Origin of the sequence: Streptomyces sp. KMM 9044, from assembly GCF_024701375.2 — a bacterium.
In the GTDB taxonomy this organism is placed as follows: domain Bacteria; phylum Actinomycetota; class Actinomycetes; order Streptomycetales; family Streptomycetaceae; genus Streptomyces.
In genome coordinates, this window is record NZ_CP113910.1 from 6,830,275 (window position 1) to 7,058,036 (window position 227,762).

Annotated in this window: 191 protein-coding genes, 40 pseudogenes and 1 riboswitch (2 of these 232 only partly in view); of the genes and pseudogenes, 113 read left to right on the top strand and 118 right to left on the bottom strand. The window is 71.8% G+C overall.

The features are described from left to right. Positions 1–187, top strand: the 3' end of a protein-coding gene (xylA, locus tag HUV60_RS30555) for a xylose isomerase (protein ID WP_257853267.1). 980 nt of this gene lie to the left of the window's left edge; the window shows 187 of its 1,167 coding nt (coding positions 981–1,167); its start codon lies off the left edge, out of view; its stop codon occupies positions 185–187. Positions 188–561: 374 nt separating this feature from the next. Continuing rightward, on the top strand, positions 562–921 hold the full coding sequence (locus HUV60_RS30560) for a hypothetical protein (protein WP_257853268.1): 360 nt from the start codon (positions 562–564) through the stop codon (positions 919–921). Between the two features lie 53 nt (positions 922–974). On the opposite strand, the gene HUV60_RS30565 is transcribed toward HUV60_RS30560, so the two are convergent. Continuing rightward, positions 975–2,426, bottom strand: coding sequence for an SWF or SNF family helicase (locus tag HUV60_RS30565; protein ID WP_257853269.1), 1,452 nt, complete (start codon positions 2,424–2,426; stop codon positions 975–977). Continuing rightward, the gene (locus HUV60_RS30570; protein WP_257853729.1) at positions 2,423–5,353 is read right to left on the bottom strand and encodes a DEAD/DEAH box helicase; all 2,931 of its coding nucleotides are present in this window, start codon (positions 5,351–5,353) and stop codon (positions 2,423–2,425) included. Before HUV60_RS30570 ends, HUV60_RS30565 begins: the two co-directional genes overlap by 4 nt. Before the next feature lie 409 nt (positions 5,354–5,762). Between HUV60_RS30570 and HUV60_RS30575 the strand changes: the two genes are divergently transcribed. Further along, positions 5,763–5,945 carry a hypothetical protein gene (locus tag HUV60_RS30575; RefSeq protein WP_109380710.1) on the top strand — a complete coding sequence of 61 codons (183 nt, stop codon included), beginning with the start codon at positions 5,763–5,765 and terminating at the stop codon, positions 5,943–5,945. A 118-nt stretch (positions 5,946–6,063) separates the two neighbouring features. Here the strand turns inward: HUV60_RS30575 and HUV60_RS30580 are convergent. The 3 genes and pseudogenes from HUV60_RS30580 to HUV60_RS30590 all read right to left on the bottom strand — a co-directional run bounded on the left by HUV60_RS30580 (position 6,064) and on the right by HUV60_RS30590 (position 8,035). Beyond that, positions 6,064–6,695 (bottom strand): annotated as a pseudogene (locus HUV60_RS30580) (hypothetical protein). A gap of 175 nt (positions 6,696–6,870) precedes the next feature. Continuing rightward, a complete protein-coding gene (locus tag HUV60_RS30585) occupies positions 6,871–7,470 on the bottom strand; it encodes a class I SAM-dependent methyltransferase (RefSeq protein WP_257853270.1) in 600 nt (199 codons plus the stop codon). Positions 7,471–7,606: 136 nt separating this feature from the next. Beyond that, positions 7,607–8,035, bottom strand: coding sequence for a PPOX class F420-dependent oxidoreductase (locus HUV60_RS30590; protein ID WP_257853271.1), 429 nt, complete (start codon positions 8,033–8,035; stop codon positions 7,607–7,609). A gap of 88 nt (positions 8,036–8,123) precedes the next feature. Between HUV60_RS30590 and HUV60_RS30595 the strand changes: the two genes are divergently transcribed. Both HUV60_RS30595 and HUV60_RS30600 read left to right on the top strand, forming a co-directional pair. Further along, the gene (locus HUV60_RS30595) at positions 8,124–8,537 is read left to right on the top strand and encodes a roadblock/LC7 domain-containing protein (RefSeq protein WP_257853272.1); all 414 of its coding nucleotides are present in this window, start codon (positions 8,124–8,126) and stop codon (positions 8,535–8,537) included. A 125-nt stretch (positions 8,538–8,662) separates the two neighbouring features. Continuing rightward, positions 8,663–9,736: a DUF6397 family protein gene (locus HUV60_RS30600; protein ID WP_257853273.1), complete on the top strand. Its 1,074-nt coding sequence runs from the start codon at positions 8,663–8,665 to the stop codon at positions 9,734–9,736. On the opposite strand, the gene HUV60_RS30605 is transcribed toward HUV60_RS30600, so the two are convergent. Then, positions 9,629–10,495: an acyl-CoA thioesterase gene (locus HUV60_RS30605; RefSeq protein ID WP_257853274.1), complete on the bottom strand. Its 867-nt coding sequence runs from the start codon at positions 10,493–10,495 to the stop codon at positions 9,629–9,631. The genes HUV60_RS30600 and HUV60_RS30605 overlap by 108 nt on opposite strands. A 19-nt stretch (positions 10,496–10,514) precedes the next feature. Beyond that, complete coding sequence (locus HUV60_RS30610) at positions 10,515–13,028, bottom strand: DEAD/DEAH box helicase (protein ID WP_257853275.1); 2,514 nt, start codon at positions 13,026–13,028, stop codon at positions 10,515–10,517. A 145-nt stretch (positions 13,029–13,173) separates the two neighbouring features. Between HUV60_RS30610 and HUV60_RS30615 the strand changes: the two genes are divergently transcribed. Beyond that, positions 13,174–13,968 (top strand): metal-dependent hydrolase, encoded by a 795-nt coding sequence (locus tag HUV60_RS30615; protein ID WP_257853276.1) that lies wholly within the window; start codon positions 13,174–13,176, stop codon positions 13,966–13,968. A 65-nt stretch (positions 13,969–14,033) separates the two neighbouring features. On the opposite strand, the gene HUV60_RS30620 is transcribed toward HUV60_RS30615, so the two are convergent. Together HUV60_RS30620 and HUV60_RS30625 are read right to left on the bottom strand one after the other, a co-directional pair. Continuing rightward, entirely contained in the window at positions 14,034–14,288 is a 255-nt protein-coding gene (locus HUV60_RS30620; protein WP_257853277.1) for a type B 50S ribosomal protein L31, read from the bottom strand. 161 nt (positions 14,289–14,449) lie between these two features. Beyond that, positions 14,450–14,920 (bottom strand): DUF5709 domain-containing protein, encoded by a 471-nt coding sequence (locus tag HUV60_RS30625; RefSeq protein WP_257853278.1) that lies wholly within the window; start codon positions 14,918–14,920, stop codon positions 14,450–14,452. A 463-nt stretch (positions 14,921–15,383) separates the two neighbouring features. Here HUV60_RS30625 and HUV60_RS30630 point away from each other — a divergent pair. Further along, a pseudogene (locus HUV60_RS30630) lies at positions 15,384–15,467 on the top strand (ArsR family transcriptional regulator); the annotation flags it as partial. 226 nt (positions 15,468–15,693) lie between these two features. Here the strand turns inward: HUV60_RS30630 and trxA are convergent. From trxA to HUV60_RS30645, 3 genes are read right to left on the bottom strand one after another with little or no spacing between them, the layout of a single operon-like run. Further along, the gene (gene trxA, locus HUV60_RS30635; protein ID WP_257853279.1) at positions 15,694–16,017 is read right to left on the bottom strand and encodes a thioredoxin; all 324 of its coding nucleotides are present in this window, start codon (positions 16,015–16,017) and stop codon (positions 15,694–15,696) included. A gap of 35 nt (positions 16,018–16,052) precedes the next feature. Continuing rightward, positions 16,053–17,033, bottom strand: a complete 981-nt coding sequence (trxB, locus tag HUV60_RS30640) for a thioredoxin-disulfide reductase (RefSeq protein WP_257853280.1) — start codon at positions 17,031–17,033, stop codon at positions 16,053–16,055. Next, positions 17,030–17,443, bottom strand: coding sequence for an arsenate reductase ArsC (locus tag HUV60_RS30645; RefSeq protein WP_257853281.1), 414 nt, complete (start codon positions 17,441–17,443; stop codon positions 17,030–17,032). Before HUV60_RS30645 ends, trxB begins: the two co-directional genes overlap by 4 nt. Before the next feature lie 92 nt (positions 17,444–17,535). Here HUV60_RS30645 and HUV60_RS30650 point away from each other — a divergent pair, with 92 nt between their 5' ends. From HUV60_RS30650 to HUV60_RS30665, 4 genes are read left to right on the top strand one after another with little or no spacing between them, the layout of a single operon-like run. Beyond that, entirely contained in the window at positions 17,536–17,844 is a 309-nt protein-coding gene (locus HUV60_RS30650; RefSeq protein ID WP_257853282.1) for an ArsR/SmtB family transcription factor, read from the top strand. Beyond that, on the top strand, positions 17,841–18,947 hold the full coding sequence (arsB, locus tag HUV60_RS30655; RefSeq protein ID WP_257853283.1) for an ACR3 family arsenite efflux transporter: 1,107 nt from the start codon (positions 17,841–17,843) through the stop codon (positions 18,945–18,947). The genes HUV60_RS30650 and arsB overlap by 4 nt, the downstream gene beginning before the upstream one ends. Continuing rightward, complete coding sequence (locus HUV60_RS30660) at positions 18,947–19,141, top strand: hypothetical protein (RefSeq protein WP_257853285.1); 195 nt, start codon at positions 18,947–18,949, stop codon at positions 19,139–19,141. The genes arsB and HUV60_RS30660 overlap by 1 nt, the downstream gene beginning before the upstream one ends. After that, entirely contained in the window at positions 19,138–20,202 is a 1,065-nt protein-coding gene (locus tag HUV60_RS30665) for an ArsO family NAD(P)H-dependent flavin-containing monooxygenase (protein WP_257853286.1), read from the top strand. The genes HUV60_RS30660 and HUV60_RS30665 overlap by 4 nt, the downstream gene beginning before the upstream one ends. A 168-nt stretch (positions 20,203–20,370) precedes the next feature. Here HUV60_RS30665 and HUV60_RS30670 read toward each other — a convergent pair whose 3' ends face one another. From HUV60_RS30670 to HUV60_RS30680, 3 genes are all read right to left on the bottom strand, one after another. Beyond that, positions 20,371–22,152, bottom strand: coding sequence for an ABC transporter ATP-binding protein (locus tag HUV60_RS30670; protein ID WP_257853287.1), 1,782 nt, complete (start codon positions 22,150–22,152; stop codon positions 20,371–20,373). Next, positions 22,149–23,990: an ABC transporter transmembrane domain-containing protein gene (locus tag HUV60_RS30675; protein WP_257853288.1), complete on the bottom strand. Its 1,842-nt coding sequence runs from the start codon at positions 23,988–23,990 to the stop codon at positions 22,149–22,151. Before HUV60_RS30675 ends, HUV60_RS30670 begins: the two co-directional genes overlap by 4 nt. Positions 23,991–24,245: 255 nt before the next feature. Beyond that, positions 24,246–24,713 carry a MarR family winged helix-turn-helix transcriptional regulator gene (locus HUV60_RS30680; protein WP_257853289.1) on the bottom strand — a complete coding sequence of 156 codons (468 nt, stop codon included), beginning with the start codon at positions 24,711–24,713 and terminating at the stop codon, positions 24,246–24,248. Between the two features lie 187 nt (positions 24,714–24,900). Here HUV60_RS30680 and HUV60_RS30685 point away from each other — a divergent pair, with 187 nt between their 5' ends. Together HUV60_RS30685 and mltG are read left to right on the top strand one after the other, a co-directional pair. Then, positions 24,901–26,703 carry an ABC transporter ATP-binding protein gene (locus HUV60_RS30685; protein WP_257853290.1) on the top strand — a complete coding sequence of 601 codons (1,803 nt, stop codon included), beginning with the start codon at positions 24,901–24,903 and terminating at the stop codon, positions 26,701–26,703. 43 nt (positions 26,704–26,746) lie between these two features. After that, positions 26,747–27,607 carry an endolytic transglycosylase MltG gene (gene mltG, locus HUV60_RS30690; RefSeq protein ID WP_257853292.1) on the top strand — a complete coding sequence of 287 codons (861 nt, stop codon included), beginning with the start codon at positions 26,747–26,749 and terminating at the stop codon, positions 27,605–27,607. 56 nt (positions 27,608–27,663) lie between these two features. On the opposite strand, the gene HUV60_RS30695 is transcribed toward mltG, so the two are convergent. Next, positions 27,664–28,785: an NAD(P)-binding domain-containing protein gene (locus tag HUV60_RS30695; protein WP_443047454.1), complete on the bottom strand. Its 1,122-nt coding sequence runs from the start codon at positions 28,783–28,785 to the stop codon at positions 27,664–27,666. 107 nt (positions 28,786–28,892) lie between these two features. On the opposite strand from HUV60_RS30695, the gene HUV60_RS30700 reads away from it, so the two are divergent. From HUV60_RS30700 to HUV60_RS30705, 3 genes and pseudogenes are all read left to right on the top strand, one after another. Then, a complete protein-coding gene (locus tag HUV60_RS30700) occupies positions 28,893–29,315 on the top strand; it encodes a YjbQ family protein (protein ID WP_257853293.1) in 423 nt (140 codons plus the stop codon). Between the two features lie 374 nt (positions 29,316–29,689). Further along, positions 29,690–30,226 (top strand): annotated as a pseudogene (locus tag HUV60_RS34135) (glycoside hydrolase family 3 C-terminal domain-containing protein); the annotation flags it as partial. Positions 30,227–30,239: 13 nt separating this feature from the next. After that, positions 30,240–30,695: a hypothetical protein gene (locus tag HUV60_RS30705; RefSeq protein WP_257853294.1), complete on the top strand. Its 456-nt coding sequence runs from the start codon at positions 30,240–30,242 to the stop codon at positions 30,693–30,695. Between the two features lie 434 nt (positions 30,696–31,129). Here HUV60_RS30705 and HUV60_RS30715 read toward each other — a convergent pair whose 3' ends face one another. After that, entirely contained in the window at positions 31,130–31,966 is an 837-nt protein-coding gene (locus tag HUV60_RS30715; RefSeq protein WP_257853295.1) for a universal stress protein, read from the bottom strand. A 146-nt stretch (positions 31,967–32,112) separates the two neighbouring features. Further along, complete coding sequence (locus HUV60_RS30720; protein WP_257853731.1) at positions 32,113–33,009, bottom strand: universal stress protein; 897 nt, start codon at positions 33,007–33,009, stop codon at positions 32,113–32,115. Positions 33,010–33,365: 356 nt separating this feature from the next. On the opposite strand from HUV60_RS30720, the gene HUV60_RS30725 reads away from it, so the two are divergent. Together HUV60_RS30725 and HUV60_RS30730 are read left to right on the top strand one after the other, a co-directional pair. After that, a complete protein-coding gene (locus HUV60_RS30725) occupies positions 33,366–33,836 on the top strand; it encodes a cation:proton antiporter regulatory subunit (RefSeq protein ID WP_257853297.1) in 471 nt (156 codons plus the stop codon). A 4-nt stretch (positions 33,837–33,840) separates the two neighbouring features. Beyond that, on the top strand, positions 33,841–35,091 hold the full coding sequence (locus tag HUV60_RS30730) for a cation:proton antiporter (RefSeq protein ID WP_257853300.1): 1,251 nt from the start codon (positions 33,841–33,843) through the stop codon (positions 35,089–35,091). 103 nt (positions 35,092–35,194) lie between these two features. Here the strand turns inward: HUV60_RS30730 and HUV60_RS30735 are convergent. From HUV60_RS30735 to HUV60_RS30750, 4 genes and pseudogenes are all read right to left on the bottom strand, one after another. Beyond that, positions 35,195–36,284: pseudogene (locus tag HUV60_RS30735) on the bottom strand (MerR family transcriptional regulator). Between the two features lie 178 nt (positions 36,285–36,462). Further along, positions 36,463–36,669, bottom strand: a complete 207-nt coding sequence (locus HUV60_RS30740; protein WP_257853301.1) for a DUF397 domain-containing protein — start codon at positions 36,667–36,669, stop codon at positions 36,463–36,465. A gap of 493 nt (positions 36,670–37,162) precedes the next feature. Continuing rightward, positions 37,163–37,651 carry a hypothetical protein gene (locus HUV60_RS30745; protein WP_257853302.1) on the bottom strand — a complete coding sequence of 163 codons (489 nt, stop codon included), beginning with the start codon at positions 37,649–37,651 and terminating at the stop codon, positions 37,163–37,165. Between the two features lie 270 nt (positions 37,652–37,921). Beyond that, complete coding sequence (locus HUV60_RS30750) at positions 37,922–38,314, bottom strand: DUF5997 family protein (protein ID WP_257853303.1); 393 nt, start codon at positions 38,312–38,314, stop codon at positions 37,922–37,924. A gap of 114 nt (positions 38,315–38,428) precedes the next feature. Between HUV60_RS30750 and HUV60_RS30755 the strand changes: the two genes are divergently transcribed. Next, entirely contained in the window at positions 38,429–39,232 is an 804-nt protein-coding gene (locus HUV60_RS30755) for a LysR family transcriptional regulator substrate-binding protein (RefSeq protein WP_257853305.1), read from the top strand. Positions 39,233–39,260: 28 nt separating this feature from the next. Here the strand turns inward: HUV60_RS30755 and HUV60_RS30760 are convergent, their stop codons facing one another. The 4 genes and pseudogenes from HUV60_RS30760 to HUV60_RS30775 all read right to left on the bottom strand — a co-directional run bounded on the left by HUV60_RS30760 (position 39,261) and on the right by HUV60_RS30775 (position 42,263). Continuing rightward, positions 39,261–40,010 carry a DUF4142 domain-containing protein gene (locus HUV60_RS30760; protein WP_257853310.1) on the bottom strand — a complete coding sequence of 250 codons (750 nt, stop codon included), beginning with the start codon at positions 40,008–40,010 and terminating at the stop codon, positions 39,261–39,263. Positions 40,011–40,128: 118 nt separating this feature from the next. Beyond that, a complete protein-coding gene (locus HUV60_RS30765) occupies positions 40,129–40,917 on the bottom strand; it encodes a glycoside hydrolase family 127 protein (protein ID WP_257853311.1) in 789 nt (262 codons plus the stop codon). A gap of 119 nt (positions 40,918–41,036) precedes the next feature. Beyond that, positions 41,037–41,736: pseudogene (locus HUV60_RS30770) on the bottom strand (HAD family hydrolase). Positions 41,737–41,786: 50 nt separating this feature from the next. After that, positions 41,787–42,263 carry an Lrp/AsnC family transcriptional regulator gene (locus HUV60_RS30775; RefSeq protein WP_042169485.1) on the bottom strand — a complete coding sequence of 159 codons (477 nt, stop codon included), beginning with the start codon at positions 42,261–42,263 and terminating at the stop codon, positions 41,787–41,789. A 317-nt stretch (positions 42,264–42,580) separates the two neighbouring features. Between HUV60_RS30775 and HUV60_RS30780 the strand changes: the two genes are divergently transcribed. Further along, complete coding sequence (locus HUV60_RS30780) at positions 42,581–44,071, top strand: FUSC family protein (protein WP_257853312.1); 1,491 nt, start codon at positions 42,581–42,583, stop codon at positions 44,069–44,071. A 291-nt stretch (positions 44,072–44,362) separates the two neighbouring features. Further along, positions 44,363–45,465, top strand: a pseudogene (locus tag HUV60_RS30785) (lactonase family protein). 135 nt (positions 45,466–45,600) lie between these two features. On the opposite strand, the gene HUV60_RS30790 reads toward HUV60_RS30785, so the two are convergent. After that, positions 45,601–46,524, bottom strand: coding sequence for a sirohydrochlorin chelatase (locus HUV60_RS30790; RefSeq protein WP_257853313.1), 924 nt, complete (start codon positions 46,522–46,524; stop codon positions 45,601–45,603). An 84-nt stretch (positions 46,525–46,608) separates the two neighbouring features. Further along, on the bottom strand, positions 46,609–47,592 hold the full coding sequence (locus HUV60_RS30795) for an N-acetylglucosamine kinase (RefSeq protein WP_257853734.1): 984 nt from the start codon (positions 47,590–47,592) through the stop codon (positions 46,609–46,611). 252 nt (positions 47,593–47,844) lie between these two features. Between HUV60_RS30795 and HUV60_RS30800 the strand changes: the two genes are divergently transcribed. After that, positions 47,845–48,552, top strand: coding sequence for a uracil-DNA glycosylase (locus tag HUV60_RS30800; RefSeq protein ID WP_257853314.1), 708 nt, complete (start codon positions 47,845–47,847; stop codon positions 48,550–48,552). A gap of 433 nt (positions 48,553–48,985) precedes the next feature. Here HUV60_RS30800 and HUV60_RS30805 read toward each other — a convergent pair whose 3' ends face one another. The 3 genes from HUV60_RS30805 to HUV60_RS30815 form a co-directional block, all read right to left on the bottom strand. Beyond that, positions 48,986–50,140: a WD40/YVTN/BNR-like repeat-containing protein gene (locus tag HUV60_RS30805; protein ID WP_257853315.1), complete on the bottom strand. Its 1,155-nt coding sequence runs from the start codon at positions 50,138–50,140 to the stop codon at positions 48,986–48,988. 195 nt (positions 50,141–50,335) lie between these two features. Then, positions 50,336–51,139, bottom strand: coding sequence for a pectate lyase (locus tag HUV60_RS30810; RefSeq protein WP_257853316.1), 804 nt, complete (start codon positions 51,137–51,139; stop codon positions 50,336–50,338). Between the two features lie 553 nt (positions 51,140–51,692). After that, complete coding sequence (locus tag HUV60_RS30815; RefSeq protein ID WP_269441260.1) at positions 51,693–52,556, bottom strand: LysR family transcriptional regulator; 864 nt, start codon at positions 52,554–52,556, stop codon at positions 51,693–51,695. Positions 52,557–52,770: 214 nt separating this feature from the next. Between HUV60_RS30815 and HUV60_RS30820 the strand changes: the two genes are divergently transcribed. Beyond that, positions 52,771–53,643, top strand: coding sequence for an aldo/keto reductase family oxidoreductase (locus HUV60_RS30820; RefSeq protein ID WP_269441261.1), 873 nt, complete (start codon positions 52,771–52,773; stop codon positions 53,641–53,643). Between the two features lie 276 nt (positions 53,644–53,919). Here HUV60_RS30820 and HUV60_RS30825 read toward each other — a convergent pair. Together HUV60_RS30825 and HUV60_RS30830 are read right to left on the bottom strand one after the other, a co-directional pair. Continuing rightward, positions 53,920–54,276 (bottom strand): annotated as a pseudogene (locus tag HUV60_RS30825) (NAD(P)-dependent alcohol dehydrogenase); the annotation flags it as partial. A gap of 32 nt (positions 54,277–54,308) precedes the next feature. Beyond that, a pseudogene (locus HUV60_RS30830) lies at positions 54,309–54,632 on the bottom strand (Tn3 family transposase); the annotation flags it as partial. Positions 54,633–54,914: 282 nt separating this feature from the next. Here HUV60_RS30830 and HUV60_RS30835 point away from each other — a divergent pair. Continuing rightward, entirely contained in the window at positions 54,915–55,490 is a 576-nt protein-coding gene (locus tag HUV60_RS30835) for a DUF6214 family protein (RefSeq protein ID WP_257853318.1), read from the top strand. Here HUV60_RS30835 and HUV60_RS30840 read toward each other — a convergent pair. Continuing rightward, a complete protein-coding gene (locus HUV60_RS30840) occupies positions 55,482–56,150 on the bottom strand; it encodes a DUF305 domain-containing protein (RefSeq protein ID WP_257853319.1) in 669 nt (222 codons plus the stop codon). The two genes, HUV60_RS30835 and HUV60_RS30840, sit on opposite strands and share 9 nt — an antisense overlap. A 190-nt stretch (positions 56,151–56,340) precedes the next feature. Between HUV60_RS30840 and HUV60_RS30845 the strand changes: the two genes are divergently transcribed. Then, positions 56,341–57,843 (top strand): LVIVD repeat-containing protein, encoded by a 1,503-nt coding sequence (locus HUV60_RS30845; RefSeq protein ID WP_257853326.1) that lies wholly within the window; start codon positions 56,341–56,343, stop codon positions 57,841–57,843. Here the strand turns inward: HUV60_RS30845 and HUV60_RS30850 are convergent. From HUV60_RS30850 to HUV60_RS30865, 4 genes are all read right to left on the bottom strand, one after another. Further along, complete coding sequence (locus HUV60_RS30850) at positions 57,831–58,646, bottom strand: TetR/AcrR family transcriptional regulator (protein WP_443047457.1); 816 nt, start codon at positions 58,644–58,646, stop codon at positions 57,831–57,833. The two genes, HUV60_RS30845 and HUV60_RS30850, sit on opposite strands and share 13 nt — an antisense overlap. Before the next feature lie 196 nt (positions 58,647–58,842). Continuing rightward, positions 58,843–59,529, bottom strand: coding sequence for a phosphatase PAP2 family protein (locus HUV60_RS30855; protein ID WP_257853327.1), 687 nt, complete (start codon positions 59,527–59,529; stop codon positions 58,843–58,845). 154 nt (positions 59,530–59,683) lie between these two features. After that, a complete protein-coding gene (locus HUV60_RS30860) occupies positions 59,684–60,619 on the bottom strand; it encodes a M56 family metallopeptidase (protein WP_257853328.1) in 936 nt (311 codons plus the stop codon). Positions 60,620–60,718: 99 nt separating this feature from the next. Beyond that, on the bottom strand, positions 60,719–61,288 hold the full coding sequence (locus HUV60_RS30865) for a DUF5134 domain-containing protein (RefSeq protein WP_257853329.1): 570 nt from the start codon (positions 61,286–61,288) through the stop codon (positions 60,719–60,721). Positions 61,289–61,463: 175 nt separating this feature from the next. Here HUV60_RS30865 and HUV60_RS33695 point away from each other — a divergent pair. Together HUV60_RS33695 and HUV60_RS30870 are read left to right on the top strand one after the other, a co-directional pair. Then, positions 61,464–61,718: pseudogene (locus HUV60_RS33695) on the top strand (FUSC family protein); the annotation flags it as partial. 624 nt (positions 61,719–62,342) lie between these two features. Beyond that, positions 62,343–62,833 (top strand): annotated as a pseudogene (locus HUV60_RS30870) (MarR family winged helix-turn-helix transcriptional regulator). Between the two features lie 39 nt (positions 62,834–62,872). Here the strand turns inward: HUV60_RS30870 and HUV60_RS30875 are convergent. Next, positions 62,873–63,274 carry a VOC family protein gene (locus tag HUV60_RS30875; RefSeq protein ID WP_257853330.1) on the bottom strand — a complete coding sequence of 134 codons (402 nt, stop codon included), beginning with the start codon at positions 63,272–63,274 and terminating at the stop codon, positions 62,873–62,875. A gap of 71 nt (positions 63,275–63,345) precedes the next feature. On the opposite strand from HUV60_RS30875, the gene HUV60_RS30880 reads away from it, so the two are divergent. Next, on the top strand, positions 63,346–63,888 hold the full coding sequence (locus HUV60_RS30880; protein WP_257853331.1) for a GNAT family N-acetyltransferase: 543 nt from the start codon (positions 63,346–63,348) through the stop codon (positions 63,886–63,888). Between the two features lie 60 nt (positions 63,889–63,948). On the opposite strand, the gene HUV60_RS30885 is transcribed toward HUV60_RS30880, so the two are convergent. Continuing rightward, entirely contained in the window at positions 63,949–64,632 is a 684-nt protein-coding gene (locus tag HUV60_RS30885) for a glycerophosphodiester phosphodiesterase (RefSeq protein ID WP_257853332.1), read from the bottom strand. A gap of 252 nt (positions 64,633–64,884) precedes the next feature. Here HUV60_RS30885 and HUV60_RS30890 point away from each other — a divergent pair, with 252 nt between their 5' ends. The 4 genes and pseudogenes from HUV60_RS30890 to HUV60_RS30905 all read left to right on the top strand — a co-directional run. After that, complete coding sequence (locus HUV60_RS30890) at positions 64,885–66,282, top strand: DUF6421 family protein (RefSeq protein ID WP_257853333.1); 1,398 nt, start codon at positions 64,885–64,887, stop codon at positions 66,280–66,282. Positions 66,283–66,320: 38 nt separating this feature from the next. Then, the gene (locus HUV60_RS30895) at positions 66,321–67,067 is read left to right on the top strand and encodes an SDR family NAD(P)-dependent oxidoreductase (protein ID WP_257853743.1); all 747 of its coding nucleotides are present in this window, start codon (positions 66,321–66,323) and stop codon (positions 67,065–67,067) included. Further along, a complete protein-coding gene (locus tag HUV60_RS30900) occupies positions 67,064–68,134 on the top strand; it encodes a threonine aldolase family protein (RefSeq protein ID WP_257853334.1) in 1,071 nt (356 codons plus the stop codon). The genes HUV60_RS30895 and HUV60_RS30900 overlap by 4 nt, the downstream gene beginning before the upstream one ends. 218 nt (positions 68,135–68,352) lie before the next feature. Beyond that, a pseudogene (locus HUV60_RS30905) lies at positions 68,353–68,668 on the top strand (transglutaminase); the annotation flags it as partial. Positions 68,669–68,688: 20 nt separating this feature from the next. Here HUV60_RS30905 and HUV60_RS30910 read toward each other — a convergent pair. Beyond that, the gene (locus tag HUV60_RS30910) at positions 68,689–69,417 is read right to left on the bottom strand and encodes a lysophospholipid acyltransferase family protein (protein ID WP_257853335.1); all 729 of its coding nucleotides are present in this window, start codon (positions 69,415–69,417) and stop codon (positions 68,689–68,691) included. Between the two features lie 415 nt (positions 69,418–69,832). Between HUV60_RS30910 and HUV60_RS30915 the strand changes: the two genes are divergently transcribed. From HUV60_RS30915 to HUV60_RS30925, 3 genes are all read left to right on the top strand, one after another. After that, entirely contained in the window at positions 69,833–70,225 is a 393-nt protein-coding gene (locus HUV60_RS30915) for a thioredoxin family protein (protein ID WP_257853336.1), read from the top strand. 270 nt (positions 70,226–70,495) lie between these two features. After that, positions 70,496–71,284: an electron transfer flavoprotein subunit beta/FixA family protein gene (locus tag HUV60_RS30920; RefSeq protein WP_257853337.1), complete on the top strand. Its 789-nt coding sequence runs from the start codon at positions 70,496–70,498 to the stop codon at positions 71,282–71,284. A 61-nt stretch (positions 71,285–71,345) separates the two neighbouring features. Further along, positions 71,346–72,308 (top strand): electron transfer flavoprotein subunit alpha/FixB family protein, encoded by a 963-nt coding sequence (locus tag HUV60_RS30925; protein ID WP_257853338.1) that lies wholly within the window; start codon positions 71,346–71,348, stop codon positions 72,306–72,308. 80 nt (positions 72,309–72,388) lie between these two features. Here HUV60_RS30925 and HUV60_RS30930 read toward each other — a convergent pair. After that, positions 72,389–73,316 (bottom strand): annotated as a pseudogene (locus HUV60_RS30930) (endonuclease/exonuclease/phosphatase family protein). A gap of 281 nt (positions 73,317–73,597) precedes the next feature. Between HUV60_RS30930 and HUV60_RS30935 the strand changes: the two are divergent. Further along, entirely contained in the window at positions 73,598–74,902 is a 1,305-nt protein-coding gene (locus HUV60_RS30935; protein WP_257853340.1) for an HpcH/HpaI aldolase/citrate lyase family protein, read from the top strand. 139 nt (positions 74,903–75,041) lie between these two features. On the opposite strand, the gene HUV60_RS30940 is transcribed toward HUV60_RS30935, so the two are convergent. Continuing rightward, on the bottom strand, positions 75,042–76,091 hold the full coding sequence (locus HUV60_RS30940) for a LacI family DNA-binding transcriptional regulator (RefSeq protein ID WP_257853341.1): 1,050 nt from the start codon (positions 76,089–76,091) through the stop codon (positions 75,042–75,044). Positions 76,092–76,329: 238 nt separating this feature from the next. Here HUV60_RS30940 and HUV60_RS30945 point away from each other — a divergent pair, with 238 nt between their 5' ends. Both HUV60_RS30945 and HUV60_RS30950 read left to right on the top strand, forming a co-directional pair. Further along, a complete protein-coding gene (locus tag HUV60_RS30945) occupies positions 76,330–77,280 on the top strand; it encodes an ROK family protein (RefSeq protein ID WP_257853342.1) in 951 nt (316 codons plus the stop codon). Between the two features lie 129 nt (positions 77,281–77,409). Next, positions 77,410–77,619, top strand: coding sequence for a hypothetical protein (locus tag HUV60_RS30950; protein WP_257853343.1), 210 nt, complete (start codon positions 77,410–77,412; stop codon positions 77,617–77,619). 341 nt (positions 77,620–77,960) lie between these two features. On the opposite strand, the pseudogene HUV60_RS30955 reads toward HUV60_RS30950, so the two are convergent. Next, a pseudogene (locus HUV60_RS30955) lies at positions 77,961–79,218 on the bottom strand (IS701 family transposase). An 836-nt stretch (positions 79,219–80,054) separates the two neighbouring features. Here HUV60_RS30955 and HUV60_RS30960 point away from each other — a divergent pair. Then, entirely contained in the window at positions 80,055–80,330 is a 276-nt protein-coding gene (locus HUV60_RS30960; RefSeq protein ID WP_257853345.1) for a hypothetical protein, read from the top strand. After that, positions 80,330–81,373, top strand: a complete 1,044-nt coding sequence (locus HUV60_RS30965) for an NUDIX hydrolase (RefSeq protein WP_257853347.1) — start codon at positions 80,330–80,332, stop codon at positions 81,371–81,373. The genes HUV60_RS30960 and HUV60_RS30965 overlap by 1 nt, the downstream gene beginning before the upstream one ends. A gap of 58 nt (positions 81,374–81,431) precedes the next feature. On the opposite strand, the gene HUV60_RS30970 is transcribed toward HUV60_RS30965, so the two are convergent. Beyond that, positions 81,432–82,802, bottom strand: coding sequence for a dipeptidase (locus HUV60_RS30970; RefSeq protein ID WP_257853349.1), 1,371 nt, complete (start codon positions 82,800–82,802; stop codon positions 81,432–81,434). A 233-nt stretch (positions 82,803–83,035) separates the two neighbouring features. Between HUV60_RS30970 and HUV60_RS30975 the strand changes: the two genes are divergently transcribed. Next, positions 83,036–84,355 (top strand): geranylgeranyl reductase family protein, encoded by a 1,320-nt coding sequence (locus HUV60_RS30975; RefSeq protein ID WP_257853350.1) that lies wholly within the window; start codon positions 83,036–83,038, stop codon positions 84,353–84,355. Between the two features lie 420 nt (positions 84,356–84,775). Here the strand turns inward: HUV60_RS30975 and HUV60_RS30990 are convergent, their stop codons facing one another. Further along, positions 84,776–85,045: a DUF6332 family protein gene (locus tag HUV60_RS30990; RefSeq protein ID WP_257853351.1), complete on the bottom strand. Its 270-nt coding sequence runs from the start codon at positions 85,043–85,045 to the stop codon at positions 84,776–84,778. 122 nt (positions 85,046–85,167) lie between these two features. On the opposite strand from HUV60_RS30990, the gene HUV60_RS30995 reads away from it, so the two are divergent. Further along, on the top strand, positions 85,168–85,554 hold the full coding sequence (locus HUV60_RS30995) for a MarR family winged helix-turn-helix transcriptional regulator (RefSeq protein WP_257853352.1): 387 nt from the start codon (positions 85,168–85,170) through the stop codon (positions 85,552–85,554). Here HUV60_RS30995 and HUV60_RS31000 read toward each other — a convergent pair. From HUV60_RS31000 to HUV60_RS31010, 3 genes and pseudogenes are all read right to left on the bottom strand, one after another. Continuing rightward, positions 85,541–86,316: pseudogene (locus HUV60_RS31000) on the bottom strand (maleylpyruvate isomerase family mycothiol-dependent enzyme). The gene HUV60_RS30995 and the pseudogene HUV60_RS31000 overlap by 14 nt on opposite strands. A gap of 142 nt (positions 86,317–86,458) precedes the next feature. Further along, positions 86,459–87,616, bottom strand: a complete 1,158-nt coding sequence (locus HUV60_RS31005) for an MFS transporter (RefSeq protein WP_443047458.1) — start codon at positions 87,614–87,616, stop codon at positions 86,459–86,461. A gap of 134 nt (positions 87,617–87,750) precedes the next feature. Beyond that, complete coding sequence (locus HUV60_RS31010; protein ID WP_257853353.1) at positions 87,751–88,266, bottom strand: hypothetical protein; 516 nt, start codon at positions 88,264–88,266, stop codon at positions 87,751–87,753. A 315-nt stretch (positions 88,267–88,581) separates the two neighbouring features. On the opposite strand from HUV60_RS31010, the gene HUV60_RS31015 reads away from it, so the two are divergent. The 5 genes and pseudogenes from HUV60_RS31015 (at position 88,582) to HUV60_RS31035 (ending at position 92,788) form a co-directional block, all read left to right on the top strand. Then, on the top strand, positions 88,582–89,547 hold the full coding sequence (locus HUV60_RS31015; RefSeq protein WP_257853354.1) for a hypothetical protein: 966 nt from the start codon (positions 88,582–88,584) through the stop codon (positions 89,545–89,547). Positions 89,548–89,662: 115 nt separating this feature from the next. Further along, entirely contained in the window at positions 89,663–90,400 is a 738-nt protein-coding gene (locus HUV60_RS31020; RefSeq protein ID WP_443047459.1) for a class F sortase, read from the top strand. 173 nt (positions 90,401–90,573) lie between these two features. Beyond that, positions 90,574–91,312 (top strand): annotated as a pseudogene (locus tag HUV60_RS31025) (response regulator); the annotation flags it as partial. A gap of 196 nt (positions 91,313–91,508) precedes the next feature. Beyond that, positions 91,509–92,621, top strand: coding sequence for a Gfo/Idh/MocA family protein (locus tag HUV60_RS31030; protein ID WP_257853355.1), 1,113 nt, complete (start codon positions 91,509–91,511; stop codon positions 92,619–92,621). Continuing rightward, entirely contained in the window at positions 92,618–92,788 is a 171-nt protein-coding gene (locus HUV60_RS31035) for a hypothetical protein (protein ID WP_257853358.1), read from the top strand. Before HUV60_RS31030 ends, HUV60_RS31035 begins: the two co-directional genes overlap by 4 nt. Positions 92,789–92,826: 38 nt before the next feature. Here the strand turns inward: HUV60_RS31035 and HUV60_RS31040 are convergent, their stop codons facing one another. Together HUV60_RS31040 and HUV60_RS31045 are read right to left on the bottom strand one after the other, a co-directional pair. Next, positions 92,827–93,492: a phosphatase PAP2 family protein gene (locus HUV60_RS31040; protein WP_257853359.1), complete on the bottom strand. Its 666-nt coding sequence runs from the start codon at positions 93,490–93,492 to the stop codon at positions 92,827–92,829. Positions 93,493–93,716: 224 nt separating this feature from the next. Beyond that, entirely contained in the window at positions 93,717–96,032 is a 2,316-nt protein-coding gene (locus HUV60_RS31045) for a heavy metal translocating P-type ATPase (RefSeq protein WP_257853361.1), read from the bottom strand. A 219-nt stretch (positions 96,033–96,251) separates the two neighbouring features. Between HUV60_RS31045 and HUV60_RS31050 the strand changes: the two genes are divergently transcribed. Beyond that, entirely contained in the window at positions 96,252–97,223 is a 972-nt protein-coding gene (locus HUV60_RS31050) for a hypothetical protein (RefSeq protein WP_257853363.1), read from the top strand. A 58-nt stretch (positions 97,224–97,281) separates the two neighbouring features. On the opposite strand, the pseudogene HUV60_RS31055 reads toward HUV60_RS31050, so the two are convergent. Continuing rightward, a pseudogene (locus HUV60_RS31055) lies at positions 97,282–97,798 on the bottom strand (DeoR/GlpR family DNA-binding transcription regulator); the annotation flags it as partial. Here HUV60_RS31055 and HUV60_RS31060 point away from each other — a divergent pair. Next, positions 97,795–98,010, top strand: a pseudogene (locus HUV60_RS31060) (sugar isomerase); the annotation flags it as partial. The pseudogenes HUV60_RS31055 and HUV60_RS31060 overlap by 4 nt on opposite strands. A 2-nt stretch (positions 98,011–98,012) precedes the next feature. Next, positions 98,013–98,582, top strand: a pseudogene (locus tag HUV60_RS31065) (class II fructose-bisphosphate aldolase); the annotation flags it as partial. Between the two features lie 89 nt (positions 98,583–98,671). On the opposite strand, the gene HUV60_RS31070 reads toward HUV60_RS31065, so the two are convergent. Next, on the bottom strand, positions 98,672–99,814 hold the full coding sequence (locus HUV60_RS31070) for a methyltransferase (protein ID WP_257853364.1): 1,143 nt from the start codon (positions 99,812–99,814) through the stop codon (positions 98,672–98,674). A gap of 274 nt (positions 99,815–100,088) precedes the next feature. Here HUV60_RS31070 and HUV60_RS31075 point away from each other — a divergent pair, with 274 nt between their 5' ends. The 5 genes and pseudogenes from HUV60_RS31075 to HUV60_RS31095 form a co-directional block, all read left to right on the top strand. After that, positions 100,089–100,739: an alpha-ketoglutarate-dependent dioxygenase AlkB family protein gene (locus HUV60_RS31075; protein WP_257853366.1), complete on the top strand. Its 651-nt coding sequence runs from the start codon at positions 100,089–100,091 to the stop codon at positions 100,737–100,739. A 35-nt stretch (positions 100,740–100,774) separates the two neighbouring features. Next, positions 100,775–102,013, top strand: coding sequence for an ROK family protein (locus HUV60_RS31080; RefSeq protein WP_257853368.1), 1,239 nt, complete (start codon positions 100,775–100,777; stop codon positions 102,011–102,013). Positions 102,014–102,190: 177 nt separating this feature from the next. Beyond that, the gene (locus HUV60_RS31085; RefSeq protein ID WP_257853369.1) at positions 102,191–103,078 is read left to right on the top strand and encodes an NAD(P)-dependent oxidoreductase; all 888 of its coding nucleotides are present in this window, start codon (positions 102,191–102,193) and stop codon (positions 103,076–103,078) included. 132 nt (positions 103,079–103,210) lie between these two features. Beyond that, the gene (locus HUV60_RS31090) at positions 103,211–103,633 is read left to right on the top strand and encodes a PPOX class F420-dependent oxidoreductase (RefSeq protein ID WP_257853370.1); all 423 of its coding nucleotides are present in this window, start codon (positions 103,211–103,213) and stop codon (positions 103,631–103,633) included. A gap of 231 nt (positions 103,634–103,864) precedes the next feature. Then, positions 103,865–104,014: pseudogene (locus HUV60_RS31095) on the top strand (SHOCT domain-containing protein); the annotation flags it as partial. A 140-nt stretch (positions 104,015–104,154) separates the two neighbouring features. Here HUV60_RS31095 and HUV60_RS31100 read toward each other — a convergent pair. Further along, on the bottom strand, positions 104,155–104,700 hold the full coding sequence (locus tag HUV60_RS31100; protein ID WP_257853372.1) for an ATP-binding protein: 546 nt from the start codon (positions 104,698–104,700) through the stop codon (positions 104,155–104,157). Between the two features lie 195 nt (positions 104,701–104,895). Next, positions 104,896–105,219, bottom strand: a complete 324-nt coding sequence (locus tag HUV60_RS31105; protein ID WP_257853373.1) for a hypothetical protein — start codon at positions 105,217–105,219, stop codon at positions 104,896–104,898. Between the two features lie 352 nt (positions 105,220–105,571). Between HUV60_RS31105 and HUV60_RS31110 the strand changes: the two genes are divergently transcribed. Further along, positions 105,572–106,780, top strand: a complete 1,209-nt coding sequence (locus HUV60_RS31110; RefSeq protein WP_269441262.1) for a PLP-dependent cysteine synthase family protein — start codon at positions 105,572–105,574, stop codon at positions 106,778–106,780. Positions 106,781–106,804: 24 nt separating this feature from the next. Here the strand turns inward: HUV60_RS31110 and HUV60_RS31115 are convergent, their stop codons facing one another. After that, on the bottom strand, positions 106,805–107,644 hold the full coding sequence (locus tag HUV60_RS31115) for a DeoR/GlpR family DNA-binding transcription regulator (protein WP_257853374.1): 840 nt from the start codon (positions 107,642–107,644) through the stop codon (positions 106,805–106,807). Positions 107,645–107,974: 330 nt separating this feature from the next. Here HUV60_RS31115 and HUV60_RS31120 point away from each other — a divergent pair, with 330 nt between their 5' ends. After that, the gene (locus tag HUV60_RS31120) at positions 107,975–110,311 is read left to right on the top strand and encodes a hypothetical protein (RefSeq protein WP_257853747.1); all 2,337 of its coding nucleotides are present in this window, start codon (positions 107,975–107,977) and stop codon (positions 110,309–110,311) included. A 73-nt stretch (positions 110,312–110,384) separates the two neighbouring features. Here HUV60_RS31120 and HUV60_RS31125 read toward each other — a convergent pair whose 3' ends face one another. The 3 genes from HUV60_RS31125 to HUV60_RS31135 form a co-directional block, all read right to left on the bottom strand. After that, positions 110,385–112,820 carry a right-handed parallel beta-helix repeat-containing protein gene (locus HUV60_RS31125; RefSeq protein WP_257853376.1) on the bottom strand — a complete coding sequence of 812 codons (2,436 nt, stop codon included), beginning with the start codon at positions 112,818–112,820 and terminating at the stop codon, positions 110,385–110,387. 273 nt (positions 112,821–113,093) lie between these two features. Then, positions 113,094–113,924: an MOSC domain-containing protein gene (locus HUV60_RS31130; RefSeq protein WP_257853377.1), complete on the bottom strand. Its 831-nt coding sequence runs from the start codon at positions 113,922–113,924 to the stop codon at positions 113,094–113,096. A 121-nt stretch (positions 113,925–114,045) separates the two neighbouring features. After that, positions 114,046–114,477: a DUF6643 family protein gene (locus tag HUV60_RS31135; RefSeq protein ID WP_257853378.1), complete on the bottom strand. Its 432-nt coding sequence runs from the start codon at positions 114,475–114,477 to the stop codon at positions 114,046–114,048. A gap of 291 nt (positions 114,478–114,768) precedes the next feature. Between HUV60_RS31135 and HUV60_RS31140 the strand changes: the two genes are divergently transcribed. Beyond that, positions 114,769–116,058, top strand: coding sequence for a TerD family protein (locus HUV60_RS31140; protein WP_257853379.1), 1,290 nt, complete (start codon positions 114,769–114,771; stop codon positions 116,056–116,058). 89 nt (positions 116,059–116,147) lie between these two features. On the opposite strand, the gene HUV60_RS31145 is transcribed toward HUV60_RS31140, so the two are convergent. Continuing rightward, positions 116,148–117,323, bottom strand: coding sequence for a glycosyltransferase (locus tag HUV60_RS31145; RefSeq protein WP_257853381.1), 1,176 nt, complete (start codon positions 117,321–117,323; stop codon positions 116,148–116,150). A gap of 57 nt (positions 117,324–117,380) precedes the next feature. Between HUV60_RS31145 and HUV60_RS31150 the strand changes: the two genes are divergently transcribed. From HUV60_RS31150 to HUV60_RS31190, 8 genes and pseudogenes are all read left to right on the top strand, one after another. After that, positions 117,381–118,166 (top strand): glutamate racemase, encoded by a 786-nt coding sequence (locus HUV60_RS31150; RefSeq protein ID WP_257853383.1) that lies wholly within the window; start codon positions 117,381–117,383, stop codon positions 118,164–118,166. A 99-nt stretch (positions 118,167–118,265) separates the two neighbouring features. Further along, positions 118,266–118,811, top strand: coding sequence for a hypothetical protein (locus HUV60_RS31155; RefSeq protein ID WP_257853384.1), 546 nt, complete (start codon positions 118,266–118,268; stop codon positions 118,809–118,811). Between the two features lie 522 nt (positions 118,812–119,333). Beyond that, on the top strand, positions 119,334–120,938 hold the full coding sequence (lnt, locus tag HUV60_RS31165; protein WP_257853386.1) for an apolipoprotein N-acyltransferase: 1,605 nt from the start codon (positions 119,334–119,336) through the stop codon (positions 120,936–120,938). 75 nt (positions 120,939–121,013) lie between these two features. Beyond that, positions 121,014–121,493: an NUDIX hydrolase gene (locus tag HUV60_RS31170; protein WP_257853387.1), complete on the top strand. Its 480-nt coding sequence runs from the start codon at positions 121,014–121,016 to the stop codon at positions 121,491–121,493. A gap of 54 nt (positions 121,494–121,547) precedes the next feature. Continuing rightward, positions 121,548–121,733 (top strand): annotated as a pseudogene (locus HUV60_RS31175) (3-hydroxybutyrate dehydrogenase); the annotation flags it as partial. A 584-nt stretch (positions 121,734–122,317) separates the two neighbouring features. After that, positions 122,318–122,521 (top strand): annotated as a pseudogene (locus HUV60_RS31180) (diguanylate phosphodiesterase); the annotation flags it as partial. A 781-nt stretch (positions 122,522–123,302) separates the two neighbouring features. Next, positions 123,303–123,815, top strand: coding sequence for an SRPBCC family protein (locus HUV60_RS31185; protein WP_257853389.1), 513 nt, complete (start codon positions 123,303–123,305; stop codon positions 123,813–123,815). 117 nt (positions 123,816–123,932) lie between these two features. Beyond that, entirely contained in the window at positions 123,933–126,266 is a 2,334-nt protein-coding gene (locus HUV60_RS31190) for an FdhF/YdeP family oxidoreductase (RefSeq protein ID WP_257853391.1), read from the top strand. A gap of 391 nt (positions 126,267–126,657) precedes the next feature. Here the strand turns inward: HUV60_RS31190 and HUV60_RS31195 are convergent. Beyond that, positions 126,658–127,293 (bottom strand): annotated as a pseudogene (locus HUV60_RS31195) (IS110 family transposase); the annotation flags it as partial. A 614-nt stretch (positions 127,294–127,907) separates the two neighbouring features. Between HUV60_RS31195 and HUV60_RS31200 the strand changes: the two are divergent. Beyond that, entirely contained in the window at positions 127,908–129,104 is a 1,197-nt protein-coding gene (locus HUV60_RS31200; RefSeq protein ID WP_257853395.1) for a baeRF2 domain-containing protein, read from the top strand. Positions 129,105–129,410: 306 nt separating this feature from the next. Next, complete coding sequence (locus HUV60_RS31205) at positions 129,411–130,619, top strand: MFS transporter (RefSeq protein ID WP_257853397.1); 1,209 nt, start codon at positions 129,411–129,413, stop codon at positions 130,617–130,619. 124 nt (positions 130,620–130,743) lie between these two features. Here HUV60_RS31205 and HUV60_RS31210 read toward each other — a convergent pair. Further along, positions 130,744–130,974: pseudogene (locus HUV60_RS31210) on the bottom strand (integrase core domain-containing protein); the annotation flags it as partial. Between HUV60_RS31210 and HUV60_RS31215 the strand changes: the two are divergent. The 5 genes and pseudogenes from HUV60_RS31215 to HUV60_RS31230 form a co-directional block, all read left to right on the top strand. Continuing rightward, positions 130,922–131,059, top strand: a complete 138-nt coding sequence (locus HUV60_RS31215) for a hypothetical protein (protein ID WP_257853790.1) — start codon at positions 130,922–130,924, stop codon at positions 131,057–131,059. The pseudogene HUV60_RS31210 and the gene HUV60_RS31215 overlap by 53 nt on opposite strands. Positions 131,060–131,342: 283 nt before the next feature. Continuing rightward, positions 131,343–132,362 (top strand): aldo/keto reductase, encoded by a 1,020-nt coding sequence (locus tag HUV60_RS31220; RefSeq protein WP_257853399.1) that lies wholly within the window; start codon positions 131,343–131,345, stop codon positions 132,360–132,362. Positions 132,363–132,660: 298 nt separating this feature from the next. Further along, positions 132,661–132,869: riboswitch (cobalamin riboswitch) on the top strand. A gap of 61 nt (positions 132,870–132,930) precedes the next feature. Then, a pseudogene (locus HUV60_RS31225) lies at positions 132,931–133,860 on the top strand (ABC transporter substrate-binding protein); the annotation flags it as partial. Between the two features lie 17 nt (positions 133,861–133,877). After that, complete coding sequence (locus HUV60_RS34140) at positions 133,878–134,144, top strand: hypothetical protein (RefSeq protein WP_443047561.1); 267 nt, start codon at positions 133,878–133,880, stop codon at positions 134,142–134,144. Positions 134,145–134,236: 92 nt separating this feature from the next. Continuing rightward, a pseudogene (locus tag HUV60_RS31230) lies at positions 134,237–134,625 on the top strand (methyltransferase); the annotation flags it as partial. A 91-nt stretch (positions 134,626–134,716) separates the two neighbouring features. Here HUV60_RS31230 and HUV60_RS31235 read toward each other — a convergent pair. The 7 genes from HUV60_RS31235 to HUV60_RS31265 all read right to left on the bottom strand — a co-directional run bounded on the left by HUV60_RS31235 (position 134,717) and on the right by HUV60_RS31265 (position 140,057). Then, entirely contained in the window at positions 134,717–135,052 is a 336-nt protein-coding gene (locus tag HUV60_RS31235) for a TcmI family type II polyketide cyclase (protein WP_257853401.1), read from the bottom strand. A gap of 28 nt (positions 135,053–135,080) precedes the next feature. After that, positions 135,081–135,563 (bottom strand): SRPBCC family protein, encoded by a 483-nt coding sequence (locus HUV60_RS31240; RefSeq protein WP_257853402.1) that lies wholly within the window; start codon positions 135,561–135,563, stop codon positions 135,081–135,083. Between the two features lie 2 nt (positions 135,564–135,565). Continuing rightward, complete coding sequence (locus HUV60_RS31245; protein ID WP_257853403.1) at positions 135,566–135,826, bottom strand: acyl carrier protein; 261 nt, start codon at positions 135,824–135,826, stop codon at positions 135,566–135,568. Between the two features lie 27 nt (positions 135,827–135,853). Next, on the bottom strand, positions 135,854–137,104 hold the full coding sequence (locus HUV60_RS31250; protein ID WP_257853405.1) for a ketosynthase chain-length factor: 1,251 nt from the start codon (positions 137,102–137,104) through the stop codon (positions 135,854–135,856). Then, positions 137,101–138,369 carry a beta-ketoacyl-[acyl-carrier-protein] synthase family protein gene (locus HUV60_RS31255; RefSeq protein ID WP_257853406.1) on the bottom strand — a complete coding sequence of 423 codons (1,269 nt, stop codon included), beginning with the start codon at positions 138,367–138,369 and terminating at the stop codon, positions 137,101–137,103. The genes HUV60_RS31250 and HUV60_RS31255 overlap by 4 nt, the downstream gene beginning before the upstream one ends. Then, a complete protein-coding gene (locus tag HUV60_RS31260; RefSeq protein WP_257853408.1) occupies positions 138,366–138,848 on the bottom strand; it encodes a cupin domain-containing protein in 483 nt (160 codons plus the stop codon). Before HUV60_RS31260 ends, HUV60_RS31255 begins: the two co-directional genes overlap by 4 nt. A 69-nt stretch (positions 138,849–138,917) precedes the next feature. Further along, positions 138,918–140,057, bottom strand: coding sequence for a SchA/CurD-like domain-containing protein (locus HUV60_RS31265; protein ID WP_443047461.1), 1,140 nt, complete (start codon positions 140,055–140,057; stop codon positions 138,918–138,920). A gap of 247 nt (positions 140,058–140,304) precedes the next feature. Here HUV60_RS31265 and HUV60_RS31270 point away from each other — a divergent pair, with 247 nt between their 5' ends. Next, positions 140,305–141,966, top strand: coding sequence for an FAD-dependent oxidoreductase (locus HUV60_RS31270; protein WP_257853409.1), 1,662 nt, complete (start codon positions 140,305–140,307; stop codon positions 141,964–141,966). Between the two features lie 22 nt (positions 141,967–141,988). Here the strand turns inward: HUV60_RS31270 and HUV60_RS31275 are convergent, their stop codons facing one another. Both HUV60_RS31275 and HUV60_RS31280 read right to left on the bottom strand, forming a co-directional pair. After that, positions 141,989–142,963: a hypothetical protein gene (locus HUV60_RS31275; protein WP_257853410.1), complete on the bottom strand. Its 975-nt coding sequence runs from the start codon at positions 142,961–142,963 to the stop codon at positions 141,989–141,991. A gap of 253 nt (positions 142,964–143,216) precedes the next feature. Beyond that, positions 143,217–144,668, bottom strand: coding sequence for a glyceraldehyde-3-phosphate dehydrogenase (locus tag HUV60_RS31280; RefSeq protein ID WP_257853411.1), 1,452 nt, complete (start codon positions 144,666–144,668; stop codon positions 143,217–143,219). 244 nt (positions 144,669–144,912) lie between these two features. Between HUV60_RS31280 and HUV60_RS31285 the strand changes: the two genes are divergently transcribed. After that, positions 144,913–145,314: an SseB family protein gene (locus HUV60_RS31285; protein WP_257853412.1), complete on the top strand. Its 402-nt coding sequence runs from the start codon at positions 144,913–144,915 to the stop codon at positions 145,312–145,314. Here the strand turns inward: HUV60_RS31285 and HUV60_RS31290 are convergent. From HUV60_RS31290 to HUV60_RS31300, 3 genes and pseudogenes are all read right to left on the bottom strand, one after another. Next, positions 145,268–145,744 carry a MarR family winged helix-turn-helix transcriptional regulator gene (locus HUV60_RS31290; RefSeq protein ID WP_257853414.1) on the bottom strand — a complete coding sequence of 159 codons (477 nt, stop codon included), beginning with the start codon at positions 145,742–145,744 and terminating at the stop codon, positions 145,268–145,270. The genes HUV60_RS31285 and HUV60_RS31290 overlap by 47 nt on opposite strands. Positions 145,745–145,821: 77 nt before the next feature. After that, entirely contained in the window at positions 145,822–146,790 is a 969-nt protein-coding gene (locus HUV60_RS31295) for a LacI family DNA-binding transcriptional regulator (RefSeq protein ID WP_257853415.1), read from the bottom strand. A gap of 42 nt (positions 146,791–146,832) precedes the next feature. Beyond that, a pseudogene (locus tag HUV60_RS31300) lies at positions 146,833–147,407 on the bottom strand (carbohydrate ABC transporter permease); the annotation flags it as partial. Positions 147,408–147,473: 66 nt separating this feature from the next. On the opposite strand from HUV60_RS31300, the pseudogene HUV60_RS31305 reads away from it, so the two are divergent. The 5 genes and pseudogenes from HUV60_RS31305 to crcB all read left to right on the top strand — a co-directional run. Continuing rightward, positions 147,474–147,695: pseudogene (locus tag HUV60_RS31305) on the top strand (glycosyl hydrolase 53 family protein); the annotation flags it as partial. Between the two features lie 223 nt (positions 147,696–147,918). Further along, the gene (locus HUV60_RS31310) at positions 147,919–148,173 is read left to right on the top strand and encodes an ArsR family transcriptional regulator (RefSeq protein ID WP_257853417.1); all 255 of its coding nucleotides are present in this window, start codon (positions 147,919–147,921) and stop codon (positions 148,171–148,173) included. A 199-nt stretch (positions 148,174–148,372) separates the two neighbouring features. Then, positions 148,373–148,822 (top strand): FluC/FEX family fluoride channel, encoded by a 450-nt coding sequence (locus HUV60_RS31315; protein ID WP_257853418.1) that lies wholly within the window; start codon positions 148,373–148,375, stop codon positions 148,820–148,822. Further along, the gene (locus tag HUV60_RS31320) at positions 148,819–149,196 is read left to right on the top strand and encodes a DUF190 domain-containing protein (RefSeq protein ID WP_257853419.1); all 378 of its coding nucleotides are present in this window, start codon (positions 148,819–148,821) and stop codon (positions 149,194–149,196) included. Before HUV60_RS31315 ends, HUV60_RS31320 begins: the two co-directional genes overlap by 4 nt. Next, positions 149,193–149,567 (top strand): fluoride efflux transporter CrcB, encoded by a 375-nt coding sequence (gene crcB, locus HUV60_RS31325; RefSeq protein WP_257853420.1) that lies wholly within the window; start codon positions 149,193–149,195, stop codon positions 149,565–149,567. The genes HUV60_RS31320 and crcB overlap by 4 nt, the downstream gene beginning before the upstream one ends. Positions 149,568–149,624: 57 nt before the next feature. On the opposite strand, the pseudogene HUV60_RS31330 reads toward crcB, so the two are convergent. The 4 genes and pseudogenes from HUV60_RS31330 to HUV60_RS31350 form a co-directional block, all read right to left on the bottom strand. Continuing rightward, a pseudogene (locus tag HUV60_RS31330) lies at positions 149,625–150,277 on the bottom strand (fatty acid desaturase family protein); the annotation flags it as partial. Between the two features lie 303 nt (positions 150,278–150,580). Next, positions 150,581–151,801, bottom strand: a complete 1,221-nt coding sequence (locus HUV60_RS31340; RefSeq protein WP_257853421.1) for a D-alanyl-D-alanine carboxypeptidase family protein — start codon at positions 151,799–151,801, stop codon at positions 150,581–150,583. 166 nt (positions 151,802–151,967) lie between these two features. After that, positions 151,968–153,247 (bottom strand): annotated as a pseudogene (rho, locus tag HUV60_RS31345) (transcription termination factor Rho). A gap of 280 nt (positions 153,248–153,527) precedes the next feature. Continuing rightward, the gene (locus tag HUV60_RS31350; RefSeq protein ID WP_257853422.1) at positions 153,528–153,926 is read right to left on the bottom strand and encodes a nuclear transport factor 2 family protein; all 399 of its coding nucleotides are present in this window, start codon (positions 153,924–153,926) and stop codon (positions 153,528–153,530) included. A gap of 80 nt (positions 153,927–154,006) precedes the next feature. Between HUV60_RS31350 and HUV60_RS31355 the strand changes: the two genes are divergently transcribed. After that, on the top strand, positions 154,007–154,750 hold the full coding sequence (locus HUV60_RS31355; RefSeq protein WP_257853424.1) for a class I SAM-dependent methyltransferase: 744 nt from the start codon (positions 154,007–154,009) through the stop codon (positions 154,748–154,750). A gap of 242 nt (positions 154,751–154,992) precedes the next feature. On the opposite strand, the gene HUV60_RS31360 is transcribed toward HUV60_RS31355, so the two are convergent. From HUV60_RS31360 to HUV60_RS31375, 4 genes are all read right to left on the bottom strand, one after another. After that, entirely contained in the window at positions 154,993–155,784 is a 792-nt protein-coding gene (locus HUV60_RS31360) for a GntR family transcriptional regulator (protein ID WP_257853425.1), read from the bottom strand. Positions 155,785–156,034: 250 nt separating this feature from the next. Next, the gene (locus HUV60_RS31365; RefSeq protein ID WP_257853426.1) at positions 156,035–157,003 is read right to left on the bottom strand and encodes an acetylxylan esterase; all 969 of its coding nucleotides are present in this window, start codon (positions 157,001–157,003) and stop codon (positions 156,035–156,037) included. Positions 157,004–157,210: 207 nt separating this feature from the next. Further along, on the bottom strand, positions 157,211–157,930 hold the full coding sequence (locus HUV60_RS31370; protein ID WP_257853427.1) for a ferredoxin reductase: 720 nt from the start codon (positions 157,928–157,930) through the stop codon (positions 157,211–157,213). Positions 157,931–158,066: 136 nt separating this feature from the next. After that, on the bottom strand, positions 158,067–158,672 hold the full coding sequence (locus tag HUV60_RS31375; RefSeq protein ID WP_257853428.1) for a sulfite oxidase-like oxidoreductase: 606 nt from the start codon (positions 158,670–158,672) through the stop codon (positions 158,067–158,069). A 340-nt stretch (positions 158,673–159,012) separates the two neighbouring features. Between HUV60_RS31375 and HUV60_RS31380 the strand changes: the two genes are divergently transcribed. Next, on the top strand, positions 159,013–159,855 hold the full coding sequence (locus HUV60_RS31380; RefSeq protein ID WP_257853429.1) for a putative protein N(5)-glutamine methyltransferase: 843 nt from the start codon (positions 159,013–159,015) through the stop codon (positions 159,853–159,855). Here the strand turns inward: HUV60_RS31380 and HUV60_RS31385 are convergent. Further along, complete coding sequence (locus HUV60_RS31385) at positions 159,845–161,986, bottom strand: SpoIIE family protein phosphatase (RefSeq protein WP_257853430.1); 2,142 nt, start codon at positions 161,984–161,986, stop codon at positions 159,845–159,847. The two genes, HUV60_RS31380 and HUV60_RS31385, sit on opposite strands and share 11 nt — an antisense overlap. A 272-nt stretch (positions 161,987–162,258) precedes the next feature. Between HUV60_RS31385 and HUV60_RS31390 the strand changes: the two genes are divergently transcribed. The 3 genes and pseudogenes from HUV60_RS31390 to HUV60_RS31400 form a co-directional block, all read left to right on the top strand. After that, positions 162,259–162,639, top strand: coding sequence for a hypothetical protein (locus HUV60_RS31390; RefSeq protein WP_257853431.1), 381 nt, complete (start codon positions 162,259–162,261; stop codon positions 162,637–162,639). A gap of 103 nt (positions 162,640–162,742) precedes the next feature. Next, positions 162,743–164,758, top strand: a complete 2,016-nt coding sequence (locus HUV60_RS31395) for an NADPH-dependent 2,4-dienoyl-CoA reductase (protein ID WP_257853432.1) — start codon at positions 162,743–162,745, stop codon at positions 164,756–164,758. 31 nt (positions 164,759–164,789) lie between these two features. Next, positions 164,790–165,323, top strand: a pseudogene (locus tag HUV60_RS31400) (PadR family transcriptional regulator); the annotation flags it as partial. Between the two features lie 273 nt (positions 165,324–165,596). On the opposite strand, the gene HUV60_RS31405 reads toward HUV60_RS31400, so the two are convergent. From HUV60_RS31405 to HUV60_RS31415, 3 genes and pseudogenes are all read right to left on the bottom strand, one after another. Next, complete coding sequence (locus HUV60_RS31405) at positions 165,597–166,142, bottom strand: hypothetical protein (RefSeq protein WP_257853433.1); 546 nt, start codon at positions 166,140–166,142, stop codon at positions 165,597–165,599. Positions 166,143–166,336: 194 nt separating this feature from the next. Continuing rightward, positions 166,337–166,905: pseudogene (locus HUV60_RS31410) on the bottom strand (fibronectin type III domain-containing protein); the annotation flags it as partial. A 296-nt stretch (positions 166,906–167,201) separates the two neighbouring features. Then, positions 167,202–167,641, bottom strand: a pseudogene (locus HUV60_RS31415) (fibronectin type III domain-containing protein); the annotation flags it as partial. Between the two features lie 299 nt (positions 167,642–167,940). Here HUV60_RS31415 and HUV60_RS31420 point away from each other — a divergent pair. Beyond that, positions 167,941–168,639, top strand: a complete 699-nt coding sequence (locus tag HUV60_RS31420; protein ID WP_257853749.1) for a glycoside hydrolase family 75 protein — start codon at positions 167,941–167,943, stop codon at positions 168,637–168,639. Between the two features lie 42 nt (positions 168,640–168,681). On the opposite strand, the gene dhaM is transcribed toward HUV60_RS31420, so the two are convergent. Genes dhaM through dhaK form a run of 3 tightly spaced genes read right to left on the bottom strand, consistent with a single transcriptional unit; the run spans position 168,682 to position 170,755 of the window. Then, positions 168,682–169,095, bottom strand: coding sequence for a dihydroxyacetone kinase phosphoryl donor subunit DhaM (gene dhaM / locus HUV60_RS31425; RefSeq protein WP_257853434.1), 414 nt, complete (start codon positions 169,093–169,095; stop codon positions 168,682–168,684). Further along, positions 169,088–169,714, bottom strand: a complete 627-nt coding sequence (gene dhaL / locus HUV60_RS31430) for a dihydroxyacetone kinase subunit DhaL (protein ID WP_257853435.1) — start codon at positions 169,712–169,714, stop codon at positions 169,088–169,090. Before dhaL ends, dhaM begins: the two co-directional genes overlap by 8 nt. 48 nt (positions 169,715–169,762) lie before the next feature. Further along, positions 169,763–170,755 (bottom strand): dihydroxyacetone kinase subunit DhaK, encoded by a 993-nt coding sequence (gene dhaK / locus HUV60_RS31435; protein WP_257853436.1) that lies wholly within the window; start codon positions 170,753–170,755, stop codon positions 169,763–169,765. 199 nt (positions 170,756–170,954) lie between these two features. Between dhaK and HUV60_RS31440 the strand changes: the two are divergent. The 5 genes and pseudogenes from HUV60_RS31440 to HUV60_RS31460 all read left to right on the top strand — a co-directional run. Continuing rightward, positions 170,955–171,260: pseudogene (locus tag HUV60_RS31440) on the top strand (hypothetical protein); the annotation flags it as partial. Positions 171,261–171,399: 139 nt separating this feature from the next. Continuing rightward, on the top strand, positions 171,400–171,834 hold the full coding sequence (locus tag HUV60_RS31445; RefSeq protein ID WP_257853437.1) for an FCD domain-containing protein: 435 nt from the start codon (positions 171,400–171,402) through the stop codon (positions 171,832–171,834). Positions 171,835–172,494: 660 nt separating this feature from the next. Beyond that, positions 172,495–173,526: a permease gene (locus tag HUV60_RS31450; protein WP_257853439.1), complete on the top strand. Its 1,032-nt coding sequence runs from the start codon at positions 172,495–172,497 to the stop codon at positions 173,524–173,526. Continuing rightward, the gene (locus HUV60_RS31455) at positions 173,523–174,245 is read left to right on the top strand and encodes a TIGR03943 family putative permease subunit (protein WP_257853750.1); all 723 of its coding nucleotides are present in this window, start codon (positions 173,523–173,525) and stop codon (positions 174,243–174,245) included. The genes HUV60_RS31450 and HUV60_RS31455 overlap by 4 nt, the downstream gene beginning before the upstream one ends. 287 nt (positions 174,246–174,532) lie before the next feature. Continuing rightward, the gene (locus HUV60_RS31460) at positions 174,533–175,444 is read left to right on the top strand and encodes a universal stress protein (protein WP_257853441.1); all 912 of its coding nucleotides are present in this window, start codon (positions 174,533–174,535) and stop codon (positions 175,442–175,444) included. A 193-nt stretch (positions 175,445–175,637) separates the two neighbouring features. On the opposite strand, the pseudogene HUV60_RS31465 reads toward HUV60_RS31460, so the two are convergent. The 5 genes and pseudogenes from HUV60_RS31465 to HUV60_RS31485 all read right to left on the bottom strand — a co-directional run. After that, positions 175,638–176,156, bottom strand: a pseudogene (locus HUV60_RS31465) (universal stress protein); the annotation flags it as partial. 180 nt (positions 176,157–176,336) lie between these two features. Continuing rightward, a complete protein-coding gene (locus tag HUV60_RS31470; RefSeq protein ID WP_443047463.1) occupies positions 176,337–177,341 on the bottom strand; it encodes an Acg family FMN-binding oxidoreductase in 1,005 nt (334 codons plus the stop codon). A 95-nt stretch (positions 177,342–177,436) separates the two neighbouring features. Beyond that, the gene (locus HUV60_RS31475; RefSeq protein WP_257853443.1) at positions 177,437–178,375 is read right to left on the bottom strand and encodes a pyridoxamine 5'-phosphate oxidase family protein; all 939 of its coding nucleotides are present in this window, start codon (positions 178,373–178,375) and stop codon (positions 177,437–177,439) included. Between the two features lie 150 nt (positions 178,376–178,525). After that, positions 178,526–178,810, bottom strand: a complete 285-nt coding sequence (locus tag HUV60_RS31480) for a DUF1876 domain-containing protein (RefSeq protein WP_257853444.1) — start codon at positions 178,808–178,810, stop codon at positions 178,526–178,528. 396 nt (positions 178,811–179,206) lie between these two features. Further along, positions 179,207–180,052: a universal stress protein gene (locus tag HUV60_RS31485; protein ID WP_257853445.1), complete on the bottom strand. Its 846-nt coding sequence runs from the start codon at positions 180,050–180,052 to the stop codon at positions 179,207–179,209. Positions 180,053–180,129: 77 nt separating this feature from the next. Between HUV60_RS31485 and HUV60_RS31490 the strand changes: the two genes are divergently transcribed. From HUV60_RS31490 to HUV60_RS31505, 4 genes are all read left to right on the top strand, one after another. Further along, positions 180,130–180,354: a hypothetical protein gene (locus HUV60_RS31490; RefSeq protein ID WP_257853446.1), complete on the top strand. Its 225-nt coding sequence runs from the start codon at positions 180,130–180,132 to the stop codon at positions 180,352–180,354. A gap of 34 nt (positions 180,355–180,388) precedes the next feature. Then, on the top strand, positions 180,389–181,870 hold the full coding sequence (locus HUV60_RS31495; RefSeq protein WP_257853752.1) for a bifunctional aminoglycoside phosphotransferase/ATP-binding protein: 1,482 nt from the start codon (positions 180,389–180,391) through the stop codon (positions 181,868–181,870). A gap of 87 nt (positions 181,871–181,957) precedes the next feature. Further along, entirely contained in the window at positions 181,958–183,016 is a 1,059-nt protein-coding gene (locus HUV60_RS31500; RefSeq protein WP_257853447.1) for an alcohol dehydrogenase catalytic domain-containing protein, read from the top strand. 338 nt (positions 183,017–183,354) lie between these two features. Then, a complete protein-coding gene (locus HUV60_RS31505) occupies positions 183,355–184,425 on the top strand; it encodes a zinc-dependent alcohol dehydrogenase family protein (protein WP_257853448.1) in 1,071 nt (356 codons plus the stop codon). A 96-nt stretch (positions 184,426–184,521) separates the two neighbouring features. Here the strand turns inward: HUV60_RS31505 and HUV60_RS31510 are convergent, their stop codons facing one another. Beyond that, positions 184,522–184,809 carry a metal-sensitive transcriptional regulator gene (locus HUV60_RS31510; protein WP_257853754.1) on the bottom strand — a complete coding sequence of 96 codons (288 nt, stop codon included), beginning with the start codon at positions 184,807–184,809 and terminating at the stop codon, positions 184,522–184,524. A 600-nt stretch (positions 184,810–185,409) separates the two neighbouring features. Beyond that, complete coding sequence (locus HUV60_RS31520) at positions 185,410–186,291, bottom strand: universal stress protein (RefSeq protein WP_257853449.1); 882 nt, start codon at positions 186,289–186,291, stop codon at positions 185,410–185,412. A gap of 515 nt (positions 186,292–186,806) precedes the next feature. Here HUV60_RS31520 and HUV60_RS31525 point away from each other — a divergent pair. Then, complete coding sequence (locus HUV60_RS31525; RefSeq protein ID WP_257853450.1) at positions 186,807–187,385, top strand: OsmC family protein; 579 nt, start codon at positions 186,807–186,809, stop codon at positions 187,383–187,385. A gap of 7 nt (positions 187,386–187,392) precedes the next feature. Here the strand turns inward: HUV60_RS31525 and HUV60_RS31530 are convergent, their stop codons facing one another. From HUV60_RS31530 to HUV60_RS31540, 3 genes and pseudogenes are all read right to left on the bottom strand, one after another. Continuing rightward, complete coding sequence (locus HUV60_RS31530) at positions 187,393–187,845, bottom strand: universal stress protein (protein WP_257853451.1); 453 nt, start codon at positions 187,843–187,845, stop codon at positions 187,393–187,395. Positions 187,846–188,088: 243 nt separating this feature from the next. Beyond that, a complete protein-coding gene (locus HUV60_RS31535) occupies positions 188,089–188,397 on the bottom strand; it encodes a hypothetical protein (RefSeq protein WP_257853452.1) in 309 nt (102 codons plus the stop codon). 147 nt (positions 188,398–188,544) lie between these two features. Then, positions 188,545–189,093: pseudogene (locus HUV60_RS31540) on the bottom strand (DUF4389 domain-containing protein); the annotation flags it as partial. A gap of 56 nt (positions 189,094–189,149) precedes the next feature. Here HUV60_RS31540 and HUV60_RS31545 point away from each other — a divergent pair. Then, positions 189,150–189,632: pseudogene (locus HUV60_RS31545) on the top strand (SRPBCC family protein); the annotation flags it as partial. 105 nt (positions 189,633–189,737) lie between these two features. Here the strand turns inward: HUV60_RS31545 and HUV60_RS31550 are convergent. Further along, positions 189,738–189,965, bottom strand: coding sequence for a DUF6480 family protein (locus tag HUV60_RS31550; protein ID WP_257853758.1), 228 nt, complete (start codon positions 189,963–189,965; stop codon positions 189,738–189,740). 48 nt (positions 189,966–190,013) lie between these two features. Continuing rightward, a complete protein-coding gene (locus tag HUV60_RS31555) occupies positions 190,014–190,163 on the bottom strand; it encodes a hypothetical protein (RefSeq protein WP_257853453.1) in 150 nt (49 codons plus the stop codon). Between the two features lie 208 nt (positions 190,164–190,371). Here HUV60_RS31555 and HUV60_RS31560 point away from each other — a divergent pair, with 208 nt between their 5' ends. Continuing rightward, positions 190,372–191,382 carry a Ppx/GppA phosphatase family protein gene (locus HUV60_RS31560; RefSeq protein WP_257853454.1) on the top strand — a complete coding sequence of 337 codons (1,011 nt, stop codon included), beginning with the start codon at positions 190,372–190,374 and terminating at the stop codon, positions 191,380–191,382. Positions 191,383–192,120: 738 nt separating this feature from the next. Next, the gene (locus HUV60_RS31565) at positions 192,121–192,699 is read left to right on the top strand and encodes a Dps family protein (protein WP_257853457.1); all 579 of its coding nucleotides are present in this window, start codon (positions 192,121–192,123) and stop codon (positions 192,697–192,699) included. Between the two features lie 59 nt (positions 192,700–192,758). Here the strand turns inward: HUV60_RS31565 and HUV60_RS31570 are convergent, their stop codons facing one another. The 4 genes from HUV60_RS31570 to HUV60_RS31585 form a co-directional block, all read right to left on the bottom strand. Next, entirely contained in the window at positions 192,759–193,184 is a 426-nt protein-coding gene (locus HUV60_RS31570) for a hypothetical protein (RefSeq protein ID WP_257853461.1), read from the bottom strand. A gap of 83 nt (positions 193,185–193,267) precedes the next feature. Beyond that, a complete protein-coding gene (locus HUV60_RS31575; protein WP_257853462.1) occupies positions 193,268–193,924 on the bottom strand; it encodes a class F sortase in 657 nt (218 codons plus the stop codon). Further along, on the bottom strand, positions 193,917–194,753 hold the full coding sequence (locus HUV60_RS31580) for a DUF4397 domain-containing protein (RefSeq protein WP_257853463.1): 837 nt from the start codon (positions 194,751–194,753) through the stop codon (positions 193,917–193,919). The genes HUV60_RS31575 and HUV60_RS31580 overlap by 8 nt, the downstream gene beginning before the upstream one ends. 105 nt (positions 194,754–194,858) lie before the next feature. Continuing rightward, entirely contained in the window at positions 194,859–195,467 is a 609-nt protein-coding gene (locus tag HUV60_RS31585) for a sigma-70 family RNA polymerase sigma factor (RefSeq protein ID WP_257853464.1), read from the bottom strand. Positions 195,468–195,626: 159 nt separating this feature from the next. On the opposite strand from HUV60_RS31585, the gene HUV60_RS31590 reads away from it, so the two are divergent. From HUV60_RS31590 to HUV60_RS31615, 6 genes are all read left to right on the top strand, one after another. Next, positions 195,627–196,625, top strand: a complete 999-nt coding sequence (locus HUV60_RS31590; protein WP_257853465.1) for a MerR family transcriptional regulator — start codon at positions 195,627–195,629, stop codon at positions 196,623–196,625. A gap of 213 nt (positions 196,626–196,838) precedes the next feature. Next, positions 196,839–198,086, top strand: coding sequence for an NAD(P)/FAD-dependent oxidoreductase (locus tag HUV60_RS31595; protein WP_257853466.1), 1,248 nt, complete (start codon positions 196,839–196,841; stop codon positions 198,084–198,086). 103 nt (positions 198,087–198,189) lie between these two features. After that, positions 198,190–198,900 (top strand): SDR family NAD(P)-dependent oxidoreductase, encoded by a 711-nt coding sequence (locus HUV60_RS31600; protein ID WP_257853468.1) that lies wholly within the window; start codon positions 198,190–198,192, stop codon positions 198,898–198,900. Beyond that, a complete protein-coding gene (locus tag HUV60_RS31605; RefSeq protein WP_257853470.1) occupies positions 198,897–200,123 on the top strand; it encodes a lycopene cyclase family protein in 1,227 nt (408 codons plus the stop codon). Before HUV60_RS31600 ends, HUV60_RS31605 begins: the two co-directional genes overlap by 4 nt. Next, positions 200,120–200,851, top strand: coding sequence for a methyltransferase domain-containing protein (locus tag HUV60_RS31610; RefSeq protein ID WP_257853471.1), 732 nt, complete (start codon positions 200,120–200,122; stop codon positions 200,849–200,851). The genes HUV60_RS31605 and HUV60_RS31610 overlap by 4 nt, the downstream gene beginning before the upstream one ends. A 50-nt stretch (positions 200,852–200,901) precedes the next feature. After that, the gene (locus HUV60_RS31615) at positions 200,902–202,398 is read left to right on the top strand and encodes an NAD(P)/FAD-dependent oxidoreductase (RefSeq protein ID WP_257853765.1); all 1,497 of its coding nucleotides are present in this window, start codon (positions 200,902–200,904) and stop codon (positions 202,396–202,398) included. A 99-nt stretch (positions 202,399–202,497) separates the two neighbouring features. Here HUV60_RS31615 and HUV60_RS31620 read toward each other — a convergent pair whose 3' ends face one another. From HUV60_RS31620 to HUV60_RS31650, 7 genes and pseudogenes are all read right to left on the bottom strand, one after another. Next, on the bottom strand, positions 202,498–203,505 hold the full coding sequence (locus HUV60_RS31620; RefSeq protein WP_257853472.1) for a Rieske (2Fe-2S) protein: 1,008 nt from the start codon (positions 203,503–203,505) through the stop codon (positions 202,498–202,500). Next, positions 203,502–204,497: a phytoene/squalene synthase family protein gene (locus HUV60_RS31625; RefSeq protein WP_257853473.1), complete on the bottom strand. Its 996-nt coding sequence runs from the start codon at positions 204,495–204,497 to the stop codon at positions 203,502–203,504. Before HUV60_RS31625 ends, HUV60_RS31620 begins: the two co-directional genes overlap by 4 nt. Next, positions 204,484–206,055 (bottom strand): phytoene desaturase family protein, encoded by a 1,572-nt coding sequence (crtI, locus tag HUV60_RS31630; protein ID WP_257853474.1) that lies wholly within the window; start codon positions 206,053–206,055, stop codon positions 204,484–204,486. Before crtI ends, HUV60_RS31625 begins: the two co-directional genes overlap by 14 nt. Continuing rightward, positions 206,052–207,194: a polyprenyl synthetase family protein gene (locus HUV60_RS31635; RefSeq protein ID WP_257853476.1), complete on the bottom strand. Its 1,143-nt coding sequence runs from the start codon at positions 207,192–207,194 to the stop codon at positions 206,052–206,054. Before HUV60_RS31635 ends, crtI begins: the two co-directional genes overlap by 4 nt. A gap of 506 nt (positions 207,195–207,700) precedes the next feature. Next, a complete protein-coding gene (locus HUV60_RS31640; RefSeq protein WP_257853477.1) occupies positions 207,701–208,576 on the bottom strand; it encodes a PhzF family phenazine biosynthesis protein in 876 nt (291 codons plus the stop codon). A 60-nt stretch (positions 208,577–208,636) separates the two neighbouring features. Then, positions 208,637–209,440: pseudogene (locus tag HUV60_RS31645) on the bottom strand (helix-hairpin-helix domain-containing protein); the annotation flags it as partial. Positions 209,441–209,902: 462 nt separating this feature from the next. Beyond that, positions 209,903–210,292 (bottom strand): DUF6479 family protein, encoded by a 390-nt coding sequence (locus tag HUV60_RS31650; RefSeq protein WP_257853478.1) that lies wholly within the window; start codon positions 210,290–210,292, stop codon positions 209,903–209,905. Positions 210,293–210,388: 96 nt separating this feature from the next. On the opposite strand from HUV60_RS31650, the gene HUV60_RS31655 reads away from it, so the two are divergent. The 3 genes and pseudogenes from HUV60_RS31655 to HUV60_RS31665 all read left to right on the top strand — a co-directional run bounded on the left by HUV60_RS31655 (position 210,389) and on the right by HUV60_RS31665 (position 213,611). Further along, on the top strand, positions 210,389–210,772 hold the full coding sequence (locus HUV60_RS31655) for a ferredoxin (protein WP_257853479.1): 384 nt from the start codon (positions 210,389–210,391) through the stop codon (positions 210,770–210,772). 81 nt (positions 210,773–210,853) lie between these two features. Beyond that, positions 210,854–211,728, top strand: a pseudogene (locus HUV60_RS31660) (serine/threonine-protein kinase); the annotation flags it as partial. Between the two features lie 314 nt (positions 211,729–212,042). Continuing rightward, positions 212,043–213,611, top strand: coding sequence for a phytoene desaturase family protein (locus tag HUV60_RS31665; protein ID WP_257853480.1), 1,569 nt, complete (start codon positions 212,043–212,045; stop codon positions 213,609–213,611). Between the two features lie 30 nt (positions 213,612–213,641). On the opposite strand, the gene HUV60_RS31670 is transcribed toward HUV60_RS31665, so the two are convergent. Continuing rightward, complete coding sequence (locus HUV60_RS31670) at positions 213,642–215,417, bottom strand: serine hydrolase (protein WP_443047464.1); 1,776 nt, start codon at positions 215,415–215,417, stop codon at positions 213,642–213,644. Between the two features lie 351 nt (positions 215,418–215,768). Here HUV60_RS31670 and HUV60_RS31675 point away from each other — a divergent pair. After that, positions 215,769–216,408, top strand: a pseudogene (locus HUV60_RS31675) (AMP-binding enzyme); the annotation flags it as partial. A 34-nt stretch (positions 216,409–216,442) separates the two neighbouring features. Here HUV60_RS31675 and paaK read toward each other — a convergent pair. Both paaK and HUV60_RS31685 read right to left on the bottom strand, forming a co-directional pair. Then, a pseudogene (paaK, locus tag HUV60_RS31680) lies at positions 216,443–217,755 on the bottom strand (phenylacetate--CoA ligase PaaK). A 175-nt stretch (positions 217,756–217,930) separates the two neighbouring features. Next, positions 217,931–219,787, bottom strand: a complete 1,857-nt coding sequence (locus tag HUV60_RS31685; protein ID WP_257853483.1) for a sulfatase — start codon at positions 219,785–219,787, stop codon at positions 217,931–217,933. Positions 219,788–220,262: 475 nt separating this feature from the next. On the opposite strand from HUV60_RS31685, the gene HUV60_RS31690 reads away from it, so the two are divergent. The 3 genes from HUV60_RS31690 to HUV60_RS31700 all read left to right on the top strand — a co-directional run bounded on the left by HUV60_RS31690 (position 220,263) and on the right by HUV60_RS31700 (position 222,202). Beyond that, positions 220,263–220,505 (top strand): DUF397 domain-containing protein, encoded by a 243-nt coding sequence (locus HUV60_RS31690; protein WP_257853484.1) that lies wholly within the window; start codon positions 220,263–220,265, stop codon positions 220,503–220,505. Positions 220,506–220,687: 182 nt separating this feature from the next. Beyond that, entirely contained in the window at positions 220,688–221,593 is a 906-nt protein-coding gene (locus HUV60_RS31695; RefSeq protein WP_257853485.1) for a universal stress protein, read from the top strand. A gap of 111 nt (positions 221,594–221,704) precedes the next feature. Beyond that, the gene (locus tag HUV60_RS31700) at positions 221,705–222,202 is read left to right on the top strand and encodes a hypothetical protein (RefSeq protein WP_257853486.1); all 498 of its coding nucleotides are present in this window, start codon (positions 221,705–221,707) and stop codon (positions 222,200–222,202) included. Positions 222,203–222,262: 60 nt separating this feature from the next. Here the strand turns inward: HUV60_RS31700 and HUV60_RS31705 are convergent, their stop codons facing one another. Both HUV60_RS31705 and HUV60_RS31710 read right to left on the bottom strand, forming a co-directional pair. Beyond that, entirely contained in the window at positions 222,263–224,245 is a 1,983-nt protein-coding gene (locus HUV60_RS31705) for an N-acetylmuramoyl-L-alanine amidase (protein WP_443047465.1), read from the bottom strand. A 274-nt stretch (positions 224,246–224,519) separates the two neighbouring features. Beyond that, a complete protein-coding gene (locus HUV60_RS31710) occupies positions 224,520–225,659 on the bottom strand; it encodes an aminoglycoside phosphotransferase family protein (protein ID WP_257853487.1) in 1,140 nt (379 codons plus the stop codon). 234 nt (positions 225,660–225,893) lie between these two features. Here HUV60_RS31710 and HUV60_RS31715 point away from each other — a divergent pair, with 234 nt between their 5' ends. Further along, positions 225,894–227,390 carry a DNA-binding protein NsdB gene (locus HUV60_RS31715; protein ID WP_257853488.1) on the top strand — a complete coding sequence of 499 codons (1,497 nt, stop codon included), beginning with the start codon at positions 225,894–225,896 and terminating at the stop codon, positions 227,388–227,390. Positions 227,391–227,446: 56 nt separating this feature from the next. Here the strand turns inward: HUV60_RS31715 and HUV60_RS31720 are convergent, their stop codons facing one another. Continuing rightward, a protein-coding gene (locus HUV60_RS31720; protein WP_257853489.1) for a PP2C family protein-serine/threonine phosphatase crosses the window boundary here: on the bottom strand, positions 227,447–227,762 show its 3' portion. The gene runs 1,124 nt beyond the window's last position; only the last 316 of its 1,440 coding nucleotides appear in the window; its start codon lies off the right edge, out of view — the gene reads right to left on this strand; the stop codon is at positions 227,447–227,449.

Genomic DNA, 227,762 nt, shown 5'->3' on the forward strand with positions numbered 1-227,762 from the left:
GGAGGCGCTGCGCGCGGCCCGCCTGGACCAGCTGGCCGAGCCCACGGCGGCCGACGGCCTCCAGGCGCTGCTCGGCGACCGTTCCGCCTTCGAGGACTTCGACGCCGACACGGCCGCCGCGCACGGCATGGGCTTCGAGCGTCTCGACCAGCTGGCGATGGATCACCTGCTGGGCGCCCGGGGCTGAGTTCCCGGGGCGGTGCCTCACCGCGCGGTGACCGGCCGGATACTGCCCGGCACCGCGCGGCGACCGGCCGATGTCGCTGTCCGGCGCCGGAGACCGGCGCCGGACAGCGACATCGGCCGGCTCCGTGGCGAATTCCGTGCGGGATGCCCGCACCGGGGGTGTCCGAGGCGACCATGGTCGGTATGGCCACGCCACCGGTACCGCCCCAGCCGCCCGGCCCGCCGGGTGACACACCGCCTCCGGGCGGCGGCTTCGGACCTCCCTCGTACGGCGGCGCACCGCCGCCACATGGTCCCCCTCCGCCGACGGGCCCGCCCGACGGCGGGGGCGGCTCGGGGCGCGGTCCCGGCGGGCGCCGTAATCTCCTGCGCATCGTGCTCGCTGCGGTCGTGGCCGTTGTGGCCGTTGTGGCCGTCACCGTGATCGTGCTGATGGCGTCGGGAGACGACCGTTCGCCGGACGACCGGCCCACCGGGAGCAGCACCGACGGCTCGCCGGAGCCGTCGCCGGGCATCCCGTCCGAACTCCCCAGTGACCTGGAGAGCCTGCTGCCGTCCGGCTTCCCCACCGAACTGCCCTCGGACTTCCCGAGCGGGCTGCCCAGCGGTCTGGAGAGCCTGCTGCCGACCGAGCTGCCGGATCTGCCCACCGAACTTCCGAGCAACGTACCCAGCAACCTGCCGAGCGGTCTCGAATCGCTCCCGCCGTCCCTGGAGGAGGCCGCGCTGCGCTGAACCGAGTGCAAGCGCGAGGGCGTACGAGGCCGGCGGGGCGGCTCTCTGGGGGACTACGTCCCGAAGAGCCGACCCGTATCCGTCCCCGCGCCCGCCCAGGTCTGCGTACCCGGCTCCGTCGAAGCCTCCGCGTCCGCTGTGGCCAGGGCCGTCGCCGGGTCCTGGGCGGCGGATCCGGCCGGGACCCAGCGTCCGCGCTCCTCGCGGTACGGCCACCAGCGGCCGTCGCGCCCGAGACGCAGCTGGATCCGACCGCCGTCGAGGGTCCAGCGGTTGGCGCGGAACCGGAACACCGGCCGCTGTGCCTCGTCGCTCTCGGCCCAGGCCGACTGCAGGGCGGCACGCGCGCGTGCGAAGGTTCCGGCGTCCACCGACCACTCCTCGTCGAGCACCGTCAGCGCCGCCGCCCCGCCCTGGCGCCAGGCCCGTACCGCCACTGCCAGCCCTTCCCGGCCACGGCCCGAACCGTCGGCGAGCCGGTCCGTCACGGCGCGCGGGGGCTCACCGGCGGCCAGCCGCACCGCGTCCCGCGCCACCGTCGGTTCCGGCACCACCGGCTGCCGTTCATGCCCGTCCCGGAGCGCCTCAGCCAGCAGACGGCGGGCCTGCGCGGCCGTCCGCGAGGCGAGGAACTCCAGGGCGGACGGGTCGATCCCGGCGGCGGGAGGCTCGTCCGTGTCCAGCGACGGCGGTATCCCCGGCTCCGCGGGCAGCGGGGCAACGCCGGGCAGCGCAGGCCGGACGCCCCCGGCCGCGAACGCCTCGGCCGCGTCCACGCCCTCCGGCCGGGACCGCTCCCCGGAGGCGGACGCGGACGACGGCCCGCCACGCGACTGGAGCGCGTCCAGCAGGGCGCGTCCTCCGCGTCCCCGGACCAGGAGCAGGACGACCGGGTCCTGGTCCAGCAGCCGGGCCACCTGGTAGCAGAGCGCCGCCGTGTGACCGCAGTGGTCCCACGCCCCGCAGTCGCACTCCGGCTCCAGATCGCCCAGGCCCGGCAGCAGTTCGACCCCGGCCAGCTCCGCGTCCTCCACCAGGTGTGGCGGCATCTCCCGGTCGAGGAGCGCCGCCACATGCCCGGCCCGCTCGACGGCCATGTCCAGGAAGCGGTCCCACTGTCCGTCCGACAGTTCCTGCAACAGCACGTCCGCGCGGTGCGCCGTGCGGTCACGGTCCTGTACGACCGCCGTGATCCGCCCCGGCCGTACGGACACGGCACCGACCGCTCCCGCGCGGGCAAGCCGGCGGCCCGCCGTGAGCTGCTGGGTGTCCAGCGCCGTGCCCTCCAGCGCGGTCAGCCAGGCCCGGCCCCACCAGGTCTGCGCGAAACCACGCCCCCGCGCGGGAGGCAGCGCGGCGAACGTCCGCTCCACGCCGGACCCGACGCCGGTCCCCTCGGGGCCGGCTCGGTCCGGGCCGGTCCCGTCCACCCGGGCTTCTTCCGGCTCGTACCAGTCGTCGGTGTCTTCCACGTCGGCTCCGTCACCGTCGTCGTACCGGGTCATCTCGGTCCCCCTCGCAGTGCCACCAGATCCGCCAGTTCCGCGTCCGTCAGCTCCGTGAGCGCGGCCTCGCCGGAGCCGAGCACCGCGTTTGCCAGCTCGCTTTTGCGGGCCAGCAGTTCGGCGATGCGGTCCTCGATCGTGCCCTCGGCGATCAGCCGGTGCACCTGCACCGGGCGGGTCTGCCCGATCCGGTACGCGCGGTCCGTGGCCTGCACCTCCACCGCGGGGTTCCACCAGCGGTCGTAGTGCACGACATGCTCGGCACGGGTGAGGTTCAGTCCCGTGCCCGCCGCCTTGAGCGACAGCAGGAAGACCGGGACCTCGCCGTCCTGGAAACGCCGCACCATCTCCTCGCGCTCGGCGACCGGCGTGCCCCCGTGCAGGAACTGCGAGGGCACACCCCGACCGGCGAGGTGCCGCTCCAGCAGCCGGGCCATCTGCACGTACTGCGTGAAGACCAGCACACAGGCCTGTTCGGCGAGCACGGTGTCGAGGAGCTCGTCGAGCAGTTCGAGCTTCCCGGACCGTCCCGCGATCACCGGACGCTCCTCCTTGAGGAACTGCGCCGGATGGTTGCAGATCTGCTTCAGCCCGGTCAGCAGCCTCACGATCATTCCCCGCCGCGCCATGCCGTCGGGCCCAGGGGCGTCGGAGGTGCCGGAGATCTCGGCCAGGGCCTCCCGCACCACGGCCTCGTACAGCGCTGTCTGCTCCTGTGAGAGCGGTACCGCGTGATCGGTCTCCGTCTTCGGCGGCAGTTCGGGCGCGATCCCCGGGTCCGCCTTGCGGCGGCGCAGCAGGAACGGATGGACCAGCCGGGCCAGCCGCTCCGCCGCGGCAGGGTCCTGGCCGCTCTCCACGGCGTCCGCGTACCGTCGGCGGAAGGTGCCGAGCCGGCCCAGCAGGCCGGGCGTCGTCCAGTCGAGGATGGCCCACAGTTCGGACAGGTTGTTCTCCACCGGAGTGCCGGTGAGCGCCACGCGCGCGCGTGCGCCGATCGACCGCAACTGCCGGGCCGTCGCCGCGTACGGGTTCTTGACGTGCTGCGCCTCGTCGGCGACGACCATCCCCCAGGGCACCTCGGCGAGCCGGGGGGCGTCCAGACGCATGGTGCCGTACGTGGTGAGTACGAACTCGCCGTCGGCCAGGTCCTCCAGCGAGCGGCGCGCCCCGTGGAACCGGCGCACCGGGGTGCCGGGCGCGAACCGTTCGATCTCCCGCTGCCAGTTGCCCATCAGGGAGGTCGGGCAGACCACGAGGGTCGGCCCGGCGGACGCGGGACCGGACTGCCGGTGCAGATGCAGGGCGATCAGGGTGATCGTCTTGCCGAGGCCCATGTCGTCGGCGAGACAGCAACCCAGTCCCACGGACGTCATGTGGGCCAGCCAGTTCAGCCCGCGCCGCTGGTAGTCCCGCAGGGTGGCGTCGAGGGCCGCGGGCTGTGGTACGGGCTCCTGGGACTCGGGGTCCGCGAGCCGGTCCCGCAGGGTCGCCAGCCAGCCGGTGGGCCTTACCTCGAACCGGCGGCCGTCCACCTCCACCGAGCCGGTCAGGGCTGCCCCGAGCGCGCCGACAGGCGTGACCTCGTGATCCCGGCGCCCGCGGGCCCGGACCACCTCCCGGGGGTCGACCAGCACCCACTGGTCACGCAGCCGCACGACGGGGCGCTTGCTCTCCGCGAGCCGGTCCAGCTCCGCGCGGGTGAGCGTCTGCTCGCCCAGGGCGAACGACCAGTCGAAGGCGAGCAACGCGTCGGCCGACAGGAAGGACGGTTGCTGGGAGGCACCCTTGAAGCCTGCCCGGCCGGACGGCTGCTCCCCGTCGGCGGGACCGATCTCGGCGCGGGTGGTCAGTTCGCGGATCAGCTTCTTGGGCCAGTGCACGTCGACGCCCGCGGCCGCGAGCGCCCTCGTGCCCTCGCCGAGGAGTTCGGTGATTTCTTCGTCGGCGAGTTCGACCGCGTCGGGCACCGTCGCCGACAGCAGGGGCGTGAGCGGCGCCCAGGCTCGGGCCGCCCGGCGCAGCGCGAGCAGTGTGTCCATCCGGGCCCGCGGCCCGAAGCCCTCGTCCGGGTCGGCTGAACCGACCGAGCCGTACCGGTCTTCCGCGGCCCCGGCCCACACGTCGGTGGCGTTCGCGACGAGCGCGGGATCGCTCACGGCGTGCACCTGGAGCACGGCCCGGAACGTGGCGCCGATGCTGGAGTCGCTGGAGTCGCTGGAGTCGCTGGAGTCGGTGGAGTCGGTGGAGGGGGTGGAGGGGGTGGTGTGGTCCGGGGCACCCGGCGCTTCCGGCGTGTTCCAGGCCGCCGGCACGTCGGTGAGGCCGTGCACCTCAATGCGCAGCGACAGGCGCACGCCCGCGTCGTGGCCCGCAGCGACGTCGATGGCCCAGTCACGCAGTTCGGGCAGGTGCTGGGGCTCGGGCACGGCGTAGGCGGGGGAGCCGGTCACCAGAGGCGCGGCGGGGGAGCGGGGCAGGGTGTCGGCGACCGCATCGAGGAAGGAGCGCAGCAGCCGTTCGGGGGCGGGCAGCCGCAGGGGCCCGGTGCCTTCCAGCGGCTGGGCATGAGCCTCGGGCGGCATCGCGGCGGCGAGTCGGCGCACCGCCTCGACGTCCTCCACGTCCAGCGGACCCGCGCGCCAGGCGTCGTGGCCGGCCGGGGACAACCCCGGCAGCAGCAGACCGCGTGCCACCAGACGCAGCGCGTGCAGGGCGGCGGTGCCCCAGAAGACGGGGGCGGGATGCCCGTCACCGCCGGCCCGTGCGCGCGTGAGGACGGGCAGGGCGGCACGCAACGGCAGCACGACCGCACGGACGCCCACCGTTGTCACGCCCTCGCCGCCGGGCGCGACGACGGTCAGGTCCTCGACCTGTGCGGTGTCTACGGCAGGGGGAGCCGACCCGTCGGGCCGCCAGAAGGCCATGCGGCCGGTGCGGGCGGGGTCACCGGGTACGAATACGGCGGAGCAGCGGGCCAGGTCGGCGTACTGAGCGAGGGAGGGAGACAAGGGAGTCGTCTGCGCGGCGATCACGGAATCCTTGATTCATCAAACTTGACTAGTGAGGGCGGAGTCGCCGACAGTACAGCACGGTCGCGGTCGGACGGGTACGCCTGGGATGCGAACTGGGACACCATGGACACGCGGTCGTGCTCCGCCCCGACCGGTCGACGAGCCGAGAATTCGACGAGCCGACGACGGCCCTCCGAGGGAAACCCTAGGGAAACCCTAGGGGCGAACCTCAGGGACGCCTCAGGGACACGGTCGGAACCGCCAGGAGCGCGAGGCCGTTCCCATGTCAGAGAGCGGCAGTAGCCGCGAAGGAGGCGACACCATGTCGAAGAACGCCAAGATCGCCGCGGGAGGTGTGGCGGCCGGGCTCATCCTGCTCATCTGGCTGCCCTGGTGGGCCGCGCTCCTGATCGTTTTGGGAGTCCCGGCCGCCGCGTACCTTGCCCTGGACCCCTCGCAGCGGAGCAGGCTGCGCCGCGTTTCACGCAAGGAGCTGGGCCGCTGAGACACAGGGGTCCGTCCAAAGGACGGGCCCCTGCCGCGCCGCGGCCCCGGCACGGTCCAGGGCCAGGAGCCGACCATGCCACCGCCGGCGGTCTGGCACCGCCCTCCGCCCGCGCGGTTCACAGAGGCCGCACGGCGATCCTGTCCAGGTCCTCCAGGAGTCCCGGCAGTTTCGGCCCCCTGCCCATCGGGAGGACCTCCCCGGGGCCGTCGTCGAGGAGGACGAACGCCATGTCGTCGGTCCTGGCCACCAGGGACCAGCCGGGTGTCGACACGCAGCGTGCGTGTCACCCGGTGCGAAGGACGAGCGGACCCGGCCGAGCGGCGGTGGCGAGGAGACGTAGGCATGTGCCTCCGCCAGGGCCCGCCGAATGCCGCTGTGGCCCACCTGCTGCCCGTGAGGGCCGTCGGCCGGGGCGCCGTCGTCGGACGAGCCGTCCGCGGTCGGCCGCTCCGCGGCAGGCTCCTCCGCGGTCGGGGTTGCGTTCTCGTCCGCAGGCTTCTCCTCGGCCGTGCTGCCGCCGGCCGCGCCGCCGCCGGCGGGTTCCCCGTCGCTCTCGGAGGCCTCCGCGGAGCCGCGCGGAACCGGGAACGCCGCCTCGTCGACCTGCTCCCGCCAGACCGTCCACCGGAGTGCGATGTAGTCGTCGCCCAGCACGCTCGGGAACTTCGCCGGCGTCAGCAGCGCCGCCGTCAGCACATGGGGCGCGTCGTCCGCGGCAGCGACGGTTTCCTCGTCCGTCCCGGCCATTGCAGCCTCCCCGTCGGGTTCGTCCACCGGCGCGCACACTAATCCGACCCCGAGCCCTTTGTCGCGACCCCGAACCCGCACCTGGACCTGTAGTTTTCCATTCCGGCCGGGGCGAATTCCCCCGATCGCCCACCCGCCGCCGCGTGGACCGCACGGCGGCGCCCGGCCGAGGAGGTCAGCCCTCCCGGGCGGCCAGCGCCAGGAACTGTGTGTCCTCGTCGGTGTAGGACATCATGCGCCAGCCCGAACCGGCCAACAGCGGACGGAGGTTGGGTTCCGCGCGGAGGTCGTCCGGCGTGATCGTGCGACCCTGGCGGGCAGCGAGTGCCGCCCTGCCGATCGGATGGAACAACGCGAGCATCCCACCGGGCCGCACCACCCGGGCCAGCTCCCCGAGATTCACGGCCGGGTGAGGCAGGTGCGCGATCAGACCCGCCGCGAACACGGCGTCGAGCGACCCCGGACGCAGCGGCAGCGCGGCGACATCCGTGAGCAGCAGCGTGCCGTCACGGTCCCGTCCCGCCCGCGCGGCCTCCCGCAGCATGGCCGGAGTCAGATCCGCCCCGAGGACCGTCCCGAAGGGTCCCACGGCCGCCCGCAGCGGGGGCAGGGCCCGCCCGGTGCCACAGCCGGCATCAAGGACCCGGTCGCCCTCGCGCAGCCCGAGCCCGGCGACCGCGGCCGCGTAGACGGGACCGTCGTCGGGGAATCGGCGTTCCCAGCCGGCGGCGCGCGCGGAGAAGAACTCCTGGACGTGTGTGTGGTCGTCGCTCATGTCCGGCATGATCCCCCACCTGCCGGCCCGCACCACAGCACCCCGCGGCGGCTCGTCCCCGTCCCTCGCCCCTCCCGTAATCCGGACGCGATCGCGCGTGCCGCCGAGCCACCGGATCCGGCCACCGTCCCGGCGGTCAGTCCGCGACGTTCTTCTCCGCCAGGACCTTCTCGACGGTGACACGGACGAGGAGTTCGCCCGGTACGCCGTTGCGCTCCCCGAACTCCTCGGCGCGGTCCTCGCCCATGTAGCGTGCGGCGATCCGTGTGGCCCAGGGGACCAGGTCCCCGGCGTCCCCGGAGATCCGCGCCCGGCCCCGCAGTACCACGAAGGCGAACGGCGGCCGGTCGTCGTCCACGCACAGGGCGACCCGCCCGTCACGGGCCAAATTGTGTCCTTTCACCGTCGCCCCGCCGGTGTTGAACACGATGTCGTCCCCGTCGAGCACGAACCAGATCGGTGCCACGTGCGGACTGCCGTCGGCGCACACGGTGGAAAGCTTGGCGGTCCGGGTTCCGTACGAGACGAACTCCCGCCATTCCTCGTCGGTCATCCTCTGTCCCATGGCTCCTATCCTCCTTGTCCGGTGCCCGGTCGTGGGGAAGGCTGGCGGAGGAACCTGTACAGGGCAGAGCAAGGGGGAGATTCGCGGCATGACACAAAACCGGGGACTCGACTGGCTGCTGGACGACCTGACCCAGAGAGTCGAGGAGGTACGGCACGCACTGGTCCTGTCCAACGACGGACTGGTGACCGGGAGAAGCACGGGGCTGCGAAGCGAGGACGCGGAGTACTTAGCCGCCGTGTCGTCCGGACTGCACAGTCTGGCCAGGGGCTCCGGACAGCATTTCGGCGCGGGCGGGATGCGCCAGACGATGATCGAGTTCGACGACGCGGTGCTCTTCGTCACCGCGGCCGGCACCGGCAGCTGCCTGTGCGTGCTCAGTGGGGCCGAGGCCGACATCGGCCGGATCGCGTACGAAATGACCCTGCTGGTCAACCGGGTCGGTGAGCATCTGGACGTGGACGCACGCCGGCCGGAACCCGAGGACCCCACAGGCGGCTGAGACGCACGGTCGTCGACTCCGCGGAGTTATCCACAGGCTTGTCACGAAGAGTGACGAACCGGATACGGTTTTCTCCGGGCGGCGCATCCGGCGTCGGCCGTACGCACTCCAGGGGGAAGACGAGCATGCCCGAAAACACCGCCACACACGATGTCACGACCGTCGGTTCCTGGGTCACGCCAGGCCGTGCGGCACGGGAACTCGGCCTCAGGCCGGGCGAGTTCGACCCTGCTGTGGACCTAGGCCGGATCCGCGTCACCTCCGGTGAGCGGGGCACCGGCCGCCGCGTCGACCGTGGCGAACTCCAACGGCTCCAGGCCCGTCCAGATCATCCGGAGGCCCTGCGGGAGAGCGTCAGGACCGTGGGCACCACAGAGGGCGCGCTGCTCATGGGGGTGACGAAGGACCGGTTCACGCGCCTGGCCCGGCTGGGACTGCTGGTCCCCACGAGGTTCTGCCTCAACCGCTGCCGTGCCGTGGTCTGGTTCTATCTCGACGAGGAGCTAAGGCGGTTCACGGCGGACGAGAAGAACACCATGCTGCTGAGGGGCCGCACGCCCGACAATCTCAAGGCACAGCTCGACAGCGGCCTCGACCTGCGGGCCCGCGACGGGCGCACCCGCCGTCTGGCCGTTCTGCTCCGAAGGGCCACCGACCCCTGGTCACGCGCCGGAGCCCTCTCCCTGCTCGGCCCGCCGCACGTCGCCGAGATGGTCGGGGACCCCTACGAGCGTTCCCACCTCAGCCGGTTCTGCCCCGCGCGGCCCTCCCGCGGCGCCCCGGGCTCACCAGTCGCCGTCCTCGTGGAGACCCTCGTGACCGCCCAGGACCCCGACGAGATCGCCTGGCTCCAGGTGGACCTGGCACGGCTGCTGGCACAGGCCCGCGAACACCGGCCGACGCCCCGCCCGGCTTCCGCCCCCCACCGCTCCGCACCGGCGGGGCCGACGTCCCGGCAGCCGGAGCGCCCACGCGGGGTGTTCCGTGAGCTGCTCGCCCGGTGGCGCGGCAGAGAACGAGGACCGGGAGCCCGGCGACGACTGCCCCACCGGCCCGCCTGCCCCGCCGGCCTGGGTGATCCGCCCCGCGATCTACAGGGCCCGGAACAGTCCTTCCTGAACGACGGACACCAGCATCCGCCCCTCACGGTCGTAGATCCGCCCCCGGGCCAGACCGCGCCCGCCCACGGCGATCGGTGACTCCTGGTCGTACAGGAACCACTCGTCCGCGCGGAACGGGCGGTGGAACCACATCGCGTGGTCGAGTGACGCCATGTCGAAGCCACGCGGACCCCACAGAGGTTCCACCGGGAGCCGGACGGCGTCCAGCAGCGTCATGTCACTGGCGTAGGTCAGGGCGCAGGTGTGCACCAGCGGATCGTCGCCGAGCGGGCCCACCGCGCGCATCCACACGGCGCTGCGCGGTTCGGCGTCCTTGACGTCGTCCGGGTCCCAGCGCAGCCGGTCCGCGTAGCGGATGTCGAAGGGCTGACGGCGGGCCATCCGCTCCAACTGCTCCGGCAACTCGCCCAGATGTTCGCGGATCTCCTCCGTGACCGTCGGCAGCGACTCCGGATCCGCGACCTCGCGGGCCGGCGGCAGCTGGTGCTCGAAACTCCCCTGTTCAGGCTTGTGGAAGGAGGCGGTGAGAGTGAAGATCGTGCGGCCCTGCTGCACGGCGGTGACCCGGCGGGTCGTGAACGACCGGCCGTCCCGCACCCGTTCGACCTGGTACACGATCGGAACCCCGGGCCGGCCGGGGCGCAGGAAGTACGCGTGCAGCGAGTGCACGGGGCGGTCGCCCTCCGTGGTACGGCCCGCGGCGACGAGCGCCTGGCCGGCCACCTGGCCCCCGAAGACCCGCTGCAGCGACTCCTGCGGACTGCGGCCACGGAAAATGTCGACCTCGATCTGCTCCAGGTCGAGCAGGGCGACGAGGCTCTCGGTCGGGTTCGGCATGGGCACATTGCTCCTGTGTTCACAGCTGGCCGACATCGGTGACCCGGACGACCGCGCGGCCCTCCGCGTCGGAGGCGGTGAGGTCGACCTGGGCGCTGACCCCCCAGTCGTGGTCGCCGTTCGGGTCGTCGAAGATCTGCCGGACCCGCCACAGCCCGTTGTCCGGCTCCTCGTCGATCAGCAGCAGCTTGGGACCGCGGGCGTCGGGGCCGGTGCCGAGTTCCTCGTACTCGTCCCAGTACCTGTCCAAGGCCTCGCCCCAGGCGCCGGCGTCCCAGCCGGCCTCGGCGTCCAGCTCGCCCAGCGCGTCCACCTGGTCCAGAGCGGCCAGTTCGACACGGCGGAACATGGCGTTGCGGACCAGGACACGGAAGGCGCGCGCGTTGGCGGTGACCGGCTTGACCTGGTCGGCCTTCTCCTGGGCCTCCTCGGCGGTCATCTCCGCGGGGTTGGCCAACTGCTCCCACTCATCCAGCAGACTCGAGTCGACCTGACGCACCACCTCGCCCAGCCAGGCGATCAGATCCTGGAGGTCCTCGGACTTCAGGTCGTCCGGGACGGTGTGCTCCAGGGCCTTGTAGGCGCTGGCCAGGTACCGCAGCACGATGCCCTCGGTCCGGGCCAGCTCGTAATGGGACACCAACTCGGTGAAGGACATGGCCCGCTCGTACATGTCCCGCACCACGGACTTCGGAGACAGCGGATGGTCACCGACCCACGGATGGCTCTTGCGGTAGGTGTCGTACGCGTGGAAGAGCAGCTCCTCCAACGGCTTCGGGTACGTGATGTCCTGGAGGCGCTCCATGCGCTCCTCGTACTCGACGCCGTCCGCCTTCATCAGGGCGACCGCCTCGCCGCGCGCCTTGTTCTGCTGTGCGGCGAGGATCTGGCGCGGGTCGTCCAGCGTGGACTCCACCACGGACACCATGTCGAGCGCGTAGGACGGCGACTCGGGGTCCAGCAGCTCGAACGCGGCCAGCGCGAAGGTGGACAGCGGCTGGTTCAGCGCGAAGTCCTGCTGCAGATCCACGGTGAGCCGGACGATCCGCCCCTCGGCATCCGGACTGTCCAGCTTCTCGACGATGCCGCCGTCCAGCAGCGAGCGGTAGATGGCGATCGCCCGCCGGATGTGCCGGAGCTGCTGTTTGCGCGGCTCGTGGTTGTCCTCGAGGAGGTGCCGCATCGCCTCGAAGGCGTTGCCGGGCCGGGCGATCACCGACAGCAACATCGTGTGCGTCACCCGGAAACGGGAGGTCAGCGGCTCGGGATCGGAACCGATGAGCTTCTCGAAGGTCTGCTCCGACCAGGCGACGAACCGCTCCGGCGCCTTCTTGCGGACCACCTTGCGGCGCTTCTTCGGGTCGTCGCCCGCCTTGGCCAGCGCCTTCTCGTTCTCGACGACGTGCTCGGGGGCCTGCGCGACGACGAACCCCTCGGTGTCGAAGCCGGCCCGTCCGGCCCGGCCCGCGATCTGGTGGAACTCGCGGGCCCGCAGCGTGCGCACCCGGTTCCCGTCGTACTTGGTCAGGGCGGTGAACAGCACCGTGCGGATCGGGACGTTGACCCCCACGCCCAGCGTGTCCGTACCGCAGATAACCTTCAGCAGACCGGCCTGTGCCAGCTTCTCCACCAGCCGCCGGTACTTGGGCAGCATGCCGGCGTGGTGTACACCGATGCCGTGCCGCACGTAACGGGACAGGTTGCGGCCGAACTTGGTGGTGAAGCGGAAGTTGCCGATCAGGTCGGCGATCTTTTCCTTCTCCTCGCGCGTGCACATGTTGATGCTCATCAGCGCCTGCGTCCGCTCCACCGCCTGGGCCTGCGTGAAGTGCACGATGTAGACCGGTGCCTGCCGGGCCGCCAGCAGGTCCGTGAGCGTTTCGGTGAGCGGCGTGTAGCGGTACTCGTAGGACAGAGGGACCGGCCGGGTCGCCGAACGGACCACCGACGTGGGGCGGCCGGTGCGGCGGGCGAGGTCCTTCTCGAAGAAGGAGACGTCGCCGAGCGTCGCCGACATCAGCACGAACTGCACCTGCGGCAGTTCCAGCAGCGGGATCTGCCAGGCCCAGCCCCGGTCCTGCTCCGCGTAGAAGTGGAACTCGTCCATGACGACCTGGCCGACGTCGGCGTTCCTGCCGTCGCGCAGCGCGATCGACGCCAGCACCTCGGCGGTGCAGCAGATGACCGGGGCATCGGCGTTTACGGACGCGTCGCCGGTCAGCATGCCGACGTTCTCCGTGCCGAAGACCTTGCACAGTTCGAAGAACTTCTCCGAGACCAGAGCCTTGATCGGCGCGGTGTAGAAAGTGACCTCGTCCCGCGCCAGCGCGGCGAAGTGCGCGGCGGCCGCGATCATGCTCTTGCCCGAGCCGGTGGGAGTCGAGACGATCACGTTCGCCCCGGAGACCACCTCGATCAGCGCCTCCTCCTGGTGGGGATAGAGCGTGAGACCGCGTTCCACGGACCATGACTCGAAGGCTTCGTACAGGGCGTCGGGGTCGGCGGTCGGCGGCAGCTGATCGATGAGGGTCACGCACCCATCTTGCCTGCAGCCGGGCCTCGCGCGGGAATCGGATTCGGCCACGAAGATCGCGAACGCTACGCTGTGTCGCCGAAGGGGCGGCAGCGCACCTGGTCAACCGGACAGCGGCACAGAAAGAACAGGGCGGGCAACGGGGATGATGGGACCAGCACACTCACTGTCGGGTGCCGCGGCATGGCTCGGGGTGGGCGCGGCGACGACCGCCGCGGGGAAGCCGATGCCGTGGCCGGTGCTTCTGATCGGCGCGCTGATATGCGCCGGTGCCGCCCTCGCCCCGGATCTGGACCACAAGGCGGCGACGATCTCGCGGTCCTTCGGGCCGGTGTCCCGGGGGCTGTGCGAGATCGTCGACAAGCTCTCGTACGCCGTCTACAAGGCCACCCGCAAACCGGGCGACCCGCGCCGCTCCGGCGGCCACCGCACCCTCACCCACACGTGGCTGTGGGCGGCCCTGATCGGAGGGGGCGCGTCCGTCCTGGCGATCACGGGCGGCCGGTGGGCGGTGCTGGCGATCCTCTTCGTCCACATGGTGCTGGCCATCGAGGGCCTGCTGTGGCGGGCGACCCGGGGAGCCAGCAGCGATGTCCTGGTCTGGCTGCTCGCCGCGACCAGTGCCTGGATCCTCGCGGGCATTCTGGACGAGCCGGGCAACGGTGCCGCATGGCTGTTCACGGAACCCGGCCAGGAGTACCTGTGGCTGGGGCTGCCGATAGTCCTGGGCGCGCTGGTGCACGACATCGGCGACGCCCTGACCATCTCCGGTTGCCCGATCCTGTGGCCCATACCGGTGGGCCGCAAGCGCTGGTACCCCCTCGGGCCGCCGAAGGCGATGCGGTTCCGGGCGGGCAGCTGGGTGGAGATCAAGGTGCTGATGCCAGGGTTCATGCTGCTCGGCGGTGTGGGCTGTGCGGTCGCGCTCAACGTGGTCTGAGGCGCGGACGAAGGAGCCGTGCCCCTCACCCGGCCGCCGGTGACCCGGTGGTCGCCGTCATCGGCTCAACCGGAGCTCTCAGCGCCGTAGCGGCGCTCGAAGCGGGCGACGCGTCCTTCGGTGTCCACGGCCCGTGCCTTTCCCGTGTAAAAGGGGTGGCTCTCCGAGGAGATCTCCACCTCCACGACCGGATAGGTCTCGCCGTCGTCCCACTCGATCGTCTGCTCACTGGTCGCTGTGGACCGGGTCAGGAACGCGTATCCGGCAGCCCGGTCGCGGAAGACGACGGGGTGGTAGTCGGGGTGCTTGTCCTGCTGCATGGAGGCTCCTCGTGCGAGGTGGGCGATGCGCGCGGCGCGCGCGGTGTGTATCGACCCCGTCGGCCCGGACGACCGAAACGGCCCGGGAGAACCGGACCACCGGCACCGTCCGGACGGCCGCATCCGGCCCTGCGGACCGTCACGGCCGGGAAACAGTGGTGTCAGCCGGGCAGGTTGTCCTCGTCGACGACATGCATGGCGGCCTCCTCGGCCGAGGCCGCCGCCCCGTCGATGCCGACGTCCGTGGCTACCAGAGCGGTCTCCTCGTCCCCGTGGGCCCCTTCGTCGGGAGCCACGAGCCGGCCGGAGCGCGCGGTGCCGACCTCGTTGTCCAGGAGCTCGCCGTCGGTGCTCTCGCTGTCGCCGAGGCCGTCACCGTCAAAGGCGACGGGATCGGGCAGTTCCTCGGCGAGCCGCTGGTCCAGGGTCTCGCCCGCCCTGCGCTCCGACGCGGTCACCCCGCGGTGCTCCACGGCCCATGGCCGCTCCGGAGGGGACCAGCCCCGGTCGAGCGGATCGTCGACGCCGTCGTTCTCGAGAGTGTCCTCGGCGTCGAGTAGTCCGGTGTCGTCCTGGACCTCGGATCCATCGGGCTGGTAGACATCGTCTCCCCAACCGTCGGCTCTGTTCACGGGGACCTCCAGAGGTGGGGACGGGCCCGTTCCCGCCGTGGCCCGCTACGGGCCGCGCCTGCACGGGGCACTGGCATCACCCGCGCCCCGGTTCTCCGGAACCCTGGGCGTCCCCCGAGCCGGTGCCTGATTCCACCCTTCCATCCCGGTTCGGCTGTGCGCAACGGCACGGCCCGTACCCGGCGGCGCCCGGTGACGGACAGAGCACACGGTGAATCCGTACCCGGGCCCGTCTCACACCGCACCTGGGGGCCGGCCGACCGGGCACGGCCCACCACATCGTCCCCCGCGCCGCGGAGGAAGCGGGCGGGACCACGGCTGAGACCTGTAGCCCCGGCCTCGCATACCTTGCTCATCGAGCGGGACGAGGCCGAGCGTCTGGCCCTCGTGCTCAAGGCCATCGCCGACCCCACCCGGCTGCAGATCTCCCGCGTCATCGAGCACACGCCAACCGGCGAAGCCTGTGTGCGACCTCGCCGACTGTCTGGGCTTCCGGCAGCCGACCGTGAGCCATCACTTGAAGATCATGACCGAGGCGGGCCTGCTGGACCGCGAACGCCGCAGCACCTGGTCGTGGTACTCGGTGAACTACGACGGGCTGAACAGGGTGCGCGCGATCCTGGATCCGGCGGCCGGCGGCCGGCGGCCGGCGGCGTGGCGACTCGGGCTCCCGCCAGGGTTCAGCCCCGATACCGCAGGTCCGGATCTCTTCGGGTGCCGATCTGCGGCGCAAGGGCCGGCCCTGTGCGGAGCCGGTCCCTCGCTGTCGCTCCTCAGCCGAGGTGGTCGGCCAGCTCCCGCTCCAGTGCGGCTCTCGCCTTGGCGCCGACGATCGTCTGGACGACTTCGCCGCCCTTGTAGACGTTCATGGTCGGGATGGACATCACGCCGTACCTGGCGGCGGTCTCCGGGTTCTCGTCGATGTTGAGCTTGACGATCTCGATCCTGTCACCGTGCTCGGCCGCGATCGCCTCCAGGGAGGGGGCGAGCTGGCGGCAGGGGCCGCACCAGGCCGCCCAGAAGTCGACGAGGACAGGCTTGTCGCTCCCCAGGACGTCCTGGTCGAAGGAGTCGTCGGTGACGTTCTTGAGTGCCATGAGAGTCTCCTCGTACGGGGTGGGGCGGGTCGCCGTCAGGCGACCGCGACGGCCTCGGCCGTCACGGACACGTCGGTCAGGGCTGCGAGATACCGCTCGGTGTCCAGGGCGGCGGCACAACCGGAGCCGGCCGCGGTGATGGCCTGGCGATAGGTGTGGTCGACCACGTCGCCTGCGCCGAAGACACCCGGGATGTTCGTACGTGTCGACGGGGCCCCGACCTTCAGATAGCCCTCGGAGTCGAGGTCCAGTTGGCCCTTGAAGAGTTCGGTGCGAGGGTCGTGGCCGATCGCGATGAACAGGCCGGTCGCGGCCAGCTCGCGCGTCTCGCCGGTCAGGGTGTCGCGCAGCGTCACGCCGGACAGCATGCCGTTCTCCTCCTGAAGCCCGGCGACCTCGCTGTCGAAGGCGAAGGAGATCTTGTTGTCGGAGAAGGCGCGGTTCTGCATGACCTGGGAGGCGCGCAGCGCGGAGCGACGGTGTACGACGGTCACCGACCTGGCGAAGCGGGTGAGGAAGGTGGCCTCCTCCATCGCGGTGTCTCCGCCGCCGACGACCGCGATGTCGCGGTCGCGGAAGAAGAAACCGTCGCAGGTGGCGCACCAGGACACACCCCGCCCGGACAACTCGTCCTCCTTGGGCAGGCCGAGCTTGCGATGGCCGGAGCCGGTGGCGACGATCACCGTCTTCGCGCGGTGGACGGTCCCGGCGGTGTCGGTGACGGTCTTGATGTCACCGGTCAGGTCGACGGCGACGATGTCGTCGTCGATCATTTCGGCGCCGAACTTCCCGGCCTGGGCCCGCATGTTCTCCACGAGCTCGGGGCCCTGGACGCCGCTGGGGAAGCCCGGGAAGTTCTCGACCTCGGTCGTGGTCGTCAGGGAGCCGCCGACGAAGATCGCGCCGCCGAAGACGAGGGGGCCGAGGTCGGCGCGGGCGGTGTAGAGCGCCGCGGTGTAGCCCGCGGGGCCCGAGCCGATGATGACGACGTCGCGGACGTCCGTGGCGGTGCTCATACCTGCGGCTCCGGCGCGATCTCCTTGATCAGGCCCTCGACCAGTACCCTGATCTCGTCGCGGATCGGACGGACGGCCTCGACGCCCTGGCCGGCCGGATCCTCCAGCTGCCAGTCCAGGTACCGCTTGCCGGGGAAGACGGGGCAGGTGTCGCCACAGCCCATGGTGATGCAGACGTCGGACTCCCTGACCGCGTCCACGGTGAGCATCTTCGGCACCTCGGCGGAAATGTCGATGCCGACCTCGCGCATGGCCTCGACGGCGGCGGGGTTGACATTGCCGCCCGGGTTGGAACCGGCGGAACGGACCTCGACGCGGTCCCCGGCCAGGTGGGTCAGCCACGCGGCGGCCATCTGCGAGCGGCCGGCGTTGTGGACACAGACGAACAGCACGGAAGGCTTGTCGGACATCAGGAGGTCTCTCTTGTCTCACGACGGAATCAGGTGCGAATGACTTCAGCACCCGATGGTGTCAGCCACCACTGATGTGAGAGTATCAGTCCATGATGACGTCAGTCGATACTGACCTGATCCGGGTTCTGGCGGACCCGCTCAGGCTTCGAATCGTGACCCTGCTCGCCAAAGAGACGCTGTGCACCAGCCACCTGGTGGAGGAGACCGGTGCGCGGCAGACGAACCTCTCCAACCATCTGAGAGTCCTGCGCGAGGCGGGTGTCGTCGAGACGGAGCCGTGCGGCCGCTACACGTACTACAAGGTCCGGCCGGACGTCATCGCCTCGCTCGCCGGTCAGTTCGCCGACTTGGCGGAGTCCGCCCGCAATGCCGCCGACAACAAGAGGGCCTGTCCGTGACCCGTACCGAAGCACCCGCGACCACCGAGGAGTCCTCCGTCGTCGCGAAGCTGCCGACGCTCGACCGCTTCCTCGCCGTCTGGATCCTCATCGCCATGGCCGTCGGGCTCGGCCTGGGCAGGGCCGTCCCGGGCCTGAACGACACCCTTGCCAAGGTCGAGATCGGCGGCATCTCCCTGCCGATCGCCGTCGGCCTGCTGATCATGATGTACCCGGTCCTGGCCAAGGTCCGCTACGACAAACTCGACGCCGTCACGGGCGACCGCAGGCTCATGGCCTCGTCGTTGGTGATCAACTGGATCGTCGGCCCGGCGGTGATGTTCGCGCTGGCGTGGATCTTCCTTCCGGACCTGCCCGAGTACCGCACCGGCCTGATCATCGTCGGTCTCGCCCGCTGCATCGCCATGGTCATCATCTGGAACGACCTCGCCTGCGGCGACCGCGAGGCGGCGGCCGTCCTGGTCGCGTTGAACTCGGTCTTCCAGGTGGTGGCGTTCGGTCTGCTGGGCTGGCTCTACCTCGACCTGCTGCCCGGCTGGCTGGGCCTGGGGGACGGCGAGCATCTGGACATCTCGATGTGGAAGATCGCCCTGAACGTCGTCATCTTCCTCGGCGTCCCGCTGCTGGCCGGCTTCCTCACCCGCCGCCTGGGCGAGAAGAAGCTCGGCCGTGAGAAGTACGAATCCGACTTCCTGCCGAAGATCGGCCCGTGGGCGCTGTACGGTCTGCTCTTCACGATCGTCATCCTCTTCGCCCTGCAGGGGAAGACGATCACCTCCCAGCCCCTCGACGTCGTGCGCATCGCGCTGCCGCTGCTGGTGTACTTCGCCGTGATGTGGGCCGGGACCTTCCTGCTGGGCAAGGCGATCGGCCTGGCCTACGACCGCACCACCACCCTCGCCTTCACGGCCGCGGGCAACAACTTCGAGCTGGCCATCGCCGTGGCCATCGCCACCTTCGGCGTGACTTCCGGCCAGGCCCTCTCCGGCGTCGTAGGACCACTCATCGAGGTGCCGGTTCTGATCGGCCTCGTCTATGTGTCCCTGGCCTGGCGCAAGAAGTTCGCCCCGTCCGCTCTGACCACTGAGGGAAGGGACCACTGATGTACCGCCTGGGCCGCCGCGCACAGGGGACGACCGGCACGGCCGCCGGCGTCCGCCACGAGCACGCGCCCGTCGCGAACCGTGGCGCGCGCGGGGGAGCCGTGCGCGGGGTACCCCGCCTCGGAGGAGCAGACGAGGTCATGGCCCGCACCGTACGGTGCACCCCGCGCGAGGCGGCGGCGCAGGCGGTATGACACAGCACGCCGATGTGGTGGTGATCGGCGGCGGCCAGGCAGGGCTCGCCGCCGGCTACCACCTGCGCCGCCAGGGCCTGGACTTCGTCGTCCTCGACGCCCAGGCCACTCCTGGCGGGGCCTGGCAGCACACCTGGAACTCGCTGCACCTGTTCTCACCGGCCGTCTTCTCCTCCCTCCCCGGCCGCCTCATGCCGACGCAGCCGGGCGAGGAGTACCCCGACGCCGGACACGTGGTGGCGTACTTGAGCGACTACGAGAAGCGGTACGAACTTCCGGTGCAGCGGCCGGTCCAGGTGCTCGGTGTGCACGACGACGGACGGCTGCTGAGAGTGGAGAGCGACTCCGGCACCTGGCACGCACGCGCGGTGATCAGCGCGACCGGTACCTGGTGGCGCCCCTTCCTCCCCGCCGTCCCGGGCCGCGGGGACTTCGAGGGCCGGCAACTGCACGCCGTCTCCTACCGGAGGCCGCAGGACTTCGCGGGCCGCCGTGTGATCGTCGTCGGGGGCGGCAACTCGGGTGCGCAGATCGCCGCGGACCTCGCGTACGACACCGAGCCGACCTGGGTGACCCGGCGTCCGCCCCGCTTCCTCGCCGACGACATCGACGGCCGTGTCCTGTTCGACGCGGCCACCGCCCGCCGCCGCGCCCTCGACGAAGGCCGCACCGACACCGGAGGCGTCGCCTCGCTCGGTGACATCGTCGCCGTACCACCGGTGCGTGAGGCCCGGGACGCCGGACTGCTCATCACAGCGCCCATGTTCGTCCGTCTCGACCGCGACGGAGTCGTCTGGGCCGACGGCACGCGGGCGCCCGCCGACGCGGTGCTCTGGTGCACCGGCTTCCGGCCGGCCCTCTCACACCTGGCACCTCTGGGCCTGCGCGGCCCGCGCGGCCACATCGCCACCCGTGGCACCTGCTCCGTGGAGGAACCTCGCCTGCACCTCCTCGGTTACGGCGACTGGACGGGACCTGCCTCCGCCACGCTCATCGGCGTCGGACGGCCGGCTCGCGACGCGGCCCGCGAGATCTCCGGGCTCCTCGACGTCCAAGGATGACCCACCCGACGTCGGCCCAACGTGTTGATCACCATGCTGGCCGAGCAGGACGGCCGGCGTCCGCGCTGGGCGAGTCGGGTCGCGAACTCATGGGTGCCGCCGCAGAAGGCGCAGCGAATCAGCGTCCGCCGCCCCATCGGTGCTGTTTCGGCAGTCGGGCGAGGGGGATCACCCGTGCCAGGAGCGCCACAGTGCCGCGTAGGCGCCGTCCGCCGCGACCAGTTCGTCGTGGCTGCCCAGCTCACTGATGCGGCCGTCCTCGACGACGGCGATGACGTCCGCGTCATGCGCGGTGTGCAGGCGGTGGGCGATGGCGACGACGGTGCGGCCGTTCAGGACACGGGCCAGCGAACGTTCCAGGTGCCGGGCCGCGCGGGGGTCGAGCAGCGAGGTCGCCTCGTCCAGTACCAGCGTGTGCGGGTCGGCCAGGACCAGGCGGGCCAGGGCGATCTGCTGTGCCCGGGCCGGGGTGAGCGCCAGCCCGCCCGAGCCGACCTCGCTGTCGAGGCCGTCGTCGAGCGCACGCGCCCAGCCGTCCGCGTCGACCGCGCCGAGTGCCGCCCACAACTCGGCGTCCTCGGCACCCGTCCGGGCGAGCCGCAGGTTGTCGCGCAGGGAACCCACGAAGACATGGTGCTCCTGGTTGACCAGGGCCACATGGGTACGGACGTGTTCCGCGGTCATCCGGGACAGCTCGGCGCTGCCCAGGGTCACCGTGCCGTCCCGGGGCGCGTAGATCCCGGCGAGCAGCCGTCCCAGAGTGGACTTGCCCGCGCCGGAGGGGCCGACCAGCGCCAGCCTGGTCCCGGGCGCGACCTCGAGCGACACCTTGCGCAGCACGTCGACGCCCTCGTGGTAGCCGAAGCACACCCGCTCGGCGTGCACATGGCGTCCGTCGGGGGCCAAGGCGGCGTCACCGGCGTCGGGCTCGATGTCCCGGACCCCGGCCAGCCGGGCCAGCGACACCTGGGCCACCTGCAACTCGTCGTACCAGCGCAGGATCAGCCCCACCGGGTCGACGAGCATCTGCGCCAGCAGCGCTCCGGTCGTCAGCTGGCCGACACCGATCCAGCCCTGCAGGACGAAGACACCGCCGATCATCAGCACCGAGCCGAGCACGGTCACATGGGTGAGGTCGACGACGGGGAAGAGCACCGAGCGCAGCCACAGTGTGTAGCGTCCCCAGGCCGTCCACTCCTTGACCCGCTGGTCCGACAGTGTCACCCGGCGCTCGCTGAGGCGGTGCGCCTCGATGGTCCGTCCCGCGTCCACGGTCTCGGCGAGCGCCGCGGCCACGGCGGCGTACCCGGCGGCCTCGGAGCGGTACGCGGCCGGCGCCCGCCGGAAGTACCAGCGGCAGCCGGCCACCAGCAGCGGAACGGCGACCAGTACGGCCGGCGCAAGTTCGGGGGCCGTGACGACCAGACCGCCCAGCAGCAGCACCACCCACACCACACCGATGGCCAGCTGGGGCACCGCCTCGCGCATCGCGTTGCCGAGCCGGTCGATGTCGGTCGTGATCCGGGACAGCAGATCGCCCGTCCCGGCCCGCTCCAGCACACCGGGCGGCAGCCCGACCGACCGCACCAGGAAGTCCTCACGCAGATCGGCAAGCATCCGCTCGCCGAGCATCGCCCCGCGCAGCCGCACCTGCCGTACGAACACCGCCTGGACGACCAGCACCAGTACGAACAGTGCGGCGGTGAGCCCCAGATGGAGCTCCCGTGTGCGGTCCGGGACGCGTTCCACCAGGTCGCCCAGCAGATACGGGCCGACCATCGAGGAGATCACCGCGACGGTGTTCACCGTGATCAGGAGCACGAAGGCCCTGCGATGCCTGCGGAGCAGCTCGCCCACATAGGCACGGACGGTGGCGGGCGCGCCCACGGGCAGGGTGCCGGCCGTGGTCGGGGCCGCGGGGTCGTAGGACGGTGGAGCCACGCCGATCATGCTGTCTCCTCGATCTCCATGAGCTGGTCCAGGCCGGCCAGGCCGTCCGTTCCGCCCCGCACCCCGTTCTTCGCCCGGGGCTGTGCCCCGGTCCTCGTCGTGGTCTCCGTCTCGCGGGTCACCACGGCCCGGTACCGGGGCTCGGTACGCACCAGCTCGCGGTGGCCGCCGACGGCCGCGACTGTCCCGTCGTGCAGGAAGACCACCCGGTCCGCCCGGTCCAGCAGCAGGGGCGACGAGGTGAAGACCACGGTCGTACGGCCCGACCGCAGTTCCCGCAGGCTCTCGGCGATCCGGGCCTCGGTGTGCGAGTCGACGGCGGAGGTCGGCTCGTCCAGGACGAGGACCTCCGGGTCGGTGACCAGCGACCGGGCCAGCGACAGTCGCTGCCGCTGGCCGCCGGAGAGGGCCCGCCCGCGCTCGGTGAGCTGCGCGTCCATCGGGTCCGCGGCGTCGAGTGAACCCTGCACCAGCGCCGCCAGTACGTCCGCGCACTGCGCGGCGTCCAGTGCCTCGCGCGCTGGGACGGCCCCGGACGAGGGCACGTCGAGCAGTTCGCGCAGCGTGCCGGACAGCAGCACCGGATCCTTGTCCTGGACGAGGACGGAGCCGCGCGCGGAGTCCAGCGGCAGCTCGTCGAGCGGCACGCCGCCGAGCAGCACCGAGCCGTCCCGCGCCGCGTGCGCCGCGTGCCCGCCGAGCCGTTCGGCGAGGTGCCCCGCCGCGTCCGGGTCCCCGCACACCACCGCGGTGAGCCGGCCCACCGGGGCGAGCAGACCCGTCGCCGGATCGTACAGGTCGCCGGAGGGCCGCTCGGGGCCGCGTGTACCGGCGGTGTCCATGGACCGCTCCAGCGACAGCACCCGCGCCGCGCGCTTGGCCGACGGCCGTGAGAAGGAGTAGGCCATTGCTGTCTCCTCGAAGTGGCGCAGAGGATACGCGAGCAGCATCACCGAGCTGTAGACGGTGACCAGTTCGCCCACGGCGATCCGCCCCTGACGGGCCAGATGAACTCCGTAGCAGACCACCGTGATCAGCAGGAGTCCCGGCAGCAGCACCTGGATCGCGGCGATCAGGGACCACATCCGGGCGCTGCGAACGGCGGCGTGGCGGACTTCCTGGGACGCGCGGCGGTAGCGGTCCAGGAACAGTTCCTCGCCCCCGATGCCGCGCAGCACGCGCAGTCCGGCAACCGTGTCCGAGGCGAGTTCCGTGGCCCGGCCGGCCTTCTCCCGCTGGACGTCGGCCCGTCGGGTGGCGGGAGGCAGCAGCAGCAGAACCGCGAGCGCCAGCAGGGGCAGGCCCACGACGACGACCACACCGAGCGCGGGCTGGTAGAGAACCAGGCCGACGCAGACCAGCACGAGGGTGACCAGGGCCGCGGTGAACCGGGACAGGGCCTCGACGAACCAGCTGATCTTCTCGACGTCACCGGTGGAGACGGCCACGACCTCGCCGGCCGCGACGCGCCGGGTCAGCGCGGAACCCAGGGTCGCGGTCCTGCGGGCCAGCAACTGCTGGACACGGGCGGCCGCGGTGATCCAGTTGGTGGCGGCGGCCCGGTGCAGGAAGGTGTCGCCGATCGCGTTGCCCGCGCAGGCCAGGGCCATGAGCCCGCCGGCCAGGGCGAGCCGGGTGCCGGAACGGTCGACGGCGGCCTGGACGCCGATGCCCACACAGAACGGGAGCGAGGCGACGGAGGCGAAGTGGAGCAGTCCCCAAGCCAGGGACTTGAGCTGGCCCGGCAGCTGATTCCGGAAGAGCCACCGCAGGAATCGGGGGCCCGAGCGGGCGTCGGGCACGCCCGGGTCGGGATACGGAAGGTCTTGGATCTGCATGACGTCCCGGTGGCTCGCGGAGGCGGGGCCGCGCACCGTCCTTCGACGGCGGCGACAGCAAACCGTGACAGATTGACGCCGTTGCGTGCCGCAAAGCAAACGATTTTCCACGCCGTCGCACAGAACCGGCTCGGTCCGCCGGACGGGAACCCCGTGGCGCACCGGACCAGCGGGGTAAGGGCCGCCGGGTACCCCCGGCGCGGCACACCGGCCGACGACGCCACGAGGCTTCGGAACAGGTCCCCGCGCGGTGGCTCAGCAGGACGCGTCGAGGTGCTGCGGGGTGGCGGACGTCCCGTCGACCAGTGTGTCGAGCAGCGCGCCGAGAACCTCGCGCTGCTCGTCCGCCAGCGGAGCCAGGATCTCTTCCGCGGCGGCCCTGCGTGCGGCGTGCAGCTCCCGCAGGGCCGCGTGTCCGTCGTCGGTGAGCTCGATCCGGATCACCCGCCGATTGGCCGGATCGGGCACCCGCCGCACCTTGCCACCGGCCTCCAGCCCGTCGACCAGCGTGGTCACGGCGCGCGGCACGACCTCCAGCCGTTCGGCCAGGTCGGCCATGCGGGGTGGCGAGGCGTAGTGAACGAGGCTGCGCAGCAGCCGGGACTGGGCCGGGGTGATGCCCAGCTCGCGCCGCACCAGATGGCGCTTCTGGATGCGGTGCACCCGGCGGGTCAGCCGAAGCAACTGCTCGGCCAGCAGGCCGTCGGGGTCGGGGGTGGTCATGTGCGGAACAATATCAGCATGCCGTTCATTGTGAGTATAGGTAACAATGAGCTAGGCTCCGCTGTCCCGGTATTCCCGTGGCCGCCCCCTGACCGTTCTTGGCCGCCCCTGGCCGACTCGTGGCCGACCTGGGGCGGCCCCGGGCTCCCGCGCCCGGCTTCCCGCTCCCGAGCCCTCGAAGGAGACCATGCACCCCGACCATGAACCCGCCTGGAGCACACCCGCGGGCGCCGAGGAACAGCCCCGGCAGGTGCGCCGCATCCTGCGGCTGTTCCGCCCCTACCGGGGCCGCCTCGCGATTGTCGGTCTGCTTGTCGGAGCGGCGTCGCTCGTCTCGGTCGCCACCCCGTTCCTGCTCAGGGCGATCCTCGACGTCGCGATCCCCGAGGGCCGCACCGGACTCCTCAGCCTGCTGGCCCTCGGCATGATCCTCAGCGCCGTCCTCACCAGTGTTTTCGGCGTGCTCCAGACGCTGATCTCCACGACCGTGGGCCAACGCGTGATGCACGATCTGCGCACCGCCGTCTATGACCGGCTCCAGCGCATGTCGCTCGCCTTCTTCACCCGCACCCGCACCGGCGAGGTCCAGTCCCGCATCGCCAGCGACATCGGCGGCATGCAGGCCACCGTGACCTCCACGGCGACCTCCCTGGTCTCCAACCTCACCAGCGTCGTCGCCACCGTTGTCGCGATGCTCGTCCTCGACTGGCGGCTGACCGTCGTCTCGCTGGTCCTGCTGCCGGCCTTCGTATGGATCAGCCGTCGTGTCGGCAACGAACGCAAGAAGATCACCACCCAGCGTCAGAAGCAGATGGCCTCGATGGCTGCCACGATCACCGAGTCACTGTCGGTCAGCGGCATTCTGCTGGGCCGCACCATGGGTCGGTCCGACTCGCTGACCAGTGCCTTCGCCGAAGAGTCCGACCGTCTGGTGGACCTGGAGGTCCGGTCGAACATGGCCGGCCGCTGGCGCATGGCCGTCATCGCGATCGTCATGGCCGCCATGCCCGCCGTTATCTACTGGACCGCGGGCATGGCCCTGAGCGCGAGCGGCCCCGGGGTCTCCATCGGGACGATCGTCGCCTTCGTCTCGCTCCAGCAGGGCCTGTTCCGGCCGGCCGTGAGTCTGCTGTCGACCGGGGTCCAGATCCAGGCCTCGCTCGCGCTGTTCCAGCGCATCTTCGAGTATCTCGACCTCCCCGTGGACATCACCGAGCGCACGGATCCGGTCCACCTGGACCGGGTCGGCGGCGAGGTCCGGTTCGAGAACGTCACCTTCGGCTACGACGGGAAGAGCGGCCCCGTCCTCGACGGCATCGACATCACCGTCCCCGCCGGCACCAGCCTCGCGGTGGTCGGCTCGACCGGCGCAGGCAAGTCCACGCTGGGCCACCTCGTGCCACGGCTGTACGACGCCACCGGGGGCAGGGTCACGCTCGACGGCGTCGACGTGCGCGACCTCGACTTCGACACCCTGGCGCGCGCGGTCGGCGTCGTCTCCCAGGAGACGTACCTCTTCCACGCCTCCGTCGCCGACAACCTGCGGTTCGCGAAGCCCGACGCCACGGACAAGGAACTCCACGCGGCGGCCAGGGCGGCACAGATCCACGACCACATCGACGCCCTGCCTGACGGGTACGACACCGTCGTGGGGGAGCGCGGCCACCGCTTCTCCGGCGGTGAGAAGCAGCGCCTGGCGATCGCCCGGACCATTCTGCGCGACCCGCCCGTGCTCGTCCTCGACGAGGCCACCAGCGCGCTCGACACCCGTACCGAGGCCGCCGTCCAGCGGGCCATCGACGCGCTGTCGGCGGACCGGACCACACTCACCATCGCCCACCGGCTCTCCACCGTCCGAGGCGCCGACCAGATCGTGGTGCTCGAGGCGGGACGCGCGGTCGAACGCGGCACGCACGAGGAACTCCTGGAGCAGGGCGGGCGGTACGCGGCCCTCGTTCGCAGGGACGCCCAACTGGAGCCGACGAGATGAAAATATGCCAGATTTGCGGCGATATGCGGGTTATCGTGCCCGCATGCAGACGAACACTCCGTCACGAAGCACGATCCGACTGACGCGCCGGGGGCGGATCGCCCTCATCGCGACCGGGGCCGTCGTGGCCGGTACCGCCGTGGCAGTGCCCCTGCTCGTCCTGGGCGACGACGGCGACCCCCGCCCCACGACCCTGGTGATCCCGGAGGGCCGGCGGGCGAGCCAGGTGTACGCGGCCGTCGACACGGCCCTCGAGCTGCCCGCGGGGAGCACGAGGAAGTCCCTTGCGTCGGCCGACCTCAAGCTGCCGGCCGACGCCGGGGGGAATCCGGAGGGCTACCTCTTCCCTGGGACGTATCCGCTGAAGGAGAAGGCGACACCGGAGCAGTTGCTGGCGCTGATGGTCGAGACGGCCAACAAGAAGTTCAGCGGAGCCCCCGTCGCCGCCGGCGCGCAGCGCAACGCGATGAACGTCTACCAGGCCGTCACCATCGCGAGCATCGTCCAGGCCGAGGCGTCCACCAAGGCCGACATGGGCAAGGTGGCCCGGGTGATCTTCAACCGTCTGGAGCGCGGGATGCCGCTGCAGATGGACTCGACGGTCGACTACGCCCTGGGCCGTCCGACGCCCGGCGTCAAGAAGGCGGACATCGAGGCCGGCAGCCCTTACAACTCCTATACACGCATGGGGCTGCCGCCCACCCCGATCGACAACCCCGGCGAGGAGGCGATGCGCGCGGCGATCAATCCGACGCCGGGCGACTGGCTGTACTTCGTCACGGTCAAGCCGGGCGACACCCGCTTCACCGCCGACCACAGGGAACACCGGAGCGACGTCGCCGAGTTCACCGCGCGGCAGCAGAAGGAGCAGCGGGAGAAGCAGGAACAGCCGGCGGAGAAGTGAGGCGACCCGCACCGGCCGTCGGCGTCGGACCGTGGCGTGCTCCCCGGCCGTCCGTCTCAGACCGTGACGCGTTCCTTCGCCAGCAGGCGCCTGATGTCCCGTACGGCCGCACGCCCGGCGCGGTTGGCGCCGACGGTGCTGGCCGAGGGGCCGTAGCCGACGAGGTGCACGCGCGGATCGGCGACCGCCCGGGTGCCCTCGACCCGGATGCCGCCACCGGGTTCCCGCAACCGCAGCGGGGTGAGATGGTCGACGTCCGGACGGAACCCGGTGGCCCACAGGACGACGTCGGCCGCCACCCGCCGCCCGTCCTTCCACTCCACACCCTCCGGCGTGATCCGGTCGAACATCGGCTGCCGGTCCAGCACCCCGTTGGCGATGTTCCGGCGGATCGCGTCGGTCAGCGGCAGTCCCGTCACCGAGACGACACTGCGCGGCGGCAGCGCCTGCCGCACCCGCTCCTCGACCAGAGCCACGGCCGCCCGCCCCGCGTCCTCGTCGAAGGGGCCCTCACGGTAGACCGGGGGCCGCCGGGTCACCCAGGTGGTGTCCGCCGCGTACGGGGCGATCTCCATCAGATGCTGGGTGGCCGAGGCGCCTCCTCCCACCACGACGACCCGCAGGCCGGCGAACGCCTCGGGGCCCGGGTACCGGGCGGTGTGCAGCTGCCGCCCCTGGAAGGTCTCCTGGCCCTCGTAGCGCGGCCAGAACGGCCGGTCCCAGGTGCCGGTGGCGTTGATCAACGTCCGCGTCGACCAGGTGCCCGCCGAGGTCTCCACGAGCAACCGCCCGCCGACGCCCTCCCGGACCGCCCGCACCTTCACCGGCCGCCGTACCTGCAGGCCGAACGTCCGCTCGTAGCGGTCGAAGTACTCGGTGACGACCTCGGAGGAGGGCCGGTCCGGATCGGCGTCCGTGAGTTCCATGCCGGGCAGCGAGTGCATCCCGTGCACCTTGTCGTACGTGAGCGAGGGCCAGCGGTGCCGCCAGGCCCCGCCGGGGCCCGGGTTGTGGTCGAGCACCACGAAGTCGCGCTCCGGCTCGAACCCGGTGCGCCGCAGGTGATAGGCGCTGGACAGCCCTGCCTGTCCGGCGCCCACCACAACCGACCGGACCTCGGCCGCCTCGACTTCGGAGGTCTGGTCCTCGGGCACCGCAGCCTCGCTCGTGTAGTTCACGTTTCCACTAACGCTGCCGAGGGTGACACGTCTTCCCGCGGGCCGTTCCGGCCGTCCGGGGGCTGCGGATCCCGAAGATCCTCGGCTCATGGGCCAGGATGGGACGCATGCCAGATGCCTTCGACACCCGGGTCCTGAACGTCGCCACCGGCTCCGTGGAGCGGATCGCCGACATCACCCGTGACTGTGAGTCCTTCCTGCGCGAGGTGGCGGCCGGCCGTGACGGACTGCTCAACGTCTTCGTCCCGCACGCCACCGCCGGCATCGCCGTCATCGAGACCGGTGCCGGCAGCGACGACGACCTCCTCACGGCCCTGCACAGCCTGCTGCCGGCCGACGACCGCTGGCAGCACCGCCACGGCAGCCCCGGCCACGGCCGCGACCACGTCCTGCCCGCCATCGTCCCGCCGCACGCCACCCTGCCCGTACTGGGCGGACAGCTGGAGCTGGGCACCTGGCAGTCCGTGTGCCTGGTCGACACGAATAGGGACAACCCCAACCGTCACGTGCGGCTGAGCTTCCTCGGGTAGGTGCCTGATGAGACCGCAGGGGCGAAGTCCGGCCGCGTCGAACGGGGCGGCCGGGGGTCGGGAACCGTTCCCCTCCGAGTGGGCGCGCGTCGAATGCCGTCGGAAGTCCTCCAGCGGATTCTTCGTCTGCCGACGGCACACACGAGGAGCCTTGTCCGGCCCCCGGGAACGGGCACCCCGTCCATGGCCGGCGGCTACTTGGTCCGGGAACGGCGCGAGTACATCGGCCTGCCGAAGGCCGGCTCGGGGTTCCGTCCGTACCGGTCCTTCCGGCGGCCGGATGACGAACTGGCCCCGCGACGGGGAGGGGAGGTGTGCTCGGCGCGCCGGCTCCGCCGTGGCGGAGGTTCCGCCCGACCAGGAGACGGTGGACCATGCCATGGCGCGTACTCGCCCTCGTCGACGCGGCCGGACCCGATGCCGCTGCACCGGACCTGGACGCGCACCACGAACTGGCCCGCGAGCTGGCGACCGAATGCGCGGTCCTGCTCAAGAACACGCGCGGCACCCTCCCGTTGGAGCGGCCGTCGTCCCTGCTCGTGATCGGAGAGCGCGCGACCGTACCTCGCTACCAAGGCGGTGGCAGCCCCCATGTGAACGCCACCAGCGTCGGCATCCCGCTGGAGTGCATCCGAGCCCACGCCACGGCGCGCGGAGCAGCCGTCACATACGCGCGGGGATTCGCCACCGACGACGAGGAGGAAGAGGCGGCACTCCGCGAGGCCGCGATGCGTGCCGAGGTCGAGGCCGTCGTCGTGTTCGCAGGCAACCCGGAGGCCGAGGAATCCGAGGGCTTCGATCGGCAGCGCCTCGAGCTCCCGGCGTCGCAGGTACGGCTGATCAGGGAAGTCGCGGCGGTGACCGCGCGGGCCGTGGTGGTGCTCGCGAACGGGGGAGTGGTCTCGCTGGAGGAGTGGCACGACGATGTCGACGCGATCCTGGAAGGTTTCCTCCTCGGGCAAGAACACCTACGCGGACGGCTACTACACCGCATCGTCGCCGCTCGGGCCGTTCGAGTACGCGCCCAGCAGTCCGTTCTCCTCGAAGCCCGGCGGCTTCATCACTGGCGCGGGGCACGGCAGCACCTTCCAGGACGCGCACGGCAACTGGTGGCACGCCCCGACCATGCGCATTTCGGTGCACCACGAGTTCGAACGGCGCGTCGGGCTGTTCCCCGCCGGTTTCGACGCCGACGGCGTCCTGTTCTGCAACCAGAACTTCGCCGGCTACCCGATGACCGTGCCGGACCGCCGGATCGATCCGTGGGCCGGAACCTTCGCCGGGTGGATGCTGCAGTCGTTCCATACGAAGACGACCGCGTCGTCCTTCGCGGAAGGCCGCGAACCCGACCTCGCGGTCAATGAGAACAGCGGAGCCTGAACGCGGGGGCCGACTACTGGGTCGCCGTCGACTCGTTCAACGAGAACGGCGTCACCCCCGGCCCGGTCTTGAAGATCACCTAAAATCCGCCCGGCCCCGTGGCCGGTCCATCCCCCAGCGCGTAGGAGCTCACCCGTGCAAGGCTCGCACGACAAGGCCATCGTCTTCGCAGGCGCCGGCGGAATCGCCACCTCGGCCGCGAAGTTCCTCGGTGCGGGGGCGCCCGGACCGTGGTCGGCGACGTCGTCGAGGCCTCGGCCCAAGCCGCCGTCCGGGCCGCCCGGGACGCCGGCGGCGAGGGTATCGCCACCGCGCGATCGCGTCCGCGCTCACCAGTGCCCGGTAGACGGCCGGACGGGGAGCGTTCACCTGCCCGGAGACCCGCGTCGTCTACATGGTCCCATCGTGCCCCGTCTTGTCGTGCCGTCGACGGGTCACTGCTCGCCACGGACGACGGCGACCGGGCAGTCGGCGTGGTACAGCAGCGCCTGGCTCACCGAACCCAGCAGCATTCCGGTGAATCCGCCGTGTCCCCGGGCCCCGACCACCACCAACTGGGCTTCCCCGGCGGCGTCGAGCAGCGCGTGCCGTACCCGGGACCGCTCGAGCCGCAGTTCCACGGGCACCTCCGGACACGCGGCCCGCCAAGGGACCACCGCCTCCTCCAGCCGGTGCCGGTGCTTCTCGCGGAGCTGCTCCAGGTCGACCACCACGTTCAGCGGGTCGGCCGGGCCCTCGTACGGCGTCGGCTCGCTCCAGGTGTTCCACACGTGCAGCGCGATCAGCGGGGCTTCCCGCAGCGCCGCCTCGGCGAAGGCGAACTCGCCTGCCGTGGCCCCGGAGGGCGAACCGTCCACGGCGAGCAGCACGGGTCCACGTGGACCGGGCCGGCCCCGGACCGCCATGACCGGGCAGCGCGCGTGGGCGACCAGCTGTACGACCGTCGAGCCCAGCAGCAGATCCCCGAACCGGGTGCGGCCCCGCCCGCCGACCACCGCCAGCACCGCGTGGCACGATTCTCTCCGCAGCACCGTCAGGGTCTCCCCGGACACCACGGTCCTGGTCACCTCCAGGCCCGGCACCTGGTCATGGGCCCGCTGCTCGGCCTGAGCCAGGACGCCGTGGATCATCGGATCCAGGTCGGCGGAGTGGCTGAAGGCGTGCACGATCCGCAGCTCCGCGTTGCGCAGGCGCGCCTCGTGGGCTGCGTCGTCCACCGCGGCGAGGCTGGACGGCGCCCCGTCCACGCCGACGATCACCGTGTCGTTCACCGCCCACTCCCGTCCGTGCCTGGTATGTCCTGGGTACCCGCGGGCGGAGGCGGAACACCCCGTGCGGACTCCCGCCCGTCCACCCACCCATGGCGCGTGAACGAGCAGGGAGGAAAAGGAAGGGGAAAGCAGGGCGCGCGCGAGGCTTACACGCTCCCGCCCTTCTTCCCGTCGCCGCGGACGACCGTCACCGGGCAGTGGGCGTGGTGCAGCATCGCCTGGCTGACCGAGCCGAGCAGCAGCCCGGAGAACCCTCCCCGCCCACGGGCCCCGACCACCAGCAGCTGAGCCGTACGGCTCGCCTCGATGAGCGCTTCGCGCGTGCCGCCGTGCACCACCTCGTGCCGCACCTTCACCGAGGGGTACCGCTCCTGCTGCCCGGCCAGCGCCTCGGACAGCAGACGCTCCTCGGCCGCCCCCAGCTCGCCGGGCCGGCTCGCATAGGGAGCCCTCTCGTCCTGCGGCGCGGGCGCGGGCGCATTCCAGCTGGTCCAGGAGTGCAACGCGAACAGTTCGGCCCCGCGCAGCGACGCCTCGGCGAAGGCGAAGCCGATGGCCTTCGCGCCCGCCGGAGAACCGTCGACCCCGACCACCACCGGCCCGTCCGCGGCTCCCGTCTCCCGTACGACCAGCACCGGACACTGCCCGTGACTCGCCAGGTATACCGCTGTCGATCCCACCAGAAGCCCGATGAAACCGCCCATGCCGCGCGATCCGACGACCACGAGTTCCGCGTCGCGGGACTGGGCCTCCAGCACGGTCAGCGGTTCGCCCGTCACCACGGCGTGCGAGACCTCGACGTCCGGTGCCACGGACCTGGCGTGCGCCACCGCCTCGGCCACCAGCTTCTCGGCCATGGTCCGCAGACCGCCCTCGGGCGGTCCCAGCGGCGAGGCGCCCAGCGGCACATGCATGGCGGGCCAGAGGAACGCATGCACCACCCGCAGTCCGGCCCCGCGCCGCCGGGCCTCCTCCGCGGCGGCCCCCACCGCGGCCAGGCTCGATGCCGACCCGTCGACTCCCACAACGATCAGACCACTCATCATGCCTCCAGGATCGGTACGTCACGGAAATGGTCCCGCGCGGGTGTCCCCCCCGCCATGGGCCCTGTGGGCCACACCTCGTCGCCGGACGGACCCGAAGGTTCCCGCACCGCAGGTCCAGTCCCCGGTACCGGTTTCGCGCAGGGCGTGGTACACACCGGCCGGGGCACCCTCGGTGGACGGTCTGTGGCCGTTGCAACTGTTGTCCATCCGCGGCGATACCCGGCATCCCGGCGAGATCGCGGGATGACACCATGTCCTCCCTGGGGCCGCCCATCAGTGTGATGAGGGCCCTCACCCATGTACGGATCACCAGAAGAAGACCGGGAAGGGGACGGGCTGTGCCTGCTCCACGGATGAGCACCACGCCACTGCCGGGCATCGGCGTGAAATACGATCTCACTACGCGTGAGCGCCAGCACCTTTCCGTGATCGCGCACCGGGACGGCGCCCGCACGGTCAACGTCTACCGTTCCGACGACCCGGACGCCTGCGCCCACTCGCTGCGGCTGAACGTCGCCGAGTCGGCCGCCCTGATCGACGCGCTGATGCCAGCTCACCACAGCCCGAATGTGCTGCACACGACCGACCTGGGTCTGGTCGCCGAGCGCATCGAACTGTCCGCCACCTCGCACTGGAACGGCAGGGTCCTGGGTGAGACGAGGATCCGCACCGAAACCGGCTCCTCGATCGTGGCCGTGCTGCGCAGGGCCGAGGCGATCCCGTCGCCGGCACCCGACTTCAGGCTGGCGGGCGGTGACACGCTCATCGTCATCGGCACGCGTGAGGGCATCGAGAGCGCCGCCGAGATCCTCGGGCGGGAATGAGCACATGCACTCTTCCGCGATCTTCCTGATCGAGTTCGGCGCGATCATTCTCGGACTCGGTCTCCTGGGGCGCCTCGCCGGGCGCCTGCGGTTCTCCCCGATCCCGCTCTACCTGCTGGCCGGCCTGGCCTTCGGCGAGGGCGGGCTGCTGCCGCTCGGCGCGAGCGAGGAGTTCGTCGCGATCGGCGCCGAGATCGGCGTGATCCTGCTGCTGCTCATGCTCGGTCTCGAGTACACGGCCAGTGACCTGGTCTCCAACCTCAAGACCCAGTACCCGGCCGGCCTGGTCGACATGCTCATGAACGCCGTGCCGGGCGCAATCCTCGCCCTGCTGCTCGGCTGGGGCCCGGTCGCCGCCGTGGTCCTCGCCGGCGTCACCTGGATCTCCTCCTCCGGCGTCATCGCCAAGGTCCTCGACGACCTCGGGCGGCTCGGCAACCGGGAAACCCCGGTCATCCTCAGCATCGTCGTGCTGGAGGACCTGGCGATGGCGGTCTACCTGCCGATCATCACCGCCCTGCTGGCCGGCGTCAGCCTGGCCGCGGGAAGCGTCACGCTGGCCGTCGCGCTCGGTGCCGCCGGACTCGTCCTCTTCGTCGCCGTCCGCTACGGGCGGGTCATCTCACGCTTCGTCTCCAGCGACGACCCGGAGAAACTGCTGCTGGTGGTCCTCGGCCTGACCCTGCTCATCGCCGGTCTCGCCCAGCAGCTGCAGGTGTCGGCCGCCGTCGGGGCGTTCCTCGTGGGCATCGCCCTCTCCGGCGAGGCGGCCGAGGGCGCGCACAACCTGCTGGCCCCGCTGCGCGACCTGTTCGCCGCGGTATTCTTCGTCTTCTTCGGACTGCACACCGACCCGCAGTCCATCCCGCCGGTGATCCTGCCCGCCTTCGTGCTCGCCGTCGTCACCGCGCTGACGAAGATAGCCACCGGCTGGTGGGCCGCCCGACGGGCCGGAATCTCCAGGAAGGGCCGCTGGCGCGCGGGCGGCACGCTGGTCGCCCGCGGTGAGTTCTCCATCGTCATCGCCGGACTCGCGGTCACTGCGGGCATCGAGCCCCAGCTCGGCCCGCTGGCCACCTCCTACGTCCTGATCCTGGTTCTCCTGGGTCCGCTCACCGCCCGCTACACCGAGCCCATCGCCCTCCGCCTGACCAGCAAGAAGACTCCCGCGAACGCCACGGCCGCCCCTGTCGGGGCAGCACCCGCCCTGGAGACGCTGGAGCCGGTCGAGGACGGCAAGACCGAACGGCCGTAGCACGGGGGCCGTCACCCTCCGCAGCACGGGTCCCGTGCTCCCACCCCGACCGGGGACAGGGAGCACGGGACCTTCTCGGTGCTCGGTGAGGTGGCTCCGGGCCCTAGCCGTCCAGCCGGACCGGCATCAGCAGGGAGAACGTGTCCTCGTCGTCCGGCCGGCGGATCGCGAGGGGCGCCGTGGGAGCGCCGAACTCCAGGACCAGCCGCTCGCGGGCCCCGGCGTCGAGGGCGTCCAGCAGGAACGCACGGTTGACCGCGAGACGGCCGCCGTCCCCGTCCGCCCCGTCGTCGCAGACGCGCACCCTGCCGTCGGCGCCGGCCTCGAGCACACTGACGTCGAAGACCGCCCCGTCCTCCTCGCGCACCTCGCCCGTACGAACGGAACCCTCCTGCACCGCTTTCCGGAAGGCGGCCACGTCGACCGGGGCGCGGCGCCTGGCGGGAAGACCGACCAGACGGTGGTAGTCCGGGAACTCGTGATCGAGGACCTGACCGGCCACCTGGCGGCCCCCCTCGGTCTCCAGCGTCGCCCGGTCACCGTCGACGACGAGCCGTACGGACTCGGGGCCACCGGCCAGCGCCCGCATGGCGTCGACGAGCGGCAGCGGTACGACGACCTGCACGCGGGGCCCGTCGTGCCCGGTGACCGGGACCCGCGCGACAGCCAGCCGGTACCGGTCGGTGGCCGCGAGGCGCAGCGCGTCGCCCTCGAGGTCGAAGAGGATCCCGCCGAGCATCGGCAACCCGGGGTCGGTACCGGCCGCGAAGCGGACCGCGTCCAACGCGGCGGCCAGCTCGGGGCGAGGCAAGGGCCGGCCGGGCCGAGGAGGTACGGAGCGGGGTCATGGGTTTCTCCCTGTCGTCGAGTAGGGCTCGGAGCGTGGAGAACTCACCGCGGGCATGGGCCAACCCCTGCTCCAGCCGGCGCAGGTGCGCCCGAAGAAGCTGCCGTACGAGACCGGTGTCCGTGCCGGCCCAGCCGGCCAGCACCAGCCGGATGTCGGCCAGCGGCATGCCGGCCCGCCGCAGCCGCGCCAGCAGCCGGGCCTCGTTCAGCTGCCCGGGGGCGTACCAGCGGTAGCCGCTCACCGGATCGACCCGGGCGGGGACCAGCACACCCGCACGGTCGTAGAACCGCAGGGCACTCACGCTCAGTCCGCAGTCCCGGGCCGTCTCACCAATGCTGCGCATCTCGCTCTCCACACCCACGACCCTCGTGCCTCGACAAGGTCGAGGGTCAACCCGGCCCCGGAAAGGCCCGGCGACGGCCGGCCCGCTCGCTCACCGTGCCCGGTTGCGGCGCCCTCGGCCGTCGCGAGGGACCACGGCGAGCGACGAGCCCGTCGTCACATTCGGGAACACGGTGACGCTACACGGCCGCGAGCGCCACGAACGCGGCCCACTCATCCCGGCGGATCCGCAGCACCGGACCATCGCCCATGGCCTTGGAGTCCCGTACGCACACGGAGCCCGCTCCGGCGGCTCCCTCGACGCAGTCGCCGTCGTTGGTTCCGCTGTAGCTGCTCTTGAACCACGCGAGGTTACCGGGCCGCTCGGTGTGCTGGTCGATGCTCATAGCTCCCCTGCCAAGCGCTCGATGAACCCGGCAGACTCCTCGGTGTCGAGGGACTGTGAGCGCAGCATTCCATACTGGAGGCAGAACTCGCCGGCACCTCGTCGCCTCCCCGAAGGCGCCCGGTGTGGAGTCCGGGCGCAGCCTGCTCCTCGTTGAGGCGTAGGCGGACCGCTGGGGCTGCAGTGTCCGCGATGCGGACTCTGTTGCTCAATTGCGGAGAGTGACGCCGACCTGTCGACGGGGCGCGTGGAACGGGCCTCGCGAGGAGGCGGTCCGGCCCCTCTCGGATGCGGTGCGTGACCATCCCCCGAATTGAGCAGCAGAGTCGATGCGTACACCAAAACCGTCCGGGCGGAGGCGCCTCTTCGCGCGGGGCATGCCCCGGTGGGGGTCTCCGGGAGAAGTGAGTGACGCCCCTCCCCGAGGGCGGGGTGGCCGTCCGCCGTAGGAGGGTCGAGAATCCGCTGTCAAGATCATTTCTTCGACGAGGCGCTCACCAACTCCCCGGCTCGCCCGGCTCCGCCCCCGCCGGGGTCAGGACGGCGAGAGTTCTGGTGGCTCTGCGGAGGGCCTGTTCGAGGGGGGCGGGGGAGTGGAGGGTGCCGGTGCCGTCCGGGGGGACGAGCCATTCCAGCCGGCCGGTGGGCCGGTACGGCGGGGGCACCGCCACCCAGGAGCCCCGGCCGACGTGCCGTACGCCGAAGCCGATCCACTCACTGGCCGGGTCGGGCGGCAGGAAGAAGCCGACCCGGCGGGCCACGACGTCCACCAGGGTGGGGCCGGGTACCTTCAGTGGATCGTTCCACAGGAGGTCCAGGGCGAGCAGTCCGAGCCGGTCGGGCACGCTGAGTACGTCCCAGTAGCGCCCTGCCGCCAGGAGAGCCGTTCCTGTGTCGTGATCCCACTGCCGCTTGCACTCACGGGGATCCCGGGCCGCGGCGGCCAGCCATTCGACGGCCTGTTTCCATCCGGCGCTCTGCATGTCCCACCCCGGGCACGGTCGGCCGCGCCGCTGCGGGCGCGTGTTGGATCCGGGCCGACGGCCTCACGGGCGTGTGTGCCGGTCCGACGTGCAGCCATGGTGATAGATATTTCTATGTGCCGAAAGGGGTGCCGCAGGCTTGCGTCCCCCGGTTGTGCGGCCTGTGGCGTCCCGCTCGAACGAGAACGCACTCAAAGGGAAAGTCCGTTCGAGGACGTTCGACGGCAGGGGGCGCGACGTGAGGAGAGGGACGCGGAGGGCGCGCTGGGGTCAGCCGGTGTGCTTCGCGCGCTCCGCGTCCCGCTGCTTGATACGCTCCGCCTCCTTGCGTACCTCCGCCTGAGTTGCCTGCTCGCGCTCCAGCCACTCGGGGCGCTCCTGCCTGAGGGCGTCGATCTGCTCCGTGGTGAGCGGCTCGGTGAACCCGCCGCGGGCGAGACCGGCGATGGAGACGCCCAGCCTCGACGCGACCACGGGGCGGGGGTGCGGACCGTTGCGCCGCAGGTCCTGCAGCCACTGGGGCGGGTCTGCCTGGAGCGCGTTCAGCTCGGCGCGCGAGACGACACCCTCCTGGAAGTCGGCGGGGGTGGCCTCGAGGTACACACCCAGTTTCTTCGCCGCGGTCGCGGGCTTCATCGTCTGGGTGTTTTGGTGCGACGTCATGGTGTCCAGGGTATCGACCGTACGCGCGCCCGCCGACCACCGTCGGCGGGCGCGGCCGGCCCCGGGCCGTCGTCGGCGGTCCGGGGCCGTGGCCACGGACGGTAACCTGGCCGGGTGACAGGCTCGGATGTGTCCCTATCGTTCCGGCTCGTGTACGTACCCGGGGTGATGCCCGGCAAGTGGGTGCGCGTCTGGAACGAGCGGCTGCCCGGTGTCCCGCTGGCCCTCGCCCAGGCGCCCGCCGCTCGGGCGGCCGGCCTGCTGCTGGCCGGTGACGCCGACGCGGGTCTCGTCCGGCTGCCCGTCGACCGGACGGTGCTCAGCGCGATTCCCCTCTACACCGAGCAGACGGTCGTCGTGGTCCCCAGGGACCACATCGTGACGGCGGTCGACGAGGTGTCCCCGGAGGACCTGGCCGACGAGATCCTGCTGCACCCCCTCGACGACGTCCTCACCTGGGAGAACCCGCCCGGGAGGCCCGCCCTCGAACGCCCCGCCACCACCGCCGACGCCGTCGAGCTCGTCGCGGCCGGGATCGGCGTGCTCGTCGTACCGCTGTCCCTGGCGCGGCTGCACCACCGCAAGGACCTCACCCACCGGCCGCTCAAGGACGCCCCCGAGTCGAGTGTGGCGCTGGTCTGGCCCGAGGACGCGACCAGCGGCCTGGTGGAGGAGTTCATCGGGATCGTCCGCGGCCGGACCGTCAACAGCACGCGGGGCCGCACCCGGCCCCAGCCGTCCGCGGCGCAGGGGAAGTCCAAGGAGAAGCCCGGGCGAGCCGAGAAGGGCGGAGCCGGAGCCGGAGCCGGGACCCGGCGTCGGCAGGCGCCGGGCGGGCCGGCCGCCCGCGGGCAGCGGAAGGGCACCGGCGGCACACCGAAGAACCCGCGCCGGGGTAAACCCCGCCGCGGGTCCTGACCTAGGGTTTCCGGGTTCCGCGGGGCGTCTACTTCACCGTCGAGGCAGGCGTCGGCGCCGGGGAAACGGTGTTGAGGTCCTTCAGCTCCTCGGGGATCTCGAGCACCAGCACCGGGGCGCCCGCCGGCGGGGCAGGCGGCGTCACCTGCTCCCGGGGCATCTTGGGCGGGCTGGTCTGCTGGAAGTTGACCTGCTCGTGATTGACCAGTCCGGTCTTCTCCAGCACCGTGATGTGGTCGAGCACGGTGTCATTGGCCTGGTCGGCCAGCTGCCGTACCAGGGTGTTCCTGGTGTTGGCCCGGACCTTGGCGATCGCTGGGAAGATCTGGCCGTGGGTCACCCGCATGATGTTCACCGCCAAGGTGTCAAACTCCTTGTCGTTGGTGGTTTTGATGCTCTCCACGAACTGTTCCTGCTGGGGCGAGGCCTGGTTGGGCAGGGTGATGCCCAGTTCGAGGGAGATCCTGCGGCAGCTCTCGTCGAGCCGTCCGTGCCCGACGACCAGGTGCTCGCCCGCCTCCTTCATCTCCGGAGTCGTACCCCGCTCCATCGCCAGCAGGCCCAGAGGGTGTTCCCAGAGCCCGGCGGCGCGCACCTTGACCACGAAGTCGCGGTCGGTCTCGGTCAGCTGGCCGTACTGCGTGTTGGCGACGACGCGGTCCGGGGTGCTCGATGTGGTCTGCACGCCCAGCATGGTGGGGTAGGCGAGCGCGGAGAGGGTGAGAACCATGGCTCCGCCCATGAACGCGGTTCCTGCCGTGCTGCGCGAGATGCGCATCGTTCCTCCTGGTGTGTCAACAGCCCAACACCATGGAGTACGGATGAAAGTGGCGAGACAATCATCCTTCCGGAAGAAAACTTCTGCCGGGACGCGCATGACCTCTCGCCGTATGACCTCATGCCGCGGAGGAGGCGTTCTGCGCGGTACGCGCCACCCTGTCGCCGTCCGTGCCGCTCGGCAGGCCGGCGAGTGCCCGGTCGGCGACCGTCGTCCGTACCCGTGTGACCAGTGCGCCCTTGCTGCCGAAGAGGGCCCCGCCCAGATCTCGTCCAGCAGCGTGACGCCGTCGCCCCGGGCGGGGTCGGCGACGCCGGCGTCGAAGACCACACGGGGGTCCGAGCGCCGGAAGTGGGCGTGCGTCGGGTTCTCGGCCCCCCTCCGGGAAGGGTGCGAACCCGACGCCGTTCAGGGTGTGGTGCAACCGTTTCCCGGCGACCGGGGTGAGCGAGGGCAGCAGATCGCCGGAGAGGCCGACGTTGCCGTACAGCGCACACTGCAGGTGCTCGGTCGACGGGGCGCGGGCGACCAGGTTGACCGGGCCAGGGAACAGGGGCTGCAGCGTGGGGTCGTCGAGCGCGCGCTCCGCCCTCAGCCGGAACGGCACCAGGACCCGCACGGTGTCACCGGCCTGCCAGGTCCGTCGGACGCTGAAGTAGCCGACCGGAACCGGAGTCCCGGGCACCGCACGTCCGTTGACGGTCACCCGGAACCCGCCGGTCGCCCAGGCCGGCACGCGCAGGAGCAGGGCGAACGAGGCGGGGCCGCCCCGATGGTGAGCGTGCTGCCCTGCTCCTCGGGGAAGCGGGTGGTTGCGTGACCGTGACTCCCTTTCGGACCAGGTGAGTTCGGAGGGGCTGTAGAGGTTGACGTACAGGGCGCTCGCGTCGGCTTTCGCCAAGTACATCGATTACTGGTACTTCGTGGCGCTATCCGGCCGTTCGCCGACGACACCCGCCCGACGGGGCCCGGGCCCGTCGTCCGGCCGCGTCCGCCGTGTTGCGCGACCCCGTCGGGCGGGCCCCGTCAGGCCGGCCGGGCGGCTCGCGTCAGCCACTCGTGCGCGGCCCGTGCCGCGAACTCCCGCTGCCCGCCGCGCAGCAGCAGCGAGGCGTTGGCGAACTCCGAGGCGTCGGCCTGCGCCGCGACGTACGGAATCGCGATGCAGCGCATGCCCGCGGCGTGAGCGGCGGCGGCGCCCGGGGTGGCGTCCTCCAGCACCACGCAGGCGGCGGGGCCGCCCCGAGCCGACGGGTCGCCTCGCCTCCAGGAAGACGTCGGGGGCGGGCTTGCCGCGCGGCACCTCCTCCGCCGAGACGACCGTACGCAGGTGGGCGTCCAGGCCCGTGCCGGCCAGGATTGCCCCGATCGCCTCGGGCGAGGAGCCGGAGGCCACGGCCATCGGTATGCCATCGGCGGCCAGCAGCTCGACGAACCGGCGCATCTCGGGGTGCACGTGTATCGAGGCGCCGGCCAGCCGGAGGTAGTGCCCGTTCTTGACCTCCAGCAGGTACTCCACCGAGGCGTGCGGCCCGTAGCGCTCCCGCCAGTCGGTGATCGTCTCCCGGGTGCTGATCCCCGCGTAGCGCTCGTGCTCCGCCCAGGAGAAGCGCGGAACGCCGTGCTCGGCGAGGGTCAGCCGGCCCGCCTCGTAGTAGTTCGGCTCGCTGTCCACGAGCGTTCCGTCGAGATCGAAGACGACCGCGAGTGCGTCGAAAGCGCTCATGGGGCCAAGGATGCCAAGGTCCGGACAGCGGAAGGACTCGCGGGCGGACTCTAGGGGCGAGCCGTCCGGCCGATCGACTTCACCAGCGGAAGCAGCCGGTGCGGGACGCGCTCGCGCAGTGCCACCTCGGTGCGGGTGCGGACCACGCCGGGCAGGTTGATCAGCTTCTGGACCACGTCCTCGAGATGCGCGTTGTCACGCGCCACGACCCGGGTCAGCAGATCCCCGCCGCCGGTGATCGAGAACGCCTCGACGATCTCCGGCACGGCGGCCAGTTCGTCGCCGACCTCGTCCAGATGCCCCTGCGTGACCTCGATGTGCACGAACGCGAGCACCGGATGGCCCAGCGCGGCGGGGGAGAGGGCCGGACCCGTCCCGGTGATCACACCGTCGCGCTCCATCCGGTCGAGGCGGGCCTGGAGCGTGCCGCGCGCGATCCCGAGGAGGCGGGCGTACTCCCGCACGCTGGTGCGGGGTTGCTCCAGCAGCAGGCGCAGGATGCGGGTGTCCAGCTCGTCCACGGCCATGGCCCCCGGCCTCCTGTCCTGCGGGCTCGTCACCGGTGATCGTTTCCGACTGTACCAATGGCCGCCCGCCCGTCCGGATCGTTGGGCCACGCGTCGTCGGCCGTTGGTACCCCATCGACCACTCCCCAAGGGCTCCCGATGTGCCATTGGCTCAACCGGGCAAGGAAGAGTTGAGCCAGCGGGGGCCGGGATGTTGAGATATGCGCATCGATGGCGCTGCGGACTCCGCGGCGCCTTTCTCGTGCCGGCGCGCAACGGCGTCATGGCGCGTAACCGCGCATCCGCGCACACCATGGTTCTTCGAGGGGCGGTCGGCAGTGCTGAAGAGGGTGTTCACGGCCCCGGACCCGGGCCGGACGAGGCTGCGCTTCGCCGCGCGGGCCATGCTCGGCATCGGCCTGGCGGTCGCCGTCTGCGGCCTGGCCGGTCACTCGCTCACCGGCGTCGTCACCGGCGGGCTCGCCGCCCTCCTGGCCCTCTTCACCGTCACCGACGTCACCGTCCGCGGGCAGGCGGTCACCACCGCCCTGCTGCCCGCCGTCGGACTGCCCGTGCTCGCCGCCGCGGCCGGGCTGTACGACCACCCGGTGGCCCGGGACCTCACCTTTCTCGCTGTGGTCGGGCTGGGCGTGTACGCGCGGCGCTGGGGCCCGCGCGGGCACAGTCTCGGCGTGTTCGCGTTCATGACCTACTTCGTGGCGCAGTTCCTGCACGCGACCACGGGTCAACTGCCCGAGCTGTACGCCTCCGTCCTGCTGTCCGTGTCCGCCGCCGCCGCGGTGCGCTTCGGCCTCTGGTGTTACGAGCGCCGCCTGCCCCCGGCGGTGGTGCCCGCCGCACCCGGCGGCACCGGGCTGGCCCGCGTGACCACGCGGCAGGCGGTCCAGGCGACGGCGGGCGCGGGCTTCGCGCTCGTCGTGGGCCAACTGGTCTCCGGTGAGCGCTGGTACTGGGCCGTCGGCGCCACCTGGTGGGTCTTCGTCAACACCACCTCGCGCGGCGAGACCCTGGTCAGGGGTTTCCGGCGGGTGCTGGGCACCGTCATCGGCATCGGTCTCGGCCTGCTCGTCGCGGTCCCCGCGCACGGCGACGGGCTCGCCACGGCGCTGGTCGTCGCGGTCTGCGTCTTCGGCATCTTCTACACGGCCGCCGTGTCCTACACCTGGATGATGCTCTGGGTGACGCTGCTCGCCGCCATGCTCTACGGCCTCCTGGGCGTGCTCGACCCCGCGCTGCTGACCCTGCGGGTGGTGGAGACCGGCGTCGGAGCGCTCGGCGCAGGGCTTGCCGTGGCCCTCGTCCTGCCCGTGACCACCCACGGCGTCACCGACGCCTGGATCCGGCGGGCCCTGCGGTGCGTCCACGCGTGCACCACGGAGGCGGCCGCGCGGCTGGCGGGGTCCGAGGGAGCCGACCCGGCGCCGAAGGCGGCCGAGCTGGAACAGCTGCTCGCCCGGGTGCGACTCTCGGTTGCCCCCCTCGTCCACCCGCTGAACCCCATGCTCGGCCGCAAGCGGCGCGCCCGCGCGGTCCTCGCGCTGCTCGACGACTGTGCCCGGGAGATCCGCGGCCTCGTCCTCGTCGCCGCCGATCCGGAGGCCTCCCACGACGCACGCCTGGCCGACGCGTGCCGGCGCGTGGAGAGGGCGGTCGGGGCGCTCACCGACGGCCGGGGAGACATCGCCGTACGGACGCCCCCGGCGGCGGCGGAACCGGCCCTGACCCATCTCCACGGCCTGGAGCGGGCCCTCGCCGAACTCGCCGTACCCCTGCGGGCCCCTTCCGGGTCTCCGCCGGCCGGGGCCTGAGGGCGCTGGCCCGATCGGACGGGCGCGGACTCCTGGTCCAGACCTTTGAGGGCCGGCTGCTAGCTCCGTCCTCCGCAGGTCGCCCATTCGGGAGGATCAACTGATCACAGCTGGTCAGCCACCGATCAGCGCAGCGGTCCGCGGTGCAGAACCCGCCGAAGCACGATCGCTTCAGGACCGTGATCCAGCTTGGAGGCTGTGCAAAAGAGTGACCCGCGGAGGATGGAGCTAGCGTCACCCCGGTCGGCGGGAAGCGAGAGGGGACCAGAGGTGAGCGCGGGGGACACGGGCGTGACGGACGGCGGACGACGGCGGCGGGCTTTCGCCGGATCGTTCACGACGGCCGGCGGTCCGGGCATCCTCACCGCAGACCTCAGCCCCGACGACGGCGCCCTGACCGTCCTGAGCACAGTGAACGGCCTGCCCGATCCCTCCCGCCTGGCGCTCTCGCCCGACGGGCGGACGCTCTACGCGGTCAGTGAGACGGCCGAAGAGGCCGTGGCCGTGTTCCGGCTGCCCGGGGCCGGGGACAGGGCAGGGGACGGCACCGGGGACGCGGGGGCGTGCCGGAGCAGGCCGGGCCCGCGGTGCCGGTCCACGGGGACGGGCCGACCCACCTCTGCCGCTTCGCCGGACACGTCCTCACCGCCAACTACGGCTCGGGCAGCGTCACCGCCGTCCTCGTCCACGCCGACGGGAGCCTGGCACGCTCCGCGTCCGGGGTGTTCCCGCACACCGGACCGGGCAGCCGCCGGCAGCGGTCGCACGCCCACCAGGTGCAGCCCGACCCGAGCGGCCGCTGGGCGGTCGCCGTCGACCTGGGCACGGACTCGGTACGGGTGTACGCGCCGGCCGACGGGACTCCCGCGCCGCACGGCGAGGTGGCGCTGCGCGCCGGCTCGGGCCCGCGCCACCTGGCCTTCCACCCGGCCGGCACGCGCGCGTACCTCCTCCACGAACTCAGTCCTGCCCTGACCGTCTGCCGCCGGGACGCCGCCGAGGGCACGCTGCGACCACTTGCCGAGATCCCCGTCCTGCCCGGTGTCCCGTCCGGCGACGCCTACCCGTCGGGCGTCGCCGTCTCGCCCGACGGCCGCTTCGTATGGACCGCGACCCGCGGAGAGGACGTCCTGTCGGTGTTCGAGGTCGTCGACCGCCCGGAGGCAGGCGACGGGGTGGCAGGGACGGAGGGGACGCCCGGTCTGCGGCTGATCACCACCGTGCCCTGCGGCGGCCACTGGCCCCGCGCGCTCGTCGAGTCCCACGGCTTCCTGTACGTGGCGAACGAGCCTTCCGGGGACGTGACCTGGTTCGCGCTCGACCCGGACACCGGGATGCCCAGGCGCCGCGGCTCGATCCCCGTGGCGGCGGCGTCCTGCGTGGTCGTGGGCTGAGCGCTCCGCCCGCCCGCACCCGGTCGGCACGTACCGGTCCGTACGCACCCGGCCGTGCACGCCGAAAGGCCCGCCCCGGTGACCGGAGCGGGCCTGTTCGGCGTCTGCGTCGTGGAGCGGAGAGCCCGCCCGGGGTCAGTGCGCCGGAGTGCTCTGTGTCTGCTGCGGGCTGATACCCAGCGCGGAGGTGTACTTGGCCAGGGCGAGCTTGCCGATCGCCGGGTAGGGGCCCAGCGCCTCGGCGGCGGAACAGCCCAGCTCCTTCGCGGCCTCCTCGACCAGGCTCGCGTCGATCTCGGGACCGATCAGGTAGGGCGCGAGCGCCAGCTGCTGCGAACCGGAGTTGCGCAGTTGCTCGGCCACCGACGCGATCGAGCCCTCCTCGTCCAGGGCCGCCGCCATCACCGGCACGGCGAGGCGCGCGGCGAGCAGCATGCCGGTGATCCCGGCCGCCTGCACGGCCTCGCCACCGCCCACGGAGGCGAGGACGATACCGTCCGCCGCGGTCGCCACGGTGAACAGGCGGGCGCGGTCGGCGCGGGCCAGCCCCGCCTCGGACAGCCGTACGTGCAGCGCCTCCGCGAGCAGCGGGTGCGGACCGAGAACGTCGGTCAGCTCGGCGGCCACACGGCTGTCCATCACGGCCTGACGGACCTGGCGCAGCAGCGCGCTGTCCGGACCGGCGAGCAGCGGTACGACGACGGCGACGGGGCCGTCCGGCTCCTTGACGTCCGTATCGGCCGCGCGCGCCTGTTCGAAGCGGGCGGCGCGCTCCTCGGCGGCGTACGCCAGCACCGACTGCAGCGTGGGGAACTCCGCGTCGTCCCCGTCGAGGTAACCGATCCGGGCGTCCAGGCCGGGCAGCTCGGAACGGGCGATGCTGATGACCTCGTCGGCGAGGGAGCGAGTGGCGCTGCTGGGAGTACCCGGCACGGCGAGGACGAGCGCGGGCGCGCCCTCGGGAGCCACCAGAGGCTCGGGACGGCGGTGCCGTCCGGGCTGGCGGGGGCGCGGCATTCGTACTGGCAGGCCGGACGCAGGCCCAGTGGGGGTACTCATGGAGCGGAATGTTAGTGGTTTCCCGGACTCCCCTGTTCGGGGAGGGTGCGCCTGCGCGGACTACGTCCTTATTTGTCTGATGTGTTATGTGCGGACATCGGGCGCACCGGTGCAGCCCGCACCTGCCGGGCTCGTCACGCACAGCATCTTCTCGTCACCCGGAAGGGTGAACGAATCCGTCGCGAGGTCGGTGGCGATACGGACCGCCCCGTGCAACGGATCTCCTTCCGCGGCCAGCCGCCGTGCCCGCGGCAACCGTTTCGCCAGCTCCTCACCCAGGGGTATGAGGAGGGGATCGCCCAGGTCGAGCAGCCCACCGGTGAACGCCACCAGTGGCTCGCCCGAGCCCGGCTCCGGGCAGACGGCCGCTGCCGAGTCCGCCATGTGCCGGGCGGCCGACCGCAGAATGCCCGCGGCGACGGCGTCACTGCCGGCGCACTCGGCCACCCGGGGCGCGAAGGAGGCGAGGACGGCCGCCCGGTCGGTACGCGGATACAGACGGCCGGGAAGGGACGCCGCCGGGCCGAACATCCTCTCGGCGCACTCCAGCAGCAGCCCGGAGCCGCCGTCCCGTCCGTCATGCGCGCGCAGCGCCGCCTCCAGGCCGGCCCGCCCGATCCACGCGCCGCCGCCGCAGTCGCCGAGCAGATGCCCCCAGCCGTCCGCCCGGCGCCAGCCGGCCAGGTCGGTGCCGACGGCGATCAGGCCCGTACCGGCGGCGACCACGGCACCCGGCCGCGGCCCCAGGGCGCCGACGTACGCGGTGACGGCGTCCGCGGCCAGCACGACGCGACGCACTCCCAGTTCCCGGGCCAGCGCCCCCGGCAGCTCGGCGCGCAGCGCGTCCCCGAGACTGGCCAGCCCGGCCGCACCGACGGCCGCCGTGTCCAGTCGGCCGACGCCGGCCCCGGCGGCCAGCCCCCTTGCCATGGGCACCAGTTGTTCCATCAAATGGCCGGGGTCGATCCCCCGGGAGCCGGTCCGCACCGGCTCCCCTGAGGTGCGGGCGAGCGGACCGCGCCCGACGGCACCGACGACGACCCGCAGCCCCGAGCCCCCGGAGTCCACGGCGACGAATCCGGGCCCGGCATCCCGCGCGCCTGCCGTCGCCGCCCCCTGCCGGACCGGCTGACCGCTGCTCGGCCGGCCGTTCGTCGGCAGACCGTTGTCGGACGGACGCAACGGGCTCCCCTCTCTTCCCGGGCCTCTGCCTCTACCTCGACGGGGAGGAAGAGTAGCGTCCCGGGACGCCCCGACACCGACACCGGGAGCGGGCTGCCGGGCAGGGCATGTCGGTGGCAGCCAGTAGAGTGATCGACCGTGGCACCACGACCCTTGCACGAACTTGTTGAGCCCGGCTGGGCAAAGGCTCTGGAACCGGTGGCCGGACGCGTCGCGTCCATGGGGGACTTCCTGCGCGCGGAGGTCACGGCCGGCCGCACCTACCTGCCGGCGGGAGCGAATGTCCTACGGGCGTTCCAGCAGCCCTTCGACGACGTGAGGGTCCTGATCGTCGGTCAGGACCCCTATCCGACACCGGGAATGGCGATCGGACTGAGCTTCGCGGTCTCCCCGGACGTACGGTCGCTGCCGGGCAGCCTGGAGAACATCTACCGGGAGCTGAACGCGGACCTGGGCCTGCCCCGGCCCGTCAACGGGGATCTGACCCCGTGGACCGAACAGGGCGTCCTGCTGCTCAACCGGGCGCTCACCACCGCCCCGCGCAAGCCCGCCGCACACCGGGGCAGAGGCTGGGAGGAAGTCACCGAGCAGGCCATCCGTGCCCTCGCCGCGCGGGGCGGACCCCTGGTGTCGATCCTGTGGGGGAGGGACGCGCGCAATCTGCGCCCGCTGCTCGGGGACCACCCCGCGATCGAGTCGGCCCATCCCTCGCCCATGTCGGCGGACCGGGGCTTCTTCGGCTCGCGCCCGTTCAGCCGGGCCAACGACTACCTGGTCCGGCAGGGCGCCGCCCCCGTGGACTGGCGGCTGCCGTCCGTCCAGGAGGCGGACGCGCCGACCGGTTAGAGCCGTCGGCGCGGGGCCCGGCAGGACCCGGGCTCCCCGGAGGGCCCGCGTCACCCGACCAAACCGACGTCCGCCCGGGCGCTCGCCCCGAGGAGACGTCAACCTGTGTCGCCCCCCCCGCCGTGCCGGAGGACGCCGACGCGTGCCGGTCCAGGGGCACCGAGAACCTCCGGGAACGCTCCGGCCTTCGGTCGGGAGGAACCGGACTGCTGCGAAGCAGGGCAGAGGTGGGGAATCGCTGTCAGGGTGATGCGCCGTCCGCTACGACGGTGGTGCGCTCGACCTCCAGGCGGTGGACCATCTCGGGGCTGAAAGACCCGCGAGCGGACTTGGCCTCAGTGACCGGCCCCTGCCGGCCACGGTTCACGGCGGCCCGCGACCGGCGACGGCCGACTGACGTATCACCTGACCCACCCCGGCACCGCCGGGCCCCTCAGGCAAGCACCGCGGCCCGGACACACAGCACGTCCGGCAGGTGCGCGGCGAGCTGCTGCCAGCTGTCGCCGTCGTCCGCCGACGCGTACACCTCGCCGTTGCGGTTGCCGAAGTACACACCCGCCGGGTCGGCGCCGTCGTGGCACATCGCGTCGCGCAGCACCGTGCCGTAATGGTCGCCCTGCGGCAGGCCCGCGCCGAGCGGCTCCCAGCTCCGACCCGCGTCCGTCGTGCGGTAGACGCGGCAGCGCCGGTCGGCCGGTACGCGGTCGGAATCGGCGTTGATCGGGAACACGTACGCCGTGTCCCCCCGACGCGGATGGGCCACGACCGTGAAACCGAACGTCGACGGCAGCCCGGCACCGATGTCCGTCCACTGCGCGCCCGCGTCGTCGCTGCGGTACACACCCCAGTGGTTCTGCAGGTACAGCCGGTCCGGTGTCACCGCGTCCCGGGCCACCTTGTGCACGCACTGGCCGAACTCCGGGTTCGGATCCGGCAGGAACACCGCGGAGACACCCGAGTTGGACGGGGCCCAGCTCGAACCGCCGTCCAGCGTGCGGAACACGCCCGCCGTGGACACGGCGACCGTCACCGCCCGCGGATCCCGCTCGTCGGTCAGTACGGTGTGCAGGCCCTCGCCGCCGCCGCCCGGAACCCACTGGGAGCGGGTCGGGTGCTCCCACAGCGGCCGGACCAGGTCGAAGGTCTCCCCGCGGTTCTCCGAGCGGTAGAGCGCCGCCGGTTCGGTGCCCGCGTACACCACGTCCGGCTCCGCGGCCGCCGGATGGAGCTGCCAGACCCGCTCCAGTGACGCCCCCGTGTCCTTGGGGAACTTGACGGCGGGCCGCGCCGGTTCGGTCCACGACCGGCTCAGGTCGTCGGAGTGGAACACGGACGGGCCCCAGTGCGCGCTGTCACCGCCGACCAGCAGCCGCGGGACCGCGCCGCGGGTGTCGACGGCGACCGAGTACACCGCCTGCGCGTTGAAGTAGGGACTTTCGTCGAACTCCCAGTGGTTCCCCCGCCGCCGCCCGATGAACAGACCTTTACGGGTGCCCACGGCGAGCAGTACCTCGGACATGCCGATCACCTCCGCGACGTCTTCGTCGACGCCCTCATTCAGGACATCCGTAAGTCTGCCCCCCGCCACTGACAGTCACCTCAGGATCAGGCGCCGACGCAGGTCAAAGCGGTGCGGCGGAACGTGAGGCGGGGGCGGCGGAGCCGCCGGGGAAAGGCGTGGGGCGGGCGAGGAACGGCCGTCGGACAGAGGGCGGCGGCCGTGCGCAGCGCCACGCGGGCGCCGTGCGCGGCCGCCACCCCCCCCGTGGGGGCTGTCGGAGGGCTACTGGTAGGTGATGTCGGACGACGTGTACTTGCAGTACGTACCGTCGGCACCGGAACCGTTGCTGCCCGGCTCGGCGCCGGTGTTGTTGCCGACGTACTTCTGGCAGGGGACGATCTTCTTGCTGCTGTCCCCGACGATCCTGATGCTGCGCAGGGTCGCGCTGTCGCCGTAGTTGGTGTTGATGCCGGCGATCCTGCCGCCCTTCCAGCTCACCTCGACGGTGTTGAGGTTGATCGTGCGCTTGTACTGCGTCGAGCAGTTGCCGCAGGAGCGCACGAAGGTGCCGAAGTTCTTGACCGCGAAGTTCGACACGTTCAGCGTGCCGGCGCCGTTGAACTGGAACACCTTGTCACTGGCTTCCTTGGCCCCGCCGCCGCTGACGGTGTAGACCGAGGACGACGACTTGCCCTTGAACGTGGCCGCGTCCTCGCCGACGTCCTCCCACCACACGTTCTGCAGTGTGCAGGAGCCCGTGCAGTGGATGCCGTCGGCCGCGGGGGCGCCGAGGACGACGTTCTTCAGGACCGCGCCGTCCGTCAGCTGCAGGATCGGTCCCTGGTCCTCGTCCTGACCGCCCGAGCCCAGGTCGCCGGTGCCGTAGAGGCGCTTCATCCCGTAGTCCTTGGTGCCGGACACCGAGATGGTGGAGGAGACGCCCTCACTGCCGTTCGGGGTCGGCCAGGTGGCGGCGCTCGACGAGGACGCTCCAGTAGTCATGATCATGCCAACCGAGAGGCCGAGGGTGGCCAGCGCTCCGGTCAGCGCGCGCCCGCGGGCGCGTGGTCGTGCCGCGGAAGTCATGTTCCGGTTCCTTCTGCCGTGATGTGGGGGACGTGGCGATACGGAGGGCCCGGGGTGGCACCGCCGCGCCGCCCCGGCCGGTTCACATCGCTGAACGGAACATAGGGGGCAAGCGCTTTCTGGTCAACGCCTCGGACAGTCATATTCGGTCGTCTGTCAGGACGGTCGTGAGTAGCGGCGGTACGGCGGTTGGCGATGCCCGCGACGAGGACGTCGCCCGCCTCTCACCGTTCGTACGGCACCGCACCAGCATGCTCGGCCGGTATCCCGTCCGGTCCCTGAGCCGCCGGACGGCCTGCGCGCGCTGCGCGACAAGGACGCCACCGACGACGAGTGATGCGGCGATGGCGTACGGCGTCATCGGCTCGTCATGGTCGTGGCCATCCTGACCAAGGCGCACCTACTGGTCAGCGACCCGCAAGGGGTTCCGGGGGCCGTCTCGCCGGTCAGAGCGGTGACAGCTTCGCGGGCCGGTCCGTGCCGTGCATGGACCGGCTGTCGGGCGGCGTGTCATCAAGGCGGCAAGGCGGCGGTGAGGGAAGGCAGGAGAGGGTCATAGCCGTGCTGCCGTGCGGATCAGCCCGGCGAGGGCGAGGGAGCGGCTGTGCGCGGGCCAGGCGATGTGGGTGACGACGGGAGGTGCGTCGGTCAGGGGGACGGCGGTGTGCTCGGCCCACAGCCAGGCGCGGGCTGAGTCGGGGAAGACGGCCGCGGTGCGTCCGAGGGCGATCAGCTGGGCCAGTTGCGTCTGGTCGTGGATCTCGGGGCCCGGGCCGGGGGGATAGGTGCCGTCGCGGGACCAGCGGGCGAGCGGAAGATCGGGGATGCTGGTGATGTCGGCCAGGGACAGAGTCCTGTGCGCCGCGAGAGGGTGCCCGGCGGGCAGAACGGCGATCTGCCCCTCGGTCATCAGTTCCTCGCTGTCGAACCCGGCGAGGGAGTTGAACGGCGCGTGCATGAGCGCCACATCCGCGCGGCCGTCGCGCAGCATCTCTCCCTGCTCGCACGTACCGCTCGGCAGCACCTCGATCTCGGCGGCGCCGGGCTCGGCCGCGTAGGCGTCGAGGAGCTTGTGCAGCAGTTCGTGGGACGCGCCGGCCTTCACCGCCAGCACCAGGCGGTTGCGGGGACCGCCAGGGCTGTCGGCGCCACCGGCGCGGCGGGCGCGGCGGGCGGCGGCGGCGGTCGCGTCGAGGGCCGCGCGGCCCTCGTGCAGCAGCACCTCTCCGGCGCTGGTCAGAGCGACGCCGCGGCGGCTGCGGTCCAGCAGGCGAACACCAAGACGCCGCTCGAGCTGCTGGATCGCCCGGGACAGCGGTGGCTGGGCCATGCCGAGGCGCTCGGCGGCGCGGCCGAAGTGCAGTTCCTCGGCAACAGCGACGAAGTACCTCAACTCACGGGTCTCCAAGGTGTCCACAGCCACAGCGTACTCCCGTGATACCTGACGGGTATCACAAGGCATCGGGTCGGTATTGGATGCGCCGCTCGTCTGCGAGCGAACATCTACGGCATGGGCAAAGCGAAGTCCGCGCCGGTGACCGACCCAGACAGCGGCCCACGAAAAGCGGCGCATCGCGTGACACGCGGCCCTCTGTAACATCCCGCCCAGCAGAAAGACCAAAGACACAGCCATGAACACACCCTCCACGTCATTGTCCGGCGGCACCTGGATGCTGGGCGATCTGACCGTCACCCGTTTCGGCTACGGCGCCATGCAGCTCGCCGGCCCCGGGGTCATGGGCCCGCCCGCCGACCACGACGGTGCGCTCGCCGTCCTGCGCGAGGCCGCCGACCTGGGGATCACCCACATCGACACCGCCGGTGCCTACGGACCACGCGTCACCAACCAGCTGATCCGTGAAGCGCTGCACCCCTATCCCGCATCGCTGCACATCGTGACCAAGGTCGGCGCGGTCCGCGACCGACAGGGCGGCTGGCCCCCCGCCCGGCAGCCCGAAGACCTGCGCCGCGCCGTCCACGAGAACCTTGAGGACCTCGGCCTCGATGCGCTCGACGTGGTCAACCTCCGGCTCGGCGATGCCCAGGGGCCCCGGCCCGGCTCGCTCGCCGAGCCCTTCGAGGCCCTTGCCGAACTCCGGCAGCAGGGCCTGATCCGACACCTCGGAGTGAGCAACGCGACCGCGGAACAGGTCAGCGAGGCGCAGGCGATCGCACCGATCGTGTGCGTGCAGAACATGTACAACCTCGCCTACCGCCAGGACGACGAACTGATCGACGACCTCGCCGCCAAGAACATCGCCTACGTGCCGTTCTTCCCGCTCGGCGGCTTCACCCCGCTGCAGTCCTCGGAACTCTCCGCCGTGGCCGCCCGGCTGAACTCGACGCCGATGTCGGTCGCCCTGGCATGGCTGCTGCGGCGGTCGCCGAACATCCTGCTCATCCCCGGCACCTCGTCTGTGACGCACCTGCGCGAGAACGTCGCCGGCGTGGGACTTCCGCTCTCCGACGAGGAACTCGCCGAGTTGGACAAGATCGGCCACTAGCAGGACCGAGGGCTGGCGGACGATGTGATGTAGGCAGCATGCTGCCGCCCGGTGGCGCCACCGGGCGGCTCCACTGCACCAGGGCCGAAGCTCAGCCAAGGACGGGAAGGCGGCGGCCTTGCCGCAGGTGACGGGGCCGCTTCGCGCACGGTCTCCGAGTCGTCCCCGCAGGTCGCCATCGGCCGTTCCGCAGGTAGCAGGGCGTTGTCTGCGGAAGGCTTCGGACCGGTCCCGCGACTGGCGCCTCGTCGGCCACCCACCAGGGCCGACAGATCCTCAGCGCCGGTTTTCGTTCCGATGCTCCTCAACCCCCAGGCCGGACATGTCGAGCACGAAGCGGTAACGGGCGTCGTTTAGCCGGAGGCGGCCGAGTGCCGTGTCCACCTGTGACGACGGGAGCACTTCGATGTCGGCGGCGATTCAGTTGGCGGCGCAGAACCGGAGCATCTCGGCTGTCGAGGAGCGGCCTCCGCTGCCCGCGGAGCTGAGCTTCTTGCGGCCGACGAGCAGGTCCATGGTCTCGACGGTGACCGGGCCCAGGTACCCGAGGAGGCTGAGGGTGCCGTCCATCGCCACCAGCTTCAGGTACGGGGCGAGGTCGTGAGGTGCGGAGATGGTGTCGATGACGACGTCGACCCATCAGGTCTCGATCTTCTGGAGCTGCACCTTGTGCGGGCAAGTGCCTCCAGCCGCCCGTAGCTCCCGGGCCTCGGCGTCGCTGAGGTGCTCTTCCCCGTACAGGCCGCGGAGGGGAGGCCCGCGCGCCGGAACCGCTGACCGGCCAGGTCCCGGAAGCAGGGCGCGAAGCGGTGGCCGAGCATCTTGAAGACGCCGCACACCATGTCGGAGTACGAGGCGTTGTCGGTGTTGACCATCTCCGGGCGCACGCCTCCGTCCTGATTCAGCAGGGTGTCCAGGACGCGCGAGGAGTCGCGCGGGGTACCGGGCACGGCCATCCGACCGGTCCCCGACGCCTGGTCGCGGACCGAGAGCGGTCTCACCGTCAACGGTTGTACCGCTGCGCGTGCCTGCTCCGCCCCGCCGGCCGGGGCAGCCGGTACCGCCTACCGTCTCCGTGCGGCCCTTCCCGTCCACGCGGGCGGTCGTTCCTCACGGAGTGGACTGCATCCGCTGCGCTGACAGGGTGCCGTCCGGCAGCCGGGGTGCGTGTTCGTTCGTATGGAAAGTGATCACGTGCTTACGTAGCATGCGTGCTTGAGGAATCTTTTCTCCATCTTTCCGATCGTTCTCCGGCGGACGGGGCGGTCTTCGTGTGGCCCGCCTGGGAGGTGCGGGAGGGCGAGCACGCGACCCGCTGGTTCCATGTGCGGCTCACCTTCGCCGACGGGGCCGGTGTGGAAGCGCTCGCCCTGGTGTCCGGGCTCTGCGTCTGTGTCGAGGACGTACGGGCCCGGCCCGCGTTGTCACTGGAGGACCTGGCGCTGTTCGCCGACTGGATCGAAGGGCCGCTCGCACGGGCGTGCGGTGCAGACGACGGGCCGGGCCCCGGCGACGGGGCGGCCGGTGTCGTGGCAGCCGGGATCGTGTCGGCCGCCGTCCCACCGACCGCCGGCGAAGCGGCATCCGAGGGCGGCTCCGCCGTCCGGGCCCGGCCGCCCGGTGCGGGGGAGCCGAAGACGCGCAGCCGCGCGGTCCGGCCGCGGGAGCCCGTGGGGAGGCGCCTCGTGGCGCGGGAGTACCGCGCGGCCCAGGAGGAGGGAGCCGACCCGGTCCTCGCCGTGATGTGCGCGACCGGATACAGTCGGCGCGGAGCGCTCAGGGTCATCGGACGGGCTCGTGACGCGGGCCTGCTGACCCCGCGTCACACCCGGCGGGCGTCAGAGTAGGGAGCGCATCCGCGTGATCTCGCTCGTCTGCTGGGCGACCACGTCGTCGGCCATCTCCTCGACCTGAATGTTGTTGCCCTCCGACTTCACTCCCGTGGCCATGGCGATCGCCCCTTCGTGATGGGTGATCATCAGCGTGAGGAAGAGCTGGTCGAAGGCCTTCCCCTTGGCCGCGCGGAGGTTCTTGAGCTGGCCCGGGGTCGCCATCCCGGGCATCGTCGCGTGGTCGTGTCCGTGGGAGTGCCCGTCGGCCTCCTCGGACTTGCCGTGTCTCGTCAGCCAGCCCTCCATCGCCTTGATCTCGGGCTGTTGCGAGGCGGCGATCCGCTCGGCCAGTTTGACGATCTTCGTCGACTCGGCGCGGTCCGGGACGAGTTCTGTCATCTCCAGGGCCTGAGAGTGGTGCTCGATCATCATGCGGGAGTAGGAGACGTCCGCCGAGTTGGGGGAGTCGTCCTCGACGCGCTGCTCCGCCGCCTCCTCGGCCGACAGGGTCCGGTTCTGACCTCCGGGCTCGCCCGGCGCGATCACCGAGGGGCCGCCCGCCGAGGCCGGCCCGGCGTCGTCCGTATCGGAGTCGCAGCCCGTGATCCCGAGCACGGCCAGGGCGACCAGCCCGGTCGCGACGACGGACACGCGTGACGCACGGTGGTGGAACACGGGACCTCCTGGGTCAGGCGGGTGGCACGATGCCTCGTGAGCGTTGACGACTGCCCTAGCACGCTTCCGCGCGGTAGTGATCAAAAAACTTCGTTGCGAGCATGTTGCCCACTGTTGATATGTGCATGCTCAGGACCATACTGCCGGAGCGGAACCCGTTCCGAGCTGAACGGAACAAGGGAGGAAGACAGTGATCCTGTTCAATGTTCCCCGGCCCCGGCGCAGACGGCTGGGAGTTGCCGCGGCGGCCGGTGGGCTGCTGGCGGCGCTCCTGACCGCCGCCCCGGCCGCGGCGACCCCCGACCCCGGGGACGCGCCGCCCGCTTCGAAGGAGATGTCGAAGAGCGCGCAGGCGCAAGCGCGCGAGGCCATCGCGGAGGGCGGGATACCCGCCCAGGACGAGATCGTCCACTCCGACAACATCCGTCACGTCGCTCACGTCCCCAAGGACGCGCTGACCGGCACCAATTCGGACCTGGCCTTCCAGGGCCGGTACGCCTTCGCCGGAAACTACGACGGCTTCACCATCTACGACATCAGCAACCCGAAGTTGCCGAAGACGGTGTCCCAGGTGCTGTGCCCCGGCTCCCAGAACGACATCTCCGTCTCCGGCGATCTGTTGTTCCTTTCCACCGACTCGTCGCGCAGCGACAGCAGTTGCAACAGCACCACGCAGCCGGTGACCGAGAAGTCCTCGTGGGAGGGCATGAAGGTCTTCGACATCAGCAACAAGCGCAACCCGCGCTACGTCGCCGCCGTCGAGACCGCCTGCGGCTCGCACACCCACTCGCTGGTGCCCGAGGGTAAGAACGTCTACGTGTACGTCTCCTCGTACTCGCCGAATGCCGCCTACCCCGACTGCCAGCCGCCGCACGACGGAATCTCCGTCATCAAGGTGCCGCGCAAGGCCCCGCACAGGGCGGCCGTGGTCGGGTTCCCCGTACTGTTCCCCGGTGAGGGTCCCGACGGTGGCGGCAATCCGGGGGGGCCCACGAACCCGGGTGTCTCCAAGACCACGGGCTGCCACGACATCACCGTGCTGCCCTCCAAGGACCTGGCGGCCGGCGCCTGCATGGGTGACGGCATCCTGCTCTCCATCAAGGACCCCGAGCGCCCCAAGGTGATCGACCGGGTGCAGGACAACGTCAACTTCGCCTTCTGGCACTCGGCGACGTTCAACCAGCGGGCCGACAAGGTCGTGTTCACCGACGAGCTGGGCGGTGGCGGCGCCGCCACCTGCAACGCCGAGGTCGGACCGGACCGCGGTGCGGACGGCATCTACGACGTCGTCGGCAAGGGCGACAAGCGCAAGCTCGTCTTCCGCAGCTACTTCAAGATCCCGCGTCACCAGGCGGACACCGAGAACTGCGTCGCCCACAACGGCTCGCTGATCCCGGTCAAGGGCAAGGACCTCATGGTCCAGGCCTGGTACCAGGGTGGCGTCTCCGTCTGGGACTTCACCAACTCCTCGAAGCCGAAGGAGATCGCCTACTTCGAGCGGGGGCCGTTGAGCACCGACCAGCTCGTCACCGGCGGTTCGTGGTCGGCGTACTACTACAACGGCTACATCTACTCGAACGACATGGCCAAGGGCTTCGACGTCCTGAAGATCGACGACCGGCGCACGGATCCGGCCCGCTGGGTCAAGATGCGTGAGCTCAACGTGCAGACCCAGCCGGACTACTTCGACTGACCTTCAGGCTCGGGACGACGGGCGGGTGCCGAAGACTCCGGCGCCGCCCCGGTCGCGAAGAACCGTGACACATCCGTCCGGTCCGGCGCGTCCCTGCCGCCCGCCCCCTCCGGGCCGGGTGTTTTGTCCGAGTGGTTCGGTCCGTCCGTCCGGCCCCCGTCCTCGGGCCGGTCCGGCGGACTCGTCGCACCCGTCCCGCCGGGCACCTCGGTGTCCGGCGGGACACCGAGTTCCCAGTCCAGCCGGTACCGCTGGAACAACTCCTCGCGCAGCACCGTGACGGGCATCGGCACACCTGGCACCAGCGCCGAGTACACGGCACCCATCAACAGGGCGCGCAGCATCGGATAGTCGCTGCCTACCTGCGTCGAGCCGTACCGGGCGACGGTGTCGCTCAGCAGTTCCGCCAGCCGCCGCTGCTCGGGGCAGGGCAGGAAACCCTCGGCCTGCAGCAGCCCGGCCATGTGCTGGCGCATCAGTACGGGACGGTCCCGGGCCAGGCCCAAAATCGCGTCGATGACCCGCGCCATCCGCTCCCGCCCGTCGTCGGTACGCGGTTCTTGTTCCAGCGCCTCCTCGAGCGTCCGGTGCATCAGGCGGTGCACGGCGGACTGCACCAACTGGCGCTTCCCCGGGAAGTAGTACGACACCAGGCCCCGCGCGGAACCCGCTCGGTCGGCGATGTCGCCGAGCGTCGTCGCGTCGTAGCCGCGCTCGCTCACCAGCTCCACGGCGGCCTGCAGAAGCCGCTCCTTCGAACGCCTTCGCAACTCTTCATTGACCGAGGCGCTACGCGGGGACATGCTGGACTCCTGCGTTGACTGGCTGGCAGCCAACTATACTCAGCGCGTCCGGTCGGGCTCCTCGTGGGTCCACGCCGGGCTGCCGTCCTCCTCGGGCGGCGCGGGGGATCGCCCGAGGAGAGCGGCGGCACGGCACGGGTCCTTTCGCCCAGGACACAGGACCGCCGGACCAGCGGGACGCCGGCGCCTCTCACGGTCACGGGTGCCGTTGACCGTGGACCCGTACCCCCACGACCACGACCACGACGCCGAGGAGCCAGCCGCCGAGCACGTCCGTGGGCCAGTGGACGCCGAGCCAGACGCGGGTGAGGCCGACGCCGCTGACCGAGAGTGCCGCCAGGGTCACGGCCCAGCCCCACAGGGCCCGGTCCGCCCCGTGCCGGTGCAGCAGCCACAGCAGGAGACCGAAGGCGACGGTGGCGGTCATGGCGTGGCCCGAAGGGAACGCCGCGTAGTGGGCCGAGTCCACCGGGTCCGGCCACACGGGGCGGGCGCGGCCCACCACCGCTTTCAGGACCTGCTGCACCGTGGTCCCCACGGCGCACGTCACCACCAGCCACACCGCGGTCCACCGGGCCGCATACCGGTACCACAGCAGCAGCGCGACCGCTCCGCACAGCACGCGCATGGTCCATGGGTCCCAGACCCAGTCCGTCAGGACACGGGCCGCCTGCGTCAGCCCCGGCTCGTCGACCGCCCAGCGGTGGACGGCCGAGGCGATGCCGCGGTCCAGTCCGGTCAGCGGGCGCCATTCAGCGGCGACCAGGATCAGCAGCAGGACCGAGCACACGGCCGGAACGCCGAGGAGAGCGGCGGACGGCCGGTGCTCCGGTGGACGGGGCGGTGGCCCGAGGCCGAGGGGAGAGATGTGGGGGGAGGCCATACAGCGATCTTCGCCGACCCCGGGGGCCCGGAGCCAGTTCCTCGACCGCCGGCAGCCTCATGGGTCCGGCCGTCCTCCGTCCCCCCGCTCCGGCGCCCCGCGCTTCCGGCGCCCGCCGGATCCCGTGTCCTTGGCAGGACCCGCCGGGCAGGCCCTACCCCAGCGCCCGCAGCCCCGGTGCGAACGCCACCAGTACCGGAACCACCGGCACCAGCGACGCCACGGCCGTCAGCCGCAGCCGGTGCCACGCCGGGAGCCGGTTCGGGGGAGTCAGCAGCCGGTGCACCCGGGCCGGGACCTGGCCCTGGGGGGACGGACAGGGGCCGAACACCCCCCGGTGCTCGTTGAGCTCGACCAGCGCCAGGGCGGTCGTCAGCCGGCCGAAGCGGCGGGAGGCCGTGTCGTCAGCGGCGAGTTCGACCAGCCGGTGCATCTCGTCGCGGAACGCGGCGAACACCGGCACCTGCGGGAAGCCGTCGGCGAGCGCGGAGGAGCAGTGCAGCAGCCAGTCGTGCCGGGCCTGCGCGTGCCCCCGCTCGTGCGCGAGGACGGCGTCCAGCCGGCGGCCCTTCAGCCGGCGCAGCGCGGCCGTGGTGACGACCAGCCGGGGCGGGGTGCCGGGCAGCCACCACGCGTCGGGGTGCTCGCCCTCCAGGACCACCAGCCGCTCTGCGCCGGGCTCCTCGCCGGGCAGCAGCGGCGCCCGCACCAGAAGCTCGGCCCGACGGGCCCGCCGCCGCGCACGAGCCCGTGCGACCTCGCGGACCAGCATCGCCGCGGTCCACAGCCCGCCGCACGCCAGCGCGACCGCGGTGGCCGCCGCCAGGGGCCCGGCCGTGCCGAGGGCGTAGGCCTCCACGACCCCGCGCGGTGCCGTCGCGAACACCGGACGGCCGATCACGTGCGAGGCGGCCACCGCGCTGAACGTCATCGACAGGGCGCAGCACAGCAGCACCGCCGCGACCACGCACTGCCACACCCACAGCGCCACCACCGGCTCGCGGTCCGCCCAGTAAGCCCGCGCCAGTAACCGGGGGCCGGCGGCGGCGATCAGGACGCCGAGCAGCAACAGTGCCGCGGGGAGCATCATGCGTTCAGCCTATGAGCGCGCCCCGCTCCCGAGTACGGCCCACCGGGGCAAAGTGACGCAGGCAACGTTCCGCCCCTCGCAGGCCGGCCGTCACCCGCCTCACATCGTCATCAGCATCGCCACCGTCGCGATGCCCATGGACAGCCGGCACGCCCGCGCCAGCTCCGGCCGGTCACCCCAGCCCGAGGCCCCGGCCGCCCCTGGTGGCGGACTTCCCGCCACGGCGGTCACCGGCACCAGCCGTACGCCCGTGACCAGCACGTATCCGGTGAAGTAGAGCAGCAGGAGGCCGGTCAGCAGAGGTAGGCCCGCGCTCCCGTGCGCGTGCCCCTGCCCCGGTCCGGGGGAAAGGGGCATCGCCACCGCCATGTAGACCATGGCCGCGGCGCCCAGCGGATGGTGCAGATGGCAGGCCTCCCCGCGCGTCGCCCACAGGAAGCGCAGCCCTGCCGCGCCGAACGCCACCGCGTAGGCGGGCCACGCCCACGAGGGCGGTGTGAAGACCGCTGCGGGTACGGCCATCGCCGCCATGCCGAAGCCCATCAGTGCCTCGCCGCCCGCGCTACGGCGCTGCTCCTCGACGCTGCTGCGCATCCGCAGCAGGCAGTAGGCACCGGTCGCCGCGCAGAGCGCGACCAGCAGCCAGCCGGACGCCGCCGGTCCGTGCACGCGAACCTCCCTGGGGTCGTCCCCGCCGCATGGGAGGACCCCTCCACGGTCGGTCAAGGCATGCCCGCGCTCGAAGGCGTGCACGCGAGCGCACGGAGGTACACGAGGAGCATTCGGGAGCGCCGCAGGTCACGCAGATGTTTTACGAGTAAAAGATCTGGTGGCGTCGTACGTCATGAACAGTGCGACCCCCGCCCCGGCTCCGAGGCAGAGCCGACGCCCGAGCCCCGACGGTTCCCACTCGTCAACGTGCTGGTCTCCGCGGCCGTCGCCCCGATCGCCGGCCTCGGACCGCTCGCCTCGTCCTGTGCTGTCTGTCCTCAACTTCGGCGCCGAGGTGCTGATCGGCCGCAACTACTGGCTCGGCAGCGTCTGCGTCACCCCGCTGGCCCTGCTCGTCACCGAGTTCCCCGGCTACCAGGCGACCGGCTCCCTGGTCACCGACCGTGTGGTGGACACGCTGGTCGGCTTCGGCACCGCCCTGGCCGTCACCGACCGGAGGGCGGGCAACCGCGTCGCGAACGCGCTCACCACGGTGGGTCTGGGGCGCGAACACGCGGCCCGGCTCCTGGCCGATCCGCAGGCCGGCCCCGCCGCCCCGGAGACCGTACGACGCGGCCTGGCCGCCGCCCTCGCCGACCTGCGGACCGCCGCCGACGCGGCCGCGGGCGAAGGGTGGCTTCGCACGCTGCCGCAGGAACATGTGGTGCTCGCCGAGCAGGCGGGACACCGTACGCTCGCGGCGACGGTACGACGCCAGGGCCTCGCGGCCGGCTCCGGCACGGACGCGAACCAGGGCACAGGCTCGGACGCATGTTCGGGCAAGAGACTGGATGCCGCCACGAAGGCGGGGCACCGGCACCGGCCACGACCTGGGCGACGACACGGAGGACGCGCGGCCGTGACGGCTACCGAACGACTTCCGGCCGACGGAGGACGCCCCGCCGAAGAGGTCCACGGGGCCGACGGGGGGCCTCCGAAGGGCGAGGGGCTCCCGGCGGCCGGTGCGGGAGTCCCCGCCGGTGAGGGCACACCGGCGGCCGGCCAGGACACCGTGGCCGAGGTGGTCCGGCAGTGGAGAGCCGTGCACCCCGGTCCCGACACCGGGCCCATGGAGGTCGTCGGCTGCATCAACCGCTGCGCGGCCCTGCTCCAGCAGACAGGGGACGCCCCGCTCGGCCGGGCCGGACTGACCCGCCCGGAATTCGACCTGCTCGGCGCGCTGCGCCGCACGGGGCGCGAACTCACCCCGGGCGAACTGGCGCGCGAGACCTTCTCCCCGGGCGCCGCCGTCACCAAGCGCCTCAAACAGCTCGGCGCGCACGGCCTGGTGGAGCGCCGCGGCGACCCCCGTGACCGCAGAGTGGCCCGAGCCAGCCTGACCGATGCCGGGCGGGAGACGATCGACGGGGTCGTGCCCGCGCAGCTCGCCTACGAGAGCGCCGTATCCTCCGGTCTGGACGGACCGGTGCTCGGCGGCTGGCCTCGCTGCTCGGGGAGCTGCTGAGCCGGCTGGAAGGACGCCTGGGCACCCCGTGGGCGTGAGGGAGCCCCGGCAAGGCGTCGGGAGTGACGCAAACCGTCTCAGATCCCCGGCCGGTACCGCAGCGGATGATCGGCCGGGATCTCCACGAGAACGATCGGTGTGCCGTCCGGATCGGCGATCCACATCTCGATCAGGCCCCACGGTTCCTTCACCGGCGGCCGGACGATCTCGACGCCCCGGTCCCTCAGCTCCTCGTGGGCAGCCGTCACGTTCGCGACCTGGAGCCACAGCCTCGTCGCCGGGTCCGCCGTGTCCGTAGGGGCGTCGGACCGGCCGGACAGCTCCAGGAAGCCGCCGCCGAGGAAGTAGACCGTGCCGCGCTCCGGGCCGGTGGCGAACTCGCGGTACACCGCGAGGCCCAGCTGCTCGCCGTAGAAGACGCGGGAGCGCTCGGGGTCGGTGGGACGGAGGAGGATCCGGCTGCCCAGTACATGCACCATGCGGCCGAGCGTAGCGGCCGGGATAACCTCGTCCGCGGAGAAACCCGAGCGACGAAGCGGAGAAGTGCCCCATGGAATCCGTCACCGAGAGCGCGCTCACCTTCCGTGACGCCACCGACGCCGACGTGGACGACCTCGTCGCGCTGATCGAGTCGGCGTACCGGGGCGACTCCAGCCGGGCCGGGTGGACCACCGAAGCCGATATCCTCCAGGGGCAGCGGACCGATGCGGAGGGCGTACGGGAGGTCGTCAAGTCGCCGGACAGCCGGTTGCTGACGGTGGAGCGCGAGGGCCGGATCGTCGCCTGCTGCCAGCTCGAGCACCGCGGTGAGCACGCCTACTTCGGGATGTTCGCGGTCAGCCCCGGGCTCCAGGGCGCCGGGCTCGGCAAGACGGTGCTCGCCCACGCCGAGCGGCAGGTCCGGGACACCTGGGGCGCGCGCGAGATGCACATGACCGTGATCACGGCGCGCGAGGACCTGATCGCCTGGTACGTACGGCGTGGTTACCGCCGTACGGGCAGGACGAGCACTTTCCCGTACGGCGACGAGCGGTTCGGCATTCCGCTCCGGGCCGACCTGCGGTTCGAGCTGCTGGTCAAGGAGCTGTCCTGACCGTCGGAGGAGCCGTCCCGGCCTCCGCCCCCGCCGCCCCGGGGCGGGGCGCACCGGCCGTCACGCGGTGAAGCGGCCGGTGCGCTTGATCTCCGGGTAGTCGGTGGTCGCGCCGTCGAGTCCGAGGGCCCGGACCAGTCTGAGGTGGTCCTGCGTGTTCACCACCCAGCCGATGATCCTCAGGTCGGCCTTGCGGGCCTGCTCGACGATCTCCAGGGTGAGGCGGCGGATGTTCAGGCAGACGGTCGACGCGCCGACGCCGACGGCCCGCTCCACGATGTCCGTGCCGTAGCGGCTCGCGACGAGCGCGGTGCGTACCCCGGTGACCAGGCGGGAGATCTCGGCGATCGCGTCGTCGTGGAACGAGGACACCTCGATCCGGCCCGCCAGATCCCTCCGGTTCATCACCTCGGCCAGGGCCCTGGCCGCCTGCACGTCCTTGATCTCGGCCTGCAGCGGCGCGTGGACGGCGTCCAGCACCTCATCGAGGACGGGGACGTGCTCGCCGCGCCCGGCGTCCAGGGCACGCAGTTCGGCGACGGTCCGGTCGGCGATCGGTCCCGTGCCGTCCGTCGTGCGGTCCAGGTGTGTGTCGTGCATGACGACGAGCGCGCCGTCCTTGCTCAGATGCAGATCGAGTTCGATCACGTCGAGGCCGGCCTCCTGAGCGGCGACGAAGGACCGGAGGGTGTTCTCGGGCTCGACACCCATGACTCCGCGGTGACCGATGGTGAGGAAGTTCAAGATGCGACTCGCTTCCGTCGACGGAGACGCGGGGCCGCGTCCCTGCGGCCCTCCTGGACCGTATCGCCTGTGCCCGCCTCGTCCAGATGCTGAACATCGAAGCCGAGGAGTGTCACCCAACCGCGTGATGGGCAGGAAAAAGTGCGGTGACGACTAGGGTGGAGCAGGATAATTTACGGAGATGCCCCTTGCTGGGAGAAGCCTCGCATGTATACGGTCGCCACACGAAGTTTCTTCGCTGGAGGATGGAATATGACGGAAATTCTTGCGCAGGTGGGTGCGGAGAGGTGCGTTCCTTCGGAGGTCAGGGTGGTTGAGCACTCTGCGTGGCCCATGCTCAAGGATGCCGTGGAGCGGATCAGGCCCTGGCAGGCGAAGGACGGGTCGATCGACCTCGACGCCGAGGGCGCCCCGGCCCGTGCCGAGGCCGAGACGGAGGTGCGCCGGGTGGTCGACGCCCTGGGCGAGCTGTCCCCGCTCCTCCCGCACGACCGCGCCTACCACGAGGCCCTGGCGGGGGACCTGACCCGATGGGCCGAAGGCGGCTTCGAAGTGCCCGACTTCCTGGACTCGCTGCTGGTCTTCCACCCGGCCGCGCACCGTGAGGACGGTCTCCAGCACCTGGTCGTCTTCCCGATGTACACGCAGAACGGCAACCCCGACCGCAACCTCGAGGCGGTCGTGCTGCGCATGGTGTGGCCGGACTGGCTGGCCGAGCTGGAACGCACCCGCTACGACAACCCGCTGTTCTGCGGCATCTCGTTCGAGGACTTCACCGCTGGCTACGACACCAACTCCGCGGTGCTCTTCCCCGAGACCATCGCCGTGCGCGAGGCACCCGAGCGGTTCACCTGGGGCGGCATCTTCTGCGACCGCGAGGCCGCCCGCTTCCGTCGGGTGTCCGCTGCCGCCGTCGACCTCCTGGGCCTCGAGCTGCCCGAGGACGTCGCTGCGCTGGTGCACGACCAGAAGCGCTGTGAAGAGGCGTTCGTCCTGTGGGACATGGTGCACGACCGCACCCACAGCCACGGCGACCTGCCCTTCGACCCGTTCATGATCAAGCAGCGCCAGCCGTTCTGGATGTACGGGCTGGAGGAGCTGCGCTGCGACCTCACCGCCTTCAGGGAGGCCGTCAAGCTTGCCGGCGACGACGTCCCGCAGGCGCGCGACGTACAGGTCGCGGTGCTGTTCGACCGCATGTTCCGCTTCCCTGTCACCGGCGAACGGGTCCGCAACTACGACGGCCTCGGCGGCCAGTTGCTCTTCGCCTACCTGCACAAGCACGACGTCGTCCGCTGGACCGACAACAATCTCACCATCGACTGGGACCGCGCCCCGCAGGTCACCAACCAGCTGTGCGCCGAGATCGAGACGCTGTACCGCGACGGCATCGACCGTCCCAAGCTCGTCCACTGGTTCGCCGGGTACGAGCTGGTCTCCCGCTATCTCGCCCCGCACCCGGGATCCAAGTGGTCCAAGGGCCCCGACGCCCTGGACCTGACGCAGCCGCCGCGGAAACTCGTCGATGACGTGCTTCCGGACGAGTTTCCGCTGAGCATGTTCTATGAGGCACTGTCCAAGAAGCTGAAGAACGTGATCGCCTCGACCCGGGGTATCACGGCGGACAGCGCCGAGCGGATCGCCGCGTGAGTGATCTCGTTCACACCACTGTGCAGGAGGCGATGACCATGGGGAACGGGGCACTCGACGGTGCGGTGATCGCGGTGGCCGGCGCGGGGGGCCCCGCGGGGCGGGCGGCGCTGCTCAGGCTGGCCGAGGCGGGGGCGGTCGTCGTCGGCTCGGACAACGACCCGGAGCGGCTGGCGGAGGCCGTGGACGCGGCGCGCTACGCGCACGGGGGCGCCACTGTCACCGGTGACACGGTCGACCTGCTCGACCTGGACTCCACCCGCGAGTGGGCCGCGCGTACCGAGAGGGAGTTCGGCCGCGTCGACGGCCTGGTCCATCTCGTCGGCGGCTGGCGCGGCAGCGAGACCTTCACCAAGACCAGCGTGGACGACTGGGACCTGCTGGAACTGCTCCTGGTGCGCACCGTGCTGCACACCTCCCTCGCCTTCCACGAGGGACTGCAGCGCAGCGACCGCGGCCGGTACGTCCTGATCAGTGCGGCCGGTGCCAGCAGGCCCACCGCGGGCAACGCCGCCTATGCCGCGGCCAAGGCCGCCGCCGAGGCATGGGCGCTGGCCATGGGCGACTACTTCCGCAAGGCGGGGGGCGAGCAGGGGCCGACATCGGCGGCTGTGATCCTGGTGGTGAAGGCGTTGGTGCACGACGCGATGCGCGCCGACCGCCCCAACGCGAAGTTCGCGGGTTTCACGGATGTCAGGGATCTCGCCGAGGCGATCGCCGGCGTCTGGGACAAGCCCGCCGCGGAGTTGAACGGAAACCGTCTGTGGCTGACCGAGAAGCCGTGAACCCACCCCGGACCGACGCGCGCCGCCATCACGACCCGGACGTCCGCGGTTTCGCCAGCGACAACTACGCCGGGGTCCACCCGGAAGTGCTCGCCGCCCTGGCCCTGGCCAACGGCGGGCACCAGGTCGCGTACGGCGAGGACGCGTACACGGAGAACCTCCAGCAGGTGGTCCGCAGCCATTTCGGCCCCACCGCCGAGGCCTTCCCGGTCTTCAACGGCACCGGTGCCAACGTCGTCGCGCTCCAGGCGGTCACCGACCGCTGGGGCGCCGTGATCTGTGCCGAGAGTGCGCACATCAACGTCGACGAGGGAGGGGCGCCGGAGCGTGTCGGCGGGATCAAGCTGCTCACCGTGCCCACCCCCGACGGCAAGCTCACCCCCGAGCTGATCGACCGGCAGGCGTACGGCTGGGAGGACGAGCACCGTGCGATGCCGCAGGTGGTGTCCATCGCCCAGGCCACCGAGCTGGGCACGGTGTACACGCCGGACGAGATGCGTGCCCTCTGCGAGCACGCGCACGCCCTCGGCATGAAGGTACACGTCGACGGCTCCCGGCTGGCCAACGCCGCCGCCACCCTGGACGTGCCGATGCGCACCTTCACCAACGCGGCCGGCGTCGACCTCCTCTCCCTGGGCGGCACCAAGAACGGCGCCCTGTCCGGCGAGGCGGTCGTGGTGCTCAACCAGGACGCCGTCAGCCACATGAGGCATCTGCGCAAGCTGTCCATGCAGCTCGCGTCCAAGATGCGCTTCGTCTCGGTGCAACTGGAAGCCCTGCTCGCGCGGGATCTGTGGCTGCGCAACGCCCGGCACGCCAACGAGATGGCCCAGCGCCTCGCCGAGGGCGTGCGCGCCGTGCACGGCGTGGAGATCCTCCACCCGGTCCAGGCCAACGCGGTCTTCGCCCGTCTGCCGCACGCCGTGACCGAGCGCCTGCAGAAGCGCTTCCGCTTCTATTTCTGGGACGAGACCGCGGGCGATGTCCGCTGGATGTGCGCCTTCGACACGACCGAGGACGACGTGGACACGTTCGTGGCGGCCCTCAAGGAGGAGATGGCCGGCTAGCTCCGTCCTCCGCGGGTCACTCTTTTGCACAGCCTCCGGGCTGGATCACGGTCCTGGAGCGATCGTGCTTCGGCGGGTTCTGCACCGCGGACCGCTGCGCTGATCGGTGGCTGACCAGCTGTGATCAGTTGATCTTCCCGAATGGGTGACCTGCGGAGGACGGGGCTAGCCGCCCTCATCTGTTCGTACAAGTATGCGCTCGATCGAAAGTGCAGTGACTCTCGATCGAGGGCATCCCGGCCGCGCTGTGCCACCAGAACCTCGGAGGGCTGAACGGGCCTGGTCGCCGTACGGTTCCACGGTGTCTGGCACCGGCAGGACCCACGGGGCGGCGAACCGGGAGCCGGCGTCCGGTTCTCCCTGGCCGGCGAGCGGCTCGCCCTCACGCCCGATCCTGTGGCCGGTGAGACGGACCCCCCGCTCCTGTATGCCGTACCGCGTCCCGTCGTACTGAAGGCGCTCCAGGCCGCCGTGGGCCGCCCACACCTGTGGCGGGCGCTCCCCACCGCACTGCCGGACCACGCCGGATCATGACGCCCCCGCGACGACCGGGCTCAGCGCGCCTCGGCCGCGCGGACCTGCTCCGGGGTCGGTGCCGTGCCGCCGAGGTGGGCCGGCATCCACCAGGTGTCGTCCGGACCCTTGGGCCGCACCGGGTAGGCGCGCTGCGCGGCCTCCAGCAGTTCCTGGACCCGCTCCCGCAACTGCCGGGTGATCGCGCCCGCGTACTTCTCCTTGGACGCCTCGACCGCCTCGCCGACGCGCATGGTGACCGGGGTGTGACTGCGCCTGAAGTTGCGGGGGTGCCCCTTGGTCCACAGTCGCTGAGTGCCCCACACCGCCATCGGGATCAGGGGCACGCCCGCCTCCTGTGCCATGCGCGCGGCACCCGACTTGAAGCTCTTCAGCGTGAAGGACTGGGAGATCGTCGCCTCCGGGAAGACGCCCACGATCTCGCCGGAGCGCAGCGAGTCGAGCGCGTGCGCGTATGCCGCGTCCCCCTGCTTGCGGTCCACGGGGATGTGCTTCATCCCGCGCATCAGCGGACCCGAGACCTTGTGCCGGAAGACGGCGTCCTTCGCCATGAAGCGCACGAGCCGCTTCTGCGGCAGTGCCGCGAGGCCGTTGAAGACGAAGTCCAGGTAGCTGATGTGGTTGCTCACCAGCACGGCGCCGCCCGTACACGGGATGTTCTCCGAACCCCGGCAGTCGATCTTGAGGTCCCACGCCTTGAACAGAGTCTGGGCGAAACCGATCACGGGACGGTAGACGAGCTCTGCCATGGGTGCGGTGGAACCCTTTCTGCTCTGCCTGGGAAGGAGGATTCCCAGCCGAAGTTACGCAGCCGTAGGTTTACGGCTTGTCGCTGATGGTGCCCCAAGAACGACCGGTGAACCAGCCCTGGCGCCTGCCTGTGGCGAGATTCTTGTCACGTCCACCCCTATGATCCACCTCGGGCTTTTGCGTCGCCGTTACCCCGCGTACCGTCGTCTGCCGCAGGAGCAGGGGGCATCTGGTGTTCCGGGCGGTAAGCCGGACACGGCGTCGGGGAGGGCCGCCGCGAAGCGGGGTCCTCTCGTGCCGATGGCCATGGATCAGGCACTCGCACGGGAAATCCGCATGGGGAACCCGCGCGGAAGCGGGAATCTTCGCGGTCCCGTGCATGCTTGCGACGGAGGATGACCGGACCGATGCTGCGTGCCGGCGCTCGCGGCGGCGAGTGTCCTCGGAGTGCTGCTGCGGCGGCGGAGCGGGAGAGTGCGGGTGCGCGGGCGGGGCGACGGCAAGCGGCTGCGGGCGGCGGAAATCGGCGCGGACCTCGGTGAACGCGCCACCCTCGTCCAGTTCTCCAGCGCGTTCTGCGCACCCTGCCGGGCGACCCGCAGGGTGCTCGGTGAGGTGGCCGGACTGGTTCCCGGCGTGACCCATGTGGAGATCGACGCCGAGGCGCACCTGGACCTCGTGCGCCGGCTGGAGATCCTCAAGACCCCCACCGTGCTCGTCCTCGACGCCGACGGCACCGTCGTCCGGCGTGCCACCGGCCAGCCGCGCAAGGCCGATGTGATCGCCGCGCTCGGCGAGGCCGTGTGACGGCCGGCGAGCTTCGCCACCAGGGATGTTCCGGTGCTCTTCGGTGCCGATTCCGGGACGCAGCCTGCTGCGGGCAGGTCGAGTTCCGGTTACGCTGCGTTGCGAAGGTCACAGTTCAAAGCGCTTGCTCAGCGGGAATGGACCGGATGTACTGGCGAGTAATATTTCGCTCGGAAACGTGGATCGCCCCGATCGGGAACGGCCGTTTGAGGCGCCTATGCTGCCTGAAGGCAGGCAGCCAGAAATGACGATTGCAGTAGGAGAGCCGGCGTGAGCTTGAGGATCGTTGTCACAGTGAAGTACGTGCCCGACGCCACTGGCGACCGGCACTTCGCCGATGACCTGACCGTCGACCGCGACGATGTGGACGGTCTGCTCTCCGAGCTGGACGAGTACGCGGTCGAGCAGGCGCTGCAGATCTCGGAGAACTCCGACGACGACGTGGAGATCACCATCCTGACGGTGGGCCCGGAGGACGCCAAGGACGCGCTGCGCAAGGCGCTGTCCATGGGCGCGGACAAGGCGATCCACGTCGAGGACGACGCTCTGCACGGCACCGACGCCATCGGCACCTCCCTGGTCCTGGCCAAGGCAATCGAGAAGGCCGGCTACGACCTGGTGATCTCCGGCATGGCCTCCACCGACGGCGTCATGGGTGTCGTGCCGGCGCTGCTCGCGGAGCGCCTGGACGTACCGCAGGTGACGCTGCTGTCGGAGGTGTCGGTCGAGGACGGCAAGGTGTCGGGCCGCCGTGACGGCGACGCCGCGTCCGAGCAGCTCGAGGCGTCGCTGCCGGCGGTCGTGTCGGTCACCGACCAGTCGGGCGAGGCGCGTTACCCGTCCTTCAAGGGCATCATGGCGGCGAAGAAGAAGCCGGTTCAGTCCTGGGACCTGTCCGACCTCGACCTCGACGAGGACGAGGTGGGCCTGGAGAACGCCTACACCGTGGTCGACTCCGCGACCGAGCGTCCGGCCCGCACCGCGGGCACGATCGTCAAGGACGAGGGCGAGGGCGGCAAGCAGCTCGCCGAGTTCCTCGCGAGCCAGAAGTTCATCTGAGTCAAGAGGCTCGACTCGCTTTCCGCCCCTCACACTTCGCAAGCAGGAGAGAAGAAGTCCCATGGCTGAAGTTCTCGTCTACGTCGACCACGTGGACGGCGCCGTCCGCAAGCCGACCCTGGAGCTGCTGACGCTGGCACGCCGCATCGGCGAGCCGGTCGCCGTCGCGCTGGGCAACGGCGCCGCCGACACCGCCGCCACGCTGGCCGAGCACGGCGCGGTGAAGGTCCTCACGCACGAGGCCGCCGAGTACGCCGACTACCTCGTCGTGCCGAAGGTGGACGCCCTCCGGGCCGCCCACGAGGCCGTCTCCCCGGCGGCCGTCCTGGTCCCCTCCTCCGCCGAGGGCAAGGAGATCGCCGCCCGCCTGGCGCTGCGTCTGGGCTCCGGCATCATCACCGACGCCGTCGACCTGGAGGCCGGCGACGAGGGCCCGGTGGCCACGCAGTCGGTGTTCGCCGCCGCCTACACCACCAAGTCCCGTGTCTCCAAGGGCACTCCGGTCATCACGGTCAAGCCGAACTCGGCTGCCGTGGAGGCCGCTCCGGCCGCAGGCGGCGTCGAGACGCTGTCCGTGTCGTTCTCCGAGCAGGCAACCGGCACCAAGGTCACCGGCCGCACCCCGCGCAAGTCGACCGGCCGCCCCGAGCTGACCGAGGCCGCGATCGTGGTCTCCGGTGGCCGCGGTGTCAACGGCGCGGAGAACTTCGCGGTCATCGAGGCGCTCGCCGACTCCCTCGGCGCGGCCGTCGGCGCCTCGCGTGCCGCGGTCGACGCCGGGTGGTACCCGCACACCAACCAGGTGGGCCAGACCGGCAAGAGCGTCTCGCCGCAGCTGTACGTCGCCTCCGGCATCTCCGGCGCGATCCAGCACCGTGCGGGCATGCAGACCTCGAAGACGATCGTGGCGGTCAACAAGGACGCCGAGGCCCCGATCTTCGACCTCGTCGACTACGGCGTCGTCGGCGACCTCTTCGACGTCGTCCCGCAGCTCACCGAGGAGATCAAGACCCGCAAGGGCTGAGCCCCTCCGGGCCGTACGAGGCCCCCGCGACCGCCTCCGGCGCGGTCGTGGGGGCCTCGCCCCGTTCCCGGCACCCCGGCTCAGTCCGTCCGTCCCGGGGTGAGCGACGCCTGTACCGGCAGATGGTCGCTCGGGAACCGCCCGGCCGGCGCGAAGGTGTTGACCGACGCCCGGTGCACCGTGGCGCCGGGCGTGGTCAGGATCCAGTCGATACGGGCACCGCCCGGCACCAGCGGCCTGTACCCGTGGAACGTCCCGTACGCCTCGCCCCGCTCGGCCGCCGTGTCCCAGGTGTCGACGAGACCGGCGCCCAGCATCGTGTCGTACACCGGGTTCCCGTGGGCGGCGACGTTGAAGTCCCCCGTCACGATCACGGGCAGGGAGCGGGCCGGCCCGGCGACGCGCTCGGCGAGCAATGCGGCGGCCCGCTCGCGTGCGTACTGGCTCGCGTTGTCCAGGTGGGTGTTGAACACGTAGAACTCCCGGTCGCCGGCGCGCAGGTCGAGGAAGCGGACCCAGGTGACCATGCGGACATGGGCGTTGCCCCAGGTGTTCGAGGCGATCAGATACGGCGTGTCGGAAAGCCAGAAGTGGTCGTACTCCAGGGGGGCGAGCCGGCGGGTGTCGTAGAGGATCCCCATGAACTCGTCGCGGCTGCCGCCCGCCCGCCCGGCCGGTGCCGATCCAGTCGTAGGACGGGCCCAGGTCGGCCTCGATGTCGCGCAGCTGCTGGTGGAGGCCCTCCTGGGTACCGATGACGTGCGGCTGTTCGCGGCGCAGCAGTTGGCGTGTCACGGGTCTCCGGGCGGTCCAGCTGTGGGGCTCCGCCGTACTGGCGAAGCGCAGGTTGAACGACATGACGTCCAGCGGCCCGCCCCGGCGTTCCTGACGTTCCCGGGCCGAGGCGGGCTCGGCGGGCAGTGCTGTACGGGAGAGCGGAAGGGCGACGGAGGCGGCGAGCGCGGTCTTCATTCCCAGGCGGCGCGTGACTCGGCTGTGGTTCGGCACAGGAACTCCTTCGCTGGTGCTGCGCGGTGGTGTCCGGGTGAGTCGGGCGTGCGTCGGTGCGCGGGGCGGTGCCGGGCGGTGCGTGATTCCGTGTCAGACGGTGCCAGATAGGCGTGAACATGCCGAGATGGCGGAGTGGATCGGGGCGCAAGAGGGAGGCAAGACGGTGTTGACCTGCGCGAAGGCCGCCCGATAACTTCATTCAACGGATTGATGATTTCGCATTGCGGAAAGGGCGGGACGGGTGTGCCACGAGGCACCAAGGATCTGGAGGGCACGGAATGAGCCAGGGCCGGCAGGAGCGGGTGGCGACGAGTATCGCGGGCACCGTCGGCGCGGAGATCAGCACCTCCCTGGCGCCGGTCGACGCCGAGCTGGAGCGCCGCTACCCCGGAGACCCCGGCACCCGCCAGCCCGTCCACACCGTCTACGTTCCCGGTGACGCCTTCACCGCCGGCACTCTCCGCTCCTGGGGCGACCAGGCCCTGGCCGCCCTGGACGAACACGCTCCGGACGCCGTCTCGTTCGCCGCCGCCGTCGGGATGGCCCCCGCAGTGGCCGAGGACGTGTACGGGCGCGTCCGTGCCAAGCTGGAGCGCGAACCCGTGGAGGACCTGCGCGTCGACTTCGAGGACGGTTACGGCAACCGTCCCGACGCCGAGGAGGACGAGACCGCCGCCCGCGCCGCGCGGCTGATCGCCGAGGCGTACCGGGAGGGCACGGCGGCCCCGTACACGGGCATCCGGATGAAGTGCATGGAGGCCGCGGTGCGCGACCGGGGCATCCGCACCCTCGACATCTTCCTCACCGGCCTGGCCGAGGCCGGCCCGTTGCCCGACGGGCTGGTGCTGACGCTTCCCAAGGTCACGTACACCGAGCAGGTCACCGCCATGGTGCGGCTCCTCGACGCCTTCGAGGAGGCGCGTGGGCTGGAACCGGGCCGGATCGGCTTCGAGATCCAGATCGAGACCAGCCAGGCCGTCCTCGCCGCCGACGGCACCGCCACCGTCGCCCGGATGATCCAGGCCGCCGAGGGCCGGGCCACAGGGCTGCACTACGGCACCTTCGACTACAGCGCCTGCCTCGGGGTCTCCGCCGCCCACCAGGCCAGTGACCACCCGGCAGCCGATCACGCCAAGGCCGTCATGCAGGTCGCCGCCGCGGGCACCGGCGTACGTGTGTCGGACGGTTCCACCAACGTCCTGCCCGTCGGTCCGACCGCACAGGTCCACGCCGCATGGCGGCTGCACCACGGCCTCACCCGCCGGGCCCTGGCCCGCGCCTACTACCAGGGCTGGGACATGCATCCCGGGCATCTGCCCACGCGTTACGCGGCGGTCTTCGCCTTCTACCGCGAGAGCTTCGGCCGGGTCGCAGCCCGGCTCGCCCGGTACGCAGCCCGGACCTCGGGCGACGTCATGGACGAGCCGGCCACCGCCAAGGCGCTGGCCGGCCACCTGCTGCGCGGCTTGGACTGCGGTGCCCTGGACCACGCCGAAGTGGCACGGGCGACGGGCCTGACCCGCGCAGACCTGGAGGGCTTCGCGTCCCCGCGCCCGGGCGACCCGACGGGAGGGCCCGGATGAGGGGCGTCGGCGACGCAGTGCCGGTGCCGGGATTTCCCGACCGCCCAGCCGTGTGTACCGCTCCGCAGCCGACACCCTCACCGGTGGCTCCTCCTCGAACGTCCGGCCGCCCCGCGCGGTTCCCGGCGGACGAGGGTGCTCAGTCTGCCGGGGGCAGCTCGCCCGAGCCGCGCGTGATCAGCTTGGTCGGCAGCTCGATCCGCTCGGGGGAGAGCAGGGTGCCGTCCAGCTGACGGAAGAGGCGCTCGGCCGCGGTCCGGCCGAGGGCGGCGGAGTCCTGGGCGACGACGGTGAGCCCCGGCCGGAGCAGATCGGCGAGCTCGATGTCGTCGAAGCCGACGAGCGCGACCGGGCGGGACTGCTCGCTCAGGACCCGGATCACGGTGACCGTCACCCGGTTGTTGCCCGTGAAGACCGCCGTGACCGGCTCCGGGCGGGACAGCATCTCCTCGGTGGCCCGGCGCACCCGCCCGGGGGCGGTGACCCCCAGGGATATCCAGGCGTCCGCCACCGGTATGCCCGCGTCCTCCATGGCTGCGCGGTAGCCGCGCAGCCGCTCGGACGCGGTGTGGATGCCGGGCATGTCACCGATGAAACCGATCCTGCGGTGCCCGTGGGCGATCAGGTGGGCCACGCCGTCCCGGGCGCCGCCGTAGTTGTCCGACACGACGACGTCGGCGTCTATCCGGCCGGCCGGCCGGTCCACGAAGACCGTGGCGACGCCCGCCTTGAGCTCCGGCTCGAGATACCGGTGGTCGTCACCGGCCGGGATCACCACCAGTCCGTCCACCCGGCGGGCGCACAGCGCCAGCACCAGCTCCTGCTCGCGGTCGGCGTCCTCCGCGCTGGAACCGTTGATCAGCAGTGCGCCGTGCGCGCGGGCGACCTCCTCGACCGCCCTGCTCAGCGGACCGTAGAACGGGTCCGCGAGATCTTCCAGGACCAGACCCACACTGGCGGTACGGCCCTTGCGCAGCACCCGCGCGCTGTCGTTCCGGCGGAAACCGAGTGCCGCGATGGACTCCTGCACCCGGCGCTCCGTCTCCGGCGTGACCCCGGGTTCGCCGTTGACCACCCGTGAGACGGTCTTCAGGCCGACGCCGGCCCGGGCCGCCACGTCCTTCATGGTCGGGCGGCTGCCGTAACGGGACCCTGGGAGGCGGTGGGTGCGGCGGGGCGTCTCCGGCACGGTACGGTGTCCTGTCCTATAGACCACGCGCTGCGTGGAGCCACGGGGGTGTATGAGGATGTGGCGTCGAGCATAGAGCCTGGACAACGTTGTCAGGCTCAGGGACACTGTCCACCGCACGCCCCGGCCCGCGAGTGGTCGCGACATCGGGGTGCGGCTCGCCCCCGTGTCTCGGTTCATGGCCGCGCATGGGCTGCTTCAGCGCCTTTCTCATGGTTGACGGGGAGAACCGACACTGATGTACACCGACCTCGTGGCAGCGCTCGACATCGGCGGTACCAAAATCGCCGGCGCGCTGGTGGACGGACAGGGCCGGATACTGGTCCGCGCCCAGCGGCCGACGCCCGCCAAGGAGGACGGCGACACCGTGATGCGAGCGGTCGAAGTGGTGCTGGGCGAGCTCACCGCGTCCCCGCTGTGGGGGCACACGAGCGCCGTCGGCATCGGCAGCGCGGGCCCGGTGGACGCCTCCACCGGCACGGTGAGCCCGGTGAACGTGCCCGGCTGGCGTGACTACCCGCTGGTCGCCGGAGTCCGGGCCGCCACCGGTGGCCTGCCCGTGGAACTGATCGGCGACGGCGTGGCGATCACGGCCGCCGAACACTGGCAGGGCGCCGCCCGCGGTCACGACAACGCGCTGTGTATGGTCGTCTCGACCGGGGTCGGCGGCGGACTCGTGCTGGGCGGCAGGCTGCACCCCGGGCCGACCGGCAACGCGGGGCACATCGGCCACATCAGCGTGGATCTCGACGGCGATCCGTGCCCGTGCGGCTCGCGCGGCTGCGTGGAGCGCATCGCGAGCGGGCCCAACATCGCCCGCCGGGCCCTGGCGGACGGCTGGCTCCCCGGACCGGAGGGCGACACCTCCGCCGCCGCGGTGGCCGCCGCGGCCCGTGCCGGGGACCCGGTGGCCGTGGCGTCGTTCGCGCGGGCCGCGCGGGCGCTGGCCGCCGGAATCGCGGCCACCGCGACGCTGGCCGAGATCGACATCGCCGTGGTCGGCGGGGGAGTGGGCAAGGCGGGAGAGGTCCTCTTCACCCCCCTGCGCCAGGCCCTGACCGAGTACGCGACGCTGTCGTTCGTCCAGCGTCTCGTGGTGGCGCCGGCGCGGATGGGCACCGACGCCGGGCTGGTGGGCGCCGCGGCGGCGGCCCTGACCCGGCGGACGGCCCCGGCGGCAGGCGTCTGATCCGGGCCGGGACACGGATGCCCGCAGGAACGTTCACGCTGTGCCGTACGAGTTCGTACCGCCGTGGGCGTCCGTACGTTCCTGTGCGTCCGTGCGTGACCCCGGGCGGCTTCTGCCGTTGAACCCGACATGAAGAAGCGCAGCATGCTCGCCATCGCCTCCCTCGCCACCGGATTCGTCGTCGCGGCGGTCACCCCGTCGCACGCGCTCGGTGAGGGCCTCGACAGCCTCCCCGCCGGTGACGCACTCAGCACCCTCGACCACGCCGTCACCGACGACGCCGTCACCGACGACGCCCTCGCCGCCATGGCCGACGGCGACCGGGAGACCAAGGCCTGACGGACCACATCGCGAAACCGCCCACGGCGCCGGTCCCCCCCAAGGGGCACCGGCGCCGTCGGTGTGCGTACTCAACTGGGGCTGGTTTCCGTGGCAGGGTGGAACGGGCAAGCCGCAGGGGACCAACAGAAGAAGGGGAACCGTGATCGTCCGGATCAACGGTCGCGTCGACATAAGGCCAGGTCGGCGTCCTACCTGCTTCTATTCGCTCCGAAACCTAGTAGGGCTTTGTCAGGTCCTTTGGTGGGGTTCGGGTGTGGGGGCGGGTTGGCCGCATATCGAGCAGGCGCCGGTCCAGGTGGCCAGGATCTTCTGTAACTTGCGGAGGACCGTGTAGAGGGTCAGGCCGGCGCAAGGACTTTCGGGTCGAGCCTGAGCATGGTGCAGAAAGCCTGAGCGAGGGTGGCCAGGGTCATGTGCCGGTGCCAGCCGAGGTAGCTGCGGCCTTCGGAGTGGTCCAGCCCAAGGCCGTCCTTGAGCTCACGGTAGTCGTGCTCGAGGCGCCAGCGGATCTTGGCGATGCGGACCAGTTCACGCAGCGGGGTGTCGGCGGGCAGGGTGGACAGCCAGTAGTCGGTGGGCTCGGCGGCGCCGGGCCATTCGGCCGGCAGCCGGCACTCGGGCAGTGAGCCGTCGGCGGCGCGGGGGATGTCGCGGTTGGCCGGGCGTACGCGCAGGGCCACGAAGCGCGAGCGCATGCCGGCTCGCGGGTTGCGCGGGCCGGTCCTGGTGTCCTGTCGCCAGGTGACGGTGCGGGCGGCGCTCCGCCCGGCGGCCGGGACGGGGGCGCGCAGGGTGCTGTGCGGTATCGGGTATGCGGGCCGGGGCGGACGGCCCCGGCCGCTGCGGGGCGGTCGCTCGGGCCGCGCGTCGCCCGGGTGGGCGGTCGTGGTGCCCTTGACGGCGACCGCGTAGACCAGATCGCGCTCGGTCGGGCCCAGACGGAAACCGGTGGCGTCGCCGTATCCGGCATCAGCGACCACCGGGAGGTCGGGCAGTTCCCACTGGTCGCGGACTTCGTCGAGCATCTCAAGCGCCTGGCGCCACTTCTGCCTGTGGCGGACCTGGCCGGGGATGCCTGCGCGTCGGCGGCGTCGGCGGATCGCCTCGGCCAGGAGCCTGTCGTCCGCTGTGGCGGCATCGTCCCAGCTGTCCGGGATGAACAGCCGCCAGTTGACGGCGGTCGAGGCGTGGTCGCTGACCAGGCTGACACTCACGCCCGTCTGGCAGTTGCCGCGTTTGCCCAAGGCACCGCAATACATCCGGGCCACCCCGGGAGAGTCGTAGCCGTCCTTGGGGAAGCCGGTGTCGTCGATCGCATACGCCTCCGGGGCGATATGCGCCGCCGCCCACCGGGCCACCCGCCGCCGCACCTCGACGTAGTCCCAGGTGGAGGAGGATATGAACTGCTGCAGCTGCTGGTGGTCCACGCCCAGGCGCTCGGCCGTCGGCTGCATCGGCTTGCGTTTGCCGTCCAGCATCAGCCCGCGCATACAACTCGCCCTTGGCCCGCTGATCCCGCCGCGCGAGCGAGCCGAGCATCTCGGCCGCGAACGCCTCCAGGCACGGACGGACCTCGTCTATCTCCTCAGGTGTCACACCTGGCACAAGATCACAGGCTACACACAGAACGGCAGTTGGGGTACCTAACAAAGCCCTACTAGGGCCGCAGCCGGCTTTCGCTGTCTGGCCTGTGGGTTTGGCTGGGCGGCTGGAGTGCAGCGGGCCGGGGCTGCGACGGCGAGGGGGACGTCCACGAAACCGTCGACGACGCCCAATCGGAACAGGGCAAGCACCGGAACCGGGAGCACGGCGGCTTGAGGCCTCGCGCCGGCGACTCCATCGAGAAGGCCGAACTCCGTCGGGAGCCAATCACCGAGGAGCAGGCAACCGGGTACTCCTTCTCATCGTCATCGCCTACGCGACTTGGAGGTTACGACCAACTCGAGCTGAACCCAGGCAGCCGCGAAGCCTCTCGTGGGGAGCCGGGAGCCGGGAGCTTGTGAGTGAAGCACCGACGTGGCGAGCCCGGGTCTCGCGCTGACCACTGCCCGGGCAGCGGCTGTTGCCTGAGCGGCGACGCTGGATCCCTTGAACCGCAGAAGGAGCAGTCGCAACTCCTTTACGCCAAGCAGACCCTTTCCGGCACGGACGGCCGCCTCGGCCGCCAGCCCTGGGGAGACGTACCGCACCTCGCATACCTCTCCAACAGCCGGGAAAACACCGAGGACTCAAGGGCGCCACGGTCTATCCGGCCAGCAGACGCCGGGGCGGGCCGTGACCAGCTCTCGACGCGAGGCCAGAGCCGGTCGTAGTGGTCGAACACAGACGTGATTGCACCCGGGGCAGCGGCCACGGCCACTCCGAGATCCGCCGGATCAAGGTCGCCACCGGTCAGCAACTTGCTCTTCCCCGGCGCCTGCCAGGCGGTCCAGATGAAGCGCCATCGCACCGACCGCAAGACCGGCAAGGTCGCCATCGCCACCGTCTATGCGGTTACCAGCCGGCATGAGCTGCCCGGTGTGGAGGGTACGTACAGCGAGGTGACGATCGCGATGGAAGAGTGGATCGTTGGGTATCTCCAGGGAGTCTGGGAGAAGGAGGTGGTGGGAGCCGGGCTGTGGACACCCTCATTTCCCATACCTCTTCCAGACGAACCGGCGAAATTCGCTCCGCCGCTGGTCAGCGGCCTTCCCACCCTGGAGTACTAGTGATTGTCGTCTGGATCAACGGTGCGTTCGGTGCGGGGAAGACCACGACCGCGCGGGAACTGATCGAACTGATCCCGAACAGCGCGCTCTTCGACCCCGAGGTCATCGGCGGGGCGCTCAGTCAACTGCTTCCGCCCAAACACCTCGCCGAGGTCGGCGACTTCCAGGACCTTCCCATCTGGCGCCGCCTGGTGATCGACACGGCGGCGGCGATGCTCGCCGATCTCGGCGGGACCCTGGTCGTCCCCATGACACTGCTGAGACAGGAGTACCGTGACGAGATCTTCGGCGGCCTCGCGGCCCGCCGGATTCCGGTCCGGCATGTCCTCCTCGCTCCGGCGGAAACGATCCTGCGTGAGCGAATAGCGGGCCGGGAGGTTCCGCCGGACCTCCCGGACGGCGAGATACGGATCCGGCAGTGGTCCTACGACCACATCGAGCGGTACAAAGCCGCTCTGGCCTCCTGGCTCACCGCCGACGCCTACCCCGTCGGCACCGGCTCGCTGAGCCCGTACGACACCGCCGTCCGGATCGCCGAGGCGGTCGGCAGCGGTGAGGTGCCCGCCTGCGACATCGTGCAGACGCCCGAGCCGACCGCCGAGACCGTCGCCGCCGGTGTCCTCCTCTTCGACGAGCGCGACAGAGTGCTGCTCGTCGACCCGACGTACAAGCCGGGCTGGGAGTTCCCCGGCGGAGTCGTCGAACCCGGTGAGGCACCCGCGCGCGCGGGTGTCCGCGAAGTCGCCGAGGAGACCGGCATCCGACTCGACGACGTGCCGGCCCTGCTCGTCGTCGACTGGGAACCGCCCGCACCACCCGCCTACGGCGGCCTGCGTCTGCTCTTCGACGGCGGACGCCTCGCCGCCGCCGATGCCGCACGGCTGCTGCTGCCCGGCCCCGAACTACGCGACTGGCGTTTCGTCTCCGAGACGGAGGCCGCCGACATGCTGCCCCCGGTCCGCTACGAACGGTTCCGCCGCGCCCTGCGGGCACGGGAACGCGGGAAGGCGATGTATCTGGAAGCCGGGGTACCGGTCGGCTGACGTCCGGAACCCGACCGGACCTCGCACACTGTCCCGCAGCCGGGCCGCGCGGGTGAAATCACCCCGTGGGCCCGGCCGCGGACGCGTAGTTGCGCAGGAACAGCGCCTCCGTGACCGACAGCCGCTCCAGTTCGTCGGGCGAGACGCTTTCGTTCACCGCGTGGATCCGGGCCTCCGGCTCGCTCAGACCGATGAGCAGGATCTCCGCCTGCGGGTAGAGGGCCGCGAGGGTGTTGCACAGCGGGATGGAGCCGCCCTGCCCCGCACAGCTCATCTCCCGGCCCGGGTACGCGACCGCCATCGCGTCGGCCATGGCCCGGTAGGCCGGGCTGCTGGTGTCGGCGCGGAACGCCTGCCCCTGTCCGACGTGCTCGGTACTCACCCGCGCGCCCCACGGCGTGTGAGCCTCCAGGTGTGCCTGGAGCAGCTTGGTCGCCTCGACCGTGTCGACACCCGGTGGTACGCGCAGGCTGATCAGCGCGCGGGCGCTCGCCTGCACGGACGGGGTCGCGCCGACGACCGGCGGGCAGTCGATACCGAGGACGGTGACGGCCGGGCGGGCCCAGATACGGTCGGCGACCGTGCCGGAACCGATCAGCCCCACGCCGTCGAGGACCTTGGCGTCCCTGCGGAACTGCTCGTCGTCGTACTGCAGCCCCTCCCAGGTACTGTCGCCGGTCAGTCCGTCGACGGTGGTGCTGCCGTCCTCTGCGCGCAGCGAGTCCAGGACACGGACCAGGGCGGCCAGGGCGTCGGGTGCGGCGCCTCCGAACTGGCCCGAGTGCAGGTTGCCTTCGAGGGTGTCGACGCGCAGCCGTACGAGCGTCATGCCGCGCAGGGTGGCGGTCACCGTCGGCAGACCGGCGCGGAAGTTGCCGCTGTCGCCGATGACGACGGTGTCGGCTGCCAGCAGTTCGGGGTGCTGCTCGGCGTACCGTTCCAGGCCGCCGGTGCCCTGCTCCTCGGACCCCTCGGCGATTACCTTGACGTTGACGGGAATGCCGCCGTCGGCCCTGAGCGCGCGCAGCGCCAGCAGGTGCATGATCACACCGCCCTTGCAGTCGGCGGCCCCACGCCCGTACCAGCGGCCGTTCCGCTCGGTCAGCTCGAACGGCGGTGTGTCCCAGCCTGCCTCGTCCAGCGGCGGCTGCACGTCGTAGTGGGCGTACAGGAGCACCGTCCTGGCACCCTCGGGGCCGGGGAGGTAGCCGTACACCGACTGCGTGCCGTCCGGGGTGTCGAGGAGGGCCACGTCCTGGAACCCCTCGGCCGTGAGCGCGTCGGCCACCCAGCGTGCGGCGCCCTCGCTCTCGCTGCGCGGGAACTGGTCGAAGTCCGCCACCGACCGGAAGGCCACCAGTTCGGCGAGCTCCTCCTTCGCCCTGGGCATCAGTGAGGCGACGGTCACGGCGACCGGATTCGACGGCATGGGCACGCTCCTTGTGGGTGCGACGTTGTACGGGTGCGTACTTCGTGGGCGAGTCGATCGTGGAGCACGGGTGAGGTCCGGTGTACGGGGCACCCATGCCGCACGATCCTCCCACAGCGGCCTCGAGTGATCGTCGCCGTAGTATGCGGTGGACAGATGGGGGCACCCCCTAGCTTGATTGAAGCCGGGAGCTGGGGGGAGGCAGGCGGCTGGATCGGGAGCAGTAGACCATCGTGAGCAGCGAGAACTCTTCGGCGGACGACGCGCGGCAGGTATGGGACGTCGTGGTGGTGGGCGCGGGACCCGCGGGGGCCTCGGCCGCCTACGCGGCAGCGGTCGCGGGACGGCGCGTGCTGTTGCTGGAGAAGGCGGAACTGCCGCGTTACAAAACGTGCGGTGGCGGCATCATCGGCCCCTCGCGCGACTGTCTGCCGCCCGGCTTCGAGCTGCCGCTGAAGGACCGGGTGCATACGGTGACGTTCTCGAACAACGGCCGCTTCACCCGTACCCGCCGGTCCCGGCAGATGCTGTTCGGGCTGATCAACCGGCCCGAGTTCGACCACCAGCTCGTGGAACACGCGCAGAAGGCCGGCGCCGAGGTGCGCACCGGCGCCGCCGTGCAGCGGGTCGAGCAGCACGGTTCGGCCGTACCGGACCGCCGCACGGTCGCGCTTGTCCTGCAGGACGGCGGGACCGTGCTCGCACGGGCCGTGGTCGGCGCGGACGGCAGCGCCGGCCGCATAGGAGCACACGTCGGGGTCAAGGTGGACCAGGTAGACCTGGGTCTGGAGGCGGAGATCCCGGTGCCGGACACCGTCGCCGAGGACTGGAAGGGGCGGGTGCTCATCGACTGGGGCCCGATGCCCGGAAGTTACGGCTGGGTTTTCCCCAAGGGCGACACACTCACCGTCGGCGTGATCTCCCGGCGTGGTGAAGGCGCCGCGACCAAGCGGTACTTGGAGGACTTCATCGGGCGACTCGGTCTCGCCGGCTTCGAACCGAGCATCTCCTCAGGCCACCTGACCCGGTGCCGGGCGGACGACTCGCCGCTGTCGCGAGGACGGGTGCTTGTGTGTGGGGACGCAGCCGGGCTGCTGGAACCGTGGACCCGTGAGGGCATCTCGTTCGCGCTGCGTTCGGGCCGGCTGGCGGGGGAGTGGGCGGTGCGCATCGCCGGGGCGCACGACGCCGTGGACACCCGTCGGCAGGCGCTGAACTACGCCTTCGCGGTCAAGGCGGGACTCGGTACCGAAATGAGCGTGGGCAAGCGGATGCTGGCCGCGTTCGAGCGGCGCCCGGGGGTGGTCCACGCCGTCCTCACCGGCTTCCGGCCGGCCTGGAACGCCTTCCGGGACATCACCCGCGGGTCGACGACCCTCGGCGAGCTGGTCCGCACCCATCCGCTGGCCCACCGCGCCATGACCGCGCTGGACCGGCGTCCCGCGGGCGGCGGCTCCGGTGCCGGGGACAGGCCCGGAGGCGGGTCCGAGGCCGGGGACACAACAGTGGCCGGTGGAGCGTCCGAGGCCGGGGGCCCGTCCGCCAGTTCGTGACCGTGGTCCGGAAGACCGGGTGGTCGGGGGCGATGCCGAGCAGTTCCTCGTCGGAGGAGCCGGGGCCCACTCCGTCGAATCCGTCCGGGCACCGGTTGCGTAGGGGACCGGTGTCCTGACGGTGGCGGTGGCCTGCTTCAGTGCGGTCGTCACCAGCCACCACCCTGCGGCGCGGGCGGCGATGGGAACACTCAGGGCAGGGCATCTGCAGCTCGCCCATCCGCTGCACCGGTGGCCGTCGTGGCGGTGGCGGAACCGGCCGGGGAGCCGCGGAACCGGCCGTCGCCGGTGGCGCTGCTCGGTATCGGCCCGGCCAATGAGGAGAGTGCCCGCCGCAGGCCGGCAGCCCGCTCACCGTCAAAACCCACGTCGGCCGCGCCATGGCCAAACCGGCGCCCGTGCCCGACTGGTCGTTCCGGCCTATGAGCCGGGCCTGGCCCGACCGGGCCGGCCCGGCTGCCCCGGCGCCCGGCACCGCATCAGCACACTGAGCGCCCGAACGAGGAAGAAGACCGGCGCAAGCACCGCCCCGGCACCGAGCAGCAGTCCTTCGACGGCATCGGGGAGGGTGAAGAGCAGCGCCGGACCCGCCGCGGCGCCGAAGACGACCGCAGCGGCGAACGCCGCGCTGCACAGCGCGTAGCCGATCTCGACGGTGATCGCATCCCGTTCGGCCTGATTCCGCCGCACCCGTGACTCCCCGCTCACGTAACCTGCTTGACCTTCCTGAAGTCAAGCAGTCCTGGGTCCGGGCGGACAAGGAGCCCCAAGCGCGTACGTGGCGTGGGCGGCGTGCCTGCTACGGTGCGGCCATGGCGGCGAAGCAGGTCGAACAGGCGCTCGTGCGGCAGTGGCGGGACATCCTGGCCCTGCATGCGCGCACGCAGTGCGAACTCGACCGTGCACTGCACGAACACGGCCTGTGCGGAAGTGACTTCGAAGTCCTCGACATCCTCGCGGGCGCGCTGCACGGCTGTTCCTACCGCGTCCAGGAGATCGCCGAGCAGGTCCACCTGAGCCAGAGTGCGCTGTCCCGACTGATCGCCCGCCTGGAGCGGGAAGGACTTGCCGAACGGGGCCTGTGCGCGGAGGACCGGAGGGGCGTGCGGGTCTCGCTGACGGAGAAGGGGCGCGCGCTGCACTACGAGGTACTGCCGGTGCAGCGCGCGGTGCTGACCCGGATGCTCACGCGCGACTGACCCGGGGCTCCCGGGGAGGGGAAGCCATGACCACGGCGGACGTGTCCTGCCAGAGCGTGGCGAGGGCAGGGTCGCCCGACACGGCCGGCATCGGCAGGCGGTTCCACAACGCGAGGTACAACTGCTCGGCCGGACCGGACAGTTCGCATTCGGCGTCCCCGGCCGTGTCCCGTGTGGTCACGGGCGGCTCCGGGGACAGCCCTACGGTCCACACCGCGTTGGCATCCGTCACCCGCACTCGCAGGACGCGCGGTATTGCGGTACGGACCCGGCTCATGGGACGGGCCTGGAAGCCGCGCAGCAGTTCGTCGATGCCGTCCACCGCGAAGTCCGTGGAGACCGGCGCCGGGGTGCCGCCGCGCGCCGCCTCCGCGTCGAACCGGTGCACCGCCGTCTCGTGCGCCTGACGGCGGGTCCAGAAGGCCAGGGCCGAGGCCGGTCCGGGCAGAAAGGTGAAGGACTCCACGTCGGGAGCCGCACCCGACAGGGTGTCGACCAGCCCGTAATGGACCTTCGCGGTACCCGGCCATGAGATCGGCGCCGTCCAGTTCGGGAGGGTCGCCCACCGGACGGGGCCTGACATGCCCGTCGGCGACATTGGGCGGCGGCCCACCGGTGCACCACGCCGGTGTGCCGGACCAGGTCGCCTACCCGCCATTCTGGGCGGGTCGGCACCTCGGCGTCCGGGCCGGCCTTCTCGGCGGCGTCGGCCAGCAGCCGGCCCTCTTCGTCCAGGATCCCTACGAACCAGGAGACGTCCACGGGGGGGAAGTGTGCCGTACGCGGCCGCGGCCGGTGGAGTGGATGTGCGTCGGGCCACTCCTTGGCCAGAGGTCAGGCTGGGTCCGCCTGCGGGTCGCGAACCCGATCACCGTGGCCACCGCCGCGAGTACCGCCACGCTGGTCAGAGCGGTGGGAAGGCTGAACCAGTCCGCCATGAACCCGATCGCCGGCGGGCCGAGGAGCATGCCGCCGTATCCCAGGGTGGACGCCGTGGCGACACCGCTCGGACCGGTGAGTGAGCCCGCGCGTTCGATGGCCACGGGGAAGAGGTTGGCGAGGCCGCTGCCGGTGACCGCGTAGCCGAGCAGGGCAGGGCCCCCTCCAACGAGGGCGCGAGCGCACCGAGCAGCATCCCGGCGGTCGCGGTGGTACCGCCCGCGACCAGGGTCCGGGTCCTGCCCAGCCGCTCGAGCAGTGTCGTACCGGTGAGCCGCCCGGCCGTCATGGCGAGCGCGAAGCAGGAGTAGCCGAGGGCCGCGATGCCCGGCGAGGCGCCGAGGTCCTCCTCCAGATGCAGCGCGCCCCAGTCGGCCAAGGCCCCCTCGCCGTACGCGGTGCAGAGCGCGATCGGACCGAAGACGATCACCAGCATGTGCGTACGGCCGTCCAGCGGGTGCGAGCCGCCCCGCTCGGTCCGCCCGGTGCCCTTGCCCCGGCCCGGACCGTGGTCCGCGGGAGTCGGCGGCTCGATCCGCATGAGTGTCCGTCCCGCGACGGCGGTCACCACCAGGCCGATCGCCGTTAGCCCCCACAGGTGCCGCGTGGGCGAGAGGGAACCGGCGACCAGAGCGCCCAGCCCCGCGCCGGTCATGCCGCCCAGGCTGAACGCGGCGTGGAAGCTCGGCATGACGGGGCGCCGCAGCACGGCCACCAGATCGACGGCCGCGCTGTTGAAGGCGACATTGATACCGCCGTAGGCCGCGCCGAACACCAGGAGCACGGCGCCGAGCGCGAGCGCGGAGTAGGTGAGCGGCGGCAGACCGACACTGAGGCAGAGCAGGACCGCGCAGACCACGGTGACGGGATGGCTGCCGTAGCGGCGGCACAGCCGTCCGGTGAAGACCATCGTGGCGACGGCCCCGGCGGAGACCCCGAGCAGGACGAGCCCCAGCCCGCTCGCGGAGGCGCCGGTCTGCTCCTTGATGGCGGGAATACGCACGACCCAGCTCGCGAAGATGAAGCCGTCGAGGGCGAAGAAGAGGGTCAGGGCGAGGCGGAGGCGGGCGAGGTCGGAGCATGGTACGACACTGTGCGAGCGGAGTTTGTTTATTGGTGGCACAAAATAAGGCTAAGTGGCTCTCCGGGGCAGGGCAGGGGCAGGCAAGGGGGCCGGTCATGGAGCCGTCGGTTGTGGAGCTGCCGGTCGTGGTCCGCCGGCGACGCCCCTCACCGGCCCACCGGTCGTGGCCCACGTCAGCGCCTGCCCTGATCGCCGACCCACTTCAGGAGCAGCAGCTCGCGCTCCTCGCGGCCCGGGGTGGCTGCGGTGGCGTGGTCGCGGCGCCAGGTGAGGAGGTCGTCGAGGCCGGTGCCGCCACCGTCCACGAGCCGCCGCAGGAGGGTGAGCGAGAGCTCGTACTCCGTCGGCCCGTAGATCCCACCCGTGATAGCCGTGAAAGGGCTTGCTGTGACCGTTTTGTGGTCAGTCGTCACATGGACGGTGAAAGAGGGCGGATACCCGGGCCCCTGGCCCAGCATGCCGCTCACCACGTCGAACGCGAGGGAGGCGTGCCGCCGCACCGCCCGCCGGACGGCGACGTCGGCGACCTCGATGCCGTGCACCTCACCCCAGGTCCGGAATCCCGTCCGCTCGCGGCCCAGCAGCTCGACACCGTCCTTGGTGAGCCGCACCCCCGAGGCGTTCCCCTCCGGCTCGGCCCCCAGATACACGGAGTCCTCGGTGATCCAGAACAGGCCGACCATGGCCATGCGCGCCTCCAATGGCATCGTGCGTGCGGCGTCGAGCGACGCCAGTCGGTCCGCCGCTCCGCCGGTGAGGATGACCCCACCTTTCCGCTTACCCAGACGCGGAGCGTCGGCAGAGGGTTCCGCTTCCGGGGGCGGGTTCGGCCCGCGGCGGTACCGGAGAAGGCGTCGATACCGCCGTGGGAGTGGCTCTGTAACCCGTGTGAACGCCTCGAATGGTGGGAGTCAGATCCATGGCTGACGGTAGATCACGTCGGGGCCAGGTCCATGTGCTGACGTGGGGTCAGCAGCCGGGGTCGCCGACGGAAGGACATTCGGATGCGCTCTGCCCGCATGCTGCTCGCCACCGCGACGGCCACCGCGGCCCTCGTGGTCTCGGCGCCTACAGCCTTCTCCGTCTCGATGGACGACGGGGAGCACGACAAGTCTTCCTACAGCAAGGAGCACGACAAGGACAGTAGCCACGACAAGCCGCACGGCGGAATCCACACGGGTGGTGGCGCCCTGGTCGCCGTGAGCGAGGGCGGCTGGAGTGGCGAGCGCGACAAGGAGGAGTCGAAGGAGGAGTCGAAGGGCGAGGACAAGTACGAGGGCAAGGACGAGGACAAGGACAAGGACAAGGACAAGGACGAGGACGAGAAGAAGGACTGGGGGCACGGCAAGCCCAGCGGTGGTGTGCACGCGGGTGGTGGCGCCCTGGCTGCGGTGAGCGAGGGCGGCTGGAGTGGCGAGCGCGATAAGGAGGAGTCGAAGGAGGAGTCGAAGGGCGAGGACAAGTACGAGGGCAAGTACGAGGGCAAGGACGAGGACGAGAAGAAGGACTGGGGGCACGGCAAGCCCAGCGGTGGTGTGCACGCGGGTGGTGGCGCCCTGGCTGCGGTGAGTGAGGACGGCTGGAGTGGCGAGCGCGACAAGGAGGAGTCGAAGGAGGAGTCGAAGGGCGAGGACAAGTGTGAGGGCAAGGGCAAGGACGAGGACGAGAAGGAGGACTGGGGGCACGGCAAGCCCAGCGGTGGTGTGCACGCGGGTGGTGGCGCCCTGGCTGCGGTGAGTGAGGACGGCTGGAGCGGCAAGCACGACAAGGAGGAGTCGAAGGACGAGGACAAGGACGGGTACGAGGGCAAGAAGGACTGGGAGCACGAGAAGCCGAGCGGTGGTGTGCACACCGGCGGTGGCGGGCTCTCCGACCCGGGTGTCTCCGGCGGCAGCCTGGCCGCGCTGGCGGTTCTCGGCGCCGGCGCCTACGCGCTGCGGCGCAAGAAGGCGTCCGGAAGCGCGGCCTGAGCCATGCCCGGCACCATAGCAGCCGGGGCCGCCGTACACGCGTCGCGTGTACGGCGGCCCCGCTCGCCCTTTCGACTCCTGTTTCCGCTGCCGTGTCCGAATGAGGTGGTCCCCGATGGCAGCCCGCCCCCCTTCCTCCGTCCACACCGATCCGGCCCCGGCGCGGCGGAAGCTGCGCGCCGTCATGACGGCGATCTTCTGGGGTACGGCAACCCTGGTGCTGGCGGTGAGCCTGCTCGGCGGCAGGGAGGGCCCCCCTGTCGACGCCCTCGGCACGCACGCCCCTCCCGCGGTCTCCGCCACTGCCACTGCTTCCGCCACCGCTTCTCCTTCTGCCTCCGCCACTGCCACGCGTCCTGAGCCAAGCCGTTCCGCCGCGCCTCAGCCGGCTGGCGCGCATCTGTCTCGGTCCGCCCCGACCCGGTTGCGCATCCCCGGCATCAACGTCGACGCACCTTTCACTGATCTGGCCATCGGCGCTTCGGGTCAACTCGACGCGCCACCCCCGGACGACACCAACCTGGTCGGCTGGTTCGCCGACGGAGCGTCCCCGGGGGAGCGCGGAACATCGATCATCGCCGGACACGTGGACACGAAGACCTCGGCCGCGGTGTTCGCCCGGCTCTCCGAACTCGAGAAGGGCGACCGCTTCGAGGTGAAGCGGGCCGACGGGCGTGAGGCGGAGTTCATGGTCGACCACGTGGAGTCGTTCGCCAAGGACGACTTCCCCGACGAGCGCGTCTACGCCGACACGGACGATGCCCAGGTGCGGCTCATCACCTGTGCCGGGGAGTACGACCGCAAGGCCAAGGACTACACCGAGAATCTGGTGGTCTTCGCCCACCTGGTCTGACGTGTACGGCCTGGTCGGCCCGGCCAGACTCCGAATGGAGCGCTGCCCGGAAGGGGAGAAGGACACCCTTCCGGGCAGCGCGTTCGTCAGGCCACGGTGCACACGGATCCGTTGAGGGTGAACGCCGACGGACTGGGGTTGCTGCCCGTCGTGGTGGCGGAAGGAGCCGACCGATGACCAGCACACACGGTGAGCACGCAGGGTCCGCGCGTACCGACGCGATCGACGTGCTCGTGATCGACGACGACTTCATGGTGGCCCGGGTGCGCCGTGCCTTCGTCGAACGCGTCGAGGTTCGGGGTCGTCGGCGTCGCCAGCACCGGCGAGCAGGCGGTCGTCGCGGTGGACGGCCTCCGTCCCGATCTGGTCCTGCTCGACCTGTATCTGCCGGACCTGTTCGGCCTCGACGTGATTCCCCGGCTGCGCAGCGCCGGCCACGACTGCGACGTGATGGTCATCAGCGCCGCGCAGGAGGCGGACACGGTACGCGGTGCGGTCCGGCAGGGGGGCGTCGACTACCTGCTGAAGCCGTTCGAGTCCGAGGACCTGCGGGCCCGGCTGGAGCGGTACGCCGTCCGGCGCGGACTGCTGCTCGGCGCGGTCGTACGGGGCCAGGCCGACGTCGACCGGGTCCTGGCCGGAGTGACGACGCCAGTGGCGGCGACCGCGCCGGCACTTCCCAAGGGCATGAGCGTGGAGACCGCCGAACTTGTCGAGCGCACCCTGCGCGAGGCCGACGGCATGCTGTCGGCCACCGAGTGCGCCGCCCCCACCGGCGTCTCCAGGGCCAGCGCCCGCCGTTGCCTGGAGCACTTCCACCCCGTGGGCAGGGCCGAGGCCTCCCTGCGGTACGGGGCGGCAGGGCGGCCGGAACGCCGCTACCGGCTCCTGGCACTGCCGGGGCGCGGGCGTAGAGGTACGGGCGGGCGTCCCCGGCGAACCTCGTACGGGGTGAACTCGCTCACGACACGGGGTTGTACCCGTTCGAGCCCGGACCTAGGGTCGACCAGCGGGAGCAAGCGCTTTCTGCCTGCTGTGTCCGACGAGGGCTCCCGGGACCGGGAGTCCGTCGGCACCCCGTGCCCGCCGACCGTCCGAAGGAGTGCCGATGTCCCTGTCCCCCGTCCGCCGCGTCGCCGTCGTCGGCACCGGCGCCGTCGTCGCCGACGGCCACCTGCCGGCGCTGCGGGCCCACGCCGACCGCACCGAACTCGTGGCCGCCGTCGACGTGGACCCGGGCAGGCTCGACGCCTTTTGTGAACTGGCCGGCGGGCAGGTCGCCGGGTACGCCTCGGTGGACGCGATGCTGGACGCCGTACGCCCGGACCTCGTGCTGATCGGAACGCCGCCGTCGCTGCACCGGGAGCAGACGGTGGCCTCGCTCCGGGCCGGAGCCCGGGTGCTGTGCGAGAAGCCGTTGTGCCTGTCGCTCGCCGAGTACGACGAGATCGCGGCGGCGGAGGACGCGTCGGGCGCGTACGCCTCCGTGATCTTCCAGCACCGTTACGGTTCGGGCTCCGTCCACGCCCGGGAACTGATCGCGAGCGGTGCCCTTGGCGCCCCGTTGGTGGCGCACTGCCAGACCACCTGGCACCGGGACGCCGCGTACTACGCCGTCCCCTGGCGGGGGCGGTGGGCCACCGAGGGAGGAGGCCCGACGATGGGGCAGGGCATTCACCAGTACGACCTGCTGCTCCATCTCCTCGGCCCGTGGGAGGAGATACGGGCCATGGCGGGCCGGCTCGTCCACGACATCGAGAGCGAGGACGTCTCCACCGCCCTGGTCCGATTCCGGGGCGGCGCCCTCGCCACCGTCGTCAACAGCGTGCTCTCGCCGGACGAGGTGAGCCGCGTCCGCGTGGACTGCGCCGACGCCACGGTCGAGCTGACCCACCTGTACGGGCACCGCAACGAAGACTGGTCGTACACCCCGGCGCGGCACGTCCCCGCCGAACGAGCCGCCGCCTGGCGTACCCCGCCGCACGACGTGCCCAGTTCGCACACGGCCCAGCTCGGCGCCCTCCTCGACGCCTGGGACGCCGGTGTCCGGCCGCCGGGCAGCGGCCAAGAGGCCCGGGGAACGCTCGAGTTCGCCGCCGCCCTGTACAAGTCCGCCTTCACCGGCAACCCGGTGCGGGCCGGTGAGATCGTGGCCGGCGATCCCTTCCACGCGGCCATGCACGGTGACCATCCCGACTGGTCCCCGAAGGAGTACGCATGAGTACCCGTGCCGGGGAGACCGGGCAGGCTGCGCCCGCCGCCCACGGCCTCCGCGCCGGCCGCCCCCGAGGCGAGGCCGTCACCGTCACCACCGCGGACGGCGGGACGAGTACGCGCCGGCGGGTGTCACGGTGCCGTACGGAGACGGGGGAAGCAGCGGGACGGTGAACGGCCGGGCCGGGGGCGGCCCCCGGAACGGACGCCGGTCACTGTCCCCGCGCCGGCCTCGAGCCCCCGTACGAGTGGGGGAGGCGGGCCGATGCCACGGCGAGGGCGGTGGCCGCGCTGGCGATGCCGAGAACCGCGCCGGCGGCGACATCCCCCGGATAGTGCACACCCGTGTGGATGCGCGAGTAGCCGACCGCACCGGCCAGCGCGCCGAGCGGGACGGAGGCGGCGGGCAGGACCGTACCGACGGCGGTGGCGAACGCGACCGCCGAGGCGGTGTGCCCGGACGGGAAGGAGGCCGACGTCGGCATCGGGACGTGCCGGTCCACGGTCACCCGGGCCGCCTCCCGGTCCGGCCGGTCCCTGCGGACGAGGCGCTTGCCGAGGATGTTGGCCGATGCCGACGCCACAGCTATCGCCCCGACCCCGACCAACGCGGCACGCCTCGACCGTGACCCGCCCAGGGCCAGGGCACCGGCGAGGGCGAACGAGATCTTCGAGTGGTCGGCGGCGTGCGAGAGGCGACGCAGCGCCCGGTCGAGGGTGGGCGTGGGAGTGGCGGCCACCGCCGCGTACAGGGCGCCGTCGACGGACCGGAGATCACTGAAGACGGTGGACACCACCCGGCGGATTCCGTCGGCAGGCGGTACCGGCGTCGTGAGCGGGAGGGTCCCGCCCTGGTCGGTAGTGGTCGGCTCGCTCATTCGTCTCTCCCGCGGTGGTGTCGTGGAGCAGGGTCCGCGCGTCCGGGGCCCGCCGGGCACACCCGCACCGCGGACCGTGAATCACCGGATGCCCACGGTACGCGTGGTCCGCCCGGTGCGTTCGCGTGCCCCCGTCACCTCTACCCCCGCCACGCCCGGCAAGGCGCCGCACCGGCCTGGACCGAGGAGGCCCGCCCTCCCCCGCACTCACCGGGCGCTCCCCGTCAGCCCGCCCGGAAGGTGCGCAGGCGGAGGGAGTTGCCGACCACGAAGACCGACGAGAAGGCCATGGCCGCCCCCGCGATCATCGGGTTGAGCAGGCCGGCCGCGGCCAGCGGCAACGCGGCCACGTTGTAGGCGAAGGCCCAGAAGAGATTGGTCCGAATCGTGCCGAGGGTGCGGCGGGCGAGCCGGATCGCGTCCGCGGCGGCCCGCAGGTCGCCCCGTACGAGGGTCAGGTCACCGGCCTCGATCGCCGCGTCCGTGCCGGTCCCCATGGCCAGCCCGAGGTCGGCCTGGGCCAGCGCGGCGGCGTCGTTGACCCCGTCACCGACCATCGCGACCGAGCGGCCCTGTGCCTGAAGGCGCTTGACCACATCCACCTTGTCCTGCGGCAGCACCTGCGCGAAGACGTCCTCGGGCGTGATCCCGACCTCGTGGGCGACGGACCGGGCCACCGCCTCGTTGTCACCGGTCAGCAGAACAGGCCGCAGACCGAGCGCGCGCAGCCGGCGTATCGCCTCGGGGCTGGTCTCCTTCACGGCGTCGGCGATCTCCAGCACCGCGCGCGCCTCACCGTCCCAGGCCACCAGGACGACGGTGCGCCCGGCCGCCTCGGCGGCCTCCCGGGCCCGCGCCAGGTCCGCCGGCGGCTCCGTCTCCCACTGGGCCAGCAGCCGCTCCCGGCCGACGAGTACCGCGTGACCGTCCACGACTCCCTGGACACCGAGTCCGGGCACGTTGGTGAAGCCCTCGGGAGCCGGCAGGGTGCCCAGCTTCTCCAGTGCCCCGTCGGCGACGGCGCGGGCGACGGGGTGTTCCGAGGAGTGCTCCAACGCGCCCGCCAGCCGAAGTACTTCGGCCTCGTCGGTGCCCGCGGCCGGGTGCACGGCCAGCAGGGTCATCCGGCCGGTGGTGATCGTGCCGGTCTTGTCGAGGACGACGGTGTCGACGCGGCGGGTGGACTCCAGGACCTCGGGGCCCTTGATGAGGATGCCGAGCTGTGCGCCGCGTCCGGTGCCGACCATGAGCGCGGTCGGGGTGGCGAGGCCGAGGGCGCAGGGGCAGGCGATGATCAGTACCGCGACGGCAGCGGTGAAGGCGGCGGTGAGTCCGGCTCCGTTGCCCAGCCAGAAGCCCAGGGTGCCCAGCGCCAGCGCGATCACCACCGGCACGAAGACCGCGGAGATCCGGTCCGCAAGCCGCTGCGCCGATGCCTTCCCGTTCTGCGCGTCCTCCACCAGCCGTGCCATCCTGGCCAGCTGGGTGTCGGCGCCGACCCGGGTGGCCTCCACGACGAGACGCCCGCCCGCGTTCAGCGTGGCGCCGGTGACGGTGTCCCCGGCGCCCACCTCCACCGGGACGGACTCGCCGGTGAGTACGGAGGCGTCCACCGCCGAGGTGCCCTCGACGACCGTGCCGTCGGTCGCGATCTTCTCGCCGGGACGTACCAGGAAACGGTCTCCGACCGTCAGCTCCCCCACAGGAAGCGTCTCTTCACGTCCGCCCGGGCGCAGCACGGTGACGTCCTTCGCGCCCAGTTCCAGCAGCGTCCGCAGTGCCGCACCCGCCTTCCGCTTGGCGCGCGCTTCGAAGTACCGCCCGGCCAGGAGGAAAGCGGTGACACCCGCGGCGGCCTCCAGGTAGATGTTCCCGGCGCCGTCCGAGCGGGTGATGGTCAGCTCGAAGGGGTGCGTCATGCCCGGTGTGCCCGCGGTGCCGAAGAAGAGTGCCCACAGTGACCACAGGAACGCCGCCGAGGTGCCGACCGAGATCAGTGTGTCCATAGTGGCCGCACCATGCCGCGCGTTGGTGAACGCGGCCCGGTGGAAGGGCCACCCCGCGTACGTCACGACCGGGGCCGCGAGCGTCAGGGACAGCCACTGCCAGTATTCGAACTGCAGGGCCGGGGCCATCGCCATCGCCACGACGGGCACCGACAGCACCACGGCCGTGACCAGCCGCTCCCGCAGCGACCGCAGCTCGTCGGGCGCGGCCGGAGCCGGAGTGTCCTGGACCGCCGCGGGCGGCGCGGGCGGCGCGGGCTCCTGCGCCGTGTAACCGGTGGCCTCGACGGTGGCGATCAGGTCCCGCACGGTGACGCCTTCTCCGTGCGACACCCGGGCCTTCTCGGTGGCGTAGTTGACGGTGGCGGTGACCCCGTCCATCCGGTTGAGCCTCTTCTCGATCCGCGCGGCGCACGAGGCACAGGTCATCCCGCCGATGGCCAGCTCCACCCGTACCTCGGCCCGGCTCTCGGCCGGTCCCCCGGCGGACGTGGCCTCGGGTTCGTTCCCGGGGCCGGCTGTACGGACGGTCATGAGTGCTCCTGGTGACGAGGGCCGGCCGGACAAACCCGACGGCCGACCGCAGTGTACGGGCCGGGGGTATATCCTCTCCTGTAGTTCAGGTATACCCCCCATAGGTATGTGATTCAAGGGTCGTCCGACCTTGACTAAGTACCCCCCAGGGGTATGGTGAGGTGTGTGGACACCGACCCGGAGCCGGGCCGGAGATGTTGTTTCCAAGGAGAGACGGCCATGCAGACCGGACTGAAGACCACCGCATTCGCCGCAGCCCTGGCCGCGACCTTCGGCGCGGCGTACGGCGTCGGCCAGGGGCTTGAGCCGGTCGTCGAGGACGGAGGACCCGTCTCCGCGCACGACGAGCGGCACGCCCCCACCTCGCCCGCACCGCACGAGGGTGACGGTCGTGACGGGCACGAGACCGCCCCCGCGGGAGGCCTGCAGGTCTCCGAGAACGGCTACACCCTCGACCTGAGGACCCCGACGGTCGAGGCCGGTCGACGCGCGGACCTGCGGTTCGCCGTCCGGGACGACAGCGGGCGGGCGGTCACCGACTACCAACGCGAGCACGACAAGGAACTGCACCTCATCGTGGCCTCGCGCGACCTGCTCACCTACCGTCACCTGCACCCCACGCGCGCCGCCGACGGCACCTGGAGCACCCCGGTCGACCTGCCGAGGGCCGGCGGTTACCGGGTCTTCGCCGACTTCACCCCGGGGAGAAAGGATGCCGAGAACCTCACCCTCGGCGCGGACCTCGCCGCTTCTGGCCCCTACCGGCCGCAGCGCCTGCCCGAACCTCGTGACACGGCCCGGGCCGGCGGCTACGAGGTCCGCCTGGAGGGGGCGCTGCGGCCGGGCCGGGGGAGCGGGCTTGACCTGACCGTCTCCCGTGACGGCAAACCGGTCACCGACCTCCAGCCCTACCTCGGTGCCTACGGCCACTTGGCCGCCCTGCGCTCCGGAGACCTCGCCTACCTGCACGTCCACCCGAACGGCGAACCCGGCGACGGCAGCACCGAGCCCGGTCCGGCGATCTCGTTCACGGCCACGGCGCCCAGCGCGGGCAGCTACCGGATGTTCCTGGACTTCAAACACGACGGAGTCGTCCGTACCGCGGCGTTCACGGTCGAGGCGGGCACTCCCGCACCGGACTCCGGTACCGGCGACCACGGAGGCCGGGGCGGGGACGGTCACGGTCACTGAGCCGCACACGCCGCCGGCCGGACAGCGCCACCGCGCGGCCCGGCCGGCGGCGCACGGCTCACGCCACGACGACGCGCAGTCCCGCCTCCTCGAACCGGTGCACCGCCTCCGGAGCCACCGCCGAGTCCGTCACCAGGGTGTCCACCGACTCGGCCGGGCAGATCCGGGCGAACGCACGTCGGCCCAGCTTGCTGGAGTCGGCGGCCACGACCACCCGCTCGGCCCGCTCGCACAGCAGCCGGTTGATCGCCGCCTCCGCCTCGTCGTGTGCCGCCGCCCCCGTGCGCGACGTCGAAGGCGACGACACCCAGCACCGCCACGTCGAGCGTGATCTGTCCCAGCACGCCGTCCGCGAGCGGCCCTACCAGCTCGTACGACTGGGCCCGTGCGGCACCGCCCGTCACCACGATCTTGAACTGCGGTCGCACGGCGAGTTCGCACGCGATGTTGAGCGCGTTCGTCACCACGGTCAGCGCGGGCGATCCGGACACGAGATCGCCGCGCACCGCCAGCGCACGCGCCACCTCCGTGGTAGTCGTCCCGCCGGTCAGCCCGACCGCCTCGCCCGGCGCGAGGGGACACCCGCACCACCGCGCTCACCGCCGACCCGGACACTCCCGTGACGACGGCGGCGGACGAGACCGTCGTGCTCGACCACGCGGACGAACGCTCTGTCGTGCAGACCCGGTTCGCCACCACTGCCCTCACTCTGCTCCGCGCCCACCTCCGCCTGCACGGCGACACGGTCGTCGAGGACGCGCGCACCGCCCTCGCGCAACCGCCGCCCGCCCGGACGCAGGCTTCGGCTCCGTCGTGTACGACGCGGCCCGGCTGCCGTACACCGAGAACCTCGCCGCGCCCCGGGCGGCCGTCGACTGGGCACACGCCCGGGGTCTGTGGATCGAGGCCGAACTGGGAGAGATCGGCGGCAAAGGCGGCAGGTCCCCGCTGGACGCCCACGCACCAGGCGCCCGCACCGACCCCGACCAGGCCCGCGCCTTCGTCGCCGGCTCGGGCGTGGACGCGCTCGCCGTCGCCGTCGGCACCACACACGCGATGACCACCCGCACCGCCACCCTCGACCACGCCCTCCTCGGACGCCTGTCCACCGCCCTGGACGTCCCCCTCGTCCCGCACGGCTCCTCCGGCCTCCCGGACGCCGAACCCACCGCCGCCGTCGGATCGGGCATCGCCAAGGTGAACATCGGCACGGCGCCGAACACCGCCATGACCGGAGCCATCCGCGGCTTCCTCGCCGCCCGCCCCGAAGCGGTCGGCTCCCGCGGCTGCCGGACCGCGGACCGTGAGGCGATGACCCGCGCGGTGGCGGCCGTCATCGGAACGCTCACCGCCCACTGAACCGGCCTGAGCCCGAACCGGCCGGGAACTTCGCGGCCGGTTCGGGTCAGGCCCGGAGGCCGGGCCGACGGCCCAGGACGGAGGGCGGCTTACCGCTTCACGGCCTTCAGTACGACGAACTTCCGGTCGCTCGCCACCACTTCGCTGTTCCCGAACAGCCGTCGCAGCTTCACGTGGTAACCCAGATGCCGGTTGCCGACCACCCACAGCTCACCACCCGCCCGCAGGGCGCGCCGGGCGCCGGTGAACATGCGCCAGGCGGTGGCGTCGCTTGTCGCCTGGTGGGAGTGGAACGGCGGATTGTTGAGCACCAGGTCGACACTGGAGTCCGGTACGCCCGTCAGACCGTCGCCAACCCGGAACTCGGCATGCCCTGGTACGCCGTTGGTCCGGTAGGTCGCCTGCGCGGACGCCACCGCCTGGAACGACTCGTCCGCGAACAGCAGTTCGGCCCGCGGGTCGGACAGTGCCACCGCCGTACCGACGACGCCGTTGCCGCACCCGAGGTCCACCACCCGAAGCCCCGGCCGCTCCGGCGGCGGCTGTGGCAGATGCCGGAGGAAGAACCGGGTACCGATGTCGAGCCGGTCCGCGCAGAAGACCCCCGCGTGGCTGACGACGGCCCGGCCGGACATCGAGCCGATACCGTCGGGCAGCCGGTAGCGGTACGGCCAGGGACCGGCGGGACGGACCAGCGCCGGGTCCGGGGTGCAGAAGATCAGACGTGCCTTCTTCTCGGCGAGGGAGGTCCGGGTGGGGCCGATGATCCGTTCGAACAGGTTCAGCGTCGAGCTGTGGATCTCCTTCACCATGCCGGTCCCGACGACGACCGTGCCCTCGTGCACCGCGGGCGCCAGCCGCAGCAGTTGGTCCTCCAGCAGCGCCAGGCTCTTGGGCACCCGCACCAGCAGCACGTCGATCCGGCCCGGTGGCGGGTCCTGCGTGGTGAGCAGCGGCACCGTACCGGGCCCGACCCCGGCGCGTGCCAGGTTCGCGCGGGTCGCCTCCTGCCCCAGCCAGGAGTCGGTGATCTGCGTCGGCCGGTGGGCGGCGAGCGCGGTGACGAGCGCCCCCCACCGGTCCCCGACGACCACGACCGTGCCTTCCAGCGGCACCTCCTCCCGGTCGAGATGCCCGAGCAGGTACTCGTCGGAGGCGTCCCAGGCGCGCAGCCGGTCGCGGGGATCCTCGGGGAAGCGGGCCAGGAGCGGCGCACCCCACGCAGTCGTCATACGGTCGTTCATCGTGTGGGCCAGGCTAGCCCCATCCTCCGCAGGTCACCCATTCGGGAAGATCAACTGATCACAGCTGGTCAGCCACCGATCAGCGCAGCGGTCCGCGGTGCAGAACCCGCCGAAGCACGATCGCTCCAGGACCGTGATCCAGCCCGGAGGCTGTGCAAAAGAGTGACCCGCGGAGGGTGGAGCTAGCCGAGCCGCCTCGGAGAGTGCCGGGCAGGAGACGAGCCGTGGGGCGGGAGGGGAGCCGTCGGGCACGATGGGAGCCATGGACGGCGAACTGTTTCCCCGGACCCGGGCCGAGGTCGCGCCCGGAGCGGTGCACGTGCCGCACTGGCTGGACGCCCGGACACAGCGCACCCTGCTCGACGCGTGCCGCGCGTGGGCCCGCCCGCCCGCCGGGCTGCGCACGGTCCGCACCCCCGGCGGCGGCACGATGACCGCCCGGCAGGTGTGCCTGGGCAGGCACTGGTACCCGTACGGCTACGCGAGCACCGCCGTCGACGGCGACGGTGCCCCGGTCAAGCCGTTCCCCGCCTGCCTCGGCGAGCTCGGACGCCGCGCGGCGAGGGACGCACTGGGAACCGGGGCGGCGCCGGGGGCCGCGTACGACATCGCACTCATCAACTTCTACGACGGTGATGCCCGCATGGGCATGCACCGCGACAGCGACGAAAAGAGCGACGCGCCCGTGGTGTCGCTGAGCCTCGGCGACACCTGCGTCTTCCGCTTCGGCAACCCCGACACCCGGGCCCGCCCCTACACGGACGTCGAGCTGCGCAGCGGTGACCTGTTCGTCTTCGGCGGGCAGTCGCGGCTCGCCCACCACGGGGTCCCACGCGTGCACGCGGGCACGGCGCCAACGGAGTTGGGGCTCACCGGGAGGCTGAACATCACACTCCGGGTCAGCGGCTGGTAACCGGACGCGGTTGCGATCATGGGAGACTCGCCCTCATGAGCGGGAAGGCGGACCCCCGGCCGGCGGGGGAAGGGACCACCTCGAGGACGCGGCTGGACCGGGGGCGCGGTGCGCTCGGGCCCGCGTTGGAGCTCGTGCACACCGGACGTGCGCCGACCCGCGCGGTGCTCACCGCGGAGCTGGGCGTGACGCGGGCGACGGCAGGCGCGGTCGCCGCCGAACTGGAGGCACTCGGCCTGATCCGGGTCGACGCCAGGCCCGGCGCGGCGGCCGGCTCCCAGGGCCGCCCCTCGCACCGGCTCTCGGTCGCCGAGAACGGCCCGGTGACGCTGGCCGCGCAGGTGCACGCCGACGGCTTCCGGGCCGCCCTGGTCGGCCTCGGCGGCCGGATCGTGGCCACCGCCCCCGGCTGCGAGGTCATCGACGCCGACCCGGCGAAGGTGCTCGGTTCCGTCGTCGAGGCCGGCGCCGGTCTGCTCCGGGAGACCGGGCGCCGGTGCGTCGGAGCAGGGCTTGCCGTGCCGTCGGCGATGGCCGAACCCGAAGGGCTGGCCCTCAACCCGATGCACCTGGCCTGGTCCGAGGGCGCCCCGGTGCGGGAGATCTTCGCCGAGCAGGTGCGCGCCGCCGGCCTAGACGGCCCCGCCTTCGCGGGGAACGACGTCAACCTCGCCGCCCTCGCCGAGCACCGGCACGGCGCCGGGCGCGGCGCACGCGACCTGCTGTGCGTGGCCACCGGTCACCGGGGCGTCGGCGGCGCGCTGGTGCTCGACGGCCGCCTGCACACCGGCAGTTCCGGCCTCGCCCTCGAGGTCGGCCACGTCGCCGTCAACCCCGGCGGCCGCCCCTGCCACTGCGGCAGCCGGGGCTGCCTGGACGTCGAGGCGGACCCGCTGGCCTTCCTCACCGCGGCCGGCCGTGAACCCGGCCCCGAGATGTCCCTCCTGAAACAGGCCGACACGCTGATCCGCGAGCACCACGACGACCCGGCCGTCCGCTCCGCCGTCGCCACCCTCGTCGACCGCCTGGGGCTGGGACTGGCCGGCCTGGTGAACATCCTCAACCCGGACAGGATCATCCTCGGTGGTCTGCACGGCACCCTGCTGGACGCAGCCCCGGACCGGTTGCGTGCCGTCGTCGCCGACCGCAGCCTGTGGGGCCGCAGCGGCGGCGTTCCGATCCTGGCCTGCGCCCTGGACCACAACAGCCTGGTCGGCGCCGCCGAACTGGCCTGGCAGCCGGTCCTGGACGACCCTCTGGGAATCCTGGCGTAACCGGCCGGCGCAGGGGCAGGCGGTACGGCGGACGGCCGGCCGACAGGCGCACCCTCCGCAGACCGTCGCACAATGATCCACGAGGTACGAACGGGCTGTGCGAGCGGGCCGCAGAGACGGGTCCCGCGAGCGGACCCGTCTCGTACGGACCGGACCGACCGACAGAAGGCCGAGGTCATGACCGACAAGCTCACCGTGAGCGTCCTGGGGACCGGCATCATGGGGGCGGCGATGGCGCGCAGCCTCGCCCGTGCCGGCCACACCGTCCGCGCCTGGAACCGAACCCGTGCCAAGGCCGACCCGCTCGCGTCCGACGGCGTGCACATCGCCGGCACCCCGGCCGAGGCGGTCGAGCCCGCCGACGTCGTCCTGACCATGCTGTACGACGGTCCCGCCACGCTGGAGACCATGGGGCAGGCCGCACCCGCGCTGCGGCACGGCACCGTATGGGCGCAGTCCACCACCGTCGGCCTCGAAGACGTGGCCGGGCTGGCCGGTTTCGCGCGCGAGTACGGTCTGCTCTTCTACGACGCCCCGGTGCTGGGCACCCGCCAGCCCGCCGAGGCCGGACAGCTGACCGTGCTCGCCGCCGGACCGGCCGGGGGCCGGGACACGGTGACGCCGGTGTTCGACGCCGTCGGCGCCCGCACCGTGTGGACCGGGGAGGACGGTGCGGCCGGCAGTGCCACCCGGCTCAAGTTGGTGACCAACAGCTGGGTTCTCGCGGTCACCTCGGCCGTGGGGGAGACCCTCGCCCTGGCCAGGGCGCTGGACGTCGAGCCCGGCGGTTTCTTCGGCCTCGTCGACGGCGGGCCGCTCGACATGGGCTACCTGCGCGCCAAGGCGGGGCTGATCCTCGACGGGCCTTTGTCCCCGGCCCAGTTCGCCGTGAACACCGCCGCCAAGGACGCCCGGCTGATCGTCCGGGCCGGCGAACACAACGGCGTACGCCTGGACGTGGCCGCCGCTGGCGCCGAGCGCATGGAACGCGCCGCCGCCCAGGGCCACGGCGACAAGGACATGGCCGCCGCCTACTACGCCAGTTTCGACCGGCCGCCGGCCTGAGCTCCCCACCGTGACCAGCCCGTGCTCCCGGCCCACAGCTCCTCACTCCCCTCCCCGGGCACCCGTAGGCAACGTCCGGGAACCCGTCCGCGGCACCTCCGACCGCAGAGCAGACCCATCGAGGAGTCCGTAATGTCCAAGCCCCCGCTGCCGCCCCAGGCCGACGCCCTGCTGGGCCGTCCCAACCCCTGTGTCATGGCCACGCTCCGCTCCGACGGGACACCCGTCTCCACCCCGACCTGGTACGTCTGGGAGGACGGCCGTGTGCTGATCAGCCTCGACGAAGGCCGGGTCCGCCTGAAGCACCTGCGCCGCGACCCGCGGGTCACCCTCACGGTGCTCGCCGATGACGACTGGTACACCCACGTCACCCTCATCGGACGCGTCGTCGAACTGAAGGAGGACGAGGGCCTGGCCGACATCGACCGCCTCTCACGGCACTACACCGGCAATCCGTACCCGGACCGGGTGCGGCCGAGGGTCAGCGCCTGGATCGAGGTCGAACGCTGGCACGGCTGGGGCGCGATGAAGGACAGCGACCAGCCGTCCACCTGAGCCCCGGCCGCCCGGAGCGGAACGGGCTCACCTCCCGGGGCCGTCACCCCCCGGGGGGAAAAGCCGGTTCCGCCCCGGCGCCGGCCACGGCGGCGTCGGGGCGGAAGCAGCCGCCTCAGCCCCGCGTACTCCCACGGGGGGGGGTACGCACAGCGCCGACGGCCGTACGCCGACAGCAAGTCGGCGCGTGCGTCCGAGGAGTTGAACGACCACGCAGACCCTGGTGTGCTCGGCGACGGCGGGCCGACGGTGACGGACGACTCGCCCCTCGCGGCGCCCGGTCACCGCTTCGCCTCCGGCGAGATCGACGAGGACGAGTGCGGGCGCCGGCTGTCGGTCCTGGACGAGGAGTCCGGCCGGCACGGCAAGGGCGGCGCGGCATGCCGCCAAGGTCACCAGGTGGTGGCATGGGCAGGTCTCGAGGCCGGAGTCCTGGCAGGACTGCGCCCGGCCCGCACGGACGTACTGCGGGCGGTCGCCGCCAAGTGAGGCCTCCCGTAAGGGAGGAGGGCGCCGCCCGGTCAGCCGGCAACGGCGGACCGGGCGGGAGCAGGTTCGGGCCGGTGGCCCTCGACGGCGTGCTCGACGAGCGTGACGTCCGCGAACCGGTGCACGGCGCGCTCGGGGGCGGTGATCCTCGGATACCGGTTCCAGTCCACGACGGGAGCCGCGGACGGCGCCGGCAGTGTGAACCACACGACCTTGCCGGACTCGCCGTCCGGCAGCGCGCCCCAGCTCTCGCTCATCGCGGCCACCATCGCGAGCCCCCGCCCACAAGTGGCGAGCGGAGCGGCGTCCCCTATGACCGGCAACCGCGGGTCGTGGTCGTGCACCGAGACCTTGAGCCGGCCGAGCAGCACCTCCAGCTCTACCGTGCAGGTCTTGTCGGGCTGGGCGTGCCGGTGGACGTTGGACAACAGCTCCGTCACACCGAGTGAGGCCCGGTCTGTCAAGGTGTCCATATGCCAGTAACGCAATTGCGCAGATACGATTCTGCGGACCTGGCCGATCCTTGACGGCAGAGCCTGGAGCTCCACCGTGCAGTGTCTGCTTGGATGAGTGATCACAGCTGCGACTCCCCGGTGTCAGGTCCGGACGGGCGTCCGGAAGAACACGGAGTACGGATCCAGCAGGGTGCCTGCGTGATGTGGCCGCCTGCTGTCGTGGCCGGCGGGCTGGTTCGCAGCGTTATCGCCGGTAAACCCAGAGTGACGTGAGAACAGCGTGACGCAGGGGTTGGGGTGGCGCAACTCGCGGGCATTTCAGGCGCCGCGCCCCGATGCCCGGCGGACGGCTTCGACGAAGCGGCGCGCTGCGGGCGGCCCCGGCTCGCCCGGCGCCGGGTCGTGGTCGCCCAGGGTCAGCAGGTACCGGTGGCCGTTGAGGTCGGCCAGGGCGCGGCCTCCCGGGGCGAACCAGGGCCGGGAGGCGCGCACGGCCTGCACCGGCGCGCTGTCGATCTCGCTTCCGTAGCTGGTGAGCAACTCGAGCCTGCCGTCGCTGATCCGGACCTGCCCGGCCCGGGTGAGCGACCGCAGCCGTCTGCCGATCCGCACGCCCCTGGCCGTGAACTCCGGCTCGGCCATGCCCTGCCCCCTCGTGCGCGTCGGTGTACCGGACCGTGCTCCGCGGGCCGGCTCATGTCCTGATCCAGTGTGCCCCCGTCCGGGACCTTGCCCCGCGGGCAGTCTGCCCGGCCCCGCCGTCGAGCACCAGTACGCGCGGGTCCCTTCCCGGGGTGCCCGAAGCACTCGCGCGAATGCGCCCCCACCCCCCCCTTGCCAGGTGCGGGGAAGGGGCGCCCAGGCAGGACCCCAGGGCTTCCTTTGGGCCGCACAAAGAGACGTTTATGCAGGTGAGGGGTGGTTCACGGGGGTCCTATGATCGGTGTGTCGGCCGCGCTGGATGCCGTCGGCATTCAGCATAAGGAGCCTTGTCGTGAGCACTTTCCAGCAGTTCCAGCAGTTCCAGCAGTCCCAGCGGCCCTCGGTCGGCATCACTCTCGACGCCGACCACAGCGACCCCGGCTACCGCGGCTGGCTGAAAGAAGCCGTGCGGAGGGTCCAGGCCGACGCCAACCGGTCGGCCGACACCCATCTGCTGCGCTTTCCGCTGCCCGAGCGGTGGGGCGTGCACCTCTACCTCAAGGACGAGTCGACGCACCCGACCGGCAGCCTCAAGCACCGGCTCGCCCGCTCGCTCTTCCTCTACGGACTGTGCAATGGCTGGATCCGTCCGGGCCGTCCGGTGATCGAGGCGTCCAGCGGTTCGACCGCCGTGTCCGAGGCCTACTTCGCGAAGCTGATCGGGGTGCCCTTCATCGCGGTCATGCCGCGTACGACGAGCGCCGAGAAGTGCCGCCTGATCGAGTTCCACGGCGGCCGGTGCCACTTCGTGGACGACCCGCGCACCATGTACGAGGCGTCGGCCGCCCTCGCGGCGGAGGCCGGCGGCCACTACATGGACCAGTTCACCTACGCCGAACGCGCCACGGACTGGCGGGGAAACAACAACATCGCCGAGTCCACCTTCCGCCAGCTGAAGCTGGAACCTCACCCGGAGCCTGCCTGGATCGTCGCCACGGCCGGCACCGGCGGCACCTCGGCGACCCTCGCCCGCTATGTCCACTACATGCAGTACGACACCCGCATCTGCGTCGCGGACCCCGAGAACTCCTGCTTCTTCGAGGGCTGGACCACCGGTGATCCGGACGTCACCTGCGACCGCGGCTCCCGTATCGAGGGCATCGGCCGGCCCCGGATGGAACCGAGCTTCGTGCCCGGCGCGATCGACCGGATGATGAAGGTCCCCGACGCGGCCGCCGTCGCCGCCGTACGCGCTCTCGAGCACGCGATCGGCCGCAAGGCGGGCGGCTCCACCGGCACCGGGCTGTGGAGCGCGCTGAAGATCGTCGCGGAGATGGTGGCAGAGGGGCGACAGGGGAGTGTGGTGACGCTGCTGTGCGACCCGGGGGACCGCTACCTCGACAAGTACTACTCGGACGCCTGGCTGGCCGATCAGGGCCTGGACATCGCCCCGTACACGGCGACGATCGAGACGCTGCTGCGGACGGGAGCCTGGCCGGACCGACAGCGGGAGTCCGGCCGGACTGACGGCGGCCGCCCCGCTCCGCCCACGGTCGCGTGATCTCGACCGAGTGCCGGAGACCGGTCAGGTCTCCGAGGGTTCCGCCGGCTCCTCGGGCTCGCCCGCCACGACCAGCCGCGGCAGGTGTTCGGAGATCTCACCGCGGGCCTCGGACGGCAGTCCGGAGTCCGTCACCAGCGTGTCCACCTGGCCCAGGGAGGCGAACGAACTCAACCCCACCGTGCCCCACTTGGTGTGGTCGGCGACCACGACCACCCGACGCGCCGACTGCACCAGACGCCGGTTCGTCTCGGCCTCGGCGAGATTCGGCGTCGACAGCCCGGCCTCGACGGATATCCCGTGTACACCGAGGAACAGCAGATCGAAGTGGAGCATCGCGATCGCCTGGTCGGCCACCGGCCCCACCAGTGAGTCGGACGGTGTGCGCACACCACCGGTCAGAACGACCGTGGCCGCGCCCTGCCGGGGGCCCGAGGCGCGCTGTGCCACGTGGAAGACGTCCGCCACCCGCACCGAGTTGGTGACCACGGTGAGGTCGGGCACGTCCAGCAGCTGATTCGCCAGCGCGTACGTCGTCGTACCGCCCGAGAGGGCGATCGCCGAGCCCGGGGAGGCCAGTTCGGCCGCCGCCCGCGCGATGTCGTCCTTCGCGCTCAGCTCCAGACCGGACTTCGCCTCGAAACCGGGCTCATGGGTGCTGGCCTCGACCAGAGGGACCGCACCGCCGTGCACCTTCTCCAGCACGCCCTGGCGTGCGAGGGCGTCGAGGTCACGGCGGACCGTCATGTCCGACACGCCGAGCTTGCGGGTCAGTTCGTTGACCCGGACTCCGCCGCGGCGCCGGACCTCGTCGAGGATCAGGGTGCGCCGCTGCTCCGCGAGGAGGTTCTGATTCTCGCTCACGTACGCTCCGGTCCTTTCGCCGCCAAGCCGTCCGACACTCCCCGCGCACCCGGCCCGACTGGCACGTTCCGCCCGCCGCCGGTGCGTCGGCGCCTCATCCTCGCATGCCGGGGCAAGCCCGGTGCACCCGGCGATTCGTCGCGCACACGCCATCGCTCCCCCGCGGGTCGTCCGCTCGTCACCCGGCTCGGGAAATTCCGTGAGGAGGGGTGTCACCCGCTCCGGATGGAGAGATCCTGTTGCCCGCACGGACGGATCCGACGGCGTGTCACGGGGAAGTGCGAAGCAGTGGAACGTGAGAGGGAAGACAGACCCGCCGAACGGGGCGAGATGGTGGACGGCCCCGCCGAGCGGCCGAAGGAGGCGGGAACCGACCTGGAACTCCTGGTCCACGGAGTGGGCGGCGCCACTCCGAAGGGCATGCTGAACGATCCGCGCACCGTGCGGATCACCGGCGACGACATCGCCGCCGTGTTCCGGCGCGCCGACGACGTCCGGGCGGAGCACGGACCCGCCGGCCACCGGGACGGACCGGTCCCCGAGGCCTACGTCTGGTGCAACCTCACCTCCGGGAACGGCGCCCGCGCCCTGTGGCTGTTACTGCTGCCTTTCATGGTGGTCAACCTCGCCCACTGGATGCGCCCGACGGGCCGAGGCCGCAGACGTCCCGCCCGGCTGTACGGACTGCTGGTGCGGCTCGCCGGACTGAGCCTGACGGTGCTGCTCGTCGCGGCGGCATGCGAGGTCGCCCTCGACCTGGCCGCCTGGCAGTGCGCGGGCACACAGGCGTGCGCTGACCGGCACTCCTGGCTCGGCTTCCTCTCGCCCGAGGCCTCGGACGGCGGCTGGTGGAGCGAGCCGGGACGCCGGCTCGCCCTCGCCGCCCTGGTGCCCGCGGCTCTGACCGGGCTGCTGTGGTACCTGTCCCTGCGCACCTGGAGCGCGTACGAGTCCCAGCAGCCGATGCTCCACGGGATCGCGCCCGAGGACGACGGTCCCATCGCCCTGGGCCGGCCCGGTTTCTGGTACGGCCGTCGCCTGGTCGCCCGACTGCGCGCCGCGCACGCCGCCGCCGGACTGCTCACCGTCGCCTTCGCACTCGCCCCCGCGGCAGCCCGGCACGACCGCGCACCGGGCGGATCCGAGGCGCTGGCCGTCCTCGGCCCGCTCCTGCAAGCGTCCCTGCTCGCCGCCGCGGCCGTCGTGGTGTGGGTGGTCTGCCGCCGCGGCCGCACCGACCGCCGCCTGGACGACACCCTCGACGCACACCTGCTGCGTCTGCTGCCCCTCGCCGCGCTCCTCCTGCTCGCCCTCACCCTTCTGTACGCCGGATGGCGCCGCCCCGGCTGGGAGTCGGCCGGCCGACTGTCCGGCGACATGACCTTCGGCGCGATCACCCTCGCCCAGGGCCTGCTCGTGATCGTCCTCGCCGGTGTCGCCCACACCCTGCACCGCGGTGCCCCTGACCGGCGCGCCGCCATGCGGGGCCTGGCCGGACCGGCTGTCGCGATGCTGGCCTGTGCGCTGGGCGGCGTGATGTCCGGTGGCGTGGCCCAGCGCGTCGCCGACTGGCTGGACGGCCCCGGGACGTCGATCCCGGGGCCGCCAGTGGTCCTGACCTGGCAGGCGTCAGTGATCCCGCCGTTGCTCGTCCTGATTCTCGGGCTCTGCTGCTGGCTGGCCCGGCGCGCCTGGCACATCGCCCGCGACGAGCGTGCCGTCGTGGCACGCGAGTTCCCGGGCGAGACCGGTGACCCCGCCCGCACCCGGCGGATCGCCAACGCCCGGGCCATGGCCTCCCTCACCGACCGGGGCCCCCGCATCGTCGCCGTCACCTCCGCCGCGACCCTGCTGCTGGGCGCGGGCGCCCTCGCCGGCGCCCTGACCACCGGCCGTACGCCCGGTGAGGCCGCCCAGGGCACCTACGCAGTCGTCCACAGCGCAGCCGAGACGTCGCAGGCGCTGGGCTCCTGGCTGATCGGACTCGGCTTCATACTGTTCGTCACCTGGGGCCGGCGTGCCTACAAGGACTCCTCCGCGCGGCGCACGATCGGCATCCTGTGGGACGTCGGCACCTTCTGGCCGCGCGCAGCCCACCCCTTCGCCCCGCCCTGCTACGCCGAACGCGCGGTGCCCGACCTGACCTGGCGGATCGAGACCTGGACGCGGGCCACCGGCGGACGCCTGGTGCTCTCCGGCCACTCCCAGGGCAGCGTCCTCGCCGCCGCCGCGGCCTGGCAGCTCACCCCGTCCACCCGGGGACACATCGCCCTGCTCACCTACGGCTCCCCGCTGGAGCGGCTGTACGGCCGCTGGTTCCCCGCCCACTTCGGAGCGGACGCGCTCGGCACGCTGCACCAGGAGGTCAACTGCTGGCGCAACCTCCACCGCCGCACCGACCCCATCGGCGGTCCGGTGCGGCTGCCCGGCGACCGTGGCCCCGAGGTGGACCGCCCCCCGCTCAAGGACCCGCTGGCATACGGCCGCACCGAGAGTCATCCGCTGCCCGCACCGATTCTCGGCCACTCCGACTACCAGGCGGACCCGGCCTTCGCGGAGGAACGCCGACGGCTGCTCGCCCGGCTGCGGCCGGACGTCCCGGCACCACGGCACACGCAGGAACCCGGCGACGGCGCCCGTACCGGCCCGGGGGATCCCACCGGGTGAGGGGCCAGGGAGCCGTGACGCGTCCGCGCCAGGTGCGAAAGTCCTGAACGCCGGGTGCGACAGGCCCCCTGGTTCAGGGCAGTTCGGGCAGGTCGTCGGCGTAGAGCAGGGTCAGGTCGTCCGTGCTCGGCTCCGGCAGCTGGGCGACCCGGCCGGCGTGCCGCTCCACCATCGCCTCGAACGTCTGCCGCGCGGTACGGCCGTTACCGAAGGCGGGCCCCTTGGGGATCTCCGTGAAGTACTTCAGCAGGCCCTCCGAGGCGCCCGGCGCCAGCCGGTACTCGTGCTCCTCGGCCTGCTGCTCCACGATCCGCAACAGCTCTCCGGCCCCGTAGTCGCCGAAGGTGATGGTCCGTGAGAAACGGGACGCCACACCCGGGTTGACGGACAGGAACCGCTCCATCTCGGCGGTGTACCCCGCGACGATCACCACGACCGCGTCCCGGTGGTCCTCCATCAGCTTCACGAGCGTGTCGATGGCCTCCTTGCCGAAGTCACGCCCGGAGTCCTCGGGGGAGAGCGCGTACGCCTCGTCGATGAACAGCACGCCGCCGCGCGCCTTCTCGAACGCCTCCTGGGTACGGATCGCGGTGGATCCGATGTGCTCACCGACCAGGTCGACGCGCGAGACCTCGACCAGGTGGCCCTTCTCCAGCACGTCAAGGGAGGCGAGGATCTCGCCGTACAGCCGCGCGACCGTGGTCTTGCCGGTGCCCGGGGAACCTGTGAAGACCAGGTGACGCTTGACGGACGCGGCCTTCAGCCCCGCCTCCTGCCGGCGCCGGCCCACCTCGATCATGTCGGTGAGTGCCCGCACCTCCCGCTTGACGCTCTCCAGGCCCACCAGCGTGTCGAGTTCGCCGAGCACGGTCTTCGACGGGCGCAGTTCCTTCTCCTTCGGCCCGGTCACCGGCTCGGGCGGCGTCCGCTCGGCCGGCTGTCCGGGCAGGGCACCGAGCAGGCCGGGGGAGTGACCGGTGCCCTGCACGACCGGCTCCGGCGCCGCCGGCGGCGTGAGGCTGCCGCTCTCGTCGCGGGTGCAGTCCTCCACCAGCGGACCCCCCGCGCCGGGGGCCGCGCCGCTCTCGGCGAACTCGTACCCGCCGCGCGCGCAGCGTTCCGTGCGGCACTTGCGCAGCGTCGTCCGGCTGCCGTCTATCACGTGGAAGCCGTAGCCGCTACTGCCCGTGACCCGGCAGTCGAGGAAGCTGCCCCGGCCGCCGGCCGAGACGTAGACACCGGCCTCCGCCGGGGAGTCGATGGTGCAGCGCTCGACGGTCGGGTCGGCACCCTTGGTGACGATCACGCCGGTCTGCGTCCCGTCCAGGGTGCAGTTGTTGAGAGTGCCACCGCTGCCGTGGTCCCGGAACCAGGCTCCCGTGGCGGCCTCCCGGATCCGGCAGTCGTCGAGCTGGGCGGTGGCGCCGTCGCTGACCGACACGGCGGTGTTGCGCACCTGCGACAGGTCGCTGTCGACCACGTCCGCGCGCGAACCGCGGTCGAGGACGAACAGGGCGTCCGGCACGTCGTGCACCCGGCACGAGTCCAGGACGACGGTGGCGCCGTCGCTCACCCACACCGCCGGGTAGTCGCCGGTGCTGTCGAAGATCTCGCACTGGTTGGCGTCCACGCGGGTGCCCGGGTCCCACACCGACAGGCCGTTGCGGCCGAACTGCCGCACGGTGGTGCGGGTCATGGTGAGCACGGAGCGGGACCGCAGGTCGACCGCGTTCTCCGGGATGTCGTGGATGCGGCAGTCGGCCAGCGTCAGCACCGCGTCGGTGTCGAGTGCGACCCCGTCACCGGTGGTGCGGTGCACATCGCAGTCGGTGAGGTGCGCGGCTGCCCGGCCGGTGACCTGGACACCGCTGCCCCGCACCTCGTAGACCTCGCAGCCCACCGCCTCCAGCGTCGATTCGTCCCCGGTCGCGGTCAGGCCCGAGCCCGCGGCATGGTGCACGCGGCAGCGTTCGAGGCGGGGACGGGCGCCTCCGCGCACCGCGATGCCCGCCTGGCCCGCGGCGACCACCTCGCACTCCTCGAACACCCCGCCCCCGCCGTCGAGCACGGCTATGCCGATCCCCGCCGGATTGTCGACCGTGCAGCGGCGGACCGCCGGCCGGGCGCTGCCGCGCACCTCGATGCCGGCCGCGGACCGGGTGACCACCCGTATGTCCCGCAGCTCCGGGGTGCCGTCCTCGACCAGCAGGGCGGGCGCCGCCGCGTCCTGCCCCTCCACATGCAGGTCCTGGACCACCGCCGAAGCGCGTACGGTCAGCGGAACCCCGTCCAGGGGCGCGATGCGCACCGATCCGGACGAGCCCTCGGGACCACGAAGGGTCACCGCCCGTTCCACGACGAGATTCTCCCGGTAGGTGCCGGGAGCGACGGTGAGGACGTCGCCTTCGGCCGCGGCCTCCAGGGCGGCGGCGAGCGACGCGTACTCACCTGTGCGGCGCCGCCACCGCGATGTGCCGGTGTGCGTCACCTGGACCGTGCCCTGTGCCATGGCGTAGCTGTGCCCCCACCTTGTTGTACGCGGGTTTGTCGTCGATTCCTTCGGCCGGACCACCGTAGCGTGCGCACGGCCGAAGGATTGACCAGAGGCGGAAGGCCGTCGGCTTCCGGCGCCGGTCCTGCCCCGGCCGAGGCCCGCTTTGTCCCATGCCCGGTCGCAGGACCGCGTACCGGCGCCGGATCGTGCGCCAAAGGACCAGCCCTCTCGCGCCCTCGGCCAGGACCGCGCGTGGTCCTGCACGACATCACGGCGTCCGGCCGTCCGTCAGGCGAGGACCGTGACCGGATCGCCGACCCGGACCGTACCGGGCGCGAGGGGCACCAGGTTCTGCCCGAACACCAGCCTGTCCCCGAACCGGCGGTGTCTTCCGAGTGAATGCAGGGGTTCCCGGCCGCGCTCGGCGGTGCGCTGGTCAGTGGCCGTCACCACGCACCGTCCGCTGGGTTTGGCGACACGGAAGGCGACCTCGCCGACCGTGATGCGTGACCAGGTGTCCTCGACCCAGGCGGTGGTGCCCTCGACGACCAGGTTCGGCCGGAAGCGGTTCATGGGCAGGGGCCCTTCGCCCGCGTGATCGTCCCCGGCGACCAGGGTATTGAGGGCGTCGAGGGACGCGGTCGTGGTGAGCAGCAGGGGATAGCCGTCGGCGAGGCTGACCGTTTCGCCCGGCAGTGCGAACCCCGGGTCCACCGGCCGGCGCGTGGCGGGGCCGTCCAGGTGCACCAGACGCACCTCGGCGCCGAGGAAGGCGCTGCACCAGGCGTGCACGGCGTCGTCCTCGGCCGGCACCACGTCGATCTTGTCGCGGAAGATCTCCACCCGCTCGGTGGGGCCTGCCGGCGGGGGCACGGCCACTGTCACCGGGGCCCTGCCGGGCGCGGACAGCCGTAGACCGCCCCCGGGCAACGGCTCGGCGGCTGCCAGCGCGAGGCGCGGATGTCTGCGTTGTGTGACGACCCTCCCCCCGTCGTCGACCAGCATCCAGCGCCGGTCTCCGGCGGGCCCCCAGGGCTCCACGACGACCTCCCGGAGAGGCAGGCTCCGGAAGGCCTTGACCGGATGGATGTGAATCGAGCGCAGCAGCGTGTTCCCCATGGATGCATCGTGCCAGCCGGCGACGACTTCGGGGGCCTGCGGCCCGCGGGACGGCTCAGGGCCCGGGGCTCACCGCCTGGAACGGCTCGGTGTCCGGTACTCGGCGAGCACCGGACACCGCTCAGTACCCGCGGTACTGCTGGTTGTTGTACGGGTCCTGGTACGGCGCCGGCGCTGGGCGCGGGGCCGCGGGGCGCATCGCCTCGTAGCCCGCACCGGGAGCGGCGGGACGTGGCTGCTGCGGCTGGGGGCCGGGGTAACCGCGCGGCGCGGTGGCCTGCTGCGGGATGTACGGCGAGTGCGCCTGCTGGAGCGGCGCCGGCTGCTGTGCCTGCGGGTACCCGTAGGCGGGCTGGGAAGGGGCCGCCGGGAGTGCGGGCAACGCCGAGGGAAGCGCGGGCAGGTGACTGCCCGGCGCGTCATAGGCGGAGGGGACCCGGATCGGAGCGATCTGCGGGGTGCCCCGCTCGGCCACGAGCGAGTCGTAGATCGGAGTGTCCGGGAAGGAGGCGGAGTAGTAGCCGCCGCCATAAGTGGAGCGGGGGGAGGTCATGGCCATAAGTTAAGCCCACGATGTGCTGGTTGGGGAGACCGATAAGAGGGTTGTTTTCCGTGTCCGACGTACCCTGGGATAAGTAATTCGGGCGAACTTGGATGAAACGGCTGAACGTCGGGATGATTGTCTGGTAAAAGCCGAGTTCCGGCGGGGTTACCTGCGGTGATCGACCTCTCCACGCATGCCCCGTGAAAGTTGCCGCGCGCGGGTATTAGGTTGTGCGGACGAAGCACGACGCATGCCGGGCACCGCCTGGCGGGGTGGCACGTGATGGGGGCGGACATGTCAATGTCGAAGGGATCGAACACGCCGATGCCGACCACGGCACTCCGCGTGGAACTGGGGTGGCGCACCGGCCCCGGAGTCCCCGACGCGGACGCCTCCGCGCTCCTGCTGGCCGGTGGCAAGGTCCGCTCCGACAGCGACTTCGTCTTCTACAACCAGCCCGTCCATTCCTCCGGAGCCGTCCGGCACGAGGGCAAGCGGAACGCCGGCGGGCAGGTCACCGACACCGTCCTCGTCGACCTCGCGCGCGTGGAGCCCGGCATCGAGACGGTGATCCTCGCGGCCTCCTGCGACGGCGGGGCCTTCGGCCGGATCCCGGGCCTGTACATCGAGGTCAAGGACGCCGCGCAGGGTACCGTCGCCGCCCGCTTCGACAGCACGGGCGCCACCAGCGAGAGCGCCTTCGTGCTCGGTGAGTTCTACCGCCGCCAGGGTGCCTGGAAGTTCCGTGCCGTCGGACAGGGCTACAGCAGCGGACTCGAGGGCCTGGCCAGCGACTACGGCATCACCGTCGACGAGCCGCAGCGCGCCGTCCCTGCCTCCCCGGCGGTCGCTCCCCCGCCCTCGCCCCCGCCCCCGGCGCTCCCGGTCACCGCCCCGCCGCCTCGGCCGGCCGCCCCGCCCTCGTCGGCCGCGCCTCCCGCGGCGTCGCCGGTCCGGCTCGCCAAGGTGACGCTCACCAAGGCCGTCCCCTCCGTCTCGCTGGCCAAACAGGGAGGAACCTCGGGAGTCCTGAGGGTGAACCTCAACTGGCAGGTGCGCAAACAGTTCTCCGGCTGGGCGGGCAAGCTGGGGCGTCCGGTCGCCACGCACTCCGACCTCGACCTCGACCTGTGTGCCCTGTTCGAACTCAGCGACGGCAGCAAGGGAGTCGTCCAGGCCCTCGGCAACGCGTACGGGGCACTGCAGCGGCCCCCCTTCATCCATCTCGACGGCGACGACCGCACCGGTGCCGTGGACTCCGGCGAGAACCTCACCGTCAGTCTCGACCACCAGCAGCACTTCCGCCGGATCCTCGTCTTCGTCACCATCTACGAGGGCGCCCGCTCCTTCGCCGACCTGCACGCCACGGTCACCCTCCAGCCGCAGCACGGTGCCCCGATCGACTTCTCGCTCGACGAGTGCACCGTTCCCTCGACGGTGTGCGCCCTCGCCCTCATCACCAACACCGGCGGCGACCTCGTCGTTCAGCGCGAGGCCCGCTACCTGGTGCCCGAGCGGGGCGTCAGTCCGCAGCGCACCGTCGACCGCGTCTACGGCTGGGGCATGAACTGGACTCCCGGCCGCAAGTGATCCCCGGCCGGCAGCGGCTCCGGCGGCACGGGATCCCCGGCCGGGCATGAGACGTCCTGACGCCTCATGACACCTGACGGGCCGCCGGTTCAGCCCTCGTCGGGCACGGCGCCCGGACGCGTGTAGGTGCGGCCCTTCCAGGCCGCACCCCGCCCGCGGCAGTGCCGCACCGCCGAGCCGACCGTCATCAGCAGGTACAGGAACGCGGTGAACGGCAGCAGGGGAGCGAGCCACAGCGGCTGCCGGTAGTAGCGCAGCATCGGAACGTACGTCCCCGCCATCACCAGCCAGGCAGCCGCGCCGGCGGCCGCGGCCGGCGTACTTCCCGTCGCCAGCCCCGCGACCACCACCACCGGTGGCACCAGGTACACCAGTGCGAGACCCGCGACCGTACCCGCCAGCAGCACCGCGCTGTGCCGCAGCTGCGCGTACGCGCTCCGCGACACCATGTGCCACAGGTCGTTCAGCCGCGGGTACGGACGCACACTGTCCACCCCGTCCGCCAGCCCCAGCCAGACCCGCCCGCCGCCGGCCTTGACCGCCCGCGCGATCGCCACGTCGTCGATGAGGGCCTGCCGGACGGCGTCCGGGATCCGCGCCCGCCCGGCCGCCTCCGCCCGCAGCAGCACACAGCCCCCGGCCGCCGCGGCCGTCCGCGACCCGTCCCGTCCGATCCGGCGGAACGGATACAACTGCGCGAAGAAGTACACGAACGCCGGCACGATCATCCGCTCCCAGGCGCTCTCCACGCGCAGCCGCGCCATCTGTGAGACGACATCGAACCCGCCGGTGAGGGCCGCCGCGACCAGCCGGCGCAGGCTGTCGGGCGCGTGCGCGATGTCGGCGTCCGTGAGGAGGAAATACTCGGGCGCACGCGCGCGAGCCAGGCCGATCCCGTGCCGCACCGCCCAGAGCTTGCCGGTCCAGCCGCCCGGCGGCTCGCCGGGCGAACCCACGGTCAGCGGCAGTCCGCCGTGCCGGTCCGCCAGCTCACGCGCGAGCCGCCCGGTGCCGTCCGTACTGCCGTCGTCGACGAGGAAGACCTCCGCCCGCCCGGGATAGTCCTGGGCGAGCAGCGACGGCAGGCTCAAGGGCAGTACCGCCGCCTCGTCCCGCGCGGGAACGACCACGCACACCGACGGCCACGCCTCCGGTTCCCGCAGGGGCGGAAGCCGGACGTCCGTACGCCAGAAGAAGCCCTGCCCGAGCAGCAGCCACAGCCAGGCGGTGAGGGACACGACGGCGGTCCATACAAGGGCGCTCACGTGCGCAGTCTGCCCCGGACGAGCGGCCGGACACGGCCCATCATCTATCGTGACCGGGTGAAGATCGCGCTCATGGACTCCGGAATCGGCCTGCTGGCGGCCGCCGCGGCGGTACGGCGTCTCCGCCCCGACGCCGATCTTGTCCTCTCCCTCGACCCCGACGGCATGCCCTGGGGGCCCAGGACCCCTCAGGACCTCACGGCCCGCGCCCTCGCCGTCGCCGAGGAGGCCGCCGCGCGCCGGCCCGATGCCCTGATCGTCGGCTGCAACACCGCGACCGTGCACGCGCTCACCGCCCTGCGCGCCCGCCTCGAACCGGTCCTGCCCGTCGTCGGCACCGTCCCGGCGATCAAGCCGGCCGCGGCCGGCGGCGGACCACTGGCGATCTGGGCGACCCCCGCCACGACCGGCAGCCCGTACCAGCGGAACCTGATCCAGGACTTCGCCGGCGGCGTCGACGTCACCGAGGTGCCGTGCTGGGGGCTCGCGGAGGCCGTGGAACGCGCGGACGAGAGCGCGATCGACGCGGCCGTCGCCGCCGCCGCCGAACTCACCCCGGACGAGGTGACGACCGTCGTCCTGGGCTGCACCCATTACGAACTGGTCGCCGAACGCATCCGGGCCGCGGTGCAGCGCCCCGGCCTGCTGCCGCTCGTCCTGCACGGCTCCGCCGGAGCGGTCGCCGCCCAGGCCATGCGCCGCCTCGGTGAGCGGCCCGCTCCCGACGCCCCGGCGACCGGCACTCTCACCGTGCTGCTGAGCGGACGCGAGGGCGCGCTGCCCCGGCCCGCCCTCACCTACGCGGAGGGCAGGCTGCTCCAGCAGGTCACCCCCGCGGGGTGACCCCGGCCACCCGACACCTCGGCTCCGCCCCCGCCCGGTCGGCGCAGTGCGCCGGGCGACGCGGTACCGGGGGAGCGAAACGTGAGTAACCTCGTGAGCATGAGGGATCGTCCCCGCGGTGCCCACACCTCGTACTCCTACGTCTGGACCGGTCGCGCGACCAACCGGATGCAGTGGCTGCCGGCGCTGATCGGTGCCGCCTGCATGGCGCTCGGCATCGTGCTCGCCGCCGACTCGGCCTGGTCGAACGGAACCGCGCCGCTGGCCATGGCCGTCGTCGGATGCATCGCGGCCGGACTACTGGTCCTGTTCGGCACCCTCGCCTTCGTGCACGTCGTGCTGCGTGTCGACGAGGACAACGTGGAAGTGCGCTGCGGCCACATCGGGGTGCCGCGCCGCCGCATCCCGCTGTCGCACGTCGCCGGAGCCGCGTTCGTCCCGCACGTCACCCCCCGGCACTGGGGCGGCTGGGGCTACCGCTGGCGGCCCGAGAAGGGCACCGCGGTCGTCGTGCGCCGTGGTGAGGGCATCGCCCTGAGTCTGTGGGACGGACACACCCTCACGATCACCGTGGACGACGCGGAGGCGGCGGTGGCCGTCATCCGTGACCGTCTCCACCCGCACCGGCCGGGCCCGACGGGCTGAGCTGCCACGCCGGGGACGGTCACGAAGCGGGCCGGGCCCCGCGTACCGGAGGCGGGTGGACGGGCGTCGCGAGTCCCGCGAGCAGGTCCGCACCCACCGGGACCGCGGTGAAACTAGGCGCGTCGCCCACCGCGGCGGTCGTCGGCGCCGCACCCGCCGAGAGCACCACGGGCGTGGCACGCGGACTGCGCCACAGCACGCACAGCCGAAGGCCAACGCCGACAGTGCCACCCCGACGACGCCCTGTTCGGCCGCCGGGTGGAACGGGGCGGGCGGGGCCTGCCGTCGGATGGCACGGTCCGGCCGGCCGCCGTGCCCAGTTTTCCGGAGCGCCCGGCCCCCACCCCCGGACCCACGTCATGACGCACCATCCCGGGCGCGTCCCGCCACAGCTCCACCCGGTGCGGGGCCGGCCCTCCAGCGCGTCGGCCGACCCGGCGTTCCCGGCGACCGCCCAGGTCAGTCCCGTCACCCCGGCGGCGGCACGGTCGGTGCCCGGACCGGTCGCCGTAGACTCGCGGAGTGACCGTCACCGCAACCTCCGTCGGCGAGTCGGACCCGATGCCCCCGCAGACCGCGCCCGGTGCGTGGCGCCGGCGGCTCGTGCGCCTCGTTCCGTTCGCAGCGGCAGCACTCTCCGGGCTGCTCCTCTACGTCAGCTTCCCGCCGCGCACCCTGTGGTGGCTGGCGCTGCCCGCCTTCGCCGTCTTCGGCGGGCTGCTGCGCGGGCGGAGCTGGAAGGCGGGGCTCGGCATCGGTTACCTCTTCGGCCTGGGCTTTCTGCTGCCGCTGTTGGTGTGGACCGGTGTCGAGGTCGGCCCGGGCCCGTGGATCGCCCTCGCCGTGATCGAGGCGGCCTTCGTCGCACTGGTCGGTGCCGGTGTCGCCGCGGTCTCGAAGCTGCCCGGGTCGCCGGTGTGGGCCGCCGCGCTCTGGACCGCCGGGGAGGCGGCACGCGCGCGCGTGCCGTTCAGCGGGTTTCCCTGGGGCAGGATCGCGTTCGGGCAGGCGGACGGAGTGTTCCTGCCGCTCGCCGCGCTGGGCGGCACTCCCGTGCTCGGCTTCGCGGTCGTCCTGTGCGGCTTCGGCCTGTACGAGATCGTGCGCGTGGTCCTGGACACCCGCCCTACCACAACCGTGCGCCGCGTCGCGGCGGCCGTCGGCGCGCTGAGCGTGGCGGCCCCCCTCGTGGCCGCGGCCGCCGCCCGGCCACTGGTGAGCGACACGGCCGAGGACGGCACGGCGACCGTCGCGGTCGTCCAGGGCAACGTGCCGCGCCTGGGGCTCGACTTCAACTCCCAGCGGCGTGCCGTCCTCGACTACCACGCGCGCGAGACGGAGCGCCTGGCCGCCGCCGTCGACGCGGGTGAGGCCGAGCGGCCCGACATCGTGCTGTGGCCGGAGAACTCCTCCGACATCGACCCCTTCGCCAACGCCGACGCGCGTGCCGTCATCGACCGCGCGGCGCAGGCGATCGGCGCCCCGATCTCGGTCGGCGCCGTGGTGGGCAAGGACGGCAACCTGCTCAACGAGCAGGTTCTCTGGGACCCGGACAAGGGCCCCGTCGACATCTACGACAAGCGGCAGATCCAGCCCTTCGGCGAGTACCTCCCACTGCGCTCCCTGGTCGGGGCGATCAACGACGAGTGGACGTCGATGGTCCGCCAGGACTTCAGCCGAGGCACCGAACCGGGAGTGTTCACCATGGCCGGCACCGGCGTCGGACTCGTCACCTGTTACGAGGCGGCCTTCGACTGGGCGGTGCGCGACACGGTGACCGACGGTGCCCGGCTGATCTCCGTCCCCAGCAACAACGCGACCTTCGGCCGCAGCGAGATGACCTACCAGCAGCTCGCCATGTCCAGGGTCCGCGCCGTCGAGCACAGCCGCACCGTCACCGTCCCGGTGACCAGCGGCGTCAGCGCGATCATCATGCCGGACGGGAAGGTCAGCCGGAGGACCGGCATGTTCGTGGCCGACTCCCTGGTGCAGGATGTGCCGCTGCGTTCCTCGCTGACGCCCGCCACCCGCCTCGGCATCCTCCCCGAGATCGCCCTCGTCCTGGTCGCCGTGGGCGGCCTGGGGTGGGCCCTCGGCTCCGGTGTGCGCGGGCGGGCGCGCCGGTGACGCCCAGTCGTACGTGCGGCGCACGCCTCCTGAAGCGTCGTGGGGCGGCCCGATCTGCCCGCTAGGGTCGGAGGCATGGCTACTCCTGACTTCATCAGCACCCTGCGCGCCTTGGCCGGTCACCAACTGCTCTGGCTTCCCGGGGTCACCGCCCTCGTCTTCGACGACGAGGGCAGAGTGCTGCTGAACCGCCGGTCCGACACCCGTAAGTGGTCGGTGATCGGCGGCATCCCCGACCCGGGGGAGCAGCCCGCTGCCTGCGCGGTGCGCGAGGTCGAGGAGGAGACCGCGGTGCGCTGTGTCGTCGAGCGGGTCGTGATGGTCCAGGCACTGAACCCGGTGACGTACGACAACGGCGACATCTGCCAGTACATGGACATCACCTTCCGCTGCCGTGCCGTCGGCGGTGAGGCCCGGGTCAACGACGACGAATCTCTGGACGTCGCCTGGTTCGCCGTGGACGCGCTGCCGGAGCTGAATGAGTTCGGGCGCTTCCGGATCAAGCAAGCCATGGCTGACGCACCCACATGGTTCGACCCCGCTACTTCTGGCTGAACTGTGGGGCACCATCACATGGGGCGGAGCAGGGGCGCTGTCTAGGGGCAGGACATGACCGCGCCCCACGCCCTCGCCACCCCCCAGGCCCCTCTGCTCGACCTCGGTGGCCGTACCGCCCTCGTCACCGGCGCCAAGGTGAGAGCCGTCGACCGGGACGCCGCCGGCCTGGAGGCGCTGGACGCTCAGGCCGGGGACCTCAAAGGCAGCGTCGAGCCGCACGTGCTCGAGCTCATGGACGGCGGCTGGTCCGCGCACTGAGCCACGACCGACCAGGCGGTGCGAATGACGTGAGAGAAGATCCCTGAGCCGGCCGTGGTGCCCCACGCCGACGCCCGACTCTGCTGCTCAATTCGAGGGATGGTCACGCACCGCATCCGAGAGGGGCCGGACCGCCTCCTCGCGAGGCCCGTTCCACGCGCCCCGTCGACAGGCCGGCGTCACTCTCCGCAATTGAGCAACAGAGTCACGCCCTCACCCAAAACCCACGCCGGATGTCCCGGTGCCCGCTCGGCCATGCTGTGCAGACAGGCCCACGGCTCCCTGCCCGCCGAGTTGTCCACAGGCCTGACGGGGCGGCCGCGGGATGAGGAATCCCGTGACCACGTCCCGCGATCACGTGCAGTCCGCCGAGCGCCCGGGCCCCGGTACCGGGGTGTCCGGCCGGACGCGCCCCGACGGCCGTACCGCGCACGAACCGCACGACGGTCTCGCGCACGATCGTTTCGATCACGACCGTCCGGTACCCGCCGGTACCCGCCGGTACCCGCCGGTACCCGCCGGTACCCGCCGGTTCCGCACAGGGCAGCACCGAGACGCCGTTCCTGGAGCTCCTGGCCCGGGGCGCGTCCGCCGAGGCCTACGAGCAGCCGGTGCTCCTGGCCCGTGCCGAGGGACTGCCCACCGAGCGGATCACCGCCCTCGAACAGGCCCGGCGGCTCGCCCTGCGCGTCCGCTCCGGCCTGGAGGGACGGCGCCGCCGGGAGGCCGAGCTGTCCGCGCTCTTCGAGGCCGCCCACGACCTCGCCCAGGTGGGCGCCTGGATCCCCCGGGTCTGCTTCGTTCGCCAGGCCGGGGGAGTAACGTCCCTCGGACGTCGACGCCGGTGCCTGTCGGTCCGGAGGCGTGACTCTTGCCATGGTGCGGAACTCCCACTCGACGTGAAGGCGGTGAGGCTCGCCGCAGAGCGGTGCGGTCTCCGGCGGCGGCCTGGAGGAAAGCGCGAACGCGGTGAACTCGGGACCGCCGGCCCGCCCGAACGGCGACCCTTCCCTGAACTGCCGTCGGAGTTGTTGACGATACTTTCAACTTGTGCCGAGCCGCCCGCTCGGGGGCGCTGTGGTCCGAGCCGCGCCCCCACCGAAAGGGGTAACCCGTGCGTTCGCCCCTCGTCCGCGGTCTGCCCGGTCTGCCGGTCTCCCGGCCGAACGAGACCGGCCGCTGTAGCCTGCGCGGCGGCTGCGGCGATACTCGCTTCGCTTCTGGGTGCGAGTACCGCGAGCGGCGCGGCGGCGTCCCTCCCCGGGGCCACGGCGGGCGGCCTGGCGGGCCCGCCTGCGGTGAAACCCGTACTGGACTGCCCGGAGGTGATGGGCAGCACACGGGCCTCCCCGGACAGCGCCCCGGCGACACGGAAACCGGGGAGACCGCATCCGGCACCTGTGTGCGCCGGTCACCCGTATGCCCGACCACCGGTCGGCATAAGACGGTGCTTCCCGGAGACTCGATGGTGCGAGCGTGGGTGAGTGCCCGGTGGCGTGCTGCGCGACCACCGGTGACGGCGAGGAGACGGGCAAGGTACTGAGGTCCATGAGCACCATCGAAGAGTCGATCGACATCGACGTCCCGGTTCATGTGGCGTACAACCAGTGGACGCAGTTCGAGACGTTCCCCCGCTTCGTGGACGGCGTCAAACGCGTCGACCAGATCCAGGCGGTGATGACCCACTGGGTGACCCGGTTCGGCCCGAGGACGTACGAGTACGACGCGGAGATCGTGGAACAGGTCCCGGACCGGCTGGTCCGCTGGAACGTCCTCGACAAGCCCCGGCACGCCGGCACGGCGACCTTCGAAGAACTCGGCACCGGCCGCTGCCGGGTGACCCTGCGCGTCGACCTGCGGTCCCGGGGACTCCTGAAGCGGACGGCGGCTGCTCCCGGCCTCGCCCGCCGTGTGGTCCACACCGCTCTGACGTCCTTCAAGGAGTTCACCGAGGGACAGGGCCGCGAGACCGGCGCCTGGCGCGGCGAGATCAGCAGGGGCCACGTCCAGCCCACCGAGGGCCGGAGCCGTCCCCACGTGCCGACCTGGCCGACCGGCTGACCGGCCGGGCGATGGGCGGGCCGGACCAAAGGGCCGGCCGGTCCCGTACCCGGCAGAGCGGCCACGGGGCCGTAGGGGCGTCGGGGGGACGCAGGACACGGAGCGAGGAGAGACACGTTGCAGAAGCCGCCGAGCGAGGAACCGGCCGACGACCGCCTTGAGGTCACCCCGCCCCACACCTGGGCCGCGGGCGTACCAGCGGTGTACAACGCGATGAAGTACTCCCTGGGCCAGACGTCGGTCCGGCGTACGGGGCTCACGCTGTTGAACCTCAACCAGGTCAGCGGCTTCGACTGCCCCGGCTGCGCGTGGCCCGAGCCCGAACCGGGGCACCGCCCCATGAACGAGTACTGTGAGAACGGCGCCAAGCACACCAACGATGAGGCCACCTCACGCCGTATCACGGCTGATTTCTTCCGCCGGTACCCGATCAGCGAGCTGGCCGGGAAGTCCGACCGGTGGCTCAACCAGCAGGGCCGCCTCACCCGGCCCGTGGTCAAGCGGCCCGGCTCCGACCACTACGAGCCCATCAGCTGGAGCACGGCCCTCGACCTGCTCGCCGACGAGCTGAAGGCGCTGGACTCCCCGAACGAGGCGGTCTTCTACACCTCCGGCCGCGCCAGCAACGAGGCCGCGTTCGTCCTGCAGCTCTTCGCCCGCGCGTTCGGCACCAACAACCTGCCGGACTGCTCCAACATGTGCCACGAATCCAGTGGCGCCGCGCTCAACGAGACCCTCGGCATCGGCAAGGGCGACGTGTCGCTGCGCGACATCTACCACGCCGACCTCATCCTGGTCGTCGGCCAGAACCCGGGCACCAACCATCCCCGGATGCTGTCCGCGCTGGAGAACTGCAAGCGCCGCGGAGGCAGGATCGTCGCCGTCAACCCGCTGCCCGAGACGGGCCTGGTCCGCTTCAAGCAGCCCCAGCGGCCCCGCGGCATCATCGGTCGCGGCACGCAGATCGCCGACCGCTTCCTCCATATCAGGATCGGCGGAGACCTGGCCCTGTTCCAGGCGCTCAACCTCCTGCTCCTGGAGGCGGAGGAGGCCGCGCCCGGCACCGTCCTCGACCGGGACTTCATCAACGCCCAGACTGAGGGTTTCGAGGAGTTCACCCGGCACCTGCGCGCCACCGTCTCCTGGCCCGAGGCAGAGAAGGCCACCGGTCTGACCCGCGCCCGGATCGAGGAAGTGCGTGACATGGTCCTCGAGAGCAAGCGCGTGATCGTCTGCTGGGCGATGGGCCTGACCCAGCACAAGCACGGTGTGCCCACCATCCGCGAGGTGGTCAACTTCCTGCTGTTGCGCGGCAACATCGGCCGGCCCGGTGCCGGTGCCTGCCCCGTGCGAGGTCACAGCAATGTGCAGGGTGACCGGACCATGGGCATCTGGGAGCGGATGCCGGACCACTTCCTCGACGCACTCGCCCGTGAGTTCCACTTCGAGCCGCCCCGCGAGCACGGCTGGGACTCCGTCAACTCCATCCGGGCCATGCGCGACGGCCGTGCCACCGTCTTCCTCGGCCTGGGCGGGAACTTCGTCCGTGCCGTTCCGGACAGCGAGGTCAGCGAGGCCGCCATGCGCAACTGCCGGCTGACCGCGCACATCTCCACCAAGCTCAACCGCTCCCACGTCGTGTGCGGCGAGACCGCCCTGATCCTGCCCACCCTCGGCCGCACCGAGCGGGACGCGCAGGCCACCGGCGAGCAGTTCGTCACCGTCGAGGACTCCATGAGCCGGATCCACGCCTCCCGCGGCGTCCTCGAACCAGCCTCCAAGCACCTCCTCAGCGAGGTCGCCATCCTCAGCCGCCTGGGCCGCCGTACCCTCGGCGACAAGCCCTCCGTCCGCTGGGAACGCTTCGAGACCGACTACGACTGCGTCCGCGACCACATCTCCCGTGTCGTCCCCGGCTTCGAGGACTTCAACACACGCGTCCGCCGTCCCGGCGGCTTCGGCCTGCCCAACCCGGTCAACGAGGGCGTCTTCTCCACGCCCGTCGGCAAGGCCCTCTTCAGCCGCAACGACTTCGAGGCCCTGACTGCCCCGCCCGGCCATCTGATCCTGCAGAGCCTGCGCTCCCACGACCAGTGGAACACCGTTCCGTACACGGACGACGACCGTTACCGCGGTATCCACGGATCCCGCCGCGTCGTCTTGGTCAACTGGTACGACATGCGTGAACTCGGCCTGGGAGAGGGGGAGCCGGTTGATCTGGTCGGTGTCTGGAAGGACGGTGCCGAACGCCGGGCGGAGAACTTCCGGGTGGTCGGCTACCCGACCTCACGGGGCTGTGCGGCGGCCTACTACCCGGAGACCAATGTGCTGGTGCCGCTGGACAGCGTGGCGGACCTGAGCAACACACCGACGTCGAAGGGGATCGTGGTGCGGCTGGAACCCCGGGAGGGGGCGCGTGCGGGGGCGGCGGGAGAAGGAGCTTCGCTCTGATCCCGGCCGCGGCGGCGTCGCCGCGATCCCGGCCGCACCGCCCGATGGCACATCGCCCACCCCGGGGGGCCGCTCTCGCCTCAGTGCCGGTTCTGGTGCTGGTCCCCATGCCGGCCGGGGCACGCCTTCCAGCCGGTGCCGTAACCGCCCGGGGCACCTGGAACGCTGTCGGCGTCCGGGCCGCCGCAGAGGCTCTCCGCGGCGGCCCGGAGACGCGGCACCGGTGCCCGCGCGGAAAAGGGGGGACGCGGAATCCAGGTCGCGCCTGCTGTGTGCCACGGTGGCGCCCCTCGATCGCTCCTTTCCCTTCCTGCTTGTCGCGGGCCCGCCGATCCTGGGGAGGCGCCCACCACCGTGTACGGATCGAGGTCCGGTCACGCCTCACCGCTCCGCGCCGGGCAGTTCGAGGAGCCTTCTCCGAGAGCCTGCGGCGACCGGCCCTGCGCAGGGCGGCCGGGGGAGCCGTAGCGTTCCAGGAGCCAGGTGACGGCCTGGTGGTCGAGGCGGGGCCCAGGACGCGTTCCAGGCTGGGGTGGAACTGGGTGAGCAGGCCGCGTATCCGGTTGGACGTGCGGGTGGCCTCGGCGGCGACGTCCTGGTCGAAGCCGCCGAGGACCGTGAGTTCGGCGGTGATCTCGTCGGTCAGCTCCAGGGACCGCAGGGTGTGCGGCATGGTGCGGGCGGTGTCCGCGATCACCGCGGCGTCCTTGGCGTCGGTCTTGGCCTCGCCGGGGTAGAGGTCGGCGATCCGCCGCATCGCCAAGCCGGGCAGGTAGGCGACACGGCAGCCCGCGTCGCGGGCGACCGTCAGCGGCAGGGCCCCGATAGAGGCGGGCTGGTCCACGATCACCAGAACGGTGCCGAACTTCGCGGTCAGCTTGTCGAAAACGGCCCGCAGCCTGGGTTCGCTGTCGGGCAGCGGCTTGTCGAAGACCTTCTTGCCCGCGGGGGTCAGTCCGTGGCCGTGGTGGGTGGACTTGCCCACGTCCAGGCCCAGGAACACGCCGACGTTGTCGATCTCGAACATGCTGCCCCTCCAGCGGTGTCGACGGTGCCGGCCTCGGCTCGGGTGTCGTGCTCGCGCATCCACGTTATGCAGACCTGCCGCCCGCGAGCTGTCCGGCATTGCGCCGGACCGGGCGGTGGCCGGACCTCTGATCAGCGTCTCCGACGAACCCCCCCGGGCCCGGTGACACCACCCCCCAGGTCATGCCTTCGACAGGGGGACACCGTCATGCCGGGCCCGGAGGCCAGCGGCCCTCTTGCAGGACCGCGAAAAAGATAACGGGGAGCCGTACTCGGCACACTTCTCGGCTGGCGGACCACGTTCTGGGCCGTCGCAGCGCTCTGTCTCGAGACCCTTGAGGTGGGCCGACGGATCGCCGCGGCTCCATCCGACACCGGGCAGTCCGTCCGGCCAGCGGGTGGCGGCCAGACGTGAGTGGAGCTCGTCGAGCCCTTCGGGGGCATGCCGGGGAAGGGGGCCTGCCGACGACGGGGGCCGTGGCACGGGGCGCGGCGGGAGCGCTCCGCCGGACGGAGCCGTCGGGCTTGGTCGGGGAAATGCGCACAACGGTGGGTGTCCTCCGACGGCGTTCGGGCACTCGGTCCCGGAATCGCTGGGACGTATGTGGAGGAACCATGCAGTTGTCATTCCTTGAGCCGCTTTTCGACCGTCCCGGCCCCTGGGCGACGGTCTACTTCGGCCCCGGCGAGAACGACGAGGCGGGTGCCAAGCGGCGCGAGCTGTCCGTACGGGAAGCCTGCCGGACGCTGGAGGAGAACGGTGCTGACCAGGCGACCACGCAGGCGGTCCACGACGACCTGATGGGCCTGAGCCCCGCGAAGGACCCGGCGGGCCGGGTCGTCTTCGCCACTGGAGGCGAGGTCGTGCTCGGACATCGTCTCTCCCGGCCCCCGCAGCGGGACATCGTGGCCTGGGCCCCTCTGCCGCGCCTGACCCCCCTGCTGGAACTGGCCGGCCAGGACCCCGTGTGCCTCGTGGCGTACGTCGACCGGGCCGGCGCGGACTTCGAGGTGCGCGGGGTGACCGGGCGCCCGCAGGACGCCGGGCAGGTGGAGGGCCGGCAGTGGCCGATGCACCGCACGTCCACGGCGGACTGGTCCGAGCGGCACTTCCGGCTCAAGGTCGAGAACACCTGGGAGCACAACGCCGACGAGATCGCACGGGCACTGACCGGAGTGTACGAAGAGTCCGGCGCCGATCTGATGGTGCTGGTCGGTGATCCCCGCGAACGGCCGGCGGTGCACGACAGGCTCCCCGACGCCGTCCGCGAGGTGACGGTGGAGACCGAGCACGGAGGCCGCGCCGCCGGTTCGTCCTCACCTGCACTCGAGCAGGCCATCGAGCAGGCCCGGAGCCAGTACACCCGCCGTCGCGTGGAGGAGGCGCTGGAACGCTTCCGCGCCGGACGGGTGGGCACCGATCGGCCCACGGACGCCGTCGAGGGTGTCCCGGCCGTGGTGGAGGCGGCACGCGAGCACCGTATCGACACCCTGCTGATCCGGCCCGACGGACCGGATCTGGGCCGTGAGACGTGGGTGGGTGCGGAGCCCGATCAGGTGGCGGTGCGCCGGACCGATGCGCAGACCCTCGGCGAGAGCGACCCCGCCTCCGCCCGCGCGGACGACGCGCTGCTGAGGTCGGCCGCCGCCACGACCGCCGACGTGCTGGTTGTTCCGCCGCTGGATCCTCGGAATGTTTCCGATGCCCCCGAGGTTTTCGAGGCAGCCGAAGGTGCGAGGGCCGACGCCGACATCCCGGTGGGCGGTCTCGGTGCCCTGCTGCGCTGGACGTACGAGCCCACCGTGCGGTGACGGGGAACAGCGCTCGGCCCTGACCTCCGTACAGTTGCCGCCGTCCGCCGGGGCGGCGGCAACATGTGCGAGGCGGTGTATGACCTGGACAACGTTGCCACCGTTGCCACATGTCAATATATGACCAATCGATTATTTGAATGACCCTCGGTCCGAGGGAGTTCCCACGACGCCGTCACCCAGGCGCGCAGCTCGAACTCACCACGACCGCCACGGGCCGAGAGACTTCTGGGCTCTGGGCCCAGGGGCCGACGTCGCCCCCGCCCCCGCTCCTGCACCGCTGCCTTCGAAAGGTTGTTCCGCACCATGCCGCTGGCTCTGCTGGCCCTGGCTGTCGTCGCGTTCGCCATCGGCACGACCGAGTTCGCCACGATGGGGCTGCTGCCCCAGATCGCCGAGGGGATCGACGTGTCCGTGCCGCACGCCGGCAACCTCGTCTCCGCCTACGCGCTCGGTGTCGTCGTCGGCGCACCCCTGCTGACGGGCATCGGTGCGCGCATGCCCCACAAGCGACTGCTGCTTCTCCTGTCGGGACTGTTCGTGGTCGGCAATGCGGCGTCCGCGCTCGCTCCCGACTTCGGTCTGCTCTTCGCCGCACGGTTCCTGGCGGGTCTGCCGCACGGAGCGCTGTTCGGTGTGGGAGCCGTCGTCGCCTCACGACTGGTCGCCCCGGGGCGCGCGGCGCGTGCCGTCTCAAGGGTGTTCCTCGGTCTCACCGTCGCCAACATCGTCGGAGTCCCGGCCAGCACGGCCCTTGGGCAGCAGTTGGGCTGGCGGGCCGCCTACTGGGCGGTCACCGCCATCGGACTCGTCGCCCTCGTCATGCTGGCCTGCTTCGTCCCCCACCAGCCACGTGGCAGGCAGTCCGGCATCCGGACCGAGCTGCGGGCCATGGGCAACAGGCAGGTCGCGATCGGCATGGCCGTCGCCGTGGTCGGGTTCGGCGGATTCTTCGCCGTCTACAGCTACTTGGTGCCCATGCTGACGAATCTGACGGGAATATCGGACTCCTCGACCACTCTGGTCCTAGCGCTCTACGGCGTCGGCATGACGCTCGGCACGCTGATCGCGGGTCCGCTCACGGACCGTGCCCTGCGGCCGACGCTGTATGCGGGCCTGGCGCTGCTCGCCGCGGCACTGGTGACGTTCTACTTCACCGTGCACAGTGTCGTGCCCGCCCTGTTGACGATCACCGTCATCGGCGCGATGGGCTCTCTCATCACCACGCCCGTCCAGATGCTGCTCATGGCCAAGGCCAAGAACGCCCCGACGATGGCGGCGGCCTCCAACCACTCCGCGTTCAACCTGGCCAACGCGGGTGGGGCCTGGATCGGCGGTCTGGTCATCTCGGCGGGCTGGGGCTGGGCCGCGCCCAGCCTGGCCGGTGCGGCTCTTGCCCTGGCAGGCCTCGGTCTGGCCTTCACGGGGGGTCTGATGGACCGGGGCAGCCGGTCCTCCGACGTGATCATGGAAGGTCCGGCCGTGGCCGACCAGGAGACACGTACGGTCACGTGACGACTTGAGAAGAGGATGAACCGTGCCGGGCCCGTCAGAAGTGTGGGCGGGCCCGGCACGGTGTCCAGCCAAGGGGGGGCGACACCGGGGGGGGCTTCCCCCGAAGCGTGGACACCGTTTGCCATGCGGCAGAGGTCAGCGTAACCGATCGCTGTTCGAAGGCGATCGGACTGACGTATCCAAGGCCCGAGTGCCTGCGTCGCGTGTTGTAGCGGGTGACCCACCGGAACACTGCGAGGCGGACCTCACGCGACCCTGACCAGCGTTTCTTTCCCTGGAGGGTCTCTCTTTTCAGGGTTGCGTTGAAACTCTCCGCGGCGGCGTTGTCCGCGCTCGCCCCGGCGGCCGGCGAACTGGCCGGCGCGAGCAACGGGCTGCTCACCCTCGGTCCGGTGTGGGCCCACTTGGCCGACCTCGCGGTCGCCCTCAAGGACACGTGACGGTTCTCCACCGCCGCCGGACGGCCGATCCGGTGCGGGAGCGCACCACCGGCCCCGGCCGCGACGGCGCACCGGCGCGTCCGTACCCGCCGTGACGAAGACGGCGGCTGCCGTCCTTTCGGCCGCGGTCGCCGTACCACTGTCGCACTTGTAAAGCGGAACGCTGCTCCGTATTATTTCCGGAGCGGCGTTCCGCTTTTTCGTGGTGTCGGAGTGGACGTCCGGCAACCAGGCCACGCCGCGCCCTACCACAACACCCCACTCCCTATGGAGGAACACGGCCATGCAATACCGCACCTTGGGCCGCACCGGCGTGCAGGTCAGCTCCCTCGCGCTCGGCGCGATGAACTTCGGCAGGATCGGACGCACCACTCAGGACGAGGTCACCGCCGTCGTCGACGCCGCCCTGGAGGCAGGGATCAATCTCGTCGACACCGCCGACGCGTACAGCGGCGGCGAGTCGGAGGAGATGGTGGGCAGGGCCGTCGCCGGGCGTCGTGACGACATCGTGCTGGCCACGAAGGCGACGATGCCCATGGGGGACGAGCGAAATCATCAGGGCAGTTCGCGCCGCTGGCTGGTCACCGCCCTTGAGGACAGCCTGCGCCGCCTCGGCGTCGACCACGTCGACCTCTACCAGATCCACCGATGGGACCCGCACACCAGTGACGAGGAGACCCTGTCGGCGCTGACCGATCTGCAGCGCGCCGGAAAGATCCGCTACTTCGGCTCCTCGACCTTCCCGGCGCACCGGATCGTGCAGGCCCAGTGGGCCGCCCGTGACCATCGCCTGAGCCGCTACGTCACCGAACAGCCCAGTTACTCGATCCTGCAGCGCGGGATCGAGACCCACGTGCTGCCCGTGACCGAGGAGTACGGCCTCGGCGTACTGGTGTGGAGCCCGTTGGCCTCCGGCTGGCTCTCGGGTGTGGTCCGCGAGGGCCGGGACGTCACCACCAACCGCTCCACGTTCATGCCGCAGCGCTTCGACACCGCCGTCCCCTCCAACCGGGCCAGGCTCGACGCCGTCGAGCGACTCGCCAGGATCGCCGATGAGGCCGGCCTGACCATGATTCAGCTGGCGCTCGGATTCGTGACCGCGCACCCCGCTGTGACCAGCGCGCTGATCGGCCCTCGCACACTGGACCACCTGCGCTCGCAACTTGCCGCCGTCGGCACCGTGCTCCCCGCCGACGTGCTGGACGCGATCGACGCCGTGGTCACCCCCGGCACCGACCTGGCCGCGCACGAGAAGAACGACACCCCGCCCGCGCTGCTCGACCCCTCGCTGCGCCGCCGTTGACCCTCCGGGGGCCGCGCGCCGAAGGGGAACGCGCACGGCAGGCCGTCGCACGGGTGCTCCCCGCGACGGCCTGCACGGAACGCGCCGTGGCCGGCGCCGACGCAGGTCGCGGTCCGTTCGGGGCCAGAATGCCGGTGTCCACACCGGCGCGGCTCGGCGGGAGGCGTCCGTCCACCCGTGAGGACAGCTGCAGCGTACGCGTCCGAACCCTCTGAGCAGTCCCATGTCCGACCGGTCCGCCACCGACGGCACCGGACAGGGCAACCCCATACGCTCCGTCCAGGCCGCCCGGCCGATCTTGGTACGCTTCCGAGCCAGTCGTGCCACATCCGAGGCCAGGGAATCCGGTGGAAATCCGGAACTGACGCGCAGCGGTGAGGGGGGACGGGCGGAGCATTCATGACGCCACTGGGGCGGCCGGCCGGAAGAACGACGCGCACTGCCCCGGGAAGGCGCTCCGTCCGGGCGAACCCGAGTCCGAAGACCTGCTGGCACCAGGCCGCCATGGGCGGCGGGGTCCTCCGCAGGCCAGGCTCCGCGTGCGAGTCCCGACAGGCAAGGCGTCCCCGTGCCCCGTGCTCTCCCCGCTGCCGTGCCGCAAGCCCTTCTCATCGCTCCCGCCCTGCTGCTCACCGCCTGTGATGGTGACCCCGGAGACGACGGCGCCGGCAAGGGCCCGGACAAGCCCGCCGCGTCCGTCCACCCGCTCGCCCTCGACAACTGCGGACACCAGGTCACAGTGAAGTCCGTACACCAACGGGTCCTCTCCCTCAACCAGGGCACCACCGAGATCCTGCTCGCCCCCGGCCTCGCCGAACGCATGGCCGGCACCGCCACCTGGACCGACCCGGTGATGAAGGACCTCGAGAAGGCCGACGCGTCGGTGCCCCGCCTGGCGGACAACGGTCCGTCCTTCGAGAAGATGCTGGAACCGAACCCGACTTCGTCACCGCCTCCTTCGTCTCCACACTCGGCAGAGGCGGCGTCGCCACCCGTGAGCAGTTCGGGGAACTGGGCGTACCCACGTATGTCTCACCAGCCGACTGCGCCGCCGGAAAGGGCAACGACAGCGGTGGTGACGGCTCCCGCAGTGAGCCGCTCGCCCTCGACACCGTCTACGCCGAAATACGCGACCCTGCGTGCGTGTTCGGCATCGAGGAACACGGTGACAAGCTGGTCGCGGAACTGAAGGAGCGGGTACGCAAGGCCACCGACGGCCTGGACGCTTCCGGCACCTCCCTCATGTACCGGCTCGCCAACTCGCAGTCGCCCTACCTGGCAGGCTGCTGCGGCGCCCCCGGTGCCATCACCCGCGCGACCGGTGCCGAGAACGGCCTTCTCCGACACCCACGACGAGTGGCCGCAGATCAACCGGGAGACCGTCGCCGACCGCGGCCCCGACGTCATCGTCCTCGGCGACCTCACCCGCAGGTCCCGGACCGCGGAAACCGCCGAGGCGAAGATCCGTTTCCTGGAGACCAATACGGCTCCGGCAAGTCGACACTGCTGCGCCTGCTGGCCGGCGTCCTCACGCCATCCGCCGGCGTCGTCCGGCTCGACGGCCGGGCCCTGCCCGAGGCCGGCCGCCGGGCCGTCGCGCGCGCCGAGGACACCCTCGTGGCCTGGAAGCGGGCCGAGAACAACAAGGGCACCTTCCCGCTGTCCGGCGGTGTCGTGGCCTTCAAGAACTTCGTGGGCGCGGCCAACGAGCGCAACACCGTCCGCGACACCCCGGTCACCGGCAACACCTGCACGCTCTTTGAGCCCGCCGGACTGTGCTGAACTCCCCGCCGCACCACCGACCCGTCCCTCACCACCCCGCCCCCAGCTCCCGCCCTCCCTCGCCACGGCACAACAGAAGAAGCGAGGCGACGGATGGCGCCGGCCCCCGGCTGTGGGAGGACGGCGCGCCGGCCGGCCGGGCCCGGCTCATCGCCGGGGACCGCCGCCAGGACGTCCCCGTACGGGCGGACCTCTGCCTCATCAAGAACGTTCTGGAGCGGGCACGACGACAGCACCCGCCGGGTCCTGGCCGGCATCCGCGCGGCCCGGAGCGCGCGCCGTCGTCATCGACAACCTCGTCGACGACACCCCGCCGATGCGGTTCACCACGGCCATGGACCTGCTGCTCCTCACCGTCGGCGGTGCCAAGCACACCCGGCAGAGCATGACCGGCCGGCTGACCGAGGCGGGCCTGGTCATCGGCGAGGTCCGGCCGGTCAACGCCTGCCCGCACGCCTTCGAGTGCACCGTCCCCGGCTGATCCGTACCGCACCGGCCGGGTCCAGCCCCGAGGCCGCCGGTCCCGCGACACGCACGGGACCAGCGGCCTCGGGGCGTTCCGGGCCGGCCGCTCAGGAGCCGGCGCCGCGCTCCCAGTGGTAGAAGCACTGCGCCATGGCGTCCTTGGGGCTGCGCCAGGTCCGGGGGTTGTACGGGCTGACGTACGCCTCCAGCTGTTCGCTGATGCCGCGGAACTCGGGGTGTCCGGCCACCTTCGCGATGGCGGGCGCCGGGTCCCGCTCGGACTCGATGAGGTGCAGATACACGTCGTCGCCGAACTGGAAGAGCCGGCGTCCGCTCACCCCGATCAGGCCAGGCAGTTCACCCCGGTCGGAGGCGGCGAACACATCGGCGATCTGTGACGCCGAGCCGGGCGCCATACGGGCCACGATGAGTGCGTGGTGCATCGACGGTCCTTTCCGGATCGGTCGGCGGTCAGCGGGAGGTGACGGACGCGGTGTTCCTGCGCTCGTCGGAGGCCTGCTCGATCCGGTCCCGGATGAGCGCCATCTGCGTACGAGAGTTGCGGTTGATGTTGTCCGTCATCCAGGCGTCGTCGACCGGTGCGTCGGGTTTCATCGCGAAGTCCTGCGTCCAGTTCATCCGGACGCCGTCCGGCAGCTGCTCGTACTCCCACAGGATGTTCATGTGGGCGAACGGGCCCGTCTCGACACGGCGGGCGCGCACGGTCCGGCGGGCCCGGTCGGGGGTGCGCTCGGAGACCCAGCTCCACACCTTCCCGTTGTCGTCCGGGTGCATGGTCAGCCGGAACGTCGTGGTGTCGCCCTCGCGGGAGAGCACCTCGACCGACGCATACTCGCTGAACAGGTCCGGCCAGTTCTCGAGGTCGTTGGTCATCTCCCAGACGAGGTCGAAGGGAGCGTCGACGGTGATGCTGTTCTCGGTGTGTCCTGCCACTTTCAGGCTCCAGCCTTGAGGGTGCTGTTGACGAGGTCCAGAAACTCCCGGGGCGACCTGCAGCGCTCCGAGTCGGGAGGAAAGGAGAGGCCGTAACGGTTCTCCAGCTCACCGACGATGCCGAGCAGGCCGAGCGAGTCGAGGCCGAAACTGTCGAAGGGGGACTCCGCGGCCTGCTTCAGCTCCTGCGGGTCGACGGTGATGCCGGCGGCCTTTTTCATCAGGACGGCCAGTTCGTCGACGGTCACTTCAGCGGTGATCATGTGTGTCTGCTCCTTCCGCGCCCGGACCTACCGGGCGGATTCGCCGCCGCGGCGCACGACCAGCGCCGCGTTGGAGCCCATGAGTCCCCTGCTGAGGACGAGGGCCGTGCGCAGCTCGGCGGGCCGAGCACGCGCCATCACCAGGTCGAGGTCGTGGCAGATGTCGAACACGTTGGGCGTGGGCGGCACCTGGTCGTGTTCCATGGCGAGCACCGCGGCCACCGTGTCCAGCACGGGCGCCGCGCAGTGGGCCCGTCCGAAACCGGTCTTCGGCGCAGTGACGGGTACCCGCCTGCCGTGCGCGCCCAGCGCGTCGGCGATCGCCAGCGCCTCGGCGCGGTCCGCCTCCGGTACGCCCATCGCGTCGGCGAACACCACGTCGATGTCCTCCGGCGCGGCGCCCGCCTCGTCGAGGGCGCCGCGGATCGCGCGGGCCAGACCCTCCCGCGACTCCTCCCACCGAGAGGCGCCGGTGAAGGTGGCGGCATGGCCGGCGAGGGTGGCCCGCACCGGTACCCCCCGCTCGCGGGCCCGTTTCTCGTCCTCGACGACGAGCAGCGCACCGCCCTCGGCGGGCACGAACCCGCAGGCCTTCGCGGTGAAGGGGCGGTAGGCGAGGTCCGGGTCCTCGACGGCGCTGATCTCGGGGTAGCCGAGCTGGCAGACCATCGAGTACGGGGCCAGCGGGGCCTCCGCGGCCCCGACGACCATCGTGTCGGTGCCGCGCCGGACCGCACCGGCGGCGTGTGCGAGGGAGTCGAGACCACCGGCCTCGTCGCTCGCCACCACACCGCACGGGCCCTTGAAACCGCTGCGGATGGAGATCTGTCCGGTGCTCGCGGCGTAGAACCAGGCGATGGACTGGTACGGGCCGACGAACCGGGGGCCCTGCCCCCACAGCTTCTGCAGCTCACGCTGCCCGAACTCACCGCCGCCGGAGCCGGCCGCGGTGACCACGCCGACGGAGAACGGCTCCGCGGGATCACCGCTGCCGAGCCCGGCGTCGTCGAGGGCGAGGGCGGCAGCCGCCATCGCGAAATGACTGAACCGGTCGGTCTGGACCAGGAACCGGTCCTCGATGAGGGCCGCCGCGTCGAAGGAGCGGACCTCGCCCGCCACCCGCAGCGGCAGGTGCCCGCAGCCCTCACGGGTGATGCGGTCCAGCACGCCGATGCCTTCACTGACGGACTTCCAGTAGGCGTCGGTCCGCTGCCCGTTGGGTGCGATCACACCGATGCCGGTGACGGCCGCGCGGCGGGGTTGCCGAGTGCTGCTCATGGTGTCCTCCCACCCGGCCCGGTCAGCAGTACCGCGGACTGGAAGCCGCCGAAGCCGCTGCCGACGGAGAGCACGTTCCTCAGCTTCCGGGGGCGGGCGGTGCGCGGCACGTAGTCCAGGTCGCACTCGGGGTCGGGGGTCTCGTAGTTCGCCGTCGGCGGTACGGCCTGGTGCCGCAGGGCGAGCACGCAGGCCACCACCTCGATCGCGCCGATCGCGCCCAGCGAGTGCCCCACCATCGACTTGATGGAGCTCATGGGCGTGTCGTAGGCGTGGGCCCCGAGGGACCGCTTCACCGCGGCCGTCTCATGCCGGTCGTTCTGCCGGGTGCCGGAGCCGTGCGCGTTGACGTAGTCGATCAGTGTGGGATCGATACGGGCCTGGTCGAGGGTGCTGTTGATGGCCCGCGCCATCTCCAGGCCCTCGGTGGTCAGACCGGTCATGTGGTAGGCGTTGCCGTACGTGGCGTAACCGCCGATCTCGCAGTGGATCCGCGCGCCACGGGCCCGCGCGTGCTCGTACTCCTCGAGGACCAGGACAGCCGCGCCCTCGCCCATCACGAACCCGTCGCGGTGCGCGTCGAAGGGGCGGGAGGCGTGCTCCGGGTCGTCGTTGTTCGGCGACGTCGCCTTGATGGCGTCGAAGCACGCCATCGTGATCGGCGAGATCGGAGAGTCGGAGGCCCCGGCGATGCAGACGTCGGCCCGGCCCTCGGCGATGGTGTGGAAGCCGTATCCGACCGCGTCGAGCCCGGAGGTGCAGCCCGTGGAGACGGTCTGCACCGGGCCCCGCGCGCCGAACCGCTCGGCGACGACCGAGGCGAGCGTGCTCGGCTGGAACGCCAGGTGCAGCTTGGGGTCGGCCGCCCGGTGGTCCACGTTCCAGCGGGTGCCGTGCTCGCTGACCTGGACGTAGTCGTGCTCCAGCCGGGTGGTGCCGCCGACCGCGCTGCCCAGCGACACCGCGGTGCGCCACGGGTCGTCGCCGGCCTGGTCGAGCCCGGAGTCGCGGACCGCCTCCCCGGCGGCGACCACGGCGAACTGGATGTACCGGTCGGCGTGCTGGCACAGATCCGGATCGAGTCCGTGGTCGAACGGGTCGAAGTCGCACTCGGCGGCTATCCGCGAGCGCAGGCCGCTCGGGTCGAACAGGGTGATGCCGCGGGTCGCGGTGCGACCGGCCGCCAGAAGGTCCCAGAACGCCGTCGCCCCGGTGCCGCCGGGAGCGACCACCCCGATACCGGTGACGGCCACCCGGCGGGTCACTTTATAGCCTCACTGCGCCCGGCCGGCCGGCCCTGTCCGGTCCCGGACGCGACCGGCCCGCCCACGGTCAGCTGGGGGCCGGCCTCGGAGCCGGCGTTCTCCTCGGTGTCGACGTGCCCGAGGCTCGGATGCGGGGCCAGCGGGCCCAGGTGGAAGACCATGCGGGCCTCGGCGTCGGAGACGTTGCGGAAGCGGTGCCGCATGTCGATCGGGATCATCAGACCCTGCTCGGCCCGCAGCGCGAACGGCTCCCCGTCCAAATCGACTTCGAGCGCGCCGCTGACGACGTACACGAACTCCTCGGAGTACGGGTGGTAGTGCTCGCCGATGCGCTCACCGGGCTGGATGACGGCCAGACCCATGAAGCCGCTGGTGGAACCCACCGTGGCCGGGGTGAGGAGGGTCCTGAGGTCGCCTCCGCGCCTTCTGTTGGGTTCCGTCTCGCTCAGGTCCACGATGCGTGGATGCTGCTTGGACATGGTTGGTACCTCCGGGTGGGGCGGGGGGGCGCCCGGGCGGCCGGCCGCGGACGTCACCACGTTTTGCCGTCAGGAATCCGCTGCGCTGCGGTCGGTGACGGGCAGCATGTCGGCGTGCGACAGCAGCCGGTTGAGATTGCGCTCCGAGTTCAGCGGGACGTCGACGCCGACCGCAGCGCCGTCCAGGAGCCGCTCCAGCTCCGCCGCCCTCCCCGCACCCTTGACGCCCAGGGCCCATTCGGGGTCGCGGTCGAGGTCGCCGGTGACGTCGACCATGCGGACCACGATGTCGTCGCGCTGGAAGACGGTGCTCGTGAAGACGCGGCTGTCCGGGTCGCAGGCCGCGGCCTGGTCCTGATGGGCGAGGAACCGGGCCAGCTCCATGCCCCGGCCCTGGACGGCCGGGTAGTACAGCGCGTGCCGCCGCAGACCGGCGGGCTCGGGGCCGTCCGCGCGGACGTGGTGCACGGAGGGGAGCGCGGCCCGGGTGAAGAACACCCGCGCCGAGCCGGGATCGGACAGATCCCGCTCCTGCTCCAGGTGGGGGTCTATGGCCGTTTCGACTGCCCGGATCTCGGGCCGGGCGGCCACGTGGCGCAGCGCTGCGGCCAGGTCCCCCTCGACCTCCATGCACCGCACCACGCGGTTGCCGTGCATGAACACGGAGGTGCGACGCAGTCTCGTGTCCGTTTCCAGCAGGGCCTTGGGAGACGTGTACCCGGCCAGGTGCTCCGCGACCTTGGACTCGCTGCCCGGCTTGACGGTGAAAGTGAGCGCGTGGCGGGCCACCCCGGCGCCCACACGGACCTGCGCCTGCAGACCGGACCGCGTCTTCGCCCCGGGGCGCGGCTCCGTCTCGCGCAGGACGCTGTAGCGCACGGAGCGGGTGTCGCGGACACAGCTGTGCATCGGGCGGACGATCTCGATGTGCTCCTCGCTGTTCACCCAGGCGAGGAAAGGGAGTGCGCTCTCCCACTCGCTGGTGATGAGCCACTGCGAGGGGTTCTCGATCGACTGGCAGAGCTGGTCCTGGATGTGCCCGGGAATGGAAGCGACCTTGCTGCTCATGTGTTCGTAAGCCTCGAGGAACTGCTCCTGCGCCCCGTCGTACAGGTCGAGCAGCAGAATCACCCGCAGCCTGGATCCGTCGAACGCCGACTGCGCTATGCGTCCCGCCATGGGTCCGGTCGTGCGTTCCGTCGTGGTCATCCGGCGCACCTCTCCTCTTCTTCACGAAAGGCTCTTCAGTGGAGGTCGGAAACGGCCTCGTCGCCGAAACGGCAGGGCTCGCCCTGAACCGATCATTGACGCGCCCCGCGATGTGCGCGAGACACACGGAGCAGGTGGGTGAACCACGCGCCAACCGGGTGCCGCCGGGACGCGAATCGGTCCGTAACGGGCATGGATGCGGCGTCCTGTTCCCTCGCCCGTCGAGGGCGACGCTGGAGGAACTTCAATGAACCGATTGCAAGAGGCCGGCGAGACCGGCCACCGGACCCCCGTTCTCATCGTCGGCGGCTCCCTCGTGGGTCTGTCCATGTCCGTGTTCCTGGGGCGTCTGGGCGTGCCGCACATGCTCGTCGAACGTCACACGGGCACGTCGGTCCACCCGCGCGGGCGAGGCAACAATGTGCGCACCATGGAGCTGTTCCGGGTGGCCGGAGTGGAGCAGCGGATCAGGGAGGTCGCGTCGGTCCTCGCGGACAACCACGGCATCATGCAGACGCCGAGCCTGGCGGACGGCGACGGCGAGTGGTTGTTCAAGGAGATCGACCCCGGAGGCGGGCTGGCCCGGTTCAGCCCCGCCGGGTGGTGCCAGTGCAGCCAGAACGACCTCGAACCGGTGCTGCTGGCCCACGCCCGTGAACTCGGCGGCGATCTGCGCTTCGCGACCGAGCTGATGTCGTTCGAGCAGGACGACGACGGGGTGGCGGCCCAGGTCAAGAGCCGGGAGACCGGCGAGCCCACCACCGTCCGCGCGGACTACCTGGTCGCCGCGGACGGCCCGCGCAGCCCCGTGCGGGAGCGGCTCGGCATCAGGCAGAGCGGTCCGGGCGACCTGTTCCACAACGTGAGCGTCACCTTCTCCTCCCGCGACCTCGCAGGTGTCGTCGGCGACCGGCGGTTCATCGTCTGCTACCTGACGAACCCGGAGGCCGACGGGGCACTGCTGCCCGTCGACAACACCGAGAACTGGGTGTTCCACGCACCCTGGCACCCCGAGGACGGCGAAACACTCGAGGAGTTCACCGACGAGCGGTGCGTCGCCCACATCCGGCGGGCGGTCGGCGTGCCCGGCCTCGACGTCAAGATCACCGGCCGGGCCGCCTGGCACGCTGCCGAGCGGGTCGCCGACCGGTACACCGACCGCCGAGTCTTCCTCGCCGGCGACTCGGCCCACGAGATGTCGCCCACCGGGGCGTTCGGCTCCAACACCGGCATCCAGGACGCGCACAACCTCGCCTGGAAGCTGGCCGCCGTCCATGCCGGCTGGGCGGGCCCCCGACTGCTGGAGTCCTACGAGGCCGAGCGCCGGCCGGTCGCGGAGGCGACCAGCGCCCGTGCCTCGAACCGCTCGGCCGAGCACAGTCACCCCGGCTACACGCCCGCGGCGGGCGCCGGCAGCAAGGGCCCCAAGGGCGGAATCCTCAACGTGGCGCTGGGCTACCGCTATCCGCAGGGCGCGGTCGTCGGCGGCGACCCGGCGGCGCCGGTCGTCCCGGAGGGGCTGCAGCTGACGGGAGAGCCGGGCACCCGGGCCCCCCACCTGTGGCTGGACCGCGACGGCGTCCGCATCTCCACCCTCGACCTGTACGAGCGGTCCCTGGTGCTGCTGACCGGCGAGTCGGGCGACGGCGCCTGGCACACCGCGGCGGCACGAACGGCACAGCAGCTGCAGGTGCCGCTCGGCGCCTACCGGATCGGTACCGGCCCCGCCGCGGACCTGACGCCGGACGACGGAGTGGACTGGGCCCAGGCCCACGGCGTCACCGGGGACGGCGCGGTCCTGGTCCGCCCCGACGGATTCGTGGCGTGGCGCTCCGAAGGGGCGGCGGTGGACCCCGCGGCGGCGTTGCGGAAGGCCGTCACGGACATCCTGGCCCGGGAACAGGACTGACGGTGCGCGCGGTGAGGCGGCGTCAGGCCCCTCTGACGCCGCCCTGCCGTCCCCGCTCCGCCTTGGCCTTGTGCTGTTCGAACCGCTGGACCGCGGGTCCGTCGTCGTCCCACGGCCACGGGGTCACCGTGCCCTGGAGCGCCTCGAAGACATGGTGCGCGTCGACGGCCCGGCCGGCCGCGCACAGCGCGTACGCCAGGACGTTCAGGTCCGCCTGGGCCGCCGCGTGCTGGAAGAATCCCGGCTTCGCCCAGAGGGATGCGGCCTGCTCGAGCGAGGCCGCGATCTGCCCGCCGTTCCACAGCTGGTCGGCCGTCATGGCCCGGACACCGCCCTGCGCCACCAGTCCCTGGTACTGCCGGACGGCCGCGGTCAGTTCGATCGCGGCGCACGGCGCGTTGGCCGGTATCCGGGCGCGCACCACATCGATGAAGTCCAGGACGGCCGCACTCGAACCCCCTTCCTCCGGCGACAGATGGGCGAGCATCTGCAGATAGGCCTCGCGGTGCCAGCGGTCGCGTCCGGTGGCCTCCCGCCAGATGGCGTTGACCTCGCTCTGCGGATACCGCTCGATGCGGGCCATGCCGAGCAGGACCACCCAGGGCAGCGGATCCGCCGGACTCAGCTCCGCGGCCCGGTGGCACTGGGTCACCAACTGCCCCGCGTCCTCCAGGTGTCTGTCCCGCAGGCCGTGCATCAGGCCGACCCACGAGTGGAACACCAGCGCGTCGGGATCCTTCGGCGACCTGGTCAGCCAGGCCGAGGCCAGGTCGGATCCCGATTCGGCCGTCTCCCCGGCCAGCACGGACACCCGATGGCTGCGCCGGTCCCAGTTGTCCCCGGTCTCCTCAAGGAACCCCGCGACGAGAGTCACCTCTGTCGACTTGACACCTCCACCGCGCTTGCTCACCTGCCGGAGGACGCGCGCGAGTGCGTCGTCGTCGAGAGCGGGGACAATACGGGGACGTTTACCGGTACGACTACTGAAAAGCGCCATGTTCGCAGACTAGGAACTGTGCCGGGCTGGGCAACCGATACGAGCCGATCGTTACCGATCCGGACCTCGACGTAACGCGGTTTCGCCACCACATCGTCGCCTGGGGCCTGAACATGCCCTTACCTATGGGTAGTTGAGGGGGCCGGCGCGGAGCGGCGGGGCGGGCCGACTGCTCGCCGGCCCGCCCCGCCGTATCCTCCGCGTACCTTCCGGCGGTATGTCCTGCCTGCCTGCCCGTGTCCGTGCCTGGCGGTCAGGAAGCCTGGGCCGACGCCGGGAAGGTCGGGTACTCCACCCCGGAGACGTACTGGACGACCCGGACGACCTGGCAGGAGTAACCGAACTCGTTGTCGTACCAGAGGTACAGGATCGCGTTGTCGCCTTCGACCTTGAGGGCTCCGGCGTCGACGATCGAGGCGTGCCGCGAGCCGATGAAGTCGCTGGAGACCGCGTCGGGGGCGCTGATGAAGTCGATCTGACGCTTCAGCGGTGAGGTGAGCGACACCTCGCGGAGGTACTCGAGCACCTCGCCGCGGCCGGCCTCGCGGCCCAGTCGCAGGTTGAGGATCGCGATGGAGACGTCCGGCACCGGGACCCGGATCGAGCTGCCGGTGATCGTCGCGTCGAGGTCGGGCAGTGCCTTGGCGACGGCGGAGGCGGCACCCGTCTCGGTGATCACCATGTTCAGCGGCGCGGAGCGGCCGCGGCGCTCGGACTTGTGGTAGTTGTCCAGCAGGTTCTGGTCGTTGGTGAACGAGTGGACGGTCTCCACGTGGCCACGCAGTACGCCGTATTCGTCCGCCATCGCCTTGAGTGGCGGGACGATCGCGTTGGTGGTGCAGGACGCGCAGGAGATGATCTGCTCGTCGGGCTTGAGGGTGTCGTGGTTCACGCCGTGCACGATGTTGGGCACGTCACCCTTGCCGGGCGCGGTCAGCACCACCTTGTCGACGCCGGGCCGCAGGTGCAGCGAGAGGCCCTCGCGGTCGCGCCACGTGCCGGTGTTGTCGATGAGGATGGCGTTCTTGATGCCGTACGCCGTGTAGTCCAGCTGTGACGGGTCGTCGGCGTAGATCACCTTGACGGTGTTGCCGTTGGCGACGATCGTACTGCTCGCCTCGTCCACGGTGATCGTGCCCTGGAACTGCCCGTGCACGGAGTCGCGGCGCAGCAGGGAGGCGCGCTTGACGATGTCCTGCTCGCCGCCCCGGCGGACCACGATGGCGCGCAGCCGCAGGCCGTTGCCGGAGCCGGACTTCTCGATGAGCAGGCGGGCGAGGAGCCGGCCGATACGGCCGAAGCCGTAGAGGACGACGTCGCGCGGCTCGCGCCGGTCGATCTTGTGGGCACCGGTGGCGCCCGCCACGGCCTCGGCGGTGAACTCCTCCACCGACAGTCCGCGGTTGTCGGTGCGGTAGGTCGCGGCGAGCAGACCGAGGTCGATCTGGGACGGGCCGAGGTCGAGTGCGGTGAGCGCCCGGAGGAACGGCAGCGTCTCGGTGACCGACAGCTCCTGGCCCGAGATCTGACGGGCGAAGCGGTGGGTCTTGAGGATCGAGACCACCGACTTGTTCACCAAGGAGCGGCTGTGCAGCAGGACGGTGACGTCGCGCTCGCGGTGGAGCTTCCCGATGACCGGGATCATCGACTCCGCGATTTCCTCGCGGTGTTTCCAGTTGGTGAACGAGTCTTCGTTGACAGTCACAGGATTATCTTTCGAGCTAGGCGTCGCTCATATGATAACCGTGCCGATCAGGGGGTTCTGAGGGGGTGCCCGCCCTCCGGGTGCCCGTCAGGATTGCGGCCCGCGCGATCGGGTACGCGTGCAGGACCGCGCCCGGAGCGGATCCCGGAGCGGATCCCGGCCCGACCGCTGATCTGCCGATCCGCCGATCCGCCGGTTCCGTCCGGGACGGGTCCGTACGACCGCCGTTACGAGGGAAACTGCCATGGAGACACCCGCGCACGAGAACAACGCCCCCACGTCCGCCCAGCGGGCCCTGAACACTCTCGCCGAGAACACCCAGGACGCGGCGGCACTGGACGCACTCGCCCACAGTGACGTACTCATCCCCGTGCCCGACGACGCGGGCGACGAGGCCGCCGAGCCCGGCGCGGTCGCGCTGCCCGTGATGGAGCAGCCGGACGGCATCCAGGTGGTGCCGGTGTTCACCTCGGAACTGGAGATGTCGGGGCTGCTGCCCTTCGTCTCCCGCTACCGGCTGGTGCCGCTCGGTGCGCTGGCCGCGCAATGGCCGGCCGACGAGCTGTCCCTCACCATCGACGGCAGCTCGGAGCACCGCCTCACACTGACGTCCGAGGGGGTGCGCACCCTGCTTGCCCGTCCCTAGGCGCGCCGCCGGGCATGCCGCGGCCGTCCGGTGCGGCGGGCCACTCGCCGAGCGCGCGTGCCAGGGCCGCGCGCTGGAGCGGCAGTACCCCGGCGTGCAGGGCGCGGCCCTTGCCGGTGAGCGTGACGTAGACGCCCCGCCGGTCCTCCGCGCAGATGCTGCGGGCGACCAGGCCGTCCTTCTCCAGCCGGGCGATGAGGCGCGACAGTGCACTCTGGCTGAGGTGGACCCGCCCGCCCAGATTCTGCACCCTGCACTGCTCGCCCTCCCGGGGCGACGCGGTCGCGAGCAGGTCGAGCACCTCGAAGTCGGATGCGCCGAGACCGTGCGGATGCAGCGCACGATCGATCTCGCCGAGGGTGCGGGCGTGCACCGCCAGGATCTCCCGCCACCGCTCCTCGAGCCGGACGCCGACCGTGTCCGCTGTCATGGTTGAACAGTAACATTTGTTCGATATTCAACTAATGAGGGGATGGTGCGCGTCGTGCCCGGGCCCGGCGCGTGTTCCTAGGCCGACCCGCGCTTCACCAGTTCCGTCGGGAGGATCACCGTTGCCGGGTCCTCACCGCCGACCTGGGCCAGCAGAACCCGTACCCTCTCGGAGCCGATGCGGTCCCACGGCTGCCGGATCGTGGTCAGGCCGGGACTGGTGGAGACCGCGGCCTGGGAGTCGTCGAAGCCGCCGACCGCCACGTCCTCCGGTACCCGCCGCCCCGCGCGGTGCAGCGCCGTCAGCACGCCCTGCGGCGCCATCAGGGCCGAGGCGACGAACACGTCGTCCATGTCGGGCGCCCCGGCCGGCAGCCGCTCCGCGCCCGCCTCGCCGCTGGCCCTGCTGTAGTCGCCGGAGACGAGGAGCCGCTCGTCGCTCCCGATGCAGGCCTCGGCGAGCACCTCCTTGTACCCGGCGAGGCGCTCCACGCCGCCCGGGGTGTCGAGCGGGCCGGTCACCATGCCCCCCCTGCGCCGGCCGAGCGACAGCAGATGGCGCACCATGTCACGGGCGCCGTCCCGGTCGTCCGCGGCCACGTGGCTCACCTTGGCACCCAGTCCGGTCGGCTTGCCGCACGCGACCAGCGGGACGCCCGCGGCCCGCAGCTCCTCGGCCACCGGATCGCCCGAGTGACTGGAGACCAGCAGCACCCCGTCGACATGCCCGGCGGTGATGCACCGCACTATGCGCCGCCGTTCGGCCTGCGTGCCGGCGATCATCAACAGCAGCGGAATGTCGTGCGCGCCCAGTGCCTGCGTGCAACCACGCAGCAGAGCATTGAAGTCGGGATCCTCGGAGAACCGCTCCTGAGGATCCGTCAGCAGGAAGCCCACCGAGTCGGAGCGGCCGGTGATCAGCGAGCGGGCGTGCCGGTTCACCACGTAACCCGTCCTGCGGATCGCGGTGCTGACCGCTTCCGCCGCGGACGGGCTGACGTAGTGGCCGCCGCTGAGCACGCGCGAGACACCGGCCTCGCGCGCCACGTCATGGATCGTCGGCGGCCTGCGCCTGCCCCCCCGTGTTGCTCAGGGGCATGACTTTACGGCTCCGGACAGCAGATTCAGGCTCCAGAACCGCTGGATGACCGGGAAGAGCGCGGCCAGAGGGAACACCGCGGGGAACGCACCCGTGATCACCAGGGTGTACAACGCCGGGGTGTTGGAGCCCTGTTCGAGGAGCGTGTGCAGACCGAGCGTGATGGGGAACTTCTTGTTGTCGCTGAGCATGATGTACGGCAGCGGGAAGTTGTTCCAGATCGCGACGAACTGGAGCAGGAACACCGTCACCAGTCCGGGCAGCATCACCGGAAGCGCGACCCGGGTGAAGATGCGCCATTCGCCGGCCCCGTCCATCCGCCCGGCCTCCACCACGTCCGACGGCACCGACGCCGCGGCGTAGATCCGCGCGAGGTAGACGCCGCACGGGGGGAGAGGATCTGCGGCAGCAGCACGGACGGGTAGGAGTCCGTGAGGTCCACCTGGGCGAGCAGCAGGTACTGCGGGACGGCGAGGATCGCCGGCGGCAGCAGCACACCCGCGAGCAGCACGTTGAACAGCGTCTCGCGGCCCCGGAAGCGGTAGACCGCCAGCGCGTAGCCGCTGAAGGGCGGCCTGCGCGGCGGCCGAGTGGATGTCGCCGTTGCCGAAGGCGTCCTGGTACACCTTCATCAGCGGACACCCGGTGGACGAACGACGTGGCGAGCATCGTGGAGGCCGTTCCGAACGGGCGCGGCCTCGGGATCTTCTACTGGGCGGCCACCTGGACCGCCCGCACCGGCAACGGCTGGGACCCGGCCGGCCCGGCCTCCGGCAACGGCTGGGACAACCAGGCGCTGTTCGGCTACGACGACCGGGCGCTGCCCGCGATGTCGTGGTTCGGCCACCGGTGAGCGTGTGAGCTCCTGACGTACTCCGGGGCCCGGCCGTGCACCGACGGGACGTGTGCGGCCGGGCCCCGCACTGGTGCGCCGTGGAGTCCCTGTGCTCTTCAGCCGTCTTTCTCACGGGGTGGTTCGGCTCTCCGGGACAACGCGCCGGAGAGCCTGACACGAAGGCGTCGGCCGCGGGACGGTAAAAGCGCCCGGAGAGGACGCCGGGGCGGAGGCGGACAACATGATCAGGACTCCCGACGACGGGACACGGCTGCACATCCTGGCCTGGCCGGGGGAACCCGGCCGCGCCGAACACGGCGCCACCGCGGAGGCCGTCGCCGGCCGGTTCGGCATGACCCACCCGGTCGCCCTCACCCACCTCCGGCTGCTCGCGGCCGTCGGCCTGCTGCGCACCGCCGCCGCCGGGCGTCCGTACTACCGGTGCGACGAGGTGCGGATCGCCGAGGTCGCGCGGATGCTCGAAAAGGGCTGGTAGCGCATACGGCTGACGGCATACACGTCCGTGGGCTCCCGTGGCCGCGGGCGTTAGACTGGTTCTCGGCCGTGAGTACGTCCTGCGGCGCGGCGGTGGGGCCCGCCGTAACCGAACCGCGGCACCGCCGCCAACGGTCCCTACTTGTTGCAGACGCGCGCCCGTACGTCCGGGCCGCTCGACGAGTAGGAGACATAGGCCCGTGCCACCCCCGCACCCACCCGCCCAAGCCCACCGTGCACGCCCCCTCCTGCGCGCGCACGCTCCCGTCGTCGCCGTGGTCGCGGTTGGCGGGGGAGCGGGCGCCGCCGGCCGCCACACCGCCTCCCTGTGGTGGCCGACACCGGCGGACGGCTTCCCGTGGACGACCCTGGGGGTCAACATCACAGGCTGCGCCGTGATCGGCGTCTTCCTGGTGATCGTCACGGAGGTCCGCGCCGCCCACCCCCTCGTCCGCCCGTTCTTCGGCACCGGTGTCCTCGGGGGTTTCACCACCTTCTCGGCCTATGCCGTCGACGGCCGGAACCTGTTCGACGGCGGCAGCGGGGGTCTCGCCCTCGTCTACCTGGCCGTCACCCCGCTCGCGGCGCTGGCCGCCGTGTGGGCGGCCGCGTCCGCGGCCCGCCGCGTTCTGAAGAGGAGGCAGTCATGACACGGCTGACCGGCAGCGCCCTGCGCCTGACCGTGTTCATCGGGGAGAGCGACACCTGGCACCACCGGCCCCTCTACTCGGAGATCGTCCACCGTGCCCACGCGGCAGGACTGGCGGGAGCCAGTGCCTTTCGCGGTGTCGAGGGCTTCGGTGCCTCCTCGCTCGTCCACACTTCCCGGTTGCTCTCCCTGAGCGAGGACCTGCCGGTGGCGGTCGTGGTCGTCGACACCGAGGAGCGTGTGCGCGCCTTCCTGCCGGAGCTGGACGCGCTCGTCACCGAAGGTCTGGTGACCCTCGAGACCTGCGAGGTCGTCCGCTACCCGGACGGCGACCGTCGTGCCCACACATCCGGGCCGGAGGGCGAGGGTCCGTGACCTGGCTGCTGGTCGTACTGGGCGCCATGGTCGGGGCGCCGCTGCGTTATCTCACCGACCGTGCGGTGCAGTCCCGGCACGACTCGGTCTTCCCCTGGGGGACCTTCACGGTGAACGTCGCCGGCTGCCTGATGCTCGGCCTGCTCACCGGCGCGGTGGCCGCGGGCGCCTCGGGCCCGCGACTCCAGCTGCTGCTGGGAACCGGTCTGTGCGGTGCCCTGACCACGTACTCCACCTTCTCCTACGAGACGCTCCGCCTCACCGAGGCGGGGGCCGCCCGTTATGCCGCCGTGAACGTCGTGGCGAGCGTCGCGGTCGGCCTGGGCGCGGCGTTCGCGGGCGCGGCCCTGGCCGACGCGCTGTGGGCGTAGTGGGCCGCCCGCCCTTGCCCGCCCTTCCGCCGGAAGGCGGGCCGCCTTCCGGCAGCGGGCCTCGCGCAGTGGTTCCCCCACGTTCCTGAGATGGCGCAGCGCCGTGACATACGAGGGGAACAGCCCCGTCCGGCAGTACGGGATGCCCAGCTCGGCGCAGTACCGCTCGGTGATGACCTGGGCCCGGCCGAGAGCGGGGGTGGGCACGCTGGGAAAGAGATGATGCTCGATCTGGTGGTTCAGCCCGCCCATGAAGACGTCGACGAACACACCGCCCGTGACGTTGCGGGAGGTGAGGACCTGACGGCGCAGGAAGTCCAGCCGCTCCCCCTCCTCCCCCTCCTCCCCCTCCTCGGCCTCCTCGGCCATCGGCAGGTCCTTGTGGTTGGGGGCGAACACGGAGCCGAGGTAGATTCCGAACGGACCTTGGTGGACGGCGGCGAAGGCGAGCGCCCTGCCGGGGGGAGAGCACCGCGAACAGGCCGCCGAAGTACACGGCGAAGTGGGCGACGAGCAGGGTCCTCTCCAGCACCGGCCGCTTCACCGCAGGGCCACGCAGGGCCTTGAAGCTGCTGAGACTCAGGTTGAGACCCTCCAGGGTCAGCAGGGGGGAACAGGGCGGCCTGGTGCTTGCCCGCGAATCGTGCGGGGCTCTGTGCCCGGATCGCCTGACGGCGCGACCAGACCAGCAGGTCGGGGGCGACATCCGGGCCCTGCCCGACGGCAGCGCCGTCGCCGTGAAGATCTCCGACGGAGCCGACCGGGCCCGCGTGCCGGTGACCGCGGCCGCCCTCTCCCGCGCAGGGGGTGACCAGGCCGTGCTCACCGCGCCGGCGAACCGCTGCTCGGCGGCGGCCTGCCGGACGGCGGTTTTTGCCCGGTACCGGCGTTGGAGCCGCTGTCCGGGACCGCCGCACGAGGCTGACGGCCTTTCGGAGTGCCGAGCGGCGTGATGGGCGGCGTGATGAGCGCGGTGCGGTGCGGTGCGGGGTGGTGCGGTGCGGTGCGGCCGGTCAGTCCTGTACCACCGGGCCCCACCTGAGCCGCAGGAACAGGCCCGTGCCCACCGCGCCCAGCAGTGCCGTGCCCGCCACGGTCCACACCACCGTCCGCTCGGACCCGTCGTCCCGTGCCGCCGGAACCGTGGTGAGGGCCGGGGCGGCCGTGGGCTGTGCCTCGGGCCCCGGCAGCGACACGACCTGCAGGGCGTCCAACGACCCCACTGCATCGACCTCGTCCGACGCCTCGAACCCCCAGTCCAGCAGCGTGCGGGCCTCCTCGTACACGGCGTGCGCACCACCCCGTCGGGGGTTCAGCACCGTCACCACGAGAGTGCGTCCGTCCCGGCGGGCCGCCGACACGAGGGTGTGGCCGGCGCCGCTGGTGTAGCCGTTCTTGATCCCGACGATCCCCGGGTACCGTTCCACCCCGTCCGAGCCGGTGAGCAACCGGTTGGTGTTGCGGATTGCGTACGACCCGTCGTCGCGGCCCGGGAACACGGCCTCCTCGCGGGAGCAGTACCGGACGAAGTCGGGGTTCTGCAGGCCGGCTCGGCCGAACACCGCCAGGTCGAACGCCGACGACACCTGGCCCGGGGCGTCGTAGCCGTCGGGCGACTTCACCCGTGTGTCGTGGGCGCCGAGGGCGTGGGCCTTGTCCTGCATCCGTTCGGCGGTGGCCTTCCAGCCGCCGTTGAGCGAGGCCAGCACGCGCACGGCGTCGTTGCCGGAGCTGAGGAAGACCCCGTTCCACAGGTCGGAGATCCGGTAGGTGAGGTTCTCGGCGACCCCGACACGGCTGCTGCCGGGGCCGACGTCCGTCAGTTCCTCCTCGCTGACGGTGTGCCGGATACCGGCGGGCAGGACGGGCAGCAGGGTGAGTGCGAACAGGGTCTTGATGGTGCTGGCGGGCGGCAGCCTGCGGTGCGCGTCGTGCGCGGCGAGCACCGCACCGGAGCCGGCGTCGGCCACCAGCCACGACCGGGCGGACAGCTCCGGGAGCTCGGGCGCCCCGGCGCGCGGGCGGACCTGGGTGCCGGAGCGGTACAGCAGCGCATCAGGTGCCGCCGCGGGCGTGGCCCGCGGTCCCGCGGCCATCCGTGCTCCGGAGCCGGGCGACGGCGCGGGGTCCGCGCGCGTACCGGCATTCGCCGTGGCGGGGGCGAACGCCAGCAGGCCCGCTGTGCAGAGGGCACAGGTGGATACGGCCGCCCGCGAAGCAAAACCGACAGTCATACCGCAAACGTAGGAAGGAGATCCCGGACGGCCGCGATGACCGGGCCGGAGGCCCTCCGCAAGCACTCGGATGCCGCACGGCGGTACGACGGCAACGACTGCCCGCGGCCGGGAGGTACGGCGGCCGAAACGGCCGGGTGCCGGGAACAGCCGGCCGCCCGGGGCGTCAGCTGCCAGGCAGGGTGGGCTGGACACGCCGGAGGAAGGCCGCGTTGTCGGGGGCCTCGTGCACCCGCTCCAGCAGTGTCTCCAGGCCGGACTGCCCGTCCCGGGACTGCAGCACCCTGCGCAGACCGCGGGCGGCCGTCAACTCCGCCGGCGTGAGCAGCAGTTCCTCGTGGCGGGTGTCGGACGCGACGATGTCGACGGCCGGGAACAGCCGGCGGGACGCCGCTTCACGGCTCAGCCGGAGCTCCATGTTGCCGGTTCCCTTGAGCTCCTCGAAGTAGAATTCGTCGGCGCGGGAACCGGTCTCCACCAGGGCCGAGGCGAGGATCGTGAGTGAACCGCCCTCTTCGGCCCCGCGCGCGGCACCGAAGAACCGCTTCGGTCCGATCCGCGCCGTGGCGTCGACCCCGCCGCTCATGGTGCGGCCACCGGAGGCGGCGGCGTTGTTGTACGCGCGGCAGAGCCGGGTCAGCGAGTCGAGCAGGACGACGACGTCCTCGCCCGCCTCGACCAGCCGCTTGGCCCGCTCGATCACCAGCCGGGCCAGGGCGATGTGCTGCTTGGCGGGCCGGTCGAAGGCCGAGGCGTACACCTCGCCGTGCACCGAGCGCCGTATGTCGGTGACCTCCTCGGGGCGTTCGTCGAGCAGCACCACCATCAGGCGGCACTCGGGGTGGTTTCCCGCGACGGCCGCCGCGAGCTGCTGGATCAGTACGGTCTTGCCGGTCTTCGGCGGGGCCACGAGCAGGCCCCGCTGCCCCTTTCCGACAGGGGCGAGCAGATCGACGACGCGCCCGGCCAGCCCGGACGCGGGGTGCTCCAGACGCAGCCGCTCCTGCGGGTGAAGCGGCGTCAGCTCCCCGAAGCGGGGCCGGTCGTGCTGCGCTTCGAGGGTCCGGCCGTTGATCCGGGTGACCTCGGTCAGGCCGTACCGGTCGCTGCGCAGGCCCTCGACCAGGTCGCCCTTGCGCAGGCCGTACCGGCGGAGTGCGGCGGAGTGCGGCGGAGTGCGGCGGGGGGGGGGAGAGAGGGACGGCGGGGTCGGAGGGGGAGGGCAGACAGGTGCCGGCCCGCAGGTGCCCCTTCCCGGCCGGGTCGATGTCGAGGACGCCGCTGACGGGCCTGGGCTGTTGCTGGACGGTGGGGCGGTCGAGTGCGGTGGTCACGGGGACGGTCCTTTCGTGGACGACTGGGGGAGGTGACACGTGCGGGGAAGGGGAGAACCGCGCAGGAGGACGCATGCAGCACTCGGGGCAGTGGGAACAGCACCTCGGCCATGGCGGTGAACCCTGCTCACGAGGTGGTGTGGAAATGCCGGACGGCCGGCCCGGAACGACGGGCGGAACGGCGAACCGATGAGAATCTGAGGAAGAACTGGCACCGACGCCTGAATGAGGGCGCGAAAAGAGTGCTGACCGCACCGTACCACTGGGGTGTATATGTGCGAAGGGGTGAAGCCGGAAGAGGGCCCGCCGGAAGCGACCGGCGGGCCCTCGGGCGGGGACGGGGGAGCGGTTCGGAACGAGAGTCCCGGGCGGAGCGGTTCGGACGCAGCTGTTCAGGCCGAGCGGTCCTGCGCGGCCCGCGCGATCTGGTCGAACTTCGCGGCCATGGCCGCCTGGAGCGCCTGCGCACCCGACAAGGGACGGACCATCACGGTGAGTCGGTCGATGCGGCCGTGGTCGTCGACATGGACGATGTCGCAGCCCTCGACCGCGCGGTCGCCCACCCGAGCGGTGAACACGAGTACGTGGTCACGGCCGTTCGCGTCATTGACCTCCCGCACATAACGGAAGTCCTCGAAGACCTCCGCCACAGCGTGCAGGATCGCCGCGGTGACCGGCCTGCCGGTGTACGGCTTGAAGACGACCGGGCTGGAGAAGACGACATCCTCGGCCAGCAGCGCTTCGGCGGCGTCCATGTCGTGCGCCTCCACGGCCTCACGGAATGCCCGCATCACAACTCCTCACAGTCGGCGGATCGCACAGTGCGGACGAGGTTAGCCTTCCGGGCGGATCCCAGGGCTAGGCTGATCCGATGTTCAGCCCAGAAGGCCCCCGCCTGAGTGAACTCGCCGTCCAGGCGCTGTCGTCCGTGGAACGTGGATACGACCTCCTCGCGCCGAAATTCGACCACACCCCCTTCCGCACGCCCGCCCCGGTGCTCGACGCCACCGCCGAGGCACTGCGGAGGCTGGGGCCGTTCGACTCCGGGCTCGATCTGTGCTGCGGCACCGGGGCGGGCATGGACGTGCTGGCATGGGTGTGCCGCCGGCGTGTCACCGGCGTCGACTTCAGCGCGGGCATGCTCGGCGTCGCGCGCGAGCGGAGCCGGCCCGGAGGGCCGACGACCGGATGGGTGCGGGCGGACGCACGGACGCTGCCGTTCGGGCCGGTCTTCGATCTGGTGGTGAGTTTCGGGGCGTTCGGCCACTTCCTGCCGGTTGAGCTGCCGGGGCTGTTCGCCCAGGTCCACCGTGTACTGCAGCCGGGCGGACGGTTCGCCTTCCCGGTGGCCGCCCCGCCCCGGCCGGGTTCCCTCGCGTACGGGGCGCTGTTGGGCTTCGACGCGGCGATGCGGGTGCGTAACGCGGTGTGGCGCCCGCCGTTCGTCATGTACTACCGCGCCCTCCGCTTCGATGATCTCCAGCGCGAGCTGGACCGGGCCGGGTTCCGGGTCGAGCTCCACCCGCTGTCCGAGTTCGGGCAGCGGCCGGACGGCAGTCCGCGCGTCCGTCTGGTCGTCGCCGAGCGACCCGAGGAGCGGCGGGCCGGCCAGTAGTCTGTCCGGCGGATCCCGGCGGATCCCGGCGGATCCCGGCGGATCCCGGCGGATCCCGGCGGAGACGCGGGGTTCCGGCACGCACTCCTCCAAGCTCTTCGAGCAGGGGCGTCCCAGCGCGTCGACGCACTCCTCCACCTTGCAGCCGCACGCACCGGACCCCGCTCACCCCAGCGGAACAGGCACTGCCGGTTGCCTCCGGCTTGATCCGCCGAGCAGGCCCTCGTCGTCCGCCGTGCCGGTCAGACCGCTGCGGGCAGGGTGAACCCGTAGACGAGTGAGTCCTGTTGGGCGTCCACGATCAGCTCAGTGATCTCCAGCGGCCGGGCGTACTGGTCGTGCCCCCGCCGGGTGACCCGTACGGACGGTGTGCCCGCGATCCTGGTGATCGTGTCGCGGTGGTGCAGCGTCAGACCGGCCCTGCGCAGCCAGTCGTAGGCGCGCCGCAACTCCGCGGCGGTGGCGCCGTCGGCGCGGTCGCGGCAGCGGGCCAGCTCCTCGACCTCCGAGAGCGCGACGGCGGAGAACGAGCTCACCGCCGTACGCAGTTCGCGCCCGTCGGCCGACGCGGACCAGTAGCGGTGCACCAGCATCGGCCGGGAGGGTGCCGGAGCCAGCGCCTCGGCGTGCCCGGGCGGCGGAGCCTCCCGGGACACAGTGGCCCGTGCCGTCGCGCCCCGGCCGGCGTACTGCGCGCCGACCGGGAAGGTGAGCGAGGCGGCCGTCTCCACCGGCAGCCCCTGCAGGGCGGCATGGCTGCCCCGCCGGTCGGTGGCGACCAGACCGTCGCGGCGCAGCACCTCCAGCGCCTGCCGTACGGTCTCCCGGCTCACCCCGAAGCGATCGGCCAACTGCCCCTCGCCCGGGAGATGTTCGCCGGGTGGAATGGCTCCGTCGCGCAGCTCGCCGAGCAGCTCCGTCGCGATCCGCCGGTAGAGCGGTTCGTCACCGAAGTGCGGAGGGCCGTGTGGAACGCTGCGCGGTGTGGTGGGTGGCGAGGTTTGTGGAGGATCGTGCGGGGTGGTGCGGGCCATGCCGCACCTCCTGTTGGTGACGTTCCGCGACGGCGTGGGTTCGTTGTGCCACCACGTCCATCATTGGTCTAAACCACCAGGGAAGGGTGGTCCGGAAGTTCGGCCGAAACAGGACCGGGGCGACGTCCCCGCACGGTGTCGTGCGGGGACGTGCGTGCGGTGCGGCGGCGGCCGAGTCCATTCTCCGGGAGTCGGACCAATCGCGGGAGCCCGCCCGCCCGTCCTGTCCGAAAGTCCGCGGTTCGGCGCTTCAGAGGTGCGAGCGCATCCACCGGAGTTGGGCCGCCTCCTGGAAGGGGCCGCCACCCTCGTGGTCGTTGAAGTCGTACACCTCGATCGACTTGTCGTCGTGCCTCCAGGCGTTGAACGCCGCGAAGACCGTCGAAGGCGGGCAGGTCTGGTCCTCGAGTCCCGTCGAGAACAGCGCGGGCGCCGAGCCGCGGGCGGCGAAGTGCACGCCGTCGAAGTAGGACAGGGTGCGCAGGGCGTCGTCGGTACGGCCCCGGTGCGTCCTCAGGTAGAGGCCTATCTCCCGGTACGGATGCCGGTCGGTGAGCGTCGTCGCCCGCGGGAAGTCGCACAGGAACGGCACGTCCGGGGCCACCGCCGTCAGGTCCGGGACCAGCCCGCCCACCGCGAGGGTGATGCCGCCTCCCTGGCTCGAGCCGAGAACCGCAGTGCGTGCCGCATCGGTCAGGGGGTGGGAGCGGGCCGCCTCCACCGCGCGTACCGCGTCCGTGAACACCCGGCGGTAGTAGTAGTTCTCGGGCGCGTCGATGCCGCGTGTCATGAACCCGGGGTACGCGGGTGCGCCGCCCTCCGGGTCCGCCGTGCCGCCACCGCCGCCCCAGGCGCTGCCCTGGCCGCGGGTGTCCATCACGAAGTGGGCCCGGCCCGTCGAGGCCCACAGCAGATGCTCGTGGGGCAGCCCGCGGCCACCGCCGTAACCGATGAACTGCACGACCAGCGGCAGCGGGGCCCCGGCCCCGGCCGGCAATGTCAGCCAGCCCTTGACCGGGTGGCCCCCGAATCCGGCGAAGGTCACGTCGAAGACCCGCACCGTGGCCAGGCCCGTGTCGACCGGCTCGAAGCGGGCGTCCAGATCGTGCTCGCGAGCCTCCGTGAGCGTCCTGTTCCAGAACGCGTCGAAGTCGTCCGGTGCCGTGGACACGCTGCGGTAGGCGCGCAGTTCGTCGAGGGGAAGATCGAACAGGGGCATGAGGAACCGCCTTTGTGCCGGGACCGTACGGAGCGATCACACCGTACGCGGGCCGTCGTAGCGCCCGCCAGACCCTTCGCCGGACTCTGTTCATGTATATACAAGAACAGAGAGGCGCAGGTAAAGGGCGTGGAAAGCGTTTGCTGTCGACGGGTGCGGAACGGCAGCCGGGCCGGCCTGCCCCGGCTCCGCCCCTCCCGGCGCGGGTCAGCCGAAGCGCTCGATACGGATCCGGTCCACGGGCTGTCCGGCCGCGACGAGCAGCCTGGAGGCATGCTCGGCAAAGGAGTTGGAGCCGCACACATAGGCCTCCCACCCACCCGGAGGTGCTTCGGCCAGGATCGGCGCCACATGTGCGGCCGCCATACGTCCCACGGCCACGTCCTGTGGCGCGCTGCGGGTGAACACCGGCAGGGTCTCCGCGCCGAACTCACCCTTGTAGATCAGCTCCTCGGGGCTGCGCGCCGACACCAGCAGTCGCAGGGGCAGCGACAGGCTCCGGGCCCTGTGGTGCCGCACCATCGACATCAGCGGGACGACGCCCGAGCCGGCACCCACCAGGAGTGCGGGCCGGTCGCCCGGCCAGGCGAAGAAGCCACTCAGCGGACCACGCACCTCGACCCGGTCGCCGGGCCGGGCCACCGAGTGGAACCAGCCCGACACCTCGCCGCCCGCCACATGGTCCAGGGTCAGCTCGACGTGCCCGGAGTCGTCCGGCGCGGACGCGATCGAGTAGTGGCGCTGGGCCACATAGCCGTCCTCGGCGGTCAGCCGCAGCAGCAGATGCTGACCGGGCACATGCCCCGGCCATCCCGGCACGGCGAAGCGGAAGGTCGCGGCGCGCGGGGTCTCGCGACGGATGCCGGTCAGTGTCGCAGTCCGCCACACCGAGGCCGTCTGCTTGCTCACCCCGATGCGCCCGGGCACGGCGAACCGTGTCGGAGGGGCGAACGGCGCCGGTGAGGCCTCCGCCCTCCGGCTCCGTGCCCCCTGCGGCTGCGCCGCACACCCCGCCACCGCAGTCCCTTCGGCCGCCTCAGCCACTTCAACCACTCCAGCCATCTCAGTCACCGGAGTACCGCTGTTCCTCCCAGGGATTGCCACGCGCATGGTAGCCGTTGCCCTCCCAGAACCCCGGCTCGTCGTGGTCGAGGAGCCGCAGGCCCGCGATCCACTTGACGCTCTTCCAGAAGTACAGATGCGGCACGATCAGCCGGGCCGGGCCGCCGTGCTCCGGTGCGAGTGGCCGGCCGTCGTACGCACAGGCGATCCAGGCCCGCCCGCCGGTCAGGTCCGCGAGCGGCAGGTTGGCCGTGTAGCCGGTGTGCGCGTAGGCGACCACATGTGTGGCGGCCCCATGGGGCCGGGCCACCTCCCAGAAGGCGTCCAGGGAGACGCCCCCGAACCGCACCCCGAACTTCGACCAGCCCGTCACACAGTGGATCGCGCCCTCGTACACCGAGGCCGGCAGGGCGTGGGCCTGCTCCCAGTTCCAGGTGCGGGGCTCTGCCACCAGCCCGTCGATCCGCAGCGCCCAGTCGGCGGGCGCGAGGTCGGGCGTGACCTCGGCGGACAGGACGGGCCATTCGTCGCCCGCGTCGTACTGACCGGGCGGCAGGCCGGGATTGTGCACGCGGGGGCGGCCGGTGAAGCCGCGGGTGATGCTCACGTGATCGGCGATTCCGTTGCTAGTGGTGCTCAGGTGGTTTTGGACTCAACCGTAAGGGGTGTCCGGGAACACCGGCACGCACCGGTTCTGTCCGCCCTCCCGCCCTCCTGCGGACCGCCCGCCCCGTGGGCTCGCCGACCACAGGAGATGTGCCGGACGGCCGGTGATGCCGTCGGGTACTGTTGCGGTCCGGCTGCGGATGGTCCCAGTCGTCGACGGCCAGGGGGTGAGACCCATTACCGCTCTGTCAGGTCGGGTGCTCTCACCACGAAGTGACACGGATCGCTCCCAGTAGGTGACCGCGGGAGCATCCTTCGGCTCTCGAAAGGCTCCTGCCGCCATGCCGTCCCGTTCTTCCCGCTCCTCGTGGGCTTCCTCCTCGGTCTCTTCCTCTCCCGTCGCTCCGTCCCCGCCCGCCGCACCGGGCTCCGTCGTGGCCGCGCTGCGCGCCGCGGGCTGTGTCTTCGCCGAGGCCGAGGCCGAACTGATCTTCGCCGCCGCGTCCACCCCGGCCCACGCGACCGGGATGGTCGAGCGCAGGGTCCGCGGACTGCCCCTCGAACTCGTCGTCGGCTGGGCCGAGTTCAGCGGCCTGCGGATCACGGTGGCCCCCGGGGTCTTCGTCCCCCGACGCCGCACCGAGTTCCTCGTGGCGCAGGCCCTCGCGCAGGCACCCGACGCGTCCGTCGTCGTGGACCTGTGCTGCGGTTCGGGTGCCGTCGGCGTCGCCCTGGCCGACGGACTCGGCACGGTCGAGTTGCACGTCGCCGACATCGATCCGGCAGCCGTGCGCTGCGCCCGCCGCAATGTCGCGGACCTCGGCGGCCTGGTGCACGCCGGAGACCTGTTCGACGCGCTGCCCGGCACGGTGCGCGGCCGGGTCGACATCCTCGCGGCCAATGTGCCCTACGTACCCAGCGACGAGATCGGCCTGCTGCCCCCGGAGGCCCGTGACCACGAGCCGCGCGTCGCGCTCGACGGCGGTGCGGACGGGCTCGACGTGCTGCGCCGGGTGGCCGCCGGGGCCCCCGAGTGGCTGGCACCCGGCGGCTGCCTCCTGGTGGAGACCGGTCGCCGCCAGGCCCCCGCTGCCGTCGCCGCCTTCACCGGTGCCGGACTGCGGACCCGTCTGGCCGTCTCGGAGGAGGAGCACGCCCATGTCGTGATCGGCGTCAGACCGTAGCTCCGCCCGATGCGGCGGAACGGCCGGGGGAGACCGGACCGCCGGGCAGGGTGGCACGGGCGATGAGCAGGGCCACGTCGTCGAAGTTGTCGGGCTCGTGCAGGGTGCGCAGCAGCAGGTCGCACATCTCCTCGAGGGAGTGGTCGGGCCGGCCGCGCAGCAGCGTGAGCAGGCGGTCGAGGCGCTCGTCCAGCGGGTGGTGCCGGGTCTCGACCAGACCGTCGGTGTAGAGAACCAGCTGGTCGCCGGGCTCGAGTTCCACGACAGTGGTGGAGAACTTGACGCCGCCCACCCCCAGCGGCACCCCGGTCGGCAGGTCGAGCAGTTCCGGGGTACCGCCGGCCCGGACCCGCACCGGCGGCAGATGCCCGGCGTTGGCGATCAGGCACTGCCGCTCACGGGGGTCGTGGACCACGTAGACGCAGGTGGCGATGGCGTCTTCGAGATCGCCGGTGATCCGGTCGAGATGCTCCAGGAGCACCGCGGGATCGAGACCGAGTGAGGCCAGCGTATGCGTCGCCGTGCGCAGCCGCCCCATGGTGGCCGCCGCCGGGATGCCGCTGCCCATCACGTCCCCCACGACGAGGGCCTTCCTGCCGCCGTCCAGCGGGATCACGTCGAACCAGTCGCCGCCCACCTCGCTGGTGGCACCCGCCGGCTGGTAGCGGGAGGCGACCTCGAGCCCGCCCGTCACGGGCGGGTGGCTCGGCAGCAGGCTGCGCTGCAGGGTGAGTGCGGCGTCGCGGGCGCTCTGGTACCAGCGGGCGTTGTCGATCTGCACCGCCGCGCGGGCGGCCAGCTCCCGGGCCAGCAGCAGATCGTCCTCGCCGAACGGCAGCGGGTTGCCGGCGCGCTTGAGGTCGAGCGCGCCCAGTACCTCGCCGTGCGCGATCAGCGGCACGGCCAGATACGAGTGCACACCCGCCCGGCCCAGCAGTTCGGCCGCCTGGGGGGAACGGGCTATACGGGTCAGGTCCTCATCCTTGACCTGCGGCACCAGCACGGGCAGGGCGGTGCGTACGCACTCGGCGACGAACCGGTCCGGGGCGTAGCGGGCCACCTCGCCCGGCTGGTCGGCCGCTTGCAGGGCGTCCCCCGAGCCGACTCCCGTGCCCTCTACCGCCAGTGCCCGGATCACCGCCGACTCGGCCGGACCGAGGGCGCTGCGGCGGCCCAGGACCACCGTGTCCAGCAGGGCCACGGCGGCCACGTCGGCCAGCTCCGGTACGGCCACCTCGGCCAGCTCACGCGCCGTGCGCTCCAGGTCGAGCGTGGTGCCGATCCGCGCCGAGGCGTCGGCGACGACGGCGAGCCGGCGCCGGGCCCGCTCGGCCTCGAGGCCCGCCCGGTGCTGCTCGGTGACGTCCACCACCGACAGGGCCACGCCCAGCACCGAGCCGAGCGCGTTCTCCAGCCGGAACAGGGAAGCGGACCAGGCGTGGTCCTCGTCGGGATCGGCCGGGGTCCGGCCGATCATGAACTGGTCGACGACCGGCTCCCCCGTCTCCAGGACCTGCCTCGCGGTGGCCTCGACGGTGCCGGTGTCCAGCTGCGGCAGTACCTCGGGGACCGTGCGGCCCAGGTGTTCCTCGACCGGGACGCCGTTGAGCCGTTCGAGTGCCGGGTTGACCGAGACGTAGCGCAGGTCGGTGTCCAGGACAGCCAGCCCGATCGGGGACTGGGCGACGATCCGGGTGGACAGCGCCACGTCCTGCTCCATCCGGCGCACGGTTGCCTGGTCGACCGCGAGACCGAGGGCGTAGACGGCACCCTGGTCGTCGGTCAGCCGCACGTTGCGGAACTCCACGAGCCGGGTGCTGCCGTCCTTGCGCCGGATGGGAAACGCCCCGGCCCAGCTCCGCCCGGTCTGCATGACGTCGGAGAACAGCTTGACGACCAGATCCAGATACCGCTCGTGCACCATGATCCGGGCGGCGTACCGACCCAGTGCCTCCTCGGCGCCGTACCCGAACAGTTCCTCGGCCTGAGGGCTCCACAGCACGATCCGGCCCTCGGGGTCCAGCACCACCGAGGCCACGCGCAGCACGTCGAGCAGCCCACTGGGACGGACAGGTCCGGGGACCGCTCCGTCTCCGTCGCCCTCGACCAGGGGTGACCCGGATGAACTCATCGCACGCCCCGCCTTCGCCGATCTCCGCAGCGCGTCGTGACGGTGCCGACATCACCTGTTCTACCGCGCGTGGGGGTGATCTTCCGCCTCTTGCGCTGTCTTCTCCACCGTCCTTCCTCCCTCCGCCGGGTGCCCCGCGATCGCGCGGGCACGCCGGTCGTGCGCGGAGGTACCTCCGCGCACAAGGTGTTTTGCCGGGAGAAAGCCGGGAACGCCCCTTGCCAAGGCATGACACGGCCTGGCAAGGCGTGGCGAGGAGAGGAGCGATCACCATGGGCAGCGAACGGCCGCACCCGGAATCCGTCTCGGTCGAGCTCAGCGGGTGCGACAGGCACGACGTACAGATCGTGTTCGACGCACTGGGTGCGTACTTCACGTCCGACCGGCGCTCCGACGACATACCGGAGGAGTTCTCCGACACCCGTCCGACGGTGTGGCTCGGCACGTTCGACGTCGCCGACCCGCACGAGGGCGGCGCCCGCCCGGGCGGCCCGGTGCGGCTGGCGTCCTCGGTCGACGCCGACGTGCACGGCGGCTACTGGGCGATCGACCGGTTCCGCGCCACCCTGGACGACCTGTTCACGGTGCACGATCTGAGCACGGTCTCCGGCGACCAGGAGGAGGAGTTGCACGTCCGCCTCGAAAGCCGGTGACCGCCGCCGGGCCGGTGTGCCCTCCACCCGCTTGTGCAACTAGTTGCACAAGCGGGTGCGCGTCCTCTACAACAGAGGGACCACACCGCGCACGGAGGGCCCGATGAGCCGTTACCCGCACCTGCTGACCCCCCTCGACCTGGGCTTCACCACTCTGCCCAACCGGGTTCTCATGGGCTCCATGCACGTAGGCCTGGAGGAGGCCGAGAACGGCTTCACACGCCTGGCAGAGTTCTACGCAGCCCGCGCCCGCGGCGGTGTCGGCCTCATCGTCACCGGAGGCATCGCGCCCAATGACGAGGGGCGGGTCGGTGAGGGCGGCGCGAAGCTCACCACGGACGGGGAGGCGGAACGGCATCGAGTCATCACCGAGGCCGTGCACCGCGAGGGCGGACGCATCGCTCTGCAGATCCTGCACGTCGGCCGGTACGCCTACCACCGGGACCTGGTCGCCCCCAGCCCCCTCAAGGCGCCGATCAGTCCGTTCACACCCCGCGAACTGACCGACGCGGACATCGAGCGCACCATCGACGACTACGCCCAGACCGCCCGCCTCGCCCGGCAGGCCGGTTACGACGGAGTTGAGATCATGGGCTCCGAGGGCTACCTGATCAACGAGTTCATCGCCGCGCAGACCAACCACCGCACCGACCGCTGGGGCGGCTCGTACGAGAACCGGACGCGCTTCCCCCTCGAGGTCGTCCGCCGGGTGCGCGAGGCAGTCGGCGAGGACTTCATCCTCATCTACCGGCTCTCCATGCTGGACCTCGTCCCCGGCGGCTCGACCCTGGACGAGGTGATCACGCTGGCCAGGGCCGTCGAGGCGGCCGGTGCCACGATCATCAACACGGGCATCGGCTGGCACGAGGCCCGCATCCCCACCATCGCCACCTCCGTACCGCGCGGTGCCTACACCTGGGTGACCAAGCGGCTGATGGGCGAGGTCTCGGTCCCGCTCGTCACCACCAACCGGATCAACACCCCCGAACTCGCCGAGCAGTTGCTCACCGAGGGGTACGCCGACATGGTGTCGATGGCCCGCCCGATGCTCGCCGATCCCGACTTCGTGGCCAAGGCTGCGGACGGCCGGCCCGAGGCGATCAACACCTGCATCGGCTGCAACCAGGCCTGCCTGGACCACACCTTCAACCTCCAGATCACTTCCTGCCTGGTCAATCCGCGCGCCTGCCACGAGACCGAGTTGGTGCTGTCCCCGACCAGGCGCCGCAAGCGCGTCGCAGTCGTCGGCGCCGGACCGGCCGGCCTCGCGTGTGCCGTCAGCGCCGCCGAACGCGGCCACGACGTCACCCTCTTCGACGCCGCGAGCGAGGTCGGCGGTCAGCTCAACGTCGCCCGCAAGGTCCCCGGCAAGCAGGAGTTCGACGAGACCCTGCGCTACTACCGCACCAGGCTCGCCGAACTGGCCGTCGGCGTACGCCTGGACACCCGGGTCACGGCCGGCGACGTGGCAGGCCACGACGAGGTCGTCGTCGCCACCGGCGTCATCCCGCGCGTCCCCGACCTCCCCGGCGTCGACCACCCGAGCGTGCTCGGCTACCTCGACGTCCTGCGCGACGGCGCCCCCGTCGGCGACCGGGTCGCCGTCCTCGGTGCGGGCGGCATCGGCTTCGACGTCGCCGAGTTCCTCACCGACGGCGGTGACAAGGCGCACGAGAACCCCGAGACGTACTTCCGCCAGTGGGGCGTCGACATGGACCACCGCACGCCCGGCGGCCTCGCCGTGCCCGAGCGGCCCGCCCCGCCGCGCACCGTCCACCTGCTCCAGCGCAAGACCTCCAAGGTCGGCGCGGGCCTGGGCAAGACCACCGGCTGGATCCACCGCGCCGAACTGAGGCACCGCGGCGTCACCATGGTCTCCGGCGTGCGCTACGACTGTATCGACGACGCGGGACTGCACGTCACCGTCGACGGCGAGAGCACCGTCCTGGAGGTGGACACGATCGTCCTGTGCACCGGCCAGGAACCGCGCCGCGACCTGTACGAGGAACTGGTCGCCGCCGGCCGTCCCGTCCATCTGATCGGCGGCGCCGACGTGGCCGCCGAGCTGGACGCCAAGCGGGCCATCAAGCAGGGAACGGAGCTGGCGGCGGCTCTCTGAGCCGGCCTCGGGCCGTCCCTAGGATGGGATCATGTCACTCCCGCACGCGATCCTCACCGCCCTGCTCGAGAAGCCGTCGTCGGGGCTGGAGCTGACCCGTCGCTTCGACAAGTCGATCGGCTACTTCTGGTCTGCGACGCATCAGCAGATCTACCGTGAACTGGGGAAACTGGAGGCCGAGAGCCTGATCCGGGCCCTGTCCGCCGGACAGCCCGCCCGCGGACAGAAGAAGGCCTACGAGGTCCTGCCCGCGGGCCGCGTCGAACTGGCCCGCTGGGCCTCCACGTCGCAGGACCCCAAGCCGATGCGCGACGCGCTGCTGCTGCGGCTGAGGGCGGCGGCGGTGGTCGGCGCCGAGGGCCTCGAGGCCGATCTCCGCCGCCATCTGGATCTGCACGAAAGGCAGTTGGCGGAGTACCAGGAAATCGAACGACGGGACTTCCCGTCCGGCAGGGACGCCCCGGACGACCGGCTCCGGCACCTGGTGCTCCGGGCCGGCATCGACCTGGAGACCTTCTGGACCGGGTGGCTCGGGCACGCGCTCGCGGAGTTCGCGGAGATCCCCGAGTTCGCGCAGAACGCGCAGAACGCGCAGAACGCGCAGAACGCGCAGAACGCGCAGAACGCGCAGAACGCGCAGAACGCGGTGAACGCGGACAGTGCGAAGATCACGGCGAACGCGCGGCCGGCGGACGCCGAGGGGACCGAACCGCAGGGCCCCGCGCATGCAAAACCGTCCGGCTCCCGGCGTGCGGAGCCGGACGGTCCGGGCTCCGGACGGGCGTGACGCCGGCCGCCCGGCCGGAGCGCGTCGGACGTGATGGCGACCGGCGCCGTCTCAGAAACGGTTCGGTTTGTTGCGTCGGCGCAGGTACCAGGCCGTGGCGACGAGACCGGTACCGACGAGCGCGCCGCCCGCCACCAGCGTCACCGTTCCGTAGTCCGTGGAGCTCCCTCCGATGCCGCCCATCACTCCGAGGGAGGGCGAGGGCGAGGCGGTGACCGAAGGGCCGGGGGTGGGAGTGGCGCCGGGAGAGACGACGATGGACTGGGTGCCCGCGGTCGTCCCGTTCGAGCACATCACGATCACCGTGTGGGTGCCCGAGCCGACGTCCGACCATGCGGCGGACTGCCCCGCGCCGGTCCCCGACAGGGCGACCTGACGGCCCTCGGAGAAATTCGACTGGTTGCTGTCGAGCAGGGAGGCGGTGCCCCAGCTGCCGTTGAGCTGGGCGCACGCGGTGGTCGTCACGGAGACGGTCGAACCGGTCGTACTCACGGAGATGCCGGGACCCGAGGCGGCCGGCCCGGCCAGTGCCAGGGGCAGCGCGGCGGCGGCTGCGAAGGTCAGAGCGGAACGAGCCAGGGACTTCGAGTAGCGCATGTGAACTGCCTTCCGGCGGCACGGCCGGCGGTACATCCCTTGCGCCGCCGAGGGTCGGGGAGCGCCCGTGCTGCCACGGGCCCAGCCAATGCGCACCCGGCCCGCGGCGCATTCCGGCCGCCGCCGGGCAGGTGACGACGCCCGTCATCCGGTCGAACCCGTCCCTCGGCCCGGCCCGGTCCGTTCGTCTCGGCTCAGCGCCTCGGGCCCGTCGTCACCGTGCGCTCCGCGGAGAATCCGCCCCAGGTTCCGTCCGGCAGCCTGGCCCGGATCCGTATCCGATGGCTGACCTCCGCCTCCCGTCCCGCGTAGAAGCTGTACGTCGCCCGGTCGCGCGGTGCCTGCCCCCGTGGACGACGGAGGCGGCCGGGCGGCCGTCCAGTGGCACCTGGTACTCCGCGATCACCCCGTCCGCACGCGGCGGCACCCAGCTGAGGTCGATGTGGTAGGCACCCTCGGCCCGGTGGCCCGCGGCGCGGAAACCGGTGGGTGCCGCGGCGCGGCCGTCGTCGCTGCCCGGTGTGGTCAGGCGGAGGGGAGAACCGGCGGGAGACAGGTTGTCGGCCGCGTCCCGCGCCCGGACCGTGAAGAAGTAGCGGGTGCCCGGCCCAAGCCCCGTCACCACGGAGGCCGTCTGGCTCCCGCCGGCACTGTGGATCTTCGTTTCTCCCTGGTGCACGTCGTACGACAGGACTCCCCGGTCGTCCGTCGAGGCGGACCAGGACAGCTGGGCCGCCCTGTTGCCGACCGCTTTGCCGCGGAGGTCGACTCTGCTGCTCCATTCGGCGAGCGATCACGTGCCGTGCTTTCAGGGCTCGGCCGCGCCCGGCCTGCCTGCATCTGCGACGCGCTCTGAAGGCCGTATCGGCACGGCGTCATCACGCCGGGTAATTGCGCAGCAGAGTCGAGGTCGACTCTGCTGCTCCGTTCGAGGGATGGTCACGCACCGCATCCGAGAGGGGCCGGCCGGGGCTGGACCGCTTCCTCGCGAGACCCGTTCCATGCGTCCCGTCGACAGGCCGGCGTCACTCTCCGCAATTGGGCAGCAGAGTCGAGGTCCGAGGGACGGCTGGGCGCGGACCGGTCGGCCGGCGTCGTCGCCCGTACCTCCCGGCTGCGCGGCCCGAGCCGCCCTTCCGCGTCCCGCGCCCGAACGGTGAAGGAGTACGTGGTGGAGGGTTGAAGCCTGGTGACATCCGCCATGTGCCTGGAACCGGGCACCTTTTGACCTTTGTGGTGCCCCGGTGCGCCTCGTACCGGGGCACCCGCGCGCTCGCGGCTGCGACGGTGTCCCACATGACATGCACACGGGTGGCGCTGCCGGCCTCGGCCGTGACCCCCGCCGGTGCTCCGGGCGGCTGCCCGCCGTCCCCGTTGCCGGCTCCGGACCCGCCCCCGCAGGAGACGAGGAGGAGAAGGACCGGAGTGAGCGCGCCGCGGAGCGGGAGGGACGAGCGGAGCGCACCGCCGCGCGGCGGGAGAGGGCGGTGCGGGGGCACGGCAACGGCAGCAGGAACGCTTCGCACGCCTCCGCCTCCCGACGACGCACGGGAATGGTCCGGACCAATGGACCGGACTCATGGTGACGTGTATGACGTGACCACATCAAGAGGGTGGTGCCGTGGATCCGGCGACACCCCCGCCGCGTACGGACACCGGCGCCGGCTCGAGCGCCCGGCCCACCGCCCGGACATGCACCGTACGGCCCTGCTGAGGTGGCCGCGCCAGGGGTCCGGCACGAGATTGGGCCGGGGCGGAGTGCCCGTCCGTGTCCCCTACGAGAGGCCCGTCAACCGTGATACCTGTCCAGTCGCTCGCACTGGCCGTGGCCGGCGTCGCCGTGCTCACCCCCACGATGCTCCACAGCACCTCGTCGCAGGTCCGCTCGGAATCGCCGGCCGCGCAACAGGGGGGCTCCGTCGACGCCGCCGACCTCCTGGCCGAGGTGCGTGACTGCACCCCCGTCTCCCGAGGCAAGTACCGGAGCGACCAGGGTGCCCCCGCCACCATCCCGGTGTGCGGCACCGACGAGGCCGTGTTCTGGAAGGCCGACATGGACATCGACTGCGACGGACAGCCCAGCACCCGCTGCAGCTCGGCCACCGACCCGTACTTCTCCGCCTCCACGGCGTTCGCGCAGTCCGACGGCCGTCCGCTGAACTCCGCGACCCTCCCCTTCGTGGTGGTGCCGGTGCCGAGCGCGCTCTGGGACTACCGGGCGCACGGTGTCCGCGGCGGCTCGGTGGTGGCCGTCGTGTACGGCGACCAGGTGCAGTACGCGGTGGTCGGCGACACCGGCCCCGCCGGCATCATCGGTGAGGCGTCCTACGCGACCGCCGAGGCGCTCGGTATCGATCCCGACCCGCGGAGCGGCGGCACACCCTCCGGTGTCACCTACATCGTGTTCAAGGACAGCCGGGTGACTCCCATCGAGGACCGGAAGGCCGCGGTGGCGGCCGGGGAGGAACTGGCCCAGCGATTCGTGGACGGCGGCTGAGCCGGACCACCCGCCCGTTCCTTTCGGCCACACCCGTGCTCGTCAGGTCTTCCGGTAGGTGTACGCCTCCTCCGCCGAGGCCGCCACCGCCGCGAGGTCCGCTCCCGTCGAGGCTGTGACCACCGCGGCGACCGCGCCCTCCACGAAGGGCGCGTCCACCAGCCGGGTGTCCTTCGGCAGTTCGTCGACCTCGGTGAGCAGCGCCTTCACGGTGAGCACCGCGCTGCCGAGGTCGGCCAGGACGGCGACCCCGGCGCCGCGGTCGACGGACGAGGCCGCGGCGGCGACGAGGTCGGCGCTCGTACCGAGACCTCCGTCCTGCGTGCCGCCCGCGGGGGCCACGGGCACCGCCCTGCCGGCGCCCGCCAGGTCCTTGGCCATCTCGGCCACCGACGCCGCCACCTGAGCACTGTGCGACACCAGGACGATGCCCACCAGTTTCCCGCCGTCACTCACCGGAGAGTCCCCCGGCTTCGACGGCCTCGGAGGCGTCGGCGAGGCCCGCGATCAGCAGGGCCGACGAGGCGGCCCCGGGATCCTGGTGTCCGACGCTCCGCTCGCCCAGGTAACTGGCCCGGCCCTTGCGGGCCCGCAGCGGCGTCGTGGCCACCGCACCCTCCTCGGCGGCGGCCCGCGCCGCGGCGAAGGAGTCGCCGAGCGCGTCCACCGCGGGCATCAGCGCGTCGATCATCGTCTTGTCGCCCGGGGCCGCGCCTCCGAGCTGCCGCACCGCGTCCACCCCGGTGCCCAGTGCCTCGGCCAGCTGCTGCCTGCTCACCTCGGTGGCGTCGCCGAGTGCCTTGCCGGTGCGGCGCAGCAGCGTCCCGTACAAGGGTCCGGAGGCGCCGCCCACCGTCGAGATCAGCAGCCGTCCGGCCTGGGTGAGCACGGCGCCGGGCGTCGCGGGCGGCTCCTTGTCCAGCGCGGCCCGCACCGCACTGAACCCGCGCTGGAGGTTGCTGCCGTGGTCGGCGTCACCGATGGGCGAGTCGAGAGCGGTGAGCCGCTCCGCCTCACGGTCGACGGAGGCGGCGGTCACCGCCATCCACCGGCGGAAAAAGTCGGCATCGAGCACTGGAACTCCTCGCGTACGGGGAACTGTGAATCCTCTGTCCGGCGTTCCTCACATGCCCCAGCGCAGTCCCGGGGTCTTCACCGGCGCGTCCCACAGCCGCAGTGTCTCCTCGTCGACCTGGCACAGGGTGACCGAGGCCCCCGCCATGTCGAGCGACGTCACGTAGTTGCCCACGAGTACCCGTACGACGGGGACACCGCGCTCGCCGAGCACCCGCTGCACCTCGGCGTTGAAGCCGTACAGCTCCAGCAGCGGGGTCGCGCCCATGCCGTTGACCAGGACCAGGACCGGATTGCGCGGTGTGAGGTCGTGGAGGATCGCATCGACGGCGGCCTCGGCGATCTCGCCCGAGGTCATCATCGGCCGTCGTTCCCGGCCCGGTTCGCCGTGGATGCCGATGCCCAGCTCCAGCTCGCCCGCCGGCAGATCGAAGGTGGGGCTGCCCTTGGCGGGTGTGGTGACAGCGGTCAGGGCCACGCCGAAACTGCGGGAGTTCTCATTGACCTGCCGGGCGAGAGCCTCCACCCGCTCCAGCGGCTGCCCCTCATCGGCCGCCGCGCCCGCGATCTTCTCCACGAACAACGTCGCACCGGTGCCGCGCCGGCCCGCGGTGTAGAGACTGTCGGTCACCGCGACATCGTCGTCGACCAGTACCTTCGCGACCTGGATGCCCTCGTCCTCGGCCAGCTCGGCGGCCATATCGAAGTTGAGCACGTCACCGGTGTAGTTCTTCACGACGAACAGCACCCCGGCGCCGCTGTCCACGGCAGTCGCCGCCCGTACCATCTGGTCGGGTACGGGAGAGGTGAAGACCTCTCCGGGGCAGGCCGCCGAGAGCATCCCGGGCCCCACGAACCCGCCGTGCAGCGGCTCGTGTCCGGAACCTCCGCCGGAGACCAGACCCACCTTCCCGGCCACGGGAGCGTCCCGCCGGACGATCACCCGGTTCTCCACATCCACCGCAAGCTCGGGATGCGCCGCAGCCATCCCCTTCAAGGCATCAGCGACTACGGTCTCCGGCACGTTGATGAGCATCTTCACGGGTACCTCCTGGAGGGCTTGGCAGGTGGGTTCTTGACTTGTGTCTTTGCTGGTCAGGGTAGACGTGGACTGTTCGCGACCGTGGTGGTCCGTAGCACTCCGTGCCGGTCGTGAGCGGGTTCCGGCGGCACTGGTGCCGACTTTGGTGACGCTGTGTCAGTTATTTGTGGCGGGTCGGCTGCGAGTCGGTGGAAGCCCTATGAAAACAATATCGACCTTGCGGCCACGAAGGTCACGTGAGGTGGCATCCGGAGCGTTCGGTGTAAGTGGGCGACGACTTCTTCGGGGCGTGATCCGGCGTGGGGCCTGCTCGGCCTTGGCCGTACCCGTCAGGCCGGTTTTCCCCGGCCTTGCACCATCGTGTCGGCGTCCGCCCTGGCACATCGAGGGAAGCGTGCCCGTGGTTACGGCGTGGACAAGGACCGGATTCTCTCCGGGGCAGCGGCTGAGGCTGGTGGAGCTGGTGCGACGGTTCTCGGTGAGCCAGTCCGTCGTACGGGAAGCTCCCACCAGGCTGTCCGGCCAGGGACTGGTGGTCGCCACGCCGCAGCAGGGCTTCAGTGTCATGACCCTGCTTTTGAAGCGCCTCAACGAGCTGACCGAGGCGCGGACCGAGATCGGGCCGACGGTGCTCCGGCTGGTTCGTGCGTGGTGGAGGCATCGAGGGGGAGGCGCAGGCGGTCGCCGCCCACCACCCGGCCGCGACCCCGGTCATGGTCGAGGGCGGCACCAACGGGGAATGGTTCGACGTCCACGAGCGCTTCCACCAGGCGCTGCTCGACGGCTGTGGCAACGAGCAACTGCTCTCCGCGGCGACGACGCTCCGGGACGCGGCGGCCATTTACCGGCACTGGGCGCACCCTGTGGGGCACGACTACGGGCGAAACGTTGCTCGTGAGCATGAGGAGATCCGCAGGGCCGCGGCCGACAGGGATGCCGGCCTGGCCGCCGATCTCCTGGCCCGGCGCATCGACCGCACCGCCGAGGCGTTGCGGGCCGTCGCCGAGGACGGTGAGCCCGGCTCCGGGGCTGTCGGCCCGGTTTCGCGTGAGTCCGCGGTGCCAGGCGTCTCCGCGTAGCTTCCGGCCTGCCGGAGCTCATGACCCGGCCGCCCGCGAGGGTTGACTCGGGCTTTCCTCGCCTGGAGTCCGTTCTCCACGGACTGATCCTGGAGGGCTTCGGTGGCGTTGCCGCGTCGGGCGGTGCCTCGGGGCGTCCGGGACCGGAAAACGCTCACCCGAGGCGCTTCGCACTCCGTCTGGTGCCGCTCGCCAGGAGGTGAACGGCGACGGCTCCGTGGGGCCGACGGCGCGTACGGACCGGACCCGGGCTCTCGCTGATCGGGTACGCCCCCGAGCCGTCCCCGGGAGGGCCTGGTGCGCGGGAGGGGGCAGGCGGGGAATGCGGAGGGGGCCGCGCGGGGGCGGACACCGATTCCAGCCGTGAGGCCCAGCGGGCGCCACGAGTCGGACGCGCCGTCGGCCCGCCCGTCACCACGATCCCCGTTGCCGTAGGGAAGCACAGTGGGCAGTCGTCACCGCGAGCCGTGCGCCCGGCGTGAATGAAAACGACATCTATACTCATCTGAGCGTTGATCCATGTATCGGGATGTGACACCCGGCGGCGGAGCGGCTCTCGGGCTTCCCCGATGCACGTCACCAACGGAGCCGCCGGTCTCCCGTGCCCCGACGCACCGGGCTGCCCGGGACGGGACGACGCCGAGGGCGGGGAACAGAAGCGTGGAGAAGCAGGAATACGTGGAGAGCCGGCGGGGCTCGGCTGCTGATGTGGTGCGTCTGGTCGTGCGCACCCTCGTGTACGTGGTGGTGGGCGGTGGTGCGCTCATCGTGATCGCCACGGTCGTCCCGGTTCTCGGGCCGATGCTCGTCATCGATCTCTACACCCCGCCGGTGGCCGCCTGGTGGACGGTGTTCACAGCGGTCGTCGTACAGGGGATCCCCTTCCTGCTGCTCGGCACGCTGGTCTCGGCGGCCATCGGGGCCTTCGTGTCCGAGCGGGTTCTCAGCCGGCTGCTGCCGCGCAATCCGGCGCTCGCCGTTCCCGTCGCGGGCGCCGCCGGTGTCGTACTGCCAGGGTGCGAGTGCGCGTCCGTGCCGGTGGCCGGGAGCCTGATGCGGCGCGGGGTGGCTCCGGCGGCCGCGCTCGCCTTTCTCCTGTCGGCGCCCGCCATCAACCCGGTGGTGCTGGTCTCCACCTCCATCGCCTTCCCCGGCAGCCCGGGCATGGTGCCGGCACGGTTCGTCGCGTCGCTCGCCACCGCCGTCGTCATGGGCTGGCTGTGGGCGCGGTTCGGGCGGGAGGAGTGGCTGCGACTGGCCAAGACACGTACGACGACCGGGGTGTCCGGGTCCCGGTGGCAGGATTTCCGGGCCGGGCTGCAGCACGATTTTCTGCACGCGGGCGGCTTCCTGGTCGTCGGGGCGGCGGCTGCGGCGACGTTCAACATCGCCGTACCCCTGTCGGTGCTGGACGTCTTCACCGGGTCGGAGTGGCTGGCGGTGCTGCTGCTGGCCGTCCTGGCGGTGGTCCTGTGCGTGTGCAGCGAGGCCGACGCGTTCGTGGCCGCTTCGCTGAGCGGGTTCTCGCCGACGGCGCGGCTGGCGTTCATGGTCGTCGGGCCGATGGTGGACCTGAAACTGCTGGCGTTGCAGGCGGGTACTTTCGGGCGGGACTTCGCGGTGCGGTTCTCGGCGGCCACATGGGTCGTCGCGGTAGTGAGCAGTGTGCTCGTGGGGTGGTGGCTGCTGTGAGGCGCTACGGTCCGGCGCTGGTTCTGGTCCTGTGCGGAGGCGCGGTGCTGCGCAGCTCGCTGTTCAGCGAGCTGTACCTGCGGTACGTGCAGCAAGGGCTGCGGCCGTACCTGATCGCGTCGGGCGTGCTGCTGCTGATGCTGGGCATCGTCGGTGCGGTCGTCGCGGGCGGGGAAACCCGCGACGAAGACCGGCGTGAGCACGCGGACGGGCACGACCACAGCCGCGGTCCCCGCGTCGCCTGGCTGCTCGTCGTCCCGGCGCTGTCCCTGCTGCTCTTCCCGCCGCCCGCCCTCGGTTCGTACAGCGCCGAGCGGGAGAAGGCCACATACGCCGCTCAGGGCATCGGTACGTTCCCCGCCCTGCCCGGGGGCGACCCGGTCGACCTCGCTCTCGGCGAGTTCACCTCCCGTGCCCTTTACGACAGTGGCCGGACGATGAAGAACCGCACGATCCGGATGACCGGGTTCGTCACCCAGGACGACGAGGGCACCTGGTACCTGACCCGGCTCCTCATCTCCTGCTGCGCCGCCGACGCACGGTCGGACAGGATCGAGATACGTGAGGCCGGCGCCCCTGCCGTCGACAGCTGGGTGTCCGTCACCGGCACCTGGGTGCCGGAGGGCAGGCTCGGCTCCGACGAGGCGTGGCCGCCCGTGCTCGCCGCCACCGATGTCAGGCACGTCGAGCAGCCCGAAAATCCGTACGAGAAGGGATAGTTCCCGCAGAGCGGCCCCGCGGCCCGGGCAGGAACCCTCGACGGTTCCGCCCGGCGGAACGCCTGCCCCGTCGCCGCCCTGAGCGCAGACGGAACAGACGACGGGCCGGCGCTCCCCGGGCGGACGGCGGCGTCGCCTCGAACGGCGCGCAACCGAGGGAGCCCATCGGGGACAAAGGTGCCGACGCACCCCATGAACACCAAGATGGTGAGTACGAGGCCCTGTTCCCCCAGGCGACCGCGGGGAACAGCGTGGCAGGCACCGCACGAGCGCCCCCAGGAGGAGTCATGACTTCCACAAGCCGGCACGGCAACGCACTCGGAGCGGTTGTCGCAGGCGTCGACGGCTCCGCGTCGTCGCGGGCGGCGGTCCTGTGGGCGGCGGGCGAGGCCGCCAGACGAGGACAGCAACTGAGGCTTGTCTTCGGGGCGGATCTGGACCGGCTCGGCCGCTTCGCCGCGTTCGAGACGACCGAGCGCCTGCGAGAAGCGGGGGGCGCGTATCTGGCCGGGGCACAGGAGGCGGTTCACGGGCACTTCCCGAGGCTGCCGGTGGAGCGCGAGTTGAGCGACAAGAACGCGGTGGCGGCTCTGCAGGAAGCGGCCGCACCCGATGCGACCGTCGTCGTCGGCAGCAGAGGCCTGGGGGGCTTCCCCGCTCTGTTGCTCGGCTCCGTGAGTCTGGCTGTTGCCGCGCACTCCTCCGTCCCGGTGGTCGTCGTACGAGGCCGGGCAGACCGGCTCGAGACGGGAGTCGTGGCTGCCGCCGTTCGGGACGAGACGGACGCCGACTGGGTGCGGCGGGCGGCAGCCGAGGCGGAGCTGCGCAAGGGAACACTGCATCTGATCAACGTGTGGAACCCCCTGTCCCACATCGGGAACCTGGTCACCACGCTCGACGGCCCGGGCGACATCACGGCGCAGGCACGGGCCAGGACCGATGCCCTCGCTGCCGTGGTCCGCCGAAGCCACCCCGCCCTCAAGGTCACCTCCGATGCCGGCGCGGGCACCGCGACCGCCGCCACGCTCATGGACGTGTCCGCTCGCGCCGATCTGCTGGTGATGGGGGCCCGACGCCGGGGCATGGGCTCGGGGCCGGCCCTCGGCCGTCTGGGACACGCTGCTCTGCACCACGCCCGGTGTCCGGTCGAAATCGTGCCCTGGCCGGGTGAGCCGGACCAGGAGGAACCATGGCGGTAGCAGGTGTGTGCAACGAGATCCTTGTCGGAGCGGATCCGAAGGACTCGTCCCGTCCGGCTCTTGCGTAGGCCACCCCGGCCGCCTCGACGGGGGGCGCCGTGCGTCTTCTGCTGTCCGTACCGCCCCTGCACGACACGCGTCACGTGGATGTCCAGCCCCACCACGAGACACTGCGGGTGGAAGGAGAGAAAGCCCTGGCGGCTGCCGTGGAGACCACAAGAGACCTCGTGCCGACCCCGATCACCACCCGACCGAAGAGGCCCTGCCGGCTGCGCTCCGAGCCGCGGACGACGAGGACCGGACACAACGCGCGGGCAGCCACCGTGAGGCTGACCGAGCCCAGCAGCAGCCCGGCCACCTCGCCTCTCCCGCGTGAGCCGGTGACCAGGGCTGATGCCTCGCGCCCCGCCTGCAGTAGCGCGGACACGGCATCGTCGGGCAGCACGTCGCCCGACACCTTCACCTCGGGATTGCGCAGCCGGGCACGTTCCAGGCTCGAGGCGATGATGTGCTGCGCCATGACCTGTTCGGCGGGGCGATCGGTCCTGAGGGAGGGGCGGGCTCCTTCGTAGCGTTCCCACAAGGAGGCGTGGACGAGGCGCACGGGCACGCCGAGGCGTGCCGCTTCGTCCACCGCCCAGTCCACCGCCCAGTCCACTGCCTGAAGGCTGCAGTCCGATCCGTCGACGCCTGCGACAAGCGGGGGCTCCATGATGTCCCTCACCTTCCCTCCTGTGCGGGCGATGGCAGATCCCCTGCCAGTACGGTCACACTGCCCGCGAACCGCCGCAGCCTCAGCGACCTGCCGGAGGTCTTCCTGATCCTGAGGCGTACCACCACCGAGGCCGGCGAACAGGCCCGGCGGTTCGCAGAGAGCCGGCTCGAAGGCGCGTCAAGGCTGGATGTCGAGTACGTCCGGCACCGGTCGGCGTGGTGTGGCGGGGCCTGTGGGGCCGTATCCGAGGCGCAGCACGATCTGTGTGTGGCCTGCGCCCGACACGGGGTCGCGCAGGGGCCAGCGCAGGTCGCCCCACTCGAGGGCCTGGGTGGCGAAGGAACTGGACAGGCCTTCCAGAGTGGCCAGCAGCAGGACGCGCTCCATGGCCTGCCCGGCGCGCAGCCAGTCCTCGGGGCCGTCACGGAACGTGCTGAGGACGGCCAGCTGCGGCGTCCGTTCGAACTCGGCGCTGCCACGGCCCGCCACCGGCCTGTGCCCGGCGAAGTCGCGCATGGGGGCCTTGCCGCCCCGTTTGCGTGGTCCGAAGGCGTAGCCGGGCACCCCGTCCGAGACCTTCTCCTCGGACGGGGCGTCGATGCGGGTCCATCGCGCCAGGTCCTCGTCGCTGCCGCGGTCGGAGAGGTTGCGTGCCTCGGCCTCCTCGAGCAGCCGCAGCACCTCGTCGAGGTGCCACGAGGACGAGAAGGCCAGCATCGCTCCCTCATGGCGTGCGGCGCCGACGAGGGCCGCGCGCACCTCCTGGGGTATCTCCGTCCCGTCGAACGGGAAGCGGCTGCTGTGCCTTTGGGGAATCGCCGGATACAGGGGGGCGAGGTCGTTTTCACCGCTCCCGAGTCCGGTCAGCCGCGCCGAGGCGAGCAGCGCGGAGTCGGCCGGGTCGGGCAGCAGGCGAATCGCCGGGTGCAGGCCCTCGTGGACCGCCGCGACCCGCAGGTTCAGCAGAGCGGCGCCGCAGCCCAGGTGCAGGGCGCGGCTGTCCGGGTCGGCGTGCGACAGGACGCGGCCGGGATCCGCTCGCAGGTGGAGGGTGCGGCTGCCCCGGACGTAGCGGAAGCGCCACGGCTGGACGTTGTGCATCGACGGCGCCGCAGCGGCGTCGCGGACCAGGGCGGCCACACGCTCGTCGGACAGCGGTTCCGGTTCGGGTCGTTGGTTCACCGGGGTCTTCCTTCGCCGGGTCCTGTGGTTCGGATCGGGGTGGGGCCGGGCTCGCGGGCCCGGTCGGCGGAACACGATCCGGGCGAAGGTGCCGCTCACCGGCCGGCCGGAGTGATGCGGTGTCCGGTCAGACTGGTGGGCCGGATCGACACCCACATCTCGCGTTCGTCCCCGGCCCACGGAGCGGTGTGGGCGTTTTCGTCCAGCCGCCGTATGCTGCCGGGGTCCGTGACCAGCCGCGCGGGGCCGACGGCGAGCACGCTCCAGCCCTGGCTCATGGCCTCGTCCATGTGGTCGACCTCGAAGGCGGTGTCCGATCCCACGGCCGCCGCGGGGACGGAGCCGGGGGAGGTCCGGAAAACGATCGCGTCGTCGACGACGTCGTAGTTCACCGGGACGACCGCCGGGCCGTCCACGGTCGACACCGCGACGCGCCCCACCCCGTGCGTGGACAGCAGGGTGCGGCATTCCTCGGGGCCGAGGTCCAGGAGCCGGGGATGGGCGAGCGCCATTCCCCGGCCCGGTGGCATGTCGGTGCCGCCGCCGCGCAGGGCGTGGACCGTGGTGTTCAGTGCCGAGGCCAGGTTGACGAGCGTCGCCAGGCTCGGATCGGCCTGGTGTTCCTCGAGGTACGCGAGGTACTCGGGCGCCATCCTGGCGCGGCGGGCCGTCTCGGACCTGGTCAGACCCTGGCGCGCGCGTTCGGTGGCCACCCGCCGGCCGAGGTCACTGGAGTGGGGTGCGCCGGCCGGCGGGGGCGCACCGGAGCCGGCACCCGTCCCGGCCGCGCCCGGCCCACGGGACGGTTCCCGAGACGTGTGCGGTTCCTGGACGGTCGCGGGCTCGTGTCCCGGATGCAGGATGTGCGCGTCGGGCCCGGGAAACACGAGTGCCACCGCCTGTGTGTCCGACCAGCGCACATCGTACGGGGGCGTTCCGTCCTTGTGGTGGAGCCCGATGATCTCGCCGTCGCGCCTGGTGACGCCGGTCGCCGGGCTTTCGATGACGAGGTGGTCGCCGAGGTGAGCTCGCATGATTGCCGCCCTTTGCTCAGAGTGTTGCCATGTCCAACGTGCCACGCGTGCAGTTCGGCGGCTCGGGCTGCCCTGCCTCCGGGACACGCACCGTGAGAACCCCGTTGCCCTGCCTCCCCGCGAGGCGCCCCGGCCGCTTCACCCCGTCGGTCACATGAGCCAGCCGGAAACCGGACGGGAGACCGGCCCCGATGCGCCCATGCCCTCGATGTCGCGCCCGGCGGCGTCCACCGGCTGCCGGCCGAGGTCCTCCGTGGCCCGGCCCACTGCCAGTTCGTCGCCGATCTCCGGCATCTCCAGGTCCGCCGGATTACGGTGCGCGGCCCCGTGGCCGGTAAGCACCGTGCTTCCGGTATCGACCACCGCGCGTGCCTTCGTCGTTCCCTCGTCCTCGAAGAGGTGGAGACGGGCCTTCCATCCCGCGGTGTGCGGCATCGCTGGCCTCCTCGGCTCGGTGCGGACCGGAGAGCGGCGCCCGGGACGCGACGGGGCTCCGGATCCGCCGGGCGGCCGACAGCACATCTCTTTCTGCGCTCGCCGAGGACGGACCCCCCCACCGGTGCGCTGTCCGTTCCGTATCGGCGTCTCCAGCAGTGGCCTGCCGTCACCTTCGCCGGGAGAGTCCCATCACCGGCCGACCGTCGTATGCACCATCTTGTACGCGGACTCCCCACACGGCACGTCGGCCGAGACCCCGACGCGAGTGCCGGCCGCTTCTCCGGCCGCCGCCGGACACCGAAGACCTCGGCCAAGGGGCCGGCCGTCCCCGGTGGGACAGCCCTTCGAGCCTTGAGCGGCCGGCCCCGTGGGCGTGGTGCCCGGGGTGCGCTGTCATATCTGCGGCACGACCACAACCGGACACGGCGCGTGATGCAACACGGCGTGGTTGATCAGACCGGGTTGCAGGCCGGAGTGCCCATGCCGTTTCCCGGCCCCCACGACGAGCAGGTCCGCTCCCGGCGCGGCCGCCAACAGCGCATGCCGTGCCGGTCCCTCGACCACCCGGCGGCTCACAGAGGTGCCCCGGTACTGCTCCGCAGGACCCCGCAGGGCGTCGCCGAGCACCTGCGCCGGCGGGCGCCGGTGGGCCTCGAGGGCGTACCACGCACCGGCTCGAGGGCGTACCACGCACCGGGCGGAGGTTCCGGGGGGAGTACCGATCGGTGCGCTCCAGGCGTGTACCTCCACCAGCCCACAGCGCTGTGCGTGGGCCTCGCGGACCGCGAACCCCACAGCGGTATCGCTTCCCTCGCCGTCCTCGACACCCACGACGACGCTCCCGAACCGGCCTTCCCGGTGTTCCGCCGAGCCCCGCACCACCACGACCGGACAGCCGGCCCGCGCTGCCACGGCCAGACTGACCGCCCCCAGGAGCAGCTCGGCAAGGTCGCCCAGCCCTCTGGAGTCGAGCACCAGTGCGAACGCGTTGTGCCCCTCGCCGACCAGGGCGGAGGCGGCGTCCTCATGCAGTACCTCGCTCGAGAGCCGCACCGCGGGAGCATCCTTCCCGGCACGCTCCGAGGCAGCGTTGATCACGTCGGATGCCTCCTGCTCCGGCGCCGCCGCGTGCACCAGATGGAGGGGGACCGTGTGCCGGGCCGCCTCGGCCACAGCCCAGTCCACCGCCTCCAGGCCGGCCTCTGCCCCGTCGACGCCGACCACCAGGGGAATCGTCACCGTTCATGTCTCCTCTCGCACCGGCGTTCCGTCCGTCCGAGTTCCGCCCCACGGTTCCGCATGCGCCGCAGGAGGGTATGGGGTACTCCTCGACTGAGCAGAAGAGCCGTGCGCGGTGGGCCGGCGCTTTCGGGCAGGTGAACTCCTTCACCGCCATCCCCGCTTTTTACGAGATGGAGGCACGCGCCATGGAGCCAGCGATCACCGTCAACCCCGGCGGCTCACCCGAGAGTCCTGCCGCCGGCGGCAGGGCCGCCATCCACCGAGCACGCTGCCCTGTCACGGTCGTCCCCCATGAGTGAGGCGGGCGACACCGCATCGCCCCCGCTCGCAGAGATGCATGAGACCCACACCGCGATCGTGTTCCTCGTCGGTGTTCACGCCTACAAGATCAAGAAACCGGTCGATCTGAAGTTCCTGGACTACACCACCGTGGAGGCCCGCCGGACCGCCTGCGAACGCGAGGTTGCTCTCAACCGTCGCTTCGCCGCGGACGTCTACCTGGGCCTGGGAGAGATCCGCAGCCCGCAGACGGAAACCCCCGAACCGATGGTCGTGATGCGCCGCATGCCGGCGGACCGCCGCCTGTCCCGGCTGGTACGCGCGGGGGCCGTCCTCGACGACATCCTCCGGTCCGTGGCCCGGCAGCTTGCCGCGCACCACACGGACGCGCCCCGCAGCCCGGACGTGGACGAGCAGGGGACCCGGGACGCGTTGTCCTCCCGGTGGGAAGCGAGCTTCGCACAGGTCCACGCCCTGGCCGGCGATCTCGCCCTCCCCGACGGCGTGGACGAGGTCGAACGGCTGGTGCGCCGCTATCTCGCCGGCCGCGAGCGTCTGTTCGACACGCGCGTTGCGCAAGGACGGATCGTCGACGGACACGGCGATCTGCGCGCCGAGGACGTCTTCTGCTTCGACGACGGCCCCCGCATCCTGGACTGCCTGGAATTCGACGACCACCTTCGCCACCTCGACGGCCTCGACGACGCCGCCTTCCTCGCCATGGACCTGGAACAACTCGGCGCCCCGAACGCCGCGGCATACTTTCTCGCTCAGTACAGCGAGTACTCCGGCGACCCGGTGACCCCGTCCCTGTGGCACCACTACGTCGCCTACCGCGCGTTCGTCCGCGCCAAGGTCTCCCTGATCCAGGCACGCCAGGGCGTACCCGCCGCCGAGGCGACGGCCCGGCGACTGGTCACGGGGACACTGCGCCATCTGCGCGCCTCCGCCGTCGGTCTGACACTTGTCGGGGGACTTCCGGGCAGCGGGAAATCCACGCTCGCCGGAGCCCTGGCCGACCGTCTGGGGGGGACACTGCTCAGCAGCGACCGCCTGCGCAAGGAACTGGCGGGCATCCCGGCCGAACAGTCCGCGGCGGCCGACTACGGCGAGGGGCTGTACACACCGGAGTGGACCGCGAGGACCTACGCCGCCCTGCTCGACCGTGCGTCCACCCTGCTGTCGTCGGGCGAGTCCGTCGTCCTGGACGCCACCTGGTCGGACGCGGGACAGCGCGAAGCCGCCCTGCGCGTGGCCGAACGCACCAGCGCAGACCTGGTGGCCCTGTACTGCAGGGTGCCCGGCGACGTGTCAGCGGCCCGCATCGACTCCCGCACCCCCGGCGCGTCGGCATCCGATGCCGACCTCGCCGTTGCCACCGCCATGGCGGCCGAGGAAGCACCGTGGCCCGAGGCCGTCACGGTCGACACCAGTGGCCCCCTGGAGACCGCGGTCGTCCAGGCGTTGGCAGCCGTACGTCCGTGGGACACCGGCCAGACCCCGGTCTTCCGGCGCCCCTACATGCTGCCGGACTGACGGGACACGGGGCGGCCCGGCTTTCCGCGTTGCCCGCGAGCCCTTCGAAGGCGACAGTGGAGTGAGGCAGTGAGGGAGTGAGCAGCGATGCGAGGACTCGTCTATCACGGTCCTGCACAGACCTCTTGGGACACGGTCCAGGATCCCACGATCGAGGAGGACAACGACGCGATCGTACGCGTCGACGCGACCACCATCTGCGGAAGTGATCTGCACATTCAGCGGGGAGACCTCCCCGAGGTCGAACCAGGGAAGATCCTCGGCCACGAGGCCGTCGGCGAAGTGGTGGAAGTCGGCCGCGGGGTGCACAACCGGCGGCCCGGACAGCAGGTGATCGTGTCGTCCGTCTCGGCCTGCGGCCGCTGTCCGATGTGCCGCGCCAGCATGTACGGACAGTGCCACGGCGGCGGCGGATGGATCCTGGGAAACATGATCAACGGGACGCAGGCCGACTTCGTCCGTGTTCCCTTCGCCGACTCCTCCACGCACCGCCGGCCCTCCTCCCTTCCCCTGGGTGACGCGGTCCTGCTCGCCGAGCTCCTCCCCACCGTCTACGAGGTCGGAGTGCGCAACGGACACGTGGGCCCGGGGGACACCGTCGTCGTGGTGGGCGCGGGTCCCGTAGGGCTCGCCGCGGTCGTCGTCGCCCGCCTCTACTCGCCTCGCCGGATCATCGCGGTGGACCTGTCCTCCTCCCGGCTGGAAGCCGCCGCACGCCTGGGTGCCGACGCCGCTGAACTGCCCGGGCGGCTGATCGCCGATCTGTCCGAGGGACCCGGGGCCGACGTGGTCATCGAGGCTGCCGGAGATCCGGAGAGCTTCGTCCTGTCCACACGCGTCGTGCGCGCGGGAGGACACATCGCCAACATCGGCATGCCCGGCAGCCCGGTCACGCTGCATCTGGAGGCTCTGTGGAGTAAGGACCTGACGATCAGCACGGGCCAGGTCGACACGTTCTCCACACCATGGCTGCTCGACCTCGTGACCTTCGGACGCATCTCGGTCTCCCCGCTCATCACCCACACCTTCGGCCTCGACCGGATGGAGGAGGCGTACGAGGTCTTTTCCCACGGCCCCGACACCGGAGCACTCAAAGTCATGCTGCACCGCGAGGCGAAGGCGCCGTCCCGGCAGCCGTCCCCCTGATCCCCCCGTTCCTCTTCTCACCTCTCCGGTCCAGGGGACCCACGCACCGCCGACACCGCGGTGGTGTTCCGCCCGGATGCCGCCGCCGGTGACGCTCGCGCCCCGCCCACCGGCGCAGGCCGCACTGCGCCTCGCTCCCCGGACCCACCGCGTCGCCGCGGTGGACTGCCCGGACGTGACGAGGGAGGGCGAAGACGCGGACCGGGTCCCGTGCCCCGCTCGGATGCCGTTGACGGGTCGATCGACCGGCCCAGGCGGTCCTTCGCGCTGTCGGACAAGCTGGATGTACGGGGAGATTCCGGCATCGTGCCGGAGCCCTGCAGAGAGCGGAGGGTGGTATGAAAGGCTACGTTTTCCACGGTCCCGGACAGGCCTTGTGGGAGGAGGTCCCGGACCCGGGCATCAAGGAGTCCACCGACGTGATCGTCCGCGTCGACGCCGTGACCATCTGCGGGACGGACCTGCACATCCTCAAGGGCGACGTGCCCGAGGTGCGGCCCGGCACCGTACTGGGGCATGAGGCGGTCGGCGAGATCGTCGAGGTGGGCGGTGACGTGCGCACGGTGCGTCCCGGAGACCGGGTGCTGGTCTCCTGCATCAGCGCCTGCGGGCGGTGCCGCTACTGCCGGGACGGTGTGTACGGCCAGTGCCGTGGAGGCGGAGGCTGGATTCTCGGTCACCTGGTCGACGGCACCCAGGCCGAATACGTCCGCGTCCCGTACGCCGACCTGTCCGTGCATCCGCTGCCCAGTGCGGTGACCAGTCAGGACGGCGTGCTGCTGGCGGACATCTTCCCCACCGCCTATGAAGTGGGCGTCCTCAACGGGAAGGTGCGGCCGGGGGACACTGTGGTGGTCGTCGGGGCCGGCCCCATCGGGCTGGCGGCCGTAGCGATGGCCTGTTTCCTCACGCCCGAGCGGATCATCGCCGTGGACGTCACCGCGTCCCGGCTCGAAGTCGCGAGGAGCCTGGGCGCGGACGTGGTGGCCGACGCCCGCGAGGACCCCGAGCAGCTGGTCGCCGACCTCACCGAAGGGCCCGGCGCAGATGTCGTCATCGAGGCGGTCGGCGTGCCGGAGACGTTCGAACAGTGCACGCGTATGGTGCGGCCCGGCGGGCACGTGGCCAATGTCGGTGTGCACGGCAGGCCCGCGACCCTGCACCTGGAAGACCTGTGGATCAAGAACGTGACCATCACCACAGGTCTCGTCGACACCCACTCCACACCGACCCTGCTGCGGATGGCGTCCGCCGGCCGACTGCCGGCGTCACGGCTGGTCACTCACACCTTCCCGCTGGACCACATGGAGGAGGCCTACGGCGTCTTCGGCAACGCCGCCGAGACCGGTGCCCTCAAGATCGTGCTCGGCGGTCAACCGCACGATGTCGTCGCGGTGCGGCAGGCCTGAGAGGGACGGTGGCTTCCTCGCCCTACCCGGTGCTGGTGGGCCTCCTCGGCCTGCGGATGCGGCACGCGGTGGCGCGGCGCACGGTCCAGGCGGGGCCTAGGCAAGGGACAGGAACAGTTTCTCCAGCCGGGCGCGCATCTGCTCGCTGTCCTCGCAGCTCCTGCGGCCGGACTCGATGCCGGTCACGCACTGCTGCAGACCGGTCGCGATGATCGTGAAACCGGCCCGGTCGAGTGCGCGGGAGGCGGCGGCGAGCTGGGGGATGGCGTCCTCGCAGTCGCGGCCCTCCTCGATCATCCGGATCACACCGGAGATCTGCCCCTGTGTACGGCGCAGGCGGTTCAGTACGGACCTGAGATCCGCACCCTCGAGTTCCAGTTCCAGTTCCAGTTCCAGTTCCACGGCCACTCTTCGAAAAATACCCCTAGGGGTACTCTGTGTCCCGGTTCGGGACGGAGTAGACCACCAAGGATCTCCTATGCCGTGACGGGCCCTTCCACCCCCGCCGCCCTCGGAACCCGTCAGGCGAGCACCCGACCCCACGAGTTCACCGTCACCGACGCGCGCACGCCCGCCGAACATGCCTCCGGCCACCTGCCCGGCGCCCCGGACGTTCCCCGGAGCGGCTGGAGCACGGAACGCCAAGTCCGCTTCACAGCCGGGATGCCGGTGCTTCCCGGCCTCGTACTCGGCCTGCTCGCGCCTCCGGCCTTCCCGCTTCCCGCAGCGGGTATCGCGGCCGTCCCCGTCCTCTGCGCGCTCGCTGCACCCGCTGAATCATGCGGTCAGGGCGCCCGTGCCGAGGCCATGGCCGCAGTGGAGGCGCGCCGGTGTCGGCTGAGCTCGGAGAAGCCCGCTGAGCCGACGGCCGTGCCGACCGCTCCGGTGGAGGAGGACGGCGAGTCGCTCATGCCCGTGACGGACCACGGCGAAGGGGCCCCACGAGGGTGCGGCCCGGCCGGCCGGGCCCGGGAGCAGCCGCGGCTACCGCTCCCGCTCGCGCGGGACCACCAGGACCGGGCAGCGCGCATGGTGGAGGACGCCCTGGCTGACGGAGCCCAGCAGCATGCCACTGAACCCGCCACGCCCGCGTGTACCCACGACCAGGCCGACCGCGTGTGCGGAAGCCTCGGTCAGCCTGTCCACCGGGTGCCCCTTCACGACCTCGTGGTGCAACTCCACCTCGGGGTGGGCGGCGGTGTGCCCGGCCACCGTTTCGGCCAGCAGCCGACGGCACTCCTGAAGCGCCGCGTGCTCGTCCAGGACCCCGAGCAACGGGGGATGCCACACGTACAGCGCGCGCAGAGCCGCACCGTGCAGAGAAGCCTCCTCGAAGGCGAGGTCGACGGCGGCGGCCGCGTGGGGGCCGCCGTCCACGCCGACGACCAGGTACGGCGGTTGCTGGGCGGTGTGCTCCGGCTCGCGCAGGACGACCACCGGACATGCCGCGTGGGCGGTCAGCGGCAGTGCGACCGCGGCCGAGCCGAACAGCTGCCGTGTGGCACCGAGATGCCGGGATCCGACGACGACCTGCGAGGCATGGTGTGTGTGCTCGGCCAGAACCCAGGCGGGGTGCCCCTCGGCCAGCTCCGTGGAGCATTCCAGACCGGGACGGCGCGACCCGACGAAGGCGACCGCGCGCTCGAGCACGTCGCTGCCCGCGGCGTGCAGTTCCTCCCTCCACTTCTCCCAGGAAGGGAGGTTGCCCTCCTGCCGGTATCCGGGAACCGGCTCGCCCTGCGCGTAGACAAGCACCAGAGGAAGGTGGCGACGGTCCGCCTCGTCGGCGGCCCAGGCGAGCGCCAGGCGCTTGTCCGGATCGGGATCGACACCGACCACGATCGGTTTGCGTCCGTCAGTACGCATCGTCAGTACCTCCAGGAAAGGAGTCGTCCGGTTGTTTCGGCCGCCCGTGGGCCGAGCCGGGTCTGGTCCCCGCACCATTGCGACGGGGTGGGCTTCCTGCGTACCGCCAAGCCGCTCACGCCCCTCCTTCCTCGGACGGTCGGGTGCACCGGACTCCGGCCCGATCAGGCTGCGCCGTGAACGGGGATCGGGACGGGGGCCGGACGGTGCACGGTCACGTGCCGGTAGGTCCGGTCGGCGACCTCCCGCCACTGCGCGCAACCGTGATCGTTTCCCGCTGCGACGGGTCTCAAGGGGACCTTCGGACCCTGATGTGGGCTATTGGCCCCAGAATCCCGGGCGGTGCGGCGGTGCGGCGGTGCGGCGGTGCGGCGGTGCGGCGGTGCGGCGGTGAACTGGGAAGTGCCCGGTTTTCACGGTGGAACGAGCCGGGATGAAAATGGAAACGCGCTGTGGACGCACGGGCGACGTCACCGGTTTCGCACCACGAGGACTGCCAACCTCCATGGCGCGTCGTGGTGGACACCTCTCGCGCACCCCGCGACGAGGGCGAGCCCCGGGTTTCGCTGACGGCCGAGGAAGCCCGGGGCCCGGCCGGGATGCTGCTGTTCCAGGCGGCTGCTGCGGAGCCTGGACCCGGGGGCCGGTCCGGAGCGGCCGCGGTGGTGCCGATCGTGGGCGACGCTTTCGAGCTCCGGATTCGCGGACACGTCCTGACCGTCGACCAACCGCTGTCCGGCGGAGGAAAGGACACCACGCCCACACCCGTGGAGCTCTTCGTGGCGGCGCTCGCCTCCTGCGCGGCGCACTGCGCGGGCCGCTATCTCGACCGCCACGGTGTGAGCCGGGACGGCCTGTCCGTACGTGCGGAGTTCGGTATGGCCGACGACGGGCCGCCCCGGGTCGGCTCCCTCGCCCTGACCGTCCTGGCCCCCGCCCTGCCGCCGCAGCGGCTGGCCGCTCTGCGTGCGGTGGTGTCCCACTGCACGGTCACGAACACACTGGCGCGAGCGCCGGGGGTGGTGCCGGAAGTCCGGTGTGGTGCCGACCGGGTGGAGGTGGCCACCGGGGATACGGAGGCAGGCTCGGCATGAGCGCCGATCACCGGCCGGACTCCTGTTCCGGGCCGACCACGGTGACGGGGCAGGCCGCGTGCTGGGAGCAGCGCTGGCTGACCGAGCCCAGCATCGCCCGGGCGAAGCCGCCTCGGCCGCGGCGCCCCACAACGAGGATTTCGGCTCCTTGCGAGGCCTGGATCAGCACCTCCGACGGGTTGCCCTCGACGAGGTGTTCCCTCAGCCCCGGCGGATGCTCGCTCTGAAAGACGGTACGCAACTCCTCCGCGAAGCGCTCCCGGGCCTGCCGCATGTCGAATTCGGGATCGTTCACCGGCCCGCTCCAGCCCATGGCGGACGGCGTGTCCCAGGCATAGACCGCCTCCACGACACCGCCGACGGTACGGGCGTAACGGTCCGCCCACCGCAGGGCCGCGTAGGACGAAGACGATCCGTCCACGCCCACGACCACCCGAGGTGCCGGATCTGAGGACTGCATGGTCACCTCACTCAGCTGTCACTGTCTGCGCATCTCCACGCTGCCGGGAACGACGCCGACGCGCCAGTCGAGCTGTCGGTCACGGTCGGCCGAGACGCTCCTGAGCGGACCGACCGGACAGGCGGGGAGTGGAAGCGGGACCGATCGGCATCCGTATCGAAGCGCGCCCCGGGGACGGTACCCACCTGGTGCGGGCGAGCCCGGCCGCCCGCGCCCGTCATTCACTCGAACGGTGTGCCGGCATCATCCGCCCGTCCGGAGGTCCCCGGCGACGGCTGTCGCCCAGCCGTCGCCGGCACGCCAGTCCCGGAAGTCGCCGAACCGGCCGCCCAGCAGGTGAAGCAGCGGGCGGCCGGTACGGGACAGCTGGTTCCCTTCGACGGCACCGGAGAACAGGCTGTGGCTCCGGTACCCCGGACCCGGCGGCAGGCCTCCCCCGATTGCCGACAGCTCCTTGGCTGCCGTACGGTGCCACGGCCCGCGCAGCGCCGCGGCATCCCGACGCTGAAGATCCACGCGGGACGGGGCGAGCGCACCCGGGTTGTCCCGCACGAATCGTCCGGGTGGAGCCGCGCGGTCGCGTATCCGGTGAGCATGTCCATATGAGCTCACCTTTCCGTCCTGGTGGGCGCGTTTCCTGGTCCTGCGGGGCCCACGCCACGAGACCGGGCATCGCGGAGGCCAGGGGCAGGGGCGGAGTCATGCCGACTCCGACGGTTCGCGACCGCCCTGGTCGAGCCGGAAGGGGGGATACCCGTCGGTGAGCAGGGCCGCGTAGGCGGCCACGCGCAGTACCCAGCGGTTCAGCCCGAGCACCAGATCGAACAGACCGCGCGGGCAACGCCCGGTGGCGGCCGGGGAGATGCCGGCGAACAGGGTGAGCAGCCCGATGAGGCCCCCGCTGAACCCGCCCACGCGGACGCCGCCGAGGAAGAAGCCCAGGGCCAGGTAGTGCGGGACGGTCAGGAGCCACCACTTCACCAGGACGAGGCCGCGGGAGAGCTTCCCGGGGTACGCCAGCTCCCAGCGCGCCGGACAGCCGGGGACGTCGGCGAGCGTGAACGGCGGATAGCGGTCGGTGCCCAGAGCGCCGTAGGCGTAATAGGCCACTCGCCAGCTCCACCGCAGCACACCGGTGTTGAAATCGAAGAGAGGCCTCGGGCAGCGACTGGTGATGAGAATCGCGAAGAAGGCCGCCATGCTCACCTCCGCGAAGGCCACCCACAGGAAGAACAGGACGACGTAGTGTCGGGGTCTTGATCCTCCGGTCCCGGGTATCTGCGGTCGTGCAGGCGACCGACCGCATCGGGGAGGAGACGACGAGCACGGTGAGGGAAGCGGTGGACGCCGGGATTCCCGTCCGCACCGCCTGCAGCCAGTGGGCGCAGTTCGAGGAGTTCCCGACCTTCATGGAGGGTGTGGAGGAGGTTCGGCAGCTCGACGACCTGCACAACCGCTGGATCACCAGCATCGGCGGGGTGCGGCGCGAGTTCGGCACCGGGACCGTCGACCAGATGCGGGACGACCGGATCACCTGGCGGTCCGTCAACGGCGGGACACGGCAGCGGGGACCGGTCAGGTTCGAGCGGCTGGACGACACCCACACCCGGGTCCAGCTCGCCATGGAGGCCGAGCCCTCCGGAGTGGCCGAGAAGGGCGCGGACGTGCTCGGCGTCATCGACCGCCGGGCCGAGGGAGACCCGCACCGCTTCAAGGACTTCACCGGGGGCAGTGGTGGCGAGACGGGTGCCTGGCACGGACGGATCCGGCCGGAGCACCCTGGTTCCCCCTCTGAGGACTTGAGGGGCGCCCGGCGGAGGAGTTCCTCCGCTGTCATCGGGCGTCGGTCATCGGCCGGCCGGCAGAGCCGGCGCCCGGCGCGCGCCGTGATGTCACACGACCAGGACCACCAGCATGCCGATCAGCCCGATCGCCACCAGCGCCACCACGGCCATGATCAGAACCAGGGGTACCGCTCCCCAGCCCTTGCGCAGTTCGGGCGGCTCCGGATGGGAGATGCCGTAGGTGCCCCCTTCGGCGGGTGGCGTCTCACCGGGTGGCACATTGCCGCCCGGCTCGACCTCCGGGGTTCGCCTCGGGTCGGGATCAGGAGTCGTCATGACGGACACTCCTTTCGGGGCTCGGGTGAGGACGTATGACGTGACGTATCACTGATGGGGCCGAGCGGTGCTGATGCCCTCGGACCCCGGCGTGAGCAGGCCGTCGCCGCACGCGTTCGCCGCGGTGGTGGTGTTCGGACCGCGGCTCTCGGCCACCACAGGTACCACCAGGTCGCGGTCACCGGCATGCTGAGTCACGGAACCGTCCCTCCACGGTGTGGGCAGTGGATTCACCGCCGTCCGGCCCGAGTACCCGTAAGCGGCTGTTTCCCACGCTGTCGGCACCCGGAAACGGTGAGTTCGGCGGCCTGGACGTCGCACGGGGTTCCCGCCATCCGTGGAGACACTGCGGACCGGGCGTACCGCCTGTCGTTTCGCTCAGCCCGGACGGGGTAGGGCACGCCCAATGAGGGTCAGCGTGGTGGACGCGGGGTCGAACACGGTCCGTCTGGTGGTCGCGGACGTGGAGGGCGGCGTTCCGTTGCCGGTGCACACGGCGAAGTGGAAGCTGCGCCTGTCCGAACAGACCGAGGCGGACGGCACCATCGGTGACAGTGCACTGGAGCAGATGTCCGAGGCGGTGGCCGGGGCGGGGCGTACGGCGCGGCGTTGGAAGGCGGCGGAGCCCCTGGCGTTCGGCACCGCCATCGTGCGTAACGCACCCAACCGCGCCGAGGTACTGCGCTTCGTGCGGCAGGAGACCGGCATACCGATGTGCACACTCGCGGGGGAGACCGAAGCCGAACTGACGTTCCTGGCAGCCCGCCGGTGGCTGGGTTGGCGTGCCGGCCCGCTGGTCCTTCTCGACATCGGGGGAGGCTCACTGGAAGTGGCCTTCGGACGAGGCCGTTTACCCGGGTTCACCGCTTCCCTCCCGCTCGGCGCAGGTCGCCTGACCCGTGAGTTCTTCCACGTCGAGGGCGTGCCCACCGACGCCGACCTGAAAGCCCTCCGCCGCAGGATCCGTCATGCGCTGCGGGACGTGGCGGCCCGGATCCGGTGGGAGCGCCCGACAACCGCCGCACTCACCTCCCGTACCTTCCAGCAGCTGGCACGCCTCTGTGGCGCCGCCCCGGGACGCCAAGGCCCGTTCAGTCACCGGAGCATGGACCGCAGGGACCTTCGCGAGGCCATCGGCGTTCTCGCTGCGATCCCGGTGGACGAACGCGCGCAACTGCCGGGCATCACCGCGCCCCGGGCCGCACAGAGTCTGGCCGGAGCGGTGGTCGGCCACACCGCGCTGAAAGTCATGGGCCTGCGCGGGGCCACAGTCTGCCCGTGGGCCATCCGCGAGGGTGTCATGCTGCGCTGCATCGAGGACGGCCCCGACTGGTGGACGGAGATCGCCCAGGACTCCGATGCCTTCGCAGCGCAGAAGGACACCCTTCGCCTTGCCGCCGGTCCACTGGCCGGCTGAGCCGGGAAAGGACGCGCGGAATCCTCGGCGCGGCACCGGTCGGTCCGGCGGCATGTGGTGAACCCGCTTCCGGGCCCGGGCCTCGACGGCGGCGGCAGGTGCCCCACCGCAGGTGACCAGTGCGCGGGCCGTCCCCACGAGCCGGATCTGCCGCCCGGTCTCGCGCGGGCGCCGAATCGGGCGGCCCCGCCGGCAGTGACGCGTGCCCGGTCTGCAGGGGCGGGGCGGGGGGTACCGAGGACAGGGCATCGGATGCCGCCGGTGCGCGCGGCCGGGCGATCGGCCTCTGCCACTTCCCCACGCGTACGAAGACCGTACGGGTACCCCAGTTGGGCGCTGCCGCGCCTGACGTCCGGGCGGAGGCGTCCGGGCGGAGGCGTCCGCTGGAGCGTCTGGGCACGTCCGTCGTCGGACTGTACTGTCCGGGGCCCGCCGTTCCACGTGCTCGTCCGGCCCGTCGGCGGCCGGAGTTTGCCTGGTCGTGCCCTCACGGTCGCGGCGACGCGCCCGCCGTGTTGTCTGCGCGGCTTCGGCGCCGTCCCCTTCCGCACGTGTATCCGGCTCGGTGCCCCCGTGCGCGGGCAGGTGACACAGCGTGTCTTTTCCTCTCCCGTTGCCTGTGCGCGGCCTGCTCCGAACCGGTGAGATGGGACGGGCGGGACGCGGCCGTACGCCGAGATCGTGGTGATCGGTGCTTGTCTGGTCGTCTCAGCATCCAATCGGACAAGGAGCGCCGCCGTGCCGTCACAGAATGCGGACATCTCGTACACCGTGCCCGGGATGAGCACCCAGGACAGCCAGCACATCAGCGAGTTGCTGCAGACGCGTCTGCACGCCCTCAACGACCTCCATCTGACGCTCAAGCACGTTCACTGGAACGTCGTGGGGCCGCACTTCATCGCCGTGCACGAGATGATCGACCCCCAGGTCGACAAGGTCCGTGCCATGAGCGACGATCTCGCCGAGCGGATCTCCACCCTCGGCGGACAGCCCAACGGCACCCCGGGCGCACTGGTGGACCGGCGCACCTGGAACGACTACTCGATCGGCCGGGCGGAAGCGATCGAGCACCTCGGGGCCCTCGATCTGGTGTACACCGCCGTCATCAAGGACCACCGTGAGGTCATGCAGGCCACCGAGACGTCCGATCCGGTCACTCAGGACATGCTCATCGGGCAGTTGCGGGGACTGGAACTCTTCCAGTGGTTCGTCCGCGCGCACCTGGAGTCCAGTGGAGGCAAGCTCAGCACCCGCGGTGCCACCACGGAGACCGGCGCCGCCAGTCAGGCGGCGGACCAGGCACGCAGCCAGCCGTGACGTCCCCGGGGTGGCGCCGGTCGGCCCGGATCACAGGCTCCTGGGGTGCCGGCCGGATGTCAGCCGTTCCTGCCGGGCCGCTTCACCGCACGATGCCGCCTCAGCCACCAGACGGCCGCGGCCACGACGGAAGCACCCAGCACGAGACGAGCCGTCCGGGCGACGGCGTCCTCGGGGGTGCCGGTGCTGTGTCCGCATGTGGGTACCACGCGAAGCGCACGGTCGGCCCCCACAGGCGGTGGTGGGGCGGCCTCCCCCGCCAGGGACAACTCCCGCGCGATCCGTTGCCAGACCTGCTCGGGGTGGGTGGCCGGCAGGTCCGGCTCCTCGACGCTGCGCGCGGCGGCCACGACACGTGCCATCCGGCCCAGTTCCTTCCTGCACCTGATGCATACGGCGATGTGCCGCAGGGCGCTGACGCTGTCGCTCGAGAAGTCGTTCCCCAGTGCCAGTTCCACCAGGTGCGCGGGCTCGACGTGGTCCACCACAACCTCCTGTTCCCTGCGTTCCGCCTTCTGTTTCCCTGCCTGTGCCGGGCGAAAGTCCGCACACGGATACGTGCACCCGCTCATTCCCGGACCGGCTCCGCCGTGACGATTACGTTGGCCAGGTAGCCGCCCCGGTCGGGGACGAACGGAGGCGCGCAGGTGATGAGCGTGAGAACCGGGGGGCCGGTCCGGCGGAAGGCGGAGGACGGAAGGTCGTCCTTGGGCACCGTCGTACGTGCGACGATCCGGTAGACAGCCGGTCCGGCGTCGGCACGGCGCACCTCCACCCGGTCTCCGGGCCGTACGCCGGAGAGTGCCGCGAACTCACCGAGGGCGCCCGAGTCGCTGTCCACGTGTCCGACGAGCACGGCGGAGCCCCGGGAGCTTCCGGGCGCCGGGCCGAAGCGGTACCACCCGGCCACGGCGGGGTCCGAGGGGATCACCAGCGCGCCCTGCCCCGTGACACCGACCGGCCGTACCGGGGCGTCGAGCCCCACGTCGCGGACCAGGACGCGCCGGGGCGGCGGAAGCGGGCGCTCGGAGCGATGAACCGGATCCGGGTCCGTCGCGGTGGGACCGGGGTGCTCGGCCGGCCCGGCGGCCCGGGCCGGCCCCGCAGGACCGAAGTCGGGCGGGGGAGCCGCCCGATCCGACGGGGAGGCCGCCAGGGTGAGGACCCCCGCCAACGCGAAGGCCGTCACCGTGAGACCGCCGAGTCGTCGCCCCTTCTCACCCACGCCGGCCCACTGCCCGGCGTGCCATCAGGAAGCCGCCGGTCAGTGTGACCATGCCGCCCGCGGCGGCCCAGGCCAGCCACTGGTCGGAGGAGTTCGAGGCGACGGCGGCACCGTTGCCGCCCGCGTCGACGCCCTTCGGTGCCGATTCCATGCCGCTGAGCGTCTGGGTCGCCAGTGCCAGGTTCTCGTCCTCGGCGCTGCCCCAGGCGTAGACGATGCTGCTCGTGCCCTCCTCAAGGTTCAGGTCGGCCGGACCGATCGCCACGGTGTCGGTGCCTGCCAGCACGACGTCGGCCGAAACGGTGCCGGAGTCGACCACGGTGGTGTCCTCCTTCGGGTTCTCCAGGTCCTGGAAGAGCGGCTGCCCGCCCGCCCGGACATCCACGGCAGGTGCGGCCGCGACATGACGTACCGTCAGCCGTGTCTGGCCGGCGTCCACCTTCGAGACGTCGTTGACGAACGCCGTCAGCTGGGGCTCGCCTTCGGCGGAGAGATGGGCCGCCACGGTGGCGTTCGCCCCGGCGGGCACCTCGATCTCCTTCTCGACGGCAGGGGTGCCGTCGGGGCCCTGTCCGGCCTCGAAGACCTGGATGTCGTAGGTGCCCGCGTCGAGGGCCTGCGGGTCGGTCACGGTGCCGGGCTCGAAGTCGCCGAGCAGTTCCTCGCCGTTGGCGTAGACGTCGACGGTCAGGTCGGGAACGCCGTGGAAGACCGACACCATGGCCGGGTCTTCGGCGGAGGGGGCCGCCATGGCGGGTGCGGTGACGCCGAGCGCCAGAGCGCAGGCGCCGGCCGAGGCGGCGAGAGCGAGGGGGGTTCGGGAGGTCATGAGGATCGTCCCTTCGTCGAGAGGTTCCGCCGTTTCGCGGTATCTCGTCCGTGTTTCGTGCGCGGGTGCCGTCGTGGATGCGTGGGACGGGGAATTCCTGTGCGGCTACGCGGCGGACTCGTCGGAGAGGCCCTGCTCCATCGCCTCGCGCAGCCGGTGCAGGCCACGTCGGGTGTGGCTCTTCACAGTGCCCAGGGGCATTCCGGTGCGTTCGGAGATCTGGACCTGGGTCAGGTCTTCGTAGAACGCCATGCACAGCACCTCGCGCTGGTGGTACGGCAGGCGGGACAGGGCGTCGACCAGGAGCACCCGGTCCAGGACCTCGTCCGGGGCACTCACCTCCTGGCGGTGCGAACCGGCGTCGTGCGCCACCGAATCGATCACTGTGAGACGTTTCGTCCTGGCTGCCAGGGCGTCGACGATCTTCCGGCGTGTGATGCCGACCAGCCAGGCGCCGAGCGGTCCACGCTCCGGGCGGAAGCCGGTCCGTCCGCGCCAGGCGCCGAGAAACACCTGCTGGGTGACGTCCTCGGCCTCGTGGGTGTCGCCGAGCGACCGGGTGGCCATGGTGTGGACGAGTGAGCCCCAGCGCAGGTAGACGGCCGCGAACGCGCTCGCGTCGGCGGCCCGCAGACCACGGGCCAGTTCGTCCTCGTGCGGGATCCTCTGCACGGCCGGGGGGCGGTCATCGGTGGATCGTGTGTTCGTGCTCATGGCACGTTCCTCCTGCCGTGGGAGCAGTGCGGGACGCAGGGCCGCCCGCGGAGCGGACCCGGTGGGCGTGTGCCCTGACCACCGGGCGCCTACCGCCCAGTCTCGTAAGCCGAAACGACGTACACAACATGCGTCGGTTGTGCATCGTAAAGTGGTCGTATGGGCGTGAACGGGAACGATGTCGATCAGACAGAGGTGCGGCGCGAGGGCGGGCTGACCACGGGCGAGGTGGCGCGGCGTCTCGGGGTGGCACCCACCACGGTCCGGTCGTGGGACCGCCGCTACGGCCTCGGCCCCACCGCACACACCGGCGGCCGGCACCGCCGCTGGACAGCAGAGGATCTGGCACGGCTGGAGCGGATGTGTGCGCTGACGGCGACCGGGGTGCCGCCCGCCGAGGCCGCCCGCCTGGCGCTCGGCGAGGCAGGTCCGGACGCGGCCCCGCGCAAGGAGGAGGCCCTTCCCGTACCGCAGCCGGCGACCCGCCTCGGCAGGAGGGCCGGCACCGGTCTGCGACTGGGAGACGTGCGTCAGGAGTGCAGGGGGGTCGCCCGCGCGGCCCTGCGTCTCGACGCCGCCGCTCTCGACGAGCTGCTGAGGGCCGTGATCGAGGAGCACGGCCTGGTCACGGCATGGACGGAGGTGATCATGCCCACGCTGCAGGCGGCCGGCCGCAAGTGGGAGATCTCCGGGGAGAGATATGTCGAGGTCGAGCACTTCCTGTCCTGGCACGTCTCGGGTGCTCTCCGGCGCCACGCGCCGCCCCGGGCCGCCGCCCGGTCCGGTGCCACCACGGTGCTTGCCTGTGTGCCCGGGGAGAACCACACACTGCCCCTGGAGGTACTGGCGGCCGCACTGGCCGAACGCGGCCTTCCCGTGCGCATGTTCGGCGGCGCGCTGCCCGTCGAGTCACTCGTGACCGCAGTACGCAGGACCGGACCGGCCGCGGTGGGGCTGTGGGCGCAGTCCCGGACCACGGCGAGCCGACCGCTGGCCCAGCATGTCGCGGCGATCGAGTGGGGTGTGCGCGGAGCCCGCCGGAGGCCGCTGGTCCTGACACTCGGGCCCGGCTGGGCCGGGCAGACCGTGTCGGGATCGCCGCATCCGCCGGGGCTGGCGGAGGCCGTCGCGGCGGTGGAGTCGGTCGTGCTCAGGTGATGTGGATCAGCCTGTCGGGTAGGTGATCGCGGTGGCGCCTGGTCTCATCGGACGGAATGTGCTCGGGTGGACTTCGTGAGCGTCCGGGGCCCGTGGACGACGCACCGCGAACGACGCGTTCCGTGCCGCAGGTCGCGCCGCAGGGCGAATCCCCACCCCGGTCGTACAGAGGTTCGCGTCCGGGAAATCGAAGGACGTCGAAGGAAGAAGAACATGACCACTCAACACGGTCGGAGCCCTGACACGGTCGTCGTCGGAGCGGGTCTCGCCGGCCTGGCCTGTGCTCTGGACCTGTGCCGCGCCGGGCGGCGTGTGGCGCTGCTGGAGGCGTCCGACGGTGTGGGTGGCCGGATGCGCACGGACCGGTGCGAGGGTTTCCTGCTGGACCGGGGATTCCAGGTGTTCAACACCTCGTATCCGCAGGTAAGACGACGCCTGGACCTGCGGAGTCTGTGGCTGAGGCCGTTCACCCCGGGCATCGTCGCGCACACTTCGACGGGGCCCGTGCACCTCGCGGACCCGACCCGGCGGCCGAAGGCGGCAGGGTCGCTGCTGCCCGGGAGGGTCCTGCCGGCCCGCGACCTGGCGGCACTGGCCACGCTCACCGTGCGGGACGCACTCCTGCCCGCCCGCTCCCTCAAACACCGTCCGGACCGCTCCACCGCCGCCGCCCTGACCCGCGCCGGGCTGTCGGCCGCGACGGTTGCCGAGATCATGTGCCCGTTCCTGTCCGGCGTCTTCCTGGAGGACCGGATGGAGACCTCGGCGCGCTTCTTCCACCTGGTCTGGCGGAGCATGGTCAGGGGAACGCTCTGTCTGCCCGCCGACGGCATCGGCGCCGTACCGGACCAGCTGGCTGCCGGCCTCCCCGAGGGCGTGCTCCGGCTGGAGACGCCCGTCGCCGGGGTCACCGCCTCGGGCGTGCTTCTGGCGGACGGCGGTGAACTGCCTGCCACGACCGTCGTGGTGGCGACGGAGGCCGCCGCCGCGGCCCGACTGCTGCCGGGCCTGGCCGTGCCGGACGGCCGTACGGTCACCACGTACTACCACGTCGCAGCGCGCACCCCTCTGGCCGAGCCGACCCTGATCGTGGACGCCACCGGCGGGGTGCTGAACACCTGTGTGCTGACCGAGGTCACTCCCACCTACGCGCCGTCCGGCACCGTGCTGGTCTCCAGCTCCGTACTGGGCGGGGACCGGCCCGGGGCGGGTGAGGCCGTGCTCCGGCGCCTGGCCGAGCTGTACGGCACGGACACGAGCGGCTGGCGCCAGATCGCCGTGTACACCGTCGAGGGGGCGTTGCCCGTGATGGAGCCGCCCTGGCCGCTGAGCCGCCCCACGCGGTTCGCCCCGGGCCGGTACGTCTGCGGAGACCACCGGGCGACCGGTTCGGTGCAAGGCGCGCTGGCCTCGGGCACGCGGGCCGCCCGGGAGGTGCTCCGCGACCCGGCGCGCGGCTGACGGCCGGCGGTGCCGTTTCCGCCGCATCCACCGGCGGCCGGTTCGCGGAACACACGGTGGAGAAGCAGAGCTGGTGACCTGCCCCTGCGATCGGGAGCGAGACGTGAACCTCAACGGCGCGCGCGTGCTGGTGGCCGGCGCCACCGGCGTCCTCGGCCAAGCCCTCACCGCGGAACTGGCCGGCAGGGGAGCGCGCCCGGTCCTCGCCGGCCGTGACCCGGCCCGCCTGGCCCGTGCCGCCCAGGCGTACCCGGACGCTCCGACCTTCCTGTTCGACGCCTACGACCCCGCGTCCTGCGCCCGCGTCGTTCATGGCGCAGCGGCCGAACCGGGCGGGCTGGACGCCGTCGTGACGGCCTTCGGGTCGGTGGCCTTCGGCCGGGCGGAGGAGATCGGCGACGAAATCGCGGAGTACCTGATGGCGGTCAACGTCCTCGCCCCCGCCGCCTTCTTCCGTGCCGCGCTCGCCGTCATGAAACCCGGGTCTGCGATCGCCGCCGTCACCGGCGTGGTCGCGGAGCGCCCGCAGGCGGGTATGGCCGACTACAGCGCCTCCAAAGCCGCGCTGAGCGCCTGGCTCGGCGCGGCGCGCCGCGAGGCACGCACCGCCGGCATCCGGGTCCTGGACATCCGGCCCGGCCATCTGGACACCGGCTTCGCGGACCGGTCCGTAGCGGGCACGGCCCCGCCGATGCCCGAAGGGGGCGACCCCCGCCAGGTCGTCGCCGCCGTCGCCGACGCGCTGGAAGCGGACGCCGAACTGCTGCGCACGGCTGCGGACGGGGCACTCCTCGTCGAACGGCGTGCCAGGTGAGCCGATCTTTTGACGCACCCGGTGAGACGTCCGACGTGGTCATCGTCGGCGGTGGTGCGTCCGGGCTCAGCCTCGCGCACCGACTGGCGGCGACCGGTACCCCCACCACCGTCACCCTGGTGGAGGCACCGGACGGTCCGCGCCGGCCCCCCGAGCGGACCTGGTGCTACTGGGATCAGGGCACAGACGACTACGACGAAGCCGTCAGCGCCTCCTGGCCCCGGCTGCGCGTCCACGGCGCCGACGGCGACCCGATCACCCTGAACCCGGCTCCGCTGCGCTACCGCATGCTCCGGTCCACGGAGTTCGAACGGCTGGTGCACTTCCTGCTGGCCCGTTCCCCCGGCGCGCACGTCCTGCGCGCGACGGCAGACACGGTACGCGACACGGCCCACGGAGCGGAGGTCCGCTGCACGACCCCCGACGGCCGTACGCTGACACTGCGCGCCCGCCACGTGTTCGACTCCCGCCCGCGGCGCACCCTGCCACCGGCCCGGACACAGCTGATGCAGCACTTCCGTGGCTGGTTCGTGCGTACGGACGCGGACCGGTTCGATCCCGCGGTGGCCGACCTGATGGACTTCCGGGTGCCACAGCCGCGCCACGGCCTGGCCTTCGGCTACGTACTGCCACTGGCACCGGACCGGGCGCTCGTCGAGTACACCGAGTTCTCCCGCACCCCGCTGACCACCGAGGTCTACGAAGCGGCGCTGGCCCACTACAGCCGCGACATCCTGAAGCTCGGCGCGCTCACAGTGGAGTCGGCGGAACAGGGTGTCATTCCCATGACGGACGCGCGCTTCGCCCGCCGGACCGGGCCCGCCGTCTTCCGGATCGGGACGGCGGGCGGCGCGACCCGCCCGGCCACCGGCTACACCTTCGCCGCCGTGCAGCGGCAGAGCCGGGCCATCGCCGCCGCCCTGCGCGACGGACGGGCGATCGCACCCCCACCGCACGGACGGCGGGCACTCGCCATGGACGCGGTGTTGCTGCGGGCCCTGGACACGGGCCGGATCGACGGCCCCGGCTTCTTCACCGGCCTCTTCCGCCGCATCCCGCCGGAACGTCTGCTGCGGTTCCTGGACGGGGCCACCTCACCCTGGGAGGAGTGGGGCATCGGCCTGCGCTCCCCCGTCGGCCCCATGCTGCGGACCGCCGTCGAACTCCCCTTCCTGCCCCGCCGATCCCACCCCGACCCACGAATCGGAGACAGGCCCCGATGACACTGCTGCGCGACCACGACCTGGCCCGCGCCTTCGACCACGCCTCGCACACCTACGACCGCCTCACGGCCCTCAACCCCGGCTACCGCACCGACCTCCTGCGTTCAGCGCGACGGCTCCGGCTGCCCCGGGCCGGCACCGGTCTGCACGTCCTCGACCTCGGTTGCGGCACCGGTGCCTCCACCCGGGCCCTGCTGCGGGCCGCGCCCCGTGCCCGGATCACGGCCGTCGACGCCTCGTCGGGCATGCTGCGGCGCGCACGGGCCAAACCGTGGCCGGGCCGAGTGCGTTTCCAGCACCTGACGGCCGAGGAGATGGCCGGGAAAGGGGAGGAACCGTACGACGCGGTCTTCGCCGCCTACCTGTTTCGCAACGTCACCGACCCGGACGGTGTCCTGACGTCCGTCCGCTCCCTGCTGCGACCGGGCGGCCGGCTCGTCGTCCACGAGTACAGCCTCAGCGGCTCGGCCGCCCACCGGGCTCTGTGGACGACCGTGTGTCAGGGGATGATCATTCCCGCAGGAACGCTCAGTGGCAACGGCACTCTCTACCGGCACCTGTGGCGAAGCGTCATCGACTTCGACACCGTCCCCGCCTTCACCGCGCGTCTGACGGCCGCCGGGTTCACCGACGTGCGCGCCGCCCCCGTCGCGGGATGGCAGACCGGCCTCGTGCACACCTTCCTGGCCCGCAACGGTCGGGCCGCGGCAGCGGAGTACGCCCGGTGACGGCCCCCCGCCGCACGGCTCGACGAGGGCGCGACCGCAAGGCCGAGATCATGATGCCCGCGCCGGGCCGGGCCCGGTTCGCCCCCGGCGACGCTCCGTCCGTGGCCGTGGCCGGGGGAGGTATCGCCGGTCTCGCCGCGGCCACGCTGCTTGCCGAACGGGGCGCCCACGTGACCCTCTACGAACGGGAGGAGTCGCTCGGCGGCCGTCTCGCGGGCTGGCGCACCCGCCTCGACGACGGGTCCGAGGCGACCATGAGCCGCGGCTTCCACGCCTTCTTCCGCCAGTACTACAACCTGCGTGGCCTCCTGCGGCGGACCGATCCAGGTCTCGACCGTCTCCGGCCGCTGCCCGACTACCCGCTGCGGCACAGCGGTGGGCTGACCGACAGCTTCGCCCGCGTCCCGCGCACACCACCGTTCAGCGCCCTCGGGTTCGTCGCCCTCAGCCCCACCTTCGGCTGGCGCGATCTCGGAGCCATGGACGCACGGGCCGCGCTGCCCCTGTTCGACGTCCGCGTGCCCGAGGTCTACGAACGCTTCGACTCGATCAGCGCGACCCGTTTCCTGGAACGCGTCCGCTTCCCCGAAGCCGCGCACCATCTCGCGTTCGAGGTGTTCTCGCGCAGCTTCTTCGCCGACCCGCGCGAACTGTCCGCCGCGGAACTGCTGCTGATGTTCCACATCTACTTCCTCGGCTCCGCCGAGGGCCTGCTCTTCGACGTGCCGAGCGAACCCTTTCCCCAGGCACTGTGGGAGCCGCTCGGCGACTACCTCCAGCGCCTCGGAGCCGACATCCGCACCGGTGCACCCGTGCGCGGCGTCCACCCCCGCGACGGCGGGGGTGTCCAGGTGCGGACCGACACCGGTACCGACCTGCACGAGGCGGCCGTTCTCGCCCTCGACCCCGGAGCGCTGAAGGAGGTCGTCGCGGTGTCACCCGGCCTGGGCACCCCCACCTGGCGCGACGACGTCGCCGCACTCGCCACCGCCCCGCCCTTCCTCGTCTCCCGGCTCTGGCTGGACCGGCCGGTCCGCACCGACCGCCCCGGGTTCCTCGGCACCAGCGGGTACGACGGCCTCGACAACATCAGCGTCCTGGAACGCTACGAGGGCGAGGCCGCCCGCTGGACCGCCCGGACCGGCGGCTCGGTGGTGGAACTGCACGCCTACGCCGTCGCCGACGCGAAACCGGACACGGTGCAAAACCGCCTCCTCGACAGCCTGCGCCAGGTCTACCCGGAAACACGGAGCGCGCGGATCCTGAACGCCCGGCACGAATGGCGTTCCGACTGCCCGCTCTTCCCGCTCGGCTCCCACGCCCGGCGGCCCACCGTGGTGACACCCCACCCCCGGGTGACCCTGGCCGGTGACGCGATCGGCTGCGACCTTCCGGTGGCCCTGATGGAACGCGCCGCCACCACCGGCTTCCTGGCGGCCGGCGCCCTTCTCGCCGACTGGGGCGTCCGGGGCCAGGTGCTGTGGACGGTTCCCCGCAGGGGCCGTTCCCCCGCGCTGCGGGCGATCGGCGCGCTCGCCGGGAACTGAGCCCGCAGCCACGGGCTCCGTCCCGGTACGGCGGGCGCGGCTGCGCCGGAACGCGGTGGCCGACGCCCGGGCTCACCGGGCGTCGGCCACCGGCCGTGTTCACCCGGGGAACCGCCCGGTGCTGCGCAGCCTCCAGCGTCGCTCGGCGTAGGCCAGATCGTCGCGCCACAGCCGGGCGGCCGTCCGGCGCATCAGCGGGCGCAGCGCGGGCGCGGCGGCCCGTGCCAGTGCGAAGCCCCGCCGGTCCGAGGCGGCGACGACCGCCTCGATCACCGCGGTCCGCGGCCGCTCGTCCGCCTCGCCGGTCAGCGGCGTGGCATGCGTCTCCACCACGGACGTGGCCCCCTCGCCCTCGGTGATGTGCATGACGACGGTGCGCGGCTCCGGAGCGGTGAACTCCGCCCGGACCGGCACTACCAGACGGCCGGTCACCCGGAAGGAGACATCGACGACGAAGACGTCGTCCTCCTCGCCCCGTGGAGACCGGGCCACCGTCAGGTCCACGAACGAGTAGGGATGGAACCACGAACCGTGCCACGGGTCGAGCCGGTTGGCGACCACGTCCTGCGGTTCGCACCGCCCGACCGCCGTGAACACGGCGTCCACCGCGCTGCCCGCCACCGGCCGTACCGGCACGAAGGGGCGCTCCGACGGCTCTTCGCCGCCGACCGGGTCGAGGCGGACCCACACCAGTACGCCGTCGTCGTGCGCAGGGTAGGGACCCCAGCCGGCGAACGGCCCGCCGTCCAGGGACAGTCCGTGCCAGTGGCACACCAGTTCGCCGCACACCACCCGGCTGTCCCGCAGGGGCGCGCCGAGGTGCGGGCAGACACCCGGTCCCGCGCGCAGCTCTCCCGTGTCCGACCGCCACACCACGACCTCGATGCCGCCCACCGTACTGCCGTACGGACGGCCAGCGGCGCGCACGTCCCGGGAGGCACCGACGACGAACCAGTTGCCGGACGGACGGGCGGACGCCCGCTTCAGCGCGTCGGCGATCAGAGCCGGGCGTGCCTCCCGCCAGGTCGGGGTCTGTGCCGCCCAGTGCGAGCGGCGACGTCGCCGCAACGGGGGTGTCCAGCCGGCCCGGTCCCTTCGGTCACTCACTGCAGGGGTCCTTTCCTCCGGAGGGCCGCGTCGCCCGCCCGGGGCACCGCGTGTGAGGCACGGATGCGCCACCGCGCGCCGGCGATCTGTACGACTCCTGCGGCGGCCGTCGCCGTACGACGTCTCCGCGACACCACCGCGCGACGGTGCAGCACCGAGTACCCCTGATCCGCGATCGCGTCGAGGATGCCGCCGTAGAGCGTGAACGCGGTGCGGATGCAGGGGCGCGTCCGGGGGTCGAGCAGGGCGATGCCCGGTTCCGCCGCCCGGTACACCTTTCGCGTCATCGCCTCGGCGGCGACGAGCGCCGCGCGGATGCGCGGGTCGCGACGCCCTGTGCGGCGGCTCCACTCCAGCAGCGGCCGGTCCACGCCGTGCGTGGCGAGCAGGTCCGCCGGCAGGTAGACGCGGCCCCGGTCCAGGTCCTCTCCCACGTCCCGAAGGAAGTTGGTGAGCTGGAACGCCTCCCCCAGGGCCGCCGCGTGCGGCGCCGCCTCCTCCCGGGGTACGACCGTGCCCAGCACCGGCAGCATCTGCAGCCCGATCACCGCGGCCGAGCCGTGCATGTAGGCCCGCAGGTGGCCGTAGGTCGGATAGTCCGTGACGTACAGGTCGCTGAGCATCGAGCCCAGGAAGTCGGCGAACAGGACGTGCTCGATACCGTACCGGCCGGCGGTGTCGGCCACGGCACGGACCACGGGCTCGTTCCCGCCACCGGTGCGCAGCCCGTGCGCCAGGTCGCTCTCCAGGCGCCGCAGCAGCCGGTCACGTTCCTGTGGCGTCCGGGGCCCGTCGAGGTCGTCGACGATGTCGTCCGCCCACCGGGCGAAGCCGTACAGCGCGTGCACCGCGGAACGGCGTTCCACGGGGAGAAGGCGGGTGGCCAGGAAGTAGGTCCTGCCGTGCCGGGCGTTGAGCCGCCGGCACTCGGTGTAGGCGGCGCGCAGGGCGGGATCGGTGATTCCGGCGGCGTCCAGTTCACGACGGGTCATGGACACCTTCCGCAGTCGGGGCGGCGGCAGGGGTGGAGCGCGGCGCCGGACGGGCGCGATCGGCGTAACGGTTCCGGAGGCCGCCGGTGACGCGTGCGGCGGCGAGCTTGCCGCTGATGAGCACCGTCGGCACGCCGACACCGGGGGTGGTGCCGCAGCCGGCCAGCACGACGTTCTCGAGACCGCGCACCAGATTGCGTGGCCGGAACGGGCCGGTCTGGACGAAGGTGTGGGAGACCGAGAAGGGGGTGCCCGCCGCATGCTCCTGTGCCGCCCAGTCCAGCGGGGTCACCAGCATTTCCTCCTGGACACTGTCGGCGAACCCGTCCAGGCCCCGCCGCTCCAGCTCGGCGACCAGGCTGTCGCGGTAGCGCGGCCCCAGGTCCCGCCAGGCGGCGGCGGAGGGACCGACATCGGTGTTCGGGCAGGGAGCCAGTACGTAGTGCAGGTGCCCGCCGGACGGGGCCATGTCCGGATCGTGCGCCGTCGGCCGGGTGATCAGCAGGGACGGGTCGCTCATCAACTGCCCCTTGACGGTCAACTCGTCGAAAGTACGTTCCCAGGCTGCGCCGAAGGAGAGGGTGTGGTGGGCGAGACCGGGCCAGGTGCGGTCGGTCCCGGCGTGCAGGATCACGGCGGACGGTGAGTGACGCAGTCGTACCGGGCGGCGCGGGGTGCGTCCCAGTAGCCGGTGAACAGTGGGCAGTTCGCAGGTCAGCACGACCGCGTCGCACGGGATCCGCTCGCCCGACGCCAGCCGCACGGCACGTACCCGCCCGGCCGAGCGTTCCAGCGCGGTCGCTTCGGCCGACCAGCGGAACGCCGCACCCGCGCCGGCTGCCGCGTCCGCCATGCCGCGAGGCAGCGCGTGCATGCCGCCCCTGGGGAACCAGACGCCGGCCACGGTGTCCATGTAGGCGATCACCGCATAGGCGGCGAGAGCCCGTGCCGGCGCGACACCGGCGTACAGGGCCTGGAAGGAGAAGACCCGGCGCAGACGCTCGTCGGACAGGAAGCGGCCGATGCGCCTGTCCAGTCGTCCGAACCCGCCCAGCGCCGCCAGACGGGCCAGGTCCGGGTGCAGAAGCCGGAAGGGCGAGTCGAAGTTCGTGTCGATGAAGCGCCGCATCTGGGCCCGGTACAACTGCTCCAGCCACTCCCGCAGTCCGCGGTAGCCCGCCGCCTCGGCCGGTCCCGCGAACCGCCGCACCTCCGCCTCCATCGCCTCGCCGTCGGTGTGGACGTCGAGTGACGTTCCGTCCGCGAAACACGCCCGGTAAGCCGGGTGGAGCGCCATCAGTTCGACGTGGCGGGAGAGGCTGTCACCCACGGCGGCGAAGGCCTCGTCGGCCAGGTGCGGCATGGTCAGCACCGTGGGACCGGTGTCCACTTCGTAGCCGCCGAGGCGCAGGCGGCCGGCCCGGCCGCCTGGCCCGAAGTCCCGTTCGACGACCGTCACCCTGCGGCCGGCGCCCAGCAGATGCAGGGCACATGCGAGACCGGACAGTCCGGCACCCACCACGACGACGTGATCCGTCGGCCCCGGTACCGTTTTCACGCGGCCTCCCCGGCACGCTCCAGTGCGACGCCCGACGCCCGTGCGACCAGCGCGGTGAAGTCCCGCCGTACTGCGGGCCCGGCGCCGGTCCTCGCGAAGTGCCGCAGGCTCGTCCTCGCCAGCTCCGAGATCCTTCTCTCCACGGCGGTGCGCGCCCCGGTCCGTTCCAGTGCCACCCGCATACGTTCCACGCTCTCGTCCGACCGGGAGACCGTGCCGGGGGCGAGTACTTCGGCGGCCCGCTCGTCACCGGAGGCGTCGGCGAGCCTCAGGCCGACAGCGAGCAGGTAGGTGAGCTTGCGCGTCCGCAGGTCGTCGCTGGCCGGTTTACCCGTCAGGGCCGGGTCGCCGAAGGCGCCGAGGAGGTCGTCGCGGAGCTGGAAGGCCAGACCCGCACAGCGTCCGGCGGAGCGCAGCGCGTCCAAGGCATGGGCCTGGGCGCCGGCCAGGGACGCACCCAGGGTCAGCGGGCGCTCCACCGTGTACAGGGCGCTCTTGAGCGTGGCGATGCTCAAGGCCTCGTCGACGCAGGAGGATCCAGACGCCTGGGCGTGGATGTCCCGGTACTGACCGGCGACCATCTCGCCGCGCATGGCCCGCCATTCGTGGTACAGCCGCGGGCCGTGCGGGGAGCCGAGTGCCGTCTCGGTGAGCAGGTCGTCCGCCCAGGCCAGGGCCAGATCGCCGGCCAACACCGCGGCGGAGGTCGCGAACGCCTCGGGCGAACCGTTCATGCGTGCGGCGCGGTGCATGCGGGCGAGGTCCACGTGCACCGTCGGCGAGCCCCGCCGCAGCGACGACCCGTCCATCACGTCGTCGTGAATGAGAGCGCACGCCTGGACGAGTTCGAGGGCCGCGCCGGTGCGCAGTACGGCCGTCGCGTCGCCCGAACCGCCCGCGGCCCGCCACCCGCACCACGCGAACGCCGTACGCAGCCGCTTGCCGCCCCGCTGGACGAACGAGGTGACCCGGCCGGCGACATCGCGGGCGAAGACCGGATCCACGTCACGGGCCCGGCACAGCCCTTCGTCGAGGACATGCTCGAGTTCCGCCTCGACGGCCTGGACGGCGTCGAGGGCGGTGAGCGGACCGTTGACGGGCCCAACCGGTTCGGCCGCAGTGGGCCGCAGTTCAAGCATGCACAACCCCTTCTCACTCTCGGTCACCTGCACACCAGTGCTTCCGCCGAGTGCCCCGGTGCGGATGCGCTGATTCCTGCCCGGTGCGGAGCCTGTACTGGAGGACAGTCACTCCATTGGCGTAGCCGGTGGGGAGGGCCGTCGCCCGGGGACGAAGTGCTCCAGGACGTCCGCGTCCACCGTGCCGAGGGTGGTGTCCGGGCGGGGAGGGGCGGCTTGCGGGCCCCTCCGGCGTCGCGCGCAGGGCCGACGGCCGTCCGGACCGTGCCCGCGTCGGCCCGGCACAGACCGTGGGCCCGCAGGAACGAGCGGGCCCGGTCGGCACCGCCCCCACCGGCGATTGCTTCACTCATGGCTGCCTCCTCGGCGGCGGTGGAACCGTCGGCTCCTCCACCATCCGTCCCCCGTGGGCCGCGTCCGCTACCAGTTGGTCGAAAAACCCTCGAAACGGTCATCCATACCGCGGAGCGTGTCACTCGCAGGGGACCGCCGGCACGGCCGGCGCCTCAGCCGATGCGAGCTCCCGCGCCGCCGACACGGACGCGCGGATCACCTGCGCGCAGCGTCACCGTGAGCTCGCCGGGACGGCCCAGGTCCTCGCCCTGGTGCAGGGTGAGGACGGCTTCCTCGGGGACCAGGCCCAGCTCACGGGCGTACGCACCGAAGGCGGCGGCCGCGGCGCCGGTCGCCGGGTCCTCGACGACGCCGCCGACGGGGAAGGGGGCACGGACGTGGAAGACAGCGGCCGACTCACGCCACACCAACTGGACCGTGGTCAGGTCCCAGCGGCGCATCAGGGCTTCCAGGCGCGCGAAGTCGTACGTGAGATCGGCGAGACGGGCACGTGTGGCCGCCGCGAGGACGAGATGCCGGGCGCCGGCGAAGGCGACACGGGGCGGGAAGCCGGGGTCGAGGTCGGTGGCCGGCCAGCGGAGCGCGGCGAGTGCCTCCGCGAGAGCGTCGTCGTCGACCTCCTCGATGTACGGCTCGACGCTGGTGAGCGTGGCCCTGACCGTCCCGCCCCCCTCGGCCACCTCCACCGGCACGACGCCCGCCCGCGTCGCGAACACCATCTCCCCGGGGCCTGTCCGCTCGGCGAGTGCGACGGCGGTCGCGACGGTGGCGTGCCCGCAGAACGGCACCTCGGCCCTGGGGCTGAAGTAGCGGATGCCGTACGCCCGGCCCTCCTGGCCGCCGAGACCCTCCGGAGGCGCGGTCAGGAACGCGGACTCCGAGTATCCGAGACCGGCGGCGATGGCCAGCATGTCGCTGTCGTCCAGGCCGGTGGCGTCCAGAACGACACCCGCGGGGTTTCCGCCGTCGGGGGTGCTCGAGAAGGCGGTGTATCGCAACACCTCGGGCCGCGGCGCATTCTTCGTCATGCTCGCGGCAACGCGGGGCGGGTCCGCGTCCATTCCCGGACACGGGTGGAGCCGCGGCGGTCATTCCAGGAGGGCCGCGACCAGGGTGGCGAACTCGCCCGGGGCGGCGACGCGGATGCCGAGCTGTTCGGCGTTGACGCGCTTGGAGCCGGCTCCTTCTCCGGCGACCACGAGGGTGGTCTTCCCGGAGACGCTGGAGGAGGAGCGACCGCCGGCCCGTTCGATGAGTTCGTTCATCTCGTTGCGGAAGAGCTTCTCCAGGCTGCCGGTCATCGCACCGGTGACCACCACCGTCATGTCGGCCAGCGGACGGTCCGCCCCGGCCGTGTCCCGGCCGTCGGGAACGGCGTCGGCGGCCGGGGGCGGGGTGGCTCCGGGTTCGGTCGTGTTGACGCCCGCCGCAACGAGTTTGTCGAGGAGCGGGGCGAGTTCGGCGAGTTCGGCGACGACCGAGGGTGTCTTCTCCGGCCCGATGCCGTCGACCCGCTGCATTGTTTCGGCGTCGGCGGCGCGGAGGTTGTCCATGGTGGCGAAGTACCGGGCGATACGCCGGGACATGGACCGGCCGGTGCCGCGGACACCGAGCGCGCAGAGCACCCGCGACAGCGGCTGTTCCTTGGCCTTGGCGATCGCCGCGAGCAGGTTGTCGGTGCTGGTCTCGCTCATCCGGTCCAGGCCGAGCAACCGGTCGTGCCCGAGGGCGAACACGTCGGCGAGGTCGGAGACGAGCCCTGCGTCGACCAGCTGGACGACACGGGTGGCTCCCAGGCCCTCGATGTCGAGCTGGTCGCGGCCCGCGGCGTAGGAGAGCGAGGCGACCAAGTGGCAGTTGCGGCCCTGCGCGCACCGCCGGCGCTCTCCGCTGGAGCCGTGGCCCGCTCCGGAGCGCGCGAGGCGCAGGGCGGTGCCGGACAGGTCGGCCTTCCGTGCGTACGGTCGCCCCTCGGTCTGCCCCGCTGGCCGGGATGCGGTGCGGTGGCGGGCGAGGCGGGAGCCCGGGCGGCCCGCGTCCTGCTCGGGACGCAGTGCACCCGCGTCGTCCGACGTGGTCCCGGCACCCGTGCGCCACTGGTCCGGACGGGCCGCCGACAACTCGGCCACGGGGAGCCGGTCGCCGTGCGAACCCTCGTAGGCCGTGAGTTTCCCAAGCCCGTCCGCGGACGGCGCGCACATGGCTTATTGGGCTGCCGATCGGCGGATGGCCGTGATCGGGCAGCGGCAGAACCCTTCGTGCGAGGTCTGCCAAGGTTCCCACTTCCCTGTTCACGGTAACCGCGGGGGTCGCAGCGGCGTTCGAGGCAGCAGGGTGACGGGGCCCGCCGGTGGTCAGCGGCGCCCCGGCCCACCACTGCCGAACGCGCCGCTGCCGCCCTCCTCCCAGCGAGGCCGTTCCTGAGAGGTCCCGGGGCGGCTGCCGGAATTGCCTCCGTGCAGGTCGTGCGGCGTCAGGCGGTCGTCGCTTCTGGGTATCTCATCGGGCTCCCGGTGTTCCCGGACCTCACGGACCGGGCCCCCCTCGGGCATCCGGGGCTGCTCGTCGGGGCGTGGCCTGGGCGAGTCACCCTCCTTGACCCGTTTGCTCCCGAACGCGAACAAGCCGATCAGCATGCCCACGACCAGCACGGCCGCCACAACGAGGCCGACGCCCATGACCCCGCGGCTCGCGGCGAGGTCGGCTGCTTCCATCCACGGGGTGTCCGTCGCGGTGTTCGTCATGGCCCGCGGGTACCCCCGGGTCCTCCGGCGAACCCGCCGGGCCGGTACTTGGGAACGGCGGGTTTCACCGTCCGCGGTGATGGCTACCCGCGCTGAGTGACGACGGCATCCGAGCAGGAGCTGTACCGGTACCTCGAGGACCGGTTCGGCTGTGCGCAGGCGTGTGCGGAGTGCTCGCGGGCCTGCGCGGTGCGGGCGGGCCTGGTGGATCCCGGCGGCGGCACCTCCCAGGAACTCGTGCGGCGCAAGGGCGTCATCTGCGCGGAGGTGTGCGACGCGACCAGCGGCGTGCTGTCCGAGGGCAACCAGGCGGACGAGGAGACCGTACGGGTCCAGGTCGAATGGTGCCTGCAGGTGTGCCTCGAGGGCGCGTACGCCTTCGACGGGCACCCCGGCGCGGAACGCACGGCCGAGGCATGCCGGACCTGTGCGCAGGCCTGTACGGACTTCCTCGGCACGCTGACTTCCTCGACGCGCTGATGTCACACACGTGCGCTGCACCGTACAAAATCGGGTGAGACATCGTCATACTGGACGGGCCGGGGAGGGCGCGTTGGACACTTGCGAGGGCGGACGACGGGGGACAGCAGGCTGATCCACGGCCGGTACCGGCTGGTCGATCCGATCGGGCGGGGCGGCATGGGGAGGTGTGGCGGGCACGCGACGAGTCGCTCGGCAGAGAGGCCGCGGTGAAGTGCCTCAAGCCGGTGAGCGCACAGCACGACCGTGCGTTCAGCCGGGTGCTGCGCGAGTGCTTCCGGCGGGAGGCCCGGGTGGCGGCGCCCCTGCAGCACCGCGGGATCACCGTCGTGCACGACTCCGGTGAGTACGACGGTGCGCTGTACCTGGTGATGGAACTACTCCAGGGCCGTGACCTCGGTCGCCTCCCGGAGGACACCAAGCAGCACCCGCTGCCGGTCGAGGAGGTGGGGGAGATCGCCGAGCAGGTCGCCGCCGCTCTCGCCTACCCCCACGACCAGGGCATCGTGCACCGGGACCTGAAGCCCGCCAACATCGTGCGGCGCGCCGACGGCACGGTGAAGATCTGCGACTTCGGCATCGCTCGCCTCGGCCACGACATCGGGTTCACCTCCTGGCCGACCGGCACCGGCGTCGCGATGGGAACCCCGCACTGCATGTCACCGGAGCAGATCAGCGGTACCGACGTCGACCGGCGCAGCGACCTGTACTCCTTCGGCTGTGTGCTCCACGAGATCGCCACCGGGGTACCGCCGTTCGACCTCGACGACGCGTGGGCGATCCTCGTCGGGCACCGTGACACCCCGCCCCGGCCGCCGCGCGGCCACTGCGCCGAACCGCCCGGGCGCCTGGAGCGGATCATCCTCGACCTGCTGGCCAGGGAACCCGGCAGACGCCCCGACAGTGCACGCGAACTGGCCCGCCGCGTCGGCGCGGTGCGGGGCCGCTCCGGCCCTGCACCTGCAGCCGGTAACGGCGGCGGGCCGGACGGTCGAGGCGGCCCGGGAGGTCCCGGCGGTGGTGCCGACCGAGGCTTCGGCCGTGGCCCCGGTCGCGGTGCCGTACTGGCCGGAGCCCGCCGGCCCGTCCGTTGCGGGCGACCGTTCCGCCCCGCCGCGCTGGGCCGTCCGGCCCGATCCGGTGGGCGGAGTGTGAGGGGCGGCGGACGGTCACGGGAGCGGAGGGTATGCCGGGGCAACCGGTGCGGTCTCCACGCAGGGGCATTGCCCGCCGCATGGTCGGCACAGATCTTCACGTGTTACGAAGAACCATGACCGCACATGAGGGAACCGGAACCCGGACATACGACGCCGTCATCGTCGGAGGGGGCCACAACGGCCTCGTCGCCGCCGCCTATCTCGCGCGGGCCAAACGCTCCGTGCTGGTACTGGAGCGGCTGGACCACACGGGTGGGGCGGCGGTGTCCACCCGCCCCTTCGCCGGTGTCGATGCCTGGCTGTCCCGGTACTCGTACCTGGTCAGCCTGCTGCCCCGGAAGATCGTCCGGGAGCTGGGGCTGGACTTCCGGGTGCGCTCCCGCACCGTCTCCTCGTACACCCCCGCCGAACGCGACGGCCGGCCCACCGGGCTGCTGGTCGGCGGCGGTGAGCGGCGTACCCGAGAGGCGTTCGCCCGGCTCACCGGGTCCGACCGCGAGTACCGGGCCTGGCAGCGCTTCTACGGTATGACCGGCCGCGTCGCCGAGCGTGTCTTCCCCACTCTCACCGGGCCGTTGCCCACGCGGGAGGAACTGCGCCGCACCGTCGACGACGAGGAGGCCTGGCGAACCCTGTTCGAGGAACCGATCGGTGTCGCCGTCGAGGAGAACTTCACCGACGACCTCGTACGGGGTGTGGTCCTCACCGACGCCCTCATCGGCACCTTCGCCGACGCCCACGACCCCACGCTCGAGCAGAACCGCTGTTTCCTCTACCACGTCATCGGCGGCGGCACCGGCGACTGGGACGTGCCGGTCGGCGGCATGGGCGCGCTCACCGACGCGCTGGCCGCCGCCGCGCGCGACGCGGGCGCCGTCATCGCCACCGGCCACGAGGCGATACGCGTCGACACGGACGGCCGCACCGCCGAGGTCACCCACCGCACGGCCGACGGCGAGGGCGTCGCCGCCGCCCGGCACATCCTGGTGAACGCCTCCCCGAGAGAACTGGCCGTACTGACCGGCGACCCGCACCCGGCCCCGGCCGAAGGCGCCCAGCTGAAGGTGAACATGCTGCTCACCCGGCTGCCGAGGCTGCGCGACAGCTCCGTCGGCCCGCGCGAGGCGTTCGCCGGTACCTTCCACATCGCCGAGGGGTACGGGCAGCTGGCCGCCGCGCACGCCCAGGCCGCCGCCGGTGAACTGCCGGCCACTCCGCCCTCCGAGATCTACTGCCACTCGCTCACCGACCCGACGATCCTCGGTCCGGAACTCGCAGTCCAGGGCTACCAGACGCTCACCCTCTTCGGCCTGCACACCCCGGCCCGGCTGTTCGCCCACGACAACGACGCCGTACGCGAGGAACTCCTCGCCGCGACGCTCGCCCAGCTCGACGCCCATCTGGCCGAACCGCTCGCCGGCTGCCTGGCGACCGACGCCGACGGACGCCCGTGCCTGGAGGCGAAGACCCCGCTCGACCTGGACCGCGACCTCGGACTGCCCGGCGGGAACATCTTCCACCGCGCCCTGGCCTGGCCCCACACCCAGGACGGCACCGGCCGCTGGGGGGTGGAGACCCGGCACGCCAACATCCTGCTGTGCGGCGCGGGTGCGGTGCGCGGGGGAGGGGTGAGCGGGATACCGGGACACAACGCGGCGATGGCGGTGCTGGAGGCGAGCTGACGGGGCGACCGGACCGGGGGCGCGGGTCGTTCAGTCGGCCGACCGGGTCCATCCCGACGCTCGCACCCGTGCCGCGTCCGCCGGACGAACCTCGTCGAACAGAACGCCGCTGCCCGCCCGAACGCGCATTCCGTCCACGTAGGCTCCGCGCCCGACATACAGCCGGTCCGTCGTGTACCGCCAGCGCAGGGTGAGGCTCCGGGCAGTGGGCAGGGCGGCGGTGAGGCCGTGCCAGACCCGGCCCGACCAGCCCGTCGCGGTACCCGCCGCATGCTGCTCGGGTGCCTCGTCCCGGCGCTCGGTGACGAACGGCACCGGCTGCCAGGCCGTACCGCCGTCCGTCGTGGCCTCCAGAGTGAGGAGGTCGGCGTGCGGCTCGGTGTCCCACCACAGGGCACAGCGCAGCCGTGCGCCGCCGGACGACGTGTCCAGCGCGGGCAGCGTGAGCGTCGCCGTCGTCGAACCGGCCATCCCGGAGAACCAGGACATCCGCCCGTCCCGTCCTCCTCTCCCTTCACGCCCCGGCGCCGGCCCGACCGGCACCGCGCGGGCCAGCTGATTCGCGGCGGCCACCCGGGGAGCCGAGCCGGAGCGCCAACTGCGTACAGGATGAATCGAGTTGCCCAGAACGACGAGGAAGGAGTCGGTCGTCGGGTCGAGCACCAGCGAGGTGCCGGTGAACCCGGTGTGGCCCGCCGTGCGCGGGGTGGCCATCGCGCCCATGTACCAGTGCTGGTAGAGCTCGAAGCCCAGGCCGTGCTCGTCCCCGGGAAAGCCGGTGTTGAAGTCGGTGAACATCAGTTCCACCGACTCCGGCCTCAGGATGCGTGCCCGGCCGTAGACGCCGCCGTTGAGCAGGGTCCGACCGAGGACCGCCAGGTCCCAGGCGCAGGAGAACACCCCCGCGTGACCGGCGACCCCCTCCAGGCTGTAGGCGTTCTCGTCGTGCACCTCGCCCCACACCAGCCCCCGGTCGAGACCGGACCAGGGCAGGCGCGCGTCCTCGGTGGCGGCGATTCCCGGCTTCCACGAGGCGGGCGGGTTGTAGCGGGTGCGGTCCATGCCCAGCGGGCCGGTGATCTCGTCCCGCAGGAGGACGTCCAGGGCGCGACCGGTGACCTTCTCGAGTACCAGCTGGAGCGAGATCAGATTCAGGTCCGAGTACAGACAAGCCGTTCCGGGCGGGCCGGCGGGTGTCTCGTCGAGGACGAGCCGGACACGCTCCTCGTACGTGGGCGCCTGGTGGAGCGGGATCCAGGCACGGAAACCCGAGGTGTGCGTCAGTAGATGACGAATCGTCACACCTTCCTTGCCGGCACGGCCGAAGTCCGGCAGGTACGAGGCGACGGCCGCCTCCAGTTCCAGCGCGCCCCGCTCGATCTGCTGCACCGCGAGGATGGAGGTGAACAGCTTCGACACCGAGGCCAGGTCGAAGACGGTGTCCTCGGCCATGGGAATCTGCCGGTCCGCCGGGAACTCGACGCCGGTGTCGGTCTTCTCGTCGTACGCCTGGTAGCGCACCGCCATGCCGATGGGCCGGTGCAGGGCCACGGTGTTGCCGCGCCCGGCGAGCAGCACCGCACCCGCGTACCAGGGGTGTTCGGGTGACGGGTCGAGGAACCTCTCCGCGTCGGTGACGAGTTGGTCCAGATGGCCGGCGAGCAGTCCGGCCTGCCGGGCCGACCCGTGCCGCAGAGCCGGATACCCGCCACCGCCCGCCGCCCCGCCGGCCGCCGATGCCGGCGGGGCGGCCGCGGCCGGACCGGCCGGGAGGGAGGCGAAGACCAGAGCGCCGCCCAAGGACATGGTGCGAAACCCGAGTTGACGTCGTGTGATGCCGCTCTCCGCTGTGTCCGTCCTCGACCCGTCGTCCACCATGGAGGTTCCTCCCGTGTCGTGGCCGCGGCGGGCGGCCTGAAAGAATCTTTCGGGATCGCTTTGCGGGGCGAAACGTTCCTGTCAGGTGCGGGGTGTGTCAATGGGGCGTGCGGGGCGGTGCCGTCGAACCGGGCCCCGCCCGGTGTGACGACCGCTCACCACCGGGCGGGACCCCTGCGGATCAACGCTCCCACACGCGGACCACCTGCAGCTCCGGTGAGGACCGGACGTCGTCCATGGTGCGGTCCCACCCGGCGAGCACGGCCCATGCCCGCCGTACTGGCCGTCTGCAACTGCTCCGGGCAGAGCGGGATCGGCCCGCTGGCAACCGTCCTCGCCCCGACGAGCACAAGGGGCGCATGGACTCCTGCGGGCGGCCCGTGCTGTTCGTGGACGCGCGGGTGGTCGACGAGGACGGCAAGGACGTGCCCGACGGGACACCCGGTGAGATCGTCTACCGGTCGCCGCAGCTGTGCGAGGGGTACTGGGACAAGCCCGAGGAGACCGCAGAGGCCTTCCGCGACGGCTGGTTCCACTCCGGGGACCTCGCGGCGCGGGACGCCCACGGCTACTTCACCATCGTCGACCGGGTGAAGGACGTCATCGACTCCGGCGGCGTCCTGGTCGCCTCACGGCAGGTCGAGGACGTGCTGTACACGCACGAGGCGGTCACCGAGGCGGTCACCGAGGCGGTCACCGAGGCGGCCGTGATCGGTCTTCCCGACGACCGCTGGGTGGAGGCCGTCACCGCCGTCGTCGTCACGCGCGCGAGGCGACGGAGGAGGAGCTGATCGCGCACGCGCGCGAACAGCTCTCCTCCGTCAAGGCGCCGAAGAGGGTGTTCTTCGTGGACCAGCTGCCGCGCAACGCCAGCGGGAAGATCCTCAAACGGGAACTGCGCGACCGTTTCACCGGGTGAGCGCGGTGCCCGGCCCGGTGTGGGACGGCATGGCTCAGCGCGGACGCAGGTCCACGATCCGCCGGATCCTGCCCACCGACCGCTCCAGCGTCTCCGGATCGACGATCTCCACCCCGACCGACACCCCGATACCGTCCTTCACGGCCGTCTCGACGGACCGGGCCGCCGCCGCGCGGGTGGCGGTGTCCGCGTCCGGCCGGGCCTCGGCGCGCATTGTGAGGGCGTCCATACGGCCCTCCCGGGTGAGCCGGAGCTGGAAGTGCGGCGCCACGCCCGGTGTGCGCAGCGCGATCTCCTCGACCTGGGTGGGGAAGAGGTTTACCCCGCGCAGGATCACCATGTCGTCGCTGCGGCCGGTGACCTTCTCCATCCGCCGGAACGCCGCCCGCGCCGTCCCCGGCAGCAGCCGGGTCAGGTCGCGTGTGCGGTACCGCACGATCGGCATCGCCTCCTTGGTGAGCGAGGTGAAGACCGGTTCGCCCCGCCCTCCGGCAGCACCTCGCCGGTGACGGGGTCGACGACCTCCGGGAGGAAGTGGTCCTCCCCGACGTGCAGCCCGTCCTTGGTCTCCACGCACTCCTGCGCGACACCCGGCCCGATGACCTCCGACAGTCCGCATATGGCGACGGCGTCGATGGCGAACCGCTCCTCGATCTCCTGCCGCATCTGCTCCGGCCAGGGCTCGGCACCGAAGATCCCCACGCGCAGGGACGTGCCGCGCGGATTGACGCCCTGCCGCTCGAACTCGTCGAGCAGGAGCATGTAGGACGGCGTCACCATGATCACCGCGGGCTTCAGATCCTGGATCAGCTGCACCTGCCGGGCCGTCATGCCGCCGGACGCAGGGATCACTGTGCAGCCGAGCCGTTCGGCGCCGTAGTAGGCGCCCAGACCGCCGGTGAACAGCCCGTAGCCGTACGCCACATGTACCGTGTCCCCGGGCCGGCCGCCCGCCGCGCGGATCGAGCGGGCCACCCTGTCCGCCCACGTGGACAGGTCGTCCTCGGTGCAGCCGACGACCGTGGGACGCCCGGTGGTCCCGCTGGAGGCGTGCAGACGGCGGACCCGTTCGCGCGGTACGGCGAACATCCCGTACGGGTAGTTCTCCCGCAGGTCCGCCTTGGTGGTGAACGGGAACCGGGACAGGTCGGCGAGGGAGCGGCAGTCGTCCGGGTGGACGCCTGCCGCGTCGAACGACGTCCGGTAGAAAGGCACATGGTCGTAGGCGTGCCGCAAGGAGGTCCGCAGCCGCTCCAGCTGGAGCGCCCGCAGTTCCTCCACGCCGAGCCGTTCCGCCGGGTCGAGCAGGTCCACCGCCTGAGCCGTCAGGAACTTCCCCTCGCTCATCGCATCCGCCGTCTCGGTCGAGCCGGTACGGGCGGCCGATCATTCGGTCGCTCCCACAGACATCAGTAATCCAGCCCGACTCCGCCCGGGGCAAGATCCGGTGCGTACTTCTTCCGCGCGTCGAGGGTGCCGTGAACGGGAGGAGGGGAGCGGGACGGGACCGGGAGCCCTCCGCTCAGCCGGTGGGGCCGGACGAGCCGCCGCTCCCGACACCGTTTCCACCGTCGCCCTTGCCGCCCTGAGGCCCGTACGCGGTCATGAAGCGGTCGCGGAACTCGTCCATGCCCCAGGTCGGGGCGTCGGGCGCGGGCTTGAGGCCGTCGGTCCAGTTCCAGTCGGCCACCCGGTCCAGGACCTTCTCGTCGCGGGCGACGATCGTGACCGGCACGTCCTTGTCGGTACTGCCGGCGGTGACGGTCGGCACCGGCTGGTGGTCGCCGAGAAAGACCAGGACGGTGTCCTCGTCGCCGTACCGCTCCATCCACCCGGTCAGGCTGCGCAGCGAGTACTCGATGGACTTGCGGTACTCGGTGCGCACCTTCTCCGGATCCTGCCAGACCTCCGCAGGGTCGGTGCCCTCCTTCTTGATCTCGTGGAACACGGAGCCGTCGCCGAGGTCGTCCCAGTCGATCATGCGGGCGTTGGGGGACCACGGGTTGTGGCTGGAGGCGAGGATGATCTCCGCCATGATCGGCTCACGGTCCTCCCTGCCGTGCTCCAGACGCTCGAAGGCCTCCATGCTGAACTGGTCGGGCACCGGCGTCCAGCTGAAGTACGGACCCCGGTAGCCGAGGTGCTCGGAGTCGTAGATGTGGTCCAGGCCGAAGTACTTGCCCTCCGGCCAGGCCCGCCGCACCCCGGGTACGAGGCCGACGGTGCGCCAGTCGCCGGTCTTGCGGAAGTAGTTGGTGAGGGTCATGCGGTCGCTGGTGGTGAGGCTGCGGTAGCGCTGCTGGTTCTTGATCCACAGGCCGGACAGGAAGGTGGAGTGGGCGAGCCAACTGCCCGCGCCCGTCACCGGAGACCTGAGCCAGCCGCTGCGCGACTCGAAACCGGCGGCCTTCAGGGAGTCGGTGCCCTCCTGCAGCACCGTGCCGATCGGCTCCGCCATCGCCGGATCGTCGATCGCGACCCGGCCGTAGCTCTCGATGAAGGTGAACAGGACGTCCTTGCCGCGCAGCCCGGTGAACAACTGGTCCGGCGGAGTGTCGGCGAATGCGTCGACGGCGGCCTGCTGCTCGAAGACCCGTGCGTCCCTGAGTCCCGCGCGCGCCTGCTCCAGGCGGTTGGCCAGCATCTCCGCGTTGCCCTTGGTGGCGAGCGGGACACCGGTGATCTGCACGCCCAGGGTGACACAGGTGATCCATGCGACGCCGAGGACCAGGGTGGTACGGGCGGCGGACGCACGGTGGCGGACCATCAGGTTCGTGATCCGCACCGCCGCCAGCGTCATCAGCGTCAGCAGGGCGACGAACAGGACGATCGCACCGATCACGGCGAGGATCTGTCCGCCCCGGCCGAACGACTCCCGGACGAACTCGGCCGCGTCGTCGAACAGGATCCAGTCGAGCACCAGGTCGAACGGCCGGGCCAGTACCTGGTAGAATCCCATGTCCACCATCTTCAGGACGGTGAACAGGCCGAGGAGGACGCCCGAGACCACCGCTGCGATCCGCCGGGGCCTCGGCGGCAGCGCGAGCAGCAGCGTCGCCAGCAGGACGCCCTCGGCCGGGATGCGGAAGAACGCCTCGAGGGACAGCCTCTCCACGCGATTCGGTACGAGGAGTGCGAACAGCAGCAGCGCTCCGGCCAGGACGGTCGTTCCGACGGTGGCAGCACGGGCCGCGCGAGGGTGGTCGCGGTGCCAGCGGCCCCGTCGCGTGGCTGCCGGGCCGTCGGGGGGCTCCTCGGAGGGCCTGGGCGTGTCGGCGGGGGCGGTGGTGTGGTCAGTGGTTCCGGTCGGGCCGTCGGCCGGGTCCGCTCCGCTCCCGGTGTGGTCCGACAGCTGACGGGAGCGTGTGAAGAGCTGCACCCGGGGTCCTTCCGCGCGGTACTACGAGGGCATGGCGCATCGGGCCCGCGAACGGGCCTGCCACCACCAGTACGTTCACACGTCATTGTGCGTTCAACCGCACGGTCCGGAGTCCGCTGTCGAACTTCGTGGCCGGAGCCCGTCGTCGCAGGACCGATGCTCCCGGTGGCGGTCGCGCCGCGCCCGTCCGGACCTGCACCACGGCCGCATCCGGACGGAACCCGAGGGCTTGCTCGACCCCGTCCGGATGTGCTTTCGCGTTCACCGGGTGGGGAACCGCCGAACTCCGCGGCGACCTGCACGTCAACGTGTCCGGCGGCGTCCTCTCCCACCCGTGCGGCGGGTCGGCAGCGGGCCCCGGCCTCCTGGCCCGCCCGCGCCATCCGGTGGAAAGGGGCCTCTCGCATGACCTGTCGGCGGCCGGAACCGATGGCTAGGCTGGCCGCGGACGACGGAAATCGGGAGGAGCACGGACGTGGCCGAAAGCACCACCCAAAAACGACCGCTCACCGGCTGGGACAAGCCCGACCTGGATCTGAGCAACGCACAGTGGCAGTCCAGCAGCCGAGGCCTGGGGGATGTCCAGATCGCCTTCGTGGAGGGCTTCATCGCCATGCGGAACAGCGGCCGCCCGCAGAGCCCTTCCCTGATCTTCACCCCGGCCGAGTGGGGCGCCTTCGTGTCGGGAGCCCGGGAGGGGGAGTTCGACCTGACCTGAGCCGGGGCGTACGGCTTCGCGGCGCACGCGCACGGGACTGTCGGCCGGTGAGCGGAAGGGCCGCCGGACAGGTGTCGCCGCCGATCTTCTGGACACATGACCAGGGATACCCTTCCGGTGCCGGGGCCCGAGCCAGGCCGGCCCGGGAACGTGAAGGCCGTGGCCCGGAAGTGAGGAACCCCATGAGCACCCAGCCGGTCGTCGCGGCGGTCGACGGTTCGGACGACAGCCTGCGTGCCCTGGAGTGGGCCCTCGACGACGCCCGCCGGCGCCAGGCTCCGCTGCGGGTGGCGCGCGTACGCCAGTACGCCCTCTGGGGCCGGCCCGACGAGGGGCCCGCCGGACCGCCAGCCCCCGAGGACGATCCGGTCATCGGCCTGGTCCGCGACCGGCTGGAGGGACGGACCGGCCTTCCAGCCGTCGACTTCGCAGCCCTGGACGGCGCTCCCGGTGCCGTCCTGCCCGAACTGGGGTCCACCGCGCAGTTGATGGTGCTCGGCTCCCGGGGCCGCGGCGGCTTCGCCAGCCTGCTGCTCGGCTCCAACTCCTTTGCCGCGGCCCGGGACGCCGAATGCCCCGTCGTCGTGGTGCCCCGGCCCGGACGGGACGCCGGAACACACACCGAGCCCGCCGGAGCCGGTTTCGGGGTCGTCGTCGGAGTGAACGTCGACAGCCCCGACGAGGCCACCCTCGCCTTCGCCTTCCGTGAGGCTGCCCTGCGCGGCGCCGCGGTGCGGGTCGTCGCCGCCTATCCGTGGCCCCTGCAGACCTGGATGCTGCCGGGGGAGATGCCCGCCCCGCAGATCGACCAGGGCGCCGTCGAGCACGAGACCCGCGTCCTCGCCGACGGCTTCCTCGCCCCCCACCGCGAACGGCATCCCGAGGTCACCGCCGAGGTCCGGGTGCTGCCCGGGGACGCCGCCGGGCACCTGGTCGAGGCCTCCGAGGGCGCCGATCTGGTCGTCCTGGGACGCCACCGGCGACGCCTGCTGGCACCGGCCCGCATGATGGGCTCCGTCACCCAGGCCGTCCTGCTCCATGCGGCGAGCCCCGTCGCGGTGGTTCCGCCGGCGCCCCCGGAGGAGTAGTCCGGAGGGAGCCGGGCACCACGCCGGCCACAGGCCCGACCGACCGGGCGGGCGGGCATGGCGGGGTCGCCCGGCCGTCCGCGCACGGGGCCGGGCACGTACCATGGCGGCATGTCGTTCCTCCGCCGCCGCAGTGCCACTCCCGCCGGACCCGACTTCGACGTCCTGGCCATGGACCCGGGTGACTGGCCCGGGAATCTGGGCGCCGGGCTGCTGCCCGCCCCTGACGGCACCTGTCAGGGCGTCTTCCTGCGCTACGACCTGTTCGGCGGCCGCGGCCCCGCGATGATCATCGGCAATCTGCCGGAGGGCTCCCCGGCCCGCGAGGTTTCCGAGGACGCGGTTCCCTTCGAGGTCGCGCAGCTGCTGCTGGCGCTGGAGAACGACGAGGAGGTCACCGTCGTCGGCACCGAGGACGTGCCCGTCATGCAGGGCGACAACCTGCTCATCGTGCGCCGGGTGAGGCTCTCCGAGAGCCGGATCTCCTGTGTGCAGTTCGACCGCAGCGACAACGTGCTGGTCACCATCGCAGCCTGGGACCGCCCCATCACCGACGACCTGTACACCCTCCTCAAGCCGCTGCCCGCCGAACTGTTCCAGCAGGGCTGAGCGGCCCCGCTCGCCGGCGGGAGACGGAAGGCCGGGAGCGAGGGCCGGAACCGGGCGCCGCTACGCCTGCTTCACCGTCACGTCCGCCGCCCGCACGAAGGCGACCCGGTGGCCGAACTGGATCTGGTAGTACAGCTCCTCGCCCTTGATCACCTGATGCGAGGACCGGTCGAAGGCCACCGCGTACAGGTACTCACCGGGCACCTCGCCCCCGGTGACGTACTGCTGGCCCTTCGGAAGCGTGTATGGCAGCGGGGACATCTCCTGTACGGGCACCCCCTCCGGGTAGGCGGCCTTCTCCGGGTAGGCGCGTCCGTACACCGGCACGGAGTCCAGACCCTCCCTCGGAGTCACCACCCGGCCCGCGGCGGGCACCGCGGTGGGCTGCTTCTCCGGGTTCCTGAACCAGGCCTTCTGCCCCAGGTACCAGATCGCCGTCCAGTCGCCCCACCGGTCTGCGACCGCGTACTGCTGGCCGGTCGACACCCGTGACGACAGGTCGTTCACCCCGGTCGTCGGGTTCGAACCCAGGCCGATGTCCCTGATCAGCGCGGACTTCTCGTCGTGGCCGGAGTACAGCCGCACCGCGCTGGACCCGTGTGCCGCGCACGGCTCGCCCGCCCTCTCGCAGCCCGTGAACACCGGGCCGTGGGTGGCGTGGTCGGGACGGATCGTCACCAGGCCGCCGTTCTTCTCGGCCGTGGCCTCGAAAGGGCTGCCCAGCAGCTCGAAGTAGTGCGCCCAGTCCCAGTAGGGCCCGGGGTCGGTGTGCATGCCGGACACGGTCGCCGCGGTCGGGCCGGGCACGGTGTCGTGGCCGAGGATGTGCTGCCGGTCCAGGGGGATGTCGTGCTTCTCGGTGAGATAGCGCACCAGCCGGGCCGAGGAGCGATACATCGCCTCGGTGTACCAGGCGTCTGGTTCTGTCAGGAAGCCCTCGTGCTCCAGCCCGATCGACCCTGCGTTGACATACCAGTTGCCCGCGTGCCAGGCCACGTCCTTCGCCTTCACGTGCTGGGCGATGTGACCGTCGGTCGAGCGCAGACTGTAGTGCCACGACACGAAGGCGGGGTCCTGCACCGAGGCGAGGACGCCCTCCCAGGCGCCCTCGGTGTTATGGACGACGATGTACCGGACCGGCTGCGAGACAGGACGGTCCGACCGGTCGTGGTTGCCGTAGTCACCGTCCCCGAACTCCTCGTACGGGGCCGGGACCCACTCGCAGGACACCGTCGCGGGACACTCCGTGGCGGGGGAGGAGCCTGCGGACACTGTCCGCAGGCCGGCGCGGCGCAGCACCGACCGGTCCGGGGCGAGGTCCGGACGGGAGGACAGGACGACCTGCTCTCCCGTGTCCGTGACCCGGTGCGCACCGGCGCGGATCACCGTGTAGACGTCGTCCGCGTACGCCGCCGCCGACTCGGCGTTGTCCGCACCGGAGAAGCGGGCCACCGCGCCGTACCAGTGGGCCGGATCCTCGCTCGGCGCCCCGCCCAACTGCTGCTGGGCATCGGCCAGCAGCGCGGCTCCCCCCGCCACGTTCGCTGCCGGGTCGTCGCGCAGCCGCTCGGTGCTCAGCCCGGTCAGCTCGGCAGCTCTCGGCAGAGTGGCCAGCCGGTCCGGGAAGGCGGCGGTGCGCGGCACATGCGCTTCGGGGCGCAGCGTGGGACGGGCGTCGTCGCCCCGGGGGTCCTCCGTCCCCTCGCCGTGATGCGACGTCGCCGACGCCAGCGCGGTGCGGGTGTCCGTGAGGTGCATCGGGCCGTAGCCGCCGGCCACACTCGGCGCGCCGTCGTGCGTGTCCCAGCGGGACTGGAGGTAGGAGACGGCCAGCAGCACGCTTCGCGGCACCTCGTACGCGGCGGCCGCAGCGCTGAAAGCTTCCTGCAGCCGGGCCTCTTCGGACGGGCCGGGGTCCGGTGGGGCAGCGGACGGAGCCCCACCGAGCAGCGGCAGCGTGAGCGCCGCCGCAGCCAGGGCACTGGCCGTACGGCGGGCAACGACGGCCGGCGTACGGCCGGGTCGGGTGGGGAATCCTCGCAACGCGGTCTCCTGGGACGATCGGGCGGGACGGCTCGTACGAGCCATGGGACCGGACGGGTGACTCGTACGGGGCCTGCGGTACGACGGTACTACCGGCTGGCCGATGATCCGTCAATCATGCCCAGAAGAAGCGAAATTCCCCTGTCATCACGGGTTCACGGGTTTTCGTGGCGGCGGCCCGGAGACCGGCTGAAAACGGGCCGGGGACGGGTGAGGGCCTGCGGTACTTCCCGGTACCGGGAAGTACCGCAGGCCCTCACCCGTCCCCGGCGGATCAGCGTGTGCCGACCGCCGCGCGCACGGCCTTGCGGACCATCTGACAGTCGTCGTGCAGCCGCCGTAGCAGCAGTCGCTGCTCCTCGCCGGACGGCAACGCGCTCCGCTGGGCCGCGTTCGGCGCAGCCGGGGGCGTGTCGTGCATCGAACGCTGTACGGCCGTCTCGTACGTGCGGATCTCACGCGTCAGCACCAGCATCAGGTTCAGCAGGAACGCGTCGCGTGAGGCGTGGCCCGCCGCCTGCGCGATCTGGCTGATCTGTCGGCGCGCCACCGGCGCGTCCCCGAGGACCGCCCACAGCGTCGCCAGGTCGTAGCCCGGCAGGTACCAGCCCGCGTGCTGCCAGTCCACCAGTACGGGACCGGCCGACGAGATCAGGATGTTGGAGAGCAGCGCGTCGCCGTGACAGAACTGGCCCATGCCCTGGCGCCCGGCCGCCTGCGCGATGCCGTGCAGCAGCTTCTGCAGATCGTCCATGTCCCGGTCGGTGAGCAGCCCCAGCTCGTGGTAGCGGGCGATGCGCGCCGCGTAGTCCAGTGGGGTGTCGAACGTACCAGCGGGCGGGCGCCACGCGTTCAACCGGCAGATCGCGCCGAGCGCCGCCCTGATGTCCGCCCGCGGAGGTGCCTCCACCGGGTGCCGCTGCAGAGCCGCCACCCTGCCGGGCATCCGCTCGATGACCAGGGTGCAGTTGTCCGGATCCGCCGCGATCAGCCGGGGTGCCCGCGTCAGCGGGCGGTGCCGGACGAACGAGCGGTAGACCGCTATCTCGTGCCGGAACCGCTCGGACCAGGCGGGCGAGTGATCCGTTAAGCATTTGGCCACCGCGGTGCTCCGGCCTGTCGTACCGACCAGGAGAAGGGACCGGCCACTGCGGCGCAGCACCTGGGCCGGCACGAACTCCGGGCAGATGCGGTGCACCGACGCGATCGCCGAGCGCAACTGGGCGCCCTGGGGGCCGGAGAGGTCGAGCCGCCCGCTGAGCTGCTGGGGACCGGTGCCCGAAGCACGCTGTGTCTTGCCCGCACCGAGCACGGGGGCCGCCTGGCGCGCGGGGGTGAGGTAGGGGCCGCTGTCCGACGGACGCGGACGGAGCGGTCGGAGTGGTGCGGACACGGAGGACGATGCTGCGTACATGGGCGATACAGATCCCTTCGTGTGCCTGCGACGTCAGCGCACCACACGGCCCGGTCACCCAGGTGCATCCTGGGGAATGCCCCGGCGGAGACCGAGTCGTGGTGGCGCGTTCCTACTCGACACCCGTTGCCCCCTGGCACACCATCTGGCGGACCCTGGCGAACCCTGGCGAATAGTCGCCCGGCACCTTTCACCGGGCTACTGTCAACTCAGCCGAGAACCTGGGGGCTTGACGTGAGCGGACAACCCAACACCCGGCTCTCGGACCTGTTCGGCCTGGCCGGCTGGTCCAAGGGTGAACTCGCGAGGCTGGTCAACCGGCAGGCGGCGGCCATGGGCCGTCCCCAGCTGGCGACCGACACCTCCCGGGTGCGGCGGTGGATCGACAGGGGAGAGATCCCACGCGATCCCGTACCGCGGGTGCTGGCGGCCCTGTTCACCGAGCGTCTCGGCCGTGTCGTGACCATCGAGGATCTCGGTCTGGTCCGGCACGGGCGTACGGGGAAACGGCAGCGCGGCGGGAAGACGGAACATCCCGACGGAGTGCCGTGGGCGCCCGGGCGGACAGCCGAGGTCCTCACCGAATTCACGGGAATGGACCTCATGCTCAACCGACGAGGCCTGGTGGGCGCGGGCGCCGCGCTCGCCGCGGGATCCGCACTCACCGGCGCCATGCACGACTGGCTGCACACCGACCCAGCCCTGACCACGGACGTTCACCGTCCCGACCGCCCGGCGCACGCCGACGCCGCCGGAATCGACCGCTACGAGGCAGCCCCCATCGGGTCCCAGGAGATCGAGGAACTCGAGCGCTCCGTGGAAGTGTTCCGCGCCTGGGACGCCGCCCGGGGGGGCGGACTCCAGCGCAAGGCGGTGGTCGGCCAGCTCAACGAGGTGGGGGGCATGCTCGCCTACCACCACCCGCCCCATCTCCAGCGGCGCCTGTGGGGCGTCGCCGCCAACCTCGCCGTCCTCGCCGGGTGGATGTCGCACGACGTAGGTCTGGAACCCACGGCGCAGAAGTACTTCGTCATCGCCGCGCACGCCGCCAGGGAGGGCGGCGACCGGCCGCGCGCGGGGGAGGCACTGTCCCGCGCAGCCCGCCAGATGGTTCACCTGGGCCGGCCCGACGACGCCCTGGACCTGCTGAAACTCGCCCACTCGGGCTCGGGTGAGGAAGTACTGCCGCGCACCCGCGCGATGTTCCACACCATCGAGGCCTGGGCGCAGGCGTCCATGGGCAGAGGGCAGGCGATGCGCCGCACCCTGGGCCGGGCCGAGGACCTGTTCGTCTCCGACCGGGGGAGGGACCGGGAGCCGCCGGACTGGATGCAGATCTTCAAGGACGAGGATCTGTACGGCATGCACGCCCTGGCCTACCGCACGCTGGCCGAGTTCGAACCGGATGCGGCGGTGCACGCTCAGCACTACGCGGAGAAGGCACTGCCCCTGCGCACCGACGGCCGGGAGCGGTCGAAGATCTTCGACCATCTCTGCCTGGCCTCCGCCTGCTTCATCGCCGACGACCCGGAACAGGCCGACCGGTACGCGCGGCTCGCGCTGATGTCCATGGGTTCCAACTCCTCGCGCCGCACCTGGGACCGGCTGCGCGAGATGTACCGGCTCACCGCCGAATACTCCTCGTATCCCCGGATCCAGGAACTGCGGGAGGAGATCAGGACGGCCCTGCCGAAGCCCAGGGGCAAGGGGGGCAACAGCGCACGGGCATAGGCGGGCCGGAGCGCTTCACTCACGAGGCGTACGAGGCGGTGCGAGCCCTCTGAGTCCTACGAGGCCACCCGGGCGACGAGCACACAGGCGCCGTCCTCGCGCTCCCTGTACCCGAACTCCCGCAGGACGGCCAGCAGGCAGTCCTGCGCGGTACGGCTCTCCGCGAACTGTGGTGCCAGGCCGGCCAGCCGACGCACGGATGCGGTCCCGGACCGTCCGGGCACCAGCCCGTCGGTGTACAGCAGCAGCAGATCGCCGGCCTCGAGGGTCTCCTCGGCCTGCCCGTAGGGGGCTGCCGGGGTGACGCCCAGCAGGACGCCGTCCGGGGTGTCCAGCGCGCGCCCCGTTCCGTCGCGGAACAGCAGCGGGACG

Coding starts and splice junctions, on each gene's coding strand:
- HUV60_RS31090 (WP_257853370.1), top strand. CDS start 103,211: ATGTCCAAGCCCCCGCTGCCGCCCCAGGCCGACGCCCTGCTGGGCCGT.
- HUV60_RS31550 (WP_257853758.1), bottom strand. CDS start 189,965: ATGACGACTCCTGATCCCGACCCGAGGCGAACCCCGGAGGTCGAGCCG.
- trxB (WP_257853280.1), bottom strand. CDS start 17,033: ATGAGCACCGCCACGGACGTCCGCGACGTCGTCATCATCGGCTCGGGC.
- HUV60_RS30760 (WP_257853310.1), bottom strand. CDS start 40,010: ATGCGCATCTCGCGCAGCACGGCAGGAACCGCGTTCATGGGCGGAGCC.
- HUV60_RS31340 (WP_257853421.1), bottom strand. CDS start 151,801: ATGACTGTCGGTTTTGCTTCGCGGGCGGCCGTATCCACCTGTGCCCTC.
- HUV60_RS31490 (WP_257853446.1), top strand. CDS start 180,130: ATGGGGTACTCCTCGACTGAGCAGAAGAGCCGTGCGCGGTGGGCCGGC.
- HUV60_RS31310 (WP_257853417.1), top strand. CDS start 147,919: ATGATCAGGACTCCCGACGACGGGACACGGCTGCACATCCTGGCCTGG.
- HUV60_RS31670 (WP_443047464.1), bottom strand. CDS start 215,417: ATGTCCTTGGGCGGCGCTCTGGTCTTCGCCTCCCTCCCGGCCGGTCCG.
- HUV60_RS31625 (WP_257853473.1), bottom strand. CDS start 204,497: ATGACCCGTCGTGAACTGGACGCCGCCGGAATCACCGATCCCGCCCTG.
- HUV60_RS30745 (WP_257853302.1), bottom strand. CDS start 37,651: ATGCAGAGCGCCGGATGGAAACAGGCCGTCGAATGGCTGGCCGCCGCG.
- HUV60_RS31615 (WP_257853765.1), top strand. CDS start 200,902: ATGATGCCCGCGCCGGGCCGGGCCCGGTTCGCCCCCGGCGACGCTCCG.
- HUV60_RS30960 (WP_257853345.1), top strand. CDS start 80,055: ATGAAGCGCCATCGCACCGACCGCAAGACCGGCAAGGTCGCCATCGCC.
- HUV60_RS31665 (WP_257853480.1), top strand. CDS start 212,043: ATGACCGCACATGAGGGAACCGGAACCCGGACATACGACGCCGTCATC.
- HUV60_RS31710 (WP_257853487.1), bottom strand. CDS start 225,659: ATGTACGCAGCATCGTCCTCCGTGTCCGCACCACTCCGACCGCTCCGT.
- HUV60_RS30995 (WP_257853352.1), top strand. CDS start 85,168: ATGGCGGCGAAGCAGGTCGAACAGGCGCTCGTGCGGCAGTGGCGGGAC.
- HUV60_RS31700 (WP_257853486.1), top strand. CDS start 221,705: ATGTCGTTCCTCCGCCGCCGCAGTGCCACTCCCGCCGGACCCGACTTC.
- HUV60_RS30855 (WP_257853327.1), bottom strand. CDS start 59,529: ATGGCCTCCCCCCACATCTCTCCCCTCGGCCTCGGGCCACCGCCCCGT.
- HUV60_RS31385 (WP_257853430.1), bottom strand. CDS start 161,986: ATGAGTTCATCCGGGTCACCCCTGGTCGAGGGCGACGGAGACGGAGCG.
- HUV60_RS31590 (WP_257853465.1), top strand. CDS start 195,627: ATGGGCGTGAACGGGAACGATGTCGATCAGACAGAGGTGCGGCGCGAG.
- HUV60_RS31640 (WP_257853477.1), bottom strand. CDS start 208,576: ATGACGAAGAATGCGCCGCGGCCCGAGGTGTTGCGATACACCGCCTTC.
- HUV60_RS30750 (WP_257853303.1), bottom strand. CDS start 38,314: ATGACGTCGCACCAAAACACCCAGACGATGAAGCCCGCGACCGCGGCG.
- HUV60_RS31200 (WP_257853395.1), top strand. CDS start 127,908: ATGCAGTTGTCATTCCTTGAGCCGCTTTTCGACCGTCCCGGCCCCTGG.
- HUV60_RS31560 (WP_257853454.1), top strand. CDS start 190,372: ATGAGGGTCAGCGTGGTGGACGCGGGGTCGAACACGGTCCGTCTGGTG.
- HUV60_RS31135 (WP_257853378.1), bottom strand. CDS start 114,477: ATGACCTCCCCCCGCTCCACTTATGGCGGCGGCTACTACTCCGCCTCC.
- HUV60_RS31610 (WP_257853471.1), top strand. CDS start 200,120: ATGACACTGCTGCGCGACCACGACCTGGCCCGCGCCTTCGACCACGCC.
- HUV60_RS31595 (WP_257853466.1), top strand. CDS start 196,839: ATGACCACTCAACACGGTCGGAGCCCTGACACGGTCGTCGTCGGAGCG.
- HUV60_RS31035 (WP_257853358.1), top strand. CDS start 92,618: ATGAGTACCCGTGCCGGGGAGACCGGGCAGGCTGCGCCCGCCGCCCAC.
- HUV60_RS30590 (WP_257853271.1), bottom strand. CDS start 8,035: ATGGGACAGAGGATGACCGACGAGGAATGGCGGGAGTTCGTCTCGTAC.
- HUV60_RS31020 (WP_443047459.1), top strand. CDS start 89,663: ATGGCAGCCCGCCCCCCTTCCTCCGTCCACACCGATCCGGCCCCGGCG.
- mltG (WP_257853292.1), top strand. CDS start 26,747: ATGCAGACGAACACTCCGTCACGAAGCACGATCCGACTGACGCGCCGG.
- trxA (WP_257853279.1), bottom strand. CDS start 16,017: ATGGCACTCAAGAACGTCACCGACGACTCCTTCGACCAGGACGTCCTG.
- HUV60_RS30820 (WP_269441261.1), top strand. CDS start 52,771: ATGAACACACCCTCCACGTCATTGTCCGGCGGCACCTGGATGCTGGGC.
- HUV60_RS30575 (WP_109380710.1), top strand. CDS start 5,763: ATGTCGAAGAACGCCAAGATCGCCGCGGGAGGTGTGGCGGCCGGGCTC.
- HUV60_RS30935 (WP_257853340.1), top strand. CDS start 73,598: ATGAGCCAGGGCCGGCAGGAGCGGGTGGCGACGAGTATCGCGGGCACC.
- HUV60_RS31080 (WP_257853368.1), top strand. CDS start 100,775: ATGAGCGGGAAGGCGGACCCCCGGCCGGCGGGGGAAGGGACCACCTCG.
- HUV60_RS31140 (WP_257853379.1), top strand. CDS start 114,769: ATGTCGAAGGGATCGAACACGCCGATGCCGACCACGGCACTCCGCGTG.
- HUV60_RS31585 (WP_257853464.1), bottom strand. CDS start 195,467: ATGAGCACGAACACACGATCCACCGATGACCGCCCCCCGGCCGTGCAG.
- HUV60_RS31260 (WP_257853408.1), bottom strand. CDS start 138,848: ATGTCCAAGCAGCATCCACGCATCGTGGACCTGAGCGAGACGGAACCC.
- HUV60_RS31285 (WP_257853412.1), top strand. CDS start 144,913: ATGGAGACACCCGCGCACGAGAACAACGCCCCCACGTCCGCCCAGCGG.
- HUV60_RS31405 (WP_257853433.1), bottom strand. CDS start 166,142: ATGCGCTACTCGAAGTCCCTGGCTCGTTCCGCTCTGACCTTCGCAGCC.
- HUV60_RS30665 (WP_257853286.1), top strand. CDS start 19,138: ATGACACAGCACGCCGATGTGGTGGTGATCGGCGGCGGCCAGGCAGGG.
- HUV60_RS30680 (WP_257853289.1), bottom strand. CDS start 24,713: ATGACCACCCCCGACCCCGACGGCCTGCTGGCCGAGCAGTTGCTTCGG.
- HUV60_RS30700 (WP_257853293.1), top strand. CDS start 28,893: ATGCCAGATGCCTTCGACACCCGGGTCCTGAACGTCGCCACCGGCTCC.
- HUV60_RS30705 (WP_257853294.1), top strand. CDS start 30,240: ATGTCGACGCGATCCTGGAAGGTTTCCTCCTCGGGCAAGAACACCTAC.
- HUV60_RS31205 (WP_257853397.1), top strand. CDS start 129,411: ATGCCGCTGGCTCTGCTGGCCCTGGCTGTCGTCGCGTTCGCCATCGGC.
- HUV60_RS31015 (WP_257853354.1), top strand. CDS start 88,582: ATGCGCTCTGCCCGCATGCTGCTCGCCACCGCGACGGCCACCGCGGCC.
- HUV60_RS31275 (WP_257853410.1), bottom strand. CDS start 142,963: ATGGCGCTTTTCAGTAGTCGTACCGGTAAACGTCCCCGTATTGTCCCC.
- HUV60_RS31170 (WP_257853387.1), top strand. CDS start 121,014: ATGGCTACTCCTGACTTCATCAGCACCCTGCGCGCCTTGGCCGGTCAC.
- HUV60_RS30720 (WP_257853731.1), bottom strand. CDS start 33,009: ATGAGTGGTCTGATCGTTGTGGGAGTCGACGGGTCGGCATCGAGCCTG.
- HUV60_RS30615 (WP_257853276.1), top strand. CDS start 13,174: ATGATGGGACCAGCACACTCACTGTCGGGTGCCGCGGCATGGCTCGGG.
- HUV60_RS30925 (WP_257853338.1), top strand. CDS start 71,346: ATGGCTGAAGTTCTCGTCTACGTCGACCACGTGGACGGCGCCGTCCGC.
- HUV60_RS30765 (WP_257853311.1), bottom strand. CDS start 40,917: ATGTACTTGGCGAAAGCCGACGCGAGCGCCCTGTACGTCAACCTCTAC.
- HUV60_RS31355 (WP_257853424.1), top strand. CDS start 154,007: ATGTTCAGCCCAGAAGGCCCCCGCCTGAGTGAACTCGCCGTCCAGGCG.
- HUV60_RS31365 (WP_257853426.1), bottom strand. CDS start 157,003: ATGCCCCTGTTCGATCTTCCCCTCGACGAACTGCGCGCCTACCGCAGC.
- HUV60_RS30890 (WP_257853333.1), top strand. CDS start 64,885: ATGACGGAAATTCTTGCGCAGGTGGGTGCGGAGAGGTGCGTTCCTTCG.
- HUV60_RS30595 (WP_257853272.1), top strand. CDS start 8,124: ATGACACAAAACCGGGGACTCGACTGGCTGCTGGACGACCTGACCCAG.
- HUV60_RS31270 (WP_257853409.1), top strand. CDS start 140,305: ATGAACCGATTGCAAGAGGCCGGCGAGACCGGCCACCGGACCCCCGTT.
- HUV60_RS31500 (WP_257853447.1), top strand. CDS start 181,958: ATGCGAGGACTCGTCTATCACGGTCCTGCACAGACCTCTTGGGACACG.
- HUV60_RS31130 (WP_257853377.1), bottom strand. CDS start 113,924: ATGGGGAACACGCTGCTGCGCTCGATTCACATCCATCCGGTCAAGGCC.
- HUV60_RS31505 (WP_257853448.1), top strand. CDS start 183,355: ATGAAAGGCTACGTTTTCCACGGTCCCGGACAGGCCTTGTGGGAGGAG.
- HUV60_RS30650 (WP_257853282.1), top strand. CDS start 17,536: ATGATGACGTCAGTCGATACTGACCTGATCCGGGTTCTGGCGGACCCG.
- HUV60_RS30775 (WP_042169485.1), bottom strand. CDS start 42,263: ATGGCCGTGGACGAGCTGGACACCCGCATCCTGCGCCTGCTGCTGGAG.
- HUV60_RS30895 (WP_257853743.1), top strand. CDS start 66,321: ATGGGGAACGGGGCACTCGACGGTGCGGTGATCGCGGTGGCCGGCGCG.
- HUV60_RS31320 (WP_257853419.1), top strand. CDS start 148,819: ATGACACGGCTGACCGGCAGCGCCCTGCGCCTGACCGTGTTCATCGGG.
- HUV60_RS30910 (WP_257853335.1), bottom strand. CDS start 69,417: ATGGCAGAGCTCGTCTACCGTCCCGTGATCGGTTTCGCCCAGACTCTG.
- HUV60_RS31185 (WP_257853389.1), top strand. CDS start 123,303: ATGAGCACCATCGAAGAGTCGATCGACATCGACGTCCCGGTTCATGTG.
- HUV60_RS30880 (WP_257853331.1), top strand. CDS start 63,346: ATGGAATCCGTCACCGAGAGCGCGCTCACCTTCCGTGACGCCACCGAC.
- HUV60_RS31265 (WP_443047461.1), bottom strand. CDS start 140,057: ATGACCACGACGGAACGCACGACCGGACCCATGGCGGGACGCATAGCG.
- HUV60_RS30860 (WP_257853328.1), bottom strand. CDS start 60,619: ATGATGCTCCCCGCGGCACTGTTGCTGCTCGGCGTCCTGATCGCCGCC.
- HUV60_RS31040 (WP_257853359.1), bottom strand. CDS start 93,492: ATGAGCGAGCCGACCACTACCGACCAGGGCGGGACCCTCCCGCTCACG.
- HUV60_RS30725 (WP_257853297.1), top strand. CDS start 33,366: ATGAGCACCACGCCACTGCCGGGCATCGGCGTGAAATACGATCTCACT.
- HUV60_RS31635 (WP_257853476.1), bottom strand. CDS start 207,194: ATGCTTGAACTGCGGCCCACTGCGGCCGAACCGGTTGGGCCCGTCAAC.
- HUV60_RS30620 (WP_257853277.1), bottom strand. CDS start 14,288: ATGCAGCAGGACAAGCACCCCGACTACCACCCCGTCGTCTTCCGCGAC.
- HUV60_RS31105 (WP_257853373.1), bottom strand. CDS start 105,219: ATGGCCGAGCCGGAGTTCACGGCCAGGGGCGTGCGGATCGGCAGACGG.
- HUV60_RS31010 (WP_257853353.1), bottom strand. CDS start 88,266: ATGGCCATGGTCGGCCTGTTCTGGATCACCGAGGACTCCGTGTATCTG.
- HUV60_RS31360 (WP_257853425.1), bottom strand. CDS start 155,784: ATGGCCCGCACCACCCCGCACGATCCTCCACAAACCTCGCCACCCACC.
- HUV60_RS30660 (WP_257853285.1), top strand. CDS start 18,947: ATGTACCGCCTGGGCCGCCGCGCACAGGGGACGACCGGCACGGCCGCC.
- HUV60_RS31530 (WP_257853451.1), bottom strand. CDS start 187,845: ATGCAGTCCTCAGATCCGGCACCTCGGGTGGTCGTGGGCGTGGACGGA.
- HUV60_RS31075 (WP_257853366.1), top strand. CDS start 100,089: ATGGACGGCGAACTGTTTCCCCGGACCCGGGCCGAGGTCGCGCCCGGA.
- HUV60_RS30605 (WP_257853274.1), bottom strand. CDS start 10,495: ATGCCGAACCCGACCGAGAGCCTCGTCGCCCTGCTCGACCTGGAGCAG.
- HUV60_RS31235 (WP_257853401.1), bottom strand. CDS start 135,052: ATGCACCACGCACTCATCGTGGCCCGTATGGCGCCCGGCTCGGCGTCA.
- HUV60_RS31475 (WP_257853443.1), bottom strand. CDS start 178,375: ATGCGAGCTCACCTCGGCGACCACCTCGTCATCGAAAGCCCGGCGACC.
- HUV60_RS30810 (WP_257853316.1), bottom strand. CDS start 51,139: ATGACTTCCGCGGCACGACCACGCGCCCGCGGGCGCGCGCTGACCGGA.
- HUV60_RS30790 (WP_257853313.1), bottom strand. CDS start 46,524: ATGAGTACCCCCACTGGGCCTGCGTCCGGCCTGCCAGTACGAATGCCG.
- HUV60_RS30600 (WP_257853273.1), top strand. CDS start 8,663: ATGCCCGAAAACACCGCCACACACGATGTCACGACCGTCGGTTCCTGG.
- HUV60_RS30730 (WP_257853300.1), top strand. CDS start 33,841: ATGCACTCTTCCGCGATCTTCCTGATCGAGTTCGGCGCGATCATTCTC.
- HUV60_RS31085 (WP_257853369.1), top strand. CDS start 102,191: ATGACCGACAAGCTCACCGTGAGCGTCCTGGGGACCGGCATCATGGGG.
- HUV60_RS31125 (WP_257853376.1), bottom strand. CDS start 112,820: ATGGCACAGGGCACGGTCCAGGTGACGCACACCGGCACATCGCGGTGG.
- HUV60_RS31350 (WP_257853422.1), bottom strand. CDS start 153,926: ATGCGGGCATTCCGTGAGGCCGTGGAGGCGCACGACATGGACGCCGCC.
- HUV60_RS31245 (WP_257853403.1), bottom strand. CDS start 135,826: ATGATCACCGCTGAAGTGACCGTCGACGAACTGGCCGTCCTGATGAAA.
- HUV60_RS31220 (WP_257853399.1), top strand. CDS start 131,343: ATGCAATACCGCACCTTGGGCCGCACCGGCGTGCAGGTCAGCTCCCTC.
- HUV60_RS31390 (WP_257853431.1), top strand. CDS start 162,259: ATGGGCAGCGAACGGCCGCACCCGGAATCCGTCTCGGTCGAGCTCAGC.
- HUV60_RS31495 (WP_257853752.1), top strand. CDS start 180,389: ATGCATGAGACCCACACCGCGATCGTGTTCCTCGTCGGTGTTCACGCC.
- HUV60_RS30570 (WP_257853729.1), bottom strand. CDS start 5,353: ATGGCCTTCTGGCGGCCCGACGGGTCGGCTCCCCCTGCCGTAGACACC.
- HUV60_RS31070 (WP_257853364.1), bottom strand. CDS start 99,814: ATGACGACTGCGTGGGGTGCGCCGCTCCTGGCCCGCTTCCCCGAGGAT.
- HUV60_RS30740 (WP_257853301.1), bottom strand. CDS start 36,669: ATGAGCATCGACCAGCACACCGAGCGGCCCGGTAACCTCGCGTGGTTC.
- HUV60_RS30585 (WP_257853270.1), bottom strand. CDS start 7,470: ATGAGCGACGACCACACACACGTCCAGGAGTTCTTCTCCGCGCGCGCC.
- HUV60_RS31460 (WP_257853441.1), top strand. CDS start 174,533: ATGACTTCCACAAGCCGGCACGGCAACGCACTCGGAGCGGTTGTCGCA.
- HUV60_RS31045 (WP_257853361.1), bottom strand. CDS start 96,032: ATGACCGTCCGTACAGCCGGCCCCGGGAACGAACCCGAGGCCACGTCC.
- HUV60_RS31155 (WP_257853384.1), top strand. CDS start 118,266: ATGAGGGATCGTCCCCGCGGTGCCCACACCTCGTACTCCTACGTCTGG.
- HUV60_RS31120 (WP_257853747.1), top strand. CDS start 107,975: ATGGTGGACGGCCCCGCCGAGCGGCCGAAGGAGGCGGGAACCGACCTG.
- HUV60_RS30970 (WP_257853349.1), bottom strand. CDS start 82,802: ATGCCGTCGAATCCGGTCGCCGTGACCGTCGCCTCACTGATGCCCAGG.
- HUV60_RS30675 (WP_257853288.1), bottom strand. CDS start 23,990: ATGCAGATCCAAGACCTTCCGTATCCCGACCCGGGCGTGCCCGACGCC.
- HUV60_RS30875 (WP_257853330.1), bottom strand. CDS start 63,274: ATGGTGCATGTACTGGGCAGCCGGATCCTCCTCCGTCCCACCGACCCC.
- HUV60_RS31250 (WP_257853405.1), bottom strand. CDS start 137,104: ATGAGCAGCACTCGGCAACCCCGCCGCGCGGCCGTCACCGGCATCGGT.
- HUV60_RS30565 (WP_257853269.1), bottom strand. CDS start 2,426: ATGACCCGGTACGACGACGGTGACGGAGCCGACGTGGAAGACACCGAC.
- HUV60_RS30670 (WP_257853287.1), bottom strand. CDS start 22,152: ATGATCGGCGTGGCTCCACCGTCCTACGACCCCGCGGCCCCGACCACG.
- HUV60_RS31580 (WP_257853463.1), bottom strand. CDS start 194,753: ATGACCTCCCGAACCCCCCTCGCTCTCGCCGCCTCGGCCGGCGCCTGC.
- HUV60_RS31050 (WP_257853363.1), top strand. CDS start 96,252: ATGCAGACCGGACTGAAGACCACCGCATTCGCCGCAGCCCTGGCCGCG.
- HUV60_RS31480 (WP_257853444.1), bottom strand. CDS start 178,810: ATGCCGCACACCGCGGGATGGAAGGCCCGTCTCCACCTCTTCGAGGAC.
- HUV60_RS30685 (WP_257853290.1), top strand. CDS start 24,901: ATGCACCCCGACCATGAACCCGCCTGGAGCACACCCGCGGGCGCCGAG.
- HUV60_RS31290 (WP_257853414.1), bottom strand. CDS start 145,744: ATGACAGCGGACACGGTCGGCGTCCGGCTCGAGGAGCGGTGGCGGGAG.
- HUV60_RS31380 (WP_257853429.1), top strand. CDS start 159,013: ATGCCGTCCCGTTCTTCCCGCTCCTCGTGGGCTTCCTCCTCGGTCTCT.
- HUV60_RS31395 (WP_257853432.1), top strand. CDS start 162,743: ATGAGCCGTTACCCGCACCTGCTGACCCCCCTCGACCTGGGCTTCACC.
- HUV60_RS31650 (WP_257853478.1), bottom strand. CDS start 210,292: ATGACGAACACCGCGACGGACACCCCGTGGATGGAAGCAGCCGACCTC.
- HUV60_RS30945 (WP_257853342.1), top strand. CDS start 76,330: ATGTACACCGACCTCGTGGCAGCGCTCGACATCGGCGGTACCAAAATC.
- HUV60_RS30850 (WP_443047457.1), bottom strand. CDS start 58,646: ATGTCCCCGCGTAGCGCCTCGGTCAATGAAGAGTTGCGAAGGCGTTCG.
- HUV60_RS31030 (WP_257853355.1), top strand. CDS start 91,509: ATGTCCCTGTCCCCCGTCCGCCGCGTCGCCGTCGTCGGCACCGGCGCC.
- HUV60_RS30645 (WP_257853281.1), bottom strand. CDS start 17,443: ATGTCCGACAAGCCTTCCGTGCTGTTCGTCTGTGTCCACAACGCCGGC.
- HUV60_RS31520 (WP_257853449.1), bottom strand. CDS start 186,291: ATGCGTACTGACGGACGCAAACCGATCGTGGTCGGTGTCGATCCCGAT.
- HUV60_RS30950 (WP_257853343.1), top strand. CDS start 77,410: ATGAAGAAGCGCAGCATGCTCGCCATCGCCTCCCTCGCCACCGGATTC.
- HUV60_RS31695 (WP_257853485.1), top strand. CDS start 220,688: ATGAGCACCCAGCCGGTCGTCGCGGCGGTCGACGGTTCGGACGACAGC.